General features: G+C 37.6%; 183 protein-coding genes and 1 riboswitch. Of the genes, 81 read left to right on the forward strand and 102 right to left on the reverse strand.

From position 1 onward, the window contains the following. Positions 1-33 precede the first annotated feature (33 nt). The 3 genes from IEX65_RS21725 to IEX65_RS21735 all read left to right on the forward strand — a co-directional run bounded on the left by IEX65_RS21725 (position 34) and on the right by IEX65_RS21735 (position 9,415). A complete protein-coding gene (locus IEX65_RS21725; protein ID WP_229250827.1) occupies positions 34-5,907 on the forward strand; it encodes a T9SS type B sorting domain-containing protein in 5,874 nt (1,957 codons plus the stop codon). A 288-nt stretch (positions 5,908-6,195) separates the two neighbouring features. Further along, positions 6,196-8,757: an OmpA family protein gene (locus IEX65_RS21730; protein WP_188769274.1), complete on the forward strand. Its 2,562-nt coding sequence runs from the start codon at positions 6,196-6,198 to the stop codon at positions 8,755-8,757. Positions 8,758-8,908: 151 nt separating this feature from the next. Beyond that, positions 8,909-9,415, forward strand: coding sequence for a biopolymer transporter ExbD (locus IEX65_RS21735; RefSeq protein WP_188769276.1), 507 nt, complete (start codon positions 8,909-8,911; stop codon positions 9,413-9,415). 44 nt (positions 9,416-9,459) lie between these two features. On the opposite strand, the gene IEX65_RS28270 is transcribed toward IEX65_RS21735, so the two are convergent. Further along, positions 9,460-9,693, reverse strand: a complete 234-nt coding sequence (locus tag IEX65_RS28270; protein WP_445447104.1) for a hypothetical protein — start codon at positions 9,691-9,693, stop codon at positions 9,460-9,462. A gap of 15 nt (positions 9,694-9,708) precedes the next feature. Further along, positions 9,709-11,403 (reverse strand): phage tail-like protein, encoded by a 1,695-nt coding sequence (locus IEX65_RS21745; RefSeq protein WP_188769281.1) that lies wholly within the window; start codon positions 11,401-11,403, stop codon positions 9,709-9,711. A gap of 221 nt (positions 11,404-11,624) precedes the next feature. Between IEX65_RS21745 and IEX65_RS21750 the strand changes: the two genes are divergently transcribed. The 4 genes from IEX65_RS21750 (at position 11,625) to IEX65_RS21765 (ending at position 18,481) form a co-directional block, all read left to right on the forward strand. Beyond that, a complete protein-coding gene (locus tag IEX65_RS21750) occupies positions 11,625-13,325 on the forward strand; it encodes a tetratricopeptide repeat-containing sensor histidine kinase (RefSeq protein WP_188769283.1) in 1,701 nt (566 codons plus the stop codon). Positions 13,326-13,359: 34 nt separating this feature from the next. Continuing rightward, entirely contained in the window at positions 13,360-14,094 is a 735-nt protein-coding gene (locus tag IEX65_RS21755; RefSeq protein WP_188769296.1) for a response regulator, read from the forward strand. Between the two features lie 126 nt (positions 14,095-14,220). Next, a complete protein-coding gene (locus IEX65_RS21760) occupies positions 14,221-15,429 on the forward strand; it encodes an exonuclease SbcCD subunit D C-terminal domain-containing protein (protein WP_188769298.1) in 1,209 nt (402 codons plus the stop codon). Further along, positions 15,419-18,481 carry an AAA family ATPase gene (locus tag IEX65_RS21765; RefSeq protein WP_188769300.1) on the forward strand — a complete coding sequence of 1,021 codons (3,063 nt, stop codon included), beginning with the start codon at positions 15,419-15,421 and terminating at the stop codon, positions 18,479-18,481. The genes IEX65_RS21760 and IEX65_RS21765 overlap by 11 nt, the downstream gene beginning before the upstream one ends. A gap of 109 nt (positions 18,482-18,590) precedes the next feature. Here the strand turns inward: IEX65_RS21765 and IEX65_RS21770 are convergent, their stop codons facing one another. The 18 genes from IEX65_RS21770 to IEX65_RS21855 all read right to left on the reverse strand — a co-directional run bounded on the left by IEX65_RS21770 (position 18,591) and on the right by IEX65_RS21855 (position 37,738). Further along, entirely contained in the window at positions 18,591-18,890 is a 300-nt protein-coding gene (locus IEX65_RS21770; RefSeq protein ID WP_188769302.1) for a thioredoxin family protein, read from the reverse strand. Positions 18,891-18,993: 103 nt separating this feature from the next. After that, a complete protein-coding gene (locus tag IEX65_RS21775; protein ID WP_188769303.1) occupies positions 18,994-19,710 on the reverse strand; it encodes an efflux RND transporter periplasmic adaptor subunit in 717 nt (238 codons plus the stop codon). 13 nt (positions 19,711-19,723) lie between these two features. Beyond that, positions 19,724-22,039 (reverse strand): peptidase domain-containing ABC transporter, encoded by a 2,316-nt coding sequence (locus IEX65_RS21780; RefSeq protein WP_188769304.1) that lies wholly within the window; start codon positions 22,037-22,039, stop codon positions 19,724-19,726. 22 nt (positions 22,040-22,061) lie between these two features. Further along, a complete protein-coding gene (locus IEX65_RS21785) occupies positions 22,062-23,264 on the reverse strand; it encodes a radical SAM protein (protein ID WP_188769305.1) in 1,203 nt (400 codons plus the stop codon). 9 nt (positions 23,265-23,273) lie between these two features. After that, positions 23,274-23,453 (reverse strand): hypothetical protein, encoded by a 180-nt coding sequence (locus tag IEX65_RS21790; protein ID WP_188769306.1) that lies wholly within the window; start codon positions 23,451-23,453, stop codon positions 23,274-23,276. 20 nt (positions 23,454-23,473) lie between these two features. After that, a complete protein-coding gene (locus IEX65_RS21795) occupies positions 23,474-23,647 on the reverse strand; it encodes a hypothetical protein (RefSeq protein WP_188769308.1) in 174 nt (57 codons plus the stop codon). A gap of 116 nt (positions 23,648-23,763) precedes the next feature. Further along, the gene (locus IEX65_RS21800) at positions 23,764-26,688 is read right to left on the reverse strand and encodes a M16 family metallopeptidase (protein ID WP_188769309.1); all 2,925 of its coding nucleotides are present in this window, start codon (positions 26,686-26,688) and stop codon (positions 23,764-23,766) included. Positions 26,689-26,699: 11 nt separating this feature from the next. Continuing rightward, a complete protein-coding gene (locus IEX65_RS21805) occupies positions 26,700-29,864 on the reverse strand; it encodes a lantibiotic dehydratase (RefSeq protein WP_188769310.1) in 3,165 nt (1,054 codons plus the stop codon). A 230-nt stretch (positions 29,865-30,094) separates the two neighbouring features. Further along, on the reverse strand, positions 30,095-30,310 hold the full coding sequence (locus IEX65_RS21810; protein ID WP_188769311.1) for a class I lanthipeptide: 216 nt from the start codon (positions 30,308-30,310) through the stop codon (positions 30,095-30,097). A gap of 126 nt (positions 30,311-30,436) precedes the next feature. Then, entirely contained in the window at positions 30,437-30,655 is a 219-nt protein-coding gene (locus tag IEX65_RS21815; RefSeq protein WP_188769312.1) for a class I lanthipeptide, read from the reverse strand. A 52-nt stretch (positions 30,656-30,707) separates the two neighbouring features. Continuing rightward, the gene (locus IEX65_RS21820; protein ID WP_188769313.1) at positions 30,708-30,926 is read right to left on the reverse strand and encodes a class I lanthipeptide; all 219 of its coding nucleotides are present in this window, start codon (positions 30,924-30,926) and stop codon (positions 30,708-30,710) included. A 79-nt stretch (positions 30,927-31,005) separates the two neighbouring features. After that, positions 31,006-31,236: a class I lanthipeptide gene (locus tag IEX65_RS21825; RefSeq protein WP_188769314.1), complete on the reverse strand. Its 231-nt coding sequence runs from the start codon at positions 31,234-31,236 to the stop codon at positions 31,006-31,008. 28 nt (positions 31,237-31,264) lie between these two features. Continuing rightward, on the reverse strand, positions 31,265-31,480 hold the full coding sequence (locus IEX65_RS21830) for a class I lanthipeptide (protein WP_188769315.1): 216 nt from the start codon (positions 31,478-31,480) through the stop codon (positions 31,265-31,267). A 108-nt stretch (positions 31,481-31,588) separates the two neighbouring features. Further along, positions 31,589-31,819, reverse strand: a complete 231-nt coding sequence (locus IEX65_RS21835; RefSeq protein WP_188769316.1) for a class I lanthipeptide — start codon at positions 31,817-31,819, stop codon at positions 31,589-31,591. 85 nt (positions 31,820-31,904) lie between these two features. After that, the gene (locus IEX65_RS21840) at positions 31,905-32,825 is read right to left on the reverse strand and encodes an LLM class flavin-dependent oxidoreductase (RefSeq protein ID WP_188769317.1); all 921 of its coding nucleotides are present in this window, start codon (positions 32,823-32,825) and stop codon (positions 31,905-31,907) included. 13 nt (positions 32,826-32,838) lie between these two features. Next, the gene (locus IEX65_RS21845; protein WP_188769318.1) at positions 32,839-34,047 is read right to left on the reverse strand and encodes a lanthionine synthetase LanC family protein; all 1,209 of its coding nucleotides are present in this window, start codon (positions 34,045-34,047) and stop codon (positions 32,839-32,841) included. Positions 34,048-34,084: 37 nt separating this feature from the next. Continuing rightward, positions 34,085-35,296: a lanthionine synthetase LanC family protein gene (locus tag IEX65_RS21850; RefSeq protein ID WP_188769319.1), complete on the reverse strand. Its 1,212-nt coding sequence runs from the start codon at positions 35,294-35,296 to the stop codon at positions 34,085-34,087. A gap of 15 nt (positions 35,297-35,311) precedes the next feature. Beyond that, positions 35,312-37,738 carry a TonB-dependent receptor gene (locus IEX65_RS21855; RefSeq protein ID WP_188769320.1) on the reverse strand — a complete coding sequence of 809 codons (2,427 nt, stop codon included), beginning with the start codon at positions 37,736-37,738 and terminating at the stop codon, positions 35,312-35,314. 194 nt (positions 37,739-37,932) lie between these two features. On the opposite strand from IEX65_RS21855, the gene IEX65_RS21860 reads away from it, so the two are divergent. The 7 genes from IEX65_RS21860 to IEX65_RS21885 all read left to right on the forward strand — a co-directional run bounded on the left by IEX65_RS21860 (position 37,933) and on the right by IEX65_RS21885 (position 47,454). Continuing rightward, the gene (locus IEX65_RS21860; RefSeq protein WP_188769321.1) at positions 37,933-38,733 is read left to right on the forward strand and encodes a LytR/AlgR family response regulator transcription factor; all 801 of its coding nucleotides are present in this window, start codon (positions 37,933-37,935) and stop codon (positions 38,731-38,733) included. A 1-nt stretch (position 38,734) separates the two neighbouring features. Next, the gene (locus IEX65_RS21865; protein WP_188769322.1) at positions 38,735-39,847 is read left to right on the forward strand and encodes a sensor histidine kinase; all 1,113 of its coding nucleotides are present in this window, start codon (positions 38,735-38,737) and stop codon (positions 39,845-39,847) included. A 116-nt stretch (positions 39,848-39,963) separates the two neighbouring features. Beyond that, a complete protein-coding gene (locus IEX65_RS28150; protein WP_262891874.1) occupies positions 39,964-40,095 on the forward strand; it encodes a hypothetical protein in 132 nt (43 codons plus the stop codon). A 7-nt stretch (positions 40,096-40,102) separates the two neighbouring features. Beyond that, on the forward strand, positions 40,103-40,249 hold the full coding sequence (locus tag IEX65_RS21870; RefSeq protein ID WP_188769323.1) for a hypothetical protein: 147 nt from the start codon (positions 40,103-40,105) through the stop codon (positions 40,247-40,249). Between the two features lie 238 nt (positions 40,250-40,487). Further along, positions 40,488-43,547, forward strand: a complete 3,060-nt coding sequence (locus IEX65_RS21875; protein ID WP_188769324.1) for a lantibiotic dehydratase — start codon at positions 40,488-40,490, stop codon at positions 43,545-43,547. A 33-nt stretch (positions 43,548-43,580) separates the two neighbouring features. Continuing rightward, on the forward strand, positions 43,581-44,504 hold the full coding sequence (locus IEX65_RS21880) for an RluA family pseudouridine synthase (protein ID WP_188769326.1): 924 nt from the start codon (positions 43,581-43,583) through the stop codon (positions 44,502-44,504). A 157-nt stretch (positions 44,505-44,661) separates the two neighbouring features. Further along, positions 44,662-47,454 carry a TonB-dependent receptor gene (locus IEX65_RS21885; RefSeq protein ID WP_188769328.1) on the forward strand — a complete coding sequence of 931 codons (2,793 nt, stop codon included), beginning with the start codon at positions 44,662-44,664 and terminating at the stop codon, positions 47,452-47,454. A 1-nt stretch (position 47,455) separates the two neighbouring features. On the opposite strand, the gene IEX65_RS21890 is transcribed toward IEX65_RS21885, so the two are convergent. Together IEX65_RS21890 and IEX65_RS21895 are read right to left on the reverse strand one after the other, a co-directional pair. After that, on the reverse strand, positions 47,456-48,610 hold the full coding sequence (locus IEX65_RS21890; RefSeq protein ID WP_188769330.1) for a dipeptidase: 1,155 nt from the start codon (positions 48,608-48,610) through the stop codon (positions 47,456-47,458). A 158-nt stretch (positions 48,611-48,768) separates the two neighbouring features. After that, positions 48,769-49,071 carry a DUF4286 family protein gene (locus IEX65_RS21895; protein WP_188769332.1) on the reverse strand — a complete coding sequence of 101 codons (303 nt, stop codon included), beginning with the start codon at positions 49,069-49,071 and terminating at the stop codon, positions 48,769-48,771. A 186-nt stretch (positions 49,072-49,257) separates the two neighbouring features. Between IEX65_RS21895 and IEX65_RS21900 the strand changes: the two genes are divergently transcribed. Both IEX65_RS21900 and IEX65_RS21905 read left to right on the forward strand, forming a co-directional pair. Further along, positions 49,258-51,711, forward strand: coding sequence for a YfhO family protein (locus tag IEX65_RS21900; protein ID WP_188769334.1), 2,454 nt, complete (start codon positions 49,258-49,260; stop codon positions 51,709-51,711). Positions 51,712-51,776: 65 nt separating this feature from the next. After that, positions 51,777-52,658 carry a hypothetical protein gene (locus IEX65_RS21905; RefSeq protein ID WP_229250829.1) on the forward strand — a complete coding sequence of 294 codons (882 nt, stop codon included), beginning with the start codon at positions 51,777-51,779 and terminating at the stop codon, positions 52,656-52,658. Positions 52,659-52,828: 170 nt separating this feature from the next. Here IEX65_RS21905 and IEX65_RS21910 read toward each other — a convergent pair whose 3' ends face one another. Continuing rightward, positions 52,829-53,653, reverse strand: a complete 825-nt coding sequence (locus IEX65_RS21910) for an anti-sigma factor (RefSeq protein WP_188769336.1) — start codon at positions 53,651-53,653, stop codon at positions 52,829-52,831. A 62-nt stretch (positions 53,654-53,715) separates the two neighbouring features. Continuing rightward, a complete protein-coding gene (locus IEX65_RS21915; protein ID WP_188769337.1) occupies positions 53,716-54,294 on the reverse strand; it encodes an RNA polymerase sigma factor in 579 nt (192 codons plus the stop codon). 311 nt (positions 54,295-54,605) lie between these two features. Between IEX65_RS21915 and IEX65_RS21920 the strand changes: the two genes are divergently transcribed. The 5 genes from IEX65_RS21920 (at position 54,606) to IEX65_RS21940 (ending at position 61,194) form a co-directional block, all read left to right on the forward strand. Further along, complete coding sequence (locus IEX65_RS21920) at positions 54,606-55,646, forward strand: agmatine deiminase family protein (RefSeq protein ID WP_188769339.1); 1,041 nt, start codon at positions 54,606-54,608, stop codon at positions 55,644-55,646. A gap of 96 nt (positions 55,647-55,742) precedes the next feature. Further along, positions 55,743-56,087 (forward strand): avidin-fold protein, encoded by a 345-nt coding sequence (locus IEX65_RS21925; RefSeq protein ID WP_188769341.1) that lies wholly within the window; start codon positions 55,743-55,745, stop codon positions 56,085-56,087. A gap of 164 nt (positions 56,088-56,251) precedes the next feature. After that, entirely contained in the window at positions 56,252-58,648 is a 2,397-nt protein-coding gene (locus IEX65_RS21930; protein ID WP_188769343.1) for a peptidylprolyl isomerase, read from the forward strand. Between the two features lie 79 nt (positions 58,649-58,727). Continuing rightward, positions 58,728-60,074 carry a foldase protein PrsA gene (locus tag IEX65_RS21935; protein ID WP_188769345.1) on the forward strand — a complete coding sequence of 449 codons (1,347 nt, stop codon included), beginning with the start codon at positions 58,728-58,730 and terminating at the stop codon, positions 60,072-60,074. A gap of 148 nt (positions 60,075-60,222) precedes the next feature. Further along, positions 60,223-61,194, forward strand: a complete 972-nt coding sequence (locus IEX65_RS21940) for an AAA family ATPase (RefSeq protein ID WP_188769347.1) — start codon at positions 60,223-60,225, stop codon at positions 61,192-61,194. A 156-nt stretch (positions 61,195-61,350) separates the two neighbouring features. Here the strand turns inward: IEX65_RS21940 and IEX65_RS21945 are convergent, their stop codons facing one another. After that, positions 61,351-62,232, reverse strand: coding sequence for a Ppx/GppA phosphatase family protein (locus IEX65_RS21945; RefSeq protein ID WP_188769349.1), 882 nt, complete (start codon positions 62,230-62,232; stop codon positions 61,351-61,353). A 157-nt stretch (positions 62,233-62,389) separates the two neighbouring features. Then, a complete protein-coding gene (locus IEX65_RS21950) occupies positions 62,390-64,009 on the reverse strand; it encodes a sodium:solute symporter family transporter (protein WP_188769351.1) in 1,620 nt (539 codons plus the stop codon). Between the two features lie 216 nt (positions 64,010-64,225). On the opposite strand from IEX65_RS21950, the gene IEX65_RS21955 reads away from it, so the two are divergent. Next, positions 64,226-65,482 carry a sensor histidine kinase gene (locus IEX65_RS21955; protein WP_188769353.1) on the forward strand — a complete coding sequence of 419 codons (1,257 nt, stop codon included), beginning with the start codon at positions 64,226-64,228 and terminating at the stop codon, positions 65,480-65,482. 177 nt (positions 65,483-65,659) lie between these two features. Then, positions 65,660-66,343 carry a response regulator transcription factor gene (locus IEX65_RS21960; protein ID WP_188769354.1) on the forward strand — a complete coding sequence of 228 codons (684 nt, stop codon included), beginning with the start codon at positions 65,660-65,662 and terminating at the stop codon, positions 66,341-66,343. Positions 66,344-66,463: 120 nt separating this feature from the next. Here the strand turns inward: IEX65_RS21960 and IEX65_RS21965 are convergent, their stop codons facing one another. Next, positions 66,464-66,922: an Lrp/AsnC family transcriptional regulator gene (locus IEX65_RS21965; protein ID WP_188769356.1), complete on the reverse strand. Its 459-nt coding sequence runs from the start codon at positions 66,920-66,922 to the stop codon at positions 66,464-66,466. A 292-nt stretch (positions 66,923-67,214) separates the two neighbouring features. On the opposite strand from IEX65_RS21965, the gene ald reads away from it, so the two are divergent. The 5 genes from ald (at position 67,215) to IEX65_RS21990 (ending at position 73,282) form a co-directional block, all read left to right on the forward strand. After that, a complete protein-coding gene (gene ald, locus IEX65_RS21970) occupies positions 67,215-68,330 on the forward strand; it encodes an alanine dehydrogenase (protein ID WP_188769358.1) in 1,116 nt (371 codons plus the stop codon). A gap of 116 nt (positions 68,331-68,446) precedes the next feature. Continuing rightward, entirely contained in the window at positions 68,447-69,079 is a 633-nt protein-coding gene (locus tag IEX65_RS21975; protein ID WP_188769360.1) for a ribonuclease H1 domain-containing protein, read from the forward strand. Between the two features lie 87 nt (positions 69,080-69,166). Then, on the forward strand, positions 69,167-69,877 hold the full coding sequence (locus IEX65_RS21980) for a tRNA1(Val) (adenine(37)-N6)-methyltransferase (protein WP_188769362.1): 711 nt from the start codon (positions 69,167-69,169) through the stop codon (positions 69,875-69,877). Between the two features lie 49 nt (positions 69,878-69,926). Next, positions 69,927-70,886, forward strand: a complete 960-nt coding sequence (locus tag IEX65_RS21985) for a glycosyltransferase family 2 protein (RefSeq protein WP_188769364.1) — start codon at positions 69,927-69,929, stop codon at positions 70,884-70,886. A 65-nt stretch (positions 70,887-70,951) separates the two neighbouring features. Next, positions 70,952-73,282 (forward strand): penicillin-binding protein 1A, encoded by a 2,331-nt coding sequence (locus IEX65_RS21990; RefSeq protein ID WP_188769374.1) that lies wholly within the window; start codon positions 70,952-70,954, stop codon positions 73,280-73,282. An 8-nt stretch (positions 73,283-73,290) separates the two neighbouring features. Here IEX65_RS21990 and IEX65_RS21995 read toward each other — a convergent pair whose 3' ends face one another. From IEX65_RS21995 to IEX65_RS22020, 6 genes are all read right to left on the reverse strand, one after another. After that, positions 73,291-75,954, reverse strand: a complete 2,664-nt coding sequence (locus IEX65_RS21995) for a carboxypeptidase-like regulatory domain-containing protein (protein ID WP_188769376.1) — start codon at positions 75,952-75,954, stop codon at positions 73,291-73,293. Between the two features lie 18 nt (positions 75,955-75,972). Continuing rightward, a complete protein-coding gene (locus IEX65_RS22000; RefSeq protein ID WP_188769378.1) occupies positions 75,973-76,752 on the reverse strand; it encodes a GLPGLI family protein in 780 nt (259 codons plus the stop codon). 39 nt (positions 76,753-76,791) lie between these two features. Further along, the gene (locus tag IEX65_RS22005) at positions 76,792-77,580 is read right to left on the reverse strand and encodes a GLPGLI family protein (RefSeq protein WP_188769380.1); all 789 of its coding nucleotides are present in this window, start codon (positions 77,578-77,580) and stop codon (positions 76,792-76,794) included. A 164-nt stretch (positions 77,581-77,744) separates the two neighbouring features. Then, complete coding sequence (locus IEX65_RS22010) at positions 77,745-78,053, reverse strand: hypothetical protein (protein WP_188769382.1); 309 nt, start codon at positions 78,051-78,053, stop codon at positions 77,745-77,747. A gap of 172 nt (positions 78,054-78,225) precedes the next feature. After that, positions 78,226-78,546 (reverse strand): cyclic nucleotide-binding domain-containing protein, encoded by a 321-nt coding sequence (locus tag IEX65_RS22015; protein WP_188769384.1) that lies wholly within the window; start codon positions 78,544-78,546, stop codon positions 78,226-78,228. Next, positions 78,527-78,802 (reverse strand): cyclic nucleotide-binding domain-containing protein, encoded by a 276-nt coding sequence (locus IEX65_RS22020; RefSeq protein WP_188769386.1) that lies wholly within the window; start codon positions 78,800-78,802, stop codon positions 78,527-78,529. Before IEX65_RS22020 ends, IEX65_RS22015 begins: the two co-directional genes overlap by 20 nt. Before the next feature lie 197 nt (positions 78,803-78,999). On the opposite strand from IEX65_RS22020, the gene IEX65_RS22025 reads away from it, so the two are divergent. The 5 genes from IEX65_RS22025 to IEX65_RS22045 all read left to right on the forward strand — a co-directional run bounded on the left by IEX65_RS22025 (position 79,000) and on the right by IEX65_RS22045 (position 85,011). Then, a complete protein-coding gene (locus IEX65_RS22025) occupies positions 79,000-80,181 on the forward strand; it encodes an MFS transporter (protein ID WP_229250831.1) in 1,182 nt (393 codons plus the stop codon). Positions 80,182-80,233: 52 nt separating this feature from the next. Further along, complete coding sequence (locus tag IEX65_RS22030) at positions 80,234-81,484, forward strand: helix-turn-helix domain-containing protein (protein ID WP_188769391.1); 1,251 nt, start codon at positions 80,234-80,236, stop codon at positions 81,482-81,484. Between the two features lie 96 nt (positions 81,485-81,580). Continuing rightward, positions 81,581-83,308: a T9SS type A sorting domain-containing protein gene (locus IEX65_RS22035; RefSeq protein WP_188769393.1), complete on the forward strand. Its 1,728-nt coding sequence runs from the start codon at positions 81,581-81,583 to the stop codon at positions 83,306-83,308. Between the two features lie 117 nt (positions 83,309-83,425). Next, a complete protein-coding gene (locus tag IEX65_RS22040; protein WP_188769395.1) occupies positions 83,426-84,331 on the forward strand; it encodes a YihY/virulence factor BrkB family protein in 906 nt (301 codons plus the stop codon). A 53-nt stretch (positions 84,332-84,384) separates the two neighbouring features. Beyond that, positions 84,385-85,011: a Uma2 family endonuclease gene (locus IEX65_RS22045; RefSeq protein WP_188769397.1), complete on the forward strand. Its 627-nt coding sequence runs from the start codon at positions 84,385-84,387 to the stop codon at positions 85,009-85,011. A 69-nt stretch (positions 85,012-85,080) separates the two neighbouring features. On the opposite strand, the gene IEX65_RS22050 is transcribed toward IEX65_RS22045, so the two are convergent. From IEX65_RS22050 to uxaC, 7 genes are all read right to left on the reverse strand, one after another. Then, positions 85,081-86,565, reverse strand: coding sequence for a RagB/SusD family nutrient uptake outer membrane protein (locus IEX65_RS22050; RefSeq protein WP_188769399.1), 1,485 nt, complete (start codon positions 86,563-86,565; stop codon positions 85,081-85,083). A gap of 12 nt (positions 86,566-86,577) precedes the next feature. Beyond that, a complete protein-coding gene (locus IEX65_RS22055; RefSeq protein WP_188769401.1) occupies positions 86,578-89,748 on the reverse strand; it encodes a SusC/RagA family TonB-linked outer membrane protein in 3,171 nt (1,056 codons plus the stop codon). Positions 89,749-90,059: 311 nt separating this feature from the next. After that, positions 90,060-90,944: a 4-hydroxy-tetrahydrodipicolinate synthase gene (gene dapA / locus IEX65_RS22060; protein ID WP_188769403.1), complete on the reverse strand. Its 885-nt coding sequence runs from the start codon at positions 90,942-90,944 to the stop codon at positions 90,060-90,062. 285 nt (positions 90,945-91,229) lie between these two features. Further along, positions 91,230-92,504 (reverse strand): serine hydrolase domain-containing protein, encoded by a 1,275-nt coding sequence (locus IEX65_RS22065; RefSeq protein ID WP_188769405.1) that lies wholly within the window; start codon positions 92,502-92,504, stop codon positions 91,230-91,232. A gap of 112 nt (positions 92,505-92,616) precedes the next feature. Continuing rightward, positions 92,617-93,051, reverse strand: a complete 435-nt coding sequence (locus IEX65_RS22070; protein WP_188769408.1) for a nuclear transport factor 2 family protein — start codon at positions 93,049-93,051, stop codon at positions 92,617-92,619. A gap of 37 nt (positions 93,052-93,088) precedes the next feature. Further along, positions 93,089-94,381, reverse strand: coding sequence for an MFS transporter (locus IEX65_RS22075; protein WP_188769410.1), 1,293 nt, complete (start codon positions 94,379-94,381; stop codon positions 93,089-93,091). 127 nt (positions 94,382-94,508) lie between these two features. Next, entirely contained in the window at positions 94,509-95,909 is a 1,401-nt protein-coding gene (uxaC, locus tag IEX65_RS22080; RefSeq protein WP_188769420.1) for a glucuronate isomerase, read from the reverse strand. Between the two features lie 244 nt (positions 95,910-96,153). Between uxaC and IEX65_RS22085 the strand changes: the two genes are divergently transcribed. Both IEX65_RS22085 and IEX65_RS22090 read left to right on the forward strand, forming a co-directional pair. Then, positions 96,154-97,776, forward strand: coding sequence for a zinc-dependent metalloprotease (locus tag IEX65_RS22085; protein WP_188769422.1), 1,623 nt, complete (start codon positions 96,154-96,156; stop codon positions 97,774-97,776). A gap of 67 nt (positions 97,777-97,843) precedes the next feature. Further along, entirely contained in the window at positions 97,844-99,286 is a 1,443-nt protein-coding gene (locus IEX65_RS22090) for a hypothetical protein (protein WP_188769424.1), read from the forward strand. A gap of 64 nt (positions 99,287-99,350) precedes the next feature. Here the strand turns inward: IEX65_RS22090 and IEX65_RS22095 are convergent, their stop codons facing one another. From IEX65_RS22095 to IEX65_RS22145, 11 genes are all read right to left on the reverse strand, one after another. Further along, positions 99,351-101,261: a glycoside hydrolase family 88/105 protein gene (locus IEX65_RS22095; RefSeq protein WP_188769426.1), complete on the reverse strand. Its 1,911-nt coding sequence runs from the start codon at positions 101,259-101,261 to the stop codon at positions 99,351-99,353. 12 nt (positions 101,262-101,273) lie between these two features. Further along, complete coding sequence (locus IEX65_RS22100; protein ID WP_188769428.1) at positions 101,274-102,626, reverse strand: glycoside hydrolase family 88/105 protein; 1,353 nt, start codon at positions 102,624-102,626, stop codon at positions 101,274-101,276. Positions 102,627-102,637: 11 nt separating this feature from the next. Continuing rightward, the gene (gene rhaM / locus IEX65_RS22105; RefSeq protein WP_188769430.1) at positions 102,638-102,952 is read right to left on the reverse strand and encodes an L-rhamnose mutarotase; all 315 of its coding nucleotides are present in this window, start codon (positions 102,950-102,952) and stop codon (positions 102,638-102,640) included. An 87-nt stretch (positions 102,953-103,039) separates the two neighbouring features. Continuing rightward, positions 103,040-105,169 carry a hypothetical protein gene (locus IEX65_RS22110; protein WP_188769432.1) on the reverse strand — a complete coding sequence of 710 codons (2,130 nt, stop codon included), beginning with the start codon at positions 105,167-105,169 and terminating at the stop codon, positions 103,040-103,042. 76 nt (positions 105,170-105,245) lie between these two features. Then, complete coding sequence (locus tag IEX65_RS22115) at positions 105,246-106,181, reverse strand: glycoside hydrolase family 43 protein (protein WP_188769434.1); 936 nt, start codon at positions 106,179-106,181, stop codon at positions 105,246-105,248. Positions 106,182-106,183: 2 nt separating this feature from the next. Continuing rightward, complete coding sequence (locus tag IEX65_RS22120; RefSeq protein ID WP_188769436.1) at positions 106,184-108,046, reverse strand: glycoside hydrolase family 44 protein; 1,863 nt, start codon at positions 108,044-108,046, stop codon at positions 106,184-106,186. 197 nt (positions 108,047-108,243) lie between these two features. Next, positions 108,244-108,699 (reverse strand): MarR family winged helix-turn-helix transcriptional regulator, encoded by a 456-nt coding sequence (locus tag IEX65_RS22125; RefSeq protein ID WP_188769438.1) that lies wholly within the window; start codon positions 108,697-108,699, stop codon positions 108,244-108,246. Then, on the reverse strand, positions 108,686-109,111 hold the full coding sequence (locus IEX65_RS22130) for an EVE domain-containing protein (RefSeq protein WP_229250833.1): 426 nt from the start codon (positions 109,109-109,111) through the stop codon (positions 108,686-108,688). Before IEX65_RS22130 ends, IEX65_RS22125 begins: the two co-directional genes overlap by 14 nt. After that, positions 109,108-109,527: an SRPBCC family protein gene (locus IEX65_RS22135; RefSeq protein WP_188769440.1), complete on the reverse strand. Its 420-nt coding sequence runs from the start codon at positions 109,525-109,527 to the stop codon at positions 109,108-109,110. Before IEX65_RS22135 ends, IEX65_RS22130 begins: the two co-directional genes overlap by 4 nt. 133 nt (positions 109,528-109,660) lie before the next feature. Further along, positions 109,661-110,830 (reverse strand): ATP-binding protein, encoded by a 1,170-nt coding sequence (locus IEX65_RS22140; protein ID WP_188769443.1) that lies wholly within the window; start codon positions 110,828-110,830, stop codon positions 109,661-109,663. 67 nt (positions 110,831-110,897) lie between these two features. After that, complete coding sequence (locus IEX65_RS22145) at positions 110,898-113,291, reverse strand: glycoside hydrolase family 95 protein (RefSeq protein ID WP_188769445.1); 2,394 nt, start codon at positions 113,289-113,291, stop codon at positions 110,898-110,900. A gap of 349 nt (positions 113,292-113,640) precedes the next feature. On the opposite strand from IEX65_RS22145, the gene IEX65_RS22150 reads away from it, so the two are divergent. Next, positions 113,641-113,994: a hypothetical protein gene (locus IEX65_RS22150; RefSeq protein ID WP_188769447.1), complete on the forward strand. Its 354-nt coding sequence runs from the start codon at positions 113,641-113,643 to the stop codon at positions 113,992-113,994. 216 nt (positions 113,995-114,210) lie between these two features. On the opposite strand, the gene glyA is transcribed toward IEX65_RS22150, so the two are convergent. The 6 genes from glyA to IEX65_RS22180 all read right to left on the reverse strand — a co-directional run bounded on the left by glyA (position 114,211) and on the right by IEX65_RS22180 (position 119,977). After that, entirely contained in the window at positions 114,211-115,503 is a 1,293-nt protein-coding gene (gene glyA / locus IEX65_RS22155; RefSeq protein WP_188769449.1) for a serine hydroxymethyltransferase, read from the reverse strand. 229 nt (positions 115,504-115,732) lie between these two features. Beyond that, complete coding sequence (locus IEX65_RS22160; protein ID WP_188769450.1) at positions 115,733-117,052, reverse strand: hypothetical protein; 1,320 nt, start codon at positions 117,050-117,052, stop codon at positions 115,733-115,735. A 133-nt stretch (positions 117,053-117,185) separates the two neighbouring features. Further along, entirely contained in the window at positions 117,186-117,686 is a 501-nt protein-coding gene (locus tag IEX65_RS22165) for a hypothetical protein (RefSeq protein WP_188769451.1), read from the reverse strand. Positions 117,687-117,709: 23 nt separating this feature from the next. Continuing rightward, the gene (locus tag IEX65_RS22170; RefSeq protein WP_188769452.1) at positions 117,710-118,456 is read right to left on the reverse strand and encodes a CDP-alcohol phosphatidyltransferase family protein; all 747 of its coding nucleotides are present in this window, start codon (positions 118,454-118,456) and stop codon (positions 117,710-117,712) included. A gap of 97 nt (positions 118,457-118,553) precedes the next feature. Next, positions 118,554-119,192, reverse strand: coding sequence for an MBL fold metallo-hydrolase (locus tag IEX65_RS22175; RefSeq protein ID WP_188769453.1), 639 nt, complete (start codon positions 119,190-119,192; stop codon positions 118,554-118,556). Positions 119,193-119,287: 95 nt separating this feature from the next. Beyond that, positions 119,288-119,977 (reverse strand): SAM-dependent methyltransferase, encoded by a 690-nt coding sequence (locus IEX65_RS22180; RefSeq protein WP_188769454.1) that lies wholly within the window; start codon positions 119,975-119,977, stop codon positions 119,288-119,290. 155 nt (positions 119,978-120,132) lie between these two features. Here IEX65_RS22180 and selD point away from each other — a divergent pair, with 155 nt between their 5' ends. From selD to IEX65_RS22195, 3 genes are all read left to right on the forward strand, one after another. After that, positions 120,133-121,164 (forward strand): selenide, water dikinase SelD, encoded by a 1,032-nt coding sequence (gene selD, locus IEX65_RS22185; RefSeq protein ID WP_188769456.1) that lies wholly within the window; start codon positions 120,133-120,135, stop codon positions 121,162-121,164. 80 nt (positions 121,165-121,244) lie between these two features. Further along, positions 121,245-122,669, forward strand: coding sequence for a glycoside hydrolase family 125 protein (locus IEX65_RS22190; protein ID WP_188769458.1), 1,425 nt, complete (start codon positions 121,245-121,247; stop codon positions 122,667-122,669). 543 nt (positions 122,670-123,212) lie between these two features. After that, complete coding sequence (locus IEX65_RS22195) at positions 123,213-123,530, forward strand: ASCH domain-containing protein (RefSeq protein WP_188769459.1); 318 nt, start codon at positions 123,213-123,215, stop codon at positions 123,528-123,530. A gap of 41 nt (positions 123,531-123,571) precedes the next feature. Here IEX65_RS22195 and IEX65_RS22200 read toward each other — a convergent pair whose 3' ends face one another. Together IEX65_RS22200 and IEX65_RS22205 are read right to left on the reverse strand one after the other, a co-directional pair. Then, positions 123,572-124,846, reverse strand: coding sequence for a carboxypeptidase-like regulatory domain-containing protein (locus IEX65_RS22200; protein WP_188769461.1), 1,275 nt, complete (start codon positions 124,844-124,846; stop codon positions 123,572-123,574). Continuing rightward, positions 124,839-125,420, reverse strand: a complete 582-nt coding sequence (locus IEX65_RS22205) for an RNA polymerase sigma factor (RefSeq protein ID WP_188769463.1) — start codon at positions 125,418-125,420, stop codon at positions 124,839-124,841. Before IEX65_RS22205 ends, IEX65_RS22200 begins: the two co-directional genes overlap by 8 nt. Positions 125,421-125,621: 201 nt before the next feature. On the opposite strand from IEX65_RS22205, the gene IEX65_RS22210 reads away from it, so the two are divergent. Beyond that, positions 125,622-127,562, forward strand: a complete 1,941-nt coding sequence (locus IEX65_RS22210) for a vWA domain-containing protein (RefSeq protein WP_188769464.1) — start codon at positions 125,622-125,624, stop codon at positions 127,560-127,562. A 40-nt stretch (positions 127,563-127,602) separates the two neighbouring features. Here the strand turns inward: IEX65_RS22210 and IEX65_RS22215 are convergent, their stop codons facing one another. Both IEX65_RS22215 and IEX65_RS22220 read right to left on the reverse strand, forming a co-directional pair. Then, a complete protein-coding gene (locus IEX65_RS22215) occupies positions 127,603-127,965 on the reverse strand; it encodes a DUF779 domain-containing protein (RefSeq protein ID WP_188769466.1) in 363 nt (120 codons plus the stop codon). Between the two features lie 91 nt (positions 127,966-128,056). After that, complete coding sequence (locus IEX65_RS22220) at positions 128,057-129,580, reverse strand: aldehyde dehydrogenase family protein (protein ID WP_188769468.1); 1,524 nt, start codon at positions 129,578-129,580, stop codon at positions 128,057-128,059. Positions 129,581-129,936: 356 nt separating this feature from the next. On the opposite strand from IEX65_RS22220, the gene IEX65_RS22225 reads away from it, so the two are divergent. Continuing rightward, complete coding sequence (locus tag IEX65_RS22225; RefSeq protein ID WP_188769470.1) at positions 129,937-130,857, forward strand: AraC family transcriptional regulator; 921 nt, start codon at positions 129,937-129,939, stop codon at positions 130,855-130,857. Positions 130,858-130,916: 59 nt separating this feature from the next. Here the strand turns inward: IEX65_RS22225 and IEX65_RS22230 are convergent, their stop codons facing one another. Next, the gene (locus IEX65_RS22230; RefSeq protein WP_188769472.1) at positions 130,917-131,786 is read right to left on the reverse strand and encodes an alpha/beta hydrolase; all 870 of its coding nucleotides are present in this window, start codon (positions 131,784-131,786) and stop codon (positions 130,917-130,919) included. 69 nt (positions 131,787-131,855) lie between these two features. After that, on the reverse strand, positions 131,856-132,335 hold the full coding sequence (locus IEX65_RS22235) for a hypothetical protein (protein ID WP_188769474.1): 480 nt from the start codon (positions 132,333-132,335) through the stop codon (positions 131,856-131,858). Positions 132,336-132,537: 202 nt separating this feature from the next. Here IEX65_RS22235 and IEX65_RS22240 point away from each other — a divergent pair, with 202 nt between their 5' ends. Both IEX65_RS22240 and IEX65_RS22245 read left to right on the forward strand, forming a co-directional pair. Then, the gene (locus IEX65_RS22240; RefSeq protein WP_188769476.1) at positions 132,538-133,518 is read left to right on the forward strand and encodes a DUF4382 domain-containing protein; all 981 of its coding nucleotides are present in this window, start codon (positions 132,538-132,540) and stop codon (positions 133,516-133,518) included. 161 nt (positions 133,519-133,679) lie between these two features. Continuing rightward, positions 133,680-134,954, forward strand: coding sequence for a DoxX family protein (locus tag IEX65_RS22245; RefSeq protein ID WP_188769478.1), 1,275 nt, complete (start codon positions 133,680-133,682; stop codon positions 134,952-134,954). A gap of 1 nt (position 134,955) precedes the next feature. Here the strand turns inward: IEX65_RS22245 and IEX65_RS22250 are convergent, their stop codons facing one another. From IEX65_RS22250 to IEX65_RS22275, 6 genes are all read right to left on the reverse strand, one after another. After that, positions 134,956-135,603 carry a VOC family protein gene (locus IEX65_RS22250; RefSeq protein WP_188769480.1) on the reverse strand — a complete coding sequence of 216 codons (648 nt, stop codon included), beginning with the start codon at positions 135,601-135,603 and terminating at the stop codon, positions 134,956-134,958. An 83-nt stretch (positions 135,604-135,686) separates the two neighbouring features. Then, the gene (locus IEX65_RS22255) at positions 135,687-136,100 is read right to left on the reverse strand and encodes a DUF6157 family protein (protein ID WP_188769482.1); all 414 of its coding nucleotides are present in this window, start codon (positions 136,098-136,100) and stop codon (positions 135,687-135,689) included. Positions 136,101-136,166: 66 nt separating this feature from the next. Further along, positions 136,167-136,973, reverse strand: coding sequence for an alpha/beta fold hydrolase (locus tag IEX65_RS22260; RefSeq protein WP_188769483.1), 807 nt, complete (start codon positions 136,971-136,973; stop codon positions 136,167-136,169). Positions 136,974-137,021: 48 nt separating this feature from the next. After that, complete coding sequence (locus tag IEX65_RS22265; protein WP_188769485.1) at positions 137,022-137,711, reverse strand: hypothetical protein; 690 nt, start codon at positions 137,709-137,711, stop codon at positions 137,022-137,024. A 2-nt stretch (positions 137,712-137,713) separates the two neighbouring features. After that, complete coding sequence (locus IEX65_RS22270; RefSeq protein ID WP_188769487.1) at positions 137,714-138,145, reverse strand: hypothetical protein; 432 nt, start codon at positions 138,143-138,145, stop codon at positions 137,714-137,716. An 88-nt stretch (positions 138,146-138,233) separates the two neighbouring features. Beyond that, positions 138,234-139,154, reverse strand: coding sequence for a CE1 family esterase (locus IEX65_RS22275; protein WP_188769489.1), 921 nt, complete (start codon positions 139,152-139,154; stop codon positions 138,234-138,236). 152 nt (positions 139,155-139,306) lie between these two features. Further along, positions 139,307-139,397, forward strand: a riboswitch (TPP riboswitch). 110 nt (positions 139,398-139,507) lie between these two features. Here IEX65_RS22275 and IEX65_RS22280 point away from each other — a divergent pair. From IEX65_RS22280 to IEX65_RS22305, 6 genes are all read left to right on the forward strand, one after another. Then, positions 139,508-140,233, forward strand: a complete 726-nt coding sequence (locus tag IEX65_RS22280; RefSeq protein WP_188769491.1) for a class I SAM-dependent methyltransferase — start codon at positions 139,508-139,510, stop codon at positions 140,231-140,233. Then, positions 140,233-141,285, forward strand: a complete 1,053-nt coding sequence (locus tag IEX65_RS22285) for an AIR synthase family protein (RefSeq protein WP_188769493.1) — start codon at positions 140,233-140,235, stop codon at positions 141,283-141,285. Before IEX65_RS22280 ends, IEX65_RS22285 begins: the two co-directional genes overlap by 1 nt. Further along, the gene (locus tag IEX65_RS22290; RefSeq protein WP_188769495.1) at positions 141,282-141,893 is read left to right on the forward strand and encodes a thiamine phosphate synthase; all 612 of its coding nucleotides are present in this window, start codon (positions 141,282-141,284) and stop codon (positions 141,891-141,893) included. Before IEX65_RS22285 ends, IEX65_RS22290 begins: the two co-directional genes overlap by 4 nt. Before the next feature lie 4 nt (positions 141,894-141,897). Beyond that, a complete protein-coding gene (locus tag IEX65_RS22295; protein ID WP_188769497.1) occupies positions 141,898-142,164 on the forward strand; it encodes a Trm112 family protein in 267 nt (88 codons plus the stop codon). 120 nt (positions 142,165-142,284) lie between these two features. Then, positions 142,285-143,955: a GH39 family glycosyl hydrolase gene (locus IEX65_RS22300; protein ID WP_188769499.1), complete on the forward strand. Its 1,671-nt coding sequence runs from the start codon at positions 142,285-142,287 to the stop codon at positions 143,953-143,955. A gap of 1,147 nt (positions 143,956-145,102) precedes the next feature. Beyond that, positions 145,103-145,393: a hypothetical protein gene (locus IEX65_RS22305; RefSeq protein ID WP_188769501.1), complete on the forward strand. Its 291-nt coding sequence runs from the start codon at positions 145,103-145,105 to the stop codon at positions 145,391-145,393. A gap of 12 nt (positions 145,394-145,405) precedes the next feature. Here the strand turns inward: IEX65_RS22305 and IEX65_RS22310 are convergent, their stop codons facing one another. Together IEX65_RS22310 and IEX65_RS22315 are read right to left on the reverse strand one after the other, a co-directional pair. After that, complete coding sequence (locus tag IEX65_RS22310; RefSeq protein WP_188769503.1) at positions 145,406-146,188, reverse strand: helix-turn-helix domain-containing protein; 783 nt, start codon at positions 146,186-146,188, stop codon at positions 145,406-145,408. Positions 146,189-146,192: 4 nt separating this feature from the next. Continuing rightward, positions 146,193-147,230 carry an SDR family oxidoreductase gene (locus IEX65_RS22315; RefSeq protein WP_188769505.1) on the reverse strand — a complete coding sequence of 346 codons (1,038 nt, stop codon included), beginning with the start codon at positions 147,228-147,230 and terminating at the stop codon, positions 146,193-146,195. A gap of 590 nt (positions 147,231-147,820) precedes the next feature. Here IEX65_RS22315 and IEX65_RS22320 point away from each other — a divergent pair. The 4 genes from IEX65_RS22320 (at position 147,821) to IEX65_RS22335 (ending at position 152,429) form a co-directional block, all read left to right on the forward strand. After that, positions 147,821-149,161: a PQQ-dependent sugar dehydrogenase gene (locus IEX65_RS22320; protein WP_188769507.1), complete on the forward strand. Its 1,341-nt coding sequence runs from the start codon at positions 147,821-147,823 to the stop codon at positions 149,159-149,161. A gap of 197 nt (positions 149,162-149,358) precedes the next feature. Further along, positions 149,359-150,558 carry an MFS transporter gene (locus IEX65_RS22325; RefSeq protein WP_188769509.1) on the forward strand — a complete coding sequence of 400 codons (1,200 nt, stop codon included), beginning with the start codon at positions 149,359-149,361 and terminating at the stop codon, positions 150,556-150,558. Positions 150,559-150,629: 71 nt separating this feature from the next. After that, a complete protein-coding gene (locus IEX65_RS22330; protein WP_188769511.1) occupies positions 150,630-151,574 on the forward strand; it encodes a helix-turn-helix domain-containing protein in 945 nt (314 codons plus the stop codon). A 99-nt stretch (positions 151,575-151,673) separates the two neighbouring features. Further along, the gene (locus IEX65_RS22335; RefSeq protein ID WP_188769512.1) at positions 151,674-152,429 is read left to right on the forward strand and encodes an SDR family NAD(P)-dependent oxidoreductase; all 756 of its coding nucleotides are present in this window, start codon (positions 151,674-151,676) and stop codon (positions 152,427-152,429) included. A gap of 20 nt (positions 152,430-152,449) precedes the next feature. Here the strand turns inward: IEX65_RS22335 and IEX65_RS22340 are convergent, their stop codons facing one another. Beyond that, positions 152,450-153,436: a GlxA family transcriptional regulator gene (locus IEX65_RS22340; protein WP_188769514.1), complete on the reverse strand. Its 987-nt coding sequence runs from the start codon at positions 153,434-153,436 to the stop codon at positions 152,450-152,452. A gap of 120 nt (positions 153,437-153,556) precedes the next feature. On the opposite strand from IEX65_RS22340, the gene IEX65_RS22345 reads away from it, so the two are divergent. Both IEX65_RS22345 and IEX65_RS22350 read left to right on the forward strand, forming a co-directional pair. Then, entirely contained in the window at positions 153,557-154,021 is a 465-nt protein-coding gene (locus IEX65_RS22345; protein WP_188769516.1) for a DinB family protein, read from the forward strand. 6 nt (positions 154,022-154,027) lie between these two features. Continuing rightward, the gene (locus tag IEX65_RS22350) at positions 154,028-154,456 is read left to right on the forward strand and encodes an SRPBCC family protein (RefSeq protein WP_188769518.1); all 429 of its coding nucleotides are present in this window, start codon (positions 154,028-154,030) and stop codon (positions 154,454-154,456) included. A 7-nt stretch (positions 154,457-154,463) separates the two neighbouring features. Here the strand turns inward: IEX65_RS22350 and IEX65_RS22355 are convergent, their stop codons facing one another. Further along, complete coding sequence (locus IEX65_RS22355; RefSeq protein ID WP_188769520.1) at positions 154,464-154,802, reverse strand: winged helix-turn-helix transcriptional regulator; 339 nt, start codon at positions 154,800-154,802, stop codon at positions 154,464-154,466. 126 nt (positions 154,803-154,928) lie between these two features. Here IEX65_RS22355 and IEX65_RS22360 point away from each other — a divergent pair, with 126 nt between their 5' ends. Then, the gene (locus IEX65_RS22360) at positions 154,929-155,333 is read left to right on the forward strand and encodes a DoxX family protein (RefSeq protein ID WP_188769522.1); all 405 of its coding nucleotides are present in this window, start codon (positions 154,929-154,931) and stop codon (positions 155,331-155,333) included. A 146-nt stretch (positions 155,334-155,479) separates the two neighbouring features. On the opposite strand, the gene IEX65_RS22365 is transcribed toward IEX65_RS22360, so the two are convergent. Both IEX65_RS22365 and IEX65_RS22370 read right to left on the reverse strand, forming a co-directional pair. Further along, positions 155,480-156,565, reverse strand: coding sequence for a phage tail-like protein (locus IEX65_RS22365; RefSeq protein WP_188769524.1), 1,086 nt, complete (start codon positions 156,563-156,565; stop codon positions 155,480-155,482). A gap of 240 nt (positions 156,566-156,805) precedes the next feature. After that, on the reverse strand, positions 156,806-157,438 hold the full coding sequence (locus IEX65_RS22370) for an NAD(P)H-dependent oxidoreductase (RefSeq protein WP_188769527.1): 633 nt from the start codon (positions 157,436-157,438) through the stop codon (positions 156,806-156,808). A 102-nt stretch (positions 157,439-157,540) separates the two neighbouring features. Between IEX65_RS22370 and IEX65_RS22375 the strand changes: the two genes are divergently transcribed. The 3 genes from IEX65_RS22375 (at position 157,541) to IEX65_RS22385 (ending at position 159,283) form a co-directional block, all read left to right on the forward strand. Continuing rightward, positions 157,541-157,894 (forward strand): winged helix-turn-helix transcriptional regulator, encoded by a 354-nt coding sequence (locus IEX65_RS22375; RefSeq protein ID WP_188769529.1) that lies wholly within the window; start codon positions 157,541-157,543, stop codon positions 157,892-157,894. A 58-nt stretch (positions 157,895-157,952) separates the two neighbouring features. Further along, a complete protein-coding gene (locus IEX65_RS22380; protein WP_188769531.1) occupies positions 157,953-158,483 on the forward strand; it encodes an RBBP9/YdeN family alpha/beta hydrolase in 531 nt (176 codons plus the stop codon). Between the two features lie 65 nt (positions 158,484-158,548). Beyond that, entirely contained in the window at positions 158,549-159,283 is a 735-nt protein-coding gene (locus tag IEX65_RS22385; RefSeq protein WP_188769533.1) for a 3-keto-disaccharide hydrolase, read from the forward strand. Positions 159,284-159,521: 238 nt separating this feature from the next. On the opposite strand, the gene IEX65_RS22390 is transcribed toward IEX65_RS22385, so the two are convergent. Beyond that, complete coding sequence (locus IEX65_RS22390) at positions 159,522-161,000, reverse strand: serine hydrolase domain-containing protein (protein WP_188769535.1); 1,479 nt, start codon at positions 160,998-161,000, stop codon at positions 159,522-159,524. A gap of 564 nt (positions 161,001-161,564) precedes the next feature. Between IEX65_RS22390 and IEX65_RS22395 the strand changes: the two genes are divergently transcribed. Continuing rightward, positions 161,565-163,307 carry a family 43 glycosylhydrolase gene (locus IEX65_RS22395; protein ID WP_188769537.1) on the forward strand — a complete coding sequence of 581 codons (1,743 nt, stop codon included), beginning with the start codon at positions 161,565-161,567 and terminating at the stop codon, positions 163,305-163,307. 105 nt (positions 163,308-163,412) lie between these two features. On the opposite strand, the gene IEX65_RS22400 is transcribed toward IEX65_RS22395, so the two are convergent. Then, positions 163,413-164,282 (reverse strand): LysR family transcriptional regulator, encoded by an 870-nt coding sequence (locus IEX65_RS22400; protein ID WP_188769539.1) that lies wholly within the window; start codon positions 164,280-164,282, stop codon positions 163,413-163,415. A 137-nt stretch (positions 164,283-164,419) separates the two neighbouring features. On the opposite strand from IEX65_RS22400, the gene IEX65_RS22405 reads away from it, so the two are divergent. Continuing rightward, complete coding sequence (locus tag IEX65_RS22405; RefSeq protein WP_188769541.1) at positions 164,420-164,842, forward strand: EthD family reductase; 423 nt, start codon at positions 164,420-164,422, stop codon at positions 164,840-164,842. Between the two features lie 331 nt (positions 164,843-165,173). Next, the gene (locus tag IEX65_RS22410; RefSeq protein WP_188769543.1) at positions 165,174-167,618 is read left to right on the forward strand and encodes a glutaminase family protein; all 2,445 of its coding nucleotides are present in this window, start codon (positions 165,174-165,176) and stop codon (positions 167,616-167,618) included. A gap of 54 nt (positions 167,619-167,672) precedes the next feature. Here the strand turns inward: IEX65_RS22410 and IEX65_RS22415 are convergent, their stop codons facing one another. Further along, positions 167,673-168,110 (reverse strand): DinB family protein, encoded by a 438-nt coding sequence (locus IEX65_RS22415; RefSeq protein ID WP_188769545.1) that lies wholly within the window; start codon positions 168,108-168,110, stop codon positions 167,673-167,675. Positions 168,111-168,126: 16 nt separating this feature from the next. Next, positions 168,127-169,440 carry a prolyl oligopeptidase family serine peptidase gene (locus IEX65_RS22420; protein ID WP_188769547.1) on the reverse strand — a complete coding sequence of 438 codons (1,314 nt, stop codon included), beginning with the start codon at positions 169,438-169,440 and terminating at the stop codon, positions 168,127-168,129. A gap of 292 nt (positions 169,441-169,732) precedes the next feature. Here IEX65_RS22420 and IEX65_RS22425 point away from each other — a divergent pair, with 292 nt between their 5' ends. Beyond that, positions 169,733-171,073 (forward strand): hypothetical protein, encoded by a 1,341-nt coding sequence (locus IEX65_RS22425; RefSeq protein WP_188769549.1) that lies wholly within the window; start codon positions 169,733-169,735, stop codon positions 171,071-171,073. Positions 171,074-171,138: 65 nt separating this feature from the next. Here the strand turns inward: IEX65_RS22425 and IEX65_RS22430 are convergent, their stop codons facing one another. From IEX65_RS22430 to IEX65_RS22465, 8 genes are all read right to left on the reverse strand, one after another. Then, positions 171,139-171,492 (reverse strand): zinc ribbon domain-containing protein YjdM, encoded by a 354-nt coding sequence (locus tag IEX65_RS22430; RefSeq protein WP_188769551.1) that lies wholly within the window; start codon positions 171,490-171,492, stop codon positions 171,139-171,141. A 97-nt stretch (positions 171,493-171,589) separates the two neighbouring features. After that, entirely contained in the window at positions 171,590-172,546 is a 957-nt protein-coding gene (locus IEX65_RS22435) for a nitrilase family protein (protein WP_188769553.1), read from the reverse strand. Between the two features lie 45 nt (positions 172,547-172,591). Further along, positions 172,592-173,443 carry an AraC family transcriptional regulator gene (locus IEX65_RS22440; protein WP_188769555.1) on the reverse strand — a complete coding sequence of 284 codons (852 nt, stop codon included), beginning with the start codon at positions 173,441-173,443 and terminating at the stop codon, positions 172,592-172,594. A 3-nt stretch (positions 173,444-173,446) separates the two neighbouring features. Next, the gene (locus IEX65_RS22445) at positions 173,447-173,896 is read right to left on the reverse strand and encodes an rRNA adenine methyltransferase (RefSeq protein WP_188769557.1); all 450 of its coding nucleotides are present in this window, start codon (positions 173,894-173,896) and stop codon (positions 173,447-173,449) included. Between the two features lie 49 nt (positions 173,897-173,945). Next, positions 173,946-174,896, reverse strand: a complete 951-nt coding sequence (locus IEX65_RS22450; protein ID WP_188769559.1) for an alpha/beta hydrolase — start codon at positions 174,894-174,896, stop codon at positions 173,946-173,948. A gap of 172 nt (positions 174,897-175,068) precedes the next feature. Continuing rightward, positions 175,069-176,709, reverse strand: coding sequence for a serine hydrolase domain-containing protein (locus IEX65_RS22455; RefSeq protein WP_188769561.1), 1,641 nt, complete (start codon positions 176,707-176,709; stop codon positions 175,069-175,071). A gap of 67 nt (positions 176,710-176,776) precedes the next feature. Beyond that, positions 176,777-177,958: a helix-turn-helix domain-containing protein gene (locus IEX65_RS22460; protein WP_188769563.1), complete on the reverse strand. Its 1,182-nt coding sequence runs from the start codon at positions 177,956-177,958 to the stop codon at positions 176,777-176,779. Positions 177,959-178,237: 279 nt separating this feature from the next. Next, a complete protein-coding gene (locus tag IEX65_RS22465; protein WP_188769564.1) occupies positions 178,238-179,509 on the reverse strand; it encodes a DUF5690 family protein in 1,272 nt (423 codons plus the stop codon). A gap of 155 nt (positions 179,510-179,664) precedes the next feature. On the opposite strand from IEX65_RS22465, the gene IEX65_RS22470 reads away from it, so the two are divergent. The 3 genes from IEX65_RS22470 to IEX65_RS22480 all read left to right on the forward strand — a co-directional run bounded on the left by IEX65_RS22470 (position 179,665) and on the right by IEX65_RS22480 (position 183,015). Beyond that, on the forward strand, positions 179,665-179,940 hold the full coding sequence (locus IEX65_RS22470) for a hypothetical protein (protein ID WP_188769566.1): 276 nt from the start codon (positions 179,665-179,667) through the stop codon (positions 179,938-179,940). Between the two features lie 260 nt (positions 179,941-180,200). Further along, the gene (locus IEX65_RS22475; protein ID WP_188769568.1) at positions 180,201-180,593 is read left to right on the forward strand and encodes a BlaI/MecI/CopY family transcriptional regulator; all 393 of its coding nucleotides are present in this window, start codon (positions 180,201-180,203) and stop codon (positions 180,591-180,593) included. Positions 180,594-180,663: 70 nt separating this feature from the next. Beyond that, a complete protein-coding gene (locus tag IEX65_RS22480; RefSeq protein ID WP_188769570.1) occupies positions 180,664-183,015 on the forward strand; it encodes a M56 family metallopeptidase in 2,352 nt (783 codons plus the stop codon). 78 nt (positions 183,016-183,093) lie between these two features. Here IEX65_RS22480 and IEX65_RS22485 read toward each other — a convergent pair whose 3' ends face one another. Further along, on the reverse strand, positions 183,094-183,873 hold the full coding sequence (locus IEX65_RS22485) for a 3-keto-disaccharide hydrolase (RefSeq protein WP_188769573.1): 780 nt from the start codon (positions 183,871-183,873) through the stop codon (positions 183,094-183,096). A 632-nt stretch (positions 183,874-184,505) separates the two neighbouring features. Here IEX65_RS22485 and IEX65_RS22490 point away from each other — a divergent pair. The 9 genes from IEX65_RS22490 to IEX65_RS22530 all read left to right on the forward strand — a co-directional run bounded on the left by IEX65_RS22490 (position 184,506) and on the right by IEX65_RS22530 (position 191,893). After that, on the forward strand, positions 184,506-184,916 hold the full coding sequence (locus IEX65_RS22490) for a T9SS type A sorting domain-containing protein (protein WP_188769574.1): 411 nt from the start codon (positions 184,506-184,508) through the stop codon (positions 184,914-184,916). Between the two features lie 144 nt (positions 184,917-185,060). Continuing rightward, a complete protein-coding gene (locus tag IEX65_RS22495; RefSeq protein WP_188769577.1) occupies positions 185,061-185,486 on the forward strand; it encodes a T9SS type A sorting domain-containing protein in 426 nt (141 codons plus the stop codon). A gap of 117 nt (positions 185,487-185,603) precedes the next feature. After that, positions 185,604-186,020, forward strand: a complete 417-nt coding sequence (locus tag IEX65_RS22500; protein ID WP_188769579.1) for a hypothetical protein — start codon at positions 185,604-185,606, stop codon at positions 186,018-186,020. 307 nt (positions 186,021-186,327) lie between these two features. Beyond that, positions 186,328-187,002: an SGNH/GDSL hydrolase family protein gene (locus tag IEX65_RS22505; RefSeq protein WP_188769581.1), complete on the forward strand. Its 675-nt coding sequence runs from the start codon at positions 186,328-186,330 to the stop codon at positions 187,000-187,002. Between the two features lie 357 nt (positions 187,003-187,359). Then, entirely contained in the window at positions 187,360-188,274 is a 915-nt protein-coding gene (locus IEX65_RS22510) for a polysaccharide deacetylase family protein (RefSeq protein ID WP_188769583.1), read from the forward strand. A gap of 180 nt (positions 188,275-188,454) precedes the next feature. Further along, complete coding sequence (gene fbaA, locus IEX65_RS22515; RefSeq protein ID WP_188769585.1) at positions 188,455-189,537, forward strand: class II fructose-bisphosphate aldolase; 1,083 nt, start codon at positions 188,455-188,457, stop codon at positions 189,535-189,537. 153 nt (positions 189,538-189,690) lie between these two features. Continuing rightward, positions 189,691-190,293 carry a TetR/AcrR family transcriptional regulator gene (locus IEX65_RS22520; RefSeq protein ID WP_229250836.1) on the forward strand — a complete coding sequence of 201 codons (603 nt, stop codon included), beginning with the start codon at positions 189,691-189,693 and terminating at the stop codon, positions 190,291-190,293. Positions 190,294-190,336: 43 nt separating this feature from the next. Next, entirely contained in the window at positions 190,337-191,122 is a 786-nt protein-coding gene (locus IEX65_RS22525; RefSeq protein ID WP_188769587.1) for an SDR family NAD(P)-dependent oxidoreductase, read from the forward strand. A gap of 9 nt (positions 191,123-191,131) precedes the next feature. After that, entirely contained in the window at positions 191,132-191,893 is a 762-nt protein-coding gene (locus IEX65_RS22530) for a hypothetical protein (protein WP_188769589.1), read from the forward strand. A gap of 4 nt (positions 191,894-191,897) precedes the next feature. Here the strand turns inward: IEX65_RS22530 and IEX65_RS22535 are convergent, their stop codons facing one another. Next, on the reverse strand, positions 191,898-192,689 hold the full coding sequence (locus tag IEX65_RS22535; protein ID WP_188769590.1) for a Rossmann-like and DUF2520 domain-containing protein: 792 nt from the start codon (positions 192,687-192,689) through the stop codon (positions 191,898-191,900). A 455-nt stretch (positions 192,690-193,144) separates the two neighbouring features. On the opposite strand from IEX65_RS22535, the gene IEX65_RS22540 reads away from it, so the two are divergent. Further along, positions 193,145-195,340, forward strand: a complete 2,196-nt coding sequence (locus IEX65_RS22540) for a peptidoglycan-binding domain-containing protein (protein ID WP_188769592.1) — start codon at positions 193,145-193,147, stop codon at positions 195,338-195,340. Between the two features lie 193 nt (positions 195,341-195,533). Then, positions 195,534-196,013: a thioredoxin family protein gene (locus tag IEX65_RS22545; protein ID WP_188769595.1), complete on the forward strand. Its 480-nt coding sequence runs from the start codon at positions 195,534-195,536 to the stop codon at positions 196,011-196,013. An 83-nt stretch (positions 196,014-196,096) separates the two neighbouring features. Here the strand turns inward: IEX65_RS22545 and IEX65_RS22550 are convergent, their stop codons facing one another. The 4 genes from IEX65_RS22550 to IEX65_RS22565 form a co-directional block, all read right to left on the reverse strand. Further along, a complete protein-coding gene (locus IEX65_RS22550) occupies positions 196,097-196,651 on the reverse strand; it encodes a hypothetical protein (RefSeq protein ID WP_188769597.1) in 555 nt (184 codons plus the stop codon). 96 nt (positions 196,652-196,747) lie between these two features. Beyond that, positions 196,748-197,608, reverse strand: coding sequence for an FKBP-type peptidyl-prolyl cis-trans isomerase (locus tag IEX65_RS22555; RefSeq protein WP_188769599.1), 861 nt, complete (start codon positions 197,606-197,608; stop codon positions 196,748-196,750). A gap of 60 nt (positions 197,609-197,668) precedes the next feature. Continuing rightward, positions 197,669-198,514 (reverse strand): FKBP-type peptidyl-prolyl cis-trans isomerase, encoded by an 846-nt coding sequence (locus IEX65_RS22560; RefSeq protein WP_188769601.1) that lies wholly within the window; start codon positions 198,512-198,514, stop codon positions 197,669-197,671. A gap of 57 nt (positions 198,515-198,571) precedes the next feature. Then, complete coding sequence (locus IEX65_RS22565; protein ID WP_188769603.1) at positions 198,572-199,609, reverse strand: DHH family phosphoesterase; 1,038 nt, start codon at positions 199,607-199,609, stop codon at positions 198,572-198,574. A 189-nt stretch (positions 199,610-199,798) separates the two neighbouring features. On the opposite strand from IEX65_RS22565, the gene pafA reads away from it, so the two are divergent. Together pafA and IEX65_RS22575 are read left to right on the forward strand one after the other, a co-directional pair. Next, entirely contained in the window at positions 199,799-201,433 is a 1,635-nt protein-coding gene (pafA, locus tag IEX65_RS22570; protein ID WP_188769605.1) for an alkaline phosphatase PafA, read from the forward strand. Between the two features lie 63 nt (positions 201,434-201,496). Further along, a complete protein-coding gene (locus IEX65_RS22575) occupies positions 201,497-201,817 on the forward strand; it encodes a hypothetical protein (RefSeq protein WP_188769607.1) in 321 nt (106 codons plus the stop codon). Positions 201,818-201,841: 24 nt separating this feature from the next. On the opposite strand, the gene IEX65_RS22580 is transcribed toward IEX65_RS22575, so the two are convergent. From IEX65_RS22580 to IEX65_RS22590, 3 genes are all read right to left on the reverse strand, one after another. Next, a complete protein-coding gene (locus IEX65_RS22580; protein ID WP_188769609.1) occupies positions 201,842-202,492 on the reverse strand; it encodes a lysoplasmalogenase in 651 nt (216 codons plus the stop codon). Then, a complete protein-coding gene (locus tag IEX65_RS22585; protein ID WP_188769611.1) occupies positions 202,482-203,636 on the reverse strand; it encodes a M28 family metallopeptidase in 1,155 nt (384 codons plus the stop codon). The genes IEX65_RS22580 and IEX65_RS22585 overlap by 11 nt, the downstream gene beginning before the upstream one ends. 71 nt (positions 203,637-203,707) lie before the next feature. Then, positions 203,708-204,247 (reverse strand): 5' nucleotidase, NT5C type, encoded by a 540-nt coding sequence (locus IEX65_RS22590; protein WP_188769613.1) that lies wholly within the window; start codon positions 204,245-204,247, stop codon positions 203,708-203,710. A gap of 228 nt (positions 204,248-204,475) precedes the next feature. On the opposite strand from IEX65_RS22590, the gene IEX65_RS22595 reads away from it, so the two are divergent. Next, positions 204,476-206,467 carry an alkyl/aryl-sulfatase gene (locus IEX65_RS22595; RefSeq protein ID WP_188769616.1) on the forward strand — a complete coding sequence of 664 codons (1,992 nt, stop codon included), beginning with the start codon at positions 204,476-204,478 and terminating at the stop codon, positions 206,465-206,467. A 71-nt stretch (positions 206,468-206,538) separates the two neighbouring features. Here the strand turns inward: IEX65_RS22595 and IEX65_RS22600 are convergent, their stop codons facing one another. The 6 genes from IEX65_RS22600 to IEX65_RS22625 form a co-directional block, all read right to left on the reverse strand. Continuing rightward, on the reverse strand, positions 206,539-207,096 hold the full coding sequence (locus IEX65_RS22600) for a hypothetical protein (protein ID WP_188769617.1): 558 nt from the start codon (positions 207,094-207,096) through the stop codon (positions 206,539-206,541). Positions 207,097-207,185: 89 nt separating this feature from the next. Then, positions 207,186-209,582, reverse strand: coding sequence for a TonB-dependent receptor (locus IEX65_RS22605; RefSeq protein WP_188769618.1), 2,397 nt, complete (start codon positions 209,580-209,582; stop codon positions 207,186-207,188). A gap of 139 nt (positions 209,583-209,721) precedes the next feature. Beyond that, on the reverse strand, positions 209,722-212,706 hold the full coding sequence (locus tag IEX65_RS22610; protein WP_188769619.1) for a glycosyltransferase family 117 protein: 2,985 nt from the start codon (positions 212,704-212,706) through the stop codon (positions 209,722-209,724). Between the two features lie 206 nt (positions 212,707-212,912). Further along, positions 212,913-214,160 carry an MFS transporter gene (locus IEX65_RS22615; RefSeq protein ID WP_188769620.1) on the reverse strand — a complete coding sequence of 416 codons (1,248 nt, stop codon included), beginning with the start codon at positions 214,158-214,160 and terminating at the stop codon, positions 212,913-212,915. Positions 214,161-214,345: 185 nt separating this feature from the next. Beyond that, entirely contained in the window at positions 214,346-215,497 is a 1,152-nt protein-coding gene (dnaJ, locus tag IEX65_RS22620; RefSeq protein ID WP_188769641.1) for a molecular chaperone DnaJ, read from the reverse strand. Between the two features lie 79 nt (positions 215,498-215,576). Continuing rightward, a complete protein-coding gene (locus tag IEX65_RS22625) occupies positions 215,577-216,134 on the reverse strand; it encodes a nucleotide exchange factor GrpE (RefSeq protein WP_188769643.1) in 558 nt (185 codons plus the stop codon). Positions 216,135-216,307: 173 nt separating this feature from the next. On the opposite strand from IEX65_RS22625, the gene IEX65_RS22630 reads away from it, so the two are divergent. After that, positions 216,308-216,697, forward strand: coding sequence for a RidA family protein (locus IEX65_RS22630; protein ID WP_188769645.1), 390 nt, complete (start codon positions 216,308-216,310; stop codon positions 216,695-216,697). The last annotated feature ends 74 nt before the right edge of the window (positions 216,698-216,771 follow it).

The raw sequence follows: 216,771 nt of genomic DNA on the forward strand, positions 1-216,771 counted from the left end.
GCAGCCCCAGTGATAAGCAGCAACAAAAACAGCTTGTGTAATGCAGAAACGGCGACGTTAAGTGCAACGGGTTGTAGCGGCAGTATCAAGTGGAGTACTAACGCCACAGGTAGCAGCATCAGTGTAAGTACGGCAGGTAGTTACACAGCGACATGTAGCAACAGTTGTGGAGAAAGTGGAGCGAGCAATGTAGTAGTCATCACGACCGGTACAAGCCCAGCAGCCCCAGTGATAAGCAGCAACAAAAACAGCTTGTGTAATGCAGAAACGGCGACGTTAAGTGCAACAGGTTGTAGCGGCAGCATCAAGTGGAGTACTAACGCCACAGGTAGCAGCATCAGTGTAAGTACTGCAGGTAGTTACACAGCGACATGTAGCAACAGTTGTGGAGAAAGTGGAGCGAGCAATGTAGTAGTCATCACGACCGGTACAAGCCCAGCAGCCCCAGTGATAAGCAGCAACAAAAACAGCTTGTGTAATGCAGAAACGGCGACGTTAAGTGCAACAGGTTGTAGCGGCAGCATCAAGTGGAGTACTAACGCCACAGGTAGCAGCATCAGTGTAAGTACGGCAGGTAGTTACACAGCGACATGTAGTAACAGTTGTGGAGAAAGCGGAGCGAGCAATGTAGTGGTAATCGGTACAGGTACAAGCCCAGCAGCCCCAGTGATAAGCAGCAACAAAAACAGCTTGTGTAATGCAGAAACGGCGACGTTAAGTGCAACAGGTTGTAGCGGCAGCATCAAGTGGAGTACTGGAGCAACGACTGCTACCATCACAGTAAGTACGGCAGGTAGTTACACAGCGACATGTAGCAATGGTTGTGGTGAAAGTGGAACAAGCAATGTAGTGGTAATTGGTACAGGTACAAGCCCAGCAGCCCCAGTGATAAGCAGCAACAAGATGAGCTTGTGTAATGCAGAAACGGCGACGTTAAGTGCAACAGGTTGTAGCGGCAGCATCAAGTGGAGTACTGGAGCAACGACTGCTACCATCACAGTAAGTACGGCAGGTAGTTACACAGCGACATGTAGCAATGGTTGTGGTGAAAGTGGAACAAGCAATGTAGTGGTAATTGGTACAGGTACAAGCCCAGCAGCCCCAGTGATAAGCAGCAACAAGACGAGCTTGTGTAATGCAGAAACGGCGACGTTAAGTGCAACAGGTTGTAGCGGCAGCATCAAGTGGAGTACTGGAGCAACGACTGCTACCATCACAGTAAGTACGGCAGGTAGTTACACAGCAACATGTAGCAATGGTTGTGGCGAAAGCGGAACAAGTAATGTAGTAGTTATCACAACAGGAAGCTCATCTACACCACCATCAATTAGTACAAGTAAAACTAATTTGTGTGGTACCGAATCAGCAACATTGACAGCCTCTGGTTGTAATGGTGTGATTGTTTGGAGTAATTCAGCAACAGGCTCAAGCATTACAGTAAATACTGCTGGTACTTACACTGCAAAATGTACAGGAGTAGGTTGTGGCGAAAGCGGAGCATCCAATCAAATTGTAATCACAACAGGTTCTGCTCCAGTATCACCAATCATCAGTGCTAACAAAGTTGAACTTTGTGGTACCGAATCAGCAACATTGACAGCCTCTGGTTGTAATGGAGCTGTGAAGTGGAGTACAGGTGCAACTACCAACACAATTTCGGTAAGTGTAGCAGGTACATACACGGCAACATGTACAAACAGTTGTGGTGAAAGTGGTAACAGCAACGCTCTAATTATCAAGAAAACAGACTTACCATTAGCACCGAGCATTTCAGCCAATAGCACAAGTATTTGTGGAACTGAAAAAGCAAACTTGGTAGCTAACGGATGTGCAGGAGTCGTGACATGGAGTACAGGAGCAACAGGTTCAGTATTGGCTGTGAGTGCAGCGGGTACATATACCGCAACTTGTACAAATATTTGTGGTGAAAGTCCAGTAAGTCAAGGTGTGGTCATTCGTCAAGGTAACTCACCAGCAGCACCAATCATTTCATCAGATAAGATGAGTGTTTGTGGAACTGAGAAGGCAACATTAATGGCGATGGGCTGTTCAGGCACAGTAACATGGAGTACAGGAACAACAGGCACAAGTGTATCAGTTAGTTCAGGTACCTATTCAGCAACTTGTGTCAATGGTTGTGGAACGAGTGGCGTTTCTAATATCGTAAATATCTCGAATGGAGGAACACCAACCGCACCTAAGTTGACAGCCGATAAAACAAGTCTTTGTGGAACTGACACTGCTATTTTAACAGCAGCAGGTTGTTCAGGCACAATTACATGGAATACAGGAGCAACAGGTAGTACATTGTCAGTATCAAGTGCTGGTACTTATTCAGCAATCTGTAAAAATGATTGTGGTACGAGTCTTTCATCTGATAAATTGACAATAACATCGGGTGGTAATCCATCAGCACCGATTGTGACGACAAGTAAAGCTGAGATTTGTACAACCGAGACAGCTATTTTAACAGCAGCAGGTTGTTCAGGCACAATTACATGGAGTACAGGAGCAACAGGAAGTACGTTATCAGTAACAACTGCGGGTTCTTATTCAGCAACATGTAAAAATGCTTGTGGAACAAGTACAGCATCGACACCGATAACAATCAAAGCAAAAGCTGATTGTGGATGTACTGCACCATCAGCACCAAGTATAGCCGCTGATAAGACAAGCTTGTGTGGAACTGAAACAGCAATCTTGACGGCTTCAAATTGTACTGCAACAGTAACATGGAGTACCGGAGCAACAGGCAGCAGCATTAGTGTAAGCACAGCTGGTACATACTCAGCAACATGTAAAAATGAGTGTGGTACAAGCCCAGCTTCAACGATAGTTACAATCACAAGTGGTGGTAACCCATCAGCACCGAATGTAACAGCAAGCAATACAAGCTTATGTGGAACTGAAACAGCTACACTAACAGCAACGGGTTGTTCAGGCACAGTAACTTGGAGTACAGCAGCGACAGGCAGTACCTTATCAGTATCAACTGCTGGAACTTACACAGCAACCTGCAAAAATGCTTGCGGAACAAGTGTAGCTTCTTCAGTAGTAACGATAACAACAGGTGGTAACCCAGCCGCACCAACTGTGACAGCAAATAAAACTGAGATTTGTACAACCGAATCGGCAGTCTTGACAGCAGCAGGATGTACTGGAACAATTACTTGGAGTACAGGAGCAACAGGTAGTAGCTTGACAGTAACTACGGTGGGAACTTACACAGCAACATGTAAAAATGCTTGTGGAACGAGTACAGCTTCAACACCAGTAGTAATCAAATCGAAATCTGATTGTGGTGGCGGATGTACAGTAACTGCTCCGGTAGTAAGTGCATCTAAAACAACCATCTGTAAGCCAGAGAATATTACTTTGACAGCAACAGGTTGTACGACAGGAACTGTGATTTGGTCAACTGGTCAAACAGGAAGTTCGATTACTGTTAAACCGACTGCAACATCAACATACTCAGCAGTATGTAATGTATCAAGCACTTGTTCAAGCCCATTATCTAATTTAATTCAAGTTAAAGTTGGTACAGTTTCAACACCAACAGTTGCTTGTAGCACAGATTTAGTATGTAGCGGCGAATCAGCAACAATCAAAGCTTACGGATGCGAAGGAACGATAGTTTGGTCAAATGGTTCAACTGGCGAGTCAATCGTAGTTATTCCAGATGGTACTACTAAGTACTCAGCGAAATGTAAAGTAGGAGATTGCGAAAGCCCAAGTTCAGAGCATGTAGCGATAGCGGTTGGAAGTCCAAACAAACCATTCGTTTCTTGTAAAAACAGTGTGATTTGTTACGGTGGCTCAGCTACTCTAACAGCATCAGGATGTACAGGAATCGTAGTTTGGTCTGATGGTTCGACGGGCGGAGTACTAACAGTTTCTCCAATCGTAGAGAAAACAACATATACTGCAATCTGTAAATCAATTGGTGGTAAGTGTGTAAGCGATACTTCAAATGCAATCGTAGTAACAGTAGGTAAGAAAGTAGATGCACCGAAAGTAGTTGCTGAAATCAAGAATGTTTGTCCATTCAATACAGCAGACCTTAACACAGCAATTCTAAGTGAACCAACAACAACTGGCGGTCAGTTTGAATTCCATACTACAAGTTCGCCAAACTCTCCGTTGGTAACAAATCCAGGAGCAGTAGGTGCAGGTACATATTATGTATTCGAGCGTAGTGCAGTGGGTTGTTATTGCGACGGTGTAGCCGTGAAAGTTACTATCACAACTTGCGAAGGTGGTGGCGTAACTCCAACGATACCAGTAGTTGATATTGCAGTGAAGAAAGTAGCTTCTGCTTCGATTGTCCCAGTAAACGAAATCGTTACTTACAAAGTAACAGTTAAGAACAACGGACAAGTAAAAGCAACGGGTATCGAAGTACGTGACATCTTGCCGAGTGGATTGACGTTTGAAAGTGTAACCAGCAATGCAACATTTGCAAACGGAATCGTAACTCTCAAACTTGATTCATTAGTAAGAGGCGATAGTACAGTATTTACATATACCACTAAAGTAACGGCAGCTGGTAAGATTGTAAACAAAGCAGAGTTATCGAAGATAAAAGAAACAGACAATGTTCTATCTAATAACTCAAGCGAAGCCACAATCAACGACCCAGCATCTGGAGAACTAATTGGTTTGAGTAAAGTATGTGACCCTGCGGTGTTAGTAAAAGATATGATTTACAACGTTCCGTTCGTAATTTATGTAACTAACCTCGGTGGAGCTGACGTATCGAAGATACAAGTGAAAGACGACCTTGACCGTGCATTTGGTAGCGGTGCTAAGATTCTGAACGATACAATTAAGATTGTAGCAGACCCTGGCTTAGTAGTAAATCCTCAATACACAGGTCGTGGCTCGAACACTAATATGTTGATTGACTCGTTGAGTAGTATCAAAAAAGGCCAAAAACTCGCAATGAGATTTACAGTGAAAGTTGACTTGAAAAATGCAACAATTACTGACTTCTTTAACATCGCAGAAGTAACGGCCAATGGTAAGAAAGACATTTCAACTAACGGTGCAAATTCTGACCCTGATGGTGATGGCGACCCAACCAACAACGCTGACCCAACACCAATTCAGTTCAAGATTGATATTTCACCAGACCGTCCAGCTATAGGAATTGCATTGTCAGTAGCCGATTCTGCTAAAATTGATGAGACTTGTTATAATGTAACTTACTTAGCCCTTGTGAAAAACTTCGGAAATGCTAAGTTGACAAACGTACAAGTAGCAGATAGTTTAAGCAAAACATTCGCTGATAGTGTAACATACAAAGTTGTAGGTTCGACAATCGGAAGTAAGAGTACTTTGAAATTGAACCCGAACTTCAACGGTAAAGAAGATGTGAATCTCTTAATTGCTGACTCAACAAGTAAATTGGAGGTTGGTCAATTAGACTCATTGTTCTTCACTGTTAAAGTATTCCACAACGGAATCAAAGGGCCATTCTTGAACAATGCTTATGCGAAGGCAATCGGTAATGGTAAAATCGTAACTGACATCTCGAATGCAGGAACCGAGATTAAGATTAACGAGTCAACGCCTACATCATTAGTATTGCCGATTAGCGATGGTAACCTCATCATCCCAGAGGCATTCTCGCCAAATGGTGACGGTAAGAATGATACATTTATTATTCAACTTCCAGCGGGTGCTAAGATGATTTCGTGTGACATCTACAACAGATGGGGTCACGTAGTCTTCAAAGACAAGGATGGTATCTTGGCTAATAAAGAAAAAGGATGGGATGGAACATCGAACCAAGGTATTAGATTCGGAACAGAGGGTGTGCCAGATGGTACTTATTACTTCGCATTGGATTACGAACTTAACGGACAAAGAGTTCATAAAGTGAGTTATCTAACCCTTGCGAGATAATCCCTAAATAATATCTAACCACAAAGTGCCACTTCTCAAAACGCCCTAAAAAGCGTTATGAAAGTGGCACTTTATTTTAAAAACACCTTATTCCACAAAAAACTTTTAAAAACATTATACTTTTTGAATAAAGAAATCTCAAAAGTCATTATTAATAAGACATTGATTATTAGTTAGTTATCGACCGATTTGTTTTTAATTTATCAGCAGTAAATTTTATAAAATGCCTAAAGGCATGATTTTTGCCAATCGTACGTTATTTAAACAAGAAGCAGCAATTCTTTTATAATGTCGTTAAGGAGACTCATATTATTGACATATCTCACAACTGCTACTCTTGCTTTGTTTGCCCAAAACACCTCGAAGGTTTTTCAGAAAGCCAATACTCAATTCGAGACACTGGGATATGCAAAAGCAATAGAGTTGTATGAGACTGCCTTAAAGAAACCCAAAGGAGCTTCTGAAGAAGAAATCGTAAAAGCTAAACTCAATTTGGCTCTTAGTTATAAGTCGGTGAAAGACTATGCCAATGCCGAAAGAGTTTATCGAGATGTTTTGAGTGCCAATCCAATCTTAAAAGGTGACGATATAAAAGCGTACCGCCATTTTGCCCAAGTGCTTTCGAGTAATGGTAAGTATCCCGAAGCGAATAAATATTGGCAAAAATTCAATGAACTACAAGAACAAGATAAACGGGGAATAGAGTTTATTAAACTCAATAGTAACCGAGAAGCATTAGAACGCAACGCAGGAAGTTATAAAATAGAATACGTCGGTATCAACTCAAGTAGTGCCGACTTTAGTCCCGTTTACTATAAAAAAGGCTTAGTTTTTGTTTCGGGTCGAAGTGCAAATTCGGGCATTCGTAGAGTTTTTAATTGGGATGCTTCTTCATTCTTGGATTTATTTTATCTCGAAGACCTCAAAGCAATCGGAAACGAATCAAGTGGAGCATCGGCCATTGGGTCAAGTTCACAAGCACCTATTCAAAAAACTGCACCTGCTTCAAAAAAGCTCGGTAATGATTACTATACACCACCTACTTCAAATGATACCAAAACCGTCGGACGAAAAGGGAATGAATATATCACAGGAAGCAAAGATTTAGATTACGAAGAAAATCCAACCATTCCAACCGAAAAGTTTAGTAAAAACCTCAATTCAAAATATCATGAAGGTCCATGTGCATTTTTTCACGATGGCTCAAAAATCATTTTTACCCGAAATAGCCAAATCGGTGGCGGAGGAATTTTTGGTCAGAAAAAAAATGCAACCATCAATCGACTAAAACTTTACACGGCTGAGTTTGAGGACAATGATTGGCGTAAAATAAAAGAAATACCATTCAATAGTAATGATTATTCATGCGGCCACCCAACCCTAACAATAGATGATAAAATCATGTATTTTGTATCGGATATGCCGGGTGGTTACGGCGGAACAGACATTTGGATGACTCATTACAACAATGGCGAATGGACAAAACCGCAGAATTTAGGAGGAACTGTCAATACCCGTGGTAATGAAATGTTTCCATTCATAGATGAGCGAGGAAACCTCTATTTCTCATCAGATTTCCACCCTGGGCTGGGAGATTTAGATATTTTCTTTATTCCTATGAATACCGCTACGGGTATGCCAAGTGGCAAAGTGCGAAATTTGGGAGCTCCGCTCAACTCTAACAAAGATGATTTTGGAATCATTACCGATAGTGAGCGTCGAACGGGTTTTTTGAGTAGTAACCGTAAGCGTGGAGGTACTGATGATGATATTTATAAGTTTACACGCCTTGGCACGCTCTACGGTTGTCGAGAAGTAGTAGTAAATATCTACGATAATGAAACCAAAAAGCCTTTCGACCGTATCAGGTTTGAATATGAAATCAAAGGCAATACAAGTAGCAGAGAAAGTGCCATCACGAGTAGTCTTGGCACAATTAAGCTTTGCTTGGAGGCAGATAACGACTTTAGTTTTATCGTTAAACAAAATGGTTTTCAAGCCGAAACCGTCAGTTTTTCAAATAAAGATGCTTCCGATTATGAATCTTCAAAACTGGATATTTATCTAAAAAAAGAAATCGTACTTGTTGATAAAAATAAGAAAAGCAAACCTGCCGAAACTAAAACACAAACCGAAAGCGATATTTTGGTCGCACGCCGAAACGGAAACCCAGTTTCGACAATCTTCCGAGGAATTGTAACTGCTGGGAAAGATAGCACACCAATTGCAGGCGTAAAAATTAAATTCATCAATCAATGCACGGGAACTGTTCAAGAAATGATTACTGGTTCAGATGGCTCTTACGAATTTAAGCGTGAGCTTAATTGTGATTATATCTTAGAGTCGGTTAAAGAAAACTTCGGAAAATCATCAGAGTTAGTGCCTAAAGTTGAAGAAAAACGTAGTATAATCAATATTTTCCGTAAGAAAGCACTTGCACCAAGCGTAGGTTCATTGTTTGATACAAAGCTTTATAAAGTGGGCGATGTCGTGAAATTGGATAATATCTACTACGATTCGGATAGTTATAAAATACGGAAAGATGCCGCCCGAGAACTCGAAAAACTCGTACGAACAATGCAGAAAAATCCCAATATGATTATCGAGATTCGCTCGCATACCGATACCCGTGGTAATGCCCTCGATAACCTAAATTTATCGCAGAGAAGAGCCAACGAAGTGGTTGATTTCTTGGTTGATAAGGGCGTAGCTCGTGCCAGAATGAGAGGAGTAGGAAAAGGAGAATCAGAGCCAGTTAATAGCTGCGGCGACGGCGTGCAATGTACCGAAGCCGAACACCAACGTAACCGCCGAACCGAGTTTAAAATTCTTTCGATTGAACGAAAATAATAATTCTTGATAAAGATTTTAACGTCGGCATCGCTTGAAGCGATGCCGACGTTTTTTTTACATATATTTTGAATTTTTCTTTGGAAATTCAAAATATATTTAGATATTTATCTAAATAATTAAACGAAGTTCAACTTAAACTCTTACAACAATGGCCGAACTCACCACCAACACCCGCCAACCACGAGTAGATATGACCCCCATGGTAGATTTGGGTTTTCTGCTCATTACGTTTTTTGTGTTTACCACAACCTTTACATCAAACCGAATGATGACCCTGTATGTGCCTGATAAAACCAATGAACCAGGGCCACTAATCAAATATCAGAACACCTTGACGCTCATTCTCGGGAAGGATAATCGAATATTTTGGCATCAAAAAGGCCCCAAAGATTTGAATCCAAGTCTATTAACAGAGACATCTTATGGTACAACTTTAAGTAAATTAATTCTTGAAAAAAGAAAGCATGCTGAGAATATTAAGAATTTCACGGTTATCATTCGCCCAACTGATGAATCTGTTTACAAAAATACAGTTGATGTGCTGGACGAAATGAAAATAACCAACCAACTGCTTTATGTGCTGACCGATATTTCAGCGAAAGAAGTGGAGGTGTATCAGAGTAAGGTGAAGTATCAGAGTAAGGTGAAGTTATGAAATAATTGAGCCGCTTGAAAACCTTCAAGCGGCTCGAAAAATACTTAGTTATTGCTTCTTGCTTTTACATTAATTTGCAATGGAATAAATTCGCAAGAAATTGCCGAAAAACTATCCGTAAGTGTAGAAACCGTAAAAACCCACCGAAAAAATATATATTTCAAGCTCGGCGTAACGAGTGTTTTTGAATTGGTCGAATTTGTTGATAAAAATAGTCTGTCGTAAACGCTTTTGATATAAACCACAAATAAATGGCATATTTCGAAAGGATATGCCATTTGTTTTATGTGTGATTATTCAGCATATCTCCAAGTAAACATGTGATATTGATTTTCAACAACTACCCTTAACTGTTGGAAACCAAAATTTATTGTCTGAGAAAATTTCCCAACTACATTGGCAGTATTATTTTTAACAGCAATACTTACACAAGAATCATAATATCCATCAGTAGCAAGTATTGTCCAAAGCAAATTTCCTGTTGAATTATATTTTGCAATAAAAGGCTCTCCTTCATGAACTCCCTGAATTAAATAAGGACTATTTGAGTTTGTAGAATAGAAATAAGTATCTCTTTGAATAGTACCGGTAATGTATGGATTTCCATTGCTATCTACCGAAACTCCATTAGTATAGTTATGAAAATCATTAACACATCCATTCCTAACTGCCCATAAAACATTACCATTTAAGTCATATTTCGCAAGAAATCCGTCAAAATAATTTATATAATTACCAATAGGGAGTAGAGAATTTGTGCCGAGACCAGTCCCAAAGGTTAAAGTTCCTTTGTAAGAACCAGATAAAAATATATTATTTGTAGCAGAAGAGTAAACTATATCTCCCAATCCTTCTTCAAATGTACTGCCTAATGTTTTCACCCATTGTATATTTCCGTTTGCATCAAATTTGCTTATGAAACTATCACTACTGCCTCTTGAGGTGAGATTTATAATGCTACTATTTTCACCAAACGAAGCTGTCCCTGTGTAAGAACCATAAACATATACATTATTAGAGTTGTCACATGTTAACTTGACGCCATATTCTCCATTATCAGTGCCACCAGCAGTTTTTACCCATTGATAAGTTCCCGTGGTATTCAGTTTAGCAACAAAAATATCATTCGATGAACCTACAGAAACCTTTGAAATATTATCAAATGAAGCAGTTCCAGTAAAGTATCCTGTAAATAAAATGTTTCCTAAACTATCAAATGTAACTCCCAAGCAATCAGAATCACCAGAAGAATCAACTAGTTTATACCATTGCAGAATACCAGAGGAATTATAATATGCTACAAAGGCTTTTGCAGAAGTTACAGGAGCATTATAGACAGCCGTCGAACCATTTGTCGAGAAAAATGTCGTTCCGCCTATCAGGTAACCAACAACTACAATATTTCCTAAATTATCAATTTCTACATCTCTAATATCTTGATTATTTGCACTACCGCCAATTTGAGTTGCCCAAATTAAATTTCCATTTTGGTCATGCTTTGAAATATATCCGTCAGCATTGCCTAAAGAGGTTAGTGTCATAACATTATTTGCGTTACCAAAGGTTATAGCACTATTGAAGTAACCTACTGTTATAGTATTTCCTGAATTATCAGCTGTAATAGATTCAGGATTTACAACATTATCAGTTATTGATTGAAAAGCGAATGAAGAACTTACTGGAGTTGAGGCCACAACATTTGCATTTGAACATTCCCATTCAGACCCATTATATATTTTCAGACACTTAACATCAATATCGTAAGCCATTAGTCCGATTGTGGGAGATACAATAGCATTTATTCTATTTGTTGTCATACGGGGAGGTAACATCCCTTTAGTATTTGACCTTACCTCAAATAATGAAGATGAGGGCATGGCCACTGCTGGATTTTGGTTTGCAATCAATGTTCCGCTTGGCGTTGTTTGGGCTGCTTGACCAAAACATATTTTGACAAAACCTAATAAGAAAATAAGGAGATTTTTCATTGTATCGAAGATTAATCTAAAAATAAGCTATTACTTATTAAAAAAACTCCTCCAATAAACAATATCTTCAACCACCAAACAACCCCAATTTTCCGAAATCGGTCAATGAGTTTCTGAAATGGGCGTATGAGTTTTTCTAATAAAAATTTGGCTTGAAAGTGAGTTTTTACGGTTGATTATAAGTATTTTTGAAACAGAACCTATTTTTTATTCGTATCCCTGTGCTGAAAAAAATACCTTTTATTCTACTATTAGCTTATTTTCCTCTTTCTGAATTGATAGCTCAAAATCAATCATATTCAGAAGCCCAAACTAAGATGTTAAGAGAGGCGGACGAAGGACTTAAATTGGCGGTCATAAAAAAGGATACCCCCAAGATTGCGGAAGCCTATTACATACACGGAAAGATAGAGGTGAGTCGCCATAATTTCTTAGAAGCTCAAAAATGGTTGTTGAAATCATTAAGTCTTATTGAAAAGCGAGGAGACTCTTATGAATTGGGTAGATTGTATATTCGATTAGAAGAAAATGAAATATGGCAATTGCATTATCAGAATGCCATAAAATATCTGAGAATAGCTCTGAAAATCTTCAAGAATATTGAATCGGATAGAGGTTTAGCTCTTGCTTATGCTGCGTTTGGTAATATGTACAGCGATGAAAATGCTCCCAAACCAATTTATAATTTGGATAGTGCCTTATTTTATTACAGTAAAATAGAGCCACACTATAAAAAAATAAATGACCAACTTGGTATTGCAGGAGTTAATGCAACTTTTGGTAATTTTTTTGCTAAAAAAAACGACATAAAATCAATTGAGTATTATACAAAAGCCTTGAAGTATTTTTCGGATAACAATCGATATCCCGAAAAACTTCAAGTCTTACTTGCAATGGCATCAACGTATCTTAAATTTAAGAAATATGGAGATGCTTATCAGAAGATTTTGGAAGCTGAACAACTGAATTCCCAAGTCAATAATTACCAGTCAAAGAGAAAGCTTGAAATAACCTATTTAGAATATTATAAGGCAATTGGAGATTGGAAACATGCACTGAAACATCAAGAAGTTGTGCATCAACTTGAAAAGGAAGATTTACTGGCAGACCATAAAGGAGCTGTCTCAGAGTTAAATATTGCTTACAATACACAGAAAAGAGAGGCTCAGCTTGGAGAAAAAGATAATATAATTGTGAAGCAGAATCAGTTTTTGGTCGGAATCTTAATCATGCTTTTAGGAGTTTCGGGGTTAAGTTTTTTATACTACATTTTATACAAAAAGAATAAAAAAATATCGCTTAAAAACGAAGTTTTACTGAAAGAACAAAACCATCGAATCAAGAATAACTTACAGTCAATATCAAGTTTGTTAAATTTACAATCGAATCGAATGGTTGATTCTGATGCCAAATATGCCGTAGAAGAAAGTAAACTTAGGGTAGAGGTTGTATCGAATTTGCATCAGAAACTATATAAAGGCGAAGAACTCGCAGAAGTTGAATTATCAGAATTTATTATCGAAATTGTTGAAGGTGTATTACAAACCTTCGGTTTTAATGATTTAAACCCTAAATACCAACTTGAAAGAATGCTACTCGCTGCCGACCAAACGCTTTCTATTGGCTTGATAATCAATGAATTAGTTACAAATTCATGCAAGTATGCTTTCAAAGATAATCAATCTCCTGCTTTGACTATTAAGGGTTTCGTTGAAAACGATGATTATATCATTGAGGTTGCTGATAATGGTGAAAAGGAAAAAGATTTTTCGGTACTTAATGTTACTACTGAAATTCAAAAATCATTTGGAATGAGGCTTATACAAATGCAAGTGATTCAGTTGCAAGGTACGTATCGTTTTTATTTTAATAGTGGAACGAATTTTATAATGCGTTTTACACCTATTTTATGCAATTTTTAGGCCTTCCGAGCGAATTCATTCAATAAAACGTATCATGGAATCATTGAAAATATTAATCGTTGAAGATGAGTTAATCGCAGCTAATGACCTCAAAGAAACGCTCGAATTAACAGGCCATACAATCACGGCAATTGCTCGTGATTTGGAAGAGGTTACCAAAGCTGTGGTAGATATTTTACCCGATATTGCATTAATGGACATCAAACTAAAAGGCTCGAAAGAAGATGGGATTAGTATTGCTAAAAAGTTAAAAAATAAATTCTCATTTCCTATTATCTTTTTGACAGGTGACCAAGACAAAGAAACCTTCAAACGAGCCAAGGAAACATTACCATCGGCCTATATTCTAAAACCCTTCAAAGCAAACGAATTACCATACCAAGTCGAATTAGCATACTATCATTTCAAAAGCCAAACATCGCCAATAAATCCAAAGCTGACGGACGATATATATCTGCCATCTTCAAAAGGATTAATAAAAATCAACAAAAATGATGTCATTTATCTGAAAGCTAATGGCTCGTATGTAAATATATTCTTGAAAAATGAGCCGGAATCCCTGCTTTTTTCGATGAATTTAGGCTATTTAGCACAGTTTTTCCCCGAAAATTTTTACCAAATTTCAAGGTCTTATGTTATAAACTTAAATTATATCGAGAATATTGATAGCCACAGAATTAAGTTGAAAGGTATTTCGGAGCCAATTCAAATTCCAGAATCAAAGAAAGCTGCATTATTCAAAATATTACCGATTATAAGAACTACTTAGAGGAGGAACATATCACATAAAAAACACAAATAAATGGCATATCTCGAAAGGATATGCCATTTTTGTTATTGAATAGCATTCTAAATAAAACTGTGGTCAGCGGACTATCGTCTATGGACTAAATATATGAAAATACTACATACCGCCGATTGGCATTTGGGCAAAAAACTGCATAAACACGACCTCTCGAAAGACCACCAAATGTTTTTGGATTGGTTGATAAACCTTATTCAAGAGCAACACATTAATTTACTACTCATTTCGGGCGATATTTTTGATTTGGCAAATCCACCCATCGAAGCACGGGCGATGTATTATTGGTTTTTACGCCAAATGATTCAACTCAAATGCAAAATCATTATTACGGGTGGTAATCACGACTCGGCTTTGATGCTTGATGCTCCACGAGAAATTCTACAATTGCTTGATATAAAGGTAGTTGGCGGAGCGATAACTCCTATCGAAAACGAAATTGTGGTGCTTGAAAATCTCGTGGTGTGTGCTGTACCATATCTGCGTGATGCCGATTTACGTCAGGCCGTTGAGGGTGAAAGTGGTACGTCGAGAGTTGAAAACGTGCGTTTGGGTATCAAAAAACACTATGATACTTTGGCCGAAATTTGCCAAGAAAAATATCCGAATCTGCCCAAGATTGCGATGGGGCATTTATACGCTCATGGTGCGAGTACATCTGACTCTGAGCGAGAAATTCAGATTGGTAATGAAGCTGGAATAGACAGTGATTGCTTCTCACAAACCTTTGATTACGTAGCACTCGGGCATATTCACCGCCCGCAAATCATTGGCGGAAACGAGCGAATCCGTTATTCTGGTTCACCAATTCCATTGAGTTTTAGTGAGAAAAACGACCAAAAAATCGTATTGCTCCTCGAACTTTCCGAAAATAAGATTCAAGAAATCAAGACCATTGAAGTACCGAAATTCAGAGAATTAAAACGTATTTCGGGTACACTCGAAGAAGTAAAAGCTAAATTGATTGCTTTTCAGAATGAAGCTCCACTTAAATCATTTATTGAAATTGAAGTAATCGAAGAAAATTATAATCCATTGGTTAATAAGGAATTAAATGATATAATCAGTGTTTATGACGATGAAAATTCTGTTGTATTAAAGCATAGATTTTCTTTTAAAAATGAAGTAAAAAGCAGTGAAGAATTGTTTATTGAGGGGACGAATTTAGAAGATATTTCAGAAAAATCAATGCTACAAAAGCGACTTGAAAAAGAAAATTCACTTTCTGAAGAACATCGAACGTTGATGATGGAAGCCTTCACTGAATTATTACTAATGGTTGAACAAGACGATGAAAATTAATAAAATACATCTTAAAAATATCAATTCATTTAAAGATAAGCATGAAATTGATTTTACTACTAATCCTTTAGTATCGGCTGGGCTTTTTGCCATTGTTGGGCCAACGGGTGCAGGAAAATCTACGCTCTTAGATGCAATCACGCTCGCACTTTTTAACCAAATTCCGAGATTTGATAAAAAAATCTCTAAAGACTTTGTGGCTTCGGCTGGCTCAATTCTAACCAAAGGAGAGCGAGAATGTTATGTTGAAGTCGAGTATTCATGCAAATCTGGCAGTTTTGTATCGAAATGGTGGATTGAAATGAACCGTAATCAGAATCTCAATGATTATGGAATGGAAATAACCGACTTACAGACGGGTCAATTATTACCACTCAAAAAAAGTGAAGTACCGAAGCGAAACGAAGAATTAATCGGACTTTCGTACGACCAATTCATCAAGTCGATTTTGCTTTCGCAAGGCGAATTTGCTAAGTTTCTAAAATCAGGTAAAGACGAACGAGGAAAACTACTCGAAGATATTACGGGTACACAGATTTACCGCAAGCTCGGCAAAAAAACCTTTGAAATTGCGAAAGAAAAAGGGCAAACTCTTAAAGATTTACGCACCAACATTGACACCGAAAAACGCAAACTTAGCACACCCGAGCAAGAGCAAATTTGGTTCGACCGTAAAACCGAAATTGAAAAAATATTGCTTGATTTAGATGCTCAATTGCAGGCTTTTAAAACCAAAATCGAACTTAAAAATCAAATTCTGAATTTTCGGAAAAGCATTGCCGAAAAAAGCGAACGACAAGCCAAAGAACAGCAAAATCTAAATGATTTTGAGAACTTTGAAGCAAAAAAGTTGCAAATTCATGAAAAAGCTGAGCCTTTTCAATCGCAAATTTTGCAGCTCGAAAGCCAACAAAAAGCACTCCAAAATCTGCAAGAACGCTTGGCGAGTGAAGAGAAAAATTTGGAAGAAAACACCCATCTACTCAATAGAATTCTGACAAAAATCGGTGATTTAACCAAACAACAAAACTCGCTTAATCTCGAAAATGCTCTTGAAATTCTACAAAATTTCCGAGAAAAACTAACACAACTCGAAAACCAGCGTAGTGTTCAAGAAGCGGCAAAAAAAGCTAATGAGACACAGATAGAGGAGTTTATCAATAAAATTGCTGAAAAATCACTGCGTTTTGATTTTAGACAAATCACTGATGAGGTAATTGAAAGTATCAAAAATGTAGGACTTACACACAAAACTACGCTCGATGAAACCTTTAAAATTGCTCAAATCACTGCTTTGGAAGACGTTTCAGCTAAAAGAGAAGCTTTGCTTGAACAGCACCGAAATTACACAGCTTTAAAGCAGTACGTTTGGGAGTATGTAAAAATTACGGAAGATGCAAAAAAAGAACAAGAGCAAGAAAAACTACAAACTACATTTATTACTACGCAAAAACCTGAACTTGAAAAAGTACAAAAGCTAATTATAGAAATTGGTCAGAAAATCAAGCAATTGGAAACCGAAAAGGAGACACTCGGTAAGTCATATAATTTTGAGAAAGACCGCCAGACTTTACTTAAAAAAGATGAACCCTGTCCGCTTTGCGGCTCACTCGAACATCCATTTTTGAGTCATTATGCCAATAATTATGTCGAGATTGATTTGAAACTCAGCGAGGCAAAAAAAGAGGAAAAAACTCTAAATGAAATCTTTCAAGACCTCAATACAAAACTCGCTTCGGCTGATGTTTTATTGAAAAATGCGATTGCTAAAATTGCCGCTTTCAATGAGCAAATTTCGAGCATAAAAGCAAAAATCGAAGAAATAAAACAAGCACTGAAACTCGAAAAAGTAGGAGGAAATACCGAAATAATTGATGCCCAAATCAAAGCAATCGAATTACAACTAAATGCCCTGAATGGCATTGAAAATAAAGCAGAAAAACTCAAAGATTTACAGAGTTTGTATCGTTTGTGTTCAGCTACAAAAATTTTACAAAGTGACTATAACTTGGTGATTATCAAAATAAAAGAATTGTACAGTGGGGCGAATTTTGAAAAAGAATATAACGCTATCCAAACTGGGTTTGTAAAGACCCAAGCTAATATTCAATCTTCAAATAAAACCATTAAAGAACTCAAAGACGAACTTTTACCCAAACAAAAAACTTTCGAGACTGACAAAGTCGTACTCGAAAGTCAAGTAAAGTTAGTGGGTTTTGAAGATTTGAAATCTTGTCAGGCGGCCATACTGAGTAGCGAAAATGCTAAAGCTTTACGAGACAAAAAACAAGCCTTGCTTTTGGCCATTCAGACTTTGATTGAACAAATAAAAGAACAACAATGCGAATTAGATAAACTACAAGCAAAAGATGATGTAAGTGTGGCTTTGGAGACATTACTCGCACAACAAACTGAGACAAATACGCTGCAAGAGCAAGTAAGAAAAGAGCAAGTAGAGATTTCGGTAAATTTGGCCACTCAAAACCAAACCAAAGAAGCGATTCAACGTTTGCAAGCTCAGTTGCAAATCTTAGAAAAAGATAATTTGAAATGGGAACTATTGGAGAAATATATTGGCAGTGCCGATGGTAAAAAATTCGCTACTTTTGCTCAGGGACTTACGCTTTCACGTTTGATGGCTTTGGCTAATCGTCGTCTTGTAGATTTATCTGATAGATATTTGCTTGATAAACCCGGCGAACAAGACGAAGATGAACTAATGATTGTTGACCAATACATGGGCAACGAACGTCGTTCGGTGAAAACCCTTTCGGGAGGTGAAACCTTCATGATTAGTTTGTCGTTGGCCTTGGCACTTTCAGATTTAGCATCAAAAAATATCAAACTCGATAGCTTGTTTATTGATGAGGGCTTCGGAACACTTGACCCTGAAACACTTGATTTGGCATTGAACACACTCGAAAAATTGCAACAAGAAGCCCAAAAGAATATCGGAATTATTTCACACGTAGAGTCAATAAAAGAACGGATTGCTACCCAAATTCGCCTCGAACGCAATAATCGAGGTTTTAGTCAAATTATTATCAAGTAAAATGTAGAACAAGTTTCCAACTTATTATTATCGAGAAGGAACTCAAAAAAATGTGGCACACCTCGTTTATCGCTGATAACAGGTGTGCCACATTTTTTATCTATGCTACTTATAAAGCTTTATTTACGGCTCTAACCACTTCTGGAACCGAAATAAGGCCAGTGTGTCGCCACAGTTGTTTACTATTTTGAAATAAAATGAGTGTAGGCACTGCATCAATTTTATATTTTTTGCGGAGGGCCGTATTTTTATCAACGTCGATTTTCATAATCGTGATGTCCTCATCGAGTTCTTCGGCTAATTGATTGAGCATCGCATCAATTTTGCGACAAGGTTTGCACCATTCGGCCGAGAAATCTATCAAAACGGGTTCGTCCGAACCCACCAATTCTTCAAAAGTACCAGTCATTGCTGTATAAAAGTGTTTTACTGAACTAATACTACATTTTTTCTACGGTTTTGGTTCTTTTGGGCTTTCAGAAAAATATTATCGCCTGAAATCTTGCCTTTTTTTAGAAATCGAAACCGATAAATCGACTAAGAAGTTTTTTTTCATCAAGCATCACTTCGGCGGTGCCTGTGGTATAATATGCCAACGGAATAACCTTTCCATTATTGGTTTTCATACCATTATTGAGTTGTACGATTGCCCGATAGCTATTTTCAATTACATAGGGGATTACAGTTTCGATTTGACCCTCTAAATATCCAAATTCGTTTACAGGGTAAGGGTCTAACTTTATCTGCACACGTTGCCCTTGTTTTACTTTTCCAACCCCAACGATTGGTAAACTAAGCTGAACCTCATAATCTGATATTGAAGGGATAATCACAATCGTAGATTTCCGAGGATTGTCTTCAGATGTTCGAAGTAGAACAACCCGACCACTTACATGAGTTGTTTCGTAAATTACTTCTTTGGTTTGCACGTTTGTTTCAATCAGTAAAGTATCGCCTGCTTTTACAAGCTGAGAGTCAGCAACACAGATTTTATATTCAAGTGGAGGGGAATTATACCAACTAACTTTCTTCGGTTGAACCGTCGAATTAATCATTACTTTCGCTTGTGTAATATCTGGATATTTTATCCAATAGGAAGTCAAGATAAATAATAGAAGTATTGAGAGCATAACCATAATACCCCAACGGATTATCCAATTTGGAACATGACCAATTATTTCTTGGATTTCCTCGCTTCTTAATTCATAATTTGAGTCGTTGTTTGGCATAGCAGTAATTATTTTAGGCAGCTTCTAACTCTAATTGATTTTTTACTAATTCAAAATAATATCCTCTATTAGATGCAAGTTGTGCATGAGTCCCTTTTTCTTTGATTTCACCATTTTCCATAACAATTATTTGGTCGGCATTTTTTACCGTACTTAGCCTATGAGCAATCACGATAACGGTTCTGCCTTTAAAAAATTGGTCAAGGTTTCTCATAATAACTTTTTCATTATTTGCGTCTAAAGCACTTGTTGCTTCGTCAAAGAAGATGTAAAGCGGGTCTTTATAAACAGCCCTGGCAATAAAAATTCGCTGTTTTTGCCCACCACTTAGGCCAGTACCTGTGCTTCCGATTTTTGTCGTAAAACCCAGTGGGAGTTTGCGTAAATAATCTTGTATATTGGCAACTTTTACGGCATTGATGAGTTTATTTTCTACGATTTTTTCACCATCAACAGCAATATTTCGAGCAATGGTATCCGAGAATATGTATCCATCTTGCATTACTGTTCCACACTTTTTTCTCCATTCACGAGCCGACAAGTCATTTAAGTCATTGCCATTTACCAATATTTGCCCCTCGACTGGTGGATAAAATTTAAGTAAAAGTTTCAATAATGTTGTTTTTCCGCTTCCGCTTGCACCTACAATGGCCGTGACTTTTCCGGCTGGAATATGTACATTGATATCTTTCAGAATTAATGGGCTTTGTGGCCCACCGTATCTGAACGATACATTTTTGAGGGTAATTCCTCTTCGACTCGAAATCATACTATTGAGAATTCGCCCTTCTTCTACTTCCTCTAAAATATGTTGTTTGTTTTCTGACTCTTCGTCTAAATCTGCAGTGATAGCTTTGCCGAGAAGTTCTTCTTGGTCAACCTCTTCATCAGGACGATTATGAATTTCGGCCAGACGGTCTAAACTGATTTTTGCGTCTTGAATACTCCTCATAAATCGGATGATTTGCGAAAGAGGCGAATTGAGTTGTCCTACTATGTATGAAATACTGAGCATGATACCAAGAGTAATATGGTTGTTCATGACCTCGGTAGCGGCAATATACGAAATTAGGATATTTTTGAGCTGAGTCATAAAAGTAGAGCCTACTTCCTGATATTGCTCCAACGATAAACTTTTAATATTGATTTTAAATAATTTGGCTTGGATACGTTCCCATTCCCAGCGTCTGGCACGTTCACAATTATTGAGTTTTATTTCTTGCATGCCTGTTATCAACTCATAAATACTATTCTGGTTTTCTCGTAAGCGTTGAAAACGTTTATAGTCGAGTTCTTTGCGTTTTTTTAGAAATAATACCACCCAAACGATTGAAATAATGCTACCTATAACAAAAACGGATAGAATTTTTATGTTATAAATGCCCAAAACGATTGAAAATACGAGCAAGTTTACGAACGAAAAAAGGGTTTGTAGAGTTGAGCCAGTCAGAAACGATTCGATACGATGATGGTCATTGATTCGTTGAGAAATATCTCCAATGTTTTTAGATTCGAAATAGCTAATGGGTAGCCGCATGAGTTTCAATAAAAAATTTGAGATAATTGAAACACTCATGCGGCTGTTAATATGAAGTAAAATCCAGTTACGTATCATATCAACGGCCATACCGCCCAAAAACAATAAAAGTTGAGAGACTAAGATGAGGTGGATAAAGTCAAAGTTTTTTCTGTGAATACCATAATCAACTAAACTTTGAGTCAAGAATGGAAAAATCATACTTAAAAGACTGCTAAAAACCATTCCGAGTGCAATCTGAATAATATATTTTTTGTATGGTTTGAGGTATTGAAAAAGAAATTTAAAGCCAAGAGCTTCGTCCTTTTTTTCTTCAGAAGTTTCGTAAAATTGATTGGTTGGCTCAATCAATAGGCCTATTCCTTTATTATCAGAAGTACTTATCCAACATTTCAAAAACGTTTCTTTATCAACCCAGACGATGCCATGACCAGGGTCGGCAATTAGTAGTTGGTCCTGGGTTTTTCCTCTGATTGTATCATACCACGAAGGCTCTCTTACATCATATAAAACCACAAAATGTTCTTGATTCCAGTGTAAAATACATGGCATTGGAGCTTCTTCTACTAACTGTTCATAAGAAAGTTTAGCAGATAAGGTTTTGAAGCCTATTTTTTCGGCAGCGTCGCTTATTCCTAAGAGACTAACTCCTTGACGAGTAATATATGAGTTTGCTCGAAGGAAATCTAAGGTATAATCTCGACCATAAAAAGACGCAACCATTCGTAAGCAAGTGGGGCCACAGTCCATAAAATCGAGCTGGCGATAAAATTTGTATTTACTTTTTATCATGGTTTTAATTAGATAAAAGATGTTAAATAGCTATTTTCCTGACTAAGTCCCTGTCCTTGATTGGTCTTAGTTGCAATGTTTTTTTTAGCTTACTGGGCAAGGATTCATAAACCACGTTTTGTATATGTTTGATTAGGTATTTTAAATCAAGGCAGTAAACCGAAGGATTATCAAAACCGTTGTTTTCGCTGTACCTATGAGCGATAAAACCTCCTCCACAAACCTCTACAATCGGACAACTTTGACACTCTTGGCATAGATTCTGATGGCCAGCGTAGTATTGATGATAGAAATCATTTTTCAATGCTTCGTCGATACTATTTTGGTTGATATTCAGATTTTTTTTTGTAAAACTGTCTCCACAGATTTTAAAAGCCCCTGTTATCTCAATTGAGCCATCGGTTTCGATGACTAAAAATTCGTTTTTTTGATGACCAAAATATTCAAAGCCTTCATCGTACCCAATCATTAATCTGATGAGTTGTGTGAAAATTCTGATTGTTGGTTTGGGGTGCTGGTCAAAATACCATAAATCAAAAACTTTAATCAACCAATCTGCATAAGGTTTATTATCTATCTTTTTGAGTGGTGGTAATTTCTGATGCGTACAATCTGGTAATAAAAAATCAACAAACTGTACGTTCAAAGCCTTCAGGTGTTGATAGTTTTGTACTGGGTCTGATAACACATTAATCACCGATAAAATGCCTGGTGGATATAGTAGCTTTTTTGAGTTTTGAGCTATTTTTAGTCCTCTAATTATTCGTTCATAACTACCTTTTCCTTGATGGTCGACTCGTGTACTGTCATTGTCTTTTTGTGGGCCATCAATACTGACTCCGATACTTATTTTTAATTGCCCAAGTATTTCGCACCATTTCTCTGTTAATAAAACTCCATTAGTTTGTAAATTAAAAATAGGTTTTATTTGTGGCGATAGTTTTTTTATGGCTTTGTGTACAAAAATTTCGTAAAAAACAGGTGAAGCTAAAAGTGGCTCACCGCCATGAAAAATAAACTCGAATTGAGGTATATTGTGCTTAGTACAATGCTGTTTGACCTCATCTATAATGGCATCAATTGTTGCATCATTCATCAACTTGGGTTGATTTTTATAAGAATTATCACCCAGATTATACATGTAGCAATAAGTACAATTAAGGTTGCACCTACTCGCTACTTTCAGGATGAGTGCCTTACAAGAAGGATGAGCCGTCGATGCCATCGCATTGATTTATTTTTCTATGTCTAAGTTTTCGATATCGCCAGCCTTTGCCACAGATGAGATGCTCTCTCGCCAGCCTCCTAAAATCACATCGCCTGTGATTTTGTTTTCTTCTTTATCGAAGTGTTCGAGTGCTTTACGTTTATTTTTTGTATCGTTTGATTTAATAAAAAAAGGTTTCTTTTTCATTGTTGTGTTAGTTTTGAAAGTTATTTTAGATTGTCTAATAGTATTGAAACTTTGCCCCATTCCATTTCTGAAGAAGACTCATACATAGGAATATACTCACGGTCACCACCACGAATTTGTAGAGCAAACTCATCCGAAATTCCTTCGATGCTTTTTTCATTTCTATTGTCGGCTTCGAAGAATACCTTTTTCATTAGATTTTCAAGTGATTTTTTCATTGTGTATATAAATTTATTGTATCACGAAGTAATAGGCTTTTAGGTCAAATACAGTATTTTTTCGACGAATAGAAATGCGGCTTCGACCAAAATCAATATCCAAAAATCTCTTCTTTGCTAACCTTGATAATCTCTCCGTATTTTTTTAAGTCATCAAGCGATACTTTCTTTTCGGACGCCAACAAACAGTAAGTAAAATGGCCTTGAGTGATGGTGTTATGAAACTTTTTTAGCTCGTCAAAATTTAAATTTGCAAGTGAATTATAGGTATTAGGACGTTGGTCAAGTGATAATCCGAGGTCACGTGCTTGGAAATAATTGAAAGGAATATTTTCAGGCAAAACTCTATCGCTTTCTAATAAATTTTTTAGGCTTTTGACTGAGTTTTCAAACGATTGTTGTGATTCGGGTAAGGTGGTCAGTATTTCGTTCATACTTACAATCGCTTCGGGAAGCTTATCGGCTTGTGTCCCAATGTAGGCCGTGAGCGTATATGGCTCATTTTGTGTTTCGGGTCTTTGATAATTGGCATAAGTAGTATATGCCAAAGCCTTTGCTTCTCTGATGGTCTGGAAAACTACCGAAGCCATATTACCTCCCATATAATTATTGTAAAGGCTAATAATCGGCGTGAGGGTCGAGTCGAATGTGGTTGTATTTTTTATCCACTGAATTTCGGCTTGTATCATCTCATAATCAACAAAATAGAGTTTGTTAGTTTCGTTGTGAATTTTATGAAACTTGGCTATTGGTGGCGTCGAAATGATGGTTTGGCGAGGAATATGTAGCTTAAGTTTTTCTTTGATTTTGATTAATGGCGTAGGCCCGTAATAGATTATTTCTTTGGGCATACGTAATAAACGATGAATGAGGTCGGTTAAATCTTCGGCTTTTAAATCTATAATTTCTTGATTGGAAAGTAAGTAGTTGTTCGGGTTTTGTGGCCCATAAGTAGCATAACTTGTGAGGGCTTTCATGATATTTGTTTTATTGAGTTTTGCTTCTTCACGCCTTTTCAAGATACGTTGTTTCAAAGAATGTAAAATGCTCTCGTTGGGTACACATTCAAACATTAATTCATGAAAATAATCAAGAGACTTGGCCATGTTTTCTTGTAAACCATCAACTTCCATCATCAGTGAGCGATTTTCGACATAGAAATTATAATTGCTGGCCATTTGATACATTCCTTTGCTGATTTCTTCCGAAGTGTATTTTTTTGTACTCAAAAGTTTGAGATATTCGATTGCAATCGCCAATTTTTTATCATGTAGTTTGCCATAATCAAGCCGATAAACTACGCTGAAAAGCTCATTCTTTTTATTGGGTACGTAATACATCTTTGAATTATTGACAAAGTCTATTTGGAGGTCTTTCGAATAATCAATCCACTGGGGTTGCATCTCAGGAAGTGCCATTCGGTTGAATGATTTGATGAAGTCCGATTGCTTATTTCGGTCTATAGCTAAAGGAGTTATATTTGGTTTTTCGATTTTTTGTATGTTATTGTCTTTCCCTTTTTTCTTATAAACTACCAATGGATAAGTGTAAGTCTCATTGATAAACTTCATGATGTCAGCTTTGGTAAGTTTTCTCATTTCGTCAGGAATAGAAAGTGTCTGATTCCAGTTTTTACCATCGCTTATGATAAAAGATTCGAGTAAATTATAACTTCGAGAAGAGTTGTCTTTTTGAGATTCGAGTGAGCGACGGCGAAAATTGTTAGTGACCGCTATCATATCATTCTCCGAAAATTTGCCTTCTTTTAAGAGCGAAATTTGACCTAAAAGAAGGTCTTTTACTTGGTCGAGTGATTGCCCATCCTTTGGCGTTCCATTCATTACAAATACACTATAATCTTTCATTTTTCTAACAGCTGAGCTTCCGCTTAGAATTTGCTGTTGTTTGATAAGATTTAGGTCGATTAAACCAGTGGTATTGTTTGACATCAATTCGTCGGCTAAAGTAGCGGTAATTGTGGAGCGGAAATCAGAGAGGCCTGGTAGCCTGAATGCAATCCGAATAGACTCGGGGGTTGGCCCCCAAACTTCATCTTTTAAAGTATCAGTTAAGATTTCTTCTTTTGGAAATGAAAGTGGAGCAACATTTTTGGGTTTCCAAGAACCAAAATACTCGGCAATTTGCCTGATGGCATCATCGGGGTTCAAATCTCCAACCAAAATAATAGCCATATTGTTTGGTACGTAGTAAGTATCATAAAATTGCTGAATGGCAGTCAATGAAGGGTTTTTTAGATGTTCGACCGAACCTAAAACTGTTTGTTGCCCATAGTTATGATTTTTAAAAATGTCACGTAGCATAGTTTCTTCTAACTTTCGAGAATCATTATCTAATGCACGATTTTTTTCTTCATAGACTGTTTCAAGTTCAGTGTGAAACATCCTGAAAATAGGATTTCGGAAGCGTTCTACCTGTATTGTTAGGTAGTTTGGTAGAGCATTTGATGGAATATTGTCAACATAAACTGTTTGCTCGTATGATGTAAAAGCGTTTGTACCTTTACCACCTATCGTAGCCATTGCTTTATCGTACTCATTTGAGATTGCATATTTAGCGGCACGCCCCGAAAGTTTATCAATTTCTTTGTAAATCTCTTTACGCTCGCTAAGGCTTTCGGCCTGAGCATACATTTCGTATAAGACGGTAATCGAGTCTAAAATTGGTTTTTCTTGTTGCCAGTTCGATGTGCCAAATTTATCAGTCCCTTTAAATAATAAATGTTCTAAATAATGGGCAAGACCAGTATGGTTTTTGGGGTCTTGATTTGCTCCCGCCTTAACGGCAATAAAACAGTTGATGCGAGGTTGTTGGTCGTTAGGGCTAAGAATAACCCTAAGCCCATTTTTAAGTTGATAAAAACGAGTTTGAGTAGGGTCATTTGTTACATAAGTATAGGTGTAGCCTGCAGCTTTTTTAGATTTCCACTCGTATTTTTGCTGCGAAAACCCTAAACTAACAAATCCTACGATTATTAAGAAAGTATATAGATTTTTCATGATAGTGATATTTAACTGACGGTAATATTTTTCTTCTGGCGAGCCAGTTGCGACTTATAGTATTTTTCGAGATAATGATAAATAACTAATTCGTGTAACCGCTGATTTGACAGAAACAAACGATTAAGAAACATGTGTAAATAGCTTGGCATCAGTTCTTCTACTTTGAACGAACTTGGATAATCCTCATTAATTTTGCTGAGTTTTGTGGCAATCACGGAAAGCTGTTGGGTTCTGTAATCAAATACTTCGATTGCTTCAGTGAGTTCTTCATTTTTGTTGACTGGGTTCAGAATTGCTTCTATATTCGAAGACTGACTTCGGTATTTGTTATTGAGTTGAACTTGGAGGTCATCACCACCGCCAAACTCCATGAAAAATGAATGTTTACGTTCTTGTAGTAACTCATATTTTTGAGTTAAGGAGTATCCAAATGCATCTAAAAACGTATCTACACCACGCAGAGCAAAAAGCCAGCGATAATATTCTCCTTCATCGCCTGAAAGCATATCAATGAAATTTACGACCGCTACGCTATCATAGAAGAAAACATCTTCGCTTAGCTCCATCGTGAGTTTTCCATAGCGTTCAATTTCTCGTTGATAAGTATCAATTTGTACTCGACTTACAATCTCGTTTTCAATGTATGGTTGCAGTTTTTTTTCAAGTTCGCCCAGTACATATTTCCAAAAATCTTTATTAGAATCATTGTAGAATCTGATACGGATGTGTTCGTCGGTGTCACGATACCTTATAAAAAACCATTTTGTAATAGCTTTAATATCAATAAGTTCTTCAGCAAGTGGCTTGATTACTTCGCTCAAAACTGTATCATTTGCCTTAGTACCAGTGTATATTTTTATGTAGAGCCATTCGCTTCCAGGTACAAAAGTACGTTGAGGACTTCTGACAAGCTGGTTTCTCAACAATTGCTTTGATACAGAGTTTATCTTCTGCTCTTTAGAGAAAGGAATCACAAGTTCATTTGTTATTTTTCGACCATTTTCCTCTAAAAAGCAGTTGTTAGGGGTGCCTAAAAATTCAGTGAGTGTAATAAGATTTCGCTTTTTGAGCTTTTCTAATAAGACAGATAAAGATGGCTGAAACGACATGTCGAGCAATAGTTCATTATCTCCTTCGCTCAGTAAAACATATCTCGGGATATTCATTTTGAGGCATAACTGCTCAAAATATTCTTTGATATTATTGTTTGGTAGTGGTGGTATTTCTGATTTTCGAATAAACCACTTAGCTTTACTTAGAATAATGTTGCCAAATTCGATGCGTGGATGAAAAGGCTCTTTAGAAAACATAGTACCCCAGTCCCAATCTATAAAAGTGCGTCCAAGTTCACCTTGTAAATCGCACAAAAAACGATAAACAGGCAAACCAATATGAAAATTATGAGCGGTAGAGAGTCTCGGAAAAACTCGTTTATTCAGACGTTTAGATTTCAGAATAATCTCGCCGGCCCGTACCGAAATCATGAGGTCGTCAATACTTATTTGATGCTCTAAATCTACTGAAGAATTGCCCAGATATGGAATTTCGTATGCACGAAGTTGCGGACGAAGTAGTATATTGCCGATGCGTGCTTCTGGTAAGTGAACTACTTCGGCATAAATTACATCTTCATGAAAACTTTCTTCTATTGTCAATAAGCTTTTTACCTTCTCTGCTAAAATAGTATCACCATGACAAAAGCGACCTAAAATATTAGCTGCCGAAGGTCCATAATAGGAGTTTAAAGAAAATTTAAAATCATTATTATCAATACTTTGGACAGAATCTGCATATAGACTGCCCATCAAAAAGAAACTGTCGATAATGGGCGTTTTATCGAGTTTATCAATATTCTCGAGGTCTTTAGGCGTAAGCTTAACAACTGTTTCATTATTATGGATAGCCTCTTGAAACTTTTTGTGCTTAAATTGCTGAAGTTTTCCCCATGCAGTTGTTTTATCGGTTGTTTTTCGGCCGTTAATCATCAGCCCTTCTATCAGCGGAGTATTATCTGACCTACTGCCTTGGGCCGAGCCGTAGCCTATTCCTAAGTCGTTATCAAGGGCTAATACCAAAGGCACTTCTTTTTCTTCGTATCGGTCATAAAATCTTCTTTTGAAGGTGTTTAAGTCAGGATTTACCCCCAATATTGAATAGGGGAGTATTGTTCTCAAATCTTGGCTTACTTTATCTACTACTTTTTTATTGAGAATATTTTGTGTCGTTTTATAGAATAAATCAACTTGAATTAGGTCTTTGGCAGATGTTTTTGTGAAGTTCTGTTTCAAAACCTGTTCAATATTCCTGTATTTTTCTATGTTTGAATCTTGATTTTCGAGATTTTCCTTAATTAATATTAAGTTTTGTATAATTTCTTCCGTGTGGTTTAACTTCTGAAGTTTAGCTATTAATACCAAAAAGAATTCTTCGCCCGTAACAGTTGGTTCCAGTTCACTCATCAAAACCTGACTGCTTATTAGCTCATCAATAAATTCTTGGGCTTCAGTTTTCTCTATATCTTCAAGCTTTAAAAGATTTTCAACTATTGTTTCAATTGTTGCTCCCTTTTTGGCTATTGTTAAAACTAATTCGATGTAAGGTGTGGATTTAATAGAAGACAGCACGTAATCACGTGTTTTATTACGTAATCGGCACTCTGAATAGCGGTACTGATTAGCAATACGATAAAGACTATTATTAGGAAAAAACGTAAGTTGATTTCGGATTTCTGGCTTTTGAAGCAAATATTGCACTAACTCCGACACATAATTCATGTCGAGACGGCTATGTTTGTAAATACTATGCTTAGAATCAAAGTTTAAGTTGGTGTTTTCATTTCGAATCTCTCCAGTCAAACACCCTGCAAAAAGTCCGTAAGGAGTGCACCTGACGTGCATCCTGCATAAGTATTTATACAAAGTGAGCGAGAGTTTATGTGCAGATTTAGAATCTATTTCTTCTCCATCAAGCCAACGCATCATTTCTTTATGCAAATCGGGTGAAGCTACGTAAATAGCTTCCTGATATGCTTGATTGGCATATAATTGTTTTATGTTTTGCTGAAAGGCAAACTCGTTTTGGTCATTAAGTTGATTATTAAAATCAAGTAAATCTTCGACCGAAAAGCGAGGGCGTCGGATAACATAAAAATCATGTGATGAGAAGTTTTCCATATTCTTTAATAATTGAGTATTTGGAAATTTGTAAAAGAACGTTTAACTTTACTTTGCTTGAATTTTAAAGTAAATCGCTCAAGAAATTGGGTGTTACTTATTTATGGCTTTTCATAACAGGGAAAGCCATATTTTTTTACCTAAAACATTAAGTCGTGTAAGGTTTTGAGGTTGTATGTATCGAAAATTTGGTAAAAGGCAGCAAGGCTTTTTACTGCCTTTTGGGTAATTCAGCAAGAACCTTTGCAGCAAGAAGCATCTCCCACCAATAGTCCGTCGGCTTCTTCTTTGAGATTATTGACTTCGTTGTGTTTGGTCATACATCCGCAGGTGTCAACATTAGTGCCACCTCCTCCGAGTATTTCTTCTGCTTGCTCATTACTTAAACGTGCAACGGTCTCTTTGTCTAAAGAGAGTTTTCGTCCGATTGTTACTTTCTTTTTCATTGTTTTGCTTGAATTTTAGAATTGAAAATGTACTGATTAAATGCTTTGAAAACGTGGTTTTTACTGACCATTAATGAGTTAAGTTGTGATGGATTAGTTGAGTTACTTATCATTTAATACCTTATTTTAGCACGAACCCTTACAGCACGAGTCAACTGCTAAGAGTACTTCTTCGTTGTTTTCCTGAAAGTTTACGGTTGGGATTTCGTATTTGGTTTGGCAGCCACAAGAATTATTGTTAGTCCCCATTCCACCCAGCACATCGCCAGTTTGTTCAGAGCTTAATCGAGAAACAGTATCTTTATCTAAAGAAAGTTTTCGTCCGAGGTTTACTTTTTTCTTCATTGTGATGTTGGAGTTTAGCGTTTTGGAAAGTTTTTATTTAAACAAGTACTAATCAGCAAGAACCCTTACAGCAAGAGCGTGCAGCAGCAGTTATGACATCTTCTTCTTTTGCAGCTTCTGCATTTTTCGACATACAAGCACAAGAGTTTTCAGATACACCGACATCCGTAATGGCTCCACCTTGTAAATTGCTTTTTTGTTCTTCGCTGAGATTCGCAATCGTTTCTTTATCGAGAGAGAGTTTCTTCGCTGTTGTTATCTTCTTTTTCATTTTCTTAGATTTTGAGAGTTATAGATTTTGTAATCAAACGTAAGCAGAGAAGATGGTTAGTCTCCTCTGCCTTGAGTTATTAGCAAGAGCCTTTGCAGCATGAACGTGCAGCTGCCGTTACGATTTCTTCTTCTTCTCTGGCCGCAGCTGCTTCAGCCTTATTAGACATACAACCACAAGAGTTTTCCGAAACATTAATCGTATCAATGATTGCCCCTCCTTGAAGATTGTTTTTTTGTTCTTCGCTGAGATTAGCAATCGTCTCTTTATCAAGAGATAGCTTTTTTGCTGTTGTTATTTTCTTTTTCATTTGTTTAAAATTGAATACGTTGAATAAATTAGGCCAATAGTTGATTATTTCGGCAAGAATCCTCGCAGCAACTGCCTCCAGCTAATAGATAGGCTGCATCTTCACCTCTATTAAATTCTGTTTTACATTGGCACGTATTTGTTTTTTCGGTTGCACCACCGCCAATTAGACTTGCTTGCTCGTCAGATAGGCGTGAAATTGTTTCTTTATCAAGAGACAATTTGTTTGTAACTTTCTTTTTCATGCTTTTTTAAAAGTTTAATTAAAAGGTTTAGCCTATCTACATATTCTTGGTTAAACTTTAAGTCAATCCAAAATCTTACGGAGGCTTTCTTTTGCTAAGGTTAGAGAATTATTGAGCAGCTACTGCGACAGCACGGCAAGAATCTTCACAACAAGATTTTGCAGCAATATTTGCTAAATCTTCGTCATCTTGTCGGTGAGTTGACATACATCCACAGCTACCTTTCGATACATCAATCGTGATAGCACCACCTTGTAATTGTTGAGCCTCATCGCCTAAGCGTGCAACTGTTTCTTTGTCGAAAGAGAGTTTCTTTCCTGTTGTTACTTTCTTTTTCATTTTGCTTGAATTTTAAAGAATTGTAAAAAATTGATTTATAAACCGCAGGTTTTCCCGGTAAAAACCTGAAAGTTCCGTGAGGATATTATGCCGTTAGCCCAAAGACATCACTAATTTTTTCAATCGAGAGCATACGGTCTTTTACTTCTCCTGCCAGATTCATGAAGATAATTTCATCAATGCCATAGAGTTCGCTGTAATGGCTTATCGTGTCATGAAATTTGTTTGGAGAGCCAATTAGTTTTGGGTCGAAATCATTTTTAAATAAGTTATTGGCTTTACTTATTTTTCGAGGGTTCGTATGGCAATATCCCGATACAGCCATACTAATTTTAGGGTTTTTGCCATTTTTATTTCTATAATTTTCTCTGAATGCTTCAAGTTTCTCTCGATTGGGCGAAATGTCTGCATTCATGTGAAAAATAGAGCGACAAAAGTTAGTCTGATTATCAATAACCCGCCCTAAGCTTTCATAAGAGGCACTTAATGACCAAATTTCGGGTGTTTTTCCTTTGAAGGGAGGAATTACTACACCTATGCCATTTTCCATTAATTCTACTTCATCAACTGTCAAGAAGTGTATTAATTCTTTGAATTTTCGGTTGAAAATTGTTGATAAATCTTCATCAATTTTACCAATAGTATATTCTACCGCTCGACTTCCTGGACGACCATTGGCAAGCCCTAAGTCGATTCTTCCAGGGAAAAGATTGGCTAAAAGCTTAAAATCGCATGCTGTATGAAATGGGTTATGGATACTAAGTAATATGCCTGCTGTACCAACATTAATACGTTCGGTCATGCCTGCAATGATTGGGATGAGCATTTTTGGTGAGTTCCAAGCGTGACGTTGGTAAGAAAAATAATGCTCCGCCAACCAAATTCGACTATACCCGAGTTGGTCGGCTCCTACCGAATAATCAATAAGGTCAGTAATGATGCGAAGGGCAGAGGTTCTACCACTTTGCTGTCCGAAATCAAGTAGCCCTAATTGTATCTTTTTCATAGTCTTTAGAGAATTAAGAAAGTAGAAACATCTTGTCCCAGTGATAGTTGAGGTCATATTTTTCGGTTTGCAATACGAGATTCACACCTATAAAACCTTCGAGTATATCAGCACAGAGTTTATCCGTATGTTCACCATCTAATTCTTTTTTTAGCCGAAAGATTGTTTGGTCGAGCCAATATTCTGATGCTAACTTGTAGTTATAATTATCAGTAAGCTGGTAGATTTTCCTGAATAAATAGACCAAACCTGATGTCCCATGACAGAATTGAGAGGCATTAATCCAAGTATTATCAAAAACTTTTCTTTGTATAACTACTTCTCCAATTTCATCGGCTACTGTTGTCCAATCTGGGTTATTGAAGAGCTTACCCATTGAATATAAATAAAACATTTGACTCAAATCTCCGTAACACCAACCGAGTCTGCCTCCGTATTCTTTGAAGTTATCGGGGTGGTTCCACGGAAGTTCTTCATCGGTTGAAAGCGGGAGAAAAGAATACTTTTGTTTGTTAAAATCAGGAGCATTTTTAAATGAAAGCATATAACGAGTGCCTTCATAAATCATTTCCCTGCAAAGGTCTTGAGCAATTCCATGTTCGTAGATTTTTGATAATACCATCAAAATACCACTTAGGCCATGGGCATATCCAAAATTAAATTTTTGATGTGATTGAAACTTTTCAAGATGCTTGTTCAAAAATCGTATTCCTTTCTCATCTTTTATAGCTTTTTCATATAATGCTTTAACGAGTGTGGTCAGATACTCAACCGTAGTAGGGTTGTTATTTACTCGTTGGCATAAATAATACATCGAACCTATTGCTCCATGGAGTGGGTCTGGGTTGTCTTCACTGATATGTTTGGCGGCTCCCTCAAAGGCAATTTTATCAAATTCTAAAAGTAAATCTTCAAAGTCATTATCCATGATTTCGTCTTCAACTGCCAAACTTAATACTAATCCCAACCCCGAACCTCCAAATGATAATGGAGATTTGAACGTATAAACCGATTGGCTATTTTTCAATTCATTGAAGATAGTCATCAGTAAATCGCTTGCTTTTTCGGCCCATACATCATCATTCGTGTAGCGATAAATATAAAAATAGTAAGCTAAAAGGCCTGTATTTCCATTATAAAGGCTATTAACATTTAGTTTTTCGGGTAAAATGTTATTTACTTTATCAAATAAGAAATCAATATCGTTTTCGATGGCAACCATGATTATTTAGAATTTTGAAAGCGTTAGAAATGTTTTCTTAATAAAGCCAAATTAGTTTATCAAATATTGCACTTCGGTCTATTGACTGCATCAACGTTGTGCCTATACCAGCAATGCCTTCCATAAATGAGTAATTTGTATGAGCGAAATGCTGATTAAAGAAGCCCTCAAAACCAAGATTCGATTGATGTTTGGATGTTTTTTTTTGATAGTTGATAATAGAATTATACCATTCATTGGCACTATCATCAAAGATTGAGTTATCTGTTAGTCGATACATTTTATCATAAATGAGAGCTACCCCAGACGCACCATAAAGTATGCCTGCATCTCTGATACCGTTGGCCTCGACTGTTTTTCGAGTTGTGGTTTGTATCATTAAAGCCTCTGCATGTTTTTTTTGAACTTCATCTTTCAGTACCATTCCTGCTCGGTATAAAGCGTAGATAACACCCATATCGCCATAACAAAGTCCTAACCGTCCCTTGTCGGCTTCGCCAACTATGTCAGGAAAGAAGCAGCCCTTCAACTCCACCGATTGTTGGTGTGATTGTATATAATTTACAGCTCCAACTATTAGTTTTTGACAAGTATCTATCTCAATGTCTTTTTCTATGGCAGAACACAAAAAGACTATAATGGCAGCCAAACCATGCGATAGCCCCAGGTAAATGCGGTCATCATCAAATAGTTTTGATTTCCAATAAAGCCCATTATTGTTGTCAGAAACTGCCAGTTTTTCTAACTGTTTAATAATAACGCTAATATTTATACGTTGAACTTCTCCCGAACGATGTAAGAAATAATGCCCCGATAATAAACCACCAGTGTAAGGGTCAAAGTCGCCCCTCGAAAGCCTATTATTTGCAAAAGCAGCAAAATAGCTATCTGTGTATCCAATGATTTCGCTATTGTCAAATTCACACCAATCTTGAGTCTGTGCATACTCCAAGAACATACCTAATTCGGCGAAGTCTTTACCCAGTTTTTCATTCTTAATCATATTTGAGTTGAGCCTTGTTAGACTATCCTCAATAAATGATTCGGCGATTTGGGCAAAAACTGGTTCATCCTTAAACTTTGCGTAATTATAAAAAAATACGGCACTCCCTAATAAACCCTTGGTATAACCAAAATTGCTCAGTATTTCTCTTTCATTTTGTAAAACATCGGCAATCTGGTCAATCAAAAGCAGTTTTTCGGACTGTGATTGAGTGCTTATCGGCGTGTGTTGTTTAACGGTTAGCATATTCTTAGAGATTGCTTAATTGTGCTTGATACGGTCTTGCTCTGATGAACTTCCAACGTCACGGCTACGTTGTTTTACGTCGGTTTTCGATTTGAACTTGTAAGAAAAAGTCAGTCTTACGACTCGAGTGTCTCTGAAACTCCTGAACTTCTCATATTGGTTAGAGATATCTGTCGTTGAATTGAATCTTTGAGTCCAGAAAATATCATTAAGTGCAAGCTTTGCCGTACATCTTTTTTCGAAGAAAGTCTTTATTACGCTAATATCAGTTGAGTAGTTAGATTGCTGATAACCAACAACATATTTTTGGGGTGAAATAAAGAAACCTCCTGTATTGATTCTGAAATTGTTGGGTAAGGTAAACGACTGCTGAATACCTATGTAAGAAGATTGCCCTTCGGTTTTGAAACCTGTTCCCCAAAGATTAGAGTCTGAAAACTGGCTTTTATCAACATACATTTCAGTTTGGAAATTCCACCACTTGAAAAACTGTTTGTTGTATGAAACCGAAACTCCAAAAGTTTGTACTTTATCAATGTTGGCATAAAAATTACGAGTAGTGAGGGTTTGATTATTTTGCTCGAACGACTCATACAAACTATTTTTTGAATGATTGAAATAGAGTGTTGTAATCAAATTTCCGCCTAAACTAAACTCAAGCTCAACTGATGAGGTAATATTGGGTAATAAGTATGGATTCCCCTGAAAATAGTTGTATTTGTTTTGATAAAAAATGAATGGATTTAGGTCGCTGTAAGATGGACGGCTAATGTTACGTTTGGCTCTGAACGCTATGCTATTATCATTTTTTAATGAACGTTCAATGGCAAATGAAGGAAACCAATTGGTATAATTTCGATTAACAGCTGTATTTTTATCTAAAGATTTTATTTCAGAACTTGTATTTTCGACTCTCAAACCTAATCTGATTTGATAATCTTTGAGCGAAGAGGTTGCACTTAAATAGGCCGCTTTTATACCTTCTTGATAATTAGTTCGGTCAGAAAACTGGTTGTTTTTTATCCAACGAGTATCAATATTATCCTCAAAAATCATCATGTTTTTTATGGCTACATCGCTTATCTTGAAACCCGTTTCGAGTGTCGTTTTGTTGTTGAGTGGGTGAGTATAATCAGCTTTGAAACTTTTTATTTCGGTTGCGTAGTTGGCGTTTGTTCTGATTTTTTCAATATTTCGTACAAAAGCACCTTGTTTTAATAAGTTTGCATCAAAGTTTCTTAAAGAATTATAATCGTCAGTGGCGTAATCAACATCTATATTGATGCTTTTTCCGAGCGAATCTAACTTTCCTTTGTAATTAAAATTGAAGTTTTTAAAATTGGTTTTATCATTGGTTGAGGCTAATGTACTTTGTGTGGAATCAATAGTTCCTAACTGATTTTTGAAGTTTATTAAAAAGTTGCGATTAGATGTTGGAGTGTTGATGTTGGCATCGAACAATACCCCAATGACGTGGTTTTTATGAATATTGTAATCAACCCCCAATCGAATATCGTTGGGTTGGGTATGACTATCCCGTGCTTGGCTTACATCCTGAAAGCTGCGTTTATCTCCATTTACAAAACGACGCTCTGAAGACGAATTAAATCTTGAACGACTATCTTGTCGACTGTAATAAGTCAAGAAATTCCACTTTCCAACTTTATAGTACATATTGAAATTGCCAGATACTTTTTCAAGTGGACTCCTACCGTAACTAATTGCCGAATTACCATTAAAACCATTAGCTTGTCCTTTTTTGGTTTTTATATTTAGCACGCCACTTACTGAAGCATCATATTTGGCAGATGAGTTGATTACCTCGATTGATACGATACCCTCCGAGGCCATACCTTTAAGGAAACTTGATAGACCTTCACCCGAAAGTTGGACAGGTTTATTGTCAACCATTATCAAAATATCGCTTCTGCCTTTCAGTTTAATCTTATCATCTTGATTAACAATTACTCCTGGCGTTCTGCCTAATGCTTCCAGCACATTACTCCCCGATGCCAAAGGACTATTTTCTACATTAAAGACAATTCTATCAAACTTCTTTTCGATGATGGCTTTGTTTCCAACTACTTTCACTTCATTGAGTAATGTAGCATCGTCATCCAAATCAAAAGGGATAAAGATTGATACCTTATCGTCGGGCAATGATAAGGTAAGTTTTCGGAAGCCTATAGACTGAGCAGTAATATAATATTTCTCGGTAGGTATATTTGAGAATTCAAATTTTCCATCGGCATCAGCGATTGTTCCTTTACTTAATGTTGAGTCTTTAGAAAAATACAGACTCACTGTTGCAAACGGAATAGCCTGACTATTTTTTTTCTCCTTCACTACCCCGCTTACATTTATGTAATTAGCCTGTGCCGCTACTTTCCATGAGAGGAAAGAAAGAGAGATGATTGACAGATGCAAAATGTATTTTTTCATAACTTATTGTTGGTTTGATGAACCGAAATAAGGTACAGTAAGGAAGAGAAAGAAAAATATTCGACGAATAAATCTTGCTTTTAGACGAATCAATCGTTTGGGGCATTGGTGGTATATTGTGAAAGCCATTTGAATATCTAACTTTGTAGCGATGAATTCAGGCAGTCAAACAACTTCTTTAATGAAAAGAAATAATGGAAAAAAAACTAACGTGTGTCATCATTGATGATGAACCACTTGCACAAGAACTGATTGAAAAGTTTGTGAAAAGAATTCCTTCATTGGCATTAATTCGTGTTTTTGATAATGCCATTGAGGCTCTCGAAGAAATAGATGAGCTGAGTCCTGATATTATTTTCCTCGACATAAATATGCCAGAGATGTCTGGTTTTGAGTTTATTAGAACCTTTAATAAGGTACGACCAAATGTAATTATGACTACCGCTTACCCACAGTTTGCCATCGAAGGATATGAGCATGATGTGGTAGATTATTTACTTAAACCAATTCCTTTCGACCGTTTTGTTCGGGCCATCAATAAAGTGAGAGATAAAATCCATCCCTCATTTATTGAACCAAAAGTATTATCAGAAAACCACTTAGTTGCAAATTCGACCTCAGAAGAAAATGAAAAGAATGAGGATGATTTGATAGACCCAGGCATGGTAAGAGATAATTTTTTGTGGGTGAAAGAAGACCGTAAACTTGTAAAAGTTGATTTTAATGAAATAGTGTATGTAGAAGGTATGAAAGATTATATTAAGATTTTTTTGCCTAAGACCATGATTATAACTTATATGAGAATGGGTAAAATGGAAAATATACTGGCTACCCGAAACAAATTCTTACGAATTAATAGGTCATTTATTATCAATACAAAATTTATGGTAGCTCTCGATGGCAATATGGTAGAGCTTGATAATGGGAAAAAACTGAGTATAGGGTCGAACTATAAAGATATTATTAAAAATGCCATGAAAGCTCAATTACGATAATATGAAACTAAAGAAACTTTTTTTGCAGATAGGTTCGGCAGATTATTCAGGACGTAAAAAAGTATTAATACATTGTATATTCTGGGTACTTTGGTTTGGATTTATTTGGTTTTACACTCCCAATAACTTTTTACCAAGCGAAGATATTTTAGAACTTAACCTTCTAATTACATTTCGAGATTGGTGCCTTACCGTTTCATTTTTTTATGTGTCTTCAATGTTTATTTTTCCGCAATTGAGTGAAGGCAAGTTTTTTATCCCTCTAATTGTAATTAGTATTTCCTACTTTGTTATTTATGCGGTGACTTACTGCACTCTCATATATTATGCTTCACTATTTCCAAATCAACGTACTTATAGTGGATATGCTAAGTTTTTTGCAGAAAAGGGTTTCTGGAAAAGCATCTATGCAAGATTTGGATTTTGGTTTATTACTTTTTGGTATGCTCTTTATTTTGTTGTGCCATTGATTATTAAATTAATGGTTGATATAGCATTATTTAGAGTAAAAAATCTGGAATTAGAAAGAAACAATATAAGATTAGAATTAGATTATCTGAAATCTCAGGTAAATCCACATTTTTTGTTTAACACCCTCAATGGTGTTTATTCATTAGTTGTAGATTCTGAACCCAAAGCTGCCGAGATTATCCTCAAACTGTCAGATTTGATGCGATATTCGCTCTACGAAGCTAACTCAGACCAAGTGGCACTTCATAGAGAAGTAAAATTCATTCAAGATTATGTATCATTGGAGCGAAATCGGCATAAGGCATCCACTCAGATACTCCTCGAAATAAGCGGTGATACTGGCGATTTACAAATTCCACCTTTGCTTCTCGTCACTTTTGTTGAAAATGCCTTCAAACACGGAATTAATAATACAATAAAGGCATCTTGGATTAAAATAGATTTATCAATCAAAGATGCTATACTGAGTTTTGATATAAGTAACAGTAAATCAAAGAAAATGAAAAGTGATGTAGTGCAAGGGGGTATCGGATTATGGAATGTAAAAAAACGACTGGACATACTTTATCCGAATCGGCATAGCCTCGAAATCAAAAATTCAGAAGATGTTTTCAGTGTAAACCTTAAAATTCAACTCTCATAATTAAGTTCATCGAAAAAAACGAATAGTATATCGAATAAAGATTGAATTCTCCTTATTGTCTATTTTATTTGAATCGTCAATACAAAACCTAATTTATTACTAAATAACTAAGCACAATGAAATCATCTAAACTTTCGCTCAACAAGCAAACTGTATTTAAGTTTCAGTCAAAAAACTCAAAAGGACACAACCGTTCGTGTCCAACTGTTACAACCAGTATGTTAACTGTCTTAAAAAATCAATATTAAAGAGTATATGATATATTGCTGTGGTATAGTAGAAGATGAGCCATTGGCGGAACTTATGCTCAAGCGTTATCTCAAGCGATTTCCGTTTATCGAAATCGCTTGGGAATGCTCTTATGCTGAAGATGCTGTTGATTTAATTGAAAAAAAAAAGTAGATTTATTGATTCTTGATTTGCAAAACTTACCTGTTTTGCCTGATAGTGCATTCTTTTCCCTCGTATCCCAACAAAAGTGCATCATTATTACCTCTGCGTATCCTATTCAGATGGTCGATATTCCATTGGATGTTATTGCCTTTTTGAATAAGCCATTTACGATAGAGAGCTTTACTGAAGCCATCGAAAAATTCGTTGGTGTTGTTGACGATTACACTAAATAAGAGATTAGCAGATTATGGCAATTCAACCTTTTGGGTTCTATGTGCTTCGGCATCATTTAATGCCCGTCGATGGACTTTTTGCATTGAATCAAACTTGTCAGTCGGCTATACAGGCTGAAGGATTTCTAAAAAATCTTTTCTCTACTTCTCAAATGCAGCAAACACTCTATGTAGCATCTCCTGCTTTGTTTGCGAGGTTTAAGTGCTGGATTGATGGTGAAGAAATTGCAGAAAAGCATAAACTAATTCAGACTTTATTTAAGTATTATTTACGAATATGCAGCCGTTGTACGCCTTACGGAATGTTTGCTGGATGTAGTACAGGTTTTTTCGATATTCAAACCCAAATCGAATTTGAAACACAGAATCCATTTCGGATACAAAGCAGAATTGATACTAATTATCTGGTAGAGATTGTTAATGTTTTACTGACTAACGAATCCATTCGTAATCAAGTTAGGTTTTACCCTAACAATACAATCTATCAAATAGCAGACAAATACCATTATTTGTATTATTCGATTCAAGAAAACAAGCGTGTACACGAAATTTGTTCGATTGATTTTTCGGAATATGTATCCCAAATTTTATCAAAAGCAAAAGACGGCTGTCTTATTCAAGATTTAGTCAGCGTCATTGTAAGTGAGGATATTTCGTATGAAGAAGCTCAAACTTTTATTTTACAATTAATTGAAGAGCAATTGCTCTTCTCTGAAATTGAGCCGACCATCACAGGCGAAGACTTCTTTAAATTTTTACTAAAAAAAATATCTCTTCTTACAATCCCAGAAGAGATTTCAACAACTCTTCATAAAATTAATGAACTGTTACAAATTCAGAAACCCCAAGTGACTGACTTTGAGCAAATTAGGTATTTAATCACTACTCTGACGGGTACACCACATCAAGATTTCATTCAAACAGATTTGTTTTTTAATGCTACTACAAATAAAGTTAATAAGAAAATTATAGACGATTTATCAAGGAAAGTCGAAAAGTTGATGGTAATGAATCAAGGGAATTACTCTGCATCTTTAGATAATTTCAGAAAACAATTTTACGAACGCTACGAAGAAGCCGAAGTCCCTCTATCAATTGCTTTAGATAATGAAGTAGGTATTGGCTACGCTGATTTTGCATCGAATAGGGGAGGTATAGCGGTTTTAGTGGAAGATATTACGCCAATAAATCAGTCTATTCAGGAAGTTTTATGGATTTATTGGAAGAAATTTACATTAAAAAAATATTCAGAAGCCCTGCAAAATCAAGCCTATGAAGTTAATATCACCGAGAAAGACTTGGCTTTATTGGCCGAAAAAAATACTGAATTTATAACCTCTCCTCACCCGACTTTTTTTGTTTTTGGGTCTTTGTTGGCCGATACCAACTCAAATGATAATTATGCTATTCACTTAAAAAATATGAGTGGAGCTGCAGCTACTACGATGCTTGGGCGATTTGGCCATGGAGATTCTCAGTTAACAGATAAACTACGAGAGTGTACCAATTATGAAGAAGACCAATCACCCGATGTGATTTTTGCCGAAATTATTCATTTACCCGAGGCTCGTGTTGGTAATATTGCTACCCGCCCGATGCTCCGAAAATTTGAAATACCGTATCAAACTCCAGCGAGAGTATTGCCCGAAAATCAGATTTTAATCGAAGACTTAATGGTTTCAGTTAAAAGAGGAAAACAGATTATTTTGAGGTCAAAAAAGCATAATAAACGAGTAATTCCTCGACTTTCGTCAGCTCATAATTACCAAAACGGACTCAGTATTTATCGTTTCTTGTGTGATTTACAAACTGCTGACGAGTGTATAAATGTTAATTGGCACTGGAATGTACTGATTAATCAGCCTTTTTTACCAAGAGTTCGGTATCAGAATATCATTCTTTCGGTAGCCACTTGGAATATAAATACCGAAGAAGAACAATCTTTTTCACAAAAAGAAGTGAGTTTACCGAAACTAAAAGAATTACAGAAAAAATATAAAATTCCTCGCTATGTAATGCTTTCAGAAGCTGATAATGAGCTTTGGATTGATTTTGAAAACGAAATGTGCTTACAGCTTCTGAAGGATTATTATACCAAAAATACTCTCGTAACGCTCAAGGAAGTATTGTTTTCGCCCGAAAATTGTTTTATTAAAACATATAACGGAAATTATAATAATGAAATTATCATACCTTTTAAAGTTACTGATTATAAGCCCCAAAATATTGTTTTAAATAGAAGTCATAATGATTTACAAAGAAGTTTTTCGGTCGGTAGCGAGTGGTTTTATGTAAAGATTTATTGCGGAGAAAAAACTGGCGAAGAGTTACTTAAAACTTCAATTAAGCAACTTGTCGAGGAACTGATAGAAGATGAAGCCATTACATCATTCTTTTTTATTAGATATCAAGACCCCGAACCGCATTTACGACTGAGATTTAGAGGTAATCCCAAAGATTTGTTTTATGCCCCTATCGTTGCTCGATTGAGTGAATCTTTGTCTATTCATCAAGAAAGTGGCTTAGTACATAAAATTATGATAGATACTTACAAAAGAGAAATTGAACGATACGGAGCAGAAACAATGGTTTTGAGCGAAGAATTTTTTGCTATAGATAGTTTGTCAGTACTTGAATTTATTGCCGAAAACCCAGACGACCACCAACGTTTATCGTTTGCTCTTAGACGAATTAATACTTATTTAAAGGCCTTTGGTTTTGATATAGAGGCTAAAAAGGCTTTCACTGAAAAAATGCAAAAAAGCTTCTTAGAAGAGTTTGGAGATGAGTCGAATTTACGAAAAAAACTAAACGACAAATACAGAAATCTTTCAAAACAGATAATAGAAACTATCAGTACCAAAGATAATTTTAATATCGACCAGCTTGTGAGCCAAATTACAGAATTGTCAGCTGATAAAAATCAATTATATAGCTTGCTTTCGAGCTATATACACATGTTTATTAATCGTTTGTTTATATCCAGTAATCGAACCTATGAACTGACATTATATCATTTTCTTACCAAAACCTACATGACTTTAAGTAAATTCGGGCTACCTTTGACCAAATAAACGATATCGAAAAGGAAAGCTTAGCCCGTAGTAATGAGAGAAAAAGATAGAAAATATAAACCAGCCAATACCGCAAAACCCACAAGGTCGGACTCGACTCAATTTAAAGTGACCGAAGAAACCGAACTTTTGGTGTTTCTGTTGGCAAAAATCACGAGTAGAAGCCGAAATGATGTAAAGATTTTGTTACGTGATAAACAAATACATGTTGATGGTAAGCCAATTACGCAGTTTAATCATCCACTAAAACCCGAACAAGTGGTTGAAGTTAAATGGAAAAAAGCTCCCGAAGAAGCCAGATACCGAGGCTTAAACATCGTTTTTGAAGACCAATATCTTATTGTTATCGAGAAACAAGCGGGAGTGCTTTCTATCGCTACCGAAAAGCAAAAAGATAATACAGCTTATAGTATTTTGAGTAGCCACGTGAAAAAACAAGACCCTCGTAATCGTATTTTTGTGGTGCACCGCCTTGACCGAGAAACGTCGGGTTTGATGATGTTTGCCAAGAGTGAAAAAATCCAGAAACTTTTGCAAGAGTCTTGGAACGCCACCATCGAAGAACGCACCTATTTGGCCGTTGTTGAAGGTTATGTCGAGAAAAAGCAAGATACAATCACTTCATATCTGGTTGAAAGTAAGGCCTTGATTGTGTATTCGAGCAAAAATCCCGAAGTAGGGCAGAAGGCCATTACGCACTATGAGGTTTTGAAAAGCAACAAAAACTTTTCTTTAATGAAAGTAAACCTCGAAACGGGTCGAAAAAACCAAATTAGAGTTCACGCCAAAGACATAGGCCATTCGGTGATTGGTGATGAAAAATACGGTGCCAAAACCGACCCTATCAAACGACTCGGTCTTCATGCCTGGGTGTTTGCATTCAAGCACCCTATCACTGGTAAAGATTTACGTTTTGAAACCGAAATGCCATCAAAATTTACGAGTTTATTTAATTAATGCCCGATTTCGACGAATTTTCTGCATTGTTGGTCTGCTAAAAATACACGATTGACGTTTTCTATCACAAAGTAATTAGCAGCCAACGATTCAGTGTGTATATTTGTATTGACACTACTACGAAAAAACTAAGAAACGCTCTTTTAGGCATCCAAAGATGAAACAAGCATTGATTCTAATATTTATGTTGCTTTCATCTTTGGTATTTGCCCAACAAAAATCTACCGTAAAAGGACTTGTAGTTGATGAAAATGGCCAAGCAATTCCTTTTGCAACTATCAGCATCTTATCTGCCAAAGATTCTTCAAACATTGCTACCCAACTTACAAAAGAGAATGGTGCTTTTGAGTTTTCAGGACTTTCAATGAGTAAGTATGTTTTCAAGATTTCGGTTGTTGGTTATGTTACTACCTTTCACGCCTTTTCGATTACTGAAACTATCACGGATTTAGGAAAAGTGCAGGTGAATAATGCTGATAATGTGCTAAATGAGGTTGTTGTGAAAGGTAATAAAGAACCTGTTGCCGTAAAAAAAGATACACTCGAATTTGATGCAGGCGTGCTGAAACCTCAGCAAAATGATAACCTCGAAGACTTACTGAAGAAAGTACCAGCCCTCGAAATCGACGAAAATGGAGGTATAAAAACCCAAAATAAAGTCATCAAAAAAATCTATATTGATGGCAAAGAGTTTTTTGGGAATGACCCACAACTGGCACTCAAAAATTTACCTGCCGAGTCGATTGAAAAAATACAAGTTGTAGAAAAAAAGACCGAGCAGGCTGAGTTTTCGGGCGTTGATGATGGCGAACGTGAAATGGTAATTAACGTAACGCTTAAAAACACACATAAGAAAGGCACTTTTGGTTTTGGTTCGGTGGCAGGTATCCCTTCAATGGCTACCACTGAAGCTTATTATAATGCTAAAACCTCAATCAATCGTTTTAGTCCGAGTGAGCAGTTTTCGGTTATTGGTTTGCTCAATAATCTCAATCAGCAGGGTTTTACTCCTCAAGATGCTGCTAATTTTTCGAGCCTAAATGCTCAATCGAATCGTGGTGGTGGAGGCAATGCCTCTGCCAATGTAAATTTACCAATTGTGGTTGGTAAACGTCCTGGCGTCATTTCAACCGAGGGGGCAGGCTTCAATTACAATAATCAGTACGCCAAAAAATCTTCTTTGCAGAGCAGTTATTTCTTCAATGCAAGTCATACTGATTTGGTTAGAAATTTGTTCAGACAGAGTTTTCTTCCCGCAAAAACTATCAATACCGACCAAAATACTAAACAGAATCGAGATAATTTCAATCATCGACTCAATGCAACGCTTACGCATCAATTCAATGAACGAAATCTATTGAAATTTACGACTGCTCTCAATACTGTATCGGGCGATGCTTTGACCAATAGTTTATCTAAAATCAGTACATTCACGACGGGTGATACCGTAGAAAATAATTCTAATCGAACTGTGCGGAATCACTCGCAAGGGCTTAGTTTTAATAATAATCTTTTGCTTCGCCATCGGTTTGCCTTGCCCCGAAGAACTGTAAGTTTAAATGCAGTTTTTAACTTAAACAATGATAAAAATAACGATTCGACTAATACCTTGAACCAAAATCAAGTAAATGGAACAGTCGTAGAGCGAATCATTAAACAAGAAAATGACCGCCGAACAAACCAACAAAATCAACGAATTCAGTTGGCATTTACTGAGCCTTTGGCTAAAACCATGACACTCGAAGGCAATTATGCTTACCAACAAAATGTAAATCGTTCAAACTTTGATGTTTGGGATATTGTAAACAATAATCGAGTGCCAAATCTCACATCAAGCAATGCTTACAGTAGCAATTTTAACTTTCAACAAGCAGGTTTTAAGGTCAATAACGAAACCAAAATAAAGACTTTTATGGTGGGGTTATTCTACCAGAAATCGGTTTTGCAGAGTGTCGTAAGGCGAGGAACGGATAATGTGTTGGAGCGTTCGTTTCAGAATGTGCTGCCATCGCTGAGATATTCTTTCCGAAAAGATGCCAATAAAAATAAAGCAAATACAAAGAGTAAAAGTATTACACTTGAGTATAACACGGCCGTAAACGAACCATCGGTGCGAGATTTACAACCAATTACGGTCAATAATAATCCTCAGAATATTGTTTTAGGAAACCCCGACCTCAAGCCCGAATATATTCATCGGGTAATCATCAACGAAAATATTTTTAATCCTAAAACTTTCACCAACATTGGCTTAAACGGAAACCTAAATTATACACAAAATGCCATTGGTTATGCTCAAACGGTCAGCGAAACACTCGTACGCACGACTCAGCCCGTAAATTTGCCGTATCGTTGGAACGCCAATCTTGGGTTTTACTATAATTTTTCGGTAGGTAAGCAAAAGAATAAGATTCGATTCTCTATTAGTCCTCGATATTTGGTTTCAAAAGGAAATAATATGGTTAATGGCGTGAATAATCTCAATACGCAAAACCAGTATCGTGGCGACTTCAAGATTACATATTTGACCGATAAAATCAATTTTGTTTTCAATACAAATTATCAAAAATCGTTTGTTGAATATTCGGTCAATAAAGAATTTAATCAGACTTTTTCGGTATTTAAGAATATAACTGATTTCAGATGGAAAATCACCAAAGAATTTACAATCGCCACCGACTTTGATTATACGTATTATCAGAGTTCGAGGTTATCAACCAATCTTCGACCAATTCCGATACTCAATGTGGCGGTTAAGCATCTCTTCTTGAAAAATAATCGTGGAGAATTAATGCTTTCGGCACAAGATGTGTTCAAAAGAAATGTATATCTTTCTCAACGTTCGGACGAAAATTTCTTCGAAATCGACCGCTCCAATACTCTTAGTAGATACTTTTTGCTAACTTTTACTTATACGGTCAGAAATCAGCAGGGTGGTGGTAAGAAATAAATCAATCAGGCAGATTTCGTAGGAAAAAATCTCTGATATTACCGCCCATAATTTTTTCAATTTCGGCTCTCGTGAAATTTTGTTTTTCTAAAGCCGCCACAATTTCTGGCAAGCCCGTTACATCGAAGTGAGTGCCGATTGCTCCATCAAAATCAGAACCTAAAGCTACTTTATCAACCCCGATTTTATCAGCAACGTATCTGATACTTTTAGCAGTTGCAGCGGCATCTGTACCACAAACGGCCGTTTCCCAAAGACCAATTCCGATGATGCCATTGTGCTTGCCAATTTCGATGATTTGGGCATCGGTCAAGTTTCGGTTATTATCACAAACACCTTTTACACCCGTGTGCGAAACCACCACAGGGCCGTTGTGGTAAGCCAGTACATCGCTGATGGTTTTTTGTGAAGCATGTGCCAAGTCAATCATAATATGAGCATCAGCCATTTTCTTGATTAACTGCTTTCCTTTTTCGGTTAATCCTTCTTTTTTGACTCCATGAGCCGAACCCGCCCATTCGTTATCGAAGAAGTGCGTAAGTCCAATATATCGTACGCCCGCTTTGCCAAACTTATCCAAATTATTCAAATCATTTTCGAGGCAATGAGCTCCCTCAATACCCAACATTCCTGCCGTGATGTTGTGGTTGGTTTGTCGGTCGTTGATATATTTTTGTAGGTCTTTTTTGTTGGTAATTACCCTAAATTTTCCGTCAGAATTTTTAGCTAAATCGTGCAGAGCTTCACATTGGTGTAAGGCACGAGTCTTGATACTAAACCAATCGGCTGGATTGCGTAATTGGGCAAAACTCAATAAGGCGACTTGGTCGGTGTGGTCGTCGTTGTTTTCGATATTGATGCCTCTCGGGGTTTTGCTGACAATCGAAAAAACTTGCATCGCCATATTTCCCTCAATCATACGAGGTAGGTCAACGTGGCCATGGTCGTTCTTTTTGAGAAAATTTCTATCCCAAAGCAGAGCATCACAATGCAAATCAGCAATGAACGGAATAGAATCATAATACTTTTGCTTCGGAAAAGGTGGCTTCTTGCTCACAACATTCATTGATTTATCAATCATTTGTGGCACAAAACCAAAAAATATAATAGCAGCAACGGCCGGAATAACAAGGAAGATTTTGAGGGCTTTTTTCATGTTTGGTTGAGAGTTGTTTGTTTGTTATTGGGAAACTGCGGGGCCGCCCGTGCGGTTATTGGTAATCTCCCTTATAAAAGTAATGTTATTCTGGTATAGAATAAAAGGAAGCTCATGTTTTTTACCAATAACCAGTAACAAATAACCAGTCCCTAAGACTAAACTTCCTGAAGCAAAGTAGTAAACTCAACGAGTTTTCCTCTGAAAAGCATCTGGTATCTATCCGATATACGTTCACGGTGCTGCATCTCAAACTGCATAAAATCTTCCATGTTTTTGAAATGAAACTGAAACGCATACGTTTTATCTTCGTTCTCTTTTTCGTTAAGAAGCCTCATTACTTTAATGTCTTTCGGCAGTTTGGTTTCTAAAGCAACTGGTATAAAATTTGTTTTCATCCATTTAATCCATTGCTCACTGATTCGACTTTCGACATTAAATGTGATATTAAATATTAGCATTTCGAGGTTCGTTTTATTGATATTGGTGCAAAGTTCGCAAAGATTTTTGGTCTTGTGTCGTCTTAAATTAATTTTCTTTGCGTTCTTTGTAATATAATTGTAGTACAATTCGTCGAATTGTGCTGGCAAGAAGAAAACTTGCTTTATAAATCAAAAGATTATTGTCCATTCTATTTTTTCAAATCAATGTTTAAAAAATACATTCCTCATCTTATTGCGGTTGTTGGTTTTGTGGTTGTTAGCTTTATGTATGCTTCGCCACTTTTACAAGGTAAAAGATTGGCCATGCACGATACTCAAATGGCGGCTGCATCGGCAAAAGAATTAAATGATTTTCATAAACAAACTGGCGAATGGGCTTGGTGGACAAACTCAATGTTTGGTGGTATGCCAGGCTACATGGTTGCGGGTGACTACGAAAACAGTCTTTCGACTAAAATTGGGTCGTTTTATATAAATTTCATTCCATCACCAGCCAATGTTCTGATATTGTTGATGTTGGGCTTCTTTGTGCTGATGCGAGTGCTGAAAGTCAATAATTGGCTTGCCTTTTTTGGTTCAGTTGCCTACGCCTTCAATTCCTATAATTTACTCTTTCTCGAAGCGGGTCACGTATCCAAAATCATTGCTATTGCTTTTGCACCAGCGGTTTTGGCTTCGTTTATAGCAGTTTTTAGGGGAAGATATTTGATTGGAATTGCCATGACAACTTTCTTCATGGCCATGGAAATGTACGCCAATCACCCACAAATTACTTACTATTTATTCTTTTTACTCGGAATCTACGTGCTTTTTGAAAGTTATCTGCACGTGAAAAAAGGTAATTTTTCAGGCCTTCTAAAATCTTATGCAGTTGTTTTAGTAGGTTCATTGATAGGTCTTGGCACGCACAGTATGCACCTTTGGAATAACTTTGTTTATTCAAAAGAAACTACTCGTGGAAAATCAGAACTGACACTCGGAAATCTTAATCAATCGGCCGATGGTTTAGGTCGTGATTATGCGTTTTCGTACAGCCCAGGTAAAATCGAAACCTTGACTTTACTCGCTCCGAACTTTGTGGGTGGCTCGTCGGCCGCCAATTTGGGTGAGAAATCAGAAACATATAAAATGCTCGTTGGAAAAGGTGTAGATGCTTCTACAGCTGCTCAATTTAGCTCAAACTTACCGATGTATTTTGGTCCACAATCTTATGTTTCGGGAGCAAATTATTCAGGAATTATCATCTTATTTTTGTTTATCTTGGGGCTAATTATCATTCGAGATGGCCTACGTTATGTACTGATTCTGACTTCAATTTTATACTTATTTATTTCATGGGGAAGCAGTTTCAGCGGTTTCAATTTCTTCATGTTTGATTACTTCCCATACTACAATAAGTTCAGAGATAGTAAAATGATTGTTACGCTCATGCACCTGTGTTTTGTGTTGGGGGCAATGCTGGGTGTAAACAAAATCATCACCGATAAATTGAGCTTCAATGACCTCAAAAAGCCTTTGATGTATAGCCTCGGAAGTTTACTCTTATTGATTTTGGTAGGCTATTTCTCGCTTGATTATCAATCTGCTCGTGATGCTGACATGCTCAAAAGTATGGCACAGTCAAACGGACAAGAGTTTGCCAATGCTTTCTCTGCTTCGTTGATTGCTGACCGTCAGTCGGTTGTTCTTAGCGATTTATTACGTTCAGTTTTCTTATTGATTGTTTCTGCTGGCTTGATTTGGGCTTTCTCTACACAAAAAATCAAATCGACCGTTTTTGTAGCAGTCTTAGGAGTTTTAGCCGCCCTCGACCTCACGTTGGTTGATAAACGTTATTTCAATAATGATGATTTTCAGACTAAAACACGTGTTGCCGAAAGTTTCAATCCTTCTCCAGCCGATGAGCAAATCATGCAGGATAAAGACCCCGATTTTAGAGTAGTTGATATGGCAACCAATCAAGGTTTCTTTGCCGATGCTACTGCTTCATATTTCCATAAATCAGTTGGTGGTTATCATGGTGCAAAGTTGAAGAGAATCCAAGAATTATATGATAATGCCATGACCAAAGATGGCAAGTATAATCTGCCGATTTTCAACATGCTCAATACAAAATATTTCATCACACCAGGGCAAGATGGAAACCCAGTGGCTCAGCGTAACCCTGACGCTTTAGGTAATGCGTGGTTTGTGGGTGAAATAAAAACCGTGAAGAATGCAGATGAAGAAATTAAGGCTGTGAGCAACTTTAATCCTCGTGCCGTAGCTTTTGTAGATGAACGTTATAAGCAATACTTAGCTAATACAAAGCAAGATTCAACCGCAACAATCAAGCTGACTGAATATAAGCCTAATTATTTAGCTTACGAGTCGAACTCGTTAACTACACAAGTGGCTATTTTCTCGGAAATTTTCTATCGTGGAAATGAAGATTGGAAATCGTTTGTTGATGGCCAACAAACCCCTCACTTCCGTGCAAACTACGTGCTTCGTGCAATGACAGTGCCAGCAGGAAAGCACAAAATCGAATTCAAATTCCAACCGAAATCGGTGATTATAGGTGCAAAAATCGACTTAGTAGCATCAATTCTGATGGTATTATTGGTTGTAGGAGCATTGGTGATGGAGTTTAGAAAAAAGAAAAGTAGCGAAGCTTAAAAATATTAACTTCTCGAAAGTGTAGAAATCGCTTTCGGGAAGTTTTCTTGTAAAGAAATAGAAAAATGTTGTTTGACTATTATATAAAAACTGGTGCTTTTTTCGAGAATTCGCTTCAGTCGGTGGTTTCGTTGGTGAAAGTAATACTACTCTCGAAACTCGGACTACCAAAGTTTTCTAATCAAAAACCTAACGCTTCAATTTTGGGCAATGGCCCATCGCTCAACCAAGCTCTTTCCGATAACCTTGATTTTCTCAAAGAAACTGATATTTACTGCGTCAATCTTTTCGCTCTCTCGGCAGTTTATGCTTCTCTGAAACCACAAAATTACGTCTTGCTCGACCCCGCTTTTTTTATGTTTAGCGAACAAAACGATGGCAGACAAGATATAAAAAAGACCTTCGATGCTATCATTCAGCAAACCGATTGGGCAATGAGACTGTTTGTACCTGCTCGTAGTAAAAACTCATATATCGTAAAGAAACTCAAGCAAGAAAGGACCAACATTCAAATTTGTTTCTTCAATTACACAATCGTCAGAGGTTTTCCTGCTTTCAGACATTGGTTTTTTAAGCATAATTTAGGCATGCCACAATGCCAAAATATATTGGCGGCCTCTCTATACGTAGCGTTGCTGCAAGACTACAAAAATGTTTATCTTTTTGGTGCCGACCATTCATGGCACGAAGAAATCAGAATCACGGAGCAGAATGAGTTTGAAATGCGTCAGGTGCATTTTTATGATAATGCCAATAACATAAAACACGAAAAAGTGATTGATGTGCGAAACAACTCTCGTCCGAGTTTGCAAGCACAGTTTTTATCCCTGCATAAAGTTTTTTACTCGTACGAAATCTTAGGAGCATTTGCCAAATATCGTAAAATCAAGGTCTTAAATGCCAGCAAGAAAACCTACATTGATGCCTTTGAACGAGTGACGGTTTAGTGTATTGGGAAACTGGTTATTGGGAAATTAGTTATTGGTTACTGGTACATTTTATATAAATTTCTGATAGGCGGAGAGTAATAAAAAGGAGAGATGAAAGTTATTAAACCTTCATCTCTCCTTTTACTAATAACTAATTTCCCAGTAACCAGTCCACCAATAACCAATCACTAAATTCCCATTACCATAATATCTGAAGTAGGAACTGGGCTACCGCCTTGTTTTTCGAGTGTTACAGCAAATGCTTTTGCTGGTGGGACTTTCTTTAATTCTTGCGTATTATTTTTGATGTCAAACACACCCGCATCTACTGGTTTATCATCTACGATTGCCCAAAGTTGATACTGCATTCCCGCAGGTGGTGTTGGCAAATTACCTCTTACAACATATACTTTATTGGTTTTAGTGTCCCAAGCGAGCATAACCGTCGAGTTTTCTGCTCCTTTCTGACCAACCAATTTACTCATTTTTATTTGCGGGTCCATTATCAAGCTTACTTCGCTTGGTTGCATCACTCCTTCTTGAGATTTAAGGTCTTTCTGAAGTTTAATGTTTTCGTTTACTGCCACAGAAAGATTCGTTTTTGTTTCTTTCCATTGAGTTGCAAAGTAAATATTAGCCAATAAGCTACCCAACAATGCCACTGAAGCGGCTACTCGCAAATAACTTCCATAAAAGCCCGTAAGTTTAGGAGCTTGTTGCTTATCATAATCAATTTCTTTTCCGCTATCGAAATCTAACACCTTTGTTTGCTTTCCTTCAACACCTATTTCAGTCTCGATTTGTTCCCAAATTTTACTTTGTAAATGTGCAGGAGGAGTTTGGGCATTGGCAAAAGCATAGCTTTCTAAAGCATCTTCGATGGCACGAAGCTCTGCCTTTATTTCAGGATATTTTATAGCCATTTGCTCTACTTCAGCCACCTCTTTTTCGGAGGCCAAACCAAGCACGTAGCTTTCTAATACCCCAGATGCTATGTATTCTTGAATATTCATTATATTGTTTATATAGAGTGAAACTGTTCACTCAGAACGACCGTAGTTTTATAATTAAGACTCTAAAATAGGATAGTTACTATTAACCATAAGCCACTTAGCATGGCTCTTAGGCTACCAACAGCAGCTTTTATTCTGGTTTTCACGGTTCCCAATGGAATGCCGTATTCTTCCGAGACTTCTGCTTGCGTGTACCCCTGATAATAAACCAACTCAATGAGTTGGCGATACTCAGGTTTCAGATTATCAACAACCTTTCTCAAACCAATAGAATCTACATCCATCATGGTTTGGTGTTCACTATCTATTTGATAGATAATATTCTGTTCCATTGAAATTGTCTGTGATGAATCTCGGAAATCAGCCGAGCGAACCTTGTCAATGCTCAAGTTTCGTGCAATATTCATCATCCACGTAAAAATACTACCCTTTGAAGAATCATAATTGTCAATGTTTCGCCATATCTTTAAAAAAGTATCTTGAAGCAAATCATTGGCGTCATCGTCTGATTGCACTATTTTATTAATTACACCAAACAACGCTCCTGAATAATTATTATACAGGACATTAAAGCCTTTCTGGTCTTTATTTTTCAATAAAGAGACTAATTCTTCTTCTGCTATGCTAATTCGACGTGCCAAGCGATTTTCTTTAATTCAAGCTAAATAACTACTTTTTTCGATAAGATGTTTAATCGCTCCATCTTTTTCTGAAAAATATTATTTAACGTGAGGTTTTAACGGTTAATGTTTGAAATAAAAAACAACTTATTTTTTCTTCATTATTAACACCATTTACGGTAAATCAGTAAACTTGGATTTGTCTCACTTAAAATTTTAGCTGTACCTTTGCAGAAAAACAGTTATCGGTGTTGTAGTTGGCAATTTTCATATAGAAAACAAAATAACTAACAATCCTAAAATGATGACTGAAAACCGAAGACTTTTAAAAAATGACACCCAAACAACAAGGCTTTTTTTTTCCTGCCGAATGGCACACGCATAGAGCAACATGGTTAAGTTTTCCGCAGAGTTCAGACTCGTGGGATTATGGCGACCGTTTAGAACGAATTTACCCATCATACATGGCGTTTGTCAAAGCAATTGCTGAGAGCGAAAAAGTATGTATCAATGCCAAAGACGAAGAACATCAGGCTCTTATATGGAGTTTGATTGAAAAATATGATATAGATAAAAATCAAATTGAAGTACCGATTCATCCGAATAACGATTCTTGGTGTCGTGACCACGGCCCTGCGTTTTTGATAAATCCCGAAACCAAAGAGCGTATGATTGTTGAATGGGGCTACAACGCTTGGGGTGGAAAATACCCTCCGTATGACGATGATGACCAAGTTCCAGTTAGAATCGCTAATTACCTTAATCTACCATACGTAGTGCCAGGTATTATTATGGAAGGTGGCTCAGTAGAATTTAATGGCAAAGGCACAGTACTTACGAGCAAATCTTGTTTACTGAATCCCAATCGAAATCCTCACCTTACGCAAGCTGAAATCGAAGGTTATTTACGTGATTATTATGGTGTCGAACAAGTGCTTTGGGTAACTGAAGGAATCGTGGGTGATGATACCGATGGACACATTGATGATACCACTCGTTTTGTCAATGAAGACACCGTACTGACAGTTGTTGAGCCTGATGAAAACGATGATAACTATCATCCGCTCAAACAAAACCTTGAAGATTTGAAAGCCATGCGTTTACCAAATGGAAAGCCACTGAATATCATCGAGTTACCGATGCCTGATGCCGTTTATGATAGCGGTGTGAGGCTTCCAGCATCTTATGCTAATTTCTTGATAACTAACGGTTCAATCATTGTTCCTACGTATCGTTGTGAAAAAGATGCTGTTGCTTTAGAAATCATTCAAGGATGTTTCCCGAACCACAAAATTGTTGGTATTGATGCCACCGAAATCATTTGGGGACTCGGAAGCTTCCATTGCCTTTCGCAACAAGAACCAAGCATCTAATGTGAAGCGAACGTCTCGTTCGCTGTTGTAAAGTGTGGCATATTTAACTTCATAAAAAGGTGTGCCACACTTCATTTGATTAATACGAAAATCGCTATGCCAAACTATCATCAAAAAACCTTCAAATCCATCTCCAATACCGATAACGGAGAAGTGGGTCAAGAGACACTTTTTTATTACCAACAGCAGGAGAATGTTGTGTGGGCTGAATATAGCGGAGGAGAAATCATGAAAGGTTTTTTGGTGGCAAAAGTACTCGAAAACCATACTTTAGATATGCGTTATGAACACATCAATCAAGCAGGCGAAATCATGACGGGTATTTGTGTATCTACTCCCGAAATACTACCCGATGGCCGCATTAGATTACACGAAAAATGGCAGTGGACAAGCGGCGATTTATCGTCGGGCGAATCAATAATTGAAGAAATTATTCAGTAAAATTTCGTAAAAAGCAGAAATTTCGCTTAATTTTGACTTTCTAAGTATCTCAGACGTCTGCTTGGTGTCTTTTAGAGATGTCCCTTACTCAACAAAATTAATATTCATCACAATAAATTTTAACGTTTGCAGTTGTTTATTGAGGATGATTGTTTTATGCTTTTATGAAGAAATACAATAAATATATATATATAACATTAGTTTTTATTCAGTTAGCTTGCCAAGTAGCAAAAAAGCCTCTACCAAAAACTAATCAACAAACAAGTTCAAAGCCTACTGAAGATGTTTTCTCGATTCCTACAACATCAGCTCCAGCAGCCAGTAGCCAACCAGTAGTAGCAGCGAAGCCTGAACCTGTTGCTATAATAGTAGGAACCAATGAATTAAAAACTGCCGATTTAAAATCTGCCTTTGAAAATCAAATATCAGAAGATACACTAACGTCCGAAGCCTTTTTAGAACAAGTTATTAATGACCAACGAATCATTGCTGATGCTCAGAAAAGAGGATACGATAAGACAGATGCTTTCAAAGAAGAAATAGAAGGATACCGTGGAATGTTGGCCGAGTCTTATCTGACCGATAGCACAACAATCAAGAATTTGTTGAAAGAGACTTATACTTGGATGAAAGAAGAAGTTCGTGCAGCTCACATTATGTACCAGCTTTCTGAATTTGCCGACCCTACCGATACCCTCGCCATTTATAACAAGCTCATAGATATACGTAATAAAGCTTTGGCTGGTGAAGACTTTGCGGCTTTAGCTCAGCAATTCTCACAAGACAAAAAATCGAATAGCATCGGAGGCGACTTAGGTTGGTTTAGAGCCATGCGTTTTCTGTATCCACTCGAAAAAGCCGCTTACACAACCCCCATTGGACAGGTTTCTATGCCTGTTCGTACCAAAGGTGGTTATCATTTAATCAAAGTATTAGACCGTCGTCCATACAGCGGAAGCGTATTGGTTCAGCATATCCTAAAAATAGTACCTACAAATGCTACTGAAGCCGAAAGCTTAAAAGCAAAAGCTACGCTTGATTCGCTTTATAATGTTATTAAGAATGGCGAAAGTTTTGAAGATATTTGCAAAAAATATTCTGATGACACAAAATACAGAAACTTCGGTGGATTTTTACCTGCTTTTGGTATCGGCGGAAGAGAAGAAGTAGCTTTTGAACAAGCCGCATTTGCTTTGCAAGAAGGCGAGGTTTCAAAACCTGTTCGTACGGCTATCGGTTGGCATTTGATAAAGCTCTCTAAGAAAATTCCTTTAGAGTCTTTTGAAGAAGCTTCGGTAAAATTGAAAGACAAAATCGTAACAGACTCCAGAGGTGATGTTGTGCGAGAAAACACACTCAATAAACTGAAAAGACAAATGAAGTTTGTTGAAGACGAAGGTGTTGTAAAAAAGGCTTTCGCAGCGGCTGATACTAATATCTTGATAAAGAAATGGAATTATGCCATCAACGATGAACTTGTTGGTAAAACTATTTTTAGTATTGGCTCAAAAAATTATCCAACGAAAACGTTTTTTGACTTTGCAGTTGACCACCAAACTTTCGAACGAATTCCCACAGGATATACTCCTACAATGGTGATGCGTAGTTTTTACAAGAAATTTGTAGAAAATACCGTAAAATCTTATGCCGAAGCAAACCTCGAAGAACTAAATCCTGAGTTTAAGGTGTTGATGAATGAGTACAGTACAAGTTTATTGAAGATGGAATTACTCAATGATTTAGTTTATGAGAAATCAACTTCAGATACTACTGGTCAACGCTTGTTTTACGAGAAAAACAAAGAAAGATATCAAATGCCAGAGCGAGTTTTGGCAACGGTAATTGCGTCGAAAGATGCCAAAACAGTTTATCAAGTAAAAGAAGTTTTTGAAAAAGGAAAACCATATAACTTGAAGCGTCTATACCGCACACCGTTATATTATCTCAAAAATTTAAGCGAACTTACTCCTGAACATAAACGCATCTTGGTTAATATCCTTGATATTATGCGTAAAAATAAAGGTTATGTGGTTGAAATAGGCGGCTATGCTGACCAACACGAAGAAGATAATATTTCGGCCGAACGTTTGGAAAAAGCCAAAGCATATTTAGTTACAAATGGGCTTTCAATTGAGCGAATTATCGAAAACGATTACGCCAAAACCAAACAAGCCGACAAATTTGATTGGGCAAAAAACCAACGAGTAGCTTTCTCGTTTTATAGCAATAGTAAAAAGGATGTCGAGAAAGTATTTAATGCCAAAGACCCTAATAATGTGATTATTGAAGACGGGTACTTCAAAAAGGGTGATAACAAATATGTTGATATTGCTAAGTGGGAAGTTGGAAAACAATCGGTTGTGAAAGATGGCTTATTTGCCGATGTAATAATTGAACAAGTAGAGCCAGCAAGATATAAAACACTAAGAGAGTGTAGAGGACAAGTGTTGGTCGAATACCAAAAATACCTTGAAGCTCAGTTTAAAGCTGACTTGAAAAATAAATACCCTGTAAAACTGAATGAAGAAGAAATTCAGAAAGCAATTGGTATTAAAAAATAATAAATCACTCGTAGAGACGTATGCAAATACGTCTTTGATGGGTTTAAACGTTGACTATTAAAGTATCCAAATAAATAAAATGTTAAAGAAATTATTCCTATTGATTTGCCTTCCGATGTTGGCATTGGCACAAGAAGCCCCTATCAACATTGACCGTATCGTAGCCAAGGTTGACAACTATATTATTCTTCGCTCAGAAGTAGAGCAGTTGTATCTTCGTGGTGTACAGCAGCAACAACCAGTGAGCAAATGTCAAGCTTTAGAAAGCATGGTTGTAAATAAACTCTTGGTTGCAAAAGCCGAAATTGACTCGGTTTATGTGGAAGATAAAGATGTTGATGCTCAACTCACGGCTCGTATGCAGCAAATGATTCAGCTATATGGCAATGAAAAAAATATCGTTGAGCAGTTTGGTAAGTCACTCGAAACTTTGAAAAGCGAGGTGCGTTCGCAAGTAAAAGAGCAACTTACAGCTCAAAAAATGCAAGGAAAAATCACCGAAAACCTGAAAATTACGCCTAACGAAGTTAAGAAATTCTTCAATCGTATTCCGAAAGACAGTATTCCAGAAATCCCGACCGAAGTAGAGTTGGCTCATATTGTTCGTTTAGCAAAAGTTACAAAGGCTCAAAAAGATGAATTATCCGAAAGGTTACTTGACTATAAACGACGTGTTTTAGCAGGAGAAAAATTTGAAGATTTGGCCAAAGAATATTCTGAAGACCCAGGTTCTCGCCAGTTTGGTGGTGATTTAGGTTGGTCGAAGCGTGGAGCAATGGTACCACAGTTTGAAGCATCTGCCATGAAATTGAAACCTAACGAAATCTCCGATGTTGTTGAGTCGGATTTTGGTTTACACTTAATTCAAACCCTCGAACTTCGTGGACAAGAATTTCATGCTCGTCATATTCTTTTACGTCCTGATTATAACCGTTTAGATGTAACTGACGCTACACATTTCTTAGACAGTATTCGCACCGAAATCGTAAAAGACAGTATCAAGTTTGAGAAAGCTGCCAAAGATTTCTCAGATGATAAGCAAACCCAAGATGGTGGCGGAATTTTGATGGATCCCCAGACTGGTTCAAGTAAAATGCCTTTGGATGAATCGATGGACCCAACACTCTATTTTACAATTGATACTATGAAAGTTGGCACGATTACTGCACCTTTGCCATACAGAAGCGAAGACGGTAAAACAGGTGTTAGAATCATTTATTACAAAGCAAAGCACGCTCCACATAAAGCCAGTTTGCAAGATGATTTTGAGAAACTCAAGGATTTTGCAATGATGGAAAAACGAAATGTAGAGATAGAAAAGTGGTTCAAAAAAGCAACTGCTGATGTATATATCAAAATTGACCCAGAGTTTGAGTCTTGTAATATATTTGGGAAAGACCGTATAAGTGGAGGAGTAGAGTATTAGAAAATTAAGAATGTAGAATTAAGAATTAAGAATTGTGAATTATGATTTTTAGTTCAAGATTGTTTTTTGCATAAATTTTTGATAATCAATAATTTAAAAACTGTCGTCTTGTGGTCTATTGACTATCGACTTTTTGAAAAATCCATAAATGAGCAAAGTTAAATTTACTTCGGACGTAGAAGCTGCAGATGCCCTCAAAGTGGCATTTAATCAATTACAAACAGAAATCGGACAGGTGATTGTCGGACAAGACGAAACCGTTCGTTTACTCCTAACAGCCATTTTTTGTCAAGGTCACTGTCTATTGGTTGGTGTACCGGGTCTTGCCAAAACCTTATTGATTCAAACAATAGCTTCTGCACTTGATTTGGACTTTAACCGTATTCAGTTTACGCCCGACTTAATGCCATCTGATATTTTGGGTTCCGAAACCCTTGATAATGAGCGTAATTTCCGTTTTATCAAAGGCCCAGTATTTGCTAATATCGTTTTGGCCGATGAAATTAACCGTACGCCACCTAAAACTCAATCAGCTTTGCTCGAAGCCATGCAAGAGTTTGCAGTAACAGTTGGCGGAACAAAGCACAGTATTGGTCGCCCATTTTTCGTATTGGCTACTCAAAACCCAATCGAACAAGAAGGTACATACCCATTGCCAGAAGCACAACTCGACCGTTTTATGTTTATGGTAACGCTCGATTATCCTTCATACAAGCAAGAGCTTGATATTGTTAAGAATACAACTTCAGACCGCAAAACTACTGTCAATAAAGTGCTTACGGGCGAAGAAATTTTATACTTTCAGCACTTGGTGCGTCGTGTGCCAGTGCCAGATAACGTGGTTGAATATGCCGTTGGATTAGTTCACAAAACCCGCCCAAATTCAGAAATGGCATCAGCCGAAACCAATAAATATTTAGAGTGGGGTGCAGGCCCAAGAGCTTCTCAGAACCTAATCTTAGGTGCAAAGTGTAATGCCCTGATCAATGGTAAATACTCGCCTGATATTGAAGATGTGAAAGCCGTAGCAGTATCGGTGCTTCGTCATCGTTTAGTAAGAAACTTCAAGGCTGAGGCGGAGAATATTTCAGTAGAAGAAATTATCAAGAAAATGTTATAAGAATTTATTTAAGGTTTAACGCACAAGAAAGCTCAATGACGAAAGTTGTTGAGTTTTTTTGTTCCTTTTCATGAAAGTTTATTTGTTGAAAAGTTGTTCTTTGAAATAAAAAAACTCAATGACTATTTCATTGAGTTTTTGCTATAAATCCTCGTTTTATTCTTCATTCATTAAAGTCTCATAAACGAGCATCAAAATGCCATCTTTCAGACCTAAATCAGGCACCATTATTTCGGTTGCACCAGCCCATTTCATTACCGAAATGTAAATATCTGATGCAGGAACAATGACATCAGCACGGTCGGCGTTGAGTTGGAGCTTATTCATACGTTCTTCCAAACTAAATTTTTCGATGTAGTTACGCATTTTTTCAAGGTCTTTCAGGCTGGCTTTATTTTCTTTTTTGTTTTCAATCATATTGAAAAGCTTCGAAATATTGCCACCTGTACCTACTGCAATCACACTTTCGTGGCTTGGAATATTGGTGTTTACCCACGTTTGCATTTTTTTCCATACATCGGGTGCTTCTTTGTGTTCGAGCAGACGTACCGACCCAATTTTAAATGATTTTGCCGCAATTTTATGGTGCCCTCTATAGATATTTAATTCTGTGCTACCACCGCCCACGTCGATATGCAAATAGGTGCGGTCGTCGTCGAGTACGGTTACAATCACATTATTAATTAACTCTGCTTCTTGCTCGCCTTCAATCAGATGAATTTCCATGCCGAGTTCATTATGAATTCTCTCAACAATGCTTGCACCATTTTCGGCTTCACGCATGGCACTTGTAGCACAAATCATGTAGGCATCTACTTCGTGGAGTTCCATTAAGAGTTGATACGCCTGTAAAAGTTTTTTTATACGGGCCTCGCTTGCGTGCGAAATACTACCCGAATTGAATACATCCATACCCAAACGTAGAGCAAAACGCACGTATTCAACCTTTTTGAAGCTAATTTTATTTTTGTTGGTCAATACCGACGAAATCTGCATTCGGGCAGCATTTGAACCAATATCTATTGCGGCAATTTTCATAACCCATATCCCCCAAAGGTGGATTTTAAATTGAATGTATTAATTTCTGCAAAAGTAGCGATTTCGTTTTAAAATAAGTGGATAAATAAAAAAGGTACTGCAATTTCTCGCAGTACCGATTTAGAATGTTTTTTTATTAATAGTTTAGCTTGAAATCTTACCAGAAATATGAGTATAAGAAAACGATTGTAATAATAACAATAGTGGCTCCGATGGTGAAACTTCTTGATGGTTTAAACATCGAAGTATCAATTTCAAGGCCTTTCTTTTCGTCGGGTAAAACCAAACTCAATACAAACATTACGGCAATACAAATAACGAATACCCAACCCATACGGTCAAGGAATGGAATTGTACTCCAATCTGCTCCTGGGAGCCAGTTGTTGTGCATCGATAAGGCAATCAAGAAGCCACCCACGATAGCGAAAAATGCACCTGCCGAATTGGTTTTTTTCCAGAAAAAGCCCATAATAAATGCAGCAAAAATACCTGGAGAAAGTAAACCAGTCATTTCTTGAATGAATTGGAAACCACCTTTTTTCTCAATTCCCATAAACGGAGAAATTACAATCGCTAAAATCATGGCAATCACGATTACAATTCTACCTACTACAACGAGTTTTTTCTCGCTCATATCTTTAGCAAAATATGGCTTGAAAACATCTAAAGTGAAGATTGTCGAAATACTATTGGCTTTACCCGCCAATGAAGCCACAACCGCCGCTGTAAGTGCTGCAAACGAAAGTCCCTTTAAGCCAACAGGTAGGAGATTCAACAAAACAGGGTAAGCTCTATCTTGGTTAAAAGTGCCATCTACACCCAACATTTCTTGTTGGAACATACCTTTTTGGTACAAAGCATAAGCTGCAATACCTGGAAGCGTTACGATTACAGGCATCAATAATTTTAAGAATGCTGCAAACAATAGGCCATTACGAGCGGTGTCGAGGTCGGCACCCAAAGCACGTTGAGTAATGTATTGATTACAACCCCAGTAGTTAAGGTTTACAATCCACATACCACCAAATAACACCGTCAGACCCGGAAGTGACATATAATTTGGATTTCCTTTCGGGTAAATCATGTGGAAGTGGTCGTCGTGGTTCTGAGTCATTAATTTAAAACCATTTGTCAAACCTTCCATACCGTATTTGTCAGAAACCAACGTTACGGCCAGATAAGTAGCCGCCAAACCTCCAATTACCAAGAAAAACACCTGAATTACATCGGTAAAACCAATTACTTTCATACCACCGATGGTGATAATAATAGCAAAAACTGCCAAGAAAACCATACAAGAATAAAAATCTAAACCCGAAATACCCGAAACGGCCAATGCTCCTAAATATAGAATTGAGGTTAGATTTACCATGATATAAAGCAATAACCAAAAGATTGCCATAATCAAACTCACAGTTTTGTTGTAGCGTTGGCTCAAAAACTGCGGCATGGTTGAGATATTATTTTTCAAGTAAATAGGCATGAAGAAAACTGCAACGATAATTAAGGTAGCAGCTGCCATCCACTCATAAGTTGAGATACCCAAGCCCATCGAAAACCCATTGCCCGACATACCAATCATTTGCTCGGCTGAGATATTTGAAGCAATCAATGAGGCTCCAATTGCCCACCAAGTAAGCGAGCCTTCGGCCAAGAAAAAGTCTTTGGTTGAAGTTTGAGCCGATTTCTTTTTGTTATAAATCCAGTAGCCGTAGCCTGCAACAATGATAAAATAAAATAGAAAAACTAAGTAGTCAAGTGTTTGTAGTTTTTGCATATTGCTTAGGGTTAATTAATAAGTGTCAAAAGTACATTTTTAGATTTGGTTAAACAAATTAAGAGATAAAATTTGCTTTTTCAAAGAAAAATCATGGTTTTTAAAGGAATATGCCGTTGCCAAATGATTGTCCGTTCAATAAGAATTTTACAAACAATACTTATTTTTTTGTTATGAAGTAAGATTTAGCTATTTTTACGAAAAAACTGTCCCGTTTTGAATAGAAATACAATCAGACTTCTGGTTTTACTCGGTACGCTTTCGATTACGGGAATTATTGCTGTGCAGGCCTACTGGGTAAAACGTGCTTTCGACTTAAAAGAACAACAATTTAGACAGACCGTCATGATTTCGCTGCGAAACGTAGCGAACAGAATCTCTACGCTTTATAAACTCTCGAAATTCGATAACCCAGTTACGCAACTTTCTTCTGATTATTACGTAGCCAATCTACGAGTGCCACTTGATGCCGATGTGCTGGAGCATTACTTGAAAGAAGAGTTCAAGAAGCAAAATCTCAATACGCCTTTTGAATATGGTATCTATGACTGTGAAAGCGAAAAAATCGTTTACGGCTCTTATATTGATTCAGATTTCGAGACAAGTACTGTTTCGACCAAACCTTTACCGAAAACTGACAAATATCTCAATTATTTTGGTGTAAGATTTCCGAGCAAAACCAGTTATTTGGCCAGCAGGCTCGATATTTGGCTCATTTCTTCGTTGATTACACTCATTGTTACGGTATTTTTTGGCTACGCAATGTTTGTTATTTTACGTCAAAAACGCCTCAGTGAAGTACAGCGTGACTTTGTGAATAACATGACACACGAGTTTCAGACACCTATTTCGACGATTCGTATCGCTACCGATGTTTTGAGTCAGCCTAAAATAATGGAACAACCTGAGCGTTTGAAAAAATACGTTCAGATTATTCGTCAAGAAAATAATCGTCTTAAAACGCAAGTCGAAACGGTACTGAATACTGCCCGTTTGGAGCGAGGTAAAATGCAACTTGATATTCAATTGCAAGAATTACACAGTTTAATAAATGAAGTAACCGAAGGTGTGCAAGCCGAACTGGAAGATTGTTTGAAAATAGAGCTAAATGCTACAAAATCAAGTATTTATGCCGACCGAACGCAGTTAGTGAGTTTGATTAGAAACTTGCTCGAAAATGCCATTAAATATTCGCCAAAACCACCACGTATTACGATTCGTACCGAAAACACAGACGATTCATTGATGTTTTCGGTAATTGATAATGGCATCGGTATTCCGAAAGAAAGTTTAGAGAAAATATTTAAGAAATTTTATCGTGTACCAACTGGTAATTTGCACAATGTTAAGGGCTTTGGATTGGGGCTAAGCTATGTTAGCGAAATAATTAAAGCACACAAATGGCAAATAAAAGTAGAGAGCGAAGTAGGGCAGGGCAGCACTTTTAAAGTAATTATGAAACAAGAAAATTAGTTATTGGCTGACTGGTTACGGAGAAACCTGTTATTAGTTATTAGAAAACTGTGGAGATGTGTAAGTAATACCTCTGCAATGAATCATTTACTGATAATCATTAGAGTTTCTCTGTAGTTTTAAATTATGTTTTTTGACCAGTTTCCCAATAACTCATTCCCCAATAACTATTCAACAATGCCTAAAATCTTATATGTAGAAGACGACCCAAATTTGGGGTTTGTAACAAAAGATAATCTCGAACTCGAAGGCTATGACATCGTGCATTTCCAAGATGGCAAAGAAGCATGGAAGAGTTTTAGTAAAGATAAATATGACCTTTGTTTACTCGATGTGATGTTGCCTGAATTAGATGGCTTCTCTTTAGCCGAAAAAATCAGGAAGCAAAATCAGCAAGTGCCAATTATTTTTCTTACTGCCAAAACTATGCAAGAAGACCGCATTGCAGGTTTGAAAATAGGTGGCGATGATTATGTGACGAAGCCCTTCAGTATTGAAGAGTTGTGTCTTAGAATAAAGATTTTTCTGAAACGTAAAGAGGTTTCAAAAGACCCAATTCAGGGCCTTACAGCATGGAAAGTGGGTTTATATGATTTCAACTATCAAGAGCTTAGCTTAAAATCTCCATCAAAAACTGAGCAACTTACGCACCGAGAGGCAGAAGTATTGAAGTTTCTGTGCGAACGCAAAAATCAAGTCATTAAGCGTGATGAAATCTTAACGGCTATTTGGGGGCGTGACGATTATTTCTTGGGGCGTAGCCTCGACGTATTCGTGACTCGCCTAAGAAAAATGCTCGCCGAAGACCCTTCAATCAAAATCGAAAACGTACACGGAATCGGATTTAGATTTGCGTGTTGACTTTTTAATGTTTGATGTTTAATGATGAATGCTTGATGAGAGTCCGCCCGTGCGGTATTTTTGATGTGATTTCTTTTTTGGGAACTCAGAAGTTGGAAAAGTTTTTCTAAACATCAAACATCAAATCGGCAAAACGGTTGTGCTTTTTACTTCCGACATCACAAAAAAACTGTGTATCAACGAAACACCCGATAGTACCGATAATTTTTGTTGGTGAAACTGATGATAGCTTTCCATATCAGGCACAACGATTTTGAGCATATAATCAAAACTACCAGACACAAAATTACATTCTACTACTTCGGGCAGATTCATAATTGATTGATTGAAACCCTCAGAGGTATCGTGGGTTTGCTTAATGAGTGTAACTTGACAGTAAACCGTCAGGTTCTGCCCCAATTTCTTTTTATTTAAAATCGTTACGTATTTCTCAATAATTCCTTCTTGTTGCAAACGTTTCACACGGTCGTGAACGGGCGTGAGTGAAAGGTTTATCTGCTGTGCAATATCTTTTAGGGTTAGGTGTGCATCTTCTTGCAGTAATCTGAGGATTTTCTTATCAGTTTCGTCGAGTATCATAATATTTAATGAGTTAATGCTTATCAGGGCTTAATATAATTTGATGCTGATAATTTAGCACAGAATTTTTTTCTTTTCAGAACTTCTAAAATACATGTTATTAGAAGTAATTTCCTTAAAATTAATAATTTTCATGAAATAATTCTTATTTTTTCAAATATATCAATAATATTTTCTTTATATACTAATTTTGTGGTGCAATTATACTTCATCATAAAAAAATATACTTCTCCGCTATGGTTCTGCCGTAGCGGAGAGCAATTACACTTCATCAATATAACATACCAGTATTATGATAATCGGAGTACCAAAAGAAATCAAAAACAACGAAAATCGAGTAGCACTAACTCCTGCTGGAGTAGCAGAATTGAAAAAACACGGTCACACAGTTTATGTACAAGCAACTGCTGGTATAGGTAGTGGGTTTAGTGATGCAGAGTACACACAAGCAGGTGCAACAATGCTACCGACGATTGAAGAGGTTTATGGCATTGCCGAAATGATTATCAAAGTAAAGGAGCCGATTGAGCAAGAATATAAGTTAATCAAGAAAGACCAATTACTATTCACTTATTTCCACTTTGCTTCATCTGAGCCATTGACTCATGCCATGATTGAGCGTGGTGCAGTTTGTTTGGCTTACGAAACAGTAGAAAAAACCGACCGTAGCTTGCCATTATTAGTGCCTATGTCGGAAGTTGCTGGACGTATGGCTGTGCAAGAAGGAGCAAAATACTTAGAAAAACCATCGGGTGGAAAAGGTATTTTGTTGGGAGGTGTACCGGGAGTTCCGCCAGCCAAAGTTTTGGTTTTAGGTGGTGGAATTGTAGGAACACAAGCCGCTAAAATGGCCGCTGGATTGGGTGCAAGAGTTGTGATTATGGATGTGAGTTTGCCACGTTTACGTCACTTGTCGGATATTATGCCACAAAACGTAACAACTATTATGTCGAATCATTATAATATCCGTGAAGCAATTGCCGAGGCTGATTTAGTAGTTGGTGCTGTATTGATTCCGGGTGCGAAAGCTCCACATTTGATTACTCGTGATATGTTGAAATTGATGCGTCCGGGTACGGTTGTAGTTGATGTAGCCGTTGACCAAGGTGGTTGTATCGAAACTTGTACGCCAACAACGCACGAAAACCCAACATTTATCATTGACGATATTGTACATTATTGTGTAGCAAATATGCCAGGTGCAGTACCATATACATCAACGTTAGCTCTTACGAATGCTACTTTGCCGTATGCAGTGCAGTTGGCCAATAAAGGTTGGAAAAAAGCATGTAGCGAAAACGAAGAATTGAAAAAAGGACTCAACGTAGCAAATGGTAAAGTTGTTTATAAAGGTGTTGCCGATGCGTGGGGCCTTGAATTCAACGAAGTAGAAGATATTTTAGCGTAATAGAACTTCATCACCACTAAATAAAGTATGCCTTTTCTCTGCAAAGAGGAAAGGCTTTTTTATGAATTTTTTGCAGAAATTGTTTTCAAACCCGCAAAAATCTGCAATTTTGCAAAATGGCAAAAAAACAAAAATTTTATACAGTCTGGGAAGGTCGAACAAAAGGAGTTTATGACTCGTGGGATGATTGTAAAAAGCAAGTTGAGGGAGTTCAAGGTGCAAAATACAAAGCTTTTGAGTCGAAGAGTGAAGCTGAGAAGGCTTTGGGTGAAAACTACTGGAAACATACTCAAAAAGCTGCTGAAGCAAAGCAAACTAAACTTCCAAAATCAGCTTTCCCCCCGCCCAATTTAGATTCGGTGGTGGTAGATGCTGCTTGGAATTCGGTCAAGAAAGATATGGAATACCAAGGGTTTTATCTAAAAACCAAAGAACGATTGTTTCATAAAGGGCCATTTCCGCAAGCCACTAATAATATTGGTGAGTTTTTGGCTATCGTACACGCTTTGGCTCACTTAAAAAAGCATAATTCTTCGTTACCTATTTATTCAGACTCTCGAACTGCTATTAGTTGGGTAAAAAACAAACGAGCCAATACAAAACTCGACGAATCGACTGGAAATCCTGAGATTTTTGATTTACTCGAACGTGCTGAAAAATGGCTCAAAGAAAATACATACCCGAATAAAGTGTTAAAATGGGAAACTGATTATTGGGGCGAAAATCCCGCTGATTTTGGAAGGAAATGATTTTTTAGATATGAGATATAAATTATGAGATATGAAATTCTTTATTCACTCATAATTCATAATCTCATATCTTATATCTAAATTAAAATGCCTAAAAATTCATTTACATTCAAACAATTCACGATAAACCAAGACCGCTGTGCCATGAAAGTTTGCACAGATGCGTGTATTTTGGGGGCATCGACCGACGTTGAAAATGTGAATCGAATATTAGATATTGGCACAGGAACTGGACTCTTATCGTTGATGATTGCTCAGAGAACCAACTCCCAAATTGATGCCGTAGAAATTGACGAAGATGCTTATCATCAGGCTATTATGAATGTGCAGATGAGCAAATTTGCCGAAAAAATCAGTATTCATCACCAACGGATTCAAGATTTTTCGCACACATCGAGTTTTGATTTGATAATCTCTAATCCACCGTTTTATCAGCAATCTTTAAAATCAAATGATGCGAAGGCAAATAAGGCTTTACACGCAGTTGAGCTAAGTTTCGATGATTTGATAGATTCTGTAAAAAGATTATTAAGTTCAGTAGGTAGATTTGTGGTCTTGTTGCCTCCTTTTGAGATTGAAAAATTGATACAAATAGCACAAAAAAAAGGCTTATATTTGTCAAAAAAAATGCTGATTCGTCACGATGAATCGAAGCCTATTTTTAGAGTAATTGCTACATTTCTTACTAATCAAGTACCTGATTTGGAAGAAACAACGTTAATTATTCATGAAAAAGATGGTAAAACCTACTCGAATGAATTTCGAGATTTATTGCAAGATTATTATTTGATTTTTTAAAAGCCTCGCCGATGCTCTTTTCAGTAAAAAAGGGGCTATTTCCTAATATATGAACCAACCACTGCAAATATCAATTGTTGTGCCTCTTTACAACGAAGCCGAGTCTTTACCCGAACTTCATGACTGGATTGTACGAGTGATGACTCAGCACCAATTTTCGTATGAAATATTGTTTGTTGATGATGGCAGTACCGATGAATCATGGGAGGTTATCAAGCGTTTATCTGCTAATAATCAGGCTGTTAGAGGTTTTAAGTTCACCCGAAACTATGGGAAAACCGCCGCTTTGCAAACGGCATTTATCAATACAAAAGGCGATGTGGTAATTACGATGGACGCCGACTTGCAAGACAGCCCCGATGAGATACCAGAGCTTTATCGTATGATAAAAGAAGACGGATACGATTTGGTTTCGGGATGGAAAAAGAAACGCTATGACCCAATTACGAAGACTCTACCAACGAAATTGTTCAATGGTGTATCTCGTTGGGTTTCTGGCGTGAATTTGCATGATTTTAATTGTGGTTTGAAAGCGTATAAATCGAGAGTGATAAAAAGTATCACGATTTATGGCGAAATGCACCGCAATATCCCTATTATTGCGAAGTGGAATGGCTTTAAGAAAATAGGCGAAAAAGTAGTACAACACCAAGCCCGCAAGTACGGAACCACCAAATTTGGCCTCGAACGTTTCATTTTTGGCTTTTTGGATTTGCTAACCGTTGCGTTCGTCAATAAATTTGGCCGTCGTCCGATGCACTTTTTCGGTACAATGGGCGTGCTTTCGTTTTTGATTGGTAGCCTAATGGCCATGTATTTACTTTTCGAGAAATTATACAATATTAATCAAGGTCTTCGTTATCGAAACGTAACCGACAATCCTTTGTTCTTTTTGGCATTGGTGGCTATTATTATTGGTTCGCAATTATTTTTAGCAGGATTTATCGGCGAACTTTTCGTAAAACAAAACTTTAAAAAAGACGAGTATCTGATTGAAGAACAAGTATAAAACTTATAAGGCAGCATACAAACTGCACTCATTACACCATACATACAAACACTGACCCAACAAAAATGAGATTTAACTATTTTGAACTTGCAGATGGCAAATATCGAAAGATTATTGGTAATATTTGGAAATTTACTGGTTTCGGAGTACTTGCATTTATTGTTTTTCTTGTTGCTGTTAACTTCAATTTATTTTGGCTATTTGGAAAAATGCCAAGCTCAGATGACATTGATAATCCAAACAGCGAGATTGCGTCAGAAGTGATTTCTTCTGATGGAAAAGTGATTGGCAAGTTTGCCTACGAAAACCGTAGTCCAATAGACTTCAATGAGCTTTCTCCGAATATAGTAAATGCTTTAGTAGCTACCGAAGACGTCCGTTTTACGGTTCACTCAGGTATTGATGCACGTAGTACATTGCGTGTGATTACTGGTATTTTTACTGGCCAAAGTAAGGGTGGAGGTAGTACGCTTTCGCAACAATTAGCCAAAAACCTTTTCAAACTTCGTGAAGATGATTTTTATAAAGGCCCCTTATACAATGTTCCGGGAATCCGCCAGTTGCTTATAAAAACAAAAGAATGGATTACTGCCATTAAACTCGAACGCCGCTATACAAAGCAGGAAATTATGGAGAAATACCTTAATACGGTTGAGTTTAGTAGTGGTGCTTATGGTATAAAGTCGGCCGCAAAGACTTATTTCAAAAAAGAACCAAGCGAACTCAATCCAGAAGAAGCTGCAATTTTGGTAGGAATGTGTCAAAATCCTTCAAGGTTTAACCCAAAATTTCATCCAGTAGCATCAAAAGAGCGTCGAAACATTGTATTTGACCAAATGGTAAAGTACAATAAACTTTCGCTCGAACAAGGAGAAGCTCTCAAGAAAAAGCCAGTTATCTTGAATTATTCGCCCGAAAGTCATAATTCGGGGCCAGCACCTTATTTCCGTCAATTCTTGAAGGATTGGTTGAAAGCCGAAATCGTAAAAGAAGGTTACGAAGCCAACGATATTTATACAAAAGGTTTTAAGGTTTACACGACTATCGACTCGCACATGCAGACCTACGCTGAGGAAGCTTTGCGAGAAAATATGAAAGACCAACAGAAGAAATTCTATGCTCACTGGAAAGGTAAGGGAAATCCGTGGGTGTTGGAGTCGAAAGCGAAAGAAGGGCGTTATGTAGAAATACCCAATTACATAGAAAGTATCGCAAAAACTACTGCTCGATTCAGAGAGTTGAAAACCGAGTATGATGGCGATTTGGACAAGGTATGGAGAGATATGAATAAGAAAAACAAAATGAGGGTCTTTACATGGCAAGGCGAGCGTGATACTGTGCTTTCGTCGATGGATTCGATTCGCCATTATAAGTTTTTCTTACATTCGAGTTTCTTGGCTATGGACCCTCGAAACGGGCATATTAAGGCTTGGGTAGGGGGTATCAACTACAAGCATTTCAAATACGACCACGTTTATCAAGGAAAACGTCAACCAGGTTCAACCTTCAAGCCGTTTGTTTACTGTACTGCCATTGATAATGGTTTCTCGACTTGCGAACACGTAACCGACCAACCCATAACAATTCAAGTACCAGGTGGAAGTTGGACTCCAAAAAACTCTGATGGTAAATATTCTTATCGCTCATTGACATTACGTCAAGCTTTGGGACAATCAATCAATACTGTGAGTGCTTATTTGATAAATCAGTTTAAAGCTGAGAACGTAATTAAATATGCTCATAAATTAGGTATCAAGAGTGAATTGCCAGAAGTACCTGCCATTTGTTTGGGTATTGGTGATGTTTCACTCTATGAATTGATGGCGGGGTACTGTGTTTTTGCCAATCAAGGAAAATATACCGAGCCGATTTTTGTAACCAAGATTTCGGATAAAAATGGTGAGGTAATTAAAGAGTATTATTCTGATAGTAAGGAAGTTATCAGCCAAGAAACAGCCTATAAGATGATTCACCTCATGCGTGGAGCAACACAACCAGGAGGTACGGCGATGGGCTTATCAAGATACGGAGTATTAGATGGAAACGAAGTGGCTGCCAAAACGGGTACAACTTCAAACTTCTCAGATGGTTGGTTTATGGGTATTACGCCTACGCTCGTAGCGGGCGGCTGGACAGGTGGCGACGACCCAACGATTCACTTTCGTGATATAAATCTCGGTCAAGGGGCAAGGCTTTCGATGCCAACGTGGGGCGGCTTCTTTCAGCGTGTATATGCCGATAAAACCCTTGAATACAAAAAAGGAACATTCTTGAAGCCTTCAACTGTTTCAATATCAGGCGATTGTGTATTTACAGCTGGTGAAGGTGCATATATAGATTCTACCCAAAAATATACTCCACCAACGGCCAAACCTGCCGATGATGAGTTGTTGTAGGGGGAATTTTAAAGCGGAAATCTGGCTTTAAATACGACTTGTGTTGTCCGCAAATCATAAGAAGTTTCTACATAATTGAAAGCACCATTGCTTACACTTAGAAGCGATTCGGAATTAAAAATATTTGACCCAATCGCTTCTAAGTCTATTTTTTTCTTACCTACGGTTTTTCTGAATATTATATCTGAAAATAAATTTTGAGTAGCATTAAAGTTATTGATATAAAGCTCAGTTATGATGCCAAAATACCACTTTTCAGCAGGGTTGAAGTTGAGTTTTAAATCGTGATTTTGCTGTATAATGGTGGGTTTGGGAATCTCAGAAATAATATTTTTTATGCTTGATAGCTTGTAAGCATATTCCAGTCCAAACCATTTTGAAAGGCTCGACGAAAATCTTAGGTTTGGACTAATACCATTCATAATTACCTCGGTCAAACCATTATTGATAAACTGCTGACTCTGCTGTTTAAACACATTAGTCCCTATACTAAGAGTTGTTTTTATTTTACTAAAATACTTACTCACGCTCCCGTTAAGCGACTGATTATAAGCATTATTATCTTGCTCAATGGCATTTCTTTCAACACTACCATTCGGATTGATTATGTTAGTAAAAAGCAAGTTGTTTTCTCGAAAAGAATAGCTGTAAGTAAACGAAGCAAAAGTAGAATTTACGGGATTTCGGTAATTGATTCCTGCTGAAGTCGAATAAGAGCTGGTTTGTAATAAAGGTACATTCATACGCTTAATTTCTCGGTAGGTTGTCAGCAAATAGCCATAATACATTTGATTTATATCGCCAAAACTATTGCTCTTACTGGCAGAAGTGTTGATTGTTAGGTAATTATTCAAATCATAGTTAAGACCGAGACGAGGTTCGAAGGTCAAACGATTGAGGTTTTCGGATTTACTAAGGGCAGCATCTTCAATGGCGAAACGTCTAAAATTGAGTAGAGTCGAAAGGTTAATATTAAGTTTTTGTTTACGGTAGCGGCTTTGTAGATGCACATAATACTTTTGATTGAGCCAGTTTAAATTATTTCGAAATTCTCCGCTCTCAACTGAACGAGTTTTGATTAAATTTTGAAGTAAAATATCACTTTCTAACGCCTGCTTCTCAACCAAAAAGCCCAATTGGGTATCAAACGAAAATCCTTTCAATGATTTTAGGTATTGCACCGAATTTTCGGTAAAAAAACTCGACTGCAAAACATTTTGCTGGATGTCTTGAATAAATTTATCGGCATTAAGCAAGGTAGCAAACGGCACAGGGGAAACGCTTAATTGCTGTGGTTTTCGCTCAAGACTAATGCTTGAATTTAAGGTAAGCAGTGATTTACCAACCTTAAAAAAATCTTTGTAATTATTAGAAAGAGTATAGAACGGCACGCTTACCTGCTGAATAATTGTCCCGTTGGTATTCCTAAGGATTCCTGTTTGACTATCCCAGTAGGCTTTTATTTGTAGGCTGTTTTTTAGGTATTTTCCTGCTGAGTTTTTTTGTAGTGTAAAATCGGTTTTCAGATTATTGAAATACAAATCATTTCGCTTATTTTCCAAGAGCGTAATACTATCGGCTTCCGAACCGAAAAAGGTTGTTTTGGTATAGCCAGTTTGCAGTTGAACATCGTTTGTATAGTCACCGATTAGGCGGAGTTCGAGGTTGTTTTTTAGTTTTTTTAGTATGTTTATGCTTCCAATGTGGCTATTGTTATTGAGCCAGCGATTTTCTTTGAATGCTGGATTCGTCAACTTTTGAATTCCCACCCAATCTTGTTTGTTTTCAATGCCCGATTCTCCTCTGTAAACGCCTGGAGTGAGTCGCACGAGTTGTGAAGCACTATTTCTTCCTACATTATTAGTTTGATAAGTGGCCAAAAACTGGGTGTTTTTTGTGAAAAGCATGGGGGTAATATTTACATCCCGAAGTAAATATGCTGGGTCAATGCCAGCCCCCAAAGACACTTGGCCAGTTGTGGTGATATTCTTTTTGAGTTTGAGATTTAAGGCCGCCTTTTCGGAGTGAACTACACCATTGAGCATTCTGACGGGTTGGTGGTTTTCTAAGATTTCAACATCCGTAACGGCTTCTACGTTTAGGTTTTCGTTGGCGAGTTTATAGCGTCCTTCGAGCAAATCCATGCCTTCGATGTAGTATTTATTGATGGGTTCGCCTTGATACAAAATCTGACCGTTGGGACTCACCTCAATACCTGGTAGTTTTTTGATAATATCGGCAATTACACGGTCGTTTTTATCTTTAAATGCCGAAACTGCATAAGAAAGCGTATCACCGTATTTTTTGATGGGGTCGGGTTTTACTTTTACTTCTTTCAGCTCAATCGAAGATTCTTCTAATTCAAAATTGATGCTTTGGTTTTTATTGGCAATATTGATGCGTTGGGCTGCGTAGCCGAGCATTTTTATATTTAGCGTTAGCGAATCTGCATTTGCATTGCTTTTGATTTCATATTGCCCCGAAGGTTTACTCATACCATAACCAATCGTAATTTCGGTATTGAGTTTATTGACCGTGATAATGGCATTTGATAAGGCTTTGTTTTGAGCCTTATCACTCACTTTTCCTGTGATGATTGTTTGGGAGAAAGAGACCTGACCAAAGGGAAAAACGAGTATAATTGTTAGACAGTAATAAAAACTCTTTTTCATGGTCGTGCTTGTGGGTCATTAGAATCTTTCAATAATATTTCTATTTAGGGGTTTGGAAATGGATTCTCCAACAGGATAAAACCCTTGACTCTGAAATACTTTCAAAGGGTTCTCATTTTCATCTTTTCGTAACTGTTTGAATTTTTCGTAAGTAATTTCAAATGTTGGGTCTGACCTTTCAAACTTGGGGAAATTATTCGCAAATTTTTCAAAACTTTCTAATTCAAAAGTATAATGATTTTTGGTATCAGCTATTTTTATGATGAGTCCAGGCAGCCCCCAAAATTTATGAGGCCCGTCAGAAATCGGAATATCGGTGCTGTACCAAGCTACATAATCTCGGCCTTCAAAAGTAGTGGTGGCTTTGACACATTTGTAGCCTTTGATGGTCGAGGTATCGGGGAGTAATTGCCAATTTAGGGAGTTTTTTTGAGAATAAACGTAAGTATTTGCAATAATTTGGGTCGGTACAACCATCATTTGGTTATTGTATGTTTTCTGGATATGATTTTTGAACGATGTACGTGGATAACTATCATTCATGACATCGTATTTACTAATTGTACCAGCGTTTACTAATCTAAGAATAGAGTCCTGCTTAAAATAGTTTTTGGTTGCATAAACCGAACCTTCGTTTGCTTTAATTATCAATAAACCAGACTCTGTTCTTACACTGCTGTTGGTAAGGTTTGAGATATAGGTTATTTTATAAGTGGCTTTGTAGGCTTGGGCGTTAGTGATGAACGAGTATAGAAAGAGTATGAGCGAAAAGTTGAATGTTTTGATGTTTTTTTTCATAAGGTGTGTGGTTTTCAATCACTATTCTTTGAAAATAAATCAATATCTTTCGATTGGATTTACTTTTCTTTTGTTTAACTGAATATTAGGGTTTTCACCATTGAAACTTATTACTTTAGTCCCTCTATTTTCTAATATCTTTAAAGGGTTTTCAATAAACTCCTTGTTTAAAGCTCTAAATTTATCATAAGTCACCTCAAAACTTTTTATAGTTTGATACGGTGTAGGGTACTGTTGTCCTGTATATTTTTCAAAACTTTCCAGTGTAAAAGTGTAATGGTTTTCAGTATCATAGATTTTAATAATCAATCCAGGAAGTCCCCAAAACTTATAAGGACCATCTGGAATTGGGATTTCAGTGGTGTACCAAGCTGTGTAATCTCTACCTTCGTAGCTGACGGTTGCTTTATTGCAAACGTAATTTTTAATTTTCAAAGTATCAGGGTGCAATTGCCAGTTTAGGTCATTTTTTTGAATGTAAATATAATTATCAATGGCGATTAGGTTTGATACTTTCATATTTCGTTCAGAATAGTTTTTTTGGACAAAGTGATTGAATCCAGTTTTTGGGAGTTTATCATTCATTACCTCATGAGGGTTTATGTTGTTTTCTCTTACATACTTCATTACAGAATCCATCTTAAAAGTATTTTTTGAAGCATAAGAGGAATTTTGGTTTTCATCTATAATCAGGATTGCTAACTCTGTCCTAATGCTGTTTGTAGCAAGATTTGGTATGTAATCGATTTTATAAATCGCTTTATAATCTGTTTCAAATGAAAAGAAAACAAATAAATAGTAAAGAGAATACATTATTACTTTATTCATGATTGATTAGAAAAGAATTACTACTATTAGCTTTGAGAAGTTTTTATTAAGAGAAAAGTAGTTTTATTTTTATTCAGTATTTGGTTTATTGTGTCAATAAATTTCCTGTTTGCCAAATATGAGAAAATAAAACTACTTTTACCCTCATGCATTATGAAAGAGGCTTACGGATAGCATTCACAATCATTATTGCAAAATACAGTGTCATAAAAACTGTAATAGAGCATTGTTTCGTCTGGTCCAAGTTGTTCTTCAAATGTACCACAAGCTGTACCACAACTTAGAACAAAGCATTCAACTACTTCAACTTTCTTCACTACATTAACGTTTGTAGCTTTTTTCTTTGTTTCTTTTCCTTGGTTTGTAAATGAAACTTCTTTCGATTTTTTACTGAAACTAACTGGCTTGGTCTCATTACCAAACGCCAAAGAAATAGATAGCACGAATGCTAAGGATAAAAAAGTTTTTTTCATAACTTTACACTGTTTTATGATTAAAAATGAAACACATAAGCCCCCACGATTCCGCCAAGTTTCATCGGGGGCTTACTTATTGCAAAGTAGAGCAATGTTTTTGAGAAATAAAAGTAGCCTAAACTACAAAAAAATGTAGCTCAAACTACAATTTTTCTTGGTGCGTAATAAACTAAATCTTTGCTCGTTTTGAGCGAATTTTACTCAACGTAACTCGGTGCATGTGCAGAAAAGTGGCAATATGCCTAACTGATACTCGGTTGGCAAGCCCAGCGTAGTTGTCATTAAACCATTTCCAGCGACTTTCGGAGTTTTGGCGAATCATGGCGTTATATCGCTCATATTTTTTGAGATTTTCTTCGAGCAACATCCTCCCAATAACATTTAGTTGCGGAAGTTCTACGTAAAGTTTATCAATATCGGTCTTCGTAATGTGCCAGAGTTTGGCATCTTCAATTACTTCTAAGGCAATTTCAGAGGGTTTTTGCTCCAAAAAAACTATCGACCAAATACTCAAAATTGTTTTCTGGCATGAGCCAATGCGTAATGGTGTTGTCTTGTTCTTGTTCTGAGAATTCCCTCAATATTCCCTTTTCTATGGAATAGAGTTTATCGTTAATTTCTCCGAAATTAACCAAAATTGTGCCTGGTGTATGACTTTTAGGCTTGAAATGGCTTAGAACTAATGTAATTTCAGCTTCTGTTAGTAAGCCAAAGCTATTGAAGAGTTCGTAAAGTGGATGTGTCATGTTTATACTCTATAATTAGCAAAAGTGTGAACTTTGGGCAAAAGTATAAAACGTCTCTTACTAACCAAAAAATTTCGACAAAGTATATACTTTCTTCGACGAATTTGATACCTGCTTTTTTGAAATTAAATGCAGAAAAATGAAAATTTATGGCATTTTTCTCTCAAATTTGTCTTTATAACCCAATATTTCAAATCGTGACTTCATCCTCAAAACGCCCAACCTATTTCTTAATCGTATTGGTTTTTGCCCAATTTGCAGGAACAACCCTTTGGCTGTCAGGGAATGCCGTATCTGCTCAAATCGAAGCCGAGTTGGGTGTAAAACTGGGCGGTTGGCTAACATCAACTGTTCAACTGGGGTTTATTTTGGGTACGCTACTCAATGCCATTTTTGCAGTGCCTGAGCGAGTGCTAAGTTCGAGGTTGTTTCTGTTTTCAGCAGTTTTTGGGGCTTTAGCTAATATCAGCATTGCAGCGTTTCCGCTGAATGTGCCATTGGTTTTGATAAGTAGGTTGTTTACTGGGCTTTTTCTGGCAGGAATTTACCCAATCGGGATGAAAATAGCCGCTGATTGGTATGGCAAGGATTTAGGTCGAGCAATGGGCTATTTGGTGGGAGCTTTGGTGCTGGGTAAATCATTTCCGTATTTGCTGAAAGGCATTAGTTTTGAGTTACCGTGGAAAGAGTTTTTGTTTTTAATAAGCCTCGTTTCTCTCATTGGTGGGGGGGGACTTTGGTTATTACTGCCAGACAAACCTTTGCCATTGCAACATAATCAGTTTTCTATCAAGGCATTAACCGTAATATTTAAGATTCCAAAATTACGTGCAGCTGCCTTTGGGTATTTTGGCCACATGTGGGAATTATATGCTTTTTGGGCATTTCTGCCTGCAATTTGGAAGGTTTATCTACATTTTCATACAGAGTATAATTTTAATGTACCAATTGCTACTTTTATTATCATCGTAGTTGGGTTTCTTGGTTGTTGGCTCGGTGGACTTCTGGCAATTAGAATTGGGAGTGGAAAAGTTGCCTTGTTTCAGTTAGCAATCTCACTTATTTGTTGTTTTATTTTACCCTTTGGAACGAAGTTTCCCTTACCAATTTTCTCAATCCTAATGCTCGTTTGGGGCATTACGGTTGTGGGCGATTCTCCGCAATTTTCTACATTAGTTTCAAGATTTGCCTTGGTTGAGCGTCGTGGCAGTATCATTACGCTCGTTACGAGTATTGGCTTTGCCATTACTATTTTTTCTATTCAACTAATTGATTTTCTGCTGAAGTACTTCTCTAATGATTTACGAATCTTTTGGGTACTTTGTCTTGGGCCTGTCTTGGGCTTGCTGACAAGCTACAAAAGGCTTTTCAATGAATAAATTACTATTTTTTGTTGAAAAATTGTAGCTTTGGTGATGCCAAATATTTACCATGAAAAAGTTACTTTTCTTTTTGTTGTTTTTATCTTTTTATTCAGTAAAAGCACAAATACAGATTAACTATCAAGATAACTCCCCAAAAATTGATGGCGAGCTAAATGATTGGCCGTCCGTCAATTATTCGTTTAAGCAAACTTCTCATCAAGTAAAATCGCCTAATGTGCTTCGCTATGATTTTGGTTTTGATGAAACATATCTTTATGGCGTTTTTCAAATAAAAGATAAACAACTTACCGACCTTGCCAAAGATAAAAACGGTAGCCCACGACTCACATTTAATGATGGAATTGAGTTTTATATCGATACCCAAAATAATAGTAAAACCGTAATGGATGATGATGATTATCAATTGATTATGGATTTTATGGGGAATCTGACGGTGTTTCGTGGAGGGGATAAATACCTCTTGAAAGTGGAAGATTATAAAGTGCCTAAAGATACCGTTACTAATCATTTTATTATGGATTTGGCCACAAGGTTTGAAGGTACTACTAATAACGAAGCTGATATTGACTCGGGCTATGTGATAGAATTTAGGATTTCGTGGGCCGCATTGGGTATTCGCCCACACGAAGGGCAAACTTTCAAGATTGATGTGTGTATAAATGATGCTGATGAGTATCTCGATATCAGACCTCTGAGTGAAGAAGACATGATTCCAAATTATGCTTTTGAGAGTATCAATAAAAAAACTGACTTTGGCTTTCCGAATAATTGGACAGCTACTTCCTTGCAAGGCTCAGCCTCGGTTTGGAAACAGGTGAGAAAGTTTTTTGAAAAGCAGTTTTGGATAGTTGTTCTTATTGTTTTTTTACTATTTATGGTATTGATAGTAAGGATTTTACGTAATCGGAAAGAGGTGGTTACAGTGCAAGAAAAAGTCTTTCAAGTGATTGGCGGAAACGAATATGTAGCCACAGATTCATTTCAGTCGAGAGCAACTAACTTTATCTTGAAAAATTTAGAAAAAGAGATTTTACCAACTAATCTTGCCGAGAACCTAAACGTTAGCCTAAGACAACTACAAAGACAATTTAAAGAAGAAACTAATGCAACACCCACTGATTTTATCCGAAAAGTAAAACTCGAAGAAGCTGCTAAAAGATTAGTTTTGGGCAATCAGACAATCTCCGAAATTGCCTATTCGGTTGGTTTTTCCGACCCTGCTTACTTTTCGAGAATCTTCAAGAAATATTTCGATAAAACTCCCTCTGAATTTCAAGAAAATGCTCAAAAAACATAGTTTGGCGTAATTGTACAAGCAATTGTCGCTTTTGTGAAAGACTTTTTTGTGAAGGCGTGCCAATTTCGTGGTCGAAAACTCAATCATTTACAAGTCATGAAAAACCTCTTTTTTCTTTTACTGATTGTTATACAAATAAGTTGTTATGGACAAACAATTCCTGCATTTCCTGGAGCCGAGGGCTTCGGTGCAAATGCCACAGGTGGGCGTGGTGGAAGTGTTTATTATGTAACAAATCTCAACTGTTCGGGCATGGGTTCGTTGCAATACGGACTCAATCAGTCGGGAGCAAAGTATATTTTGTTTAAAGTAAGTGGCGTGATTCCGTGTGCCGCTGAGGTTTTTAAAGGTGATGTAACGATAGCTGGGCAAACTTCGCCCGCTGGAATTATTGTGAGGGGAATCATTCTTGATGAAATCTATGAACAAAATACCGTTTCCAGAAATGTGATTATCAGACATCTACGTTCAAGACCGAAGCCCACACAAACCTTACCCAATCAGGGTTATGTACTCGATGATGGCCTTCGGCTCGATGGGGCAAGCAATGTGATTGTTGACCATTGCTCGTTTGCAAATGCCATTGATGAAAGTGTGCAGATTTCCCATTCTCGCAATATTACGGTTCAAAATTGTATGCTTTCCGAAACACTGGGCGAGCATTTCAATTTAGGGGGAATGTTGCTCAATTATTCAGTGACCAATCACCAGCAAGATAATATCAGTATTCACCATAATGTTTGGAATCGGATTGGGGGGCGTTTTCCCGAAATTTCTTGCGAGTCGCCTTATTGCAGTTCAAATCCGCTCAATATCGAAATCACTTCTAATTTATTTTGGGACCAGCAGATTCAGACGTGGTACAACTCTTGTACTACGGGTGGTAGCGATTGCAAAAACTTTAGATTGAACATGAATTTTACGAATAATTATTCGGTTGTTCGTAATGCTTATAATGGGCCATTGGCATCGGCCGATTTTCTGAATAATGCCAATAACAAACTGTATGTTTCGGGAAATAAGATGAACCGATATAATCAATATGCTGACTATCAGTTGTTTTATTGCTGCGATGATTTCAATCAAAATGTTCCAAATACTAATTTTGGTTCAGCACAAAAGCTGAGTACTCGCAATATATTTCCACTTATTTCGCCAACGTCGGCTACTGAATTAAGAGAATATGCTACTAAAAAAGTAGGAGCGTTCCCCCGTGACCCGATGGATAGAAGGTTATTTTCTCCAATCGTGCAGAATGTGATAAACCCGCAGCCAATCAACGGTACAGACTATTTCAATGATGCGTTTCAGTTAGATTTTACGACTCAGCCAGTCGCTCCAACCGATACTGACAATGATGGAATGCCCGATGCTTGGGAAACTGCCAATGGTCTGAATCCGAATACTCAAGACCACAACGGTACACAACTTTCAAAGAAATTTACAGGTATAGAGGGCTACACAAATTTGGAATGCTACCTCAATGAACTTTCTGATAAATTGGTGGGTAGCACAAGTATTATCATTTCACCGTCATCAACTACCATCACGAGCATTGAACTAAACTCTACGGAGAGATTTTCGGCCAGTGTTAGCCCGAATCCTGCTGATATGGGCATTAAAATTAAAGTAAACGGACACTTGGGAAATACTTGGCGATTTGAATTATTTGATGCTTTAGGCCGAGTAATTGCGGAAGAAAATAATATTTCAAGTCTCGAAAAAGACTTTTCATTACCCCGATTGATTCAGAGTGGCACTTATTTTGTCCGCATTTATTTGTCCGACACAATCATTAATCAAAAATTGTTAGTTATAAAATAAGTAGATTGTAAGTAAAGAAAAATATAGTTTTTAGAGTTTTAAGTGATTTAACAGTGAAAAAAAATGCTAAATTTGCTTAAAAATCCTCATCTTTGCGAACAAACGAATTACTTTTCCTTGAAACGAATCATTAAATTTCTCCAAAGCATTTACTTATGGGACACTACCGTCTCGCTGTATCATGTACTTAAAATCCTTTGGAAAAAAATCATCACTTTCGATATTGACCAGCGTGCCGCTTCGGTTTCTTATAGTTTTTTGTTGGCGGTTTTTCCTGGGGTTATCTTTTTATTTACGCTTATTCCTTTTGTGCCGATTGAAAATCTCGATGTCTTAATCATGAATTTCTTGCGTGATGCCATGCCGCGGGGAATTTATGAAAATACCTCGAATACGATTCAGGATATTGTAAGTCGCCGACGCAGTGATGTGCTTTCGTTTGGTTTTTTCTTTACGGTTTTTGCCGCAACCAATGGCATGATGGCCCTCATGCGGGCTTTCAATATGGCCTTGCAAGTACGTGAAAAACGTAGTTATCTAAAAGCTCGTTTCATCGCATTATTCCTGACTTTGCTGTTAATTGTAGTTTTGATTTCGGCCATTTTGGTCTTAATTGTCGGTACAATTATCATTGATTTTCTTTTCAGTAAAGGGCTTCTCAACGAAAACTTCAACTTCTATTTGTTGCAAATTGTACGTTATGGTGGTATCTTTCTTATTTTCTATTTGGGTATTTGTGCCATTTATTACTTTGCTCCAGCGGTTCATAAACGCCTGAGATTCTTTAATTTTGGTGCGTTGATTTCTTCGGTTTTGGGTATTTTAGTTACTAACCTTTTTTCATTTTATTTAGCCAATTTCAACTCCTATAACAAACTTTATGGTTCAATAGGCACATTAATTGCCCTTATGGTTTGGATTTATCTTATTGCCTTGATTCTGATTTTGGGCTTTGAAATAAACATTTCGGTACGTGATGCGTTGATTGTGCATGGAGCAAAAGTGGAAGATAAAAAAGAATGACTTCAATGAATTGTTTCTGATAAATTTCTATATTTGATAAAAAAACGAATACTATGGTAGTTGCTAAAAGCCTTCAAGAAACCATCATTGAACAGTTAAAGACAAACGAGCTGGTAAGTATTCCTGCTTCGGAAGAAGACTATTTATCAATTGCTTCTACTCTACCTTTTAAAGTAGAATACCACGCAAACGAAATCATTACTATGGGATTAGCTTCTTATTGGCACGAAACACTTGTTTCGACATTTATTGGTATATTTTATAATTTATTCTCAAACAGAGATGAGTTGAATATTTTAGCCAGTAACTCAGGTGTACAAATACCTAAATTTGAAGGAGGATTTTATATGCCCGATGTAATGATTATTAAAGACGAGCCTGTTTTTAAAGAGAACTCTAATGCTATTATTACGAACCCTTATATTATTGTTGAGGTACTTTCGCCCGCTACTTCTACGTTTGATGTAGAATATAAACTTCCCGAATACAAACACTTAGACAGCCTTCAACAAATTATCTATGTAAGTCCGAAGAAAGTGCTGGTTTCTACTTATACTCGTTCCGAAAATCCTAATATTTGGCTCAATCAAGATTTTCATAGTTTAGAAGATTTTTTCGTTGTAGAAGGTTTAAATGTCTCATTATCAGATGTTTACAAGAAAATAAAGTTTGAAAAGTAATTTTCAACCAAACAAAAAGAGTCCGTAAACATTTGCTTACGGACTCTTTTTGTTTGGTTATACAAAATCTTATAATGGATTCTGTATGATTGCTGGGTTTGACTGAATTTCTCTTAATGGAAACAAAAACTCCCATTGCTTATCACCAGCAGGAACATCATATAATACTGCTACTGAAGCAATTTGATTAGTTCCGTTTCTGTTCAAAGGCTGATTTAATCTTTTCAAATCAGTAAATCTTACACCTTCTCCCCACATTTCAACTCTTCTATGAAACAAAATTTCATCAATTAACGCTGTGCCTGTTGCTGTTGAGAGTTTATAACCAGTATCACGTTTGCTTATCAAATCGAATAATACTTTTGCGGCCTCTGCATTATTACCTAAACGTGCTTTTGCTTCTGCTTCTATTAAGTACATTTCGGCAACTCTCATATATGGTACATCGCCCATTGCTGATGTTGAAGGTGTACCTGGAAGTCTGAATTTTTGGTTCAAATATGGCACTCTTACACCACCCGTGGGTACAATTGAGTTAGCTGCAGTAGGAGTTTTTACCCACATTTTTGAACGAACATCAGTCGCAGGAATCTTATCATAAAGCAAATTATTAATTACTTTAGGGTAAGTTCTGATTACAGTGGAGTTATAATTACAAGAAATATATGAGTGGTAACCGCCAAAAAACTCTGATTGGTCTTCAAGGTGGTCAAAACCCCACATCCATTCTGGGTTTGTAATATCATAAAATCCTTCTTGGTATTGAGCTGCTGTCATAATACTTGAGCCTGTACTACGTGCTTCTGCTGCAAATTTTGCGGCATCAGCCCATCTTTGTTGCGTTAATGCAACTCTTGCTAAGAAACCTTTTACAACTTCAAGATTGATATGTGATTTAAAGTTTCTTGCTGATTTCAATAAAGAAGCTGCATCCGTAAGGTCTTTGTTGATTTGTGTATAAACATCTTCAACTGTTGCTCTTGGAAGGCCTTCAGTTGTTGGTGTAAGCACCAACGGCACACCTAATTGAGCATTTGGTTTTGCGGTAGCATCATAACGTTTGCCATATAACTGTACCAAATTAAAATATGCCCAACCTCTTAACGCCAACGCTTCTCCTTTTACTTGGTCTCTTTCGGCTTGTGTTCCTATGGCATTATCAATATTGGCAATTCCAACATTAGCATTTCCTATGACTCTATAATATAATTCATAAGGGAAACGAGCCATTGTTCCGACATCTGACCTATGGCTTGTCCATCTTGTTTCGGCCACGTGCCAGCTTGCAGCTGTTGTACCGATTATCATATCTTCACCCATGTGGTCTAAGATAATCATCATTGCAGGGTGTCCTGAATGTCCTTGTGAAGCAAGGTATCTATATATCATCGAACGGTAAATCCCATTAATTGCTGCGGCAGCATTTTTGGTCGTAGCATAGGCCGAGCCAGCATCAACGCTTTCGGTAGGAACTGTGTCAAGGTATGTTTTTTCGCATGAGATGGAAACCATGCTCAAAACTATAGCGAATAAAATTATTAATCTTTTTTTCATTGTTAATATCAATTAAAGTGAAAATGAAACACCTAATACTATTGATTTAGCAGGGCTAAAAGCGTTGCTTGTTACGCCATCGAAGTTTTGTTGAACGTTCATACCTTTTCTGCGAGAGAGAATAATGAAGTTTTCAGCACTTGCATAAATCTGGGCATTTTCTAAAAATACTTTTTTAGCTGCTCTATTTGGTATAGCATACGCTAAAGTTACAGTACGTACGTTTAGGTAGCTTGCATCAATTAACCAACGGTCAGAAGCAGCATCGAAATCAGCAGTACGGCCAGCATCCATTCTTGGTACATTCGTGATATCGCCAGGTTTTTGCCATCTGTTCATAATATCTACGTGTTTAGCATTATTATAGCCAGCACCCATCAAACTTGCATAGGCACCATCATAAGTTTTGCCACCTAATTGATAAATAGCTAAAGCCGATAATGAAAATCCTTTATACTTAAAAGTATTGGTAATAGCACCACTAATTAAAGGAATAGATGAGCCATTATAATGGAAACGAGCATTACTTACACTATTGGTAAGGGTATCACCTGTTTCTGTGATACGTGAGTTGGCAGGTACATAATTGATAGCTCTATATTCTACTACGCCTGTTTCAGGGTTTATACCTTTGTATTCTCTCAACCAATAATCAAAAATTGAAGAACCTTCTTTCAATTTTTTAGTCCCACTAATAATCTCTTTACTTGCATCAGGCATTTTTGTGATTTGGTTTTTCAATTTAGTTGCATTCAAATTGATATTCCACGAAAAGTCCTTGTTTCTTACGAGGGCAATATCTAATTCAAGTTCAACACCTTTATTAAACATCGTACCAATATTACGAGTTTGAGTAATGATACCTGCCGAAAGTGGTAAAGGCACATCAAAAATTAAGTTACTTGAGCGTCTATCAAAATACTCGATTGTACCATTGATACGGTTTTTTAATAAACCAAATTCTAATGCTATGTCAAAGGCATTGCTCGACTCCCACTCAAGCTCTTTATTTCCAAGACTTGATTGCAAAATACCCGCTTCGGTTGCATTATTATCACCCAAAGTATATAGTGGCTGCCAAGCATAACGGCTAATGTCTCCGTCATTACCCGTTTGTCCGTACGAGCTTCTAAGTTTCAAATTACTAATAAATGTGAGTTCCTTAATAAATGCTTCTTGGTCTAAACGCCAGGCTGCACTAACTGAGTAGAATGTACCCCAACGAGTGTCTTTATAGAATTTACTTGAACCATCTCTTCGAGCAGAGAACGAAGCAAAGTATTTTTCATTAAAATCATAGTTGACTCTTGAAAAATAACCCTCTACTCTTCTATCTCTTCTACGAGAGTCGAGATTGGTAGTTGTAGTAAAGTTTAAGAGTTCAACGTTACCATCCAAAATCTGACCTGACCTCGAACCTCTAAGTCGATTATCTGTTTCATTATAGTTTTCATGACCAAGCAGTACGCCAATGCTATGACTACCAAGCGACTTATTGTAATTTAATAACTGCGAAAGGTTATAACTCGTAACATTCTCAAATGTATGCGAAGCATTTCCTGATGGAGCAGCATCACCTACGATTGGGTTGCCATAAGTAATCGTGTTGATGTTTGTTAAATCTATGCCAAGGTTGGTAGTGAATTTAAAATCTTTCAAGAATGTAATATCAGCATATCCACGACCACCCAATACATTTCTACGGAAATAGTTTTGATTCAATAAAGTCTCAGCAAGCGAATGACGACCACCAAATACAGGTCTATTTGGCAAGCCAAAAGCACTTAAATTACCTATGTCATATCTTTTAGTGCCGTCTTCGTTGGTCAAAAATGAACCAGGGTTAGCAGGGTCAAAAGCATAAACAGGGTAGATTGGAGCCATACCTCTTGAGAAGAAGAATGGGTTTACAAATGATGTATTACCATCAGCATCTGCTTGATTTGATTTTGTGATTGTGGTCGAAAGATTCGAACCTACTTTAAACCAAGATTTTATTTGGTTGTTTACATTTAAACGAGCAGTGTAGCGGTCATAATCAGAACGAATCAAAAAGCCTTTGTCTTTTAGGTATGATAATGAAAGGAAATAATCTGATTTTTCGGATGAACCAGAGAAGTTAATGTTGAGTTCATCACGCACACCTTGTCGCACTAATGGCTTTTCCCAGTTCAAATCATCTGCACTATAAATCATAGTAGCACTCGGATTCAATTTACCATCAACACCAACTAACTGAGCAATCGGCACATTAAATACATTATAGGTTGCACCAGTGGTTGTATTAGTACCAATTATTCCTGCTAAGTTAGCTGAAGCATTGGCACTGGCTGTTGCAAGTGCAATAGGGTTCGTTGCTCTGTAAGCAAAGCTATTACGGTTTGCTTCCCACATCAACGGATAATACTCTGCTGCTCCAACTCTTTCATATTCTTGTAAGCCTCTACTATTGAAGCCTTTTGTGAATTTTACACTGATGTTGTTTTTGCCTTTTGCACCTTTTTTCGTTGTTACCATCACAACACCGTTGGCAGCTCTCGCACCATAAAGGGCAGTAGAAGCAGCATCTTTCAAGACCGTAATCGTTTCGATGTCATCATTATTAAGGTTGGCGATACTTGCACTATAAGGTACGCCGTCAACAACATAAAGAGGGTCATTTGAAGAAGAAATAGAACCGAAACCCCTGATTCGGATAGCAGGAGCAGAGCCTGGCTGGCCACTACCCACAGTAGTCTGTACACCCGCCGAAACACCTGCAAGAGCTTGGCCGATGTTCGTAATAGGTCTTGGGCCTATTTTATCAGCACCAATTGTAGCTGCAGAACCTGTAAATGAGGTCTTCTTTGCCGTACCAAACGTAGTTACAACTACTTCGCCTAAGGTTTCACTACTTGTCTCAAGGCTGACTTTGAGAGAGGTTTGATTACCAACTGCTACTTCTTGAGTTATAAACCCAACATAGCTAAATACCAAGCGTGCATTGTTTGGAACACTAATGCGGAAATTTCCATCGGCATCTGTATTTGTGCCTTTTGTAGTACCTTTGATAGTTACTGCTACACCCGGTAAGCCTGAACCATCATCTCCAATTACTTTTCCAGTAATGGCTTTCTCTTGTGCTAACGCTTGGAAGGTTAAGGCAACACAAAAGAAGAGAAACAATCGTAGATTTTTCTTCATAAAGTTTAGTTTGTGATAGTTATATAAAAAAGAATAAGCTACAAATATAGTTGTAAAAAAGAATATTTTGGTATTGCAATAGTTACAATTGCAAGTATTTCTTTAAAAAAACTACAAAAACCGAAATAATGACTGCCAAAATGCCCAAAATTGCTACGAAGAGAATAAGATTTTTTTATGTTTTTTTGGAAATACTTTATAATCAAGCGTTTAGTAATGAGAAGTATCTAATAAAATCTTGCTTTTTTGATATAAAAAAATCCACGAAAATTATTTCTCGTGGATTTTGTATGACTGTATTGATGTGCGTATTACTTCCAAAAGCCTTCAGCAATCATGGCTTTTTCGAGTTTCGCTCCTAATTCGTCAGATGCTTTTACCAATGGTAAACGTACTTCCGAACTACAAATTCCTTTTATTTCGCAACATTTTTTGATACCAACAGGGTTAGACTCTACGTATAGTAGCGTATCAAAATCAACGAATCTTTGTTGAATTTCGGCTGCTTTCTCGAAGTCTCCTTTCAAAGCTGCCCAAGTGAGTTCGCCAAATTCTTTCGGAAACGCATTGGCTATCACCGAAATAACCCCACTAAAGCCCATGCTAATTGAAGTCGTTACGAGGTTATCATCACCCGAAAGTAATAAGAAATCTTCAGGGCAGCGTTTCGTTAGCTCAATAGCATTTTCGATACTACTTGCATCTTTAATACCAATAATGTTTGGGTGTTTGGCCAATTCTAAAACCGTTGGAATTTGAATGTGCGTAACCGTACGGCCAGGTACGTTATATAACAAAACTGGCACAGGCGAAGCATCAGCAATAGCTGTGAAGTGAGCAATCAAACCCGCTTGTGATGGTTTATTGTAGTACGGACAAACCGATAAAATAGCCGAAACTCCACTCAAATCAGTGTTTTTGATGGTTTCGAGTACTACTTTTGTATTATTTCCACCCAAGCCATATACGATTGGGAGATTCTTTGGATTATTTTCTTTCGCAAATTTCAGTAAATCTGCCTTTTCTTGAGCAGTTGTGGTTGAGGTTTCGCCCGTTGTACCTTGCACAACGAAGTAATCTACGCCTCCTTCGCTCGTAGTTTCGAGCAAACGACGCAAACCATCGTAATCAATTTCGTGGTTTTGGTCAAATGGTGTAATCAGAGCGACACCTACGCCCATCAATGGATGTTCCATTATTTTAATGTTAAATTTTCGTGCTGTAAAATTCGGTAGAAAATTGTATTTAAGAAAGATTATCGCCCGAAAAGTTTAAGTAAAATATGATTTTATTCCTACTGTAATATTTTGTGGGTAGAATAAATGTGGCGACCGTCGCTCGGCACACCTGTAAAGATTTAGATAGATTCTGAGGTATGCCACATTTGGGCGTTCGTCATAATATTATTCTATTTTCCAAAATACTTCATGATTTCTTCTGATAATCAATCACAATAATCATAAAAATCAAAATTCAGACATTTAAAGCATCGACTGATAAACCAAAATTCTGAATTTACGTACGATTTCGGAATAATGAGCATACGGATGTACATTTGTAAAGACCAACATGATGGTTTCTTCTTTTGGGTCGATGGTGTATTCTGAGCAGTACATTCCACCCCAAGTAAGCGAACCAGCTGTGGCGTTATCACCGTAGTGCGACTCGGGCGTGATGATTTGCAGCCCCAAACCAAATTTATCTTGTCTGTCCCATACAAAACTTTCACCAATTTGATTTCTGCCCATGATTTCTACCGTTGAGCGAGCCAAAAGTCTTTTACCGTTAAACTCGCCTTTATTGAGAATAAATTGGCAGATTTTGGCATAATCTTCAATCGTGCTAAGCAAACCTGCTCCACCGGAAAAATAGCTTCTTTCGCCAGAAATGGCATATTTTCGGTAAGTTTCGTTGGCATGAAGGCTTAGTTTATCAGTTACGTTTCCTTTAGAGTAAAGTTCTACTAAACGAGAAGCTTTGGCATCGGGCAAATAGAAATGCGTGTCGTTCATGCCGAGTGGGTCAAGCACTTTTTTGCGTAGATATTCATCAAACGACATTCCCGAAAGTACCTCAATCAGTCGGCCGAGTACATCCGTATTTAGTCCGTAAACGAATTGCGTACCGGGGTCGGCAATGAGTGGACGAGCCGCAATTTTATCAACTACATCTTTCAAAATATCTTTTTCGGTCGAACAGAAAAAAGGTACTTTGAATTCGGGTAAATCTTGCAAAGCGTGTTCGTACGGAATCCCTGCCGAATGACTCATTAATTGGCGAATTGTGATTTCAGATTTGGCTGGGCGAGTGATATATTTACTTCTATCCTTTTCGTCATAACTTACCAAAACTCGTGGATTTTTGAAGGCAGGAATGTATTTCGAGATGGGTTCATCGAGAAAGAATTTTCCTTCTTCAAAAAGCATTAAAAGTCCGACCGTAGTAATCAGTTTTGATTGTGAGGCAATTCTGAAAATATCATCTTTTTTGAGCGGAGTTTTTGTTTCAAGATTGCTATATCCAAAAGCTTTATAATGAACAATTTCCCCCTTTTTTGCTACGAGCGTAACAATATTTGGGGCAATTCCTTTATCAATTACTTCTTGAAAATGAGCATCTAAACGCTTCAAACGTTCGCTCGAAAATCCAACTTCTTCGGGCGTTTTAGCTACCGTAAGCGACTGCGGAACTTGGGCTTTTATTCTCGTAATGAGAAACAGAAATAGGAAAGAAAGGAGAATAGATAGGTTTTTCATTGAGGAGTTTCGTTCGGGTTTTTGTTTCTACAAATATACAAAAAAAGTTGCCTGTGCGAACACAAGCAACTTTATGAAATGGACAAGTCGGGAGGGGAGACTTGTGTTATGTTTAATTTACGAGTTTCAACGACTGCCAAGTATTTAACTGCCAGCCCTTTTTACCATTTTTGTTATAGACAACTGTGTAACGTAATGGTAGAATAGTTGGTTTTCCGCTGGCAGTACCTTGAGTAATAGTTACTTTTCCGTTTACTACTGCAGTTTTGCCGTAATCACGTACGATAATTTCTTCTACATCAATTTTATCATACACACTTTTACCATCTCTGATTGATTGAATGTATGCTTGCTTATTATCTTGTTTTCCGCTTGAATGCGTGTAAACCAAATCATCGGCAAAGACTTTTTCGAGAAAATCAAAATCCTTTGAAACTTGAGCGGCAAAGCGTTTGCGTTCGAGTGCTTCAACATCAGCTTTGGTGTTTTGGGCCAAAGCTGTTTGCCCAATTATGAGCGATAAAGCTAAAATTAGTATTTTTTTCATTTTGTAAATGCTTTTAAAACTGTACCTATTTGACTAATTAAATATCAACTTTATTCATGCGTGGTACTAAAAAGTGCATAATGAGCCATGCCAATAAATATGCTCCCGCACAAATTGCAAACATGATATAATAGGCCGTTTCGATTTGATTGATACTACGGTAGTAAACAAACATATTTTTTTGAACAGCCCAAGTGAGCAAAATACCTCCTAAACCACCAGCCATTCCGCCGATGCCAACAACCGAACCCGTTGCTTTTTTAGGGAACATATCAGATACTGTTGTGAAAATATTAGCACTCCATGCTTGGTGAGCCGAAGCTGCAATACCAATCACAAAAACCGCCAACCACATATTTACTTGACCAGCCAGTTGCGAAAATATAACAGGAAGCACAAATAAGGCGAAAATGAACATCGAAGTTTTGCGAGCCTTGAAAACAGGCATTCCACGGTTGATAAATGCCAACGGCAAATAACCGCCACCGATACTACCAACGGTAGAAATAATATAAACCACCGCCACAGGAACTGAAATTTCGATGAGCGAAAGTTTGTATTGGCTTTGCAAGAAGTCAGGCAACCAGAAAAGATAAAACCACCAAACAGGGTCGGTCAAGAATTTACCCAAAGCAAAAGCCCAAGTTTGGCGGAAGCCCAAAAGTTTCACCCAAGGCACTTTTTCTTCGTTTTTGATATTTTCTTCTTCCTCTTTATCAGAGTGAATGTAATCATATTCTGCTTTTGTAAGTTTCTTAGAATCTTTCGGTGAAGTATAGTAAATCTGCCACAAAACCAACCAAATAAAACCAATGATACCTGTAATAATAAATGCCCACTGCCAACCCCAAACCACAGCAATTGCAGGAACGGTCAGCGGTGCTACGATTGCCCCAATGTTTGTTCCCGAATTGAAAATACCAGTGGCCAATGCACGCTCTTTTTTAGGAAACCATTCGGCCGTAGATTTGATAGCCGCAGGAAAATTACCCGCTTCGGTAAGACCCAAACCCGCACGAGCAATCATAAACCCAAATGCCGAGTTTGCCAATGCGTGTCCGACTGCCGCCAAGCTCCAAAGTCCTGTTGCCCAAGCGTAGCCTTTTTTAGTTCCGAGTTTATCAACGATACTACCCGCAATGAGCATACCGAATGAATAAAAGATTTTGAAGGTAATTTCGATGTTAGCGTAGTCGCCATCATCCCATTTGAGTTCTGTTGATAAAACAGATTTTAGTAAGCTAATTACTTGTCGGTCAAGGTAATTAACCGTTGTTGCAAAAAAGACCAATGCACAGATGGTCCAGCGGTACTTTCCGATTTTTTCCATATATTTTTTAGGGTTGAATGTTTTTGGCTGTTAGCAATTAGCGATTAGCTTTTAGCCTTAAAACGTAACTTGAAAATGTTCAATTCTTTAGCTAAAAGCTAAATGCTAATCGCCAAATAGCCAGTGTTCAAAATCCAAAATAATCTTTTGCGTTGTTGTAGCAAATATTTTGTACGATTTGACCAGTCCATTTAATATCGTTCGGAATTTCACCATTTTCGATGTCATTTCCAAGAATGTTACACAAAATACGGCGGAAATACTCGTGACGAGGGAATGATAAGAAACTTCTCGAATCAGTCAACATTCCGATGAAACGACTTAGCAAGCCCATATTTGAAAGAGCATTGATTTGTTTTTCCATGCCATCTTTTTGGTCGAGGAACCACCAGCCCGAGCCAAACTGTACTTTTCCTGCAATCGAACCATCGTTGAAATTACCAATCATGGTAGCGATGATTTCGTTATCGGCTGGATTTAAGTTGTAAATAATGGTTTTAGCCAGTTGGTTATATTCGTCTAATCGACCTAAGAATTTAGAAAGAGCAATGGCTTGCGAATAATCTCCGATAGAATCCCAGCCTGTATCAGGCCCCAAAACTCTCAATGCACGGGTATTATTATTGCGTAAAGCTCCTAAGTGGAATTGCTGTGTCCAGCCCAATTCGTGGTACATTACACCCAAAGCATGCAAAATAGCCGATTTGAAAATCAAGGCTTCTTCCGAACTAAGGTTTTTACCCGAAATCGCTTTTTGAAATGCAGCATTGGCTTGCTCAGGCGTGAAATCAGCGGCGTAGATTTGCTCCAGACCGTGGTCGCAGAGTTGGCAACCGTTGCTGGCGAAGAAATCGGCACGTGTACGGAGGGCTTTTAATAAATCTTCGTAAGTGTTGATTTCAAAATTAACGATTGTACCCAATTTCTGTACGTAAGTAGCAAAGTTCGGATTTTCAATCAAGATAAATTTATCAGGACGAAACGCTGGTAACATCTTGATTTTTGCCGAAGCATCTTTGTGGTAAGCTTGGTGATATTCGAGCGTATCGAGTGGGTCGTCGGTTGTACAAACCACCTCAACGTTCATCTTACCCAATAAATTTCTTACTGAATATTCGGGCGATTGAATCTTTGCCGTACAATCATCATAAATTTTTTGTGAAGTGGCAGGGCTTAAAACTTCATGAATACCAAAATAACGTTGAAGCTCTAAGTGTGTCCAGTGATACAACGGATTTCTTAAAGTATAAGGCACAGTTTCTGCCCATTTTTCAAACTTTTCGTAATCGGTAGCATCGCCCGTACAGAATTTTTCGTTGATGCCGTTGGTTCGCATGGCTCTCCATTTGTAGTGGTCGCCATAGAGCCAAACTTGTGTGATATTCCCAAACACTTTGTCACCCAAAATTTGGTCAGGCGGCAAGTGATTGTGGTAATCAATGATAGGCATATCTTTCGCATACTCGTGGTAGAGGGTGCGTGCGGTCTTGGTTTGTAACAGAAAATCTTCGTCTAAAAACGTCTTCATTCTTTATTTAAAAATACATTGATTTCAATTAACAAAACTATTGAGTTTATTTTGTTTATTTTGCTATAATATTTCTTTTTTTAATACTATTTTGATAAAGAAAATTATCAACTGTAATTTTTTTATTATTTCTTGTTGATTGTGTAATTAAATACGGAATTGACTACGGAGTTATTAAGATTGCTTCTTTCACTGCTCAAAAAACTCATAAAAGTGGGAAATAGTCATTTCAAAATACTAAACTATGAAAAAGTTACTCATATTTCTACTCATTGTATCGAATTCTGTAATTGCACAAACAATTATTAGCTTCAAGTCGAATAAAATTCAAGTGGATAGAAAGAAACAAGAATTTGGTGAAATTGAACAAAAGGGTGATGATTTTATTGGAAAAACTATTCTTCAATTAGACGATGAAAAAATCAATTTATCGTTTACAAAAAGTCCGATAAAAAACTATAAAAACGTTATTTATACACAAGGAGAAGCATTAAGCGAAGTTGAAATATTTGTAGATTGCTCACAAACAACTAAGTATTTTATGGCCACAATCAATAAGCAGTTTTATAGCTTATTGATGCTGGAGAATGACAATTTGAGTCGGCTCGAAAGAGTAAAAAATGACGTTTCGGTTTACAAGAAAAGCACATTTATTGAAGAGCAAATCAAAGAACAAATAGATGTAGATTTGCCCTCAAAGCAAGATTTGACAAATCTTAGAACAAACAATGTAAGTGGCTGCGTTGAGTTTCCGATTGCTTTCATCGTAGATTTTGCTCAATACCAAAGGTATGAGGGTGTAGAAAATGGCAGAGCCAAATTGGAAGCTGATAATCTACTGAAAATAGCCGCCGTACAAGAACTTTTTGCACCTTATGCGTTTAATGCCAGAATAAATTTTAAGGTTATCGGACAAATGGTTTTTGATAAACCAGGAATGTCGCCTTGGCCAGAAGATGATAAGAAAATTAATTTAGGGCAACTGATAAATTATGCTGCAACCGCTATAAAAAAACCTTTAGCGTGGCAAAATAGTAAGTTACTCATTACGATGATTATAACAGGTGTGGACTACGAATCGCCTAATATTTATGGTAGAGGGGGAAGCAACCCGAAAGAATCTGATTTAGGGCAAGCAATCGTGAAAGGTTTTCTGGATAATGAAAGGCTAACATGGGTTATGGCTCATGAATTGGGTCATGTCTTTGGTGCATCGCACGATGATGGCTCTATAATGGCTCCGCTTTATGAGGGGCGTGGATATAATTTTAGTTTAAAGAGTAAGGCTGAAATCAATGCCGTATTGAATAATTTGGATACGAATAAATGGTTGAATATATGTCCAGAAATATTGTTGAATTGGGATACTAAAAGTGATAGTTTGGTGTTTTTTTGTCAGACAAGCCATGATAAAATAGGCGATTTTTTTACACTTGAATACAGCGAAGACAAAACCCAAAATTGGACTAAGATAATAGAAATTAAATCAAGTGAGAAATTCAAGTACCAATTTATCATACCCCCAAAAAAAGAATATATTGCGGGATTGTATTTCAGAGTTCGACAAAGCGGAATAAATAATATTATTTCAGAGGCTGCTTATATTTTACTAACACCAACAGAAGATAATAAAACTACGACAATACCAGTTGTTTTTTTAGATAATAAAAATAATAAGTTGATAATTAGGTCTTTACAAATAGAGGAGGTGAAAGTATACGATATTTATGGAAGACAATTATTATACGAAAATAGTATAAATCATGAACACAGCATTGACCTAAGTATGTTTTCTACTGGGATTTATATCGTCATATTAGAAGGAAAATCGGTGTTTACTTACAAGGTTTTCAAAGGATGGTATTAAAAATATTTATTAAAAGTGATTAAACGGCTCAGTTTTTGTCACAACACACATAGCTAATTCCAAAAATATGAAAAAAATCTATTTCCTCATTTGCTTTCTTTCTTTTAATTTTTGTTTTTCACAAGGTTTTCAAGCTCCTGAATACCTCTGCACTGCTGAGTCAAACATAAATTTTTACATTCTTGAAACATACAAGGATTCAAAATCAAATGAATATATTATTTTTGGTAAGATAAATAGTGAAGATTCTCTTGATATCTACATACAGAAATACAATGTTCAAGAAAAACCAGTTTTTGAGGGATGCGGTAAGTACATTACATCCACAACCTTAGATATAGCAAATATTAGCATAGGTGTTTTAACTGTTGTAAGATGTATTACAGATGTTAATGATAATATTTTCGTTTTTATAAGTGTGCCTAAAGGGGTGGAAGGTCCATATACCACCTTTAATCTTCATTGTTATAAAATTGATTCAAACGGAAATTCTTTGTGGGCAAAGATAGGAAATGACCTAACTGCAACTTCAATTTATATTTTCATTCACGATATAGAGGCAACCGCTGATGGCGATATTCATTTGATTTATCAGTTTTCAGAATACAATAAACTTGGTTACATCAGGGTTACAAACAATGGAAACTTAAGATTTCAACCAAAAGACTTGGGGGCGGTTAAGTATGATGACCTAATCAATCCTGAAATAAATGACCATAAGAAACATTCCTTTATTTTCAAAAACTCTTTAGGTGAGGTAGTAATCGCTAAAGCAAATTATGAATATTCTGAGGAGGAGAGTCGATTGATTTTCGAGGTTTCAACATATAAAGTAGATATTTTAGGCAATGTAACGAAACATATTATTGATAACGATTCGAGATTTATACAATTCAATAAAATCGAGAATGAACTTTATCTTATCGAAAACATAGGTGATAAGTTCTATATGTATAAATTTAATTCTGAAAGTTTCGTCAGTACTGTTCCAACCTTAGTTTTTGACGAAAAACCTTTTCAGCAATTAAAGAAAAAAGGTACAAACTATTTTTATTTTTACAGAAAGGCTGGGAAAATTTATATTCAAAAGCTAAACGAGAACTCAGAAAAACAATTCCCAAATAGTGGTGTCGAAATTCCAAATATTTCATTTTCAATATCACCATTACAAGCTTTTGATAATTTTCCCGACGAAAAAGGAGGTGTTCATGTTGTTTTTGTTGATGAAAAATATAAAATCATTGATGGTGGATATAATATATTAGGACGCTATGTAAGCTATCAGTACATAAACGCTTTCGGAATCCTTCAAATCCCTTCTGAGCTACATATTTATTATCCATGTGAATACACATCTATAGATATAGGAATGGGTTTTTATGATGAAAAAGATGGGTCGTTAAATGCCTATATTACATCCAGCTCAGATGTGAATGCTATAACACGCCACAATGTGCTTTACGCTTATAATCCTATTTGTCCAAAGTATCAAATTACCAAGAAAAAATAAACTTCCGTCTTGGTAATTTGATTAAAACTGTAATTTTAAAATCAAAATATTTTGCAGTGAAGAACTATTTCACTCCCAAAGACCATTTGGCCAAATCTTTGGCGGCACTAAAGTTTTCGTAAATGACTGGAATTCTGCGTCCGTCGGTATATTCATTATATAACCACGGGTCACCCACTATGAACACGCTTCCTTTGCCAACTTTGGCAGTAGCAATGATATTATCACCACCTTCACCAACAATAGTTTTAGCTGGTGACTCCACATTGAGTGTTACTAATTCTTTGATATAGACCAATTTTGTATTCTTGAAAACTGGATTTCCGGCAGGAATATCTACTCGACCTTGTTCCCATTTAGTACCTTGAACCATATTACGGCTTTTGTTCGTAAACTCAACGCCAAAAGCTTTGGCCAATTCATTGAAATGCGGAATCTCGCAGTTTGCAGTATCGTTGGCCATCATAATGAGTGTTCCGCCTGCTTTTACCCAATCGCTAATTGCCTTAATATCAGGTTTTTCTACAAAATTTGGCTTGGCAGTTTCTTTTTTCGTGTCGGGGTCAACGATGATATAAACATTTACACCTTTAAGATTTACCGCTGTCGGAGCTGCTGAAATTGTTTTAAGTTTCGCTCCCAATTCTTGGTAAATTTGTCCCCAAACCCAAAAGCCTGAGTGCATACGGTCGTCCCAAGTGTAATGGAAAGATTCTTGATTTCCGTTCAAATCTTTTCTGAATTCATTATTGAAGTAATTATCGACGGCTACGGTTTTTCCTTTGCCCAAAGCATTTTCAGCAGCAATTTCCATTTCTACACTTGCAAAAATAAATGGACCAACGCCTTTTAAATCATTTTTCTTGATTGGTTCGCTTAAATAATATTCGTAGCTACCATCACGGTATGGAGTTCCGCCTAAACCGCCAACACTTACGGTTTTGTTGAGACTAATTGTGCCATCGGCTTCTTTTTCTACAAATTCTTTCAGCATTCCTGCGTAGCCTTTCTTAGCAGCAGCTAAATAAGTGGCTGGTAAATAGCCTTTACGCACTCCTTTGGCAAGTGTGTAAACAAACATGGCCGAACCAGATGCTTCCAAATAATTACCTTTGCGAGTGCCGAGTGCAATCATCTGATACCAAACGCCTGATTTTGGGTCTTGGTATTTGACCAAAGCAGGAGCAAGGCGTTGAAGATATTTAATCAAATTAGCTCTTTCGGGGTGATTCTCTGGGAAGTAATCAAGCACATCGACCAAGGACATGGCGTACCAGCCAATCGCACGACTCCAAAAATGGGGTGATAGTCCAGTTTTTTTGTCTGCCCATTTTTGCTCTTTGCTTTCGTCATATCCATGATAAACCAAGCCAGTTTTGGCATCTACTGCGTATTTTTCAATCAAAGCAAACTGTTTGGCAATATCATTGAAATGTTCGGGTTTGTTGAAAATTTTGCTGTATTCGGCAGCGAAAGGCTCACACATGAAAAGGCCATCGAGCCACATTTGAAATGGATAACGTTTTTTGTGCCAATAGCCACCTTCGTTGGTTTTTGGTTGATTTTCGATTTGTTTCCAAAGTAAATCGGCTGCTTTGATGTATTTTTCTTTATCTGGTTGCGATTGTTGGGCAAGCATCAATAAAGCACGGCCAGTTGGTACATTATCCAAATTAAAATCGTCGTATTTGTAAGTACGAATACTTCCATCTTTCTGCACATAACGGTCTAAATCTTTACGAATATATTCAAAATATTTGCCATCGCCCGTGCGATACCATACTTTTTCGAGTGCTTTGAGCATCAAGCCTTGCTCGTAGTCCCAGGCGGCGGGTTTGCCTTCTTTCACCGCAATAGAATCTTTATGACGGCTTATGAAAGATTCCGCCATCAATACAGAATATGACTGCCCCCAAACTCCTAAAGGGGAGTTAAGAATAAATAATAAGTAGAAAAATAGTTTTTTAGTATTCATTTTTTGATTGAATTATTTAGTCAACATTATTGCACTATCGTTGAGAGCGAATTTTTTGTTTTTGATTAAATTAATGATTTCTGCACCTGCAAAAAGTGTTGGGCCATAGCCATGTGCAGCATAGACATTTACTGGGCGGTAATAATAAAATGCTGGTTCAAAGCCCATACCTGTGCCTACGCACACGCCTTCTACTTGTCCTTTTTCGCTCACTTTGGTGGCTACGGCATTCCAGCCGAGAAGTGCCATTGGGCCATAAGTTGCGGCATCGAGCCAACCTTCGTTGATACCTTTGGCGATGCAATAAGTATAAATTGCCGTTGCCGAAGTTTCTAAATAAGTATCATTTTTATCAAGTAATTGATGCCAAAAACCCGTGCCTGTTTGGTAAGAAGCCAAACCTTTGGCGTGGGCTTTGTATAGAGCTAAAACTTCGGCACGACCTTTATGGTCTTTTGGTAAAATATCAAGCACTTCGGTTAGGGTAAGAATTGCCCAACCGTTCGCTCTTCCCCAGTGAAATTCTGGGTGAGTTTCCATGCTTTCTACCCAGCCGTGCATAAAAATACCTAAGTTTTTATTGAACATTCGTTTTGAGAATTGCAAGATTTGTTTCACGGCTTCATCGTAGTATTTTTTGTCGCCGGTAAGTTTTCCCATTTGAGCGAGTGCAGGCACGCCCATAAACATATCATCGAGCCAAAGTGTGTTTTTTAGCGGACGATTACGTGCCAAAGTACCATCGGCCAAACGGTATTCTTTTGTATAAATGTAATTGAGGTAATTATCAATCAGTGGGCGAACGTTATCTTTTACCAGACCATCACGCATTGCCTTAATCATCGAAACCGACATTGCTCCGCAGTCATCTAAGGCGTGAGGGGCAATTACCTGACGCAATGGCATTCCCGAACTTATCGGAAACTTGGCTTTGATAATTGGTGTAAGTTCTGCCAAGAAGTTGAGGCGTTGCGTTGTATATTGAGCAAAACGAGGGTCGCCTGTGGCTTTGCTGGCCGCTAACATTGCGGCATAAGTTACGCCCCACTCGTAGCTTGTAAGGCTAAAATCTCCTCGGTAAACGGTGGCGTTTGTATCTATCTTCGAGAAATCTTTGATTTCTTCTTTTGTTACTTTATTGATAACCCTTGTTGGTGTAACGGCATCTAAATAGCCATGAATTCGGTTCAATACCTGTGTAACTTCTTCAATTTTCGGACTTCCGTAAGGGGTCGGATAATCAGGTTTTGCTGTATGCAAAGACTCTGAATGTAAGGTAGAAGCTGGTGCTTGAACTTGGGCAAAACTTAGATTTGATAAGCAAAATGCTACTAAAATGAGCGATTTTTGAAACAATTTAATCATTAGGGTATTAATTAAGCTAAATAGAAAACATCTTTTAAGTCAACGCTCACAGGCGAATTGTCAGGATTTGCGTCCATAATATCGGCCATGTAAGCCCACCAACGTTTCGTGATAGGATTATGAGGAATTTGGTTAAATTTTTCTAAATCTTCGACTTTTAAAGTGCCGAAAAGAATATTGGTTTCTTCATCTAAAAAAATCGAATAGTCGCTAACGGTGGCGTCTTTTAATACCTGACCGAGTTCGGGCCATAGTTCGTCGTGGCGACGTTTGTATTCTTCTGCTTTTCCTGCATGAAGTTTCATTTTAAATCCTAAACGGTGCATATACTTAATGAGTGAATGATAGAATTAATGAATGAGTGAATTTGTATATCTTTCTCAAATATTGTATCCCATATTTGTAATCTAAGCCTAAAAAAACTTTTGCATACCTTCCCATTTTACTTTCCAAGTGCCATCTTTTGGAAAACCCGGGGTTTGTGTTTTACAACCATCATAGCCCGCACACATCAAAGCTACTGCTGTGAGTAAGCCCCCATTCCCTGGTAAGTAAAGGCGTAAACGGCCATCTTGAAAATTATGCCCATTGGGTAAATATGTATTTGTTCGAATCGGCATCATCAAGCCATCAATTGCTTTTTGTGGCATATCTAAGCGAGTAGCCGTCATCGAAACCATCGGAAAATCCCAGCCCCAAGTGTCTTGCCAGTCCCAAGCTTCCCAAACTTTCTCGAAAGTTCGCTTCATGGTTGGCTTATCGAGCATCGGAGTTTCTGGCAACATACCGAGTGTACATAAAACCGCTGGGTGGTCGGTCAAATACTTTGGATTTGTATAAGAATCTTGGGCATTTTCAGTAGCCAAATACAAGCCATCTTTTTGTGGTAGAGGCGAGAGGTTTTCGATGACATGCTGCCATTTTTCATTGGGTTTTAGGCCGAGACGTTTACGCCAGTTTTGTGCAATCGTAAGCGTTTGATACCAATAATTTAGCTCATAAGTTGGATTAAAAGTATCTTCTGGCTTAAAGCGTTCTTGTGCCGAAATAATACCTTTTCCTAAAATATACTTACCTTTTTGTTTATCGAAATCGGCAAAAGATGCCATGAAATCGGCTGTTTCAAAAACTAATTGTTTGTATTTTTCTAAGGTTTGTGCCGTTGGTTTTTGGCGATAAACCAATTCTACGAATGTAATGATGTGTGGTTGCTGCCAAATCAGATATGAACCCACCGAAGAAGCAGTTTCTCCGCCATCGTTATCAGTCATTTTTGGCCATCTTGCCCCTTCAAAACCTTGTCTTTTGGCAATATTTCGAGCGGTTGGTAGGGCTTTTTTATACCAAGTAAGGCTTTTTTCGAGTAAATCTATTCGCCCCCAAAGTGCAAAATGCACCCCATGCCACCAGTGCATTTCGAGGTGAGGTTTGCCAAACCATGAGTTGTAAGTAAGGCCAGTTTCTTGTGGTGGAGCCGAACTCGCACATTGTAATTTAGTAAGATATTCCGAAAGGATAATTTGTCGCTCGAGTTCGTTGGCTCGTGGGTCGGTGCTTCCTGCTAAATCAATTGCTCCACCCGATTGCCAGAATTGTTTCCACCCACTAATGCTACTATTCATTACATTACTGAAAGTGCTGGCGGTTGGGGTACTTTTCTCCGAAAACTCACAAGTTAGGTTCAGTATCATTGAATTTTTTGAAGGCTCAAACAAGAAATAATGTGCTTGTGTTTCTTTCAGTTTACCGCCGTTTGTCCAAGATAAATGAATGAAATATTGGTCTTGGTCTAAGGTATGATTGATGCTGGCACGAGTGCTTGAAGAAGCAATTATTTTTGAAGAATGTCTATCGAAGTTTGCCCAATTATTGCCCGCATCAATAAATTTATCGGTAGGATAGGGCAATCGTAAACGCACTTTTAGTTGTCCAGTTTTTAGCAAATCAGATTGCACTTTTACGCCAATAATATCTTTTTTAGCATCACAAAAAGTTTGAACATCAACGCCTATTCCTTCAAAAGTAAAATGGCTTTTTATTTCACCTGTATAAGGGTTTAAAGTCTGATTAATAGCTTGAATATCAGAAGGATTGGCCACGGAATGGTCTTTCTTATAAAGCTCAAATCCTAAGTTGCCCAATTGCAAACGGTGCGGATTTTGGCGAACAAAATCTGCTGCTTCTTTTTTGCGTTTAGGCTCGTTCCACTGAGCAGCATAAGGCACTTTACGGCCATGTGATTCGAGGTCTTTGAGGGTTTCTTCTATTCTATAATTACCTATATTCGGAAAACTATGCCAGCCCCATTCTGATTGCGTACCGAGTGGTACACCATTGGCATAAAAATCAGGAAACGTTTGTAAACCAGTGGCATCAACCGTGAAGGCAAATTTTCCATTACCAACTGATAATGAAGCAAGTGTGTCAATTTTACTAACCTTAACTTTATGACGCTCCACAACGGCTTTCCTATCAATCTTTTGTGCAAAAATTGATACCGAAATGCTAAGTAGAACTAATATTTTACAAACGTTTTTTGTCATAGTTTTTTGAGCGTATTTTTTGCCAAAATTACCCTCATTATATAGTCGTTCTTTCCTGTGCTTACACGGATTGATTTTAGTTTTTTTTCACTATTCCCTCAAAAACTTTCTCCGAAACCTTAAAAACTGTTCCATGACGTAAGCCTTTTGGAAAACTAACTTGGTCGGAAATATCTTCCCAATTCTTCATATCTTTTGAACGTATCGCACCGTATTTGTGGTCACGATATTTATCGAAATAGACATAAACGTACCCACCGATACGAATTGAAGTTGGTCCTTCTGCCCAATATTTGCCAGTTATTGGTTCCGATACTTTGTTTATATCAAATGCACTCGCTTGAGCTGATTTTACGATGCGTATGTTTTTCTGCGGCGGATTAGGATTTTCGTTTTTGATAAACATATAGTAACTTTTCCCATCTTTCAGAATTGTAGCATCAATGGCACTGAAATCTGGATTAAAAAACATTTTGGTTGGGCTAAAAGTCTTGAAATCAGTAGTTTCTGTATAATAAATTCTGTGATTTAAGCCTTTTTCCTTTTCGGAATCAGCTACATCTCCATGTCTGCCAGGAATTGTTGTTGCCCAGAAAATGAGGTAGTTTTTCTTTTTATCGTCATAAAAAACTTCGGGAGCCCACGAGTTTTTGGCGGTGGGTTCGTGTTCCATTACAGGAATGGCATTTTGTTCTGACCAATTCAACAAATCTTTTGACGAAACGTAGCCAATAATTTGGTCATGCCAGCCACTCGTCCAAACCATGTGGAAAGTACCATCTTTGGCCTGAATAATGCACGGGTCTCGCATGAGTTTATCTTTGCCAACTTCGGGTTTCAGAAAAGATTTTCCTTCGTTGAGGCTTTCCCATTTCAGGCCATCTTTACTATACGCAAAGTGTAATCCGTCTTGGCCGTTGTCGGTAAAGTACGAGAATAGGTAAACGTCTTTTTGAGCAAAAATGCAAGTCGGTATTAATAAGAAAATGATTTTTAGAAATGATATTTTCATGTTTAGTTTTTAATGAATTTAGTGCCGAAAACCTCTCCTTTTTTATTAGTGATTTTGATGAAATAAAGACCTGTATTCAAATCACTAATTTTTACTTTATTACCTTCTGATATTACCTTAATTTCTTGGGCGTTTGCATCAAATACTTGAATTTTTCCTTCAATATTTGTTTCTAAAAACTCCTGACTCGGATTAGGGAAAACCTTTAAGCCTTCATTGATTTGTATTTTCTCGTTTGCTAAAACAACCGCTACGTAGTTTTCTGCCTTACCAGTAAGCTGTATAGAAGTAATAGACAAAGGAGGTAAAGAAATAGAAATGTTATTATCAAAAACTGTTAAACTACTGCCACTCAACGCATTTTGTGTATGTGATACAAAAGTCTCAGACGAAGGTAAATTTTTGATTGTCAATGATTTAGGATTTTTGTCATTGATGGTGAAATTATCAAAGCTTAGGCTTGTATTTTTAGCAGTGGTTGTCGAACGATTGACTAAAACTACTGTCATCGAATCTTTTTTGGCATTAATGGTGGGGTAAGCAGACACGAATTCTTCTTCGGATGATTGCCCTTTGATACTTATGGTTTTATTATATCTACTAAACAAATGAAGTGTCTCCCACATGCCTATACTCCAACTCCAAGGCGTAAAAATCTCTACCTCATTTTTCATAAACTCACCCAGAGTCGAAGCGTACCAAACTGCTACTGCGTTGGGGTCGGTGAGTGCAATTCCCGATTCTGTCAAACCCAACTTTACACCATGATTTGGACCTAAATATTTATCGAGCCATTCATTGCATCTTGCAAAAATATATTCTTTATTTTGTCCATTATCATAGCCACCATTGATTGTTTTTACACCATTGGCTTCGGGGTAAACGTAGTTTTTATCAAAAAAAACTCGGTGATATTGCACTACTTCCGAAATAACTTTACTTGAAGGATAATAATGAATATCCAGTACATCTAATAGCTTTACACCGCTCGTTTTTTGTTCTTCAGCAATCCGTTTAATAAAATATTCAAGCCACGGGTAAGTTCTTCCATCTGCATTAATATTAGCCGAACCCCACCTATACCATTGCCATTCATTGGCCGTCACTGGCCCGACCAATTTAATGGTTGGGTAGGCAGCACGAGCTTTCTTGGCTACGGCAAAATATTTTTGCATGAATTCTTCGGCAGATGGCTGAGTAGGAAAGAGGTCGTCGTGGGTGCCGCTCCAAATCTCTGGTTCATTATCCATGTTCCAGTATTGTAATTTCGATTTATCGAGCGATAAACTCCCAAACCAATTGTTCAGAATTCCAACCGTTGAATCTGCCGTCCAGTTTTCTAAATATAAATTTGAATTTCCTTCAATGGCTGCCTTCGACCCAGTTTTGTTGAGTGTTCCGCCACCTGCTAAATTCTGATTTACACCTTCCCACCATTGCGATTTATTATAACCCCAATCATCAAAATTGGCAGTATTTGTTTTGGCAGCTTTACCAATTAACTGAAAACCCCACATTCCTTGTGCCGAGGGCATATTTGTTTGTAGAGCCTTTGCGGCACTACTCCAATCATTGGCATAAACATTATTGTACCAGTCGGGGTGGCTTGATAATTTTCTTCTCCAGTTATATTTTGTGGCATTATTTCCACCGTTTTCTCTGAAAAAATTTACACCTGCGTCTTGCAATAAAGTCCAATTGATATTTAAAACTTTGCCAGGGTCGGTTGAAAGAGAATTATTACGGCCATACAGGTAAGGAGAAACAACTTTTTGCTCGGCATTTGGGTCGATTTTGATTGTAACTTGGGCAAAAGAGACGAGCGATAAGCACAAAAAAATGCTTACCACAAAGATGTTTTTCATAGAATAAGGTCGAATTACTTCATAAGAAATAGGATTAAATTTAGTTCACTTTCTCTTGTAAATCAATTATTTTGTTTACTTATTTTATGCAATCGTTATCGGGAACGTTCCCGAAGTGAGAATAATTTGAAATAATTTTGGAAAAAGCAGAAGAGTCGAAGATTCTGTAAGGGATAATGACACGAAAGTAAAAGTGTTTACTTCCGTGTCAAGAGTGAATGTAAGTTCTGATTGAAAAAAGATAAGTCACTACCGAGCTGTTGAAAGAAACTGCGGTCGAATTCTTCTACTACTTTAACTGCAATCTTTGCTACTTCAATGCCAGCTGGCGTAAGGACTACGGTTTTGGCTCTTGTATCGGCCGAATGCTCTTTTCGGCCCAAAAAGCCTTTTTTTTGCAGTGTTCGTAAGACCGTAGAAGTTGTCATCGGGTCAATTTTCGTATGATTCGACAAGACAATTTGTGTGATAGCTTCATTGTGCTGCATCAACCACAATGTACTCGCCAATAGCACAAATTGCGAGTGAGTCAAATCGAGTGGTTCGAGTACTTTCTTGATTTCCCTTTGCCAAAGGTTCGTTACTTGCCACAATAAAAAACCTGAACTTTCTTCGGGTGTTTCTACGCTAAATGTTTTTTCAATCTCTTTCATCTGGCTGCATTCTTGAAATGATGAGGTTAAAATCCTTTTCTTTGATTTCGAGGAAACCAAATCTGAAAGGAAAGCCCCACTTTTGTTTATCTTGAATAAACTCAAGGTCATTAATAAGCGGCAAGATAGAAGTTTCTTGGCAGTTATAAAACTTTATGTTTTTTCGGAATGGATGAAAACTCTCTGTCATTTGATACTGATAAACATTTTCATCTTCGGCTTGACCAATGGCCGTGAAAGACTGGCATTTTGTGTCGCCTTCCATGCTTAGCTTAGGCGAATAAACAATCAACCAATCATTGGGTTTCATGAGTTTTAAAGGAGCTTCTTTGCCATGACAAACCTGCATAAATCCACCCGAAACACCTCTAAGTGTATGTTCTTTTGATACTACTGCTATCCAATATTTCATAATTTGCTTGCATATTTTACTTGTTCGACCATTTCTTGGGGTAATCCGTTTACTATATCTTGAGCTACAATTTTTCGCCATAAAAAGCCTAAAACGCCTTCAACTTTCATGGTTGTTGTTATTTTTAATCCTGCTTCGGTTTCTTCAAAAGTATGTTCACCATACATTTTTGCCAGTGGAAACTTTGTGAGGTCAACAAATTTTTTGTTTTCTACTGTTTCAAATAATTCGATTTTTACCTTTCCGCTTCCTTTAGGTTTTAGTTCAAAGAAATTACCTTGTTCAAAATTGCCTTCAATTTTAGCGTAATCAATGCCTTTGTCCCATTTGTGCCAGTTATTTACATCCGAAAAAAGTTTCCACATTTGTTCTTTAGATGCCTCTTTAGTTACGATAGTATGCGATTTCGACCACATGATTTTAAGTGTATTTTGTAAGTAAATTTATTTTATGTGCAAATATAATAAGTACGCTTATTAAAATAAAATCTTTTTTGAAATTTTGTGCTAATTTTTTGAATTTTCTGTTTTTGAGACTGAAATAAAGAAATTAACCTAAAATACGCCTTATATTATCTGACAAGGTTTGGATACTACAAACCCAGACATTAGGTTTAAGTAAGTAATCATCAGCCGTTGGAGTTATCAATAATAATGGGGGATTGTTTAAATCGGCCAGTGAAATGGTCGTGCCTTTGCTGAGTGTTGGTGAACTACTCAATTTTATTTCAATAGCCAGCTTAATTTGTAGGTCTTGCTCAATCACCAAGTCTAATTCTGCACCATCGGCAGTTCGGTAGAAAAAAGGAATTTGTTGATAATTGAGAAGTGATATAACTTGTTCGATGACATAGCCTTCCCATGACCCTCCAGCTACAATATGCCCGAGTAAGTTTTCATAGCTATGAATAGACAATAAATGATGTACTAAACCACTGTCTCGAATATAGATTTTGGGGCTTTTAGTGAGCCGTTTACCGATATTTGTATAATAGGGCTGTAATCTTCTGATTAAAAATGATTGTTCAAAAAAGTCTAAGTAGGTACTCACTAAATTATTTCTGATTCCTAATGAATTAGCAAGCATAGTTTGATTGAGTAAGCTGCCTTGAATACTTGCAATCATCATCATCAATCTACGAAGTTGAATAGGGGACGCCGATAAGCCTAATTGTGGCAAATCACGCTCTAAATAACTTCTCACAAAGTCGTCAAACCACTTTTGTTGTTGTTCGGATGTAGGGGCTAAATAAGCATTAGGAAAACCACCCCAAAGCCAGTGTCTAATATAATCAACATCAGGCTGAAGTTCTCTAAAAAGCAGAGGAGTCATTTCAAAGTATGAAATTCTTCCTGTCAATGATTCTGAGGTATTTTTTAATAAAATGAAGGAGGCAGAACCGAGCAAAATAAAGCGTGCGGGAACTCGATTCTGGTCGATAAGACTTCTAATGTCAGGAAAAATTTCGGGTAAGCGTTGAATCTCATCAAGAATGACTGTTTGTTCTTGCATGGTTTCTAAAAATGCCAAACGGTCATGTTGAAATTTTGATAAATCACTGCTTCTCTCTAAGTCAAAATAGACAGATGGCTTGGATAATTTTTGCTGTAATTGTTTGACAAATGTCGTTTTACCCACTTGGCGAGGCCCCAATATAGCTATTGATGGTTGGAAACTTAGCCCAAATAACACTTGGTCTGCAATTATTCGTTGAATCATATTTTTACAATTATTCCCGTAAATTTATCAAAAAAAAATAAATTTACGGGAATAATTGTTTTATTATTTACCAAACAATCTCCATTTTCTGTCCAGCAGTCAAAGAGATAGTTTTAGTTTTATTACCCGAAATCAAGGTAGTTTTTCCACCTTTTTTCGATGAAATAATTACTTTTTTGAGTGTTTTACCACTCCAATCAAGCGAAACTTCAAAACCACCTCTGGCACAAATGCCTTTTACTGAACCATCCGCCCAAACATCGGGTAGGGCAGGGAGGAGGCTGATTTCCTTTTCGTCAGATTGTACTAACATTTCGGCTACGGCTGCTGCTCCACCAAAGTTGCCATCAATTTGGAAGGGTGGGTGAGCGTCGAATAGGTTCGGGTAAGTACCACCACCACGAGCATAGTTAGTTCTTACACCATCGGGTTCTACGTAATGCAGGAGTTCTCGATACATTTTATAGGCACGATTACCGTCTAAAAGCCTTGCCCAAAGGTTGATTCTCCAGCCTTTACTCCAACCAGTTGTTTCATCACCTTTGATTTCGAGCGTTTTACGGCAAGCATCGGCCAGAGCTGGGGTTTTCAGTGGTGAAATATGATTTCCTGGGAAAAGTCCAAATAAGTGCGATTGATGGCGGTGCTGTGGTTCGGCATCTTCCCAATCATAATACCATTCTTGCAAATTACCTTTTTTACCGATTTGATAAGGGTAAAGTTTTGCCAAAGCAGCTTCGAGTTTTGCTCTAAATTCGGTATCGGTATTTAATATTTTCGATGCTTTGATGGTTTGTTCAAAACATTCACGAATCATTGCTAAATCGGCCGTTCCACCGTATAGTGTAGCTCCTTTGTAGCCATCGGGTGCAATGTAAATGTTTTCGGGAGAAGTTGATGGTGAGGTGATAAGCTTACCGTTTTTATCTTCAATCAACCATTCTAAACAAAATTGTGCTGCTCCCTGCATTAGCGGATAGGCTTCGTTTTTCAAGAAGTTTTGGTCTTTTGTAAATACATAATGTTCCCAAAGATGCGTACTGAGCCACGCACCGCCCATATTCCAGTTGGCCCAACCTGGGTCGCCTTGACCAAAATCACCAACTGGATTGCTCATTGCCCAAATATCCGAGTTATGAGCAACCGCCCAGCCATTTACCCCATAAAATGTTTTGGCCGTAATTTTACCAGTGGTAGCCACATTCTTGATAAACTTCATCATTGGCTCGTGCATTTCGCTCAAATTAGTATTTTCGGCCAGCCAATAATTTTCTTCGGCGTTGATATTAGTTGTGTAGTTACTGCTCCAAGGTGGACGCATGTACGGATTCCAAATACCTTGTAAATTGGCTGGTACGCCCATCGTACGTGAACTACTGATGAGTAAATATCGGCCATACTGAAAATAAAGAATCTCCAAGTTTTTATCTTCTTCGCCCTTGGCGTAGCGTCTTAATCGTTCATCAGTTGGAAGATTCGGTGCAGAGGTTTTTCCTAAATCTAAACTTACACGATTGAAGAATTTTTGATAGTCAAGCAAATGAGCTTGTTTGATTTGAGCGAAAGTTTTACCAAAAGCTTTGCTTAAATTACTCGCTGCAATTGCTTGATTATTAAGTCCTTGTGTAGCTGGATTTTTATCAAAACCATTAAAACTTGTGGCAATCGAAACGTAGATAATGGCTTCGGTTGCTCCTTTTACGCCCAAAGTGCTATCGGTACTTACGATTGAGCCACTAGTATTTTTAATTCTGGCCAGTGTTGTGAAGCGTGTGCCTTTGTTTTCATCAAAAACAATAGGGTTTTCAACTCTTCTATAATTGGGTTCGGCTTTGATTGGGGCGTAGCCATTGGCCTGCAAAGTTTGGTTAGGCGTAGAAACCTTGTATTTGAGCAAGCTATTGAATTTTACATCAAATGTTAAAGCTCCTTTTTGGCTACTTGTGAGTTTTACAACCATGATTTGGTCAGGTTGGGAAACAAAGTATTCACGAGTATATTTAACACCGTTAATTTCGTAAGTAACTTTTGAAACTGCCTGAGAGATATTCAATTCTCTATAATAATTAAAATAATTGCCAGCATTGGCGTGATTGATAAGCATCGTACCAAGCGGTGCATAAGACTCCGAAAATTTACCTTGTAGTTTGCGTTGAAGTTTATCGGCCAATTTGTAATCTTCATTTTTAAGAGCCTCTCTGATAGCAGGTATATTTTTATAAGCGTCTGGGTTCATGTTGGCGTTGACTGGTTCTCCCGACCAGAGTGTAGCGTCGTTGAGTAGAATTTTGTCAGATTCTACGCCACCAAATACCGTTGCACCGAGTTTGCCATTGCCCAGCACGAGTGTTTCTTCAAAATATTGGGCGGGCTGTTTATACCAAAGTGTGTTGGTTGATTGAGCGAAGGTTTCGCAGGAAAGTACGAGCAGAGCCAACACTTTCAGATGTTTTTTGAACATAATATAGAAGTAGGGTTGATTTTTCGGTAAATATAAAAAAACAATATTAAAGAACGTTCTAAATTGTAGATATTGAGGGTATTTATCTACATTTGTATATATTTGTTAAAGAATGTTAATTCTAAAAAAATATCTGTTTTAATCTGCAACTTTGCACTAAGTTTTTGCATCTTATATATGTAATCCATTTTAGAAACCATTTATCCTCGATTTCGACCATTCATAAGAAAAATTGAAAAATAAAAGGTACTATGTATTGCATAATACTAAATAAAACACATATCTTTGTATTGTCAATCAGATAATGAGTTCAGACACGCAAAACAAGCGGTTAGCCGCAACCAACATTATGAAAAAGCTATTATTACTTCTTGCAATCACTTCAATCAATTTTGGCTCAATGGCTATGGGTTTTCCGCACAATACCTATGAGCAACAACGCACTTTGAGTAAGAACATCAAGCAAAAGAGTCTGGTTAATGAACTCGAAAAATCAATAAAAGTAAATATTGAGAGTATTGCCATCGTAAAAGAAGATACTAACGTACAGGAGTCATTTGTGGAAATGTTGGCTAACTACGTGGTTGAGTTTTTTACAGAAAAACTATTCGGCAAAAGTGTAGCAAAATGCGAAGTTTTGAAAGAAACTAAAAACGAATGTTTGGCAATCAAACAAGAATTTGAGTATTATTTAATTGGATAATTGGTGGAACGAAGCTCCGTTTCGTTCGTAAAATGTCATTATATGTAATTGACAGGTTGTAAACTTGTCCTACAAAAATTTTATATACGGTTTAGTTAGGGTTTAGAAAAAGGCTTGATTCGTTTGAACCAAGCCTTTCTTATTTTTTAACTTTTAAGGAAATAAGGAAGGCTTCCCTCAAAGGGAAGCCTTCCTTGTATGACTGAAAACCGATAATTAATATTGAAACAACGGATAGTTTTTCATCCAATTGTTGATTTCGCCTCTTACATTCGCAATTTTCGTTGCGTTATCGTGATTCATCAATACTTCATCAATCAAATCTACGATTCTTATCATATCAGCTTCTACCAAACCACGAGTTGTCATGGCCGAAGTTCCTACACGCATACCCGAAGTTGTCATGGCCGATTTATCATCAAACGGAACCATGTTTTTGTTTACCGTAATATCTGCTTGAATCAATGAGTTTTCGGCAATTTTACCAGTCAAGTTTTTCGGACGTAAGTCAATCAACATCAAGTGATTATCCGTTCCACCAGAAATAACTTTATAGCCACGGTTCATAAATTCTTGAGCCATTACTTTGGCATTTTTCTGAACCTGTACTTGGTAGTTATAGAAACCTTCAGTCAAGGCCTCGCCGAAAGCAACCGCTTTAGCAGCAATAATATGCTCCAATGGTCCACCTTGCGTACCTGGGAAAACACCAGAATCTAACAATGACGACATCATTCTGATTTCGCCTTTTGGCGTTGTGATTCCGAAAGGATTCGGGAAGTCATTACGCATCATGATTACACCACCACGAGTACCACGAAGGGTTTTGTGGGTAGTTGTTGTCACGATATGACAGTGGTCGAATGGGTCGTTTAATAAACCTTTAGCAACCAAACCCGCTGGGTGTGAAATATCAGCCAACAAGATTGCACCGATTGAATCAGCAATTTGGCGAAGACGGATATAATCCCAGTCACGAGAATAAGCCGATGCTCCACAAATAATCATTTTCGGACGTTCTTTGTGAGCAGTTTCTTCAACTTTATTCCAGTCGATTAAGCCCGTTTCTTGCTCAACACCGTAGAAGAAAGGTTGGAAGTATTTTCCAGAAATATTTACTGGCGAACCGTGTGAAAGGTGTCCACCGTGAGCAAGGTTAAAGCCTAAGATTTTATCACCAGGTTTCAAGCATGCCACAAAAACCGCCATATTCGCCTGAGCTCCAGAGTGCGGCTGAACGTTTGCCCAAGTAAGATTAAATAATTGTTTGAGACGGTCGATAGCAATTTGCTCAACTTGGTCAACTACCTCACAACCACCATAATAGCGTTTTCCTGGAAGACCTTCAGCGTATTTATTTGTCAAAACACTACCTGCCGCTTCCATCACCTGTGGCGACACGAAGTTTTCAGAAGCAATCAATTCGATGCCATGTAATTGGCGATTGTTTTCTTTCGTGATTAAATCAAAGATTTGCGTGTCACGAATGATGGAAGTTTCTACAGACATAATTTGGTAAATTGGTTATCAGTTATTGGTTATTGGTGTTTCCAACCAACACCGGCTTTGGAGTCATTAGATTACAAAATTAACTGATAATTAATAGAAGATGAATTTTTGACAAAATAATATTTGGCTGACTTTGAATTATTGAGGAGTTTCTTGGTAAAGTGATATTTTTAGTCGATAGACGATAGTCAATGGTCCACAGAAATACTATTTAGTGTGAAAGTGTTGATTATCTCACAAACGTATTTTCTTTCAGCATTTTTTCTAAAACCTCACAGCTTGAAACATACGAAAGTTCGCTTTGATAAGAGCCGCCATTAATAATAAAAACTCGTGGATATGCCTTGAAAAATGCTTTTTTGTAGGCATCGGCCAATGTTTCTAAGCCAATATCAAGGCGTTTTTCGTTGATTTCGGCTTCGCTGTATTCTTGTAATGATTCTTTCTGCCAATAGTTTCTCGAAAGTTTTTTCTCTAAATCTGGTATCGCACATTTTAGATTGGCCTCTAATTGAAAGCGATAAACCCTTACTTTGCCAAATGAAAATACGTTGAGTTCATTATTTGTATTGTTTGCGACAGCCTGACCCCTAAAACTTCCTCTACTTGCATTGACTCTGTTTACATGATGAGGCAACAATTTTCCATCTCTTACTGCTTGAGTAATTATTCCTTTAATATCGCTTTCTTCTGCTGGAAACGAACTGGAAAAAATATCAAGAACAATGCTACTATTCAACATCGAATTATTGAAGTTTTGCTCAGCGAAGTAAAATATACGCCTATCTTTTGAAGAGTTTTGGGAATCTCTACCCGATAGTCCAATCAGATTTTCATCGGGATACCCATTGTTTTCGATGATTTTGACAATGGAATTATAGACAAGATGCTGATTTTTTGAGAATATCTCGTTATTGATTTTTCTTAAACTATCTTGCTGGAGTTTGAGTTTGCCTGATAAATTATTGAAAAAATAAAGACTATCTACAAAGCTACTTACTCTAACTGCAATCGTTGTATCTTTTCCGTTTATTTTAGTAGTAAATGTTTGTGGTAAACTATGATTTTTGGCAAAATACTCTCTTAAATCGGCCGTTAATGGAGTGTATATAGTTTTTGTACTCAAAGCATAAATTTTATTCAAACTATCTCTCAGTTCTCGATTAATATTGGGCTTTACCTGCTTCATTTGGCCCTCAAATTTGCTCCATGTTTTGCAGGTATCGGCTACATAATGGAAGAAAACATCCTTCCGCAGACTATCTGAAGGATAGCCTTTTTCTACTATTTTCTCTAAATAATCAAAAACTGTTGACATCTTGCCAACCATTGCGGCACAAATGGCGGCATTGTAATAATCTTTGGCAAAAGGTTTTTTTACGTTATCGAAAGCAGCTTTATAATAATCGAGAGCTTCGTAATAATTGGTGTCAACAATGGCCAGTTCAGCCGAATTGATGATAGGATGATAGATGCGAGTAAAATCGCCTTGGGCGAATAAAACCCGATAGGGGAATAAGAAAATAAGTATTAGTAATAGGTTTTTCATAGATGTGGTGCGAACCGAGCGACGGTCGCTTCCCGTTCGCCGTGGTATTTAGAGCTAAATCTATCTAAAAATAGAAAAACCTGCCCAAATATGAGCAGGTTTTAAGAAACATTAACAATGTTTTAACAAAATCTTAGACCAAGTATTTGAGGTTGATGGCATAAAGGCCAGTAAAAATAGCCGATGCAATTAAAGACATGATACCGATACTCCAACCGATGCTTCCACCAAAAATCACGATGGGGGCGAGGATACCAACCGCATTTCCTGCGATATACACCCAAAAACCTTTTTTGCGTAGTCCCCACATCCAGATTGCACCAAGTATTAGCAAAATACTTGAAATAAGCGTAACACCACCCGCTAACACTAAATTATCTCTTTGAAACATTTTTTCTGTTTCAGTTTGCGTTTCTTCTACTTTTTCGAGGTCTTTTTCCGACATGTACTTCGAGAGCATATCCATCATCATTTCGTTAGCTTGCTCTTTACTTTCCATTACTTTTTCAGGATTGAATGTATTCGGAATCGCTCCATAAAATTTGTAAGCATTCCAAACGAGGGTCAGGATACACAAGATTGTGAGTAACGTTGGGCGTACTGCCGAACTATTTTCTTCAAATGGATTTTGCATGATTTTATATTTTAAATAACGGTTTATGAGTTTTTCGGTAGAAAGTTATTGATAACTGATAGAATGATATACAAAAATATGATTAACGGTATGGCTAAGAATTTTAGACTTACGAGTAAAATTACAGAAAGAATCAGAAAAATGTATTTGATTTGATTAGATTTCCAAGCAAAACTCTTGAATTTGAGTGCAAATAATGGTATTTCTGAAATTAGTAAATAACTCATAATGAGCGTATAAGCAATTAAGAATGTAGAGTTAAGAATTAAGAATTTGTATTCGGGATTGAACTCTAAAATCAACGGAAACGAAGCCACTACAAAAGCATTAGCAGGTGTAGGAACACCAATAAATGAATCGGACTGGCGAGTATCAATATTAAATTTTGCTAAACGCAAGCATGAAAAAAGTGCCAAAATAAATGCCACATAAGCCAAAGTGGGCAAATGTGTTTGTGATAAAAGATTTGATGGAATTAAATCAGATAAAACGGTATTTTGGGTTGTTGAAATCTGAATCAATTTGGCAAGAATAAACGAAGGCAAAACGCCAAACGTAACCATATCGGCCAAGGAATCGAGTTGCTTTCCAATTTCAGAATGTTGTTTGAGCAATCGAGCCACAAAACCATCTAAGAAGTCAAGAACGCCTGCAATAAATATCAAGTAAGATGCCCAAAGCAGATTGCCTTCAAAAACAAAAACGATACCCAAGCAACCACAAAGTAGATTGCCGAGCGTCATTATATTTGGAATAGTAAATAATTTCATGTAAGTCCAATGAGTGAATGAGTGAATGAGTGAATGATTGAATAAAACTTATTTTTTAGTTTTTTTCTATAATCACAGCATCAATTATTGAAATTTTTCAAATTAAAAATGGATTTGTCTTGCGTTCATAGCCGATAGTCGTTGGGTCGCCATGACCACTATAAACCTTATACTCATCATCGAGTGTCAGAAACTGCGTTTCGATGCTATGAATCAATGCTTCGTGGCTGCAAAAAGGAAAATCGGTTCTGCCAACGCTTCCTCTGAAAAGCACATCGCCACCGATAACAAATTTCTGAGCATGATTCACAAAAGCTAAATGCCCAGGAGCGTGTCCTGGTACTAATCTGATTTCCAGTTCCGAGTTTCCGAAGAAAATCTTATCATTTTCATCAATAAACTCATCGGCTTCAACAGGTTCGTAGCCTCTTATTCCCCACATTCGGCAACGGTTTTCTACATCGGCCAAAATCGGAATTTCGTTTTTGTGAATCAGCATCTTAACACCGAATTTACGCTTCACGTAAGCAGCTCCAAATACGTGGTCGAGGTGGCAATGGGTTTGTAGTAACTGCTTCACTACCAAACGATTATCTGTAATGAAGTCAGCCAGTTCTTCTTTTTCATATTGAGCTAAGCAACCTGCATCAATAATAACAGCTTCGTGAGTTTCGTCCCACAAAATATATGTATTTTCAGCAAGTGGCGAGAATGTAAAGGAATGTATATTTATCATAAATGATTAGTCAACGGTCGATGGACAACAGTCCACGGATTTAATTCTGTATTTGTTTTTTTCTATCGGCCATCGTCTGTGGACAGTCGACTATATCACAAAAGTAAAAAAATAGTGGGCTTTTTGTGTAAATCGGGTTTAGATTTTCGCCAGTCTTTCACTCGTAGCGTTTTAATGAACTCGTCAGCGGCCGTCACGTTGCAGGCAATGCAAAGCAAAGTTTCAGGGTTGAGGTTTTGCAAAACATCTTCCAGTAATTGATTATTTCGGAAAGGAGTTTCCATAAAAATCTGTGTTTGCTGCTTTTTCTTGGCCAGTTGTTCTAAATCTTTTAAAGATTTTATTCTCAGTTGTTTATCAATTGGCAGATAACCATTGAACGTAAAACTCTGTCCATTAAACCCCGAAGCCATCAAGGCCATGAGAATTGAACTTGGCCCTACCAACGGCACAACTTTATGCCCCAATTGATGAGCGTAACTTACGGCAATCGCTCCAGGGTCGGCCACCCCTGGGCAACCAGCTTCGCTGATGATACCTGCATCGGTTTTTAGTTTTTTTAGTTGTGTAAGGGTTTGGTCGGGTGGGGTATCTTTGTTTAATTCATAAAAAGTAATATCATCAATCACTTTATTGAGCTTTAGGCTACTAATAAACCGTCGAGCGGTGCGGAGTTCTTCCACAAAAAACACATTCAATTCGCTCACGACTGCCTTTATTTGAGGAGGTAAAACTGTTTCTTGCGTGTCGGGTGCGAGAATGGTTGGTATCAGAAAAAGGGTCATATTTTGTTTAATTCAATTCCGAAACAAGCTGTTTCGTTTTTATGGTGGTTTTCATTATCAATGAAAGCTTCTCAGATATTTTAAAAACCAGTTTTATCAAAACCATTCTACAATATTATGTATTTTTACGACGGTTTAAAAATCATTAATCAGATATGTCGGAGATAAAACTTACTCAATATAGTCACGGGTCGGGTTGTGGATGTAAAATTTCGCCCAAAGTTCTTGACCAAATTTTGCACACATTAACGCCCCAAAATGCCTTCCCAAATCTTTTGGTGGGAAATAAAGACAAAGACGATGCCGCAGTTTTTGATTTAGGCAATGGCGAAGCAATCATCAGTACGACTGATTTTTTCATGCCAATCGTTGATGATGCTTTTGATTTTGGAAGAATAGCCTCGACCAATGCTTTGAGCGATATTTATGCAATGGGTGGTGAACCAATGATGGCGATTGCCATTTTGGGTTGGCCGATTGATACAATTCCGGCCGAAATTGCTCAGAAAGTACTGGATGGTAGTCGTGCGACTTGCACAGCGGCCAATATTCCGCTGGCAGGTGGACATAGTATTGATAGTCCCGAACCATTTTTTGGTTTGGCCGTTACTGGAAAAGTGAAAATTGAGCATCTGAAACAAAACTCAACCGCCACTGAAGGCTGTTTACTTTACCTGACAAAACCGCTCGGTGTTGGACTATTGGCAACGGCTCAAAAAATGGGTATTTCAAACCCAGAATATTTACAAGTTGCTGTTAATCAGATGGCTACGCTCAATAAAGTAGGAGCAGATTTAGGAAAACTTTCGGCAGTAAAAGCCATGACCGACGTAACAGGTTTTGGACTTTTAGGACACTTGGTAGAAATGTGCGAAGGAAGTAATCTAAGTGCCGAAATAAGTTACGAAAAAGTGCCAAAAATGCCCGAAGCTAACGATTATTTATATCCATTTTGTGCTCCAAAAGGCTGTAATACCAACTGGGAAAGTTATGGCGAAAAAGTATCGGCAATCAATGATACACAAAGGATTTTATTGGCCGACCCACAAACCAGCGGTGGACTTCTAATTGCCGTAGAACCAGCAGGAAAAGAGGCATTAGAACGAATTTTGCAAGAAAATGGCGTCGTAGCTGAGTCTTTCGGACAAATGATTGCTAAAACTGAGAAAAGTATAAATGTGATTTAATTACCCAATTTTCTATTCATAGCGATGGGTTTGCAAACCCATCGCTATGGAATTTGATAACAAAACATCGACCATACAAAATGCAACACATCAACCGTCGTAAATTTATACAGCAAAGTACATTGGCTGGTATGGGTTTATTGATTCAAACCAAAGGTTTCGCACAAGATTTTCCAAGTGTGAGGGTTTCGGCCGACAAACGAAATTTTAGTAGTTTGGCCATCGAAGCGACCATTAGCCGAATGAAAACTCAGATTAAAGACCCTGAGTTGGCGTGGTTGTTTGAAAACTGTTTCCCGAATACACTTGACACAACCGTTCATTTCAAAAAGAAAAACGACCGCCCCGATACTTTTGTGATTACGGGCGATATTCATGCCATGTGGTTGCGAGATAGCACTGCACAAGTAACACCCTATTTGAGTTTGATGAAAGAAGATGCCGCTCTGCAACAACTCATTGCGGGCGTAATCAATCGCCAAACCGAATGTATTTTAATTGACCCTTACGCCAATGCGTTTAATGATGGTGCAGGAAAATCAGAGTGGATGAGCGACCATACCGACATGAAACTCGAACTCCACGAACGCAAATGGGAACTTGATTCGCTTTGCTATACAGTTCGTTTGGCGTACAATTATTGGAAATTAACAAACGATACGAGCGTTTTTGACGAAAAATGGCTGAAAGCTGCCCAAAGTATTATTGCCACTTGTCGAGAACAACAACGTTTCAATGGTGTAGGAAAATATCGTTTCGGGCGAACAACTTCTTGGTCAACTGATACTGTTCCGGGTAATGGATTAGGCAATGTAACCAAACCCAATGGCTTGATTCACAGTATTTTCCGCCCGTCGGATGATGCTACGGTTTATCCATTTTTGATTCCTGCCAATTTGTTTGCTGTGGTGTCGTTCCGACAAATAGCTGAGATTGCTACAAAAGTTTATAAAAATGCAGGTTTTGCCAAAGAATGTCAAGATTTTGCGAATGAAGTAGATGCCGCCATTAAAAAACATGCTGTTATTACGCACCCAAAGTTTGGTAAAATCTACGCCATGGAAGTAGATGGTTTTGGAAATTGTTTGCTACAAGATGATGCGAATGTGCCGAATCTAATGAGTTTGCCGTATTTGGGTGCAGTAAAAGCCAGTGACCCGATTTACCAAAATACCCGCCGATTTGTGTTGAGCGACTCGAACCCGTATTTCTTCAAAGGAAAAGCGGCCGAAGGTGTTGGTAGTCCGCACACATTGGTTAATCAGATTTGGCCATTGAGCATTATTATGCGAGCTATGACCTCGACCGATGATAAAGAGATTTTGCAACAACTCAAAATTCTGAAAAATACGCACGCCAATACGGGCTTCATGCACGAGTCATTTGATAAAGATGATGCGGCTAAATTCACAAGAAAATGGTTTGCGTGGGCCAATACACTTTTTGGTGAAATGATATTGAAAGTTGTCAAAGAACGCCCGCATTTATTGAAAAATATGCTTTGATTGTAGGATAAATTTGTAATTTGGCAGTTTTTGTGCTGGAAGAACTCTGGCTTTGTAGGATAGAGAATTTGAGAAAATTAACAATTATGAATTAATGAAAATCCTAAATATAATCACTTCACTATTAGTATTTTGTTATTGTGGATATATACTGTTAATGGGAAGCGTTTCTTTGTATTCTTCAGACCATAGTAAGAAAAGTTTAACTTTGGGGTCTTATTTGTTTTTTGGATTCTTATTACTTCTATTATTTTCAATTTCTGGCTTAAATATTTATAGATTGATAAAGAAGTTTAATAAGAAATGACAAATAGACTAAAGAGTCTTAGCGAAAAAGGAGTAAAAAATATTTGCCAAAAGAGCATAGACCAATGCCTTGCTCTGCGAAGTCTCCGACTTCGTAGTAGTGTTAGCTGTTCTCTGAACAGCAGTATTTGGATACGTCGTTCAGAGAACGACATTCACACCTACGAAGTCGGAGACTACGCAGAGCGTTTTTAGCACTAATTAATTTAGAAACATTATTATCCCAAACATTAAACAATGAAAATATTAAAAATAGCCATCTTAAAAGATGATTTTGATGAAATTTTGAGTGGAGAAAAAACGGAAGTATATCAAGATTTTATACCCTTTTGGGAAGAACAACTATTGATAAATGACAAAGAAGGAGTCCGATTCAGAGAGTATGATGCTGTGGAGTTTAGAAATGGATTTGAAGCAAATGTTCCGACGATATTAATAGAATGGAAAGGTACAGAACTCGGACTTTTCGATGAAGCACCAAGGGGCTCTAAAGACCCCGAAGATTATTTTTTTGTAATCAATTTAGGGAAAATCATTGAGACAAAGAATTGCTAATAAAGTTCGTTTCCTCAGATAGATTATGAGGAAACGAAAACCTACTTCATCTTCAACTCTCGCTTCACTTCTTTTTTTACTTTTTTGCCTTTTCGTTTGGCTGGAAACCATTTCGGACCATTTTTTACGGCTTCCACCACTTTTTGGGTGTTTTCTTTGCCGAGTTCGTTGTCAATTTGCACATTTGATGGCGTACCGTCTGGCTCGACTGTGAGGCGTAGCCGAAGTGGGTCTTCAAAGTGTAGAGTCGATACCGCCCCTGTGCTTTTGAGTGAGTTTCTGAGATAAGTATCGTAGTTGCTCCAGCCACCAACAGGTACGGGGTCTTGCGTGGGTGGCTCGTTAATCAGAATCGTTTTTTGTTCAGCTTTTTTTGCTTTTGATTGATTATCTGTCACAATCACTTCGGCCAATGCACTGCTATTCTCCGAAAGTTTTATTTTTCCTAAATCTTGGTTTTTTACGACAATTTCCTGCGGATTATAACCAATGGCATTGACTTCCAAGACCTCTCCAACACTCACATCATTGATTTTGAAAACACCATTGATATCGGTTTGTGCAGTCTTATTGCTATTTTTGAGGCTTACGATTGCCCCCACAATTGGCTGATTTTCAGTATCAAGAATTTGTCCAGAAAAAGTCGGAGTTCGTTCTCTGCTTGTCAAAATTACGGGGGCTTTCGCAGCTTTTGGTTCGGCAATTTCTTTTGCAGAGCTTATTGGTGCCGCAGGTTTTAACACCTCATCGGCTTTGCTTTCTTCATTACTTTGTAGCACTAACTTTTGTGGCTCTTGGGCAGAAATTGTACTTGCATTCTCCTGCTCATTACTATTTTGTGGGCTTGCTGAAACCGTTTCTTTTGCTTTGGTTGGCTTTGGTTGATTGATAGCAATTACTTCTTTTTTCGTTTCTTCGTGCAGGGTTTCGGCTGTTGTTTTTGAAAGCGTTTCTTGTGTTTTGTTTACAGCAAGTGTCTGATTATCAGTTTTGTAGAAAATGAAATACAATCCAATACCAAAGAACAAAGCAATTGATGCAGCCACCGAAGCACGCTGCCAAAGAGGAATAATTTTGGTCTGTTTTTGCTTTGTTTTTATTCTTGCATCAAGGCGTTTTTTCAAGTCATTCATTGCAGCCGAAGTATTGATTTTTTCAGCCGATAATTTCTCTAAACCTTCGGCAGCATCGGCCGCAAATGCCTCGTTGAGTAATTGTTTTTCTACTTGGTGCATTTGTTTGGCCGAAGCTTCGCCCGAGAGGTATTTTTTTATCTCTTCGGCCGTCAGTTCAGTATTTTTTTTGCCTTTATTCATGCTTTTTTTCAATACAAATTTTCAGATTTCGCTTGCCATTTTGTATGTAACTTTTCACTTTATTCAAATCATAACCCGTCAGGTCTGTAATTTCTTTGTAGCATTTCTCTTCTAAATAAAACAATCGGATACTCGTTCTTTGTTCGTCCGATAGCGTTTCGAGGCAATCGGTCATTTTCGATAAATTTTGTTCGAGTTCAAAAGGTTCATCTGATTGATGTTCAAATGGCTCATTTTCCACAGAACCATCTTCAAAAAAATCGACACCCTCCGTTTGCAGGCGATTACTTCGGAGGTGCATCAGACAATGATTCCGTGCCACACTGTGCAGCCAACTTCTAAAGTTCTCGACCGAATGAGTGCGTAATTTTACGACTAACTCCTCAAAAATCTGCATGACGGCATCTTTGCTTTCATCTTCATCTCGCAGATATTTAAAGCAAACCGCAAACACCATTTCCATGTAACGTTCATACAATTCTCCCAACAATTCAAGGTTTCCCGTAGCCTGATAAGCTGCCAAATATTCGGCATCGGTGGTGGGCTTGGGTTTACTGAATCGCTTGAAAAACATTATTCTTAGGGTATGAGTGTTTTATAGAATAGGAGATAAGTGTTTGTTTACCAGAGACTTATGTTTTGTTGTCTCAAAATGTTGCACCTAAAATTAGTCTTTAATCGACACATCGCAATTTTTTTCTAAAAAAACTCAAAAAAAATTATGGAAAAAATCTGAGTCATGCATCAATGGTATAAAATCAAAACTTATACAATTATGAAAACGAAAATTTGGGTACTTATTGCGTTGGTGTTTGGCATTTTTGCATTTACTACACAGCGAACAATCAAAGGTAAAGTGCTTGCGGGCAGCGATGGCTCAGCCTTACCCGGTGTAATGGTGGCCGTTAAAGGCACGAGTATCGGTACACAAACTGACGCCAATGGCGACTTTCAGCTTACGATGCCAGCAGGTAGTGAAAAACTGATTTTTACTTATATCGGCTATAAAACAAAAGAAGTTAAAGTTGGAAAAGATAGTATAATTACGGTGAAACTTGAAGACGATGCACACGCTTTGGATGAAGTTGTAGTAGTAGGGTATTCAACTCAACAACGTCGAAATGTTACAGGAGCAGTTTCTGTAATGTCAAAAAATAAAATTATACCTTCTGCCAGTCCGATGTTACAAGGGCGAGTGTCTGGCTTGCAGGTGCAACAAAGTGGCGTGTATCGTGAGCGAAAAAAGCGTTATTCGGCTGATAAACCTAAAGAAGATTTCAATACCGAAGAGTATAACTCATTGATGGAGAATATTTTTCAAGAAGCAAAAAGTAATCCTCTCACCACTTTTTCGATTGATGTGGATAGAGCAGGATATAGCAATGTGCGTCGGATGTTAAATGCTGGCACGATGCCACCAAAAGATGCCATCCGAATCGAAGAAATGGTTAATTATTTCGATTATGATTATCCGCAACCTATTAAAAATGAACCTGTTACGATAAATACTGAGTTTTCGGATTCGCCGTGGAACAAAGGTTTGAAATTATTGCAGATTGGTATTCAAGCCCAAAAGATTTCGACCGAAAATCTTCCTGCATCTAATCTCGTTTTCTTGATTGATGTATCAGGTTCGATGGGTTCGCCTGAAAAACTCCCTTTGGTCAAGCAAGCACTTTATTTATTGACTGACCAACTTCGTCCGCAAGATAAAGTTTCAATCGTGGTTTATGCAGGTGCGGCGGGTTTGGTGCTTTCGCCGACTTCGGATAAAGGTAAAATCAAAGATGCACTCGAAAATCTACAAGCAGGAGGCTCAACCGCAGGTGGTGAAGGTATAAAATTGGCGTATAAAATTGCTGCCGAAAATTTGATAAAAGGTGGAAATAACCGTGTGGTTTTGGCAAGTGATGGCGATTTTAATGTGGGTGTTTCGAGCGAAGTAGAATTGAAAGCTTTGATTGAAGAAAAACGCAATATCGGTGTATTTTTGAGTGTTTTAGGCTTCGGAATGGGCAATTATAAGGATAATAAAATGGAAACTTTGGCCGATAAAGGAAACGGAAATTACGCTTATATTGATAATCTGCAAGAAGCCCAAAAGGTTTTTGTGCATGAATTTGGCGGGACGATGTTTACGGTTGCCAAGGATGTGAAACTGCAATTGGAGTTTAACCCAAAATTCGTAAAAGCCTATCGCTTAATTGGTTACGAAAACCGAATGCTTCGTAATGAAGACTTCAATGATGATAAAAAAGATGCAGGTGAAATGGGTTCGGGTCATACGGTCACGGCTTTATACGAAATCGTGCCAGTGGGCGTAGAAAGTGCGTACTTGAAAAATATCGACGAACTAAAATACCAAACCGAAAACGGCCTTTCTGCAGCTGCTAAATCCAACGAAGTGCTTACTGTCAAATTACGCTATAAATCACCCGATGAAAACAAAAGTAAATTGATGGAAAAAGTAATAACCGACCAACAAAAGTCATTTGATAAAACCTCCGAAAACTTTAGATTTGCAATTGCTGTTGCTGAATTCGGTCTAATTTTACGCCAATCGGAGTTTAAAGGAATGGCCAATTATGAGCAAGTAATTGATTTAGCCAAAAACGCCAAAGGTGCAGACGAAGAAGGCTACCGTGCTGAGTTTATAAAGTTAGTAAAAACCGCTAAAATGTTGGATAAAACTGTTGTGGCGAGTAATAAGGATTAAAGAAAAGCATCCCGAAAATGATAAGTTTTCGGGATGCCATCTAAATTTCCCCCAAACCCATTGACTCTTCTTTACTGAAAAGCCTTGATTTTATCACAAAACGCACTCCGAGTGGTATTTCGAGCGAAAAACTTGCTCCTCTGCCTTTGACTACATCAAGCGTGAGGTGCGTGTGTTTCCAATATTCAAATTGGTCTCTCGACATATAAAAATCACAATCGTGGATAGTACCGAGTTTTACATCGTTTTCGTTGAGCATGAGTTCCCCAACCTGAAAACACATCGGCGATGAGCCATCGCAGCAGCCACCACTTTGGTGAAAAAACAATGGGCCGTTTCGGTCTCTCAATTTATCAATAATTTCGGTAGCTTCGGGCGTTACAGCCACTCGTTCGATAGTCATATTTTTCCTAAATTAGATTTTAATATAAAAAGTATGAGAGAGCCAAAACTGACTCTCTCTACTCATATTTTAGCCTTAGACCTATGTATTATCAGAAAAATCCGAGTTTGTTTTTGTCATACGAAATCAACATATTTTTCGTATTACGGTAGTGAGCCAACATCATTTTGTGGTTTTCACGACCAATACCCGATTTTTTGTAGCCACCAAACGGAGCGTGTGCAGGATAATCGTGGTAACAATTTACCCAAACTCTACCCGCCTGCACGGCTCTCGCTACCGTATAGGCTTGGTGCATATCACGTGTCCACACGCCCGCACCCAAGCCATAAAGTGTATCGTTGGCAATCGCAATGGCTTCTGCTTCATCTTTGAAAGTTGTCACGCAAACCACTGGCCCGAAGATTTCTTCTTGGAAAATTCTCATCTTGTTATTGCCTTTGAAAATCGTTGGTTTGATGTAATATCCACCTTCTAAACCTTCGTTATAGGCGGCCGCACCACCTGTCAAAACCTCAGCACCTTCTTCTTTTCCGATTTCAATATAATTCAAGATTTTCTCGTATTGGTCATTTGATGCTTGAGCCCCCATCATGGTTTCTGGGTCGAGTGGGTGGCCAAGTTTAATGGCATTTACACGCTCAACTACACGCTCAATGAACGCATCGTAGATTGATTCTTCAACCAAAATTCTTGATGGACAAGTACATACTTCTCCTTGATTAAGAGCAAACATTGAGGCACCTTCAAGAGCTTTATCAAAAAACTCATCATCGGCATCCATGATACTTTTGAAGAAAATATTTGGTGATTTTCCACCTAATTCCAACGTTACTGGAATGATATTCTTAGAAGCATATTGCATAATTAGCTGACCAGTAGTGGTTTCGCCCGTAAATGCAATTTTATTAATACGTGGACTCGATGCCAAAGGCTTACCAGCTTCGATACCAAAACCATTCACGATATTCAACACACCATTTGGTAATAAATCTTGAATCAATTCGGCCAAAACCAAAATTCCTACGGGCGTTTGTTCGGCTGGTTTCAATACGATACAGTTACCCGCTGCCAGTGCTGGAGCAATTTTCCAAGCAGCCATCAAAATCGGGAAATTCCACGGAATGATTTGTCCAACTACGCCCAGCGGTTCGTGAATAATCAATGAAAGAGTATTGGCGTTTAGCTCAGAAGCCGAGCCTTCTTCGGCACGAATCACACCCGCAAAATAACGGAAGTGGTCAATTGCCAAAGGTAAATCGGCTGCCATTGTTTCACGGATGGCTTTGCCGTTATCCCAAGTTTCGACACGAGCCAAAAGGCTGAGGTTTTGCTCAAGGCGGTCGGCAACTTTCAACAAAACATTGCTACGAGTTGTAGCCGATGACGAACCCCAACTTGGAGCGGCTGCCCAAGCGGCATCTAATGCCAAATTTATATCTTCTTCGGTTGAGCGGGCCACTTGCGTAAATACCTTGCCATCAACTGGTGATGTTACATCAAAATATTCGCTTTTTACGGGAGCAACCCACTTGCCACCGATAAAATTATCATAGTGAGTTTTGAAGCTTGGTTTTTCTACCAAATTACTTTTTTGTGTTGTTACTGCTGACATTGTTTATAGTATTAAAGGTGAAAAATGATAGTGCAAATAAATCTTGTAATAATGATATTGAATGTCATTTTTCTGCTGTCATGTACCACTTTTCTGTCAACTGATTGCACTATTCTATATTCAATTGTACTATCCTATCAATTTGCAGTGTTGGGGCTAATTTAGATAGTTATATTTTTTGTGGAAATAATAATATTAGGTAGGTTTGTTTAGAGTATGCAATACCTGAGAAACTGCTGATGAAAAGTATCACGTAGGGATTAAATATTGGTAGAAAGAAAAACACCACAATTAACCTGATGCCGTTAGGTATCAAACTTATTGAATACATGTATCACCAGTAAAAAGCCGATAATATGATTAATCTAAATACATCTCATTACGAAAGCCGTAAGCTGGTAAGTTTGGTCGAAAACCGAACTGTTCATACACTTAATAGTGCCGAACTGAATATTTTCGAGACACACCAACAAGCATCGCAGGTAATGCTTCGATTCAGCGAACCAGTATTGGCCAGTATGATAAAAGGTAAGAAAGTGATGCACTTAGAAAACACCCATTCGTTCGGTTTTTTGCCAGGTGAGTCGGTGATTTTACCTTCAAACGAACTGATGTGCATTGATTTTCCTGAAGCTGCCGAGTATAATCCAACGCAGTGTTTGGCTTTAGCTTTTTCGGAAGAAAAATTGTGTGAAACAGTAGAATTATTGAATAACCGAGGCACCAAACAAAACGGCAAAGAATGGAGCATGACAGACTATAATTATCATTTCACAAATGATGTAGCCATTAATCAGATTCTCCAACGCCTAATCTTTATTTTCGCTGAAAAACACCCTTCAAAAGATATTTTTGCCGATTTACTGATTCAAGAATTGATTATCAGAATCCTGCAAACAGAATCGAAAAGTATTTATCTGAAAAAAGCTCAACACGACTCGAATAACGACCGTATTTCGTTCATTATCAAATACATACAAGATAACATCACCGAAGATTTATCAGTAGAATTGTTGAGTGAAAAAGCTTACATGAGCGAGTCGAATTTTTATAGAACCTTCAAGCACGAACTTGGTTCATCGCCCAATGATTTTATTATTGAAGAACGCCTAAAAGTTGCCGAAAGCATGCTCCGAAATCCTAAAGTGAGCGTAAAAGAGGCTTATATGGCGAGTGGTTTTAATAGTTTTTCGTATTTCTGCCGAATCTTCAAGAAAAAGAAAAATCTTTCACCGACTGAGTTTAAGGAAAAAGCGAGTGTGATGAAAGCTAAATAAAAAGAGGGGAGATATTTCCCCCCTCGGCAGTTAGTTATGGATGCGTAGTAATTAATATTTTACAGATATTTATCAGCAAATTCAAGCATTTTATCAAGTGTTTCGGATATTTTCCCCCATTCGTGGTATTGCTCAGGATAAAAATGGTACTCGTGTTTGCTACTCATTTCCTGAAGTTTCTGCTGCATTTTTTCTCCTTGTTCGGGTGGTACAGTCGTATCGCTTCCGCCATAAAATAAAATAGTAGCAGGTGATGTTTTTCTTATCTGAAATACTGGGCTTGCCGAGCGATATTCATCAATGGTTTCCTCACTAAAAGGTTGCCCGACGAGCTTAATAATATCGTTGTTCATGCGTCCTTGTCGGAGTCGCTCAGAAGTTAAATCTGCTGGACTCGAAATTCCGCCCACAACCTCCACCAAGTTTTTATTATCAGCCGTATATGAGTAGAGCATTGCCAGATGTCCACCCGCACTAATACCTAAAAGGAAGAATTTTGGCGTAATATTGAGCGATTTAGCATCTTTTTGTAATTTTCTTAGCAATAAGCCAATATCTTCTATTTGCTGCTGATAGGTGATTCCTTTCTGAAAAGTGAGTCTGTAATTGGCGTTAACAATCGCACATTTGGTGCGTTTTTGTCGGAGATTCTCTACAATCGGATTAATAAAACCCTTATCCCCTTCGCTCCAACCTCCACCGTGGAGTAATACAATTACGGGTACTTTAGTAGGCTGATTTTTAGGTAAATAAATGTCATAGTTTTGGAGTTCATTATCTCCGTATTTCTCATTTTTCTTTACCTCGTATTCGATGTCAACCGATTCTTCACCCCGAATCGAGTAATTTTTATTAAATAATGGCACAACATCAATGCTATCGCAGGAACTTAGCAACAGCATAAATCCGATAATAAAATAGGTTCTCATGGTTTTAGTTTTATATAAATCATTTTATAAATACAGATTTACGAATGATTAACGGTTGAATTTATATGGCTATTTGATAGCAATACGGGCGGTAACAGCTACGTCGTCGAGCCATGCTCCTTGATAGCCAATCAGATTGATGGCGGGTTTCCAGTCAAGACTTAAATTGAGCGGAATTTCTCGAAAAGTATATTCAAGGCCTAAAATTCCGTCGGCACCAATAACCGTATGATTGTCGTTATTATCAAACCACGGATTGCCATATCTACCTCCATTTCGCCAAAAACCTACGTGGCCACCAACGCCGTAGTACCAACGCCAGTTGGGAGTCTGAAATGCCGCTTTGTGGATTTCATAAAGCCCCGTAACGTTTATTCCTTGCCACCTCGAATACAAAATACCTTCAACTGCTTCTTTATTATTCATTTTATATTTTACGCTCAGGCCATAGCCGTAGTTGAGCCTTGCACCTATACCCAATTTATATTGGGCTTGAGCGGTTGTTAGAGAAACAATAATCAGAAAAAGACCTACTATTATTTTTTTCATTTTGGGTTATTAATTAGTGATGTAATTTCCCAGTAAAAACAATATGCCATTATTTCTGATGAAATATTTGGGTAATTTTTTTCTTATTATTTGGGTATTTTTTTCTACATAATAGGCCATTTGTAATACAAAATCTGGGTGGAATATTCTTTTTGCCTAAAATAGTAACCCAAAAAGTAGATTTTAACTAAAACGATTGTCCATGAAAACTTTAAAATTAGCCATTGCACTGGTTAGTGTTTTTTTGATGCAAGTAGCTTGCGAAAAACAAAATGAATCTGTAACACCAGTGAGTCAGCAAGACCCCAATGCTCCGAAAGGAGATGTGCGATTAAGCATAACTGATGCCCCGATTGATGATAGCAGTGTAAGTGCCGCCTTTGTGACCATTACTGAAGTAAGATTTGATGGAAAAGTTTATGATGCCTTTAAAGGCCCAAAAACAGTAAATTTATTACAACTCCAAAATGGTAATTCTTTAAGCCTCGGTGATGGGAAATTCCAGACAGGTTCGTTCAGTAAATTGACTTTGGTTCTTGATTATGCCAAAGATGCCAGCGGAAATGCCCCTGGGTGTTATGTTCAGAAAACAGATGGTTCGAAAGAAGCCTTGGCGATTTCGGGAAATGCCCGACAAGAAATCGAAATTACAGCTAAACAATTTGATATTACACAAAATGGCGTAACCGATTTAATGATTGATTTTGATTTACGAAAATCAATTAAAGAAATGAACGCTAACAGTAAAAAAAGCTATGCTTTTGTGACTTATGGCGAATTACAATCTTCTATCCGACTTGTCAATAAAAACACTACGGGAGAAATTGTAGGTAAAATAGATAATTATAATGCCTCTACTAATGGGCAAGTTGTGGTATATGTTTATAAAAAAGGCACTTTTAATCAAAGCACCGAAGTAAAAGGACAAGGCGAAAGCGGAGTAACTTTTAAGAATGCCGTAACGAGTGCGAAAGTTGATGGTTCGGGTAATTTTAAGGCAGCATTTTTGGAAGAAGGTGACTACGAACTACATTTTGCTTCTAACAAAAGCACAACAGGGGCAATCATTGATTTCAGTACATTCTTGAATCTGAATAGCAATATCGCCCTTAATAGCATTGCAGTAAAATCTAATACGCAAGTGAGTTTATCGCTTTCGATTAAAGGATTAATAGGTTTATAAATAGTGTTTAGGTTAGTAAATGGTAAATAGCTGCAACGATTGTGTGCAGCTTTTTCTTTTTTATGGGTGTTTGGGTGAAAGACTAATTGAAAAAGAGATAGAAAATGCTTATATTTTCGACGTTTTCTGACTCAGCACTTTTATCCTAAACCTATAATTCAATGGCAAATACGACTAAATGGTCAGTTGCTCACAAGCTGATTTTCTATTTTTGCTTTTTATTCTTTGGTCTAAATACCTTCCCTTTTCCTTTAGATTTTATCGGAGAACCAGTCTATAATCTAATTGAAAAGTTTTGGACGCCAATCATCAACCTTTTAGGTAATGTATTTTTGGACTTAGATGAAATAACCGTTCGCCCGAATGGCAGTGGCGATACCACTTGGAATTGGCTTCAAGAGCTTGCTATTCTCATTATTGCATCGCTCGGGAGTATCGTTTGGCTGATAGCTGCTCGCAACCGAGCGAATCACGAAAAATTGGTTTATTGGCTCAGAATCTACCTACGTTATTATCTGGCTGCCACCATGCTTTCGTATGGTTTGGTAAAAGTTTTCCCACTGCAATTCGGTACTATTACGACTTATCGCCTCTACGAACGCCTCGGTGAAATGAGTCCGATGGGACTTTTGTGGACATTCATGGCGTACTCGAAGGGGTATCAGTTTTTCGGTGGACTCATGGAAGTTGTAGCAGGTTTGTTACTAATCTTTCGTCGAACCACCACACTGGGTGCATTATTGAGTGCGGGCGTGATGCTCAATGTGTTTATGATGAATTTGTTTTTTGATGTACCTGTCAAGATTTTCTCGTTTTGGTTGATGCTCATAGGTATCTATTTACTTTCGGCTGATGCCAAACGCCTTTGGCAATTTTTTGTATTGAATCAGCCAACGCAAGCTACTCAAGAAATAAAGATTTTTGCCGATAAAAAATGGTTTCGTATAGGAAGAATCGTGCTAAAAGTATTGTTTATTGGAATTACTTTCGTTGCTCAATTTTATAGTAATTGGCAAGATGCTGCACCTATTTCAGCACCGAAATCAGCCATTTATGGGCCTTATAAAGTAGAAAAATTTGAGCGAAATAACGTAGTTTCAGAAACTGATACTTTGCGTTTGCAAGAAGTATTTATCGACCGCCGAGGAGCCACAGATATGATTTATGTAACCAACGAAGAGGGGTTACGTAAACGAGTCAATTTTACACTCGATTCTACTAAGCATATTATTCAAATGAATGACTACGCAGCTCCCATAACCGATACGACTCAATATGCGTTTACTTACACTCTGTCAGATTCAGAAAAGTTATTCTTGAAAGGAAAAATCAAAAACGATTCTATAAAAATATCAATGAAGAAAATGAAACCCAGAAACTTCTTGCTTACTACTCGTGGTTTTCATTGGGTAAATGAAGTGCCTTTTAATAAATAGTTTAGTACAGAATCATTAAACTCAAATCGTCAAAAATTTTTGTTTTGCCTTGTCGGTGCTCATCAAATATAAGTATGAGTGAGGGGGCTTGTTGTGAAACAAATGAAATATTTGCCTGATTTTCAAATGCTTTTAAAAAATTAGCACTTGTATCGTTTGGCAAAAACGAAAACTCAGCTTTCGTAAGGCGACTAATATTATTTGAATGTTCGGTTGGTTCAGAAGTTTTCTTTTTATCACCCTTGAAAGGTAGTCGGAAAGTCCACGGAAGTGAGGGGTTTGTTTCGTTGGTCAAAACATCAATCTTCAATCCTTCAGGAAAATATTCAGGTTGATACTTAGTTGCATCACGAAATAAGGCATCGGTATCATCCGTATTTACCAAACACAAGCCAAGAGGTGAATAAATATTATTAGAAAAATTTGCACGTTCCCATAGTTTAGTGGGCAATATTAAATCACTTTTTATTTCGGTTTCGTTATGTACCCACAAGATTTCTAAGAAAAAATTATCGAAATAAAATTTTCGATTGACAGTACCTTGCCCAGGATGGACTCTGCTACTTCCTTCTGTAAAGCCAAATTCTTCGAGCTTATCTGCTTCGCTGCCATTTGTGTTACTAAAAATAAAGATGTGGTCGATTTCCATGAGCGTTAGTCGTTTATACTACTGAAAACCATAATTTAACAAAAATGTTTATTGGCTTATTAATCAGTAGTGATAGCTTTTATCTATTTATTCGACCGCATCGCTTTATAGACTTTTATCGAATCATCGTTTATAAACTGCTCATATTCAGGGCTTTCGCAACCATAAATGGCAATTTTACCTGCCTCGTTGTGGTGTACGCCCCAGCCATATCGTTTCGTGAGTGGCGATGCCCTAAAACACGCTTGTCCCTTAGAAAAATAAGCGGCACGAGCTTCGGCCAATTCGGCTTCGGTTAAATCATTTTTTTCGGCAAAAACCTGAAACAGTACATCATCGGATGTGTATTTGTAAGGATTTTTCTTCAAAATCTCAAACTGAATATTTGCGATTGATTTTTTATCACCTTTCATTGGTGGCACTTCGCCCATGCTGGCGGGGCAATCGTCGGCTACGGCAATGAAGGCTGTTTCGTAGTTGGTCGTATGTACTTTCATAAGATAACTGATTTTCTGCAAAGAAAAACACACTCACTGACAACCCTATGTCAGTACAAGATATTTTTACTTCAAAAATGCCCGAACTCCCTCCGAAAACTCTTCGGTATTGTAAGTGCCGTTATGATTCCCCTTCACAATTTTGAGCGTGGCGTTCTTAAAATAGGTCTGCAAAACTTCGGGGTCACCATTATCTTTATCTTCGTTTCCTGCAATAACCAACACTGGTTTCTTGAATTTCAGCAACTCACTGGGCGAGGTTACGGGCTGGTATTTTTGCAGAAGTCCCAAAGCCAAAGTGTCGGCATTGATAGATTTGGCGTATTTTACCGCTCCTTGAGCTTCGGGGTATAAGTGATATTTTCCATTGAAGGCGGCCGCAAACATGAGCCTTCTATCCCAATTCGGGTTCGTAAAATGCTGCCCCATTCCGCCCAAGACTACTTGCGAAATTCGCTTGTCTTTCGTCAGTAATTTAGCCGCCACAATTGCCCCACGAGAATAACCTACAACTGCATAAGATTTGATTTTTAGGTCGGAAACAATACCTGCTACATCAGCCGTTTCGATATCGTTTGCATAGAATTTATCTTCGTGAGGTTTATCCGAACGCCCATTTCCACGTAAGTCAGGGACGATTACCCGATAACCATTTTTTACTAAATCCTTGAATAAGGCTGTTTTTCGCCAATTGGCCCCAGTATTGATAAAACCGTGCAGCAAAACGATAGCTTTTCCCGAACCAGTATCGGTATAAGCGATTCTGATTTTGTCGGGAGCTTCGTAATATTTGAAATTTTGTGCAAAGCTACAAGAAGTAAAAAGCAGCACGAAAACCACACCAAAGCTACCAAGTTGTTTTAAGCGTTTCATAGTTTTAATTGAGGTTAAAATAATTTTTAACAATGACAAATTTCTAAATTATTTCTCTCTAATTATCGTAAAAGGCATTTTCTTTACTTTCCCCTCGTGTTTACTGTCAATAACTAACCGTGTATTAGGGGATTCTCTTAGTAGGTTTACCAATAAACCTACTGCCGATGCCGCAGCCAATCCAGCGTTGAGTCTTGTCGGAAATAGAAATGTTCGAGAAACGTCGAGAGCAACATTTCTAATCATTCTATCTTTTACTTCTTTTATATTATAGATTTTATTGGCAAACCCTTCGACTTCAAATACGGTTCCAAGCCTTTCAATTGGAATAAACGTTCCATTTTTTTCATAGTTTAGATAAATACTCTTGCCGTTTGAGTAACCATAATACCAGCTATTTGGATAAAACATTTGCTTTATTTCTTTGTTGGTCGAATCAACACTTACAAGAGTTGGCTCCTTTAAATCATAGACTTTTATGCTTGGCGAATTATTGTTTAGTTCAGCAACTGAGTCATAATTACCTTTTTGTAAGGAATCAGCGTTAAATATTGGAAGATATTCATACGTTTGATTAATTATTTCTAATTTTTGAGCAGGGGTATTTTTTAAAAGATTCTTGAATTTTATTACATTAATTTTGGTGTGAATTTCTTCCCAAAGTAACCAATGTAAAGTCGAAAATTGTTGCTCATCGGTATCTTTCGTTCGTCCAAAATCAGCTCTACCTTCGAGCATTTCTATTCCATCATAAACTTTTGTGTAAGTGTTATCAGTATTTTGACGTAAAGTTCAATATCATAAAAAATCCAAAAACGCTCATGGTCTTCTACTTTTCTTTTGTTGAATTCTACATAATTGACTTTTAATGCCAATGAATATTTAATCTCGTTTTCACCTTTAGGGATACAGTAACCAAGTGTGTTTTTTAAGTTAAACTCAAGAGGTTCGGCAAACTGAACGGTATCTACTTGCTTTTTAGCTTCGTTTAAAATCAGTCCAATATTAGTTTTATCCTTACGTGCATCAATCACTTCGGCTATTTGATAAATACTTGGAAGTCCAAAACGACGATATTTGGCTGGGATTACTATTTGTGAATGGGCAACGTATAGATTTATAATGAAAAATACGAATGTAGTGAGGGAATGACGATAAGGTTTTTGGAACATATAAAATGAAATAAAGTTGTTTTGCTATTTTGAGCAAAAATTTTGCCATGAATAAAATTCATTAATCGCACTTATAAAATCACAAATATCAAGGCAACTGATATTTCTTAAAAAAATCCCAAATGACATCGTTGGCGTTGATAGCTGTTGAAATTTCGTCGGCAGCAGCCCTGGCTTTTTCGCCACTTGGCCACGAGTGTCCGCCATCTTTGGTCAGATAGATTTCTACCGAACTATTGGTGCAGTTTGCCCAGCGAGTAAGGGTATATTTCTCGAAATTCTGCACAGTTTTGGCCGCAGTATTACAAGAATTATTCTTCAACCACGTATTAATTCCCTGCTCAATCGGCGGAATCGTGAAACCAAAAGTGCTTTTTCCACCATTATATGGCACTTTTGTATCTAAAACAGAATGAATGTGCAAAACCGGAACTGGCCTTGATGAAACACATGGTTGAATAACCATTGAGCCAGCTACTGGAGCAATGGCGGCGATTTTATTTGAGAGTTCGCACGCTAACCGATAAGACATCATTGCTCCGTTCGACATTCCTGTTACATAAACTTTCTTACGATTCAAGTTTGGGTAGTTTTTCAAGAGTTCATCAATCAATAAGCTGATAAACTTTACATCATCAATATTCTTTTCTACTGCATAATCGCAGCAAGTACCTGCATTCCACGTTCGAGCTTTCAGTATTCCATCGCTTTGTACACCTTCGGCATAAACAATAGCAAAATTTTCTTTGTTGGCTTTTTCAGTCAGAAAATAGTTGGTCTCCATTTGTGACGCACTACCACCGCCACCATGCAAACCAATAACTAAAGCAACATTAGATGACTCATAATAATTTGGAGGTAAATTGAGCAGATAGGTGCGGCTAAGTCCATCAACTGTAAGTGTTCCGTTGACCCTAAAATCAGATAAAGGTCTTAGTTTATCTCTGAATCTTCCACAACTAAAAAATGTAAATAAGAAGCAAATAATTGAAAGTGAGGCTATTTTCATAAAGTTTTCTTTTGGTGTTTTCTTGCAAAAATTAGACCTTTTCGGTGGCAAAAGGTTTAATTGTTTGATGTCTGATAAAAGACAAAAATAAGAGAGAAATTTTAATCTTCATTTGCTTTGTTTCTTTCGTTTCATCATTACATTTGTAGCATATTTCATGCACGGGGTGCTTTAAAAAGCTGAGATGATACCCGAGAACCTGAACTGGTTAGTACCAGCGTAGGAATGCAGGAGCCAAACAAGATATTCGGGAGGAATAGCCTTTGGTGCTTTGCCTTTTTCTATATACGTTTTGAAACCTCATTTCGAACATTCGGTGCAGAAATGAGGTTTATTTTTTTATCAAAACTACTATGGAAGAATTAGAACTAAGCGAAAAAAGTTTGGTAAAGCCGCCACTCCGAAATTGGCAAGGCCGAAAAGAATGGTTTTTTAACCGTGAACACACCGATACCTACGAACTTTGGTACGAAGGCCGTTACAAACGAGCCGAAGTATGGCAAAAGAAAATTATGGGTAGATTCGTAAAATCTGACCCAAGAATAAAGACACTTCTCGAATTTGGCTGCGGCACGGGCCGTTTTACTCGCTGGTGGAAAGAAATTGGCATTGATGCCTCGGGTGGCGATATTTCGCCTTTTATGCTGGGGCAGGCCGTACATCTTTTTGGCGGAAACTTAGTTTGGGCCGATTCTCACTTTATGCCTTTCAAAGACCATACTTTCGATGCCCTTGCGTTTATCACAACCTTTGAATACTACCGAGACCCCGTGCAGGTGATTCGAGAAGCCGCCCGAGTAGGTAAATACGGCATTGCCTTTGGCATGATGAATCGGAATTCGCCAAAAGTAGTCCGACGAAGAGTGCAAGAAGCCTTTGGCAAAAATCCGTTTTATGTAACTGCTACTTTTTATACGCCTGATATGCTTACCCGAAAAATCCACGAAGCACTCGAAGGGCGAAGCTATACCATTGAGTGGCAAGCAACGGGCTTACCCGAATGGTTTCCTGTGCAAGAATGGCACGTACCTTACGGCGATTTCTTTGGTTTATTCGTACGCTTCAATGATGTGGACTGATGGAAAAAGTAGGAAAAATCAACGAAGAATATTTCAAAAGAGTGATTCTGCCGAATAGCGGTTTTAGTCGAAAAGAAGTATTGGTTGGCCCAAATTTTGGCGTTGATGTGGCACTTATTGAGCTACCCAATAATATGGCAATGGCTCTTACTTCCGACCCTTTGAGTCTGATTCCGACTTTAGGATTGCAGGAGTCAGCGTGGCTTTCGGTGCATCTGATGGCCAATGATATTGCCACTACCAGTTTTTCTCCCATGTATCTACAAACTGTGCTGAATTTACCGACGAATATCAGCGATGCTCAGTTTAGAGAATATTGGCAACACATTGATAGCTTTTGTAAGCAAATAGGCGTAGCAATTACGGGCGGACATACAGGTAGTATTGAAGGACAAAATTCGACTATTTCGGGCGGGGGAACTATGATAACGGTTGCTCCCAAAAAACGGATACTCACCTCAAATAATGCCCAAGTCGGAGATTCAATCATCATGACCAAGCAATGTGCGATGTCATCGGTGGCTATTTTGGCTATGTCTTTTCCCGAAACTATTCGTCAGAAATTAGGTGCCGGAACAGCTCAAAAGGCAGCCGAATTATTTTACGAAACCTCAGTTTTGAAAGAAGCCTCGCTTGTCAATCAGTTAAATACACAAGAAAATGTCGTGAATGCCATGCACGATGTTACTGAAGGAGGTGTATTGGGTGCGGCCTTCGAAATGGCTGTTGCAAGCGGTTTAGGCCTCGAAATAGAAGTTGATAAACTCAATGTTTCGCCTACGGTGAGTGCTGTTTGTGAAGTATTTTCGCTCGACCCTCATTATTGCATTGGAGCTGGTTCGATGATAATTTCGGTTAAAAATCAATACGAAGATTTGGTAATCAATACTTTGCGAGAAAACGCTATTGAAGCCCATGTAATTGGGAGTTTCACTGAGGCATCGGCTGGGCATAGAATCATTGAAAATGGTGAAATAAAACCAATGCCTTACTACGAAACCGACCCTTATTGGTCGGCATTTTTTGAAGCATTTAAACGTGGTTGGAAATGAAAAAAAGTATTTATCTCATCGCCGACCCCGCCATCGAGCAAAGCGTTTTGCTCCATAAAATCGAGATGGCTCTCAAAGGTGGTCTTTTTGCCGTGCAGTTGTGGAATAACTGGCAAAATGTGGCCAATAAAATCGAAATTATTGCAAGCATTCATCAACTTACGCAATTGGCTGGCGTGCCTTTGATTTTAAACGAAGGCCAAGATTGCCTTGATTTACCTTATTTTGAAGGTATTCATCTTGATTTGCCCAATGATAAAATACAAGAATACCGACAAAAACGCCCCAATTTAATTTGGGGACTTACCTGCTCAAACGAAACCGAAAAACTTAGTTGGGCTGAGCAAAATTCGCTCGATTATGTGTCTTATTGTTCGGTTTTTCCATCAAAAACCAGTAATAGTTGCGAACTCGTCAGCTTCGAGACTATTCAGAAAACTCGTCAGTTTTTTAGTAAAAAAGTATTTTTAGCAGGAGGAATTAATCAAAACACAATTCCAAATCTTAAAAATTTATCATTCGATGGCATTGCTTTGGTATCAGCCATTATGGATGCCGAGAACTCAACCGAAGTAGTATTGAATTATTCAGCAGTTTTAAACGATTAAAGTCATGACCAAAAGTTTTTTTGATAAACTATGTTGCCCCTTTGATAAATCTGAACTTTCGATTCAGGTTTTCACCGAAAAAGAAAATAATGTCATTCATGAAGGGCTCATTACTTGCCCTACATGCAAGCGTTTGTATCCAATCATTCACGGAGTGCCGATTATGATACCCGATGCTTACCGTGAGGCTCAACTCGAAAAACCATTTTTTATCAAGTGGAATGATAAATTAAGTCTGGAAGCAAAAGCCAGTTTGATGCTGGAAGAATAATGATGAAAAGCCGAGTGTTGAGCAGATTTTAGACATTCGGCTTTTATTCTTTACCTCAACCGACCTAAACTATCAATTTCCAATTATATTTGTGACTGTCTCTATTCAACCTCCCATTAAATGAAAAAACTACACGTGCTCTTTATGCTCATGGCTGTGTATCAGCTGAGTTTTGCACAAAAAACAACTATCCAAATAGATTTAAATAAAAAAGTTGGCAAGATGTCAACGATGTGGGCGTGGTTTGGTGCCGACGAACCCAATTATGCCTATATGAAAGATGGCAAAAAATTGCTTACAGAATTAAGTCAGCTGAGTCCAGTACCTGTTTATTTTAGAGCCCATAATATGCTTACTTCGGGACACGATACGCTTTCAATGAAGTGGGGTTCGACCAATGTTTATACCGAAGATGCCAACGGCAAACCAATTTATGACTGGACGCTTGTCGATAAGATTTTTGATACTTATCAGCAAAGAGGCATCAAGCCAATGGCACAATTTAGTTTTATGCCCGAAGCTCTTTCTACCAAACCACAACCTTATGAGCATAATTGGAAACCAGGCATGAATTATACCGAAATCTTTAAAGGGTGGACGTACCCGCCAAAAGACTATAAAAAATGGGCCGATTTAGTTTATGCGTGGGTAAAACACTCGGTTGAAAGATACGGCAAAGCCGAAGTTGAAAGTTGGTATTGGGAACTCTGGAACGAACCAAACATTGGCTATTGGAGCGGAACGGTAGAAGAATATTGTAAACTCTACGATTATACCGCTGATGCCGCCCAACGAGCTTTGCCAACCATCAGAATAGGCGGCCCCGAAACGACTGGCCCAAGTTGGAATAAAGCGGCCGATTTCTTGAAAACTTTTCTAACTCACTGCGAATCAGGCACTAATTACGTAACGGGCAAAGTGGGTTCGCCGCTCGATTTTATCACTTTTCATGCCAAAGGAGCTCCAAAAGTTGTGGATGGACACGTACAAATGAACGTAGGTACGCAGCTGCGAGATATTTCGGAAGGTTTCCGAATAGTTACTTCTTATCCGAAATTTAAAAATTTGCCCATCATCATTGGCGAGTCTGACCCCGAAGGCTGTGCGGCTTGTGGCATGAAAACCAATCCATCAAATGCGTATCGAAACGGCACAATGTATTCAAGTTATACGGCTGCTTCGTTTGCTCGAAAATATGCTTTGGCCGATTATTTCAAAGCCAATTTATTGGGAGCAGTGAGTTGGTCGTTTGAGTTTGAAAACCAACCGTATTTTTATGGTTTCCGAGATTTAGCCACCAATGGCATTGATAAACCCGTGCTGAATGTTTTTAGAATGTACGGTATGATGTCGGGCGATAGGGTAGAGGTAAAAGGCAATCAGAATTATACGTTTACGATGGTGCGAGATTCGAGCGTACGTAAAAAAGCCGATATTGATGCCCTTGCGAGCAAAGACCAACACTCGGCGGCGGTAATGGTTTGGCATTATCATGACGATGACCTAAAAGCCGAAGATGCCACAATCGAAGTTGATATAAAAGGTTTTCCTACCCAGCAAGTCAATTTTAAACATTACCGAATCGACAACGAAAATAGTAATTCGTACGAAGTTTGGAAGAAAATGGGTTCGCCCGAAAGTCCAACTGCCGAGCAAATCAGCATCTTAGAAAAAGCAGGGCAGTTGGCTTTGCTCACCTCGCCAAGCTATGTAAAAACTACCAATGGAACGCTAAAGTTAAATTTCAAATTACCTCGCCAAGGAGTTTCGTTATTGAGGTTTGATTGGTGATTTTATTTGCTTAGGAATAAGAAAAGCCGTAGGCTTGATTGATATTGTAGCAACGGATTTTAATCCGTTAAATGATGTAAGCATTGATATTGTTCAAACCTACGGTTTTTAGATGTTTGTTTTGATGATTTCACATCGGATTAAAATCTGACGCTACAAAATTTAGCCAAGCCTTCGGCTTTTGTGTTGAAATGTATTTGAGTTGTAGAAAAATGCCGAAGGCATGATATTATTTCTTCGCCCCATTTGCTTATTATCTTATTGATTTTTCTTGAAGTTAATGAGAGGAGAATATCTCCTCTCTAACCTAATCAATTCATTGGTCATGGAATAAAGTACATTCCACTTCTTCAAGTGAAACACTACTATTTACCTTTAAGAATATGTGTTTTGCTCGGATAAAATAAATAGTCGAGGTATTAAAAAACTAATTTTTAAGGTGGACAAAATTCACTAAAACGTTGACAATTCAATTAATACATTGTATTTAGTAGCATTTTTTGTTGTTGAGAGACTTTTACTGCATAAAACTTCTAATATCGGAAAGGACATTCTATTTAGTAACCTGCATAATGTGGCCTTGAAGAGTAAAGCGTAATCAATTTATTAGGGTATAGAAGAATTGTACCCTAATAAACTTGATTGACTTGTAGCATAGTTGTTTTGGCTTCTATCTACTTCCATGTTTAACTACACGAAAGCATACCATTATTGCTTGATTGCTTGTGGGATATTTCAAATTGGGGGCCTTAATATTGGAGTAAGAAATTTTCTAATCCAATTCACCGTTCATGCACAGCTTAAAATAATCGTATGAATATCCAATAAGACAATCAAAGCAAAAATGATACTGTATTGGGGTACGAGGGTTTGCTCAATAGCAATTGTTTGATGGTACAAAGTAATTTTCATTTACTCTAAAATACTAATTTCGAGAGTGGACAAAACACAAAGAAAAAGTGGACAATTAAGAAAAAAGGCTTTTTGAGCGAATATAAGTGCCGATAATTAGAAGAAAACTTTGAGTATAAGCTACTTAGTAATTACCTACTCACCGTAAAACTTTTTGAAATTTTGTTGGAATTTTAAATAATAATCATTTACTTTGAATTACAAAGTACTTTTAAATATTTAAAAACATAAAATTATGACAGCAAACAACAACCGATTGACGATTATCTTATCAGCCGCTGGGCTTCTATTATTATTGCCTTTAGTGGCTATGCAATTTACAAGCGAAGTAAATTGGACACTCTCAGATTTCGTAATAGCGGGCATTTTGCTATTCGGAACAGGAGGACTGATTGAATTGGCTATCCGAAAAATCAATCAAGTCAGTCTAAGAGTTTGGGTGATTTTAGGAATCTTATTGGTATTATTTTTAGTTTGGGCCGAATTGGCCGTTGGAATCTTCGGAACGCCATTTGCTGGAAGCTGATTCGGATAAAATCTAAACTTGGCTTGGTGAATAACCAAACATTTTCTTAAACGCAAACGAAAAATGGGATAAATCTTCAAAGCCCAAATCGAGGTAAATCTCAGTGGGCTTTTTATTTTTCTTTTCGATAAGAAAATGAGCTTCGTGTAAACGTTTTTGAACTAACCAACGGCTTGGTGTTTGGTTAAAAATTCTTTCAAAATCTCGTTTAAAAGCCGAAAGACTTCTTCCTGTAAGGTAGGCAAACCGCTCAATACTAACATTAAATTTATAATTTTTATTCATAAAGGCTTCAATATCAAGCTTTTCGGGTATTCCGAAGTCAAAGAAAATATTAATATATTCAGGATTTTCCTTGAGTAAAATCAATAATAATTCGCTTCGTTTTAAATCGAAAAAATCGGGATTAATCACACCTTCTCGGGTGAAGTAAGGAGTAAGCGAATAAACAAAGTTTTCGACCAAAACAGTTGGCTTAGGTCGAAGAATCGCATCTTTAATTTTAGTTTCTCCGACATGAAATTTATATTGTTCGTTGAATTTTTTCAGAAAAACTTGGTCGAATGTGACAATGATTTTTTTGAATTTTTGCTCATCGTCATACATTTTGTTATATTTTACTAAATGGTTTCGACGTATGATTCCATAATCACCAGTTTTTACCTTAAATTCTTTATTGCCATCAAAGTAATTGATTGTGCCGCTTATCAGATACAAAAAGAAATGCTCTGATATAAATTGTTCAGGCGAAATTTGTGGACCGATGTAGCAAGATTTTAATTCAGATACATTCATTTTGTCAGAAGTTATATTTAAATAAACTCTCTACAGTTGCTAAAAGTGCTTCTTCTTTTGAGCGAGGCTGCCAATCAAGTACTTTTCTTGCTTTTTCATTACTCGAATCTCGATATTTACTGAGCATAGGAACAAGGGCTTTGGCTTGCGAATTAAACAACGCTGCAATTTTCACTACCCAATCAGGCAATCTTTTTGTCGATATTTTATTTCCTTGTTCGCCCAGTTGTTTTTTAAAAAAGATTGCAATATCTGGCAAGGTCATTACTCCATCCGATAAGGCTAAAAACCTTTGAGCGTTGGCAGCTTCGTTAGTCATGGCTTTGATGTGTAAATCGGCTAAATCTCTTACATCAACAATACTGATAGTGATATTTGGAATAGCTTTCATTGAACCGTCAAGTATTTTCTTTAATAACTCAAATCCGCTCGAGAGTTTTGCCGAATAAGCTGGACCAAAAATACCTACAGGGTTTATTACCGAAAGTTGTAAATCACGACCTTCATTTTTTATAAATTCCCAAGCTGCTTTTTCGGCCATTACTTTTGATTTATTATACGCCGAAAGCCCTTTTTCGTTAGGATTTGTCCAATTTTCTTCGGTTATGACTTTACTCTTATCAGCATGACTATAGCCAACCGCTCCAAAATTTGAGGTCATAACAACTCTTTTTACGCCCGCATCACGAGCCGCTTTTAGTACACGGAGTGTACCTTCAACGGCAGGTTTTATCATTTCGTTTTCATCTTTCGGAATCTCCAAATGTATTGGTGAGGCTACGTGCAAAACATAGTCACAGCCTTCAACGGCTTTATCCCAATTTTTATCTGTTAGTAAATCGGTTTCGATAAACGTAAGATTGTAAAAAGTTAGAATTCCACTTGCTTTTAAACTTTCTATTATCTCATCTTTTCTTTTCAAAGACCTAAGGGTTGTTCTGACCTGATAACCTTTTTCGAGTAATTGTTTAATACATTCGATGGCTACAAATCCTGTTCCACCAGTAACTAATACTAATTTATTGTTTGCTGAATTTTCCATGTTTTTTTAAGTTTTACGTTGCAAAATTAGTCTTAAAAATAAAGCGAAACTTTGTTGAAAAGTCCAAATTTGCTTTGTTAAAAAGTTCAGAAATTTAAAAAAAATAAAAGATTATTTTCATGCTTTAACTCTGAGCATTTTTTAACTTTTTTTTTCGATTAGAAAATGGTGGAATCTAATTACGACTCAAAAAAAATTTCTCACTTAAAATCGACGGATTATCTCAATTAACTTCTTTCAAAAGTTTTAATCCTAACATCGCACGGTTGGGTTAAGATTAATTATAAAAAAACGCTAAAATTAGTGTATTTAGATTTTGCTAATAGACGTAATCACTGTTTTATTCGTATATATATTACCAGAGAATATTTTATTTGATATTGTATATAGGTATATTACAATCGCCAATGTTGGTTTAGGAAATATACTCATACAAACCTTCAAGAGTTATGTTTGCGATTAATAAATTACGGATACTTAGTAATATGAAAATGTAGTTATTCTGAAATAAGTTGAGCTGTTGATAGATGATTATTTTAAAAGCCAAATCGGGCTAATTGTAATAAATTACTACTCAAAAATAATTAGCTATGAAAACATTCATTTTTACATTCATTTGCCTTGCTTTCTTCCCAGTATGTAGTACTTATTCCCAGGTCAATTTAAGTTTAAACTTGCTATCAAATAAGTTTAGTAGTATTGTTGATATTGCAAATGCTCGTGACAATAGACTATTTATTGTCGAACAATCAGGAGTTATAAAGGTGATTTCGGCCGGCGATGAAATTCAAGCAAAACCCTTTCTTGATATCAGGACTAAGGTAAATTGGAGCGGTGAGATGGGGCTTCTTGGTTTGGCATTTCATCCAAATTATCATCAAAATGGCTATTTTTACATAAACTACATAGATAAAAATCAGAATACAGTTGTGGCGAGGTATCGAAAATCTCAAACAGATTCGACGGTTGCTGATACAACTTCTGCAACAACGCTTCTAACTTTTTCCCAACCCTATACCAATCATAATGGTGGTGATTTGAATTTTGGACCCGATGGCTATTTATACATTAGTTCGGGCGATGGTGGGAGTGGTGGCGACCCGCTTGATATGGGGCAAAACAAAACTACTTTGCTTGGTAAAATCCTACGGATTGATGTAAATGGAGCATTGCCTTATGGAATTCCTGTTGGAAATCCATTTGCAGATGGTGCAGGTGGAAATGCGGACGAAATTTGGTCGTTAGGTTTACGAAACCCATGGCGATTTAGCTTTGATAGACAAAACGGTGATATGTGGATAGCCGATGTTGGCCAAAATGAATACGAAGAAATAGATTTAGAGCCAGCAGGGAGTTTAGGTGGTAAAAACTATGGTTGGCGATGCTACGAAGGCAATCATACTTATAATTCGGCCAATTGTTTGGCTCAATCGGCTTATACTTTTCCTGTTTATGAGTATTCACACAGCGAAGGTTGCTCTATTACTGGTGGATTTGTTTATAGAGGCAATGCCTTTCCTCCGCTTCAAGGAAGATATATTTATGCAGATTTTTGTAATGGAAAAGTTTATTCTTTGAAAAAAGATGGTGTCAACTGGGTAAGTGAAGTACTATTTCAAGATGCTGCCGCTCGAATCTCGACTTTTGGCGAAAGCGTAAACGGCGAACTTTTTGTGGGCGACATTAATGGTAAACTTTATCAGATTTGTGAACTTAATACATTAGCTTCTGCTTCTTCGTTGACCATCAATAACCAACCAATATCAACGGGCGAATATCATTCGGGTAATAAAATAAGTTCAATTGGTAGTGTAGTAAATCCTTCTTTAGTCAATTTTTTTGCTTTCAAATCAGTAGAATTAGGCCCGGGTTTTAAAGTTGATAATGGAGCTGTATTTCGAGCAAAAACAAGCGTTTGTGCTAAATGGTAATACAGTATCTAATTCTTTCTTTCTCGAAAACTATCTATTAAATGTTTTCAAGATTAAATTACATTCCTTCACCTAACTGGCTCACGAGGCTTGTCAGTGCTTTATTGTCTTAATCACCCTCAAAATTGTCTAACATACACACCTAAAAAGTGTAAATTCTGCCCTACCTTTGTGCAAAAACCTACCCATTATAATAAATGAAAACCCACAGTAAAGTACCAAAAGAAATTATTGCTTTTACTTCATGTTCGATGGTACTTACCGCACTTGGCATTGATATTATGCTTCCTGCATTTGCAGATTTACGCCGTCATTTTTCGATTGTTGAAGAAACCGCACAAACTGATAAACTGATTTCGTTTTTTTTTATGGGGCAAATCACACAGATAATTTTTGGCTATCTGACCGATAAAATGGGCCGATTACCAATCCTCAGATTCGGAGTAATTTTATATATTATCTGTGGTTTTGCTACGGTTTATGCCCCAAATATCGAATGGATGTTTGTGCTAAGATTTATATCGGGTATGGGTGCAGCAGCCGTATTAATGACCTCCATAGCCTCTGTGCGTGACCAATATGCTGGCGATGAAATGGCCAGAATCATGTCGTTGGTGCTGGCGTTATTTTTGTTTACACCAGTTATAGCACCTGCTTTAGGAGCGTTCGTATTAAAATTTTATTCTTGGAAATGTGTTTTTCTGATTCCGCCTACCTTTGCCTTAATTGTGCTTATTTGGTCATTCCGCATAAAAGAATCACATCCCAAAGAAGCCCGAATTCATTTACCAATCAAAGATTTGTTACCCAAATTCAAATCCATTATTACAGACTGGCATTTTCTTCGATACTCCATTATTGCCACACTTTTATTCGCTATACTGAGTAGCTATGTTTCAAGTTCTGAACGAATCATCGGTGAGATTTACAACAGTCCCAAGCTATTCCCAATCATTTTTGGTACAATAGGCTTGCTCATGGCTATATTATCTTTGAGCAATTCGTTCTTTACTCGAAAGTTTGGGGCCAAAAATACGCTTCGGGTAATACTACTAATGTATCTTGCTGTTTCGGCTTTACTTGTCTTGGTTACTTTTTTCATTGGTAATCCTCCACCAATGATTTACTTTTTTATACTTATTGCTCTTCTAATGGCATTCACAACCGCAGGTGACCCTAACAGTAGCTCAATAGCTTTAGAATTTATGGGCGAGAATGCAGGCTTAGCTGCATCAGTTTACGGTACAATATTCTTTTTTATCGGCTCAAGTATTGGAGCAGCCATTAGTAGTCAGCTTTCAAACGGAGTGCTTCCATTAGCAATTAGTGCTTTTGGGCTTAGTGCTTTGGCCGTTTTATTATCATTTAGTGATAAAACCAATAAGTCTTCTTTATGATATTACTCAAATAATTGATACTTTTGGGTATATTCAGTCAAATTCGTATATTTGATTTTTACAACAAATATATGAATAGCATTTCAGTCGAAGAGTTTTATAAAGAAATCAATGTTCCGCTTCCCGAAGGCTTTAAAAAAGAAATCGGGCATTTTAATGTTTTTGAAATAGATGATTTTATTAGAGGGCTTCGAGAGAAAAACCTCATGCTTTATAATCGTAGGGCTTATTATAAAATCAGCCTTATTATTGGTAAAAACCGAGCTGAATATGCCGATAAGGTGATAGACATTGAGCAAAATGCCCTGCTTTTTGCTACCCCCTTGATTCCCTATCATTACGTGCCGCAAGATGCTAATCAAAGCGGACATTTTTGTGTATTTACTCCTGAATTTATACACCGTAGCAAAACAGGAATGGCGATTGATGAATTGCCAATTTTTCGCCCCGACGGTTTTCCGATTTTTCAACTTACTGATAAAAATGTAGAAGAACTAAAGGCTATTTTCGAGAAAATGCACCAAGAAATAGCTTCTGATTATGCTTATAAGTATGATTTGCTTCGTAACTATGTACTCGAACTCATTCATTACGGCCAAAAACTCCAACCCATAACGGCTCTGTATTCGGCTCATAATGCAGCCACGAGGGTGTCTTCTTTGTTTTTAGAATTGCTCGAAAGGCAATTTCCGATAGAATCACCTCAGCAAAAGCTCAATCTTCGTACTGCCAAAGATTATGCCGACCGTCTGGCCGTGCACGTTAATCATTTGAATAAAGTTTTGAAAGAAAATACAGGAAAAACTACTACCGAAATAATTAGTAGTAGGGTAACACAAGAAGCTAAGATTTTACTTCGACAAACCGACTGGAATATCTCCGAAATTGCCTATTCGTTGGGCTTTGAAGAAGTAGCTCATTTTTCTAATTTCTTCAAACGTCAGACCTCACTTTCACCTGCTCAGTTTAGAAGCCCCCTAACCGCTGCGGCGGACCGCCCCCAATGGGGGAATTAATATTTAGATATTTGAATTTTGCAAATAATGATTTCGTTTTTGCAAACATATAGCCAACAATTAGCCTCAACTTTGCAACATCAAATAAAACCAAAAAAAATGAACAAAATTGCACTCGTAACAGGCGGTAGCCGTGGACTCGGCAAAGACATGGCTCTTTCGCTTGCCAAAAAAAACATTGATGTTATTTTAACCTATAACAACAACCAAACAGATGCCGAAGAGGTAGTAAAAACGATTGAAGCCAGTGGCCAAAAAGCAGTTGCTCTAAAACTCGATGTAGGCGATATTAAATCTTTTGAGTCATTCTTAGGGCAAGTTTCGGAGGTTTTACAAAGTAAATGGCAAACTTCTACTTTTGATTTTCTAATCAATAATGCAGGTATTGGCGGCACAGTTCCGATTGCGAATATGACCGAAGAGATTTTCGATAATTTCGTCAATATTCACTTCAAAGGTGTTTATTTCTTGACTCAAAAATCTTTGTTGATGATGAATGATGGTGGAGCTATCATATTCCTTTCGTCAGGCACAACTCGTTTCTGTCTGCCAGGTTATTCAGTTTATTCTTCGTTGAAGTCGGCGGTTGAGAATTTTACTAAATACGTAGCAAAAGAGTACGGAAATCGTGGTATTCGCTCAAATATTGTAGCACCTGGCCCAATCGAAACAGATTTTAATGGTGCGGCCATCAGAAATAACCCACAAATGAAAGGCTTTTTATCGAGCCAAACCGCTTTGGGTAGAGTTGGCTATGCCGATGATATCGGTAGTGTAGTGGCATTTCTTTGTACTGAAGATGCCAAATGGATAAACGGACAAAGAATTGAGGTATCAGGTGGAATAAATCTATGATAAATTGAGGCAATGGCATTTTAATGAGCCATTGCCTCTTTATTATATTTTTCACGATATTCCAGAGGCGACATTCCAGTAATCTTTCGGAATACTTCTCTAAACGCCTTTACATCGGAGTAGCCAACATCATACATAACTTCGTTGATAGTTTTACGATTAGTTTCAAAGGCTTTTTTTGCCGACTCTATCCTCACTCTTTGGGCATATTCGAGTGGGGTATTGCCCGTAGCTTTTATAAATCGTCGGTCGAAATTACGTCGGCCAATGGCAAACTTCGCTGCCAATTCTTCTACCGAAATCTTATCGGTACTGTTATTTTCGATGTATAGTTGTGCTTCTTTGATGGCTTCGTCGTTATGTGTTTTTTGCCCATTGAATATACTGAAAACCGACTGACTTGTTCGATTTAGGTCTATCTGAAATACTTTTGAACAATAAATAGCCGTGCTTCTATCATAAAATTTCTCGATTAAATAAATAATAAGATTTAGAAACGAATATGCTCCGCCGTTGGTATAGATGCCATTCTCATCGGTAATTAATTCGTCTGACTTTAGTTTTACGTTTGGAAAAGTCTGGCGGAAAGTATCAGTAGCCAACCAATGCGTTGAGCAGCTTTTACCATCAAGAATGCCCGTTGAAGCCAACAAAAAAGCCCCCGTACATATGCTTGCTACTTCCGCTCCTCGTTTATACTGATGGCTTACCCACTGTGCTAATTCTTGGTTTTGTTGGGTTGCTTCTTCGTAATTATGATTTAATGATGGAATAATGATTAAATCGGTAGTCAGAATTGTCGAAAAATGCTTGTGCGGATTTACCTGAAACAAACCATCATAAAAATCGACAGTATCCGAAACCCCCAAAAGTTCAATACTGAAAATAGGCTCATTGCCCAGTTTTTGCCAATATTCATTCGCTTTTTTGAATATTTTATATGCCCCCACAATACTGCTGAGATTATTGCCATGTCCTTCCGGAACTAATATGCTGAGATGTTTCATTAGATTTTTTTTTGCAAAATTATATTTTCTTTTTGTCCAAATCAACCCATCAAATAGTCTAAATTACACACTATTAAAGTTATTTTTAGTCAATAGTTTTGCAGAAAAATAATTGACTATATGAATACAAAAATCGAAAGTATAAAAAAACTGAGGCTCTTTCTATTGAAGCATATTGAAGGTTTGAGCGTTGAACAACTCAACGAAATTCCCCAAGACTTCAATAATAATATCATTTGGAATGTAGGACACATGTTATCTGCTTTTCAATCGCTTACTTACAAGAGAGCAGGTTTGCCCGAAAAAATACAAGAAAACTACTTTAAGCCTTTTGTTCCAGGTACAAAACCCGAGCAGTTTTTTGATGGCGAAACCATAGAAATAATAAAATCACTGTTGGTTTCGACAATTGATGTTTTCATGATTGATTACGAAAATAAGATTTTTGAGAACTACACAAAGTCAGAAGGTATTGAGCGTACCTACAATATTGAGGTTGCAACGATTGATGCCGCACTCGATTTTTTGTTGTATCACGAGGGTTTACACATTGGTTATATTTTAGCACAAAAACATTTAGTCTGAATCAAAATGAAAGCAACAAATTACTCTTTTGAATTTACTACTGAGCAAGACCAAGCTCAGATTTTCTCTAAACTTCTTGATATTACAGCTTGGTGGTCAGGCGTTTATGGAGAAACCATAATCGGAGAATCAAACAAGGTTGGCGATGAATTTACTTTTGAGGCAGGTGGCGGAATGCACAAATCTAAACAAAAACTTATCGAACTACTACCCAATCAAAAAATTGTGTGGCAGGTGATTGATAGTAATCTTAGTTTTTTGTCAAATCCCAGCGAATGGACAAACTCTAAGCTAATCTTCGAACTCGAAAGCCAAAATAACAAAACCAAAGTAAGGTTTACGCATGATGGTCTAACGCCTTCAATCGAATGTTATGAAGCGTGTTCTACTGGCTGGAGTGCATACATGAAGCGTTTTTCGGAGCAAATGGCCTAATTTTGAATCATTCCCGCATAATTTTATCACGGTGTTTTAGTCCCCAAAAGTGTAATTCATCCATTACTTTTTCGAGCGACATCCCGTGTTCGGTTATCGAATATTCAACCGTAGGAGGGAAGGTGTCATGTACTTCTCGCTTGATGAGTTGATTGGCTTCTAAATTTTTCAATTCTTTAGATAAAATCTTATCTGTAATGCCATTTACGTCTTTTGAAATCTGCTTGAATCGCTTTTTGCCCGATGACAAAGCAAACAAAATTAATAATTTCCAACGACCTTCTAAGGCTTCGAGGGCATCTTTGATTGAAAGAGTCGTTTTGGGGCAACCTCCTTGTGTGAGCATTTTCTGAGTATTTAGGCAGATTTTACATTACTTTCCAAGTAGATAGTGCTATCCAGTTGGAAAGTGCTATCATTTGGATAGTAAAGATAAATACTTTTGTGCCATTATTAAAAACAAAATTTAAGCATGGAAAAAACACAAAAGCAATCAAAGACGCTCACTATTGCCCTTTGGGTAGTGCAAGGTTTGCTGGCTATTAGTATGTTATGGGCAGCAAGCATGAAATTATTTCAACCAGTCGAAAAGTTGGCTCTGATGTGGCCTTGGGTGGCAAGTTACGAAGTTTTAGTGAAATTTACAGGTATCATAGATTTGCTGGGAGGAATAGGTATTATTGTTCCCACCTTGTTTGGTATCAGACCAAAACTTGTTGTATTGACCGCTTGGGCAATTGTGGTACTTATGATTTGTGCTTCGGTATTCCATATTTCGAGAGGCGAAGCATCATTGATTGGGATAAATGTAGTATTTGCGTTGATGGCGAGCTTTGTAGCTTGGGGCAGAAACCAATTGTTTAAAAACAGGATTTAAGTGAGAGTGCTTAATTTCTTCAAAAAAAGCATGTATGCTCAACAGTTTGGAGAGCATACATGAAGCAATTTTCATGACTATAAAAACTGTTTCTTGAATTGTTGAATATCAAATATCTGAAAGATAACTTATCCGACATGCTATTCTTATTTACGACCAATAAGCATGGCATTTAATTCAGTATTTGAAGCACTTGAATTTGCATTACCAATATTTGTAATTCGAACAGTTGCCGAAGTAGTAGTAATAGATGAAATCGTATAGGCAATAAAATCTGCATTTGTTGATGTGCCTCCTGAAAGTCGGCCAAAGGCGATACATGGTGGTTCTATAAATGCTGCAAATGACATATTGATACAGCAGGCAGAGGCACCTGGAGCCAAACTCCAACTTAAATTTGAACCAGTTGAAAAATCAACAATAGCCAATTGATTGGCATTTCCACTACGAACAATTCCTTTGCCTGTGTTGGTTGTAATATTACCATCAACTGCCAAATTTCCATTGGCATTAAGTGTGCCATTTACATTTACAGTGTTCGAAAAAGTAGCAGAGCCACCTACTTGTGCAGTTCCAACAATCTCTGAATTACCATTGACATACTGGCCATTAGAATATAAGCTACCATTTACTGAGAGCTTATATGTGGGTGCATTATAACCAATACCTACATTGCCATTTGACAAAATAGCCATTTGTTCAGAATCATTTGTGCCAAACCTAATGGAGGCGTTTTCTTTGTTCCAAATTAAACCAGAGGTGCTACCTCCATTTCCTACATAAAAGCCATCTGTGATAGTACTACCCGTAGCGTTATTGTGAAAATATAAATTGGCACCAGTACCATTAGATATATTCAAAGCTCCAACTGGTGAAGTAGTACCAATACCTACATTTCCTAACGAATAAGAAATTGAAGTACCATTCACATTCCATTGGTTACCGAAAATTGCATTTTGCCAAGCTGCACCATCATAGTATCTGAAATTGTGGCCAACGGTATTGTAATAGAGTAAACCCTCTGTAGGAGAACCTAAATCAGCATCTGTTCTGGGTATCAAAATACCTTTATTATTGCTTCGGATGTCTAAAATAGAAGCAGAATATGGAATGTCGGTGCCTCCAATATTGCTAATGACAGTTCCGCTTGGAGAGTCAACTATTTTTGCATTTTGGCAAAATGAATGCAATGATAATAAACTTACAATCAGGGTTTTGTATAAATTTTTCATGGTGTTTTAACATATTTTTATTTCTGTTTCAAAATTGAGTCTTTGAGTTTGAAATAAAAAAAATATTAAAATGAATAGTATAAATATTAAAGTGAATAGTAAGTATGGTAAAATGAATGGAAAATTGAAGAAGTGGTCTTTGTGTAGATAAGGTGCTTTGTGGCTTGGGGCAGAAACCAATAATGAAAATAATAGGACACCACGAGTGTTGTGAGTGTCCTATTCATTTATTCACAGCAATCAGTTCAGTTCATGAACAAATTCATTTATTGGCTTGCGAACTTTCTTCAAATTAGCATTCCAATCGTTGGCGGCATCTCGGTAGCCCAAAGGCAAAATTACTGCACTTTTAAGGCCTTTTTCGCTAAGACCTAATAATTTATCTAATTCTTCTGGGTTAAACCCTTCCATCGGAGTTGCATCAACTTGTTGCTCGGCAGCAGCGGCAATAGCCATCGAAAACGAAATATAGGCTTGCTTAGCCGTATGCACACTTTGCCATTCTTTTCCTCGTGGTTCGTACATGCTCCATAGCATATTTTTATAATCATCCATTTGAGTAAGCGGCAAGCCTCTATCTGCTAGTATTTTATGGAAAGTAGCTTCAATTTTTTCTAAAGAATAACCATCCCAAGCTGCCCAAACCAATAAATGTGAGCAGTCGGTTATTTGGCTTTGGTTAAATGCTATTGGTTTGATTTTTTCGAGCAATTCTTTATCGGTAATCACAAAAATCTCATAAGGTTGTAAACCAGAAGATGAAGGAGCAAGTCGAGCAGCTTCTAAAATATAATCCAGTTTTTCTTGAGGCACAGTATTGCCATTCATTTTTTTAGTGGCGTATCGCCATTCTAAACTTTCTAATAAATTCATATTTCTTGATTTAATATTTCGGGTCAAAGTTATGAATTAATTGTTACTTTTGGTAACTTTGTATCAAAAAGTAATTGTGAATTTCAAGAAACTTGATTACCTATGGGAAACCAACTAACAACCGAGAAAGTTACCGAATGCAAGAAATCAGTAAAGGCTATTCATGATGTAATGGATATTATTGGTGGTAAATGGAAAATATCTATAATAGCCTGTTTGTGCTATCATCCAATGCGTTTTAGTGAAGTTTTGAAAGAAATAGAAGGTATTTCGGGCAAAGTTTTGAGTAAAGAACTAAAAGACCTCGAAATGAATCAATTAGTGACACGCACTGTATTGGATACGCAGCCTATCACCGTAGAATACGCCATTACCGAATATGGGCGCACGTTAAAAGAAGTTACCAGCGTGATTGCCGATTGGGGAATGAAACATAGACAACGAATTATGAGCTAAGTTTTAGAACCATTTCAGCGAGAAAGAGTGTTAGTTTTCTAAGACAATAGTTTATTTCATGACAACCTACTTCATTATACCAGGCCTTGGCAACTCCGATGAAGGCCATTGGCAAACACACTTTGAAAATTCGGGAGATAATTTTATTAGAATCAATCAAAAAAGTTGGGACGAACCCGACTGTGAAGACTGGATTCAGAACATCGAAAAAGCAATTTCATCTTACGAGCCGTCCGATGTTGTACTGATTGCTCATAGTTTGGGTTGCACAGCTGTGGCTCAGTGGGCAAAACGCTACCCAAAGGCTATCAAAGGTGCTTTATTGGTCGCTCCGAGTGATATTGAAAAACCCGTTTATACTTTCCCGATGACAGGTTTTACACCAATTCCTTTAGAAAAACTGCCATTTAAGAGCATTGTAGTGGCAAGTTCAAATGATGTTTGGGTGTTAGAAGAACGTGCCAAGTTTTTTGCCGATGCGTGGAGAAGCGAATACCTAAATATTGGCGAAGCTGGACACATCAACGTTGCGGGTGGTTATGGTGAATGGTCTGCTGGCTTGGAACTCCTAAACAGCTTTGATGCTTGAGTATTTTTTGTATTTTTGGTAGAAAAACATTCTTATTCAACCAAAAATTAACAAAAAGACTCTTTATGAAAAAGACATTCGTTTCCTTGCTTTCGGTGGGTTTACTCACGGTTTCTTTGTGGTCGTGTTCAGAAAAAAAAGTTGGTAATAATGAATTAAGCAACAAAGAAAAAGAGGAAGGTTGGACTTTGCTTTTTGATGGAAAAACTACTGATGGCTGGCATTTATACAACAAGGCCAAAATCCCATCAACTTGGATGGCGAAAGATGGAGAATTGTTTTGTAATCCTGATACGACAGGCATCGAACACGGTGATTTGGTTTCGGATAAAGTTTACAAAAATTTCGATTTAAAATTTGAGTGGAAAATCTCAAAAGCAGGCAATAGTGGCGTTTTTATCAATGTAATTGAGCAAGATACCATCCCGACGGCTTGGGCTTCTGGCCCAGAATATCAGCTACTCGAACACGAAAATATTGGAGCTGCTTATCTGAAAGATTCTACAAAATGGTCGGCTTGTTTGTATAGTTTTAAACCTCAGCAAAATCCTGCAAAACTCAAACCACTACGTGAATGGAACGAATCGAATATCAAACAAAATAACGGTAAAATTGAGTTTTATTTGAATGGCGTTCTGACTGCCGAACAAGACTTAACCGCCGATACTTGGAAAAATATGGTCAGCAAAAGCAACTTTAAATATTTTCCATTATTCGGTAAAAATACTTCTGGCCTAATTGCCCTGCAAGAATGGTCGAAAGGTGTGGCCTTTAGAAATATTAAGGTGAAGGAATTGTAGAAAATGTTGAAGAGACAACAAAACTACCCAATCTCTGATAAACGTTAAACAAACAAATTTTGGGTTTAAAATCCCGTAGGGATTATATATCGGTAGTAGAAAATAAAAACTATTTACTCATGCCGTAGGGATGATACTTTTATAGATTAGTTTCATACCTACGGCATGAGAAATTTAGTTTGATTAGATTTTTCTACCGATATTGAATCCCTACGGGATTAGACTATTAGGTCACCTATTACTTCAACCGAATACTATAAGCCTGAATCAAAGGTGGGTTTTCGGGCGACATCGTGAAGCTTACTTCGATATTTCCTTTTTCTCCTTCCATCAAAAACTTACCTCTTAGTGCATTTTCGGCTACAATTTCGTGGACTTTTATGATTTTTCCTGCTTTCTCAAAAACTCCTTCGGCTTCGGCTTTCAAAAGGTCTGGGAAATAATCTAAAAAGAAATTTTCGGCAAAAATGCCCGATTTTTCAGCATTTTCCCACGCAGGAAGTAGTTTTACCAATTCATTTTGGCGTTGTTTCAAAATTGGTGAAACTGGAAAAGCAATAGGTTTAAGACCTGCTTTTTCGACAATAAATGGCAAAATCTGATTATTCATCAAAGCCGCACCGCCGTAAGTTCCGTTGGTAAAAGTTACGATTCCTACACCATAATTTGGCAATATTTTCCAGTCAGAGCCAAAACCTGGGAGTCCGCCCGAATGCCCAACACTCGTAATTTGGTTGCAGTTTTTGTCGATACGCAAGCCGTAGCCATAAAACGCAACATTCGTGCATGGCTCGCCCGCACCTGTGTAGCCACGGTTACTTAGGCTATTGAAATTCCACGGAAAGTGCATTTCTTTGAGCGAACTCTTTTTCAGAATTGACGAGTTTGGCGAACCAACTTGATAGGCCGCTTGGTGAAGAGCCATGTATTTGGCAAAATCTTCGATGGAAGTCAGCACGCCGCCCATGATTCCGTACGCACCGTCGGGTTCGATGGGTTGCTCGATGTATTGCTCACGCAACCAACGGTAGCCCCTAACGAGTTGATTATCTGGCACTTTCGTATAGTCCCAATAGGTATTTGTCATGCCGAGTGGCTTCCAAATTTTGTTGATGATATAGCTTTGGTAGCTTTGTCCCGACACAGTTTTGATGATTTGCCCCAACATCGCAAAGCCCATATTACTGTATTCGTAGGCAACGCCTGGCTCGTTGGAAAACGAAATGCCTTTTTTAAACATCTTCAACATAGTTGCTTCCGAAATACCCAGTTGGCGGTCGCCCCACGGATTGTCTTCGGGGAAACCCGCTGCGTGCGAAAGCAAATGACGCACCGTAATTTCGGGCGAATCGGGTGAATATTTTTGTCCTTTCAGTTCGGGAATATATTTCCAAACTGGGTCGTCGAGTTTGATTTTTCCTGCATCACGTAGCTGTAAAATCGCTACCGATGCAAAGCTTTTCGACATCGAAGCAATGCGATAAACCGACTGATTATCAGCGGTTTTGTTGGTTTTGTAATTGACAATTCCGCTATTGCTCTGATAAATAATTTTGCCATCAAGCACCAAGGCATACGCCACACTCGATAAATGACTTTTGACCTTAAAATCTTGAAATTTAGCATCAAGTTCGGGAATCAATGCCTTGATTTTATCTTCGGTGCTTTGAGCAAAAAGATTTAGGCTGAGAAGTAAGAGAAGGATTAGTTTTTTCATGTTTTGGTTGATGAGGGGTTTGGTTTTTTACAAAGATAGAAAAAAAGCCAAGAGAGGATAGAATTGTTGAAGAGGTTTTTAGTCTCTTGAGACTTTAACCAATATGGTTTTATCATGGAAAATAGTTATAAATATTTACCATTGCCAATATTGCATTTTTTCAAAATACAATTACTGAATTTCTCTTTCTTTTTTAGACTTTGTGGATGTATTCCTCCTCCCCCGTTTGGCTAAATGTTCTACATTTAGTCACTGTGTCATGCGTTCTTAGAACGCAATATGTGTCAGATACCGTTCTAAGAACGGCTAACAGCTCCACTGCGGCACATCAACTGAATTCAAATTCAGCCGAACAAGGGTTAAGCCCCGATAGGGCTTGAAAGAGAGAGAATGAAACCTTTCTACCAATATTTAACCCCTAACGGGGTATTTTGACAATATTTAACCCTATTTATTTCTCCAAAAAGCCAAATCTTCCCCAATGATGAGGTTAAATAGCAGTAAGAAATAAAAGTTTTCAAATAGATTTTGATAAATTGCCCCCAAAATCTATTTAACCTACCAATGAAAAAATACTTTCTTCTTGCTTTGGCAATGCTTGCTTTGGTTTCGGCTTTGCAGGCTCAACAAAAAACCTATTGCAACCCCATCAACGTTGACTATGGCTATACGCCTATTCCCAATTTTAGCGAATGGGGGCGTCACCGAGCTACTGCCGACCCTGTTGTGGTCAATTACAAAGGCGAATACTATATGTTTAGCACCAATCAGTGGGGGTATTGGCATAGTCCCGATATGCTCAACTGGACTTTCCATGCTCGTAAGTTTCTTCGTCCACACAACAAAGTCTATGACGAACTTTGTGCCCCAGCCGTAGGTATTGTCGGCGATACGATGATAGTTTTTGGTTCGACTTATACCAGCGAATTTACTATTTGGATGAGTACCAACCCAAAAGCCAACGAATGGACAGCTTTGGTTGATAACTTCGAGATTGGTGGTTGGGACCCTGCTTTTTTTACCGATGATGATGGCAAGTTTTATATGTACAACGGAAGCAGCAACCGTTATCCGCTTTATGGCATTGAGTTAGACCGCAAAACCATGAAACCCAAAGGCACTCGCAAAGAAATGTACTTACTGGAATCGTGGCGATATGGCTGGCAACGCTTCGGCGAGTACATGGACGATACGTTTCTCGATGGTTTCATTGAAGGTGCAACCGTCAACAAAAACAATGGGAAATATTACCTACAATACGGAGCTCCAGGCACCGAAATGAGCGGTTACGCCGATGGGGTTTTGGTGGGAAAAACGCCATTAGGGCCTTGGGAAGCTCAGCCCGACCCACTTAGTATGAAACTTGGAGGTTTTGCCCGTGGAGCAGGTCATGGGGCATCTTTTCAGGACAATCAAAAAAACTGGTGGCACGTTTCTACAATTCAGCTTTCGAGCAAAAACAATTTTGAACGACGCATCGGTATTTGGCCTGCTGGCTTCGACAAAGACGACGTTATGTGGTGTAATACGGTTTTTGGCGATTATCCGCATTATATTCCATCAGCAGGGCTGGACATCAAAAAGACCTTTACGGGTTGGATGTTGCTCAATTACAATAAACCCGTTGAGGTTTCTTCAACGTTGGGTGGGTATTTGCCCAATAATGCCGTTGACGAAAGCATGAAAACCTACTGGTCGGCCGAAACAGGCAAAGCGGGCGAATGGATTAAAACCGATTTGGGTAATTTGTCAACCGTCAATGCGATTCAGATAAACTATGCCGACCAAGACGCCGATTCTTCGTTCTTGGGAAAACAAGTAAATATCAAGCATCAATACAAACTTTGGTCGAGCCTTGACGGTAAGAAATGGACAATTTTGGTCGATAAATCAAATAATCAAACTGATGTGCCGCACGAATATGTAGAGCTTGCACAGCCGATTCAGACTCGCTACATCAAACTTGAAAATGTGGCAATGCCGACGGGTAAATTTGCCATCAGTGGCCTACGAGTTTTTGGCAATGGCAATGGCTCAAAACCCGATGCCGTAAAAGATTTTATGGTACTAAGAACCGAAAAAGACAAACGCAGTGCGTGGATTCGCTGGCGACCAGAAAATAAGGCCTACGCCTATAATATTTATTACGGAACAGCCCCCGACAAACTCTATAATTGCATCATGGTGCATAATGCCAACGAATACTGGTTTAGAGGTATGGACAAACTAAGCACGTATTATTACACCATCGAGGCCATCAACGAAAATGGTGTTTCGGAAAAAACGAAGGTTTTGGAGGTGAAATAGGTGAGTTAATATAAGCCTTTATACTTTCAGAGTTTTTCAAAAGAATCTTTTGATATTTCTGAGAGTACAAAGGCTTTCATCTTCAAAAAAATATCTACTCATAAATCAGCCGTCGTTGACAAGTATATCATAAAACTTTTTCACTGCTTTCTTTTCGTAGGCTTCTTTGAGTGAAATTATTGTGATGGTTCGTTTCATGCTTTCACCTTCGATTTGAATACCCACAACATTTGGGTCGTTTACACTCGTATCGCTCAAAATTGTATGCCAAAGACCCGTTTTCACAATTTCAAATAATGTTGGAATATCATTTATTTCCATACAAATTTTTGGTACAAGTTTATTTTGGTTAAATGAATCTACAAAAAACTGAATTGTACTATAACCGCTAAATGGCAAAGCCAATGGTAAAGTGGCTACTTCTTCAAGTGAAATGCTTTTCTTATTTACCAACTGCGATTTCTTGGCTGTTACCAATACCATGTTTGAACTCAAAAGTCTTTGGTATTTTAAATGTGGGAGCTGTTCGTCCCCGTCAAACGACAAAATAAAATCAAAATGATGTGAATTCAGTTTTTCAAGTAGGTCTTTGGTAGTTCCAAAAACTACTTGAATCTTAATGGTGGGATACAGCTCTGCAAACTTTATTAATGCTTTTGCAAAAAGGATTCGCATAGAGTAAATTACTCCAATTGTAATTTTTCCAGTGTATAAATTATTCAAATCTTTTAGAAGCATCAAGCCTTCGTTTACTCTATTTATTCCTTGCAAAGCATACTCACTAAACATTTCGCCCGCTTCGGTAAGAAATATTCGTTTACCAATTCGATTGAATAATTGCACATTTAATTCATCCTCCAACTGCTTAATTTGCTGAGAAAGCGTACTCTGACTGATATTCAAAACTTTTGCTGCTTCGGTAAAATTGAGTAGTTCTTTTGCTTTTAAGAAATATTTGAGCTGTCTTAATTCCATATTTCTAAATCGGTTTTGCCGATGGTTTCTATCGAAAAATAACGTTTTACAAATATAGCTTTTCTTCTGACATTTGCAGTGTAAGGTTTACAAGCCAAATATTTTATTATTTTTAACTTCTAAAAAAACACTCAATTATGAAATCTAAACTTATTGTCTTGCTATTAAGTACATTTTTTACGGCATTTGGTCAAGAAAAAAACTCTCAAAAGTCTGAAAAGCATAGCTCTGCTATTGTAGAAAAAGGATTAATCAAGGTATCAGTCATGTATCCTTATGCCGAGGGTAAGACATTTGATATGGCCTATTACGAAACAAAACACATGCCTATGGTAGCTGGCTATTTAGGTGAAAATTTGGTGAAATATACTATCGAAAAAGGCGTTGCAAGTGGTATGCCTAATACTCCTTTGCCGTTTATGGCGATTGGCACCTTCTATGTAAAAAGCCTAAGCGATTATCAGGCAGCTATCGCACCCAACCGAGATACTATCAGAAAAGATTTTGCCAATTATACCAATATAACTCCTATTATTTTAGTGAGTGAGGTTATTAAATAAGGTTTAAAAAATTTATAGCTTCCGTTTCGTCAGAACCTTCCAAAGAATAGGAATAGACTCTGAAGGAACGGAAATCTTTTTTTAAGGCAAACGTTTGCAGTTTTTGGGTTTCTTGTTTGTTGTAGTAATGTAAAATACTTATAGTTAAGTAGTTAGTTCATTTTTGTATTTATTTAAGATGCGAAAACCGAACCCATTAATCTATCATTGCACCGACCCATAAGTTTTTCTTAGTTGATATGAAGCTCTTCACGCTTAACTTTATAAACGGGTTCTATTTTTAACAAAAATTAGAACTGTCTATTTATTCAACCTACAATAATCTCAATTCATGAAATCTTACGTTTCGGTCATTCTATTGACCCTTTTTTGCCTAAATTCTTTTTCGCAAAGCACAAAAGCCCCTGCTTACCCACTCATTACGCATGACCCATATTTTAGTATTTGGTCGAACACCGACCAACTGAATGCTTCGCCAACTAAGCATTGGACGGGCAACGCTCATTCATTGACGGGTTTTCTGAAAGTTGATGGCACTATTTATCAGTTTTTGGGTGCTGAAGGCCCAAGTTTCAACAATATTTTGCCAGCGGGCGATGATGTAAATTATCAAGCGAAATACACTGAAACCACTCCTGCCGAAGATTGGATGAAACCAACCTTCAATGATAGCGAATGGAAAACGGCCATTGCTCCCGTAGGTAACATTGATGGAGTCTCAAAAACTCGTTGGACTTCACGAGACATTTGGTTTCGTCGAACATTCACGCTTGATAAAGTTGATTTCAATGAGCCATTGCTCAAATTACAACACGATGATGATGTTTGGGTCTATCTAAATGGCGAACTCATCTATACTGCTCGTTGCTGTGCAGGAAAATATTTGATGTTGCCTATGACGGCCGAGATGAAATCTAAGCTAAAAAAAGGCAAAAACGTCTTTGCGATTCATGTAATCAACACGGGTGGTGGTGCATTGGTCGATGTAGGAATTGTGCAGAAGTCTATTCCTGTTAAACCTCAAAACATTGTGTTGGCCGAACAAAAAAGCGTAAAAATCAATGCTACACAAACTATTTATGAGTTTTCTTGTGGCAAAATCGACTTGAATGTTACGTTTACTTCGCCTTTATTGATAACAGATTTAGATATTTTGTCTCGCCCAGTTTCCTACGTTTCTACCAAAGTAAAAGCCAATGACGGCAAAAGTCATTCAGTAGAATTGAGTTTTGCCGCCTCGACTGATATTGCTTGCAATGTCAGTTCGCAGGAAGTTTCGGCCAATAAATATGTGGCAAGTAACCTCAGTATTTTGAAAGCTGGCACAACCGAACAAGCTATTTTGAAGAAAAAAGGTGATGATTTACGCATCGACTGGGGCTATATGTACGTAGCGGTTGCGAATGATAAAAACATCAGCCAATTTATATCTGATAATGCAAAACCTTTTCAAGCAGGAAAAATTGCGGCAAAAACGGGTAAAAAATTATCGTTGCACACGGTCGCAACTATGGGAAGTATTGGTAGTCTGGCAAAAGAACAAGTGATAATGTTGGGCTACGACGACCTTTATTCGATTCAATATTTTGGTAAAAATCTATTGCCGTGGTGGAAAGAAGATAAATCGACTACGATTGAAACGCTCATGGCAAAAGCCTTAAAAGAATATCCGAGTATTATTGAGAAGTGCCTGCAAACCAACGAAATGATATACAACGATGCCCTAAAATCAGGCGGTACAGATTACGCAGCTCTTTGTGAACTGGCTTATCGTCAGGCGATTTCGGCTCATAAATTGGTCAAAAGTCCCGAAGGAGAAATTTTGTTTTTATCGAAAGAAAATTTCAGTAATGGTTCCATCAACACCGTTGATGTGACTTATCCATCTGCTCCGCTGTTTTTGGCTTATAACCCCGATTTGCTGAAAGGAATGCTCAATGGTATTTTTTATTATAGCGAAAGTGGAAAATGGAAAAAGCCTTTTGCGGCACATGATTTGGGAACGTATCCGTTGGCCAATGGACAAACGTATGGCGAAGATATGCCAGTAGAAGAATGTGGAAATATGATAATTTTGGCGGCGGCTATTTGTAAAGCAGAAGGCAAAACCGATTATGCCAAAAAGCACTGGGAAACCATCAAGATTTGGGCAGATTATTTGAGCAAAGAGGGTTTCGACCCAGCTACGCAACTTTGCACCGATGATTTTGCAGGGCATTTGGCTCGCAATACCAATCTTTCGATAAAAGCCATTGTTGCTCTCGAAACTTTCACGCAATTGGCCAAACAACTCAACGAAACCGAACTTTACAACAAATACGAAAAACTCACAAGAGAATACGTAAACAAGTGGCAAGAAATGGCTTCATCGGGTGACCACTTTGCCTTGACGTTTGATAAAAAAGATACGTGGAGTCAGAAGTATAATTTGGTTTGGGATAAAGTGCTGAAGCTGAATTATTTCCCAAGAAGTGTATTTGATAAGGAAGTGAAATATTATCTGACCAAACAAAACCAATTTGGCTTGCCACTCGACAGTCGTGCGACTTACACTAAATCTGACTGGATAGTTTGGACATCGGTTTTGACTGACAACAAAGCTGATTTTGATGCTATTTTAAAACCTATTTATTATTATTCACAAAACACAACCAGCCGAGTGCCTATCAGCGATTGGCACGATACGAAAACTGGCAAAATGGTAGGTTTTCAAGCAAGAAGTGTGGTTGGAGGCTATTTTATGAAAGTTTTGGAAGATAAGTTTAAGGATAAATAAACTCCTTTTTATAATTTAGGTCGGCAACGAATGTTATCCTTGCCGACCTTTTTATTATCCTTTCGAGAGTGTCAGAGAAATTTGTCCCCCATGATGAGAGTTATGAAAAAGTACATGCGAAAAGAGTCTGATTTTTGAGACTTTTCCAAAAAATGGAGTGTCAATTTCTGTCAACCAATCTTCGTCAGTTGTTTCTTCTACAAGTTTTTTTAGCATTTCGTAGCCTTTCGCCACATAAGTCTGACTTGTTTCAAGGTCGAAATCCTGCCCAATATCTTGTTGCCCCATGGTAGTATTTGGAACTTCGCTCGGAATACCGAAAAAATAGCCAAACAAATTCATTGTCTCGCCGATGTGGCGGTAAATAAACCCAACCGAAGCCGCTTGTTCGTTGAGGCGTTTGTGTAGGTTTTCGTTGGTTATTTTCTCGAAAGCAAATGAGTTTGTAAACTGGTTTTGCACCAGCATTTCTGCCAATAATTCTTTTTGCATGATTTATTTCTGTATCTTATTTTTTCGATTGTGCGGCCATCCATTCTATGATAGTCACTGGGCGATTGTTGAGTTTTACGGGCGAGCCATCAAAATCAACTTTTGCATGATTTACGTGCGAATAAATCCATGACCAATGACCATTATAGTAGTAGTTTTCGCCACCAAAAAATCCTGAAAGGTCAGTTACGTGGTCATAATATGTGAAATACACGTTTTTTGCTCCTGCTGCTTTCAATCTTTTATAAACTGGTACAACCGTATTTTCGGGAACGGTCGTGCCATCATCCTTTGAATGCACAAACCAAATAGGCACATTTTTGATGCTATTAATTTGCTGGTCAGTAATGTATTGCGACTGATACGCCAAGGCACTGATATAAACCGCTGCAAAATAATTTGGCTCATTTAATATCAATTTCAGAGCCATATAACCACCGTTTGAGCAACCACCTACATAAATGCGTTTGGTGTCAATGTTCGGGTTTTTCTTTACGTAATTTTTGATAAGTGCCATCAACCCTTTGTTATAAACATCATCTTCTTTTCCGTGAGTAATTACACCATCTTTGTTGTGCATCCAAGCACCTGGACATTGCGGAGATAACACGAACGCACCACCGAAAAACGCCTGCATTTCGGCAGAAGCATAATTAGCTGCTTTATTGCCCAATAGCGGAATTGTAGGGTCCGTGCCACCTTCACCGCCTCCATGAAGCCAAATAATCAGTGGCGATTTTGTTGTTTTATTTTTAGGCGAAAAAGCTGCATAAGACATCGTTTTGCCAGCTTCGTACTCGAATTTACCCGTTAGGTCAAAATCATCAATCAAAGGCATGATTCTGTTTTTTTCTTTGTTCCAGACCTTATTGGTTTTGGTGTCGGTGATAGTCACTTTATAATCTACCCATTGATTTCCTCGGCAAGCTGGTTTTTGTGAATATTGGAAAGTTGAACCCAAAGGCATATTTGGGGCAACAGCCAAAACTAAAGTTACGAAGCTACCCTCTTTTACTCTTTTGCCTTGATTATCAGACACATACGCATAAACTACGCTTCGGTTTCCTTTGGCTTGAGCAGCAGGAACATCGGCACAAGCGTGGCTTCTTTCCACCGAAACCGTAAAATCTTTATAATCAATCGTTGTGCTTGGAGCATCTAAGCCGATTATAACTTTATTGGCAGCTGGGCCCCAATCGAAGCCTTCTACAACAAGGGTGTATTCGTTGTTGGCCAGAGGTTTATCAGTAGCAAAAACATTGGTAAAAGTTAAGCAAATGATACTTATCAGAAAAGCTGTAAAAAGCTTATTGATGTAGTTTTGTCTCATAATATAAGATAGGTTTAAATAGTAATTTACAAATATTTGCATAAATTGAATTATTACAAGAGTTTTTTAGACAAAAACATCGTTTTGTGTGTCAAAGACGTCCTTTTTTGAGAAAAGGGCAAAAGCTTTCTTTAATTTTTAGATTGAAACGGCTATTGTCAGTATTCTCGATTAGGCCGTAACTAAAACTTCCATCTCATTCTAAATCAGGTATTTATACGCTACTATTTAGCTAAGAAGTGGTGTAGTTTTGGGTTTTAAATACATACCAAACCTAATTTCAAATACCTACATGAAAACTAAATTACTAAGCTTCGTAGCTATCCTATTTTTAGGTGCTTCGTTTTTTCTAAATGCCCAAACTCCCAAAGGATTCACTATTAAGCCAAGTCAAACCCTCAAAAAACTGCCTGCTTTACAGTCGTTTGTTTTTGGACAATCGGGTAAATATTGGGTAATGATTGGCGGACGTACCAATGGCTTTCACGGATTTGACCCCAACGCTTATTTATTCCCTTTCAAAAAAGCTAATAAATATGTTTATGTCTATAATACTGCTACTAATCAGTTAGATAGTATGTCAACGTCATTCTTAGTCCCTGCCTTGAGAGAGCAATATACATCGACTAATATGCAGCACTTTCAAGTAGGAAACTATTTATATGTTTCAGGTGGTTATGGTGAATTTCATGCAAAATTACCCGATTCGTCGTGGGTTACTTATTCTACCCTTTCAAGAATAAACATGAGTCAACTTATCAATGCAGTTTTGACAAAAAATATTAATCAATTTGCTGCCTCAGTAGTTTACGCAAAATCTAAATTAACTGCCGCTACGGGTGGAGAGTTATTTAAATTACCCGATGGAAAGTTTTATTTAGCACTCGGGCATCGGTATAATGGAAAATATGGAACAGGTAATACAAGTCAGGTCTATCTTGATTCTGTTCATGTCTTCAAACTTACCGAAACCGCTTCGAGTATCAGCATCACACCCAATTCGATGCAGTATATTTCGGATAATTTGCCCGATAGTATCACACAATTCAGACGACGAGATTTACTGGTTATTCCTGCCATTCAAAGAGGTGGTAAAGCCGTTGGCCTCACAGTTTATGGCGGAGTATTTACTTACGGAAATAATGGTGCTCCTTTCCGAAATCCGATTTACATAAAAGGCGGCACTACACCAAGTTATGTATTGGATAAATCTTATACACAAACATCAAATATCTACTCAACCGCCAACGTAGAAATGTATGATGCCCAAAATGATGTGATGCTCACTACTGCTTTTGGTGGCATGGGCGAAAACATGACAACTGACCCCGATACTTTTACCAAGAAAATATTAACAATCAGCAAGAATAACCTAACCAATGTCACGACCGAAATTGTTAATCCTACTACGCTACCAACCTACATGGGTTCGGAAGGAGTTTTTATTACAGCACCCGGTGTTCCGATGTACAATACAAGCTATGATATAATTAATTACAATGCTATTCCTGCGGGAAAAACTACATTGATAGGTTATATTTATGGAGGAATTGTATCGAACGGGCCTTCTTGGGGGGCATCAAACCCTACTATACCGAGCAATGTAGTCTATGAAGTTTATTTGACGAAGTAGGTTTGGGAATACACAAGAATGGTGAAAATCTTAGCTGATTTTCACCATTCTTTAATTAAAAAAGCTTACGCTTTTCTCACGAACTCAGATTTCAAGCCCATAGACCCGAAACCTTCAATTTTACAATCAATATTGTGGCCGTCGTTACCATCTGTCAGGCGAATATTCTTTACTTTAGTGCCTGATTTGATTGGCTTTGGAGCTCCTTTTACGGGTAAATCTTTAATAACCACTACCGTATCACCATCTTGTAATTCGTTGCCGTTCGAGTCAAGCACCTTCGTGGTTATATCTCCTGTTTCTTCGGTTTCTACATCTTCGGGATTCCATTCATAGAAACACTCTGGGCAAATCAATAAACCATCACTCGGATACACGTATTCGGATTTGCATTTGGGGCAAGGAGGAAATTCTGACATATTTTTTTATTGTTTAGAGGAAAAGTTCAGACCGCAAAAGTAAGAAAAACATTTCAGAGTATGATTGAAAGAGTTTTTTAGGTAGTAAAATGCTGATTTAGGCCTTGTCATTATTTAGCCAGACTACTTTTTGTTCGGGTTGATGCTCTTGACCTATGATGTCTCTGTATAAATCTGGGCGTCGAGCTTTTATATAACGTTTTCCTCCTGAGAGACCTAACTTTTCGGGTGTTATTGTTGCTGTCGTAAAACTATCATCAAAACTTCGACATTCGTTAAGAATATCTCCGAAAGGGTCAATTATCATCGAGCATCCGTTCTTTAATTGGTCGTCGTCCATGCCAATCGGATTTGAAAACACTACATATATTCCATTGTCATAAGCTCTTGCAGGTAGCCATTTCATTAACCATCCCCGACCTTTCATTCCATCAAATTCTAAACGTAATGAGGTAGGGTCAGCTTCACGATTCTGCCATAATTGAGGGTCAACAAAACCCGCACCTGGTCGAGTAGAAGGCGTACACATAGTTACGTGTGGCATAAAAATAATATCTGCTCCTAAGAGAGTAGTTGCTCTTACGTTTTCAATAATATTATTGTCGTAGCAAATTAGGATGCCACATTTCCAACCATCAATCTCGAAAATACAATAGCTATCGCCCGCCGTTAGGTATGGGTTTATGAATGGATGTAACTTTCGATATTTGGCAACCAGCCCATTCTTGTTAACACAAACGTATGCTTTATATAAGTTATCATTTTCATCTTTTTCAAAAAGACCCGCTAAAATCGTAATATCATTATTTTTGGCTATTTCTGTAAGCTTCAATATACTTTCTCCGTTTGGGATAAATTCTGCCAAATTGAGCATTTGGTCTTTGTTAAGATGTCTTGCAAATGTATATCCTGTGATTGAGCATTCATGAAATGCAATGACTTTTGAGCCTTCGGCCGCAGCTTTTTTAGAAAGTGATTCAATAACAGAAAGATTATATGCCTTATCCGCACTTTTATGCTCAAACTGAGCAGTAGATATTTTTATATTGTCCATTTTGATAATAATTGTATTTGATTGGACAAATATAGATTATTGTGATTATTGTAAATTGTACAAATCCGACATCGGTATTTTTTCGGAAGTTAATTCCATAAAATTGATGGCCAGTCTATTGGTATCGTTGAGGTATTGGGTGGGGGTGATGCCAGTATATTTTCTGAATTCCTTAATAAGATGAGATTGGTCGGCGTATCCCGATTCGTAACAAAAATGCGTAATGTTCGTTTCTTTAGACTTACTTTTCAAGAGTTTCAAGAAATTATGTAGTTTGATTATATTTCCAAACTTTTTTGGACTTAATCCAATTACCTCGCTAAAGAGCCTTTCGATATGCCGTTCGGTATAGCCTGTATGTTTTACTAAATCTCCAATGGTTGTTAGGCCTTTGGTTTTGATAATAAAGTGTAAAGATGCTTGAATCAGTGCATGATTTGCTAATAGTGCTTGCTTGGCTAATTCCCTGAAAAATGTGTTGAGCGTGTAAAGTTTAGCGTTTAAATTTTCTTGTTCGAGCAGGATTTCATGAAGAGATAGCCCATTTAAACCAAAAATATCGGCAATATCAATAATCTTATCTCGTAATTGGTGAGCAGCAATACCCAATAGCTGATTAATACCAGATGGCTGAAAAACGACGACGATTAGAGATGTGCGATTTGTAAGAAAAAGGTCTTTAAATTCGCTTATTTGTCCATAAGTAAACGAAGATGGTAAACTTTCTAATTGCGTATGATTTTGGGTATTTGTAATAAGATTGCCTTTCAAACAAAAGACCATTCCAGTATTACCATCAGAAAACAAACGGAGTTTTTTAATAGATTGACCTTCGCTTTCTAAAAACAGATAGTGCTTGATGAAAGGTAATAATTCTTTTGAAGGGGCTATTTGCATAGTTCAATGGTTCAGATTAAATATCTCTGTTTTTTGCATTTTTATTCTTTCAATACCACTTAATATGCCTTTTTTAATCATGCTTCCATAACCATCATCTACCAAATTGTCGGTTGCTACGAGAGCTAACTGATAGTTTTTTTGTGCATTGGCAAAACCTTGCAAGTCCTCATAACACTTAGCAATGTTTAGATATAAAGAAGGAAATGCACCTTTTACCGAATCATCTTTTACATTGGAGGCATGTTTTAATGCCACTTGGTCCCATTTCAATTTATCTGCTACACTACTTTGGTGTCGAGCTATATAGTGAGCAGCAGTGAGTTTTTCGATGTCGTTACTTGCTTCTTCCCACGCTTGAGTAAAAAGCTTTTTGGCTTCTTCTGGCTGCCCTTCTATCTCCATACCTTTTGCACAGAGTTTGACTATTTTATTTTCAGGGTCGAATGTCATCGTTGAGAGTGGATAATTTGTTTTCTGTAATGAAAAAGGCTTTTGAATGCTATTGATAAGTTTTATTTAACCAAACAACAACCTGTTGCCAGCTTTCAAGAGGAATTTTGGCATGAGTCGTATTTTTCATCACTAAAAACTCCTTTTTGTTACCCGGTACCAAATCATAGAATTCCTTTACTTTGTCAACTTCAAATAACTCATCTTTATCGCCAATGCCAACCAGTACTGGAATATTTAATGTTGCTGGCAGTCGGAGGGTTTTAACATCCAGCATCGTAAGAAATCGGAGTGTATATCTAAAGTTGAATAATGGGTCTTTCGTAACTGTCATGCCTTCCCTGTAATATTCAACGGCTTGATGAGATGGACGGAAAATTGAACTGGCCAAAATCTGAGTTTTTTGGAAAAGTGTTGGCGGTTTTGATAAACCTTTTCGACCTTCATAAGCACCTGAAAGCAAAACTAAACCCGAAATTTCATTAGGAATGGCACTTGCGGCACATATTGCTGAGGCCACGCCCAAGCTATGCCCCAAAACAACCACTTTTGAAAAACCAAGTTTTTTAACATACCTCACAGCTTCTACCAAATCAGCAATCCATCTTTCTTTACCTGGGCTATCACCACGGTTTCCTCCTGATAATCCATGTCCTCTATAGTCTATCCCAAAAGTCGTATAACCACCAGCTGATATTGGCTTTCCTGCCATGTCATAAGGGCCACTGTAAGCCGTAATTCCATGAAAAACCAAAACTGCAATATCGTTTTTTACTGGTTTTGTGCTGTCAGGATTCCATCTGCGTAGAAAAAGCGTTTCGCCATCAGTTGTAGTAATCAGATGGTGAGGAGTGGTAAACTTTTGTCTTAAACTGGCTGCTTCTTCAGGCGAAACGCCCATATGGTTTGTTTTAGATTTGATAGGCATATAGGCTAAACCTAATCCCAAAATGACAATGATTACAAGCAAGCTAAGAATAGTGTATAATATTTTTTTCATAGTTTAAGGTTTTACGTAATTCATTATTCAACCGACTTGGCTCGTTTTAAACTTAAATCCCACATCGAAAGTCAGACTAAAATTACATAAATAATTGACACACAATAATCTTTTAAAAAAACAACTTAGGTAATGTTTTTGAAAGATTGTTTTGCAAAAAAACAACACAGTTTTAATTCACTCTGAGAAATTTAACTCGTTGAATTCTATCACTACTTAGAAACAACGTAGAGTTGTTGTCAATATCGAATACGTAATTATCTACTAATAGTTTGGTTGGAGAGATTAAAAGCCCTTTTGTGCTATTTTTATCGCCTATTTTCACTTCATAGCTTTTATCGCTGATAAATTTAATCTCAACGCTTACATTGGTTTCTGAGTTAATAAATTTACCCTTAAGTGCTTGATAATTAAAGCCTTTCCAATCATAAATGTGCTTTGTCAGTGTATAGGGGGAGTGAGAGGTATAATAAGCAGTTACTGTCATTTCTCCTTTTCCGTTCTTTTTAAATTCTTGCTTAAAATCAGGGTCGAAGGTTTGGTGCAAGATATTATCAGCTTCACGTTCTAATTTTACGTCGTTGCGTCCGATACGTTTTAAATACAAAATACTATCTCGTTTTTCAAACTGAAAAGTAAAATTGTCATCTGTTTGATAGAGTCCAATCATATCTTCTTCGCTTACAAAATTGCCTATTTTAGTCGGTTTTGTGACTAAATAAGTATCATTACTTTTTAGATTAAAAACCACATCGGCCATTTGGCGTGTTTGTGTATTTGGAGTGGCTTTGCCAGTATTCGTGAGGGTAACAATTGAAGTATTTTTGCTTTGAAATCTAATAACTGTTGCTTTCCAAGCTCCAGTTGCTCCTTCATGAAATGTATAATTTAAGCCTTTGTAAGTGCTAAATTCAAGTCCGTAACCATAATTTTTGATGCTCGAATAATCGGTTAATTGTTGGCTTTTTTCTATAATTTGTCTTTTTATATCGCATTTTACTTGGCCTTGAAGAATTTGCTCCCATCTGATTTGGTCTGCCAGTGTCGAAAAAATATTGCCGTCGCCATAAACATTCCAAATCCAATTATAATTTTTCCAAGTATCAAAGTTGAAATAAGCCTTCGCAATTGGCCCACGGATTTTTGTATAATCGTCTTCAAAAGAAGTGTTTGGCATGTTTAATTTTCTGAATAAATCATTCGTATAGGCAACAAATGACTTTCCTGTAACTTTTTCAGTAATCATCGCCAGCAGTATGTAGTTCGTATTGCTATACAAATATTTGGTGCTGGGTTTGAAATTTAATTCTTCTTGTTTTTCTATCAGCCTCAAAACATCTTTGTTGCTAAATGTATATTTCCACCAAGTAAAGCCTTGCAATGACCATAAATCATACACATCTCTGATACCGCTTGTGTGAGTAAGTAAATTTTCGATGGTAATCTTGGAATTTATTTTCGAGTAAATAGTCGGCAAATATTTCCTTATATCATCAGTGAGTTTGATTTTTTTCTCGTCAATCAAAACAAGAATCGCTAAGGCTGTAAACTGTTTGCCATTTGAAGCGATATTAAACCGTGAATCTTTCGTGATTAAAGTGCTGTCTTTTAAGTCGGCGAAGCCCGCAACTTTTTCATAAATTATCTGTCCATTGCTTACAATGCCAGTTGCAATTCCTGGAGCATTTTTGGGTACATCTTGTGTAGCAATTTCCTCAAGGCGTTTTATTTGAGAAACTGTAAGGCTGTCTGGCTTTTGACCAAACAAAATGGTGGTTGATGCAAAAAAAAGTGTCAGTACGTATAATTTCATTTCTTTGATTTTTTGGCAAATTTGAGCTTTTAGAAATCCCGATTCGCCCTAAATCGTGATTTGACACCTATTTTGGATAATTTTTTTCGATGTATTCTTTTGGACTTAAGTTGGTAGCCCGCTTAAATGCTCTGTTAAACGTTGATTTTGAGTTGAATCCACAATCTAAAGCAAGACCAAGTAAAGTCTGGATATTGTGTTCGCCTTCTTCAATCTTAGCTATCAGAGCTTTGGTTCGATAATGATTAACGAAATCATTAAAATTCATTTCAAATCCCTCATTAATTATCTGAGAGATTTTTTTAGAATGCGTTCCGAGTCGGTTGCTTAGGTCTGAAATTACAAGTTCGGGGTTTTCATACATTTTATCAACCAGCATCAATGATTCTATTTTTTCTTTCCAAATGTCTAAATCAGCAATTTCAACCTTGAATGTATTTTTATCAATTGTAATATCTTCAACATTTAGTTTTGAATCATTCTCAAAATTTCTCGCTGAATCTCGAAATGAGGTAGTGGATAATACTGAATTGGTATATCCACTAATTGAAACATAATAGAAAAGCAAGGAAAAACACACATAATACCAAAATTTCTTACCAAACTCGTCCCATTCAGGATTAGCAATAAAAAATACAATTCTGATAGCAATCAATAGCAAAAATGCTATTAAAAATCGCTGAGCCCACCTAAACATAACCGAGTCTGCAAAACTTACAACATTATAGGTTATCGTTTTATACTCGTTATAAGTTTTGAGGCTCTGAATCAGATAATAAGTGAGCGAGAATAGGCCAGTTATCTGATACCAAGTTGAGAAATCTTTATCTTTTCCATCTGCATAAAAGTAATACTCTTTTAAAATAACCTTGTCGGTGAGAAAGACGACGATTGAATAAATCAGATAAAGAGTTGCTGGTAAAAAATGGATATAATCTCTGGCAGAAAAGCTAAATGATTTGTCGAGTAGGGTTTTAAAATAGAAGTACAATACAGGAGCCAATAAAAATAATTGTTGGAATGGGGTATAAAAAAGAATATTTCGGTAAATTTCTTTTGAATACCAGCCAGCATAACCAAACATAAAAGGAGCAATGTATAATGAGCAAAGTAGTGTAAATAAACCAAGCCAAAGACTTGATTTATTGGCGGTCTGTAAACCTTTGATGAATAACAAAATGGAAAAAACGATTCCGTGAAAAAAGAATATTAGAAGAATAGAACTTTTCGGACTGAATGAAAAAAACATTGCTTTTTCTTATAAATTTTTGAAATAGAAATAGATAAGTAGATGGGTTTTAAATTTAATGGTTAAACCCTGCCCGTAGAGGCTGTCTTAAAAGTAAAATCAACCAAATAATATTCTGCAAATCACCTCATCCCAACCCTTCTCCTCACAGGAGAAGGGCTAAAAGTCTCCCTCTCCTGCGAGGAGAGGGAGATTTAGAGGGTGAGGCGGCCGACGCTCGGTCAAGTGCTGTCCAAATATTCTTTTGTGAAGAAAACTTTTGAGACAGTTCATTTATTATTATTCAGACTTCGCTCGTTTCAAACTCAAATTCCACATCGAAAGCCCAACTAAAATTACATAAATAATTGATATACAATAAGATAGGATAATGAAAAAATCAAGGTAGTTAATGCTTTTCTGAAAGAAATTTTTGTAGAAAAGTACCAAAATACTGCCCAAATAAGCATAATAATCGGCAAATGTAATCAAGAAACCAACCGTTCCTGATTTCTTGAAGGCGGCAATCATTCGCTCAAAATACAAACTATTACACATCGAATAAGCCATGTAAACGCCCAGTCCTAAACTCGTGAGCCATGCTACAGGAGAAAGCATTTGTTGCTGATAAAGCAGCGTACTGACGCCAATCAGAATGCCTCCCGCCAACATCAAAAGTTGAATAATTACAAAGGCTTTATAATTATTTTGTACCCAACGCATAGCGGCCATCATCAGCAAAACCGTAATCGCAATCGGCGTTTCGGTTTGGGTAAAAATCGCAGAATTATTGCCATAGCCGAGTAGTTTCCAAATCTCAGGCGTGAAATTATCCCTAAACTCTCGGAATGTTGTCAGTAGCACATACGACACCACAAAAATAAACATACTCAACGCAAATTCTTTGATAAATGCCTTTCTGTCAGCTTTTTGCATCGGTTTTCGCTCGGTACGGTTTTCCTTATCCGCTTCGCTCGGCGGCGGAATTTGCCCCATCAACCATGTGCAAATTCCAAAAGGCACAATCATAATCGCACAGGCCACAAATGGCATCCAAAACTGACTTACTTCGAGTGTAGTCATGACCCATTTTCCGATGCTTTTGGCAAAACCCGAACCCATGATAAACGAAGCCGTGAGAACAGCCACCAGCAAATCAGTTGTTTTTCGACCTTCAAGAAAACCCAAAATTGTACCATAAACCATGCCCAGTGGTAAACTTGCTAAGAAGATAAACACCAAATTGAATGGGGCAGGAGTAAGGGCAAAAAATAGATAACAAATCCACGATAAAGCTATCATTATCAATAAGTTACGTGAGCGATTGGCTGGAAGCATTTCGGAAACATACTTAATTCCCAAACCTTTCGATACCGCAAAACCTAACACTTGTGCCGTAATGATAAGAATCTTGAAACTTACACCCAAAAACGATAATTCTTCATAAGTAGCCGCCGTGTATGCACGTCTAAACGGATAAAAACACATATAAGTGAAAAAGGCCGTGACAGAAGCAAATAAAGTTAAGCTAAACGAGCTTCGGCCAATGATTTGGGTGAGTTTTTGAGGCATGATGAGGTGTCTGAATAGAATGAATAACCAAAGATAGTTTTTTGCACGAAAACCCACCGCCCGCCGCCCAGTAAATTTTATAATATTAATGAAAGTCTCTTTTTGGTATTCAATACATTTGTGATGTTTAGTAACCTTTAAAAATCAAAAACGCCATGAAAAGGATTCTCTTAGCTACTTTATTACTTTCCGCCTCTTTCGGAATATTAGGAAGTTGTTCAAAAGCCGCTGCCGTTGTAACTAATAAATGCGACGACGAAGCCAAAAAAGTAACTGATGCCGCAACTGCTTTTAGTGCAGACCCCACCAATAAAGCCAAATGTCAAGCCTACTCCAATGCCTTGAGTGCATTTTTCAAATCTTGCCCGACTTATTATACAGGTGCTACCAAAAAAGATTTAGAAGATTTTGTTGCAAATGCCTGTAAATAAGAGTTGCGACAGTATCTTACAAAGTGTATAAAAGTTGCTATCTTATCCCGTAGGGATTACATATCGGTAGAAAACATTAAAGTCAAGTTCCTATTTTCATGCCTTAGGTATGAAAATACGGCTATTATTTGACTCATTTTGAGATACAGAAGCTCTCAAAATGAGTTTTTTTATTTATCTACGAAAATATTCGTAATAAAATTTGGAACTACGAAAAACTTCGTATTATATTTGCTACGAAATTATTCGTAAACAGAATTATGGAAAACATACCATCAATAAAGCCCACCGAATCGGAACTGGAGATTTTGCAGATTTTATGGCAATTGGGCAAGGCCACGGTCAGACAAGTAAACGACGAACTTTCTAAGTTTAAAGAAGTTGGCTACACCACTACACTCAAGTTGATGCAAATCATGCACGAAAAACATATCTTGAGCCGCACTGAAGAAGGGCGTTATCATCTTTATCAAGCCGAAATAGGTGAGGAGCAGACTCAGCAACTTTTACTCGGAAAATTTGTTGATGCTACTTTCAGAGGTTCGGCCATGAAATTGGTTATGCAAGCACTTGGCAATCAGGACGTTAGTCTTGATGAACTCGATGAAATCAAGAAGCTCATTGCCGAAAAAGAAAAGAATTTAAATTTATAAAATCGAAATTTTATACCTTATTACCTCGTAAGGTATAATGTAAATCCCCCTTTAGGGGTTAGGGGTAATTATGAAAAAGCTAACAGACATTATCAACTACAACACAAGTTCGGCTCTTGGCTGGACACTCATTCACTCAATCTGGCAAGGATTTGCCATTTTGTTGGCCTTCGGTATTTTGTATTACATTTTCAAGCCATCCGTCACTCGTTATAGGCTCGGAATCGGGGCTTTAACTTTGCAGTTTGTGGCTGCTATTGTTACATTTTTTACTGTTTATCAACCAGTTAGTCCTTCTGCTGCATTGCCGAGCAATCAGGCATTTAGTAATTTCTTATTGAATAACTCAAATCTGATTTTTACTCCTAAAAAACTCAGTATTCTACAACAAATTGAGTTTTTCTTGCAAAATAATCTTGACGTTTTTGTCATGATTTGGTTGGTCGGAACTACACTTTTATTGCTACGTTTGTTGGTTGGTTTTACGCACGTACAAAGCCTAAAAGTACAACAAGTGAATCCAATAAGTGCTGATATTCAGGCATTAATGAATAGCCTGCTCGAAAAAACACAAATGCCAGCTACTATCAAATTACTCGAATCGGCACGTGCGACCGTACCGATGACGATTGGTTGGCTAAAACCTGTGGTTTTGCTACCCGTAGGTATGGCTTCGGGTCTGACAATCAAGCAGTTAGAGGCTATTTTAGCCCACGAATTGGCTCACATCAAACGCTACGATTATTTGGTTAATATCTTCCAAAATTTCGTTGAAATCTTGTTTTTCTTTCATCCTGCAACTTGGTTTATTTCGGGCAAAGTGCGTGATGAACGAGAAAACTGTTGCGATGATTTTGCAGTCGAAATCTGTGGAGATAGTTTGGTACTGGCCAAAGCTCTCACGCAAGTAGCAAGTTATCAGCAACAGCCACGTTTGGCAATGGCTTTCGGTGCAAAACGCCAAACTTTCATGGACAGAATCAAACGTATTATCGGAATAAACGATTCAAAACCAATGAGTTATGGTAATTGGGCTGCGGTGATGGGAATGATTTTGGTGGTTGCTTTGGGCATCACTTATGCACAAAAAGAAATCAAGAAAGATTCACCAACAGCCAAAGATGAAAAATCAACAGTATCTAAAGCAGATGCGATTGATAATGTTGCTCCAGTTAGTGTTGCCGATAATGTAGAAATGCCTGCTGATACTTCCAAATTAGATGAAGTTGAGGCCGAGATGGAGGTTTTGAGCAAAGAAATGGAGAAATACAGTAAAGAAATGGAAGTACTGAGCCGCCAAATGGAAGAAAAGTATAGTCGTCAAATGGAAAAAGAGAGCGAGGCTATGCAACAGGTTCAGCGTAAATTCCAAGTGCCACAACGCAAAATTCAAGATTTGTCGATTCAGATACAGGAGGTAAGTTTGGCTATGCAAAAAATCCATAACAAATACATGGATGCGGAAAAAATGCCAGCTGATGCCGAACGAAAACTCAAAGATTTGGAGAAACAAGAGCGAGTATTAGAAAAACAAATGCACGAGTTTGAGCAGCAAATGAATGGCATTGAAGCCGAAATGCGTCCGTTTGAGAAGCGTATGCAAAATCTCAGTTCACCAATGGATAGTTTAGGCCGATTGATGGAACGCTACTCAAAACCAATGGATAGCCTCGGTAAAATTATGGAGGCAAAAGGTAAGGTTTTAGAAAAACTGGCTAAAGAAGAAGAAGCTCGTTTCAAAAAAGACTTAGAGTCGTTTGCTGAAATGCTCTATAAAGATGGGTTAATAAAAAACAAAAAAGATTTTGAGGTACGTCTAAAAGGTGAAAAACTTTTGATTGGTTTAGAGCCACAATCTGCGGCAGTTTATGAAAAAGTTTGGAATTGGGTAAATAAAACTTGGGGAAGCAGACATAAAGATTTGCAAGAAAAAGATTTCAGAATCACCGTAAACGGCGATAACGTAAATTTCAGTACGCATGGTAGTCGTAATTATTATCGTTATGGAAGTACATATCCTGCACCACCTGCTCGCCCTTCAACACCAAGAGGAGTTGAGGCACCAACTCCGCCAGCACCACGTAATTTTCGTTCGTCAGCTTCAGAAGTTGCACCACCACCGCCACCACCAACTCGTGCAAGAACGCCCTCAACACCCAAACCACCAAAACCAGTAAGGGTAGGAGTAGTCGATAAAAACTTTCAGATTACCAATGGGCTTATCCGTGATAATAAAGGCACTTGTTCGGTTTACGTAGTTTCTGAGAAAGATGGAAAGTCTATTGCCAAAGCAATCACGGCTACGCTCGTCAACGATAAATGGACAGCCAAAGGCTTGAAAGTAGGCGATAAAGTGATTTTGAAGAGTGATGTAAAAGTAAAGAATGGTGACGCCCTAAATCTATTGGCTATCAATAATTAAGCTACTCATAAACAAAAACAGCTTCTTTCAAGAGAAGAAAGAAGCTGTTTCTACTGTCGTCTATCGACTGTTGACTAATTACAGTCTTCTAATCCAAATATTTCTGAATTGAGTTTTGTTACCGTGGTCTTGTAAGTGAATCACGTCTTCGCCGTGAGCTTCTGGATACATGTGTAAACCAATGTAGTTTGTGAGTCCCAAAATCGTAGTATTGTTCTGAACCAACACTCCATTGTGCAAAACTGTAATACGAGCAGGATAATCTAAACGTCCATCAGGTTTGAAGCGAGGTGCGGTATAAATTACGTCATAAGTATTCCATTCTAATGGGCCACGCATTGCATTTACGAGCGGAGCAGTATCCTTATATATACTACCTGCTTGTCCGTTACGATACGTGCGGTTTTGGTAAGAATCCAAAATCTGCAATTCGTAACGGTCTTGGAAGAACACCCCACTATTACCACGACCTTGGCTTACACCCGCAACTTCATCAGGGGCCGAAAACTCAATGTGTAGTTGGCAATCACCAAATTTCAATTTTGTTTTAATATCACCAGTTTTTGGAACCACTTCCATTCGACCATCAATTACTAACCATGGAGCAGGTGAACCATCTTTAGCACTTACCCATTGAGATAAATCTTTACCATCAAATAATATAATGGCATCAGAAGGTGCATCGGCACTGGTTTTACCTGGAGTTACAACAGTAACCTCTGGTTCCCAGATTTCAGTCATCTCGGGTTTCATCGGCATCGGCGAAACCGCAGGTGGAGTAGAAGAATATTGTGCATAAGATTTTGCACTAAGAAGCATGGCGAATGCAACCGAAGCAATGATTTGTACTTTTTTCATCTCAGTATTAAAGGTTGATTATTTTGACGCTCAAATGTAATAAAGTTTTGTGAATCAAAACCAAATAGTGTACGAAAATGACATTTAATTGTACGAAAATGGACAATTTTTAGACATCTTAAAAGCTTCTTAGTTTTAATAGTTTTATGTAAGTGTCTGATAGTGAGTTATTTATGTAATACTTGGCATGGTGGTAAATTTCTTGGCACGGCTTTTTCAAATAGTAATATGTAGTCAGTAGGATATTTGGCCTAAAAACAAAACAATATTTGGTTTTTGTTAGTTATTAATATTGAAATGGATTTAAAAGAAAATAAAATTTTGTTATAAGGGCGTTTTAAAGCCATCAAGTCTAATCGCCACTCGTCCTTTTAAAATAACCATTTGAGTAGTTTGTATTACATAGTACCAAGTTTTACCCATACCTTTGAATCATCAAACAAGGCAGTACACGATTTAAGAATTATAACAAAAAAGATTTTATAAAAAGCCGAATCACATAGAAGAAGAATTTCATCACAAAGATTACTTACTTCATCACTTATGTTTCCGGAGCTTAAATCGAGACACTAATTTTGAATCAACAAAACAAAAACAACAATTAAAAAACAAAACATTAAATACATAAAATTATGAAAACTTTAAAATCAACATTGGCCATCGCTTTATTAGCAACAACAGTATTCTTCAATGCAAATGCCGAAGATAAAAAATTGGAGAAAAACGAAGCCTCAACTTCAAACTCATTAGCTACCTACAAAATGAGTAACCTCAAAGTAGGAATGTATGAAGTAGGAAACGTGAACTCAATGAAATTGAATCTTACTTTGACGAAGGATGCAGGAAAAACAGCTAACGTAAAATTAATGAACGAAAACGGAACAGTATTGAGCGAAACAACAGTGAGCAAAAAAGAAACAGCTTATAACTTCCGATTCGATTTCTCAGAGTCTGCTACTGGTAAATATTTCATTGAAGTAACCAACGGTGACCACATTATTACTAAAGAAATTTTGAAAGGAAAAGGTACTTTGAGCTACTAATACCGATCATCAAGAGTTTTGACCGATTGTGCTAAAACTCGAAACGTAAACAACAATCACAACATCTTATAATTGATATGGTGCGGCAATCCGCAGAGCTATAAAATAAAACATTTAAAATTGCGGTTCGCCGCTCACAAAATTATGAAAACTTTAAAATCAACATTGGCCATCGCTTTATTAGCAACAACAGTATTCTTCAACGCAAACGCCGAAGACAAAAAAGAAGATAAAAAGGCAGAGAAAATTGAAACCGCTACGACTTCAAACTCGATTCTTAACTACAAAATGACAAACCTTAACGTAGGAATGTATGAAGTAGGAAACGTGAACTCATTGCTGTTGAATTTGTCATTGACAAAAGATGCAGGTAAAATCGCTACCGTAAAATTAATGAATGAAAAAGGCAATGTATTGAGCGAAGAAAGAATCAGCAAAAAAGCTACTGGATATAATTTCAGATATGATTTCTCGACAATCGAAACTGGTAAATACTTCATCGAAATCACCAACGGTGAGTATGTTATTACCAAAGAAATCTTGAAAGGAAAAGGTACTTTAAGTTACTAATACCGTTCATCATTTATATCGACCGATTAGGCAAAACAGTGCAACGCAGCTAACAATCACAGCATCTTATAATCGAAAAAGCTATAACAATTACAAACATTTTAAAATCACAAAATTATGAAAACGACAGTAAGAAATTTCGCAATCGCTCTTATAGCAGGTGTATTCACATTCTCGACAGTATTAGCATCTGAGCCAATCGGCAAAAAAGATGAAAGCAAAACAGCCAGTAAACGCACATTTGATGTAGGTATGTATCGTGTCATTAACTCGATGAAAGTTAATGTTCTAATCGAAAAACAACAAGGAAAAGCATTGGATATTACTTTGAAAAACGACCGCAACGAAGTAATTTATTCGGAAGTAGTGGCCAAGAATGCTGGCAAATTCTCAAAGAAATTTGATTTGACAGGTTTATCAGATGGTAAATATCGTTTTGAAATCTCGAATGGTAAAGAGGTAATTTCAAAAGAAGTAAATTTAGAAACACACGCACCAACACCAGCAGAATATCGCTCAGTTGAGGTGAAGTAATAAAAGAGTCAACGGTCAATAGTCCAAAGTCCACAGGAAACAGTTTTTCTGTCGTCAGTTGTCTATCCGACCGTGGTTTTGAAAAGATTAGTTAGTATTTAGTTTAGGGGATTTAGACAGCGTTTTGGAACTTTCCGAAACGCTGTTTTTTGTTTTCTGCCAATATCTTTTTACTTTCGTTTACAAATAGTTAATCATAATCTGGGAATAAGTTTATTCAGCATTTAAGTGCTTGATTACTCGTCACTCGTCATTCGATTAATTCGTAAATTCAAATTATTCAACCATTCCATTTTAATAAAACTCAATGAAAACCTCTTTCAAAACTCTATTGTTAGTTTTACTCTCACTCTCAATGTTTTCTCTTAAACAAGACAAACCCACTAAGGTAATTTTCTTTGGTGATTCAATTACTCAAGCTGGCGTAAATCCAGGTGGATACATCACCAAAATGAAAGAAATGCTCGAAAAACAAGGCATTAAAGATAAATATCAGCTCATTGGAGCGGGTATCGGCGGAAACAAAGTGTATGATTTGTACCTAAGAATGGAAGACGATGTGCTTTCACAGAAGCCAGATGTAGTCGTGATTTATGTGGGTGTAAATGATGTTTGGCACAAAGCCAGCTACGGAACAGGCACCGATGCCGATAAATTTGGTAATTTCTACACGGCTCTTATCAAAAAAATGCAGTCGCAAGGCATCAAAGTAATCTGCTGCACACCAGCCGCCATTGGCGAACGCACGGATAATAGCAATCAACAAGATGGAGATTTGAATCATTACTCTAATATTATTCGCACGATTTCGGCCAAATTTGATTGCCCATTGATTGATTTACGCAAAGAATTTATAGGTTATAATCTCAAAAATAACCCTACTAACAAAGAATCGGGTATCTTAACAACTGACCGTGTACACTTGAATGAAATCGGCAATCAGTTTGTAGCCGATTTGATGATGAAAGCAGTAGTGAAGTAAGTTTGGCTTTAATTTGGTTTTAAAATGATTTACAAGGAAGACTTCGGACTGAGTGTTCTTTTCAGCGAAGTCTTCTTTGTTTACTTCAAAAAAACTCTCCACATAGAACCTCGAAGATGTAAAATGTTATAAACTATGCGAATCAAGAGTTGAATAAAATATCCCGTAGGGATTTAATATTGGTAGAAAATAAAAATTTCCTATTAATCAGTGTGCCGTAGGCACACAACATAAAGGTGAAATTTGCTTTCTACGGCCGCCACCGATTGTCAATATTTAGTACCTAAAGGCACACTATTTGACTTTTCAACGCTTAATTCTCATAAACTATTTCCATATCATTCGCTCTAAATCACCATGAGAAGTCTTTTTATAGTTCTGCTATTCATCGGTTTTATCTCAAATGCCCAAAAACAAATCGCTATCACGATTGATGATTTGCCATTTGTGCAAGAACTTTCGCTCAGACACGCCCAAGAATCAACTACAAAACTGCTAAGTAAGATTAAGCAAAAAAAACTCACAACCGTAGGTTTTGTCAACGAAAACTCGGTCTATAAGTTGGGGCAAATCGACGAGAGAGTTGCTTTATTGGATGCTTGGCTGGCGAATGGCCAGCAATTGGGCAATCATACTTTTTCACATCCGTCATTCAGTAAATTATCGCTCGAAGATTTTAAGGCTGAAACGCTAAAAGGTGAAATTCTGACCGAAAAACTGAAACAGAAATATGGTCAGACTGAGAAATACTTCAGATTCCCATTGTTGCATACAGGTTCTGATAGCCTGAAAAAATACGGTTTTCAAGCATTTTTGGCTGAAAAAGGCTATCAAAATGCACCAGTTACGATTGATGCCGACGATTGGGTTTTCAACAAAGTGTATATGGATGCTGTAAAAGCCAACAATAAAACTTTGATGAAAGAAGTGGCCGAAAAATATCTCAAACACACCGAAGCCTATTTTGATTATTACGAAAAACTCACGCAAGAAGTAGCTGGCCGACCAATTAAACATATTTTTTTGTGCCATGCCAATGCTCTCAATGCCGATTACTTCAACGAACTCATTGATTTGATGCGAAAGCGAGGCTACACATTTATTTCATTAAACGAAGCACTGCAAGATGAAATTTATAGTCGTTCGGAGCGAGTCATCACGGCCAATGGTTTTTCGTGGTTGCATCGTTGGCGAATGACTGATAAAAAGAAAAACACACTAAAAGACCCCGAAATACCAGCCAATATTCAGGCTTTGTATGATGGGAAATAATTATCAAGGTTTAAAAGGAAGACTTCGTTCCGAACGAAGCCTTCCTCATTCTCTCAAATTTTAATATCAAAACAGCAATATTTTATCGAAAAATCTTTAATTTGCATCAAAATTCATCAATTAGGCTTCATCTATCATTATAATAACATTATTTCTTTTTAAAATTCAAAAACGGTACTCATGAGTCAATCTTTGATTAAGCCAGGCGTTGTTACAGGTGAAGCTTTGAATGCTTTGTTACGTCACGCCAACGAAAATGATTACGCCCTTCCTGCGGTAAATGTTGTTGGAACTAACTCTGTAAATGGTGTAATGGAAGCAGCTAAAGCTGTAAATTCGCCAGTTATTATTCAATTTTCAAATGGTGGAGCTTCTTTCTACGCTGGTAAAAGTTTACCAAACAAAAATCAAGAAGCAGCCATTGCTGGAGCAATTTCGGGTGCGATGCACGTGCATCAAATCGCTGAAATGTATGGTATTCCAGTTGTATTACATACTGACCACTGTGCAAAAAAATTATTACCTTGGATAGACGGTTTGTTAGATGCAGGTGAAAAATTCTTTGCTCAACACGGCAAACCATTGTTTAGCTCTCACATGATTGATTTATCAGAAGAGCCTTTGGAAGAAAATATCGAAATCTGTGCAAAATATTTGGAGAGAATGGCCAAAATGGGCATGACGCTCGAAATCGAATTAGGTGTAACGGGTGGTGAAGAAGACGGCGTTGACAATTCAGACGTTGATAGCTCGAAACTTTATACACAACCTTCGGAAGTAGCTTATGCTTACGAAGAATTGGGTAAAATTTCTCCAAACTTCACAATCGCTGCGGCATTCGGAAACGTACACGGTGTTTATAAACCAGGTAACGTGAAATTATCGCCAATCATCTTGAAAAACTCACAAGATTTCATCCAAGAGAAATTCGGAACGGGTAATTTACCAGTAAACTTCGTATTCCACGGTGGTTCTGGTAGCACACGTGAAGAAATCAGAGAAGCCATCAAATACGGTGCAGTGAAAATGAATATTGATACTGACGTACAATGGTCAACATGGGAAGGTATCTTGAAATATTATAAAGATAAAGAAGCATATCTTCAAGCACAATTAGGAAATCCAGAAGGCGAAGATTCTCCGAACAAAAAATATTATGACCCACGTGTATGGTTACGCAAAGGCGAAGAAAATATGATTGCTCGTTTGAAAGTAGCTTTCGAAGATTTAGATTGTATCAACCGTAATGAAGGTTTGATTTAATTCTGAAATCATATTTTTATCGAAAATCCTGTTAGGTTTATAAAACCTGACAGGATTTTTTTGTTATAAGAATTTATAAATTTCACAAATAAATATTTTGAAAAATGAACAACGTTCATTTTATTTGTGTCATCAAAAGTAATTATAGCAATTGTGAGTAAGAGATTAAAAGAAGATTTAAAAGTATTGATTTTGAACAGTGCAAAAAAACTCTTTGTAGAAAAGGGAATTGAGCAAACAACTATTCGGAATATTGCTGATGCAATTGGTTGTAGCATCGGGACGGTCTATGTTTATTTTAAAGATAAAAATGCTATTTTTCATGCCTTACATACACAAGGTTTCATACAATTAAGTAGTGAATTTAAGGTGCTATTAAACGTCAGTAATCCAATGGAAAGGTTACGAGCGATGGGTAAAGTTTATATCAATTTTGCCTTAAAAAATCGTGATATGTATGACCTAATGTTCAATTTAAAGGCCCCAATGGAGTTTTTGAATGATGAAAAACTGCATGAATGGAATGAAGGTAAAGCCACTTTCGATGTCTTGCGTTCAACAGTAAATGAATGTTTGGCAGCAGGGTACTTTAAGGGGCATGAGTTAGAGCCAACAGCTTTTATGGTTTGGAGTATGGTACATGGTATGTGTAGTTTAGAAATTAGTAATCGCTCAGTCGGAGTAAATATTCAAAATCCTGAAACTATTGTTACTGCGGCCTACGAAGAATTTATGAAGGTTATGGATAAACTATAATTTTTTTGTTCACAATTGAACATTGTTCAATTGTGTAATAATTATGAAAAACAATCAAATAATTTTACTAACGGGTGCCTCTACTGGCATTGGACTTGAAATGGCTAAACAATTAGCCGCCCAAAAATTCAATCTTATTCTGGTAGCTCGGAGCCTCGATAAGCTACAAGCCTTACAGCAAGAGTTAATAACTAAAGAAGGCATCGAGGTTCAAATTTTTGCTAAAGATTTATCTGATAAAGCCAATGCGTTTTCGCTTTATAATGAAATCAAAAGTCAGAATATTATTGTTGATATGCTTGTCAATAATGCAGGAGTAGGGTTATATGGCGAGTTTATCGAAACTACTCTCGAATCAGAGCTTGATATGATTGAACTGAATGTCTCGTCATTAGTAGCTCTAACTAAGCTATTTGCACAGGATATGGTTGCTCGTAAATCGGGCAAAATCATGAATGTCGCATCCTTATTGGCATTTTTGCCTTTTCCCTATTATTCGGTTTATTCAGCAACTAAGGCTTTTGTTTTAGCATTCTCAGAAACCATAGCTGCCGAATTAGAAGGAACTGGCGTTACGATTACGACCCTTTGCCCTGGGCCAGTTGATACACCATTCAACTCTGATGCTATGCTAAAAACCAATGCCTATCAATCGAATAAGCCAATGTCTGCTGATGCAGTAGCTAAAACTGGAGTGGAACTACTATTGCACGGAAAAGGTAAAAAAATTGTCAGTTTTAATAATTGGTTTATTTCCAATTTACCTCGTTTTATGCCCGATAGCTTGATGATGAAGATTAAAAAAGGTTTGGCAAGTCAAATTAAGTAGTTAATAACCATGATGTATTTTCTTGAAACGCTCAAATATCGTAATGAGTCATTGTTTTATTTTGGCCTACTTTGCTTTATTTTAGCAATCATTTTCTTGATTTTGACTCGGTTTACAACCACACAAGTATATAATGTAAATGCGTGGTATAAATCATTCAAATTTGCTGCCTCAACTGTCCTTTTTGTTTGGACAATGGCTTGGTTCATTGGTTATCTAATAGATTTTAATGCCACTGTTTTCAATTGGATTATTATCATAACACTGGGTTTTGAAATCATTTATATCACTTGGCAGGCAAGTAGGGGAAGCTTATCTCATTTCAATGTTAGTACAAGTTTTTACGCATTTATGTATTCGATGATGGCTTTGGCTGCCACCATCGCCACCCTTGCGGCTGCTTATATTGGAATACTATTTTTGATAAATAATTTCCCCGATTTACCACCATATTATGTATGGAGTATTCGGCTTGGCATATTCATTTTTGTGGTTTTTGCTTTTGAAGGCTTTGTGATGGGGAGTAGAATGTCACATACTATTGGTGGACCCGATGGCGAAGCAGGTATTCCGATTTTAAATTGGAGTAAAAAATTTGGCGACCCACGAATCGCACATTTTATTGGAATGCACGCCTTACAAGTTTTGCCAGTTTTATCATATTATTTACTGCGAAATACTCAACTAACTATTATTGTTGGTATTTTATATTTTCTCTTGGCAGTTTTTACGCTTATGCAAGCACTTCGAGGGAAGTCTGTTTTTGGTTGAAACATTAAGGTTTATTCTGAATACTCTCCGTCAAAACCTCATAAATCTCCAATAATCGGGTATCATCTTTCAGATAATCAAGGTGGCGATTAATGATGGTTTTATCATTCCGAATGGCTGGGCCAGTTTGTACATCGGCGGGGTCTTCAGCCTTTAATGCTTTCTTGAAAGTTTCTGAAATAATCGGTTTTAATAAATCAAATTCAAGATTTTCGTTATCGGTGATGCTCTTCGATAAGGCTAATAAATGGTTCGTGAAATTGCAGGCAAAAACCGCTGCTACGTGCAGCACTTTCCGCTCTTCCGAACTGAGCAAATAAACGGTATTGCTCATTTCTTGGGCAATATCTACCAAAATCTGTTCGGTTTCGTCATCGATTGCTTCAATACAAAACGGAACGTTTCTTAAATCAAGAGCTTTATTAGCTGAAAATGTCATGAGTGGATAAAATACTGCACATTTTACGGGTAAATCGTGGTAAATAAGCATAAGTTTTTGCAAATCTTCCAGCGATTTACTACCCGATGTATGAGCCAAAATAGCGTTTTCGGGTAAAATCAGTTTTGAGCAGACGTCTTCCATCGCATCATCCGCCACCGAAAGAATAAATAGCTCAGCTTCACTTTCCGAAAAATCGAGGTCGGTTTTAGCTTCTGCTTTATAGAGCATTTCGCTCAGTTTTTCGGCTTTTGCTATATTGCGGCTAAACACCTCACAAATAGGATGATGATGATTCTCGAACGCAATGCCCAAATGCCAGCCAACATTTCCAGAGCCAATGATAGAAATTTTCATTCTGAAAAATATAATTAATCAACAGCAACTAAATTAGAGCAAAATATTGAAAGAGCGAAAAAAAAGTGTTGAGTTTCTTTTAATTTATAGAATATTATCTTTATTATTGCCATCTCGTTTAGAGATACCCTGTCTTTCTTATAATAATTGTAGTCCATGAAGAGCCTCCTTTCACAAGGGACTAAAAAACATACAATTTTCACAAAAGTATTATTTAATATTTTTAGTGTTGATTATGAAGCTTTTATAAAAATCTTGTAGAAAACCAATCCGTTTGTGTTACTTGAATAGTTATGCCGAGTCTGAACAGATGAATGGCTTTACTGTGTTCAAACACTTCGTATTGGTAGCCACTGTGGTGCAAGATACAACCAAATATTATTTATGAGCGTACCTAAAGAGGTGAATTTATATATAAGAGTAGTTTTACTTAAAACCCCAAAACAATTAATAAAATGATGAAGAATTCCTTTTTGACACTGTCGGCAGTGGTGTTTAGCTATGGGCTTGCAATAGCACAGAGCGACCTCCCACCCAACGCCGTTCCAGGAAAATGCTATGCCAAATGTTTAAAACCTGCTCAATTTACTACCCGTACCGAACAGTATGTTTCAAAAGAGGCAGGTAAGATTCTTACTGCATCTGCTCCAGAATTAACCACTACTACCGAACAAGTTCTTGTAAAAGAAGGCAGCAAAGTGATTCAAGCCTCGGCTTCAGCTTATAAATCTGTTACCGAACAAGTATTAATAAAAGAGCCAGGTAAAAGAACCGAAGTGATTGCGGGTTCGGGTTCGTATAAAGCCGTAACTGAGCAGATTGAAACACGCCCAGCATATAAGCGTTATGAAATAGTTGGTTGTAACCAAGCTTCGGGTACAGGTGCTGGTGCAGGCAAAGGTGCTGATGTAAATGCTCCTTGTTTCAAGCCATCAACTGAGCAAATCATGGTTCGTGAAGGTTATAAAAAACTGGAAGTGATTCCTGCTCAATTCAAAACCGAAACCGAGCAAGTAATCGTGAAAGAGGCTTCTAGAAGATACGAAGTGATTCCGGCGGTTTATAAAACGGTTACTGAGCAGTTTATGATTAAACCTGCATATAATAACTTAGTAGTTGATAATAACGTAGAATTCAAAGCTGTAACCGAGAGAGTTGAGGTTCGTCCAGCGTACAAGCGTTATGAAGTAGTACCTGCTCAATTTAAGACAGTAACCGAGCAAGTATTAGTTCGTGAAGCTGCTCCTGCGGTTGCGGGTGGTCAACGCCCAAAATATAAAACAGTAACTGAGCAATATCTTGCTAAAGAAGCTGCAAAACGTTATGAAATTGTGCCTGCTACGTACAAAACAGTAACAGAAACTATCGTAGTAAAAGAGCCAGTAAAAACTTTGGTTGTAACTCCACCAGTTTATGAATCAGTAACCGAAAAAGTGAAAATTCGTGAAGCATATACAAAATATGAAAAACGTAAACTTGACCCATCGTGTTTGAGTGCAAATCCTGACGATTGTTTGCAACTATGTTTGGTTGAGATTCCTGCTGAATATAAAACTGTTACGAAACAAGTTTTAAAAACACCTGCTGGTGTAAAAGAAATAGTTACTCCTGCTCAGACTGCAACGATCACAAAACAAGTGATTGCACAGCCAGCATCGGTTCGTGAAATTGCAACAGAAGCACAATATGCTACAATCACAAAACAAGTACTTGATGGCTACGAGCCAACTGGTGCAAGTCTTACAGCGGCTCAAGCTTTTGTTGGTGGAACTTCTTCTGCTCAATATGCAACTATTACTAAAACGGTAGTAGCAGCACCTGCTCAATACAAAGAAATCGAAGTGCCAGCACAATACGAAACTATTACGAAACAAGTAGTAGCACGTGGCCCTCAAACCAAAGAAGTACCAGTATTGGCTCAGTTTGAGACAATCTCAAAACAAATTGTAGCACAAGCGGCTCAAGTAAAAGAAATCGAAGTTCCAGCGGTTTATGCAACTCGTGCAAAACAAGTTTTGGTTGCTCCTGCCACTACTCGTGAAATTGAAGTTCCAGCGGTTTTTGCAACTCGTACTAAATATACTTGTGCTGATGGCTCAGGTTCGGGAACTGGTAATGGTATTGTAGCTGGAAACGGTGGTTGTGGCCCGCAAGTACGTGAAATTGATGTTCCTGCTGAGTATCGTACGATTACGAAACACTTAGTAGATGGTCAACCAAAAACTCGTGAAATTGATGTTCCAGGTGAATATCGTACAATTACTAAGCAGATTGTGGCAAATGCAGCAGCAACTGTTGAGAAAGAAATTCCTGCTGAATACCGTACTGTAACTAAAACGGTTGTAAAAACTCCTGCGGCTACTTCAGAAAGAGAGATTCCGGCTGAGTATGCAACTTATACTACAACTTCAATGACAAGTAGCGGTACTTACGCTGACTGGGTTGAGATTCTTTGCGGAAACAAAATTACTTCGGCTACTGTTCGTGCCATTCAAAAAGCTCTTAGAGCAAAAGGCTACGACCCAGGCCCAGATGATAACGTACTTGGGCCACGCACTAATGCGGCCATTATCAAATATCAAAAAGATAACAACTTACCATCAGGTAACTTGAACCTTGAGACTTTGAAGTCGTTGGGTGTTGAATATTGATAAAGTACTAAATTTTAAATAAAAAGAACGGCTGGTTTCTACTCGAAATCAGCCGTTTTTTGTTGGAATCCAAATATTATCAGAGTAGGATTAAAAATGGCTTAATATTTGATTAATCAAGAAATGTGGCCTTTCGCTAAGTTTTCAGGAAACTAAGGCTCATGTCTATTTTATAACTTCAATATATTACGCTATGAGAATTAAACTAATGCTCCTACTGGGGGTTACGTTTGTAATGTTCGCATCTTATACCAATGTGGCCGAAATTTCGCAGAGCCAAGTCAACTTTTATAAAGGAAGCTATGACGATTTTCTGAGGGAAGCAAAAAAATTAAAGAAGCCGATTATGCTTGATTTTTGGGCAAGTTGGTGTGGGCCATGCAAAAAACTTGAAAATGAGACGTTTACTAACCCAAATTTAGTTACGTATCTGAATGCCAATTATATGATTTATAAAGTAGATATTGATTCTTTCGATGGAATGTCTATCGCTGACCGTTTTGCGGTTGATGTGTATCCTACATTGGTTTTACTCGACCCAAAAACAAAATATGTAGGCCGTTACCGAGGATTTTTTCCTGCCGATTATCTGAGAAATGAATTAGAAAAAAATAAGAACCAAAAAGGGAAGCGTTTTGTAGCTCCCAAGAGTTCGACAACTGCTTCGTTATGAGACGAGCAGTGCATTAACTGACTTTAAATCTTGAGTCTGAACCTTTTACTGAGTAGTAGCTGCCCCTAAAAAGGCAGCTTTTTTTAATAATTCCAGCTTGTAGGTAATTGCATTTGTCGAGCGTAGTAAGCAGGACAATATTTATGTACTCGTTCGAGTAATTTGTTTACATCACGCTCAAACTCTACGTAATAATCTTCGTGCAGCTTCGGTAACTTCTTCATCAAAAACTCTGTTCGCTTCGCAATATAGAGGGAAATTGTATCTGTTTTACCACTATAATGCTCTAAATTTGGCAATTGATTATCAAAGAAGGTATTGAGTAAATAGAGCGTCAGCTCAACTTCTCCATATTTATCTTTGGTTATTTTTACGTGCTGCGTTATACGTCCGTTCAAATCTCGCATGTCCATCATCATCCAACCAGCAGTATCATGGTACATTTTTGATACTTTAAGAATTTGATTCTTAATTTCAGTTCGCTTGTGCGGAAGGTCAGATTCATCTTCGAGCAACTGGAAATAAAGCTGTTGTGATAATAATTCATTTTTTCCGATAAGTCTTATCAATAACTTATCCTTCTCTTTTGCGGGCAGACTCAGAACTGCCTTTTCGAGTTCTTTAGGTAATTTAGGCATCGTAATAAGAAAAAATAAAAAGGATTACCATTAAAACGCCAAAACCTCCGAAAAGTTCAGAGGTTTTGGCTATAATGAATGTATTTCGACGAGGTATTATTTCGCACTTACAATTTCAACATTAAAGATAAGTGGTGCATACGGCGGGATGGTTGTACTGCTACCCGATGTGCCATAGCCGAGACTTGAAGGAAATACAAGCGTAGCTTTTTCACCCACTTTCATTTTTAAAAGCCCTTCTTCAAAGCCTTTTACTACTGCACCGTCACCTAACGCTACATTTATTTGGCCAGTATCAAACTGTTTACCTGTTGCGGCTAAATAACCAGTGTATTTAACAGTTGCCAAAAGCCCAGCTTTTAGTTGAGTGCCACCTGGAGCTTCAAGCGTACGCAAGAAACGTAATCCAGTTGTAGTTTTTTCGGTAAGTGTCAGCTTGGTAGCTGCCACATATTCATCAATAATTTGGTCTTCTGAGCGAAGTTTTACGATTTCTAAGTCTAATCTTAGGTTAGAGTTTGCAGGAATGCTTGCACTTGATTGTGAGCCAAATCCTAAGATTGATGGCATAAGGAATGTTCCTTTTTCGCCTTCTTTAAGCAAAGAAAGAGCCTCTAAGAAGCCAGCGATAATATTAGAAGCACCCAAAGTGATTTTAGCAGGAGCATTATTGATTCTTGAAGTACTATCTACTTTGATACCATTAAGTAATGATAAAGTATAATGAAACGTAACTTCGTCGCCAATTACTGCACCTCTTCCTAAAGAAACACGGTCAATGGAATATTTCATTCCAGAGGTGGTGCTAAGCATTTGGAGGTTTTTCTGACTGATGTAGTCGGCTATCTCCTGTGCATTCTTTTTATTAGTGGCTTCAATGTCATTTTCTAAAAATTTACTACACGAACTTCCAACAACTAAACTTACTAAAACTAATAGAAATGCAATTTTCTTCATCTGACTTATTGATATATTTGAATTTGGTACGAGCCAGCCATCGGCCAGCTCGCAGAGGGATTATTTTACGTCTAAAACTTCCATTTCAAAAATTAATGAACTGAAAGGCGGAATCGGGCCACCACCTTGTTCGCCATAAGCTAAACTTGATGGAATGAAGAAAATAGCTTTTTCGCCTTTTTTCATCATTGCAAGTGCTTGCTCCCAACCTGGAATTACTGCACCTTGACCAACTGTTACTTGGAATTTTGGACCTGGTTTGCCAACTGAGCTATCAAATACTTTTCCATCCATTAATTTTCCTGTGTAATCAACCGTAACTGTTTGACCAGCTTTGATTAAATCTCCAGTACCTTCTTTTACAACGACACGATACATACCATATTGTGTTTTTGTTGCATTTGGGAAGTTTTTCTTTGCATATTCATCCATCACTTTCGCTTCGTTGTTTTTCTTAGCGTCTTGTGCTTTTTGGAAGTCTTCACGAGTTTGAGTTGATTTGATTTTTACGATAAATCTCAAGTCAGAACCTTTAGTGATACCTGCTGGTAAAGGCTGGCTCATACGTGCAAAAAGAGAGTCTGCATTGATTAAAACAGTGGCACTATCACCTTCGGTTAGGTGCATCAAAGCGTTTTCAAATGAACCTTTGTAAGTACCTTGTTGAGCTACCATCGTGATTGGTTGGTTGCGTTTGTAAGTATCTTCAAAAGTCGAGTCATTTGCTGCTTTGATAACTAAATCAAATGTTAAAATATCGCCAGTCTTGATTTTTTTGCCTTTTCCTTCTTCATGGATTTGGTATTTTGAGCCATCAGGGTCTTGCGTAACCTTAAACTGATTACAAGAGAAAAGTAAGCTTGTTGCCGCTGCAACGCTCAATGTTGTTTTTAAAAAATTTGTCATTGAAATTTATGTATTAATTAGATTTTACTTATGAATAAAATGTTGATTATAAATGTTTTAACTATTAGTTAATTCGTCTTTGTATTGTGGCAATAAAGACAAGAATTTTTCAACGGTTTTTTCTAAAGATTCGTGCGAACGCCCACCTGCGGCATTTTTGTGTCCACCGCCATTGAAATGAGTTCTCGAAAATTCACTTACCGAAAAATTATCTACCGAGCGAAGCGAAATCCGAATCATGTCATCTTTTTCGGTGAAAATAGCCGCCATTACAACACCTTTAATCGAAAGTCCGTAGTTGACGACTCCTTCGGTATCGCCATTCTTTGAACTAAATCGGCCCAATTCTTCCTTTGATATGGCCATGTAAGCCACGTTGTATTCGGGAAGATAGGTGAGTTTTTCGCCTAAAACAAAACCCAAAAACTTCATTCGGTCGAATGTATTGCTATCAAAAATTTTACGGTGAATGGTGTTCGGATGGATTCCAATCGAAATCAATTCTCCCGCAATTCGGTGTACTTCTTCGCTTGTGCTGTCAAATCTGAACGACCCCGTATCAGTTACTAAACCCGCATAAAGGCACTCGGCAGCTGGAACATCAATCAAGTGTTTATCGCCGAGTTTTTCGATTAATTCGTAAATCAACTCACAAGTTGCAGCTGCACGTTCGTTCCAAAAAACAAAATCAGCAAAGTTTTCGGGCTGTTGGTGGTGGTCAATCAGTACCTTTTTTGCCGCCGATTGTTTGACAAACTCTTCCATGCCCTTGATACGATTCAATGCCGAGAAATCAAGACAGAAAATCATATCAGCGTTTGCAATGAGTTTTTTTGCCAAATCTTGTCGGTCACTTTCAAAGTTGATTACTTCGCTTTCGCCCGACATCCATCTTAAAAAATCTGGATAGTCAGTTGGGGTAATAATTATAGGGAAGTGACCTTTTTTCTTTAAATATGCGGATAATCCTAAAGATGAACCGAGAGCATCGGCATCAGGATTTTGGTGAGTAGTAATAACGATTTGTTTGGGTGTACTCAAAAAATCGTTAAATAACGCTAACTTTTGATTTGACTCTGTAAAAAAATCTTGCATAACTCTACAAAGGTACAAAGGAAAGGTGGTAATTCAAAAATGCGAGGTAAGTGCTTTGTTTTTGTATTGAGGATTTATTTTTACAAATATTTAAAGATATAGAATGTAGTTTATGAAAGAAGATAACTATTTTTGGCAATTATTTACTACGACAAAAACGCATCATTAATTCAATTTTAACAGACTAAAATGAAAAACCTGACCCTTCTTTTTTTACTAATAAGTTTGTCGATTTCGGCTCAGAAAAAGACCACAGCTCCTACAAAACTCTCGAAACCCAAATTAGTGTTGGGTATAATGGTTGACCAAATGCGATACGATTACCTTTATCGCTACTACGATAAATATACCGAAGGTGGCTTTAAGCGACTCATGAACGAAGGCTTTAACTGTAAAAATAATCATTATCACTACGCAAGTACAATTACTGGCCCAGGCCACGCGGCTGTTTATACGGGTTCGGTGCCTGCCGTTAATGGAATCATTGGCAACGAATGGTACGACCCATTGGCCAATAGAAGCGTTTATGTGGCTGAAGATACAACAGTGCGTGCTGTTGGTACTGATGCAGCAGCGGTTGAGGGTAAACGCTCACCTGTGAATATGCACACAACCACGATTACCGACCAGTTGAAAATTGCGAGTGAGTTTCGTTCAAAAGTAATTGGTATTGCCGTAAAAGACCGTGGTGGTATTTTGCCAGCGGGTCATTCGGCCGATGCTGCTTATTGGTTTGATGCCAAATCGGGTAACTGGATTACGAGTACTTATTATATGAATGATTTGCCACAGTGGGTAAAAGATTTTAATGCCTTGAAGATGCCCGATAAACTGATGGCTCAGAAATGGGAAACGCTTTTGCCGATTGAACAATATACCGAAAGTGAAGCTGATAACCAAGAATATGAAAATGTGATGTCGGGTGAAAAACTACCAGTTTTTCCTCATACGGTTGCTAATTATGGAGCTATTCCTGCTTCTCCCTATGGCAATACAATCACTAAAGAAATCACTTTGGCTGCTCTCAAAAACGAGAAAATGGGACAAGGAAAAGAGACAGATTTCTTGTGTGTGAGCTTCTCGACTCCTGATTATGTAGGCCACGCAACAGGTACACATTCAATCGAAATCGAAGATATTTACTTGCGTCTCGACCGTGACATTGCTGAGGTTTTGAGCAAACTCGATGCAACTTTGGGCAAAGGTAATTACTTGGTTTTCTTGACGGCCGACCACGGTGTAACTGATATTGCAGGATTTTTGAAAAAACATAAAATTCCGTCGGGAACTATTGAATTAGGTAAAGAAGTAAGTTATCTAAACGGAGAAATAGCCGCAAAGTTTGGCGAAGGAAAATGGATAAAGGCACAGGATAATTATCAACTTTATCTTGACCATGAACTAATGGCTAAGAAAAATGTAAGCATGAATCAAGTGTATGAGTTAGTAAAAGATAAAATGTTGATTTTGGGTTCGTCGGTTTATCAAGTAGTAAACTTGCACGATATTAGCTCGGCAACGATTCCGCCTTTTTATAAACCACTTATTGAAAATATATATAATCCGAAACGTAGTGGAGATATTATGCTTTTGTTTGAGCCTGCGTGGTACAGTGGTTATAAAAAAGGAACAACACACGGGACAATGTGGCAAAGCGACCGTCATGTGCCGTTGGTTTGGTACGGTTGGAAGATTCCACAAGGGGAGACTGTCCAGCAAACATACATCGCTGATATCGCAGCAACTTTGGCTGCTTTATTGAATGTTTTAGAGCCAAATGGCTGTGTTGGAAGTCCGATTAAAGATATTTTTAGTAAGAAATAAATTCATTGGTAGAGTCGGACGATGTAAGTTCGACTCTACCAAAATACAATGATTAAGTAAAAAATGATATTGATAAAGGGCGTACCGTTAAAGAAAATTCAAGGAATTACGTTATTTCCTTTTATAATCGTACGCTCAAAAAAGCCAAGCAAGGTGCTGATTAACCACGAGAAGATACATATCCGACAGCAACTTGAACTCTTGATTTTACCCTTTTATATCTGGTACGTTGGCGAATGGTTGTATCATTATGTGCGGTGTCGTAGTTTTTGGCGAGCGTATCGCCAAATAAGTTTTGAGCAAGAAGCCTACGATAACGAAGAAGATTTTGAGTATCTGAAAAATCGAAAATTCTGGAATTTTTTGGAGTATAATAATTTGTAGGGGTGTATTGCATACACCCTTTTTTTATTTTGTATTTCTCCCCAAAAGCACTCCTTCAACAATCAAATATTGAGCGGCTATGTAAGTTGTCATCACCCAAAGCCCCGAAAGAGGAATCGGGAAGACAAATTTATTAGTAGCAATCAATGAGTCAGAAATGATGAATAAAATTGCTCCAATTAATACAAAACGATAACTTTTTTGGTTGGTTTGGCGTTCGGCGGCCGTAATTCCCATCCACATAATGGCTGTGGCGTAAGCAGAGATAGGTATCATAAAGCCTTTGGGTATCTTATTGCTCAGTAGTAAAACGAATAAAAAACCATAAATAATAAAAGGAAAACGTTTGTTGTAGTTGGTCACTCCCAATGGTTTAAATACGCCTGAATAACATATTTGGGCTACCAAAAACGAACCCAACCCAAGCAGGAAAAACTGTGGGTTTTTGCCTTGAAACATCAAAAAAGTATCTCCGAGACATGAAAAAATCAACGAAACCAACATTATTTTATCTGATGTTCCGATACTTTGCTTTACTTTCTGAAAGTAGAAAAAAGACAAGGAAATCATCAACAGTGGCTTTGATACATAATTGAGCCATTCGATGTCCAGAATGCCCGAAGCGATATTGACAATGCCCAAGGCAAAATAAAAGATGGTTTCGTTACGAGTCATGATTGCTTGCGTTTAGTTGTACTCCGATTGTTTCGGCTAAAATGATGGCTTTTTCCATAGGCTTGTAGTCAACATTGGCCAGAATATCAGTTGGGCGATGAATATTTGGCATTCGGCCGTTTTTGTCAAGTGCCGCCAGCGTTACGGATGGAATTCCCGCTCGCTGAAACCAAACCGAATCGAAATCTGCTGTGTGCCAAGCACCTGTTTTTACTTCTTTTAGTGAAGCAATTTTTTCCGAAACCTCTTTGGCCGTTTTTACCAATTCATTGTCATACACAAGCGTTGACCAGCTACCTGTTTGGGTAATTATTTTCAAGTCTCCACTGCCGAGCGTATCGAAGTTTATGAGATATGTTTTTTTCGTAAACTCCTGATAATGAGCTTTCATATATGCTCTTGCTCCAATCATGCCTACTTCTTCTGCTCCAGTTATCACCAGTTCAATATCAAGGTTTTGTAGGTTTTTATGCCAAAGTTTTTGTGCAGTTTCAATGGCTGCCGCTACGCCAGTTGCGTTATCTGAAGCTCCGTTCGAATAGCCCAATCTGAAAAAATCAATCGTGGCCGTAATGCCTTGAATGATAAAATACAAAGCCAAAATATTAGAAACTAAAAGCAGGAAATCGTTGGGTATCAGAAACTGTGAAATGGCCAAAAACTGAGCCACCATCATCAGAATTAAACTCATTTTGAGCGATTTACGGAAATTGCCAACCATTTCGGGGCGATACAGCAGCGAAATGGGAGCAGTGTCCCAATGGGCCATCAGAATCAACTTTTTGGTTTTCGGAGAAGCATTTTTATCTTTAATCACAAGGTTTTGAGACTTGACCAAAGGTGGGAAATTAGTCACGGGCGAAGCGTACCAATTGAAATACAGCATAGCCATCGTCACGAAAACGAAGGTAATGACTAAACCCAAAATCGAAGAAAAATTCAAGCAAATCAATCCCGCCGAAAGACCCAAAATCAGCCACCAAACTACCGAAATATATGTTTTTGGTGTTCGGAAAGGTTCTCGACTAACTTGCTGATTGACAAATAGTTGTGTCAAAAAATCAAGTACAGGTGCTTCGTTTTCGGTAGCAACCCCTCGATTCGGGAAAGATGCGAGTTTTTCAACGATTTGTTTAGGTGTCATAGGGTTTTGTTGTAAATGATTTTCAAGTGTGGTACACTCGTTTCTTTGTACCACACTCAATATACTTCTTCTTATTGCTCATTATCAAAAAACGCCTCAATTTCTTTCCAAGTCTTGAAGCGTTGGTAGCCTTCAAGTTTTTGGTTGTGAATCGCATCAAATAACAATGCCTTTCCTTTAAATGTACTGAGGTTTTTTTCGTGGTCATCAATCAGATAATCGGCCGAAATAATGCTTTTATCGCCACAAAGTACAATGTTTTTCCACGAAATAAATGGAAAATGCTCTTCCAACCACTCAACTTTTTCTTTCAAAGAATTCGGAAACTCAACCGCTGCCGAAACAATAAAAATCTCGAATCTATCATGAAGTTTCTTGATTACCTCAACCGCATCGGGCATTACTTCGAGCGTTCTAAAAAAATTGGGTTTAAATATCTCCTCTCTTACTACATGATAATTTTCTTCGGCCAAAACATCGTAGTATCCTTTATCTATGAAATGATATTCTTGAAAATCTGTTCCAATTAATCGGTTATAAATATCTAAAATTTTCTTTCCAGCGGCCGCCATTACATCGTCCATGTCAATCGCAATACGTTTTTTTGTCATAATTTTCTCGAAGTTTGTTTTTTTGCTAAGTTAATTATTTCTCACAAGGCTGCCAAGCATAGAGCCTTTGATTAATCTAAAAAACAGGTAGAAATGCTCGTTTTTACACCATCGCTATTTGATAGTTTTGTAGCATTATATGAATCGGCTTTTGAATATCTTCTAATCTGTTGATTATAAGGTATTTACTGGCGATACGTATTTTATTTCTTAAAAAACTTTATAGCTATGAAAACTATCAAACACTTACTTGGCCTATTATTGATTTCGGGCGTTGCTTATGCACAACAACAACAACCCAAACCGCCTACCAAAGAAACCATCAAAAAGAATGAAGCCGTACTCAAAGAATTACCTTTCAATGATACTACTTCATTTACCAATGCCGAGCGTGGTTTTATTGCCACAGTTCCGAATCTGAATATCACCAAGCCAAATGGGGCTCCTATTTGGAATATGGCTCAGTATAATTTTATGAATACAGCCACCGCACCAACGAGCGTAAACCCAAGTTTGTGGCGACAAGAACGACTAAATAATAAGTATGGATTGTATAAAGTAGTCGATGGCATTTATCAAGTAAGAGGCTACGATATGTCGAACTTGACGATTATCGAAGGAAAAACAGGCCTTATCTTAGTTGATCCACTCGTTTCGGCCGAAACAGCCCAAGCAGCATTAAATCTGTACTATGCCAATCGACCCCAAAAAGCAGTCAAGGCGGTTATTTGTACGCACAGCCACGTTGACCATTATGGTGGAATTTTAGGTGTAACAACCCCAGAAGACGTAAATAGTGGTAAAGTGCTGATTTATGTCCCTCAAGATTTTTTAGAAGAAGCCGTCAGCGAAAATGTCTATGCGGGTAATGCGATGTCTCGTCGAGCTCAATACATGTATGGTATTTTCTTGAAAAAAGATAAGCAAGGACAAGTCGGTGTAGGTCTCGGAAAAGGTTCTTCGACGGGTAGCGTTGGAATTTTGAATGCTGCAAATGATTCAACGATTATCAAGCAAACGGGTGAAATACACAAGATTGATGGATTAGATTTTGTTTTTCAGATGGCACCGCATACCGAAGCACCCGCCGAAATGTTATTCTATATTCCAGATTACAAAGCACTTTGTTCGGCCGAAGACGCCACTCAAGTTTTGCATAACCTTTATACATTGCGTGGGGCTCAAGTGCGTAGTTCGCAGTCGTGGTGGCAAGCTATTAACCAAACCATTAATTTATTTGGTAATGAAACCGAAGTAGTTTTTGCCTCTCATCACTGGCCAACTTGGGGAAAAGCTAATGTAAATAGTTTTCTTAAAAGCCAACGAGATTTATACAAATATATGCACGACCAAGTGCTAAATTTGGCCAATAAAGGGTATACTATGCTCGAAATTGGCGAAAAAATGAAATTACCAAAATCGCTCGACCAACAATGGTATAATCGTGGGTATTATGGCAGTGTCAATCACGATGCCAAGGCTGTTTATCAATACTACTTGGGTTTTTATAGTGGAAATCCAGCCGATTTATACCAACTTCCACCACGTGAGGCCGCCATCAAAAACGTAGAATATATGGGTGGTGCTTCCGCAATTATCGCCAAAGCAAAATTAGATTTTGCCAACGGAAACTATCGTTGGGTAGCTCAAGTAATGAATCAGGTAGTTTATGCCGATTCGACTAACATCGTAGCCAAAAATCTCGAAGCCGATGCCTTAGAGCAGTTGGGTTATCAGACTGAAAATGCTACATGGCGAAATAATTTCTTGATGGGTGCTTACGAACTCCGAAATGGTGTAGCTAAAAATGTAAAATCATCTACCGCCAGCCCAGCTACTATTGCAGGAATGACCGTAGATATGCTATTCGATATGATGGGTATTCAGCTCAATGCTGCAAAGGCCGATGGAAAAAACTATACTTTTAATTATGTAGTGGGTAATGGTAAAGGTGGGAAAACAGAAAATTACATTTTATACTTGACTAATAGCGTATTGATTTATGAAGATGGAAAACAAGCTCCTTCGCCTGATGCCACAATCATGATGGAACGAAGCACATGGAATGATATTTTGGCAGGAAACTCAACTTTTGAAGCAGAAATAAAGAGCGGAAAAGTAGTTGTGACTAATGGAGAAGCGGGTAAAGCTAAATTTTTGCACATGATGAGTATGCAAGAAAGCTTCCCATTGATGTTCAATATTGTAACCCCAAGATAAAGTGGAGCGAAGTTCCACTTCGCCGTCAGAAAAAAAGCCAATCAGATTTTCAACTGATTGGCTTTATATTTTTATTGAAGAGTTACATTAAAATCAATATTTACATCATCGCTACCAGGGGTTGTCGAGCCATCTTTACTTGGCTTACCATTGACAGGTGGTTGGTGGCGTAACTGCACCTTGAGTTTGCCTGTTCCTGCTGCACCCGTTTTTACGCTACCAGTAAGACCCACATTCAAATTCCTTGAATCTTTATCACCATAAGTATAAGTCAACAAACTACTTGGGGTAGGGGTATAAATGAACAAATGTTCATCTTTTTCGGTGGCCACTTCGTTCGTGATATTACTTACAGGATTTTTCGACTCATCGAGTATCTCAATCGTCATGGTGTAAGTAGTGTTTGGTTTCAAACTAATTGTCGAAACCGTTGGGGCTTTACCTCCATCTCCATCAGGGTCCGAATAAGCAAATGTTTGTGTGCTTCCATTGGCTGTAAAATTGAGTTTTACGCTCGTAATTAGTTCATTTTCGTCTTCCGTATCAATACTCTCTTTGTTACAGGCAATAACCGTAAAACCCAATATGAGGCTTAATAAAAATGGACTTTTAAATGGTTTTCGTAGCATAGTCTTGTTTTTGAAATGTTATTACTTTTGCATTAATGTTGCAAATATAGATTGCAATAATTTTAAATGCAATAATGTTGCAATAAATTTTAGAAAGAATATTTTGCACGGAAAACGATATTTCTGCCTATCTCATCGGCATAATATCTGAAACGGTTTAGGTAGTCTCGATAAGTAGTATTTAATAAATTACTGACTGTCATTGAAACATTGAGCGAAGATTTGTTTTTGATGGCAAATTGTTGGCTAATTGCTGCATTCCAAAGCGTATAGGCCGATGGAGGAGGAGCAAAGTCGCCGCCATATTCATTAAATACAATTTCAGAGCTTGGAATATCAGTAAAAATGATTTTTGTAGGAACCCGATTTTGCTTGGCTACGTATAAATTAGTTAATGAAATAGAAGTTTTTTTATGGTCGAATCTAACCGTATTCTCAATGCGGTTGGCTGGAATCTGAATCAGAGGCTGGTCATGGCTCAAATCTTGGGCTTTTAGGAAAGAAATTTTAGAGTTGAGCGATATATTTTTAATGATTTGAAGATTGGTCGTAAAATCAAACCCTTGAAAAAGTGCCTTAGTTTGGGTATATAAAAACTCAGGAAAAGCACCTCGAATGGTAAGTGCAGGCCGACCAGTTGGTGATAGAAATATGTAGTTATTGATAAAATTATTATAAAAATGTAATTCAGCTTGTAATATCTGTGAAATATAATTAACTGTAAATGAGGTATTTAAGGCTTTTTCTGGATTTAGATTTTCATTACCACGCTCAAAACTTGCCGCTCCGTGATGCACGCCATCGCTATAAAGTTCGTTGACAGTTGCTGCACGCCAAGCAGTGCTGATATTTGTCAGGAAATTCCAACGAGCATTCGGTCGAAAATTGATTCCAACCGTACCCGTAAAGTTCTGATTATTACGTTGATTATTAACGATATTCTGCTCACCACGAGGAATGCGATAGACATTTAGATGGCGAAAGTCATATCTGAAACCACCTTCAATTTCCCATTGTTTTCGCACGATTCTTTCGATAATAAAAATCCCCGACGTAAAATTCTGAAAATTCGGAATCAACACCGTAGAAGAACGTGGCTCAGTGAGTGTACCTGTTGTGAGGTTTTCTTGGTATAAACTATTGACACCAACCGACCCCGATAAAACTTTGAGTAAAGGTTTATGTTCAAACAATAATTCGCCCGTATAAGTATTAAGTTTGAATAGTTGAGCCAGATTTTTATCGCCTCGCAAAATATCAATCTCTTTTCTGAAATCATATTGCCTTCCTAAAGTGAGCGATAAAACTCCGTTGCGATTTTTGATGGTATTCTTGATTTTCAGCAAATTATGAAGCACATCTTGATAAGGACGACCAATGTTATAAGTAAAAGTTTCGGGCGTATAAACTGCCAGTGGACTTCCACGTTTAATGGCTTCAATTAAGTCTGAAACATTACCAATGTGCGAACCCGAAAAAACAGCAATTTGAGTATTGAATTGACTAAAAAATATATCTGATGTCCAGTTTTTTCTTTTGTAGTTAGCTGATAATGAGTAGTTTATTTCTTTAATTCCAGTGTTTGCCAGTCTGTAATTGGGCGTAGAAATATCACCACCTCGCTTGTAAGTTCCTTGTACTCGATAACCAATAGAGTACGGAAGTTTATCCGATTTTTTAGCATCTGAATTATTAAAACCTCCTTCAATAATTCCCGAATTGACTGTTTGGCGGCCATTCGTAAAATACACGCTATTGATTTCACCTTTTAGCACAGTAGAGTCGGGGAGGGCATCAGGTTCGAGCATGATTACGCCCGCAATGGCATCTGAGCCGTAGCGTACACCCGCCGCACCTTTCAAGACCGTAATTTTTTTAGCCACAAACGGGTCAATTTCGGGAGCGTGTTCGCTGCCCCATTGCTGGCCTTCTTGCCTTACACCGTTATTCATTATCAAAACTCTGTTTGAGTGCATACCGTGAATAACGGGTTTGGCAATCGAACTACCTGTTTGTAAAGTAGTCACACCCGAAATCTGTTTCAAGGCTTCTCCCAAAGATTGTCCACGAGTTTGGTCGAGTGCTGCGTTTTCGAGCGAAGTTTTATTTTGGGTAAGATTCTCTATTTTCTGAGCTTTGATGTCGATATTGGCTAAGTGTAGTTCGGTTTCCGAGAGTTTGATGTTCTGTTCGGCTCCGTGTTCCAAATTAATGGTATAAGTTTTTTCTTCATAACCCACAATTCGCCCGATAACTGTATATTTTCCTTGACAAATATTAGCGATTCGGTAAAAACCTTTGGCATCAGTGCTTACGCCCTTATTTAATTCTTTTATTAAAACTACTGCTCCAACAATTGGCTGTTTTGTAACCCCATCTTGCACAATTCCTTGAATGAAGCAGTCGCAATCTTTTGGTGTTTGAGCTGAAAGCCCATTGATACCAAGAGTTAATAAAATTATGTATAGAAATAATGTTCTCTTCATCTTTGGTTTTTTGCACATTTTTTAACTGTGCTACTTATAAATGCAACGTTATTGCAAATATAATAAAAAATCCTCGTTGATTCATTCAACGAGGATTTTTATATAAGTAGAGACCGGGCATACCTGTCTCTACACTGTGTTACTCTGCCACTCTCGAATAATATTTATTATAGATAGCTTCGTAGCGTTTTGCTGCGGCTTCTTGGTTATTTCTGCTGCAGATATTGGCAATCACCTGTAAGTTACGAAGGTTGATTTGCAAATAATCTTGAATATTATCAGGCATCCATTCGGCACTTTTCTGACCTGCCTTCTGAGTAAAGTACGCCAAGTTTCCATCAGCACGCTTTGTGATTGTTTCGGCAATTTCCATTGCTTTTTTGCTGTCACCTACTTCAAAGTAATACATCACGTAGTTGGTGCAAAGTTGGTCATAAGGAATTACGTTATCAGGCAATACTTTATTGGCATAATCAAGAACCTCTTTAGCTTTGGTTTTCTTTTCTTCTCTAACCAGTTGGTCAGCTAAACGCAAGAACGCCAAACGAGCAGTGATGATAGGCACTTTCAAGTAAGTTTCCGAATCATAATATACATTCGGGTTATCCATTCCTCGCCAAGCCATTTTCTTCAACATATTGTCATACATGATGTCAGTATTCGCAAAACCATCATCGCCTTGGCTTACTTTGATTGGCAATAAACGGTAAGCATAACCTTCCAACTGCATATAATCTTTCAGATTCAAATAGTTGTCGTTAGCCAATGTTCCTGCGAAATAAATTGGACGTTTCCAGTTATTCTGAGCAATCATTTCGAGCTGCATCAAATCGTTTTTCAACAAATCACGTTTACCGATGTTCCAAGTGATTTGTCCAGTCAAATATGGTTCAAATTGTTTCGGAACGAAGCCCATTTTCTTCACAGCCTCAACATCATAATTCAAGAAAAGACTATCTGATGGCAAGGAATTGATGCTTTCGCCAGTTGTTAATGGAATCTGAATCGCTGGGTCGTTTTTCTTTACCAATTCCAAATAATCTTTCAAGTTGATTGGGTCGTTCAGACGCTCAACGAAAGGAATTTGGTCGTTTACTCCACTCAATAATTGGTCGGTTGTAAAAGTAATCGGTAAGGCTTCCGACTGATAAGTTTTGCGTTTCATTTGCTCGCAATACCAGTCAGTACCCAATAAGCTGAGGTTACAAACACGTACGTCAGTACGGAAACCTTCTACTTCCTGCACATACCAAAGTGGGAAAGTATCGTTATCGCCACCTGTAAACAAGATTGCGTTCGGGGCACATGAATTCAATAAGTTTTTAGCAAAATCTACTTGGTGGTAGCGGCCTGAGCGGTCGTGTCCTTTCCAAGTTTGTGGAAGCATAATCAATGGCACTGCCAAACCAACAACCGTAGCGGCAACTGCTCTACTTTGTGTATTTTTGATAAATTTCAAGACATAATCAAACAAGCCCATTACGCCAAGACCTACCCAAATAGCCCAAATATAGAACGAACCCACATAGATATAATCACGCTCACGTGGCTCTACTGGCGGAGAGTTAAGGTAAACAACCAAGCCAATACCAGTAAATAAGAATAACAAGAACATTACGAGTGCATCACGTTCACGACGGAAATAGTGATACAATAGACCCAAAATACCTAAGATAACTGGTAAGCCATAGAAATTTGTACGGCCACGGTTTTCTTTGACAGCAGGTGGAAGTTTATCTTTTGTTTCGAGTATGTTGGTTGGGCCTGCACCCTCAATATCGCTTGAGCGTCCCCAAAAATTCCATGCAAAATAACGCCAGTACATATAGCCCATTTGGCGTTTCATCATGTAGCCAATATTAGTGAAAAGCGTTGGTTTTTGACCTTCGGCAAGACCCATTTCTTGACGATAGATTTGCTGATGACCAGCATCACTACTCCACATACGAGGCAAAAGACTTTCGCTGTTTGGTCCCCAAATGTAGTTTGGTTTGTAGTCATATACTTCGTATTTGTTTTTACCCATTTTGTAAATAGGCTCACCATTTTCGATTGATTCGAGTTTTCCAGTGAAAACAGGGCCGTATAATAATGGGCGACTACCATATTGCTCACGTTTCAAGTACGAAACATAGTTCAATACGTTGCTCGGATTGTTTTCGTTGATTGGAGGGTTGTAGTTTGAACGAATCAAAGCGATTGTATAAGACGAATAACCAATCAATACAAAGGCGAATGAAATCAAGGCTGTATTGGCAATCACCATGCCTTTCTTTTGCGTGTAGAAAATCCCGTAGCTCAATGCTCCAACAAGCACGATTACGAAGAAAATAATACCCGAACTAAATGGCATTCCGAAGGTATTAACGAAGAGTTTTTCAAACGTAAAACCAAGTGATGGGAAACCCGTAATGACACCTACGTTTACTACACCTAAAACTACCATACCCACTAAAAATGCAGCTATGCCACCTTTCCAAGTGATTTTCTTAGCTTTTTTGTAATAATATACTAAGCCGAGAGCAGGAATCGTAACGAGGTTGAGCAAGTGAACTCCAATAGAAAGACCTACTAAATAGGCTGTAAAAATCAAGAAACGATTAGCTTGTGCTTCGTCTTCGATGATTTCCCAACGAAATGCCGCCCAGATAACGATTGCCGTAAAGAATGACGACATACCATAAACCTCGGCCTCAACTGCTGAAAACCAGAAAGAATCAGAAAAAGCATATACCAACGAACCCACAGCACTTGCCCCAATCACCAAGATTGTTTGGGTTGTGTCGAGTTCTGCACCTTTTTTACCGAAAACTTTACGAGCCAAAAGCGAGATTGTCCAGAACATAAACAAAATCGTAAAAGCACTGGCAATTACTGAAACCATATTGACCATCAGAGCCACTTTTGTTACATCGCTACCTGCCAATAATGAAGCCATACGGCCAATCAATAAGAAAAGAGGTGCACCAGCTGGGTGTGGAACTTGTAGTTTGTAAGAACAAGCAATAAACTCTCCGCAGTCCCAAAAGCTGGCGGTAGGTTCAACGGTGAGAGTATAGGTAATAAGTGAAACGGCAAAAACCGCCCATCCGACGATGTTATTGAGCCTTGTGAAATTGTTCATTTTTTGAGATTAGTGAATGAATATTCTCTTGGAAAAAGCAAATTATTAATTGGACTTTCCTTTATGACCCAAAATTAGGGAATTTGCAGGATAATTAGGCAGAAAAGAAACTTAAATTATCTTAAAATACGTAAAAATCATGTAATAGCAGGGGTAAATTGAAAGAAAAATTCAACCAAAATTCGAGTTATAGTTCTAAAAAGCATTTATGATTTAGGTTTTTGCATAAATTTTCGGATACCAAAAATCAGCAATAGACCAAAGACCAAATATAGTGCCGATGTTGCACTGATTGAAGCACTCATGCCATATTTGGTGCTTGCGTAGGCAATAGCAATAGGAGCAATACCACCACCAAACCAACCGATTGAGTTCATAAAACCAACGGCGGTTGCACGGTTTTTGGGTTTTACAACATCGTGCAACGATGCCCAAATATTGGCATCATAAAGCCCTTTGAAATAACCAAAACCGATAAGTGCCAAAATCAGAATAGGGATTGAGAGCGTCCAACCCGCCAAAAATATAAACGGTACACCCATCAATAAACCGATGCTTTGTGTCATCATTCGGCCGCCTCGATAGCTTTTTACTAATTTATCAGCTAAAAATCCACCCGAAATAACTCCCAAAACAGATGCCATTTGTAGGTAGAATGTGGCATTCAAACCCGCCATCGAAAGGCTCATATTGAATTTATTGTAGAGAAACGAAGGCATCCAAGTTAAGAAGATACTGGCCACGAAATTTGCTCCTACAAAAACTGCCACCAGAATCCAGACCATCGGTTGGCTGAAGACTTGCTTGATGTTATCAAAAATATTTCCTTGTTTCAAGTCGAGTAGTACGTGTGAATTATCTTCGATTTCGTCGTGTATTTCGGCTTGGCCACGAACTGGTTCTTTCAGAAAACCCAGTAAAACAACTCCTAAAAGTACGCCAAGCCCACCAAATAAATAAAAACTCGTGTGCCAACCATAGTATTGTCCCATGAAGCCCGCAACCGTTCCGCCCGCAATCGTACCTGCATAAACACTTGATTGGTGAAATGACATGGCTTTCGAGCGAGTTTCTTTGCTATGATAATCGCTCAGAAGCGACATAGATGCTGGAAAATAAAAGGCTTCGCCAAAACCTTCTAAGGCTCGACAAATAACTAAATGAACGTAGTTGGTAGAAAGTGCAGTGCCGATTGTAACAAGCGACCAAAATATAAGACCACCAATGATGAGGGTTTTACGTTGAAATTTATCACCAACAATGCCCGCAATTGCTCCAAAACCAGCATAAACCCACATAAACGCTGCTCCAACGATGCCGAGCTGAACATCGCTCAAACCCATTTCTTGTTTCAATAATGGAAATACTGAAAAGATAGCTTGGCGGTCGGCGTAGTTGAAGAAACATACGAACCATAACATAAAAACAACCCACCATTTGTAGTTTTTGCTCATGTAGTTTTCATTAATTTCTGCAAAATACTTTGAAAAAATTTATGCTGAAACTTTTTATGTTTTTTCGGATAAAAAATTTAATAATTTAAAGATGAATGAGGTTTGAGTGTAGATTTCAGGCATAAAAAAAGTGGTTTGAAGAATGTTCTCCAAACCACTTTATAATATTATATTTTTCTGATTTCTCAATGAAAGAAATCTTTCATTTTATCAAAAATACTTCTGTCGTTTTTATCAGCTTTTGGCTGGAAATTAGGTGAATTTCTGAGCTTTTCGAGTATGGCTCTTTCTTCCGACGTAATTGAAGTTGGAGTAAATAAACTTAAATGTACTAATTGGTCACCTACACCGTAGCTGTTGAGTTCTTTCAAACCTTTACCTTTCAGACGTAAGATTTCGCCCGACTGAGTTCCAGCTTTGATATTTATCTTTACTTTTCCTCCAACTGTAGGAATCTCAACGTCTTTACCCAGGGCAGCATCTGCAAAGTTCATGCGTAACTCATAGATGATATTGCTACCGTCACGTTTGAGTTCTGGGTGTTCTTCTTCTTCAATTACAATCAATAAATCACCTGCAATTCCGCCACGAGTAGGTACATTACCTTTTCCTGTCATCGAAAGTTGCATTCCTTCGGCTACACCCGCAGGAATTTTGATTGATAATAAATCCTCGTTCAATTGACGGCCTTCTCCAAAACATACATCACAACGCTCAGTAACCACTTTTCCTTCGCCTTGACAAGTCGGACACGGACTCGTCGAAACCATCTGGCCGAGCATCGTATTCACAACCTTACGCACTTGTCCTTGCCCATTACAGGTTGCACAAGTTTTTAGTGAAGTACCGTGTTTTGAGCCGTTTCCGCTACAAGTATTACACGAAACGTATCGTTTTACTTTTATTTTCTTTTCTACACCATTGGCAATTTCTTCTAAGTCGAGTTTGAGTTTAATTCTCAAATCCGAGCCTTTTCTTACGCTCGGGCCACTGCTACGTCGGCCGCCACCGCCACCAAAGAAACTACTAAATGGACTATCATCGCCGAAAACACTTCCAAAAATATCTTCCATGTTTACGCCCGCACCACCACCGAAGCCACCTGCTCCGCCTACACCTTGATGCCCAAACTGGTCGTAACGTTGACGTTTCTCAGCATCTGATAATATGCCATAAGCTTCGGCAATTTCTTTAAATTTTTCCTCAGCTGCTTTATCTCCCGGATTTTTATCTGGGTGATACTGTATAGCCAGCTTTCTGTAGGCTTTCTTTAAATCATCTTCTGAAGCATTTTTAGCAACGCCCAGTACTTCGTAATAATCTTTCTTCTGTGCCATATTTTTGAATGATAGAATGATAGAATGAGCGAATGATAGAATCCTGCACTCTATCATTCGCTCATTCTATCATTCAAAATTATGAACCCACTACCACTTTTGCGTAGCGAATTACTTTATCGTTTAGGTAGTATCCTTTTTCTACTTCATCAATTACTTTACCTTTATTTTCATCACCTGCTGCAAATTGTGTGATGCACTCGTGAAGTTCAACATCAAAATCTTTTCCTTTAGATTCGATTGCTTTTACACCTTTGCTGGCCAGTGTTTTTTGGAATTTGTTGAAAATCAATGCAATACCTTCTTTCATTGGCTCTACTTCGGTCACTGTCTCGAATGACTTATTGGCACGCTCGAAATCGTCAACAATCGGAATGAGTTCTTTGATTAAGCCTTCTGAGGCATTCTGAATCATTTCGATTTTCTCTTTTGATGTACGACGACGGAAATTCTCGAAGTCGGCATATAATCGTAAATATTTATCTTTTGCTTCGGCAAGTTGTGCTTCGAGTGATGCAGACACCGATTCGTTTTCTTCAACACTCTCTTGTTCTTCTACAATTTCTTCTGCCTCTACGGTTGTTTCTTCTACTACTTGCTCATTATTAACTGTCGCTTCTTCTTTATTCTCTGCCATTTTGTAATCTATTTTATTTTGTGCAAATTTCGACAATTATTTTGCCAATAAGAAATTTACTGACAAGATGGCAGAAAATACCAACTTCGCTGTCTTTTTGAGGTGACATTTTATAAATGGCACGATAGCTTGTTGATTTTAACACAGAAAAAATTATTAAAAAACGTAAGGTAATGGAAAGAATTAATGTATCGACTGGAGCAAAATGGGAAGACATCATTGGGTATTCACGTGCAGTAAAAATTGGTAATGTCATAGAAGTAACGGGTACAGTAGCAACTGATGGAAGTGGCGAACTGGTAGGTAAAGGAGATGTTTATCTGCAAACGAAGTTTATAATTTTGAAAGTTGAGAAAGTACTCGAACAGTTGGGTGCTTCGTTGAAAGATGTAGTGCGTACACGTATTTATGCAACTGATATTTCGAAGTGGGAAGAAATCGGAAAGGCTCACGGAGAGTTTTTTGGAACTATAAAACCTTGCACGACAATGGTTCAAGTAAGTGCCTTGATTGGAGCAGATTATTTAGTAGAAATTGAGTTTTCGGCTATATTAGGAGCGTAATTCCTGTGGTAGAGACGTTTCATTTGCCGAGCGAAGTAGGGTTATACCTGTAAAAAGCGAAACTTGATTGTGCC

It is taken from the genome of Emticicia aquatilis, assembly GCF_014644295.1.
In the GTDB taxonomy this organism is placed as follows: Bacteria; Bacteroidota; Bacteroidia; order Cytophagales; family Spirosomataceae; genus Emticicia; species Emticicia aquatilis.

Excerpts from the sequence above, each read along its gene's own strand:
- IEX65_RS22370 (WP_188769527.1), bottom strand. The coding sequence starts at position 157,438 with ATGAATTTATTAGAAAGTTTAGAATGGCGATACGCCACTAAAAAAATG.
- IEX65_RS22375 (WP_188769529.1), top strand. The coding sequence starts at position 157,541 with ATGGGAAACCAACTAACAACCGAGAAAGTTACCGAATGCAAGAAATCA.
- IEX65_RS22475 (WP_188769568.1), top strand. The coding sequence starts at position 180,201 with ATGGAAAACATACCATCAATAAAGCCCACCGAATCGGAACTGGAGATT.
- dnaJ (WP_188769641.1), bottom strand. The coding sequence starts at position 215,497 with ATGGCACAGAAGAAAGATTATTACGAAGTACTGGGCGTTGCTAAAAAT.
- IEX65_RS22315 (WP_188769505.1), bottom strand. The coding sequence starts at position 147,230 with ATGGAAAATTCAGCAAACAATAAATTAGTATTAGTTACTGGTGGAACA.
- IEX65_RS22505 (WP_188769581.1), top strand. The coding sequence starts at position 186,328 with ATGAAAACCTCTTTCAAAACTCTATTGTTAGTTTTACTCTCACTCTCA.
- rhaM (WP_188769430.1), bottom strand. The coding sequence starts at position 102,952 with ATGCACCGTTTAGGATTTAAAATGAAACTTCATGCAGGAAAAGCAGAA.
- IEX65_RS22540 (WP_188769592.1), top strand. The coding sequence starts at position 193,145 with ATGATGAAGAATTCCTTTTTGACACTGTCGGCAGTGGTGTTTAGCTAT.
- IEX65_RS21805 (WP_188769310.1), bottom strand. The coding sequence starts at position 29,864 with ATGGAAAACTTCTCATCACATGATTTTTATGTTATCCGACGCCCTCGC.
- IEX65_RS22170 (WP_188769452.1), bottom strand. The coding sequence starts at position 118,456 with ATGAAATTATTTACTATTCCAAATATAATGACGCTCGGCAATCTACTT.
- IEX65_RS22110 (WP_188769432.1), bottom strand. The coding sequence starts at position 105,169 with ATGACAAAAAACGTTTGTAAAATATTAGTTCTACTTAGCATTTCGGTA.
- IEX65_RS21730 (WP_188769274.1), top strand. The coding sequence starts at position 6,196 with ATGTCGTTAAGGAGACTCATATTATTGACATATCTCACAACTGCTACT.
- IEX65_RS22605 (WP_188769618.1), bottom strand. The coding sequence starts at position 209,582 with ATGAAGAGAACATTATTTCTATACATAATTTTATTAACTCTTGGTATC.
- IEX65_RS22560 (WP_188769601.1), bottom strand. The coding sequence starts at position 198,514 with ATGACAAATTTTTTAAAAACAACATTGAGCGTTGCAGCGGCAACAAGC.
- IEX65_RS22590 (WP_188769613.1), bottom strand. The coding sequence starts at position 204,247 with ATGACAAAAAAACGTATTGCGATTGACATGGACGATGTAATGGCGGCC.
- IEX65_RS21960 (WP_188769354.1), top strand. The coding sequence starts at position 65,660 with ATGCCTAAAATCTTATATGTAGAAGACGACCCAAATTTGGGGTTTGTA.
- IEX65_RS21990 (WP_188769374.1), top strand. The coding sequence starts at position 70,952 with ATGAGATTTAACTATTTTGAACTTGCAGATGGCAAATATCGAAAGATT.
- IEX65_RS28270 (WP_445447104.1), bottom strand. The coding sequence starts at position 9,693 with ATGGCATATCCTTTCGAAATATGCCATTTATTTGTGGTTTATATCAAA.
- IEX65_RS21850 (WP_188769319.1), bottom strand. The coding sequence starts at position 35,296 with ATGCTAACCGTTAAACAACACACGCCGATAAGCACTCAATCACAGTCC.
- IEX65_RS22610 (WP_188769619.1), bottom strand. The coding sequence starts at position 212,706 with ATGAACAATTTCACAAGGCTCAATAACATCGTCGGATGGGCGGTTTTT.
- IEX65_RS22195 (WP_188769459.1), top strand. The coding sequence starts at position 123,213 with ATGAAAATATTAAAAATAGCCATCTTAAAAGATGATTTTGATGAAATT.
- IEX65_RS22055 (WP_188769401.1), bottom strand. The coding sequence starts at position 89,748 with ATGAAGAAAAATCTACGATTGTTTCTCTTCTTTTGTGTTGCCTTAACC.
- IEX65_RS22250 (WP_188769480.1), bottom strand. The coding sequence starts at position 135,603 with ATGGAAATCGACCACATCTTTATTTTTAGTAACACAAATGGCAGCGAA.
- IEX65_RS21745 (WP_188769281.1), bottom strand. The coding sequence starts at position 11,403 with ATGAAAAATCTCCTTATTTTCTTATTAGGTTTTGTCAAAATATGTTTT.
- IEX65_RS22215 (WP_188769466.1), bottom strand. The coding sequence starts at position 127,965 with ATGACTATCGAACGAGTGGCTGTAACGCCCGAAGCTACCGAAATTATT.
- uxaC (WP_188769420.1), bottom strand. The coding sequence starts at position 95,909 with ATGAAGACGTTTTTAGACGAAGATTTTCTGTTACAAACCAAGACCGCA.
- IEX65_RS22420 (WP_188769547.1), bottom strand. The coding sequence starts at position 169,440 with ATGAGACAAAACTACATCAATAAGCTTTTTACAGCTTTTCTGATAAGT.
- IEX65_RS22115 (WP_188769434.1), bottom strand. The coding sequence starts at position 106,181 with ATGAAAATATCATTTCTAAAAATCATTTTCTTATTAATACCGACTTGC.
- IEX65_RS22020 (WP_188769386.1), bottom strand. The coding sequence starts at position 78,802 with ATGACACATCCACTTTACGAACTCTTCAATAGCTTTGGCTTACTAACA.
- IEX65_RS21930 (WP_188769343.1), top strand. The coding sequence starts at position 56,252 with ATGAAGAAATACAATAAATATATATATATAACATTAGTTTTTATTCAG.
- IEX65_RS22470 (WP_188769566.1), top strand. The coding sequence starts at position 179,665 with ATGAAAAGGATTCTCTTAGCTACTTTATTACTTTCCGCCTCTTTCGGA.
- IEX65_RS22165 (WP_188769451.1), bottom strand. The coding sequence starts at position 117,686 with ATGCAAAATCCATTTGAAGAAAATAGTTCGGCAGTACGCCCAACGTTA.
- fbaA (WP_188769585.1), top strand. The coding sequence starts at position 188,455 with ATGAGTCAATCTTTGATTAAGCCAGGCGTTGTTACAGGTGAAGCTTTG.
- IEX65_RS22365 (WP_188769524.1), bottom strand. The coding sequence starts at position 156,565 with ATGAAAAATTTATACAAAACCCTGATTGTAAGTTTATTATCATTGCAT.
- IEX65_RS22555 (WP_188769599.1), bottom strand. The coding sequence starts at position 197,608 with ATGAAGAAAATTGCATTTCTATTAGTTTTAGTAAGTTTAGTTGTTGGA.
- IEX65_RS21810 (WP_188769311.1), bottom strand. The coding sequence starts at position 30,310 with ATGAAAAAGAAAGTAACAATCGGACGAAAACTCTCTTTAGACAAAGAG.
- IEX65_RS22325 (WP_188769509.1), top strand. The coding sequence starts at position 149,359 with ATGAAAACCCACAGTAAAGTACCAAAAGAAATTATTGCTTTTACTTCA.
- IEX65_RS21780 (WP_188769304.1), bottom strand. The coding sequence starts at position 22,039 with ATGATAAAAAGTAAATACAAATTTTATCGCCAGCTCGATTTTATGGAC.
- IEX65_RS21825 (WP_188769314.1), bottom strand. The coding sequence starts at position 31,236 with ATGAAAAAGAAAATAACAACAGCAAAAAAGCTATCTCTTGATAAAGAG.
- IEX65_RS22530 (WP_188769589.1), top strand. The coding sequence starts at position 191,132 with ATGATGTATTTTCTTGAAACGCTCAAATATCGTAATGAGTCATTGTTT.
- IEX65_RS22355 (WP_188769520.1), bottom strand. The coding sequence starts at position 154,802 with ATGCTCACACAAGGAGGTTGCCCCAAAACGACTCTTTCAATCAAAGAT.
- IEX65_RS21770 (WP_188769302.1), bottom strand. The coding sequence starts at position 18,890 with ATGACTGGTACTTTTGAAGAATTGGTGGGTTCGGACGAACCCGTTTTG.
- IEX65_RS22240 (WP_188769476.1), top strand. The coding sequence starts at position 132,538 with ATGAAAACTTTAAAATTAGCCATTGCACTGGTTAGTGTTTTTTTGATG.
- IEX65_RS21820 (WP_188769313.1), bottom strand. The coding sequence starts at position 30,926 with ATGAAAAAGAAGATAACAACAGCGAAGAAACTCTCTCTCGATAAAGAA.
- IEX65_RS22120 (WP_188769436.1), bottom strand. The coding sequence starts at position 108,046 with ATGAAAAACATCTTTGTGGTAAGCATTTTTTTGTGCTTATCGCTCGTC.
- IEX65_RS21790 (WP_188769306.1), bottom strand. The coding sequence starts at position 23,453 with ATGAAAAAGAAACCTTTTTTTATTAAATCAAACGATACAAAAAATAAA.
- IEX65_RS22095 (WP_188769426.1), bottom strand. The coding sequence starts at position 101,261 with ATGAATACTAAAAAACTATTTTTCTACTTATTATTTATTCTTAACTCC.
- IEX65_RS22285 (WP_188769493.1), top strand. The coding sequence starts at position 140,233 with ATGGAAAAAGTAGGAAAAATCAACGAAGAATATTTCAAAAGAGTGATT.
- IEX65_RS22035 (WP_188769393.1), top strand. The coding sequence starts at position 81,581 with ATGAAAAACCTCTTTTTTCTTTTACTGATTGTTATACAAATAAGTTGT.
- IEX65_RS21795 (WP_188769308.1), bottom strand. The coding sequence starts at position 23,647 with ATGAAAAAGGTATTCTTCGAAGCCGACAATAGAAATGAAAAAAGCATC.
- IEX65_RS22460 (WP_188769563.1), bottom strand. The coding sequence starts at position 177,958 with ATGTTTTTTTCATTCAGTCCGAAAAGTTCTATTCTTCTAATATTCTTT.
- IEX65_RS22125 (WP_188769438.1), bottom strand. The coding sequence starts at position 108,699 with ATGAAAGAGATTGAAAAAACATTTAGCGTAGAAACACCCGAAGAAAGT.
- IEX65_RS22295 (WP_188769497.1), top strand. The coding sequence starts at position 141,898 with ATGACCAAAAGTTTTTTTGATAAACTATGTTGCCCCTTTGATAAATCT.
- IEX65_RS21995 (WP_188769376.1), bottom strand. The coding sequence starts at position 75,954 with ATGAAAAAGAGTTTTTATTACTGTCTAACAATTATACTCGTTTTTCCC.
- IEX65_RS22395 (WP_188769537.1), top strand. The coding sequence starts at position 161,565 with ATGAAAAAATACTTTCTTCTTGCTTTGGCAATGCTTGCTTTGGTTTCG.
- IEX65_RS22225 (WP_188769470.1), top strand. The coding sequence starts at position 129,937 with ATGATTAATCTAAATACATCTCATTACGAAAGCCGTAAGCTGGTAAGT.
- IEX65_RS22525 (WP_188769587.1), top strand. The coding sequence starts at position 190,337 with ATGAAAAACAATCAAATAATTTTACTAACGGGTGCCTCTACTGGCATT.
- IEX65_RS22580 (WP_188769609.1), bottom strand. The coding sequence starts at position 202,492 with ATGACTCGTAACGAAACCATCTTTTATTTTGCCTTGGGCATTGTCAAT.
- IEX65_RS21840 (WP_188769317.1), bottom strand. The coding sequence starts at position 32,825 with ATGAAAAAGATACAATTAGGGCTACTTGATTTCGGACAGCAAAGTGGT.
- IEX65_RS22485 (WP_188769573.1), bottom strand. The coding sequence starts at position 183,873 with ATGAAAAAAGTACAAATCATTGCTTCGGTTGCATTCGCCATGCTTCTT.
- IEX65_RS21940 (WP_188769347.1), top strand. The coding sequence starts at position 60,223 with ATGAGCAAAGTTAAATTTACTTCGGACGTAGAAGCTGCAGATGCCCTC.
- IEX65_RS22390 (WP_188769535.1), bottom strand. The coding sequence starts at position 161,000 with ATGAAAAAACTAATCCTTCTCTTACTTCTCAGCCTAAATCTTTTTGCT.
- IEX65_RS21835 (WP_188769316.1), bottom strand. The coding sequence starts at position 31,819 with ATGAAAAAGAAAGTAACAACAGGAAAGAAACTCTCTTTCGACAAAGAA.
- IEX65_RS22335 (WP_188769512.1), top strand. The coding sequence starts at position 151,674 with ATGAACAAAATTGCACTCGTAACAGGCGGTAGCCGTGGACTCGGCAAA.
- IEX65_RS22050 (WP_188769399.1), bottom strand. The coding sequence starts at position 86,565 with ATGAAAAAAAGATTAATAATTTTATTCGCTATAGTTTTGAGCATGGTT.
- dapA (WP_188769403.1), bottom strand. The coding sequence starts at position 90,944 with ATGGAACATCCATTGATGGGCGTAGGTGTCGCTCTGATTACACCATTT.
- IEX65_RS21775 (WP_188769303.1), bottom strand. The coding sequence starts at position 19,710 with ATGCCAAACAACGACTCAAATTATGAATTAAGAAGCGAGGAAATCCAA.
- IEX65_RS22180 (WP_188769454.1), bottom strand. The coding sequence starts at position 119,977 with ATGACCCTTTTTCTGATACCAACCATTCTCGCACCCGACACGCAAGAA.
- IEX65_RS22230 (WP_188769472.1), bottom strand. The coding sequence starts at position 131,786 with ATGAGAACCTATTTTATTATCGGATTTATGCTGTTGCTAAGTTCCTGC.
- IEX65_RS21855 (WP_188769320.1), bottom strand. The coding sequence starts at position 37,738 with ATGAAAAAATACATTTTGCATCTGTCAATCATCTCTCTTTCTTTCCTC.
- IEX65_RS21920 (WP_188769339.1), top strand. The coding sequence starts at position 54,606 with ATGACACCCAAACAACAAGGCTTTTTTTTTCCTGCCGAATGGCACACG.
- IEX65_RS21870 (WP_188769323.1), top strand. The coding sequence starts at position 40,103 with ATGATATATTGCTGTGGTATAGTAGAAGATGAGCCATTGGCGGAACTT.
- IEX65_RS22000 (WP_188769378.1), bottom strand. The coding sequence starts at position 76,752 with ATGAAAAAAAACATCAAAACATTCAACTTTTCGCTCATACTCTTTCTA.
- IEX65_RS22545 (WP_188769595.1), top strand. The coding sequence starts at position 195,534 with ATGAGAATTAAACTAATGCTCCTACTGGGGGTTACGTTTGTAATGTTC.
- IEX65_RS22615 (WP_188769620.1), bottom strand. The coding sequence starts at position 214,160 with ATGAGCAAAAACTACAAATGGTGGGTTGTTTTTATGTTATGGTTCGTA.
- IEX65_RS22465 (WP_188769564.1), bottom strand. The coding sequence starts at position 179,509 with ATGCCTCAAAAACTCACCCAAATCATTGGCCGAAGCTCGTTTAGCTTA.
- IEX65_RS21910 (WP_188769336.1), bottom strand. The coding sequence starts at position 53,653 with ATGAATATTCAAGAATACATAGCATCTGGGGTATTAGAAAGCTACGTG.
- IEX65_RS22235 (WP_188769474.1), bottom strand. The coding sequence starts at position 132,335 with ATGAAAAAAATAATAGTAGGTCTTTTTCTGATTATTGTTTCTCTAACA.
- IEX65_RS21885 (WP_188769328.1), top strand. The coding sequence starts at position 44,662 with ATGAAACAAGCATTGATTCTAATATTTATGTTGCTTTCATCTTTGGTA.
- IEX65_RS22300 (WP_188769499.1), top strand. The coding sequence starts at position 142,285 with ATGAAAAAACTACACGTGCTCTTTATGCTCATGGCTGTGTATCAGCTG.
- IEX65_RS22410 (WP_188769543.1), top strand. The coding sequence starts at position 165,174 with ATGAAATCTTACGTTTCGGTCATTCTATTGACCCTTTTTTGCCTAAAT.
- IEX65_RS22205 (WP_188769463.1), bottom strand. The coding sequence starts at position 125,420 with ATGTTTTTCAAGCGATTCAGTAAACCCAAGCCCACCACCGATGCCGAA.
- IEX65_RS22310 (WP_188769503.1), bottom strand. The coding sequence starts at position 146,188 with ATGAATGTATCTGAATTAAAATCTTGCTACATCGGTCCACAAATTTCG.
- IEX65_RS22045 (WP_188769397.1), top strand. The coding sequence starts at position 84,385 with ATGGTAGTTGCTAAAAGCCTTCAAGAAACCATCATTGAACAGTTAAAG.
- IEX65_RS22535 (WP_188769590.1), bottom strand. The coding sequence starts at position 192,689 with ATGAAAATTTCTATCATTGGCTCTGGAAATGTTGGCTGGCATTTGGGC.
- IEX65_RS22145 (WP_188769445.1), bottom strand. The coding sequence starts at position 113,291 with ATGTTCAAAAAACATCTGAAAGTGTTGGCTCTGCTCGTACTTTCCTGC.
- IEX65_RS22100 (WP_188769428.1), bottom strand. The coding sequence starts at position 102,626 with ATGATTAAATTGTTTCAAAAATCGCTCATTTTAGTAGCATTTTGCTTA.
- IEX65_RS22625 (WP_188769643.1), bottom strand. The coding sequence starts at position 216,134 with ATGGCAGAGAATAAAGAAGAAGCGACAGTTAATAATGAGCAAGTAGTA.
- IEX65_RS22600 (WP_188769617.1), bottom strand. The coding sequence starts at position 207,096 with ATGCTACGAAAACCATTTAAAAGTCCATTTTTATTAAGCCTCATATTG.
- IEX65_RS22260 (WP_188769483.1), bottom strand. The coding sequence starts at position 136,973 with ATGAAACGCTTAAAACAACTTGGTAGCTTTGGTGTGGTTTTCGTGCTG.
- IEX65_RS22490 (WP_188769574.1), top strand. The coding sequence starts at position 184,506 with ATGAAAACTTTAAAATCAACATTGGCCATCGCTTTATTAGCAACAACA.
- IEX65_RS22075 (WP_188769410.1), bottom strand. The coding sequence starts at position 94,381 with ATGGAAAAAATCGGAAAGTACCGCTGGACCATCTGTGCATTGGTCTTT.
- IEX65_RS21895 (WP_188769332.1), bottom strand. The coding sequence starts at position 49,071 with ATGCTAATATTTAATATCACATTTAATGTCGAAAGTCGAATCAGTGAG.
- IEX65_RS22435 (WP_188769553.1), bottom strand. The coding sequence starts at position 172,546 with ATGGACAATATAAAAATATCTACTGCTCAGTTTGAGCATAAAAGTGCG.
- IEX65_RS21845 (WP_188769318.1), bottom strand. The coding sequence starts at position 34,047 with ATGGTTGCCATCGAAAACGATATTGATTTCTTATTTGATAAAGTAAAT.
- IEX65_RS22265 (WP_188769485.1), bottom strand. The coding sequence starts at position 137,711 with ATGCTCGAAGGTAGAGCTGATTTTGGACGAACGAAAGATACCGATGAG.
- IEX65_RS22340 (WP_188769514.1), bottom strand. The coding sequence starts at position 153,436 with ATGAAACATCTCAGCATATTAGTTCCGGAAGGACATGGCAATAATCTC.
- IEX65_RS22150 (WP_188769447.1), top strand. The coding sequence starts at position 113,641 with ATGAAAAAGCTATTATTACTTCTTGCAATCACTTCAATCAATTTTGGC.
- IEX65_RS22405 (WP_188769541.1), top strand. The coding sequence starts at position 164,420 with ATGAAATCTAAACTTATTGTCTTGCTATTAAGTACATTTTTTACGGCA.
- IEX65_RS21875 (WP_188769324.1), top strand. The coding sequence starts at position 40,488 with ATGGCAATTCAACCTTTTGGGTTCTATGTGCTTCGGCATCATTTAATG.
- IEX65_RS22270 (WP_188769487.1), bottom strand. The coding sequence starts at position 138,145 with ATGTTCCAAAAACCTTATCGTCATTCCCTCACTACATTCGTATTTTTC.
- IEX65_RS22350 (WP_188769518.1), top strand. The coding sequence starts at position 154,028 with ATGAAAGCAACAAATTACTCTTTTGAATTTACTACTGAGCAAGACCAA.
- IEX65_RS22595 (WP_188769616.1), top strand. The coding sequence starts at position 204,476 with ATGAAAACTATCAAACACTTACTTGGCCTATTATTGATTTCGGGCGTT.
- IEX65_RS22510 (WP_188769583.1), top strand. The coding sequence starts at position 187,360 with ATGAGAAGTCTTTTTATAGTTCTGCTATTCATCGGTTTTATCTCAAAT.
- IEX65_RS22425 (WP_188769549.1), top strand. The coding sequence starts at position 169,733 with ATGAAAACTAAATTACTAAGCTTCGTAGCTATCCTATTTTTAGGTGCT.
- IEX65_RS22190 (WP_188769458.1), top strand. The coding sequence starts at position 121,245 with ATGCAACACATCAACCGTCGTAAATTTATACAGCAAAGTACATTGGCT.
- IEX65_RS22575 (WP_188769607.1), top strand. The coding sequence starts at position 201,497 with ATGATATTGATAAAGGGCGTACCGTTAAAGAAAATTCAAGGAATTACG.
- IEX65_RS22070 (WP_188769408.1), bottom strand. The coding sequence starts at position 93,051 with ATGAAAAAAATACTAATTTTAGCTTTATCGCTCATAATTGGGCAAACA.
- IEX65_RS21975 (WP_188769360.1), top strand. The coding sequence starts at position 68,447 with ATGGCAAAAAAACAAAAATTTTATACAGTCTGGGAAGGTCGAACAAAA.
- IEX65_RS22005 (WP_188769380.1), bottom strand. The coding sequence starts at position 77,580 with ATGAATAAAGTAATAATGTATTCTCTTTACTATTTATTTGTTTTCTTT.
- IEX65_RS22200 (WP_188769461.1), bottom strand. The coding sequence starts at position 124,846 with ATGAATAAAGGCAAAAAAAATACTGAACTGACGGCCGAAGAGATAAAA.
- IEX65_RS22275 (WP_188769489.1), bottom strand. The coding sequence starts at position 139,154 with ATGAAAATAGCCTCACTTTCAATTATTTGCTTCTTATTTACATTTTTT.
- IEX65_RS22360 (WP_188769522.1), top strand. The coding sequence starts at position 154,929 with ATGGAAAAAACACAAAAGCAATCAAAGACGCTCACTATTGCCCTTTGG.
- ald (WP_188769358.1), top strand. The coding sequence starts at position 67,215 with ATGATAATCGGAGTACCAAAAGAAATCAAAAACAACGAAAATCGAGTA.
- IEX65_RS21935 (WP_188769345.1), top strand. The coding sequence starts at position 58,728 with ATGTTAAAGAAATTATTCCTATTGATTTGCCTTCCGATGTTGGCATTG.
- IEX65_RS21890 (WP_188769330.1), bottom strand. The coding sequence starts at position 48,610 with ATGAAAAAAGCCCTCAAAATCTTCCTTGTTATTCCGGCCGTTGCTGCT.
- IEX65_RS22380 (WP_188769531.1), top strand. The coding sequence starts at position 157,953 with ATGACAACCTACTTCATTATACCAGGCCTTGGCAACTCCGATGAAGGC.
- pafA (WP_188769605.1), top strand. The coding sequence starts at position 199,799 with ATGAAAAACCTGACCCTTCTTTTTTTACTAATAAGTTTGTCGATTTCG.
- IEX65_RS22455 (WP_188769561.1), bottom strand. The coding sequence starts at position 176,709 with ATGAAATTATACGTACTGACACTTTTTTTTGCATCAACCACCATTTTG.
- IEX65_RS22330 (WP_188769511.1), top strand. The coding sequence starts at position 150,630 with ATGAATAGCATTTCAGTCGAAGAGTTTTATAAAGAAATCAATGTTCCG.
- IEX65_RS21785 (WP_188769305.1), bottom strand. The coding sequence starts at position 23,264 with ATGGCATCGACGGCTCATCCTTCTTGTAAGGCACTCATCCTGAAAGTA.
- IEX65_RS22450 (WP_188769559.1), bottom strand. The coding sequence starts at position 174,896 with ATGAAAAAAATATTATACACTATTCTTAGCTTGCTTGTAATCATTGTC.
- IEX65_RS22085 (WP_188769422.1), top strand. The coding sequence starts at position 96,154 with ATGAAAAAGTTACTCATATTTCTACTCATTGTATCGAATTCTGTAATT.
- IEX65_RS22400 (WP_188769539.1), bottom strand. The coding sequence starts at position 164,282 with ATGGAATTAAGACAGCTCAAATATTTCTTAAAAGCAAAAGAACTACTC.
- IEX65_RS22135 (WP_188769440.1), bottom strand. The coding sequence starts at position 109,527 with ATGTGGTCGAAATCGCATACTATCGTAACTAAAGAGGCATCTAAAGAA.
- IEX65_RS22500 (WP_188769579.1), top strand. The coding sequence starts at position 185,604 with ATGAAAACGACAGTAAGAAATTTCGCAATCGCTCTTATAGCAGGTGTA.
- IEX65_RS22385 (WP_188769533.1), top strand. The coding sequence starts at position 158,549 with ATGAAAAAGACATTCGTTTCCTTGCTTTCGGTGGGTTTACTCACGGTT.
- IEX65_RS22030 (WP_188769391.1), top strand. The coding sequence starts at position 80,234 with ATGAAAAAGTTACTTTTCTTTTTGTTGTTTTTATCTTTTTATTCAGTA.
- IEX65_RS21755 (WP_188769296.1), top strand. The coding sequence starts at position 13,360 with ATGGAATCATTGAAAATATTAATCGTTGAAGATGAGTTAATCGCAGCT.
- IEX65_RS21965 (WP_188769356.1), bottom strand. The coding sequence starts at position 66,922 with ATGATACTCGACGAAACTGATAAGAAAATCCTCAGATTACTGCAAGAA.
- IEX65_RS21860 (WP_188769321.1), top strand. The coding sequence starts at position 37,933 with ATGGAAAAAAAACTAACGTGTGTCATCATTGATGATGAACCACTTGCA.
- IEX65_RS22160 (WP_188769450.1), bottom strand. The coding sequence starts at position 117,052 with ATGAAAAACCTATTACTAATACTTATTTTCTTATTCCCCTATCGGGTT.
- IEX65_RS22480 (WP_188769570.1), top strand. The coding sequence starts at position 180,664 with ATGAAAAAGCTAACAGACATTATCAACTACAACACAAGTTCGGCTCTT.
- IEX65_RS22010 (WP_188769382.1), bottom strand. The coding sequence starts at position 78,053 with ATGAAAAAAACTTTTTTATCCTTAGCATTCGTGCTATCTATTTCTTTG.
- IEX65_RS21905 (WP_229250829.1), top strand. The coding sequence starts at position 51,777 with ATGTTGTTTGACTATTATATAAAAACTGGTGCTTTTTTCGAGAATTCG.
- IEX65_RS22445 (WP_188769557.1), bottom strand. The coding sequence starts at position 173,896 with ATGACATTCGACCCTGAAAATAAAATAGTCAAACTCTGTGCAAAAGGT.
- IEX65_RS21925 (WP_188769341.1), top strand. The coding sequence starts at position 55,743 with ATGCCAAACTATCATCAAAAAACCTTCAAATCCATCTCCAATACCGAT.
- IEX65_RS22440 (WP_188769555.1), bottom strand. The coding sequence starts at position 173,443 with ATGCAAATAGCCCCTTCAAAAGAATTATTACCTTTCATCAAGCACTAT.
- IEX65_RS22140 (WP_188769443.1), bottom strand. The coding sequence starts at position 110,830 with ATGATTCAACGAATAATTGCAGACCAAGTGTTATTTGGGCTAAGTTTC.
- IEX65_RS22550 (WP_188769597.1), bottom strand. The coding sequence starts at position 196,651 with ATGCCTAAATTACCTAAAGAACTCGAAAAGGCAGTTCTGAGTCTGCCC.
- IEX65_RS21830 (WP_188769315.1), bottom strand. The coding sequence starts at position 31,480 with ATGAAAAAGAAAGTTACAAACAAATTGTCTCTTGATAAAGAAACAATT.
- IEX65_RS22175 (WP_188769453.1), bottom strand. The coding sequence starts at position 119,192 with ATGATAAATATACATTCCTTTACATTCTCGCCACTTGCTGAAAATACA.
- IEX65_RS22495 (WP_188769577.1), top strand. The coding sequence starts at position 185,061 with ATGAAAACTTTAAAATCAACATTGGCCATCGCTTTATTAGCAACAACA.
- IEX65_RS22255 (WP_188769482.1), bottom strand. The coding sequence starts at position 136,100 with ATGAAAGTACATACGACCAACTACGAAACAGCCTTCATTGCCGTAGCC.
- IEX65_RS22245 (WP_188769478.1), top strand. The coding sequence starts at position 133,680 with ATGGCAAATACGACTAAATGGTCAGTTGCTCACAAGCTGATTTTCTAT.
- IEX65_RS21800 (WP_188769309.1), bottom strand. The coding sequence starts at position 26,688 with ATGAAAAATCTATATACTTTCTTAATAATCGTAGGATTTGTTAGTTTA.
- IEX65_RS22305 (WP_188769501.1), top strand. The coding sequence starts at position 145,103 with ATGACAGCAAACAACAACCGATTGACGATTATCTTATCAGCCGCTGGG.
- IEX65_RS21735 (WP_188769276.1), top strand. The coding sequence starts at position 8,909 with ATGGCCGAACTCACCACCAACACCCGCCAACCACGAGTAGATATGACC.
- IEX65_RS21765 (WP_188769300.1), top strand. The coding sequence starts at position 15,419 with ATGAAAATTAATAAAATACATCTTAAAAATATCAATTCATTTAAAGAT.
- IEX65_RS22280 (WP_188769491.1), top strand. The coding sequence starts at position 139,508 with ATGGAAGAATTAGAACTAAGCGAAAAAAGTTTGGTAAAGCCGCCACTC.
- IEX65_RS21760 (WP_188769298.1), top strand. The coding sequence starts at position 14,221 with ATGAAAATACTACATACCGCCGATTGGCATTTGGGCAAAAAACTGCAT.
- glyA (WP_188769449.1), bottom strand. The coding sequence starts at position 115,503 with ATGTCTGTAGAAACTTCCATCATTCGTGACACGCAAATCTTTGATTTA.
- IEX65_RS22585 (WP_188769611.1), bottom strand. The coding sequence starts at position 203,636 with ATGACACCTAAACAAATCGTTGAAAAACTCGCATCTTTCCCGAATCGA.
- IEX65_RS22630 (WP_188769645.1), top strand. The coding sequence starts at position 216,308 with ATGGAAAGAATTAATGTATCGACTGGAGCAAAATGGGAAGACATCATT.
- IEX65_RS21980 (WP_188769362.1), top strand. The coding sequence starts at position 69,167 with ATGCCTAAAAATTCATTTACATTCAAACAATTCACGATAAACCAAGAC.
- IEX65_RS22220 (WP_188769468.1), bottom strand. The coding sequence starts at position 129,580 with ATGTCAGCAGTAACAACACAAAAAAGTAATTTGGTAGAAAAACCAAGC.
- IEX65_RS28150 (WP_262891874.1), top strand. The coding sequence starts at position 39,964 with ATGAAATCATCTAAACTTTCGCTCAACAAGCAAACTGTATTTAAGTTT.
- IEX65_RS21880 (WP_188769326.1), top strand. The coding sequence starts at position 43,581 with ATGAGAGAAAAAGATAGAAAATATAAACCAGCCAATACCGCAAAACCC.
- IEX65_RS21865 (WP_188769322.1), top strand. The coding sequence starts at position 38,735 with ATGAAACTAAAGAAACTTTTTTTGCAGATAGGTTCGGCAGATTATTCA.
- IEX65_RS22065 (WP_188769405.1), bottom strand. The coding sequence starts at position 92,504 with ATGAAAAACCTATCTATTCTCCTTTCTTTCCTATTTCTGTTTCTCATT.
- IEX65_RS22320 (WP_188769507.1), top strand. The coding sequence starts at position 147,821 with ATGAAAACATTCATTTTTACATTCATTTGCCTTGCTTTCTTCCCAGTA.
- IEX65_RS22130 (WP_229250833.1), bottom strand. The coding sequence starts at position 109,111 with ATGAAATATTGGATAGCAGTAGTATCAAAAGAACATACACTTAGAGGT.
- IEX65_RS22210 (WP_188769464.1), top strand. The coding sequence starts at position 125,622 with ATGAAAACGAAAATTTGGGTACTTATTGCGTTGGTGTTTGGCATTTTT.
- IEX65_RS22345 (WP_188769516.1), top strand. The coding sequence starts at position 153,557 with ATGAATACAAAAATCGAAAGTATAAAAAAACTGAGGCTCTTTCTATTG.
- selD (WP_188769456.1), top strand. The coding sequence starts at position 120,133 with ATGTCGGAGATAAAACTTACTCAATATAGTCACGGGTCGGGTTGTGGA.
- IEX65_RS22430 (WP_188769551.1), bottom strand. The coding sequence starts at position 171,492 with ATGTCAGAATTTCCTCCTTGCCCCAAATGCAAATCCGAATACGTGTAT.
- IEX65_RS22415 (WP_188769545.1), bottom strand. The coding sequence starts at position 168,110 with ATGCAAAAAGAATTATTGGCAGAAATGCTGGTGCAAAACCAGTTTACA.
- IEX65_RS21950 (WP_188769351.1), bottom strand. The coding sequence starts at position 64,009 with ATGCAAAAACTACAAACACTTGACTACTTAGTTTTTCTATTTTATTTT.
- IEX65_RS21815 (WP_188769312.1), bottom strand. The coding sequence starts at position 30,655 with ATGAAGAAAAAAGTAAACCTCGGACGAAAACTTTCTTTAGATAAAGAT.
- IEX65_RS21945 (WP_188769349.1), bottom strand. The coding sequence starts at position 62,232 with ATGAAAATTGCCGCAATAGATATTGGTTCAAATGCTGCCCGAATGCAG.
- IEX65_RS22565 (WP_188769603.1), bottom strand. The coding sequence starts at position 199,609 with ATGCAAGATTTTTTTACAGAGTCAAATCAAAAGTTAGCGTTATTTAAC.
- IEX65_RS22290 (WP_188769495.1), top strand. The coding sequence starts at position 141,282 with ATGAAAAAAAGTATTTATCTCATCGCCGACCCCGCCATCGAGCAAAGC.
- IEX65_RS21900 (WP_188769334.1), top strand. The coding sequence starts at position 49,258 with ATGTTTAAAAAATACATTCCTCATCTTATTGCGGTTGTTGGTTTTGTG.
- IEX65_RS21985 (WP_188769364.1), top strand. The coding sequence starts at position 69,927 with ATGAACCAACCACTGCAAATATCAATTGTTGTGCCTCTTTACAACGAA.
- IEX65_RS22090 (WP_188769424.1), top strand. The coding sequence starts at position 97,844 with ATGAAAAAAATCTATTTCCTCATTTGCTTTCTTTCTTTTAATTTTTGT.